This window comes from Marinobacter sp. F4216 (assembly GCF_019931195.1).
In the GTDB taxonomy this organism is placed as follows: Bacteria; Pseudomonadota; Gammaproteobacteria; order Pseudomonadales; family Oleiphilaceae; genus Marinobacter; species Marinobacter suaedae.
The window spans coordinates 344,820-521,283 of record NZ_JAIOUO010000004.1; the positions used below are offsets into that span (position 1 = coordinate 344,820).

A 176,464-nucleotide genomic window follows, 5' to 3' on the forward strand; every position below is an offset into this window, starting at 1 on the left:
TGGCGCGGTCCACCACGTTCAGGTTGGTCAGGGTCTGGCTGGACACCTGGGCCACGGCATCACCCGTCACCAGACCGGCGACATTGTATTCCTTGGCAATCTGAGCCGCGGCTTTCAGCATCTGGCGCTTGAGTACCACGCCCCAGTGCCGATGGTTCACCGAGCGCATGATTTCCGCCACCACGCCATCGAAGGGCACGGAGATAAATTTGACGCTGTGGGAAGCGCCATAACGATCCCACAGGTAATGCGCTACCTGACGAACGCCCACCTCATGGGCCGTGCCGCCCAGGTTGAAGAACAAGTAGTGGTTTCGCAGGCCCCGGCGCATCATCAGGTAAGCCGCCACGGAAGAGTCGTAACCACCGGAAATCAGGGTCATCACGGTCTCGACACTGCCTACAGGGTAGCCACCCATGCCCCGATGCTTGCGATGGGCAATGTGGAACTCGTCATCCCGAACTTCGATCCGCACTTCTTCGTCCGGCGTTTTCAGGTCAACGCCTTTTGCGTTGGACGCCTTCAACAGGGCCGCGCCCACGTAGCGTTCCAGATCGATGGAACGGAACGAGTGGTCGCCCTGACGACGGGCGCGCACGGCAAACGTTTTACCCTCCAGCCGGTCAGCGAAAGCCTCCACCGCCTTGGCACCAACATCGTCCATATCCACGAACGGGAAGGCCGCGATCTCCTGAATGGTCGAGATTCCCGGGATACGGAACAGCGCCTCCAGCACCGGAGCGAGCAGGCCCTGACCCTCGGGCAGATCGACCGTCACCCGGTCCCAGCTGCCGTCCACCACAATGGCCTGATCGATACGAACAAGTAGCTTGCGAATGTTCTGGCGCAGTTGGCGCATCTGCTGGCGACGGACGGGTTTGCTTTTGATAGCGACTTCCGACGCCGGACGAATAAGAAGTTTCATAATCAGAATGTACAGTGGTTAATGACTGAAAGAGGCCGTAGTGTATCCTCAGAGTAACAGGCATCAAAATCAGGCATTGCCGAAATATTGATCATTTCGGTGATATGCCAGTGATAACAACAGCGACAATAAGCATTGCTAGGAGCAGCAACGTCCATGCGCGAACCGACTATTAATGCCCTCGTGTCCCCCGAGGGCAGCCTGGAAATACTTTCCAGCCATGAAGTGAACCGCCTCAAGGACCGCAGCGAGGGCGGCCTGTACCGACTGTTCCGGCAATGCGCCCTGGCCGTTTTGAATACCGGGGTGGAAACCGACGACTGCAAAGCCCTGATGGAGTCCCACGCCGACTTCGACGTCCGGCTGGTTCCCCAGCCCCGCGGGCTGAAGCTCGAACTGATCAACGCGCCCGCCCATGCCTTCGTGGATGGCGAAATGCTACGGGCCATCCGTGAACACCTGTTTTCGGTGCTGCGGGACATTGTCTACCTGTACTCGCTGCCGGAAACCGCATCCGGGTTCCGCCGCGATAACCCGGAAGACATTACCAACCTGGTGTTTCACATCCTGCGCAATGCCCGGGTACTGGAACCCGGACGCCAGCCGGACCTGGTGGTGTGCTGGGGCGGACACTCCATCGGTCATGAAGAGTACCAGTACAGCAAGGAAGTCGGGCATCAGCTGGGCCTGCGCGGCCTGAGCATCATCACCGGCTGCGGCCCCGGCGCCATGAAAGGCCCGATGAAGGGCGCCACCATCGCCCATGCCAAGCAGCGCATCAAGAACGGTCGCTACGTCGGCATCACCGAGCCGGGCATCATTGGTGCAGAAGCCCCCAACCCGATCGTCAACGAACTGGTGATCATGCCGGATATCGAAAAGCGCCTGGAGGCCTTTGTGCGCAGCGGACACGGCGTGATCGTATTCCCGGGCGGGGTCGGCACAGCGGAGGAAATCCTTTATCTGCTGGGCATTCTGCTGCACCCCAATAATGCGGACCTGCCCTTCCCCGTCGTGTTTACCGGCCAGAAGGAAAACGCCGAATATTTCGAGATGATCGACAAGTTCATCCGGAACGCACTGGGCGATGAGGCCGCAGCCAAGTACGACATAATCATCGACGACCCGGTACGCGTCGCCCAGACCATGAAGCAGGGTATGAAGGATGTGGGCACTTTCCGCCGTGCCATGCAGGACGCATATTACTTCAACTGGATGCTGGAGATCGATCCGGTCTTCCAGCTGCCATTTGAACCCACCCACGAGAGTATGCTGGCACTGCCACTGCATCGGGACCAGCCGCCGCACCTGATCGCCGCCAACCTGCGCAAGGCGTTCAGTGGCATTGTGGCGGGGAATGTGAAGGAAAACGGAATTCGACAGGTTCAGGAGAAAGGGCCGTTCGAGATCTCCGGAGACCCAACCCTGATTGAACCGCTGGAGGCGATGCTGGAGCAGTTTGTCGCTCAGAACCGGATGAAACTACCGGGCTCCACGGGCTATAAGCCCTGCTATCGCATCGTCGGCGGGCCGGCCTGAGCCGCCCGCAGACGGTGGCCGCCAGGTTACTGACCGCCGGCCGGCAGGCTGGCGTAGTATGCGGCCAGGTTGGCAATGTCCGTATCGCTCAGCGCCGCGGCCTGGCCCTGCATGATGGCTGCCTGGCCACCACTGCGCTGCTTGTTCTTGTAGGCCTTGAGAGCAGACACCAGGTACTGCTCGTTCTGGCCCGCCAGATTCGGGTAGGTGGGAATCTGGGCTATACCGTTCTGACCGTGGCAGGCTGCACAAACCGCAGCCTTCGCCTTGCCCGCCTCCACATCAGCGGCCGAAGCCACACCGGAAACGGCGGTGCCGAGTGCGAAAAGTCCAACCATGGCGTAGTGTTTCACTCTCATCGTCTTTACCCTCTCATCGTCCTTTTGTGGTGTTTGCATTCCAGCCTTACCTGCCGGACTGTAAACTGTCTAGCACTTATAGCACAGTTATTTACTGAGCCAAATGTGTCAAATCAAAGCCTTGGGTGTACCACCGAGCCGACTCACCACGCTTTAAATTCCAAAGATGGTACGGTTCACGCCCGGGCCCAGATTGTTTTAACACCCCGGAGACTTGCCTGATGTCGGTAGAGGTACAGGAAATCGAATGCATGGAAGGTCGGCTTGGTCTGATCTCTCTGAATGCTCCCGAGGCAATCAATGCGCTTTCGGAAGACATGCTGACCGAGCTTCAGAGCACACTGGATCGATGGGCAGACGATGACCGGATTTATCTGGTCGCGCTCCAGGGTAGAGGAGAACGGGGCTTTTGCGCCGGGGGCCAGCTGCGGGACCTGCATGAAACGCTCACCGCCGGATCGAAAGAACAGGCCATCCGGCAGTTCGCACTGGAATACCGGCTGATCTTCAGTCTGCACCGTTTTCCGAAACCGGTGGTCGGCATCGCCCATGGCATCACCATGGGGGCCGGCCTCGGGCTGCTGTCCGCGTGCCGTTATCGACTGGCGACGCCGGATATCACCCTGGCGATGCCGGAAATATCCATCGGCCTGTTTCCGGATGTCGGAGCCAGCTGGTTCCTGAACCGCCTGCCCGGACGGATCGGGCTGTTCATGGGGCTGACCGGCGCCCGTCTGAACATCACCGACGCCATTCGCATCGGCCTGGTGGATATGGCCATCGAGCCGGAGGAAAGACCATCACTGCTGGGCCAGCTGCAGGATCAACGCTGGACCGGTGAACCCGCCGCCGACGACAATCGCCTGTTCCGGCTGCTCAACCAGACCTCGGTGCCGGATTACCATTCCCTGCCCTCCAGCCACTTGGCACAGCATGAAAAAGACATCGCTCGCCTGAGTGCGGGGGATGCGTTACCGGAGGTAGTCGATCAGTTGCTGTCTGCGGAGATCGACAGCGAATGGTGGCACGCCTGCATGAGTACCCTCAGGGAAGGCTGCCCGGTGTCTGCCTGGCTGGTGTGGACGCAGCTGCAAAAGGCCCAGCAACTGTCCCTGAAAGACATCATGAACATGGAGCTGGGCATGGCCGCCGAATGCGTGCGCCGGCCCGACCTGGCAGAGGGTATTCGCACCCGACTGATGGAAGCGCCTCAGCCGCCGGCCTGGTCATTCAGCCGGGTGGATGAGGTGCCCACCGAGGTGGTCGAGGCCCACTTCCAGCCCGCTCAGATCGACGGGCAGGACCCGATGCCCCTTGACTGAGAAAGAGAAGTGCTGGCGCCTCAGAGTGCCGCTCCGGCCTGGATCAACAGCATTTCCAGATCGCGATTGTTGTTGGCCCGGGCCACGTCCAGTGCGCTGCGACCGTCTTCGTTGTCATAATTGACGTCTGCACCAGCGGCCAACAGCATCTCAGCGGTGAGCATGTCGCCACTGTTGACGATTTTCATCAACAGCGACTCTCCACCCTGGCTTACATTGACGTTGGCTCCAGCAGCCAGCAACACCTTCACCACCGACAGGTTGCCGGCCTCCGCCGCACGAATCACCGGAGTGTAGCCATTCACATCCTTTGCGTTGACGTCCGCTCCCGCTGACAACAGCAACCGGACCAGCCGCCGACTGCCCTGGCCGGCAGCTACCATCAGAGGAGTTTCCCCGGAACCGGTGGCCAGATCCGGTGCTGCGCCCTCTGACAGCAGGTACAGCGCAACCTGGTCCTGACCGGATGCGACTGCCGCCATCAGCGGAGACCCTGCTTCCGTCAGGGTGTTCAGGGAGGCGCCCGACCCGGTCAGCCTCTGAACCTCCGCCAGATCCCCGTCCGCGGCTGCCTGTATCATGGGCGTGGCCGATTCCGTTGCGGTTTCCTGAGTCAGATTGGCGGGCTGGTCATTGAAAGCGCAGCCGGCGAGAAGGGGAAAGGTGAGCGCAGAAGCAAACAACAGGTGACGGGGCAAGCCGGATCCCTTGGCCATAACAGTCAATCTCGATGGGGAATTTTTGCTCTATTCTGCGCAGCGCGCCGGCACAATTAAATCGAGCCGGTCACATCTCCGGCGGATGTTCCAACAGACAGCGCACCAGGGCACGCAACCGGTCCTCGCCATCCCGCTGCCCGGTGCAAAGCCGATCGGCCTGCATGTGCGCCCAGGGTTGCTGGCGCAGCACCGCCGCCACCCAGAGCGGTAAATCCGGCTGCTCACGCAGCCAGTCCATCACGCCGGGAACCTGGTTGAGTTTACCAAGGACCGGTAACGTGAGCAGGAAGCCCCGGTGACCGTGGGCAAAACTCACCAGATCACGTCGATCGTCACCGGACAGCCTGACCTCTGCCGGAAGACTGCAGGTCAACGCGGCCAGCAAGCGGGCATCCATATCGACCCAGGCCAGCGGCACCAGGATTTGCCAGTGTTCCGTCAATCGCTGTTTCAGCCGTTGCTGCAGCGCTTGGCCAGCCGGCGAAACGCCCCGCAGCATCTGCAACGGGTACTCTCCACTGGTCGCCTCCCGGCCCAGGCCCACCCGAACCACATCGAGGCCACAGGATTGCCAGAACGCCAGCAAATCCGGGCTGCCACCAAAGCTGGTACCCAGGGAATCCAACTGCGCATTTCCGGCATACTCGGCGGCTGCCTCGACCAGTCGCTGGCCTACACCCAGGCGTCGCACCCCTTCCGAAACGGCCACCCGAACCACCCGCAGACAGCGCTGGGAAGCGGCTTCCGGAAACCCACTGTGACTGGCCAGGGACTGGGGCAGCATATGACCACGAGGACGACGTGTACCGAGGGTGACCTGCTCTGCCAGCCCTGCATCGAGTCCCCCTTCAACCGCCGCCCACAACACGCCAACGGTGTGCCCTCCCCTTCGAGCACGCCAGCAGACGACATCCGGCGCATCCATCCACTGGCGAAGATCCGAGGGGGTGGTCCGGTAATGGGCGTTAACCAGCAAGCCAAAAGCTTCAGCCAGCTCTGACTCATCGGCGGTGCCGGGCGACCAGGACTCGACCGAAATCGATGACTCACCCGAGGCCTGAACATCAGCCGGTTCACTGTCGGCCGCCAGTAAAAACAAATCCGAGATCAGCGGTTCCAGCGGGTCCTGGTCAGACCACCGGACCGGAGCGGTCAACGAGACCGGCTGCCAGTGGGGTGTTTCCCGATCCAAAACCTGCCGGAAGCGGATCGCAAATCCCCGGCCCGAACCCTCGTACCCGTGAACAGTTGAAGCGAAGATCACTCTCGGCCAACCCAACAGGACCTGCCTGAGAAGCGGAGCGGCAATGGCGGCGGCTTCGTCCACCATCACCACCCCGGCCTCGGGTTGTTGAGCCAGCAGTTCCCGAACCGGCAGGAAACAAATACGCCCCCCCGACCGGGTGGTCAGTTCATGATCCGATTCATGGAGCAACTCAGACCCCAGAGCTTCCCGGGCATGCCGGAACAGGGTAGAGACGTTATCCACCAGGGGCGCCGAGATCACAATCCGCGTTCGCCCCTGCCGCAGAAGTTCCGCCGCCGCCATCCCGAGGGCGGCGGATTTGCCGCGTCCCCGGTCGGCGGTCAGCACCAGAGGCCTGCGGCGACGCCCGAGTCCACACTGCACCAGACGATCCACCAGGACTTGTTGTTCCCGGGTGGTTTGCACGGTGAACGGGGATTCGGGCTCAGGAAGGTCCTGAAACGGTACCTGATCGCCGTGCTCCGGATTGATGCGCAGGACCGAGGCATCCGCCGCGAGAATACGGGCCAGACGAGCGGCGAACGGGTGGGCCTGACGCCCATCCAATCCGGTCCGGGCATAGCCGGGGTCGTCGAAGTGAGGCCAGTGTTCAAGCGGAGGCATTAGCCAGAAAAACAAACCGCCGGTGCGCAGGGTTCCAGACAGCGCTGCAATGCCATCCGGCGGATTCCCCTGCCAGCCATCCCAGACCACCACAGACAATTCTTGCCCCAGCCATTGATCCGCCCTGCGCGGCGGTACAGTGACCAGGTGGGCGGCAGGACACTCCCCGGACGGGCCAGTCCACAGGCCGGCCGGCTCGGGCAACGCTGCCAACACCTGGCGGACCCAGGCCACGGCTTGGGAGCGCTCACCCTCGACCAGCACCAGGCGGCGTTCGCCCCGCTGTTGCAGGCGCTCCTGGAGCAGCCGCCATCGCGCTGTTACAGGCGTTGCGGCAGGCTCTGCTGGCATTAACTCAAGTCCACCGCGTGGCGCTTGAGATCCTCCAGCTCACACATTTCCAGCGTTGCCTGATGGGTCGAACGCAGCCGGACGCGGGGCGCCATGCCGGCCTCGAACGCTTCCTGCCAGCGAGCCGCGCACAGACACCAGGCATCGCCCGGTTTGAGACCCGGAAAGCCGTATTCGGGTCTGGGTGTGCTCAGATCGTTGCCCTGGTTCTGGGAGAAAGCCAGAAAATCTTCCGTGACCACCGCACACACCGTGTGAAAACCGAGATCATCCGGCCCGGTGTTGCAACAACCGTCCCGGTAAAAACCGGTCACCGGATCGTTACCACAGGTTTCGAGCGGTTCGCCCAGTACATTAACGGATTCGGACATCTGCATCGTGCTGATCCTTGTTTGGCAGACCAGAGTTTGCCGACCCTATGGCCGGTGGTCTGCATTGCATGGGGTATTCTCAATCGCTGCAATTATGCGGGACAGGTATCCGCACTACCAGTTGGCCAGTACAATAGGCCCATGCCAACCGAACCCACATCGCCTATCCCGCTCGAGCTTCCTGACTTCCTCACCGACGAACAGCGCGCGATCATTACCGCGGGCTACGAGCATTCGGTGATCACCGCGGTAGCCGGCAGCGGCAAGACCTCCACGCTGGCTTGGCGGATCCGCTACCTGCTTCAACAGGGCCACGATCCTGACCGCATGCTGGTGCTGATGTTCAACCGCAGCGCGAAAGAGGACTTTGGCCGCAAGCTCCAGCAAATAGGTAATCAGCAAGGCCTGGCCCTGCCGGAAATCCGCACCTACCACGCCATGGGTTTGCGACTGTACAAACGGTTCGTGCGGGAAGGCTACCTGCCCGGGTTTTCCGACAAGATTCTGACTGAGCAGGAAATCAGCTTTCAGGCCTGGCAACTGACTCGGCGCCTGGCCCCGGAAGATCTGGCCGATGAAATCCGCCGGAATAAAAAGGACTTCGTGGAAACCGCCACCGGTTTTATTGATCTGGTGAAAACCACCCTGTCACCCGCCGAAACGGTGTTCGAGGAACTGGGCTATGCCGACAAGCACCGGTATCTGATCGATCTGTTCCACAGCTTCGAGCAATGGCGCAAGTCCGAATCCCGAATCAGCTATGCCGACATGCTGTACGAGCCGGTAATGGCGATTCACCAGAACCCGCCGCTGCAGCGCCTGGTGAGCAACAAGATGGATCTGATTCTGGTAGACGAATACCAGGACACCAACGAAATCCAGCACTTACTACTGCGTTACGTGGCCGGTGACCGGGCCCGGGTTACGGTGGTAGGTGATCCGGACCAGACCATCTACGAATTCCGGGGCGCCAAACCTGAGTTCATTCTCAAACGTTTCAGCGACGAATTCGAAAGCCCGCTGGAACAGACCCTCAGCTACACCTTCCGGTATGGTCACCGGGTGGCCCTGCTGGCCAATCATCTGATCTGCCACAACACGGGCCGAAAGGATGTGCTGTGCCATGCGCACCCGTCCACGCCGGCCACCGAGATTGAGCTGCATCGGGTGGATAACGACGCCGACACCATCATCCGGATACTGCAGCAAACCACCACACCAGGCGCCATCCCGCTGGCCGACACCGCCATCCTGTTCCGGGTATGGAGCCAGAGCGTTCCCATCGAACTCAAGCTGCTGGCCCGACAGATTCCCTACCGGATCGATGCCGGCAAAGGCGCCCTGTTCAGTCGGGAAGTACAGGCCATCATTGCTCTGCTGCAGGTTACTACAGGCCGCCTGGCCCGGATGCCGACCGAGGACCGCGTGGATGTCGCCCGCCAACTGCTGCGTTTTCCCCATGTTGGCCTGAAGGAACCGGAACTGGAGCAACTGGCCCGTTTCCTGTCCGGTTTTGCCAGCGACTGGCACGAACGCCTGCTGGCGATGGACTTCGATGCCCTATCCCCCATGGCAGGTCGAAAGCTGCGCAAACTGGGGGAAATTCTGGCGCGACTGAGGGACTACACTGGACCGGTCGCCGGCCTGATCACGGTGTATGCCGAACACACGGATCTGTACGACGGCATTCGCAGCCTGGCCCTGACCCACGAAAGCGCTGACGAACGCATCGACACCATTCACGGCTTCAGGCAATACCTTAAAAGCCTGGACGTGGACGCCAACCATGCCCTGGATCACCTGAAAGCCCTCAAGCAGCAAGCCGGAGAAAAGCGCGACGGCGGGGTGTTGCTGTCCACCATCCACCGCACCAAGGGACTGGAGTGGCCGCAAGTCATCATTCCCGGTCTGCAGGAAAAATACCTCCCCTACAGCCCCCGTTCTCAGGACGATGCCCGCGCCTTCCTCGAGAGTGAGCGTCGGTTATTGTACGTGGCGATGACCCGTTGCCGCCAGCAGCTGCATCTGATCAGCCGTCCCGTCAGCAACCAGCCCCATCTCGAGGGTGAGCAGGGACCCAGCCGGTTTGTCCAGGAGTTCTGCTTTGACCTGGCCTCGGAGCTGGGTCAGAGGCTCGACACCAGCGTCCATCAGGTCAATGCAACCCTCACGCTGAATGCGCCCCTTACCCCGGTCAGCCTGCGATACGCTGAACGCGAGGGTGTCACTCTGGAAGGTGCCACCACGGTCAGCCCCGATGACAGCGCCATTCTCTGGCACCAGAAACGCCTGAACCACGCCATCATGGGCCCGGGCGATGTGGTTGGCGAGGACGAGAGTTCGTTCGAAGTCCGTTTCGACACCGGCGAAGCACTCAGTTTCAGCAAGAAGAGCGCCCACCTGTACTTCACCCTCCTGAAACCGCCGGGCTGAAACCAAACCTGACGGGGCGTCGTATACATCGCGGGAAAGTTGCCAGGGAATTTTGTCTTTTTCCGATCCCTGGCCTAGATTTCCGTATGATCAGCGTTCCCCCAAGTGCAGTCCCCTTACGAAATACAACAGGAGGTATCGCATGAACATCATGCGCTCGTGTGCGGTGGCAGCCATCGCATTTGCTCTTGTGCCCGCGGCTTTTGCCGATGTTCGTCGGGACACCATCTACATCAACCCCTTTGCGGCCTACCAGTATTTTGACGACAAACGGGAATTGAGCGAAAGCGACGTCTATGGCGTTGGTATCGAATACCGTTTCACCGATCGATGGGCACTGGAGGGCGTCTACTCCCGGGGTGATATTGATCGCAAGAACGCCCCGGGTGATTCCGAGTTCGATGAACTCCGGCTCGACGCCACCTACTACTTCGCCGACCCGGACCAGGCTTTCAATCCGTATGTGTCCTTCGGTGGTGGCCATGCCGACTTCGGAGACGATCCCACCGGTCCACGAACTTCGGGCAGCAACCATGACGAAACCCGGGTCAACATCGGTGCCGGTTTCCGGTACAACGTTAGCGACATGATTTCCCTGCGCGGTGATCTGCGAGAATTTCATGGCATCGACGAAAGCACCTTCGACACCCAGATCGCTCTGTCCTTCAGCCTGGCCTTCGTCCGAAATGTGGTCGAAGAAGTGGCGGACCGGGACCGGGATGGTATTCCGGATGATCGCGATGCCTGCCCGGATTCCACACTGGCCGCCGAGGTGGACAGTCAGGGCTGTGAATTCGACGGCGATAACGACGGTGTTGTGGATGGCGTAGACCAGTGCCCGAGCACCCTGCCTGGAGCCGAAGTGGACGAAAAAGGCTGCTCTGGCATCGTCGAAACCATTGAAACCATCGAAGTGGACGTTCAGTTCGCCTTCGACAGCGATGAAATCGACAGCGTGTACAAGGACCACCTGGAACGGATCGGTGAAATCATGCGGGAAAATCCGGAAACCTTCGTGGAAGTAGCCGGCCACACCGACGACAGTGGCGATTCTGCCTACAACCAGGATCTGTCCCAGCGTCGTGCTGAAGCGGTCGCTGCCCGTCTGATTGAAGAATCAGGCATCGAAGAGTATCGCGTTAGCGCCACCGGCTACGGCGCCCAGCGCCCGGTCGCATCAAACGATACCCAGGAAGGCCGTGCGGCCAACCGCCGCGTAGAGGCACTGATTCAGCTTCGTCGCTGATCCGCCAACACCCAATAGCAGCCATCAGGGGCGCCCTCAGGGGCGCCCTTTTTATCTGATCCCCCGCCCAATCTTTCAAACCGCAACCGTCAGCGAACGTACCGGTTTTGCGCTCTGGTTCCTTGGTCTCTCACCAGCAAACGTGCATTCTACTGGTAACAGAGAATCCACCGCTTAGAATTCCATTGCTCAAGGAGGAACCATGCGAATTTCCGTTTTACCGTTGATCGTCCTGTGTCTGTTCGTGGGTTATACCGGCTGGACAATGACCATAGCCGACGAATCGCTGCTGGATTTCGGTGCCCGGCTGATGTCCAGCCCGGACACCGCACAGGTGGTCATTGATCTTTATATTCTTGGGGCAATGGCGTGCGTCTGGATGTATCAGGATGCCAGGGCCCGCGGCAAGGGACTGGGTTATTTGATGCCGTTTTTCGTACTGACGGCAATCTTCGTGTCGGCTGGCCCGTTGCTGTATCTGGTTCTGCGGGGCAAGCAAAGCGCAACATCCGACTCTGAGACTGCTGACGCTGCCGGGCAGACTGGGACGCCGTAGGCGAGAGGGAAATTCTGGGACCGATCACCGTTACCGCAGTGCATCAATCAACAAATTCCGGGGCGTCAGTGAACGGTCACAGAACTCACCGATTTTTACCCGGTACCCCTGTTCTTCCAGATACAGCCCGTAATCCAGCACCATCCAGACCTCCAGCGGGCGCCGGAACAGATGGCGGACCAGTTCGTACTGTTTCACCTCCTTCCAGCGGCGCTCGCCCACAGCCTGCCAGTAACCGTAATCGGTGGCTGGGGGCAAGGTCAGTCCTTTCTTGTGCGCTGCCCATCGGCAGAAGCCTTCAAAGTCGCCATTGAGCAGCCGTGAAGGGTGTGATGGCACAGGCAGGTAATCATCACAATCCCGAAGCTGACGTTGCAGGGCATCAAAGCCCAGCCGCCACTGACTGATCCGTCGGGTTTGCTCCCTCACCCGCTCCGGCGCGGTCACGGTTTCCTGCACCGCCAGCCGCAATTCGTTTCGGGCAAGGCGCAAGCATCGGGGGTTCTCGGCGGCACGGAGGGACAAGGTTTGATAACGGTCCTCTGCTGTCAGGTGGTAGCAGCAGGGAGAGATACTCAACCGGGACAGGCCGGACTCACTCCCCCGGCGAATCAATTGGCGGTGGAGATCCCCGCAGGCGTGCAGCGCCACGCCGTGAGCCCCGCCTTCAAGCGCAAGCTCTGTATCCATCACATCCTGGCATTGAAGCAGCACCGGATCACCGAAGCGTCTGGCGAGTCGATTACCGTCCTGTACCAGCTCATCGTTCCATTCCAGCCCCGTGACGGGCTGACCGCTGGCGGCGGCCAGGGTTCGGGCAAGGTGGCCCTTGCCACAGCACCAATCAAGAATCGAATGAGCTAACGGCTGCACGGCAGCGGAGAAAGCACCAGCCTGCAGCCGCTTGCGGCCCGGCATGTCCACCGCCCGGATTTCCGGCAGTGTCGCCTGCTCAGCCTGCTGAGCGTCGGCCAGTTCGGCAACATGCACCAGCTCATCGTATCGGCCCAGGGACGACAGGTACCTGCTGGCCTGTTCCGCCAGCAGTGAGGGATCGTCGTCCAGGTTCTGGCACCGCACTTCGCTCAGCCCGGCCAGCCAGTCTGCCAGCGCCGGATGGCTCAGCGTCCAGCCCGGCACCGGTTCCATAAACGGTGCCGACGCCCACAGTTCGCGGTGCTCCGCCAGCCAGTCGTTCAGCGGCTGCCACCGGCTATAAACAGATTCCGTGCTGTCGTGTAAACTCGCGGCCGGAGGTAATGTCATGCAACTGGCCTTTGTACTTGTTGAACCCAAGGTTCCAGAAAACGTCGGCGCGGCCGCCCGTGCTTTATGCACCATGGGATTTGGCGAGCTCTGGCTGGTCAATTCCGACCTGCACACCAGACCCGAAGCCCACTGGCTGGCCCACGGCAGCGACCACATTCTGGATAATGCGCGCATTTTCCCTGATCTGGAGGCGGTGCGAAACTCCGTAGACCTTCTAATGGGTACCTCCGCCAAACCCCGCCACAACCGCCAGGACTGGCATCCGCCCGGTCAGTTACGAGAAGTGTTGAACAGCAAAGGCAGCTCGGTGGCCACCGCCGCCCTGGTGTTCGGCCGGGAAGACCGCGGGCTGGCCAACGAGGAACTCGCACTGTGCGATCTGCTCACCGGTATTCCCATGAAAGTGGCCTACCCGTCCCTGAATCTGGCGCAGTCGGTGATGCTCTATGCCTGGGAAATGTCCGGCCTGTCGGCACTTGAGCCGGACGAAACCGGTTCGTCCGCAGCCCCTCAAGCTCGTCTGGGCGCCTTACGAAGCCGTTTGGAAACGATGCTGCCACAGGTGGATGCGCCGGCCGATGGCAAACTCTACCAGTGGGCGATGGAACGCCTGCCAATGCTCAGTGAGCGGGACATCGGGTTCGTGCACACCCTGTGTGGGAACATCGAACGCCTTCTCAAGCGCAAGTAACGCCCGCCTCTACTCACTGAAACGTCCGGGCCGGAAGGCGTCCAGACACACAGGCGACTCCTTGCCCTCCATGACCTGGACAATGGCGTCGGCACTGCCAGCGGACAGGGTCCAGCCGAAGGTGCCATGGCCAGTGTTCAGGTACAGATTTTCCCGCGGGCCACGCCCGATGATGGCCGGGCCGTCCGGGGTCATGGGCCGGAAACCGGTCCACGGCTCGGCGCTGGACAAGTCGGCGCAGCCGGGAAAACGGGATTCGACAGATTTACGGATAGTGGCCAACCGAGCCTCGGGAATATTCCGCCGAAAGTCGGCCAATTCCACAAAACCGGTCGCCCGCAAACGATCACCAAGACGAGTAGACACCACTTTGTAATGGTCATCGTGCACCGTGGACACCGGCGCCCGATCAGGGTCTGTGATGGTGGCGGTCAGGCTGTACCCCTTGACCGGATAGATCGGCAGCTTCAAGCCAAGCGGCTTGACCAACTGAGCGGACCAGCAACCGGCACAAACCACTACCGCATCAGCCTCCAGGGTTTCCTGCCCCCCTCGCTCGTTTTGGAACAGGACCCCATTTACCCGACGCTCATCCGCCAACAGCCGGCGAACGTTCACGCCATACCAGATCTTCACCCCTTCCTGCACACAGGCCTGGGCCAGCGAACGGGAAAACAGGTGGCAATCGCCGGTGCCGTCCAGATCGTAGCTGAGCGCACCGGCAAGCGGTCCCGACCCGATGAGTCCCGGCTCTGTTTCCCGCACTTCATCCGGTGACAGCAGACGCGACGGAACGCCAAACTCGTTCAACAACTGGTGAATGGCCAGGTAATGTTCCAACGCCTCGGGCGTGCTGGCCAACTGCAATAAGCCCCGGTGATCACCATCAAATGACAACTCGAGTTCATTTTCCAGGGCGAAGAAACGGGTTCGGCTATGGAGGGCCAGGCGCAGCATGGCGCGGCGATTCAGGCCATACAGCCCTGGCGAGTAGGCGTAGCGAAGTGTGGAAACCAGGAAACGAACGGTCGCTGACGATAGCGGCATCGGAATTTTCAGCGGGCCATCGGCTTTCAGCAGCCAGGGTAACGCTTTACGGACCATGGCCGGGTCTGCCCAGGGGTACACTACGCCATAGGAACGTTGGGCCGCATTGCCCTTGCTCGTTTCATTGCCGGCAACGTCATGCTTTTCCAGCACGGTGACCCGATACCCTCGACGCCGAAGCTCATACGCCGTGGTGACACCCACCACGCCGGCACCGACAACGACAACATGCATATGTGCCTCCGTTCGGATTACGTCACTCCGTGGTCTTCCAGCAGCTTCCGATACTCATCCAGAACCTCCGGATCCTCCTCAGGATACTCTGGCGCCAACCGCTTCAACTGGTCCGCCACGATAGAAGCTACAATAGCCCTGGCCTGGGGTTTTTCATTCCCCGGCACCATGAACCAAGGAGCATCGTCCGTGTGCGTCTCCTCCAGAGCCTCTTCGGCATACTTTTCATACGTGCGCCGTTTTTCCCAACCCGCGATATCTGAACGCTCAAACTTCCAACGCTTTCGGGGCTTGTCCAGCCGTTTCAGCAACCGGCGCGCGTGTTCTTCCTCAGACAGGTTGAGCCAGATCTTGACGATCTGGGTGCCCTCCGCCACCAGATGCCGTTCGAAGTCCCGTATGGAACGGTAGCGGCTGCTCCAGTTGTAATCGTCCGGATGGAGCACCAACCAGATTCTTTCGGCAATCACCGCCTCGTGATGGCTCCGGTTAAAGGCCACCAATTCACCCCTGGCCGGCAGCTTACCACCCACCCGCCACAGAAAATGATGGCTGGCCTCAAGCCCCTCCGGCCGGCCAAAGGACCAGGCATGGAAACCGGCAGGATCGGCGTAAGTGGCCAGGGTCCGGATCAGGCTGTCCTTGCCGCTGGTATCGGGCCCGTGGATCACCAGCAACAGAGAGCGACGCTTGTTGGCCCAGAGCCTCCGCTGGTATTCGCCGATGTCTTTCAGGCTGTCCTCAAGGTCCGGCAAATCCTCATCCTCGTCCAACTCAGTCGGGTAATCCCGGAATTTGGTTTTAACGGGGTCATACAGCCACTGGCGGGCAAAGGAAGATATGTTCATTCCGGTAACTCCCTATCGGTCGGACTCAGGTCAAGCCTCGTACAAACTGGTAGACTTGCACGATTAAATTTTCAGCATAGCAGGCAGTGTTTGCCTGCAGAGGAGCGAATACCCGGAATGAGCAAGAAACGCCGCGACATTCCCGTTTTTGATCACCCGATCATCGAGACCCACTGCCACCTGGACTACCTCAAGGATCGCCCGCTGGAGGAAACCCTGGAGCAGGCGCAGCGGGTCAACATCGAAAAGGTCATCACCATTGCGGTGTCACCGGACAATCTCGCCCAGGTCCGGGAGCTCAGTCAGATTGCGTCCTGGGTCTACGGCACCCAGGGTATTCATCCCCACGATGCCGAAAGTTACTCGGATGAGGTGGAGGCGGAAATCCGCCAGCACGCGAGCGACGAGAAAATCGTCGCGGTGGGCGAAATCGGGCTGGACTATTTCTACGACAACGCCGACCGGGGCGTGCAGAAAGAAGTGTTCCGCCGACAGCTGCAGATCGCCTGCGACCACGACCAGCCAGTGGTGATTCACAGCCGGGACGCGGACGACGACACCATCGCCATCCTGGGTGAGTTCGAAGACACCCTGAAGCGCCGTGGCGTGATCCACAGCTTCACCTCCGGCCCGGAGCTGGCACAATACGCGCTGGATCAGGGCTGGTGCCTGGGTTTTAACGGCATCACCACCTTCAACAAGGCCGAAAACGTACGGGACATCGTGCGCATGGCGCCGATCGAGCAGATCCTGCTGGAAACCGATTCCCCCTTCCTGACACCGGTACCCTATCGTGGCCGGGAGAACGCGCCGTTTTACCTGCCCTTCGTGGCGGAGAAAATTGCCGAAGTGAAGGAACTGCCGCTGGAACAGGTCATCGAGCAGACTTATCAGAACAGCCTGCGGACGTTTTTCGCCTGATACCTGTCGCTGGGCTCAGCCCAGCGACAGGAACACCCCCATGAACACGGGGGACAGGAAAGACAGCATAAAGCCCGATGCTATAGCCACGGGCACACACGCCAAGCCGCCACTGCTGCGAATCACCGGCAACGTGAAATCCATGGCCGTGGCGCCACCGTAGCCAATGGCCATGGCCGGACGGCTGCCGATCAGTACGGGAATAATGGCGAGGGCGATGATTTCCCGGAGCACGTCATTCAGGAATGCCACCCCGCCCCAGGCAGGCCCCAGGGCATCGCCGATCACGATGCCAGAGAGCGAGTACCAGCCGAAGCCCGACGTCAGCGCCAGCACGTCATGCCACGGCAAGGCCATGAACGGGATCAGTACCGCGCCCGCCAGCAGAGAGCTCAGGGTCAATGCCAGAGCGATGCCCACGCCTTGTCGGTTCATCAGCAGCTTGCGCAGGGACAGGCCCGCATTGCGCAACTGCAGGCCGATCAGGAACAGCAACAGCATCAGGGCCCAGGTGGCCACGTCTTCCACTAGCGGCAGTTTGGGCAACAGGTAATAACCAGCGAGCAAACCTACCAGCACGGCCATCAAGGGCTTGAGGCCCGCCATGAACAGGCGTCCATAGCCCTTGCTACCCTCCATGGGTGCCTGTTCGGCGGCCATGGGCTGCCAGCGATGAAACAGCCACAGTCCCAGCATGTTGGCGCCAAACAACACCACCACCAGTACCAGTACCTGGAGCGCCATGCCACCAAGCTGACTGGCCAGACCTTCCATCTGTCCCAGGCCAAGCCCGAGCAGGGCGAGGATGAAATACACCAGGCCTTCCACGGTGTAGTGGATAACAGTCATCGCCCGGCGGTTTTCCAACGACAAGGCAAAACCCAGAAACAACGGGGCAAGAATCAACAACGCGCCGGTTAGCATGATGGCCTCAAACAGGAAGGGATTGGAAAAAGAAATGCCGCCCCAAACAAGACCGGCTTGTATCAGGGCAACTGCATCGGATTAGTGAAGGTTCTGGTCCGAACGATCCTGAACCAGCACCCAGGGAGCGATCACCACTGCCCAGAGTTCGGCGTTGCGGTCGTACCAGGCCTGGGCCACATCGGGGGCCACTTCCCCCACCTGCCCCTGGGTCATCCACTGTTCGAACTGGGCTTTGTTATCCGCGGTAAGCTCTGCGGCCACATCCAGCAGATCCAGATCCGACGAGACCCGCACCACCTGACCACGGGCAAAGTACGTCTGCAGCTCGTGCCAGTGTATCCGGGAGGTTTCAAGGTTCAGCTTTGCTTTCAGCTCATCGCGGGGAGTGTCAGATGCCATGACGATGCCTCGGGGTCGATTGGAGAGTTGCTTGGTCAGTTGCCTGGTGAATCGGGGCGCCAAGGTTACCGAAATGCTGGAATGGAAACCAGCTTCAGTAGTGACACTCTCAGGTTTCCTTTGGTTGACCGGCGGCACCTGACGTAATCGCCAGGCACCGCACTCGATCCTCAGACTGAGCGAAGCATCTCACGCACCACGTAGTGCAGGATGCCACCGTGCTTGAAGTACACGGCCTCGTTGGCGGTATCAATCCGTGATTTCAGCTCACAGGTTTCGGTGGAGCCGTCCTTGTAAGTCACCGTCATGGTCAGGGTTTGCCCGGGCTTGATGTCACCCGACAACCCCTCGATGCTGATGGTTTCTTCACCGGTCAGCTTCAGGCTCTTGCGATCCGAGCCTTCCGGGAACTGCAGCGGCATGACCCCCATACCGATCAGGTTGGAACGGTGAATCCGTTCGTAGGATTCGGCAACCACCGCGCTGACCCCGAGCAACCGGGTTCCCTTGGCCGCCCAGTCACGGCTTGACCCCGTGCCGTATTCCTTACCGGCAATCACGACCAGCGGAGTACCGTCTTCCTGGTATTTCATGGCCGCATCGTAAATGGCCATTTGCTCGCCGGACGGTACATGACGGGTATAGCCACCTTCCACATCCTCAAGCATTTCGTTACGGATACGCACGTTGGCGAAGGTGCCGCGCATCATCACCTCGTGGTTCCCCCGACGGGAGCCGTAGGAATTGAAATCCTTCGGCTCAACACCTTTTTCCTGCAGGTATTTGCCTGCTGGGGTGTCCGGAGCAAATGACCCGGCCGGAGAAATATGGTCGGTAGTGACGGAATCCCCCAACAAGGCCAGGATGTTGGCATCCTTGATATCCTCGATGGGGTCAGGCTCTTCGCCCATGCCCTCAAAGAACGGCGGATGCTGAATGTAGGTGGAGGTGTCTGTCCACTCGTACACCTTGCTCTCGGGTACCTTGATGCTTTGCCAGCTGGCGTCGCCGTCAAAGACTGCCGCGTATTCGGAGCGGAACATCTCGGTCTTCACTTTCTCCACCGCCTCGGCGATTTCCTGCTGGCTCGGCCACAGATCCTTCAGGTACACCGGGTTGCCGTCATGGTCTTCACCCAGTGGATCCTTGGTCAGATCCAGCCGGACATTGCCCGCCAGCGCGTAGGCCACCACCAGCGGCGGCGAGGCCAGCCAGTTGGTTTTCACCAGTGGGTGCACCCGGCCCTCGAAGTTACGGTTGCCCGATAGCACCGACGCGACCGTCAGGTCGCCGTCCTTGATGGCCTTTTCCACGGCATCCGGCAGGGGTCCGGAGTTGCCGATGCAGGTGGTGCAGCCGTAACCCACCAGGTTAAAGCCCAGCTCGTCCAACGACTCCTGGAAACCGCCCACCCTCAGATAGTCGGTCACCACCTTGGAACCGGGTGCCAGGGAGGTCTTCACCCAGGGCTTCGTTTTCAGACCCTTGTCCACAGCCTTCTGGGCCATCAGCCCGGCTGCCATCATCACACTGGGATTGGAGGTGTTGGTACAGGAGGTAATGGCGGCAATCACCACCGCCCCCGGATCCAGCCGGGTCGGGGTGCCATCCAGTTCCAGCATCTGACTGGACGCATGATGGTAACTGTCGTCCACGCCCACGGCGGTCTGGCCACCTTCGGACGTCATCTTGGGGTCCGGCTCAGCGTCAGCGGGCCCCTCGGCGGTTTCCATCAGCAGTTCAAAGGCCGCTTTCATGTTCTTCAGGGCGACCCGGTCCTGGGGACGCTTGGGTCCGGCCAGGCTGGCTTCCACCTGGCCCATGTCCAGTTCCAACATGTCGGTGTACACCGGCTCATGGCCGGGCTTGCGCCAGAGTCCCTGGGCTTTGGCGTAGGCCTCGACCAGTTCAATCTGCGAGTCTTCTCGACCCGTCAGCCGCATGTAGTTGAGGGTCTGCTCATCCACCGGGAAGAAGCCACAGGTCGCCCCATACTCCGGCGCCATGTTGGCGATGGTGGCCCGATCCGCCACCGGCATATCCTTGAGACCGTCGCCGTAGAACTCCACGAACTTGCCCACCACGCCTTTCTTGCGCAGCATTTCGGTGACCGTGAGCACCAGGTCTGTGGCGGTGATGCCCTCGCGCAGTTTGCCGGTCATCTTGAAGCCGATGACTTCGGGGATCAGCATGGACACCGGCTGCCCCAGCATGCCGGCCTCCGCCTCGATACCACCGACACCCCAGCCCAGAATGCCCAGGCCATTGATCATGGTGGTGTGGGAATCGGTGCCCACCAGGGTATCGGGATAGGCCAGTTGTTTGCCGTTCTGCTCCCGGGACCAGACGGTTTTACCGAGGTACTCCAGATTCACCTGATGACAGATACCCGTGCCGGGCGGCACGACGCGGAAGTTATCAAATGCTTTCTGGCCCCAGCGCAGGAATTCGTAGCGCTCGTAATTGCGTTCCATCTCGATGGCAACGTTGTCCTTGAAGGCAGACGCATCCCCGAAGTGGTCCACCATCACCGAATGGTCGATCACCAGGTCCACCGGCGACAGCGGATTGATCAGCGCTGGGTCCTTGCCAGCCGTCTTCACCGCTTCACGCATGGCTGCCAGATCCACCACGCCGGGCACGCCGGTGAAATCCTGCATCAGCACCCGGGCAGGGCGAAACTGGATTTCCGTATCGGAGCGCCGATCGTCCAGCCATTGCACCATGGCATCGATATGGCTGCGGTCGACCGTGGTGTCGTCCTCGTTACGGAGCAGGTTCTCCAGCAGAACTTTCAGGGAAAACGGCAGGCGATCGAGATCCCCAAGGGTCTTGGCCGCCTCGGGTAAGCTGTAGTAGTGATAGGTCTGCCCACCTGCCGAGAGGCTGGTCAGGGCGTTCAGGCTGTTCTTTGCCGGTTGAGCCGTACTCATGTTGCGCCTCCTTGTCGTCACTATCCGAACTGTCGGAAGGGCATTGAGGCTGCTGTGCAGGGTGTTCAAGCACACCCCACTCGCTCAGCCACGGGTCGGGCGCCTGACGCAAACGCTGCGAGCACCCAAAAAGAATGGACTGCTTATTACTATCGCAGCGCACGAATAAAATTCAACCAGCTCAGAATGATATTCGATATAGGCGCGGTGAATATCCGGATGCGGTGGACCGATCGAAAAGCCGCTCTTAATGCTGCCGCTCGCCATACAGCTGCGCGTAAAGACCGTCACGACGAATCAACTCGTCGTGGTGGCCCTCCTCAATGATCCGGCCGTCCTCGAACACGCAGGCGCGGTCGGCCTGTTTCACCGCGCTCAGCCGGTGGGCAATGATCAGGGTGGTGCGCTGGCGCAGGAAGTCTTCCAGATCCTTGTGGAGCTGGAATTCGGTTTCCGCATCCAGGGCCGAGGTGGCTTCGTCCAGAATCACCAGAGCCGGGTCGGACAGTACCATGCGGGCAATGGCCAGACGCTGGCGCTGTCCGCCGGACAGGCGCACGCCCTGGCGCCCTACCACGGTGTCCAGCTGCCGGGGCATGGCAGCCACGGTGCGATCCAGTTGAGCGATTTGCAGGGCGTGCCAGAGTTCCGACTCCGGCTTGTCCCGGCCCAGGGTCAGGTTCTGGCGCACCGTCGTATTGAACAGCGCGGGATGCTGAAGCACCGTGGCAACGTGCTCCCGCAGGCACGGCAACCCGATGCGCTGGACCGGCACGCCTTCAATCAGCACCTCCCCCCGCTCCGGCGTGTACATGCCCAGGATGACCTGCACCAGCGTGGACTTGCCACCCCCGCTGGCGCCCACCACCGCGACTTTTTCGCCCGGTTTCAGATCCAGGTTGATGCCCCGCAGAACAGGCTCGTCACCGTAGCTGAAATGAATGTCCTGCAGGGTCAGGCCAACGGTGTGACGATCCCGAAACGGGTTCTCCAGCGCGGGATAGCGGGGCTCTTCTTTCAGGTCCAGCAACAGATTGATGCGTCCCAGCGCGGCATTGGCGGCAAAGTAGGCGTACTGCATGTTCAGCATTTCCTGCACCGGAGTGAGCATGAACCACAGGTAGCCGAAGATGGCGAACATCATGCCGATACTGAGGTCACTGAGCAGGACGGTGACCATGGCCGCACCCCGGAACACATCCACACCGAACTGGAACAGGGCAAAGCTGCCCCGGGCCGCGGCATCGCTGCGCCATTCGAACTGGATAGCGTGATCCCGGACATTGCGGGCCCGATCAATCAGTTGCCGCAGGTAGTGCTTTTCCCGGTTGGCGGCCCGCAACTGGTGGATGGCATCGAGGGTTTCGGTAAGCTCGCCCTGAAAGTCCTCGTAGGCGGCGTTTTCACGGCGTTTGAGTTCCTTGACCCGCTTGCCGATCTGGATCGTGGCGAATATCACCAGCGGGTTGAACAACAGGATCAGCAGTGCCAGTTGCCAATGGACCCACAGCAGCACAAGGGCAGTGCCCAGAACAGTCAGGCTGGCCACCAGGAAGCGGCTGATGGTGGTACCGAGGAACTGATCAATGGTGTCCAGATCGGTGATGAAATGACTGCTGATGGCGCCGGAGCCCCGCGTTTCGTATTCCGACATGGCCAGGCGCTGCAGCCGGCCCAGCATCCGCGAGCGGAGCCGGAACACCACGTCCTTGGATACCTTGGAGAACTCCCGCGACTGCAGCACATTGAACGCCAACGCCCCGAGCCGAAGAACAAACGCCGCCAGCACCATCAGCCCGATGTACACCACCGGCTTTTGCCAGGCCTGTGGCAACATGGCATCCATCACCGGCAGCACGGGCCCGCTTTCCTCAAGAAGCACCTCATCCACCAGCACCGGCAACAGCAGGGGCACGGGTACGCTCAGGACGGTGGCCATGATCGCCAGCAGGTTGGCCCGAATCAGCCGGGGCTTGTGCCGGAGCGCCAGTTCAAACAGATCCCGCCAGCAGTAACGGTGCCTGCTGTTATCGGTGTCGGTTTGCGACGCGGATGGATTACGGTGGTTCAAATCGCCTCCTGATCAACTGCCTGTGAGAGCCATACGTGCTGTATCTCTCCTCAGTCTACCTCCATCCGTGGATGCTGCGCACAATCACAACTTCTGTCATTATGAGCGCCTCGTTTTTCTGACGGATCAGAATAAAGGTCAGCTGTGAAACACGATTGCGATTATCACCCTGGCGATCCCGCCAAATGGCACTGCGGCGAATGCCAGAAGCATTACTGCAACCGCTGCATGCCCGACGCCAACACCCGCCAGCGTCGGGGGCAGTGCCCCAACTGCAATCAGCTTATGCGTTACCTGGGTGCAGCCACCCAGGTGGAGCCCTTCTGGAAGCGGGTGGGGGCCTTTTTCCGCTACCCCTTCCACAGCGACCCGCTGATTGTGATCGCCATCTGCACCCTGGTGCCGGCCTTGGCCCCGGCCAACTTTATTGGCTGGTTTATCTGGGCAGTGCTGGCGATCGCCCTGCTCAAGTACACCTATGAAGTAATCAGTCACACCGCCGAGGGTCACCTGAAGCCACCGCCCGTGGCCGCCGCTTTCACGGGTAACGGATTTGAAATTGTATTCCAGCAATTCCTGGTGTTTTTCCTCATTGGCGCGCTGGTCACCTCCGCTGGCATGGTCGGCGGGCCATTCCTGGCCCTGGCAGCAATAGCATTTGTGGTGCTGGTGCTGCCCGCCAGCATCATGGTGCTGGCGACCGAGCGGTCGGTGGGCGCGGCGGTGAACCCCCTGAACCTGATGGCGATCATTTCCAGAATCGGCACGCCCTACTTCCTGCTTTACGGATACCTGATTCTGCTGACCATGGCGTCCGGTACTGCCCAGCAGTTTGCCCTGATTCACCTTCCGGACTGGGCCGCCCAATCCCTGGCGGGTTTTCTGAACAGCGCCTTTACCCTTGTCCTGTTCCACATGCTGGGTTATCTGCTGTTCCAGTATCAGGAGGAACTGGGTTTTGCCGCTGACCATCAGGATGGCGACCTGGAGGAATCCTCGGATAACCGGGATCGGGCCGCACGCTTCGATGCCGATCTCGATATCAACCTGAAAGACGGCAACTACGACCGCGCACAGACCATGCTGAAGGAGGCCCTGCGGCGTGAACCGAACAACCAGCAGCGTGTTGGCCAGCTGTACCAGTTGCTGACCGCCAGGAACGACCTCACCGAGCTGTATCGCTACCACCCCCGCATTCTCGAGTGGCTGTCCCAGCGTAACGATGCCGATGGCATGGCGGCCCTGTTGCGGAGTTTGCAACAGGCCGAGCCCCAGTTCCGCCTGGACGACCCGGAGCTGACCCTGCGCTGCGCACGAACGCTCTATCAGCGCAGCCAGTTCAAACCGGCCCTCAAGCTGCTGCAGGATTTTCACAAACGGTTTCCGCAGAGCGAGCACCTGGCCCCGGCGTACCTGTTAGCCGCCCAGGCGCTGGCGAATGGGTTGGATCAGTGGGAGAAAGCCAAAGCGTTCCTGACCTTTGTTCAGAAGCGCTGTGCGGATCACCCGCTGCATGAACAGATTGCGGAAAACCTGCAGCAGGTGGAACGACGGGAGCCCATCAAGGAACCGCGCGCCACCTTCGCGGCACCCTGATGGCAAAGTCCTAGTAAGCCTGCAGCAATTGCTGGTAGTGGCGGGCCTTTGGCGTCATCTGGCGCTTTTCGAACTCGGACGCCAGCAACCGGCAGGCTTCCGAGGCGAGAATCTGATCTCCCGCAGTGCGCAACCGTTCGAACGCTTTCTCTGCCGCTTTCAGGTCATCGTGTTTGATGCTCAGGAACAGAACCCGGTTGTGGTCCTTGGCACTTAACGGCTGATGGGCCTCCCCCTTGCTGAGGTACTCCTGCCAGAGGGCAACCACACGCTCGGGCTGGCGCCGGGCAATGGCGTCGTCCATCAGCTGCCGGGCCCGGTCCCTGTACGCCGGCAGATCCGGCCGGAGCTTGGCCAGTTGATACAGGTGCTCCAGAAGGATCGGGCGATCCGGATAACGGGCGTACAGTGCCTCGAACTGACGCTGAGCCACCTCGAACTCCATACGACCCAGACTGCCCATGGCCTGTGTATAGCTGCTGGTGAAGCGGGCGTCCTGCTCTTCCTGCTCGGGCTCGAAAAATTCCTCCCGCACCTGCAGCCAGCTCTTGCCCAGCAGCCACACCAGCGCCGCGCCGGCCACCAGGCCACCTGCGTGAGCCATGTAGGCAATACCCGTGGCACCGGCAAACCAGTAGTCGTAGAGCTCCTTGCCTAGCCACACCGGGAACAGGGCAATCGCCGGCGCCCGGAAATAATTGAAATAGACAAACAGGAAGTAGAAAAAGCGGATTCTGCGCAGGCCGAAAATGGCCATGTACATGCCCATCAGGCCCGATATGGACCCGGACGCACCCACAAGAGGCGCCGAACTGCCCCAGGAAAAGGCCGCAAAGGTCAGGCCGGCAACGGCACCACACAGCAGATACGCAATCAGGAAACGACCCGGACCAAGCGCCTTTTCCACCGTGAACCCCAGCAGAAACAGCATGACCAGATTACCGATGATATGACCCCAGCTACCGTGCATGAACTGATAGGTGATCAGGGTGTACAACGACATCTCGGCGGGAATCAGGCCAAAGGCGAAGGAGCTGAGCTTGCTGACGTACGCCTGCTCAATGGGCAATCGCTGCTCGTTCCAGAGCCGACGCTCCCGGGGTGTCCAGACGATGTCCTGACTGTGCTCCAGGTACCGGAAGAAGTCCCGATCGCTCAGTAGCAGGAACGCCACAAAATGGTCTTCACCGCTTTCCCGCAGCTCCCGGAACTGTTCCAGTTCGATCCGCCGGTCAGTTTCGCCCTCGAACTCAATCTGGCGCTGGAGAAAATCCTCGTAGACCGGCGCTTCCAGGGACATCAGGTCGGAGGCCAGGTAGGCCTCGGTGGCCTGTTCGATCTTGTCGCCGTCGCCCGACTGGTAAAACACGAACACCAGAAAGCACGCCAGCATCAATCCCAGGGTCACTATCGGCGGACGCTTCCAGTCCAGACGCTTTTCGGCGGGAATTAACAGCATAGTCGTTCACAATTCATCATTTTCTGTCCTTGAAGATCCGTTTTTTACCACAGTACCGGCATCTTTTCGCGCTGAAATGGGCCTCAAGCGAAGAGAAACGATGGCGTCACATTTCTGAACGTTCGCTCATCGACCTTTCGCCAATTGCCGTTATTCATGCCAATCTCAATAGTGAGCGTGAATAACAACAAAAACAGGCCGTTGCACTTGAGGATTTTCCCGATGACCGTACTTGTTCTGGACAACCCATCGCTGTTAGCCCAGGCCGCCAACCTGGTGGCGAACAGCACCCCCGGTAAAGCCGATGGCGCGCAACGCCGTCCCCACCGGACCAAATTTCACTATGGCTTTAACAAGCATGGTCTCAGCGACGCCGATACTGGGATGATTGAGCAGCATGCCGTGTACATCCGGCAGAACCCGTCCGTACGGGTTCGGATTCACGGGCATTCCGATAACTTTGGCTCGGAAGACTACAACCAGTTCTTATCCAGGCTGCGCGCCAGTAACCTCGCCCGGCTGTTGATCCAGGCGGGCGTGCAGGAATCCCAGATTCTGCAAACAGGCTGGGGCTCCTGCCGCCCCCTGGCCACACCGGACGACCATGCTGCCAATCGCCGGGTGGAACTGGAGTACCTGACCAACGACGTCTCCCAGGCCCTGCAGGGTTAATCCCATAAAAAACGGGGCCATCTGCCCCCGTTTTTGACAACTGACAACAAAACCTTACCCATACACCTGCCAGACATTCCACATCAGCAGGATGGCCACCACCAGAATGGCGAGCCAGGTGACAATAATGCCAGTGAAGCGAGCCCAGTGGGTTCTACCCTGGCCCTGGAACATGCCATAGGCGTGCAGGATCCGGCTGGTGACAAAAGCCATGCCGACCCAGTAAATTACCCCGCCGGGCACACCATTGATCTCCGCAATACCCAGCATCAACAGCGCCATGGGCGCGTATTCCACCAGGTTGGCCTGAGCTCTGACCGCCACCTGGAACTCACGATCGTCGGTCCAGCCCAGCCCTTTCTTGTATTTAAAACGACACCTGACCACCTGCATGGACAACACCAGCAACAGAATGCCGGTTACCGCTGCGAAGACGCCGGTAATTGGTACGATCATTGTCAGCCCTTTTTGATTTTATTGACAATGGCCAGCAGGATGATGGCCCCCACCGTCGCCGTCACCAGCTCGCCAACGGCGCCCTGCGCCGCCAGTCCCAGCAAACGAAACACAAAGCCGCCAATAAACGAGCCAACAATACCGATACCCACATTGGCCAGTACACCGAAACCCCGGCCCTTCATGATCAGGCCCGCCAACCAGCCGGCCACACCACCGATAATCAGAAACAGAATCAGATTCATCTTGGGTCTCTCCCTGAAAGTCATTGAACGAGGCGTTCAGACAGGCAAAGACTGCCCGGTTTGCCGGGGGGCTTCAAGCGGTTTGTCAGGGCTTGGCGTTCTTGTCGAGGTCGGCGATGGCCTCAGCCATCAGGCGATGACATTTATTCATCAACTCGGGAAGGTTGCTGGTGTTTAACTCGCTGGTCTCAATCGGCGGCAGAATGCGAACCGGAACGGTTTCCCTTCGACCGGTCCAACCGATGGTTTTGTCCTCGTAGTGGGCGGCGCAAATCATGGTAATGGGCGCGCCCGAGGCGATGGCGGCGTGGAAGGCCCCCTTCTTGAAAGGCAGCAGACCCCGGCCCTTGCTGCGGGTTCCTTCCGGGAACACCCAGAAGCTCTTGCGGTCACGAGCGATTGCCTCACTGGTGGTTTTCATCAGTGCAACGGCCTTGTGGGAACGTGAGCGGTTCAGAATCACATTGCCTCCGAGCCAGAAGACCTGACCGAAAAACGGTATCCAAACCAGCGACGATTTACCCGCAACCACCCCACGTTTGGGCAGAAGGTCTGCCAGTACGAACAGGTCATCGTTGTGCTGATGGTTGGCGATGACCACCGTCGGGCGATCGGTTGGCATGTTTTCCATGCCTTGCAGCGGGCGTTCCATGCCCAGAATCCAGCGGCCGAAGCGCGCGACCGTGCGCCCCAGCAAACGGTTATTATCTGGATTGAACGGCCGGGCAAGGTATGGAATCAGCGCAAAAAAACAGATAATCGGGACACTTAACCACGCCAGTAATTTTCGAATAATACCCATTCAAACCGCTCTTACAAAAATTTTGGTGCACAAGTGTACGCCATAGCTAGAGCCCGGCAACAGTATCAATTGGTAACAGATTACTCGGGGGCGAATCCGTGCCAGTGGTCTCCTCGTGATGGGATGCGCGGGCCTCCACCACGTATCGCAGAGGGCCACCGGCGGTCATCCCGTCAAACGGGTAACAGGTCACCAGAATCAGGCTGTTGCGGGCAAGCTGTCCGGTATTCAAACGATGTTTTCGACTGTCGATCACCCGACTGGAAATCACCCGGTAATACCGCCAGCGCCCGTCACGGCTCTGCAGCTGCACAAGGTGCCCGGGTTCCAGTTGCTGCAGTGGCTTGAAATGCGTGTCCCGATGGCCAGCAATCACCACCGGCCCGGAGCCGTTCTGATAACCGTAGAACCAACCCGGCCCAAACGCCAGACTCTCGCCATCACTGCCAGACAGCACAATCATGGACTGCGCCTGCTCCGGCAGGATTAACCGGGCCACCGGCCAGGTATCCGCCCAGGGCCAGGGGCGCACATCGGTTTGTCTCGCCTGGCTTTCTGCCCAGGCCATGGTGAGCAGTTCCTGAGCCACAAGCGCCTTCAGGGGCACCCAGAGCCCCGCCATCAGTAATCCCGATGACAGAACAAACAGCGTCAGCCACACCCGCTTCATTGTTCCGCCCTCCCCCGTAACCAGGCGAACACCAGCGCCAGCGTTCCACCGATCAGCCCCAGCAAGGTAAACAGGGGCCAGCCCGTAGCGGTCTGGGGGTAACGCAACATCCCTGGCTGTGTGCCGGCTGGCAACAGGGTCGGCACAGGGTCGGTGGAGAGCGTCGCGCCGGAGGGGCGGACCGGCTGCCGGTCGACGGCAACGAAGGCGGTGTAGGGCGACAGCACACCATGGTCCATTGAGACCCGGGTGATGCGCTCTCTTTCCGGTTCCACACCCGCCAGATGCGCGCTATCGAGCAGGTACCCGATTTTCTCCCTGGCCCACAGTCGCTGAATGCCGTCCGATCTGCTGGCCTGCTGCAAATCAATTACCTGCTCCCACTGTCGACCTCCGGGCACGCGGCCAGAGATCCTCATTTCACCCGCCGGAGCCTGGCCCCGGATCACCTGCACGAGGGGCTCCCCGAGGTACAGGTCCCCCGGGCGATCAGGAAAGCTCTCAACAGACGAAGCCTGCGAGGGCCATCGAACCTGCAGATCCGTCAGCACCGGGGCTTCCATGGCGGCAAACAGCCTCTGCAGTGGCTTGCTCACATCGGTCGGGTCCGCAATGGCGGTGTATTGTCCACGCCCCCAGCGGGCCGCCTCGCGCATGAAGTGCATGTTGGGCGCGGAGCCAATACCCACGGTAAACAGACGCTGATCACCCAGGGACCGGCGGATCTGGGCAAACAACGCCGCCTCGTTGCCCACCGCACCATCGGTCACGAAGACCACCTGCCGAACCCGCTCGCCCGTTTCGTCCACGGACCCACCTGAGCCCTGCAGCGCCATACGCAACGCCGACGCCATTTCCGTACCGCCGTCAGCGTACAGGCCATCCACGTAACGCCGTGCCCGGGCCAGGTTCTGTCCGGTGGCCGCCTGTGGTTGCATGAAGAGCGAATGGGCCTGGTTGTTGAAGTGAATGACATTAAACCGATCATCCGGGCTCAACGTGGACAGGCCCCACTGCATGGCCGCCTTGGCCTGACGTAAAGGCGCGCCCGCCATGGAGCCGGAGGTATCGATCACGAACACCAGGTCCCGGGGCAGGCGGGCCGACTGCGATGCACCGGGCACCACCATCGCCATCAGAAAATCCTCGTCCAGCCAGCGCTGGTGGAAAACAGCCACCTTTGGTTCCTTGCCCGCCATGGCCTGCCAGCGCACCACCAGGTCCCGATCCATCACAATCGCCTCCTGCTCCGGCTGGACCTCCACCCGCGAACCATCCGTCCGGGTGCTCAGCCGGTGTGTCGGGCTGTCTACCGAGGCCAGTGGCATCCCGGCATCGATACGCAGTACCAGCGAGGCCCGGTGGCTGTCCGGGGCGACGTCGCTGGTGCGAACGGTAAACGGACTGATGTCATGAGCATCCGGCACCTGGGTGGTGGCGGGCGCCCAACCACCCTCCGGCAACGTCGCCATGACCGGCTGCCCGGGCATGTAGCGAGGCGTCAGTGTGGTCGGTACACGAAGTTCGAAAACACCGGCCTGGTAGTCGACTTGCTGCTGGTAGCGCAACTCCACGGTGATACCTTCACCCGGGGGAATATTGGCGACCCGCGCGGTAAACAGATTGGGCCGCTGCTGTTCCAGGTTGGCGGCTTGCTGGCCTGCTGCTTTGGCTGTTTCATAACGTTGCCGGGCCTGGGCTTTGGGCTGGATGTCGCCCTCGATGGTTCGCTCAGCGACCGTCATGGTCAGGCCGTGGACGCTGGCGTTTTCCGGCAAGGGAAACACAAATACCCCTTCCTGCCAGTCATCGCTGGTATTGAGAAAACGGCGAGTCAGCCGTGTGGACGCCATCAGCCCGCTGACCTGAATATCGAAGTCGCTGTCCAGGGTCAGCGCTGGCGTCTGCCACTGGCCTTTCTGGTCAACAAAGTACAGCTCGCCTCCGCTCGTCATCGGTGCCTGGCTGGCTTCCGCATAGAGCGGGTGAACGAACAACATGAGAGAAAACGCCAACCAGAGACCGAGCCCCTCGGCGATGCGTCGCAGCATGCCCCGGGAACCCGGCACAGCCGCCGAAGAACGTGTAAGCCGTTCCGATGCCATCATGACCGTTTCCTTTTTCTGCACTGATGAATGGATGTACTTCCATCTCATCAGCCGCAAAGGTCACGACCATGACCAAAGCGGGCATTCCGGGGGCCAATCGTGATCAATTGTGGCAATGCCAACCCGATTCTTGTGCTCAGCGTCCGCCGTGTTTAAATAGGAACCTGGGTAGTTAGGGAGTGTTAAGGCCATGAAAAAACACATTGTTCTGGTGGAAGACGAACCGGCCATCCGGGACAACTACCGGGTGGCGCTGGAGCGCCGGGGGTACCGGGTGTCTGCCCATGGCGACCGGCCCGCTGCCTGGCAGGTGTTACGCCAGGAACTGCCGGATCTGGCCATCATTGATGTGGGCCTGGGGGACGAGCCTGAGGGAGGCTTCAGCCTGTGCCAGGAACTCCGGGGCCTTTCCCAAACCCTGCCGATCATTTTCCTGACTGCCCGGGACAGCGACATCGACTCGGTGCACGGCCTTCGACTGGGGGCCGACGACTACGTCACCAAGGACATGAGCATGGAGCACCTGCTGGCCAGGGTCACCGCCCTGCTCCGACGGGCCGATGCCTGGGCCGAAGCGCTCCAGAAAACCGAAGAAGTGATTCAGCGGGGCCGCCTGTCACTGAATGTCGACCGGATGACCGTCGACTGGGACAACCAGCCCATAGACCTGACCGTCACCGAATTCTGGATGCTGCATTCGCTGGTCCAGCACCCCGGCCATGTGCGCAGCCGCGACCAGCTGATGGATGCCGCCAATACGGTACTGGACGACAACACCGTCACCTCCCATATCAAACGCATCCGCAAGAAATTCATCCAGGCCGATGCCGCGTTCGATGGCATTCAAACGGCGTATGGCATGGGTTACCGGTGGAACGCCCATGAGGCCTGAGTCTTGAACCTCAAGCGCCAGCTGCTGGTCACCAGCCTGCTGATGCTGCTGATTCCCTGGGCAGGGATTCAGTTTGTCCTGGAGCTGGACCAGGCCCTTCGGGAGCAGGCCCGGGAGCAGTTACACATTCAGGCGGGTCGGCTGGCCAGCCTGAGCGGGGACGCACTGATCGGGCAAGCACCGGTGACCGGTGACCAGCCGGCTCTCTATGTCTCTCCCGTGCAACGCTCACTGAATCCCGATGGCTACGCCGACGACTGGCCGGGCTATGAAGAGGGAGAGACCGATCAGCCCTGGCAAACAACCACGGACCAGACCGATCCACAGGCCCCGGGACTTCGCTGGCAGGCGGCCGCCAACGGCCGAGATCTGTACCTGATCATAGGAATCACCAACCGCCAACCCCGGCTGTTCGATCCCGGTAACCCCAACGCCCCCCATGATGGCCTGATGCTCTGGGTTCAGGAACCGACCACCACCGTGGATGGTGATCCATCCCGCCGAAGCTGGCTGATACGGATCAGTGCACCCGGAAAATTCTCCGCCCTGACCGGTCGCAAATACGACCAGACCGATTACTTTGTCGCCGGAAGCTGGCAGCCCGTACCGGCTGGCTGGCAACTGGAAATCCAGATGCCAAAGCCGGATGCCGGCGCCCGGATGGGGTTTGCGGTGGTCGACAACCAGAAAACGCCGGTTCCCGGTCTGTCCACCTCCCTGGATCCCTTGCCCGTTCTGGTTGCGCCCGAGCAGGGATTGCAACGACTGCTGGCGACGCAGCTTAATCCGGGTCAACGAATCCGGGTGCTCGAGCCCGCTGGCTGGGTTACTGCCAGCGCCCAGCAAGCGACCGAACAACAGCCGCCTGAGTTCGACCAACTCGGCCCGCTGCAGATTGTCGAGCAGATCAGCCTGAACGCCCTGCGAGCCCTGATCCGGCGGTTCCAACCTGAACCATCCCCCGCGGCAGACGACTCCCACCGAATCCCGCCAGAATCCCTGCCTGCCGACGGGCTGACCCAAACCGGCGACGGGCAGCTCTGGCTGCAAGCAAGGGCGGAGGTATTTGGCGGCAGGACACTGGTTCTGGAACAGTCGCTGGACCAGCTATTGACCCTGTCAGGCTCTGCGCTGGGGTCGGTGCTGGCTCGCAGTTTACTGGTCATCAGCGGTCTGACCCTGGTGTTGCTGGGTTACGCCAGCTGGCTGTCCTGGCGCATCAGTCGGCTACAAAAGGCCGTCAGTGCCTGCGTGGATCACGACGGCAGGATCAGCGGAACCCTGCCCAGCGCCAGTGCCACGGACGAACTCGGCCAGCTCCAGAATCACTTCGCCCAGATGGTCGAGCGGTTGCAGGGTTACACCGGCTATCTGGAAAGCTTCTCGCGGCGCTTGTCCCACGAACTGAAAACACCGGTGGCCATCGTGCGCACCTCCGTGGACAACCTCGAGCATACCGAGCCCTCCGAGGACCAGCGCGCCTACCTGAACCGGATCAGCCAGGCCACCGGCAGGCTCAGCCATATCCTGCAATCCATGAGCGAAGCCTCGCGTCTGGAACAGAGCTTTGACCGGGCCGAACACGAACCTTTCGACCTGGCACAGGTGATTGCCGAAACAGCCAGGGCTTACCAGGCCATGGACAGCGCTCACCAGATCACCTACCAGGGACCGCCCGCCGGCTGCGATATGCAGGGCTCGCCCGAGTTACTGGTTCAGATGCTGGACAAGCTGGTGGACAACGCCCGGGATTTCACCCCGCCACAGGGACAGATTGAAATCCGCCTGAACCCCGACGAGGGCAGGAAGGTTTTCGAACTCAGCGTGTACAACGAAGGTTCGTCCCTGCCCGAGGACTTGTCCGGCGACATCTTCAGCCCCTTCGTGTCGGTGCGAAGCGACTCCCAGGAAGGCCACCTGGGTCAGGGGTTGCTGATCGTCCAGCTAATCGCAGAGCATCACGGGGGCCGGGTTGACGCAGAAAACGTGGATGGGGGCGTTTTGTTCCGGGTGATCCTGCCGGCGCATGCGTGAGAGGCTCGCTCGGGCAGGAATATGCTGGCCGCCTTGCTCAATTTGCCCAACTAATTCAACAAAAGCGGACATTCGTGACTCTTAATTTTGAGCCGTTTTTACCCCGGCTTTGACGATTGAAAAACCCCTTTTAATCGTTCAGCAGCCGGTCAAATGGACTCACTGTTCCGGCTCGCCGATCACCGATGATGTGGGTATAAATTTCCGTTGTTCGGATGTCGTTGAAGAGGATGAACTGGCGAACCCAAAAGAGATAGGTCTTTTCCGTTCTATAGCTGTATTGCCGAGTCCTGATTTCCCGGCGGATGGACTCCAGGAATGGTGATTTCGACACCGTTGCCCTCCATGGCTCCTGATGCTGTATGGATGTACAGTTACAATGAATTTCCTCCGTTTTTCGCAAGTTTCTTGCGGTTTTATTTGCAGAGCCATGCACGCTTTCCCCGAGAGCATTCCTATAGTTGATTGTTTTTAAACGAATAAAAATTACAGTGTCCGGTTTTTAACTTGCAGTAGTGTGCACGTTTTGCCCGATACACATTTTTTGCAGGACAGCGCGCCGGAAAATTCGTGCTGGTGTTCTTCTATCTCTATGAATTAGATTGGGAATTGGCGCTGTGAACCAGGTTTGGGCGGGACGCTGGCGTTACGGTTTAATGCGAATTCAAACTAATAGGCTGTTAAAGGCTAAAGGGAGTTTTCGGTGAGCAAGGAAGACCTATCCCCAGAAGACCAAGCCTACTACAAGCGGCTTGAGTTCAAGCCGTTACGAGTATTGCTGTATCTGCTGGCAGTAGTTTATTTGGTGTTTGTTTATGCGGTCGGTGGTTCCCAATTCAGTGGAGCCTTTTTCAGTGGCGTGGTCGGAACCTTTGTTCTGATTCAGGGTATCGATCTCTCTCATAGACGACTGATCGTCATTGGCGGATTCCTGACAGTTGTGAGCGCCTTCCAAACAATATTGTCGGTGCTGTAGCGACTATCTAGCGCCCATTGCAAAAGCCTTTAACAAGCAGTTGTAGTACGTTTCGGGCCTGGTGGCCCTGCACCGGACGCCCTTATCAGGGCGCCGCTAAACAAAAGCGTTAAATAATAAAGAGACTATGAACCTAGAAACTCGCAAAGTTTTTGTCGATACGCAGTCTTTTATCAAACTTGGATTGAATTTCAGTCATCCGGCGCTGCTTTCTTTTGGCCGTTTGTGCAGCAATGGCAGTTTAATGCACCTCAGCACTAGCGTAGTCCAACGTGAAGTCGAAGCTAAAATCATCTCCTCGGTAGAGGACGGGTTAGCATCTCTGAGAAGTTTTCGACGAAAAGCAAAACTATTAGAAAAAATAGAAGATGAGAAAGTGAAGGGCCTTTTTGTGGATATAGATGAGAAAGAGGCAATTTCTAATGGGCTTGAGGTGTTTCATAAATTTATCAATTTTTCCAATACGGATGTGATTTCAATTGGAAATGTAAATCCTGATGATGTTTTTAATCTCTATTTTGAAACTCAGCCACCGTTTGGTAATGGGAAGAAGAAGTCAGAATTCCCAGATGCGTTTTCTATATATGCTATTTTGGGCGAAGTTGGTGACGACAAAGTTTATGTTGTCTCAGATGATGGTGATTTAAAATCGCTTTGCTCCATTCACGATAACTTGATTAGTGTTGAAACGCTAGAAAGGCTTCTTGATATATATAACGTTCATGAGTCGGCAGTCGCAGATGCTATAAAGACCTACATGGCGTCGGTTGAGACCGATATTAAGGAAAGTATCGAGAGCGCAATAAATGACTCTTGGGGGTACAACGAAGCGCCCTGGGAAGACTCAGAAGTAGAAGAGCTTCAGGCAATGATGGTTCACGATTTCGAGCCCCTTGTAGTGCGCGTTGATGAGGATGAGTGTTTGGTCACATTCGATGTTGACGTTGATCTAGACTACACAGTTTATGGCCCTGACTTCCTAAACGGAGTATATAACAGTGAAGAAGGTCATATGTGGGCTTTTGATACCACCTCGCATTCCGGCAGCGCGACGAGAACATTCACGGTGGAGATGAAATATTCTTATTCAATACGTGATGAAAAAGTTGATGATATCGATCAAATTGATTTTTCCGTGGTTGGACTTTCAGATGGCATTCCTGTTTATGTAGACGAACAGGGGTAAAAATTTAAGAGTTGGGTGAATATTTAACAAGTGCGTCAACGGGACCGGTTTGTTCCGCTGCGCTCCACAAACTGGCCCGTTACGCCAGCGTTAAGCAGCAGAGGAAATTGGTGCAACTGTCAAAGCAGGAAGTAGAAGTTGTAATTGAAGACATAGAGTACCTCCGTGATCAATGGGCCGAAGGCGCAACGGACCCTGAACTTCGTCGTGGGTCAGCGATTCTTAGGAGGTTAGTGGTTGAGAAATATCTGGGTCACGCATGGAGAGCAATGGGTCATGAGAAAGACCCAAAGATTCAAACTACGGACCTCGATTTTGGCTTCAATGGCATCGACTATGCAGAAATAGAGTGCGCTCTTGCGGGAGGAGCTCTGAGTCACGGTGTTTACGCTGCTTGCATGTGTATAAACAAAGGAGGTACTGCTCCAGAAATGCAGGATGGTTTTTTAGAACGTGAACTAGGTCTGTCCAATTATGACTCAAGCACATGCGCCATCATCAAAGGATCAGTTATTACCAGAAGTGAACTGATTAAATATATGGCCAATGTAAAAGGTGGCGTGCATCTGGGCTCAAGTCGAGCAAGGAAGAAAGAGCAGGAAATTATCAAGAGAGTTGCGAAACTAGAAGGTAAATTTAATGCGTTCAACTCCGATGGTCTCTTCTTTGAAACGTTATCTATTGGCCAAAGTATTGCCAAGTCACCAGATGTGGTTCAGCTTGTACATGAATTCAGGCAAGGCGCTTAACAAATTGTTGTAGTTCGTTTCGGCCTGTGGCCTGCACCGGACGCCCCTGACGGAGCGCCGCTAGACAAAAGCGTTATGAATCCTCAGGGAGAACCCCATGCTCGAATTGAGACCTAATTGCGAGTGCTGTGACAAGGATTTGCCACCGGATTCCACTGAGGCGGTCATCTGCACATTTGAATGCACCTTCTGCGACTCTTGCGCGTCTGGTGTTTTGGGAAATCAGTGTCCCAACTGCGGTGGTAATTTCTCGTCGCGTCCAGTTCGTCCAGCATCACTGCTCGGCAAATACCCAGCGTCAACGCAACGTGTGGTAAAGGCCGATGGTTGCAGTGCTAATTCATAACACCCGACTGCGGCCGCCAGGTCCGAATGTCCGCTTTGCGACCTATCGGACAATAAATAGTCAAACTATGCCGCCCCAACAGCGCGTAAATACCACCACCCAGCGGCGCCAAAAGGTTCTGTTCCAGGTCATCCCCCTCAGGCGCCGCTGAACATCAATCAGCCCGAACCTCAGTCGGCCCGATGATCGTAGGTGGCGTTCAGTCGTGACGCCAGATAATCGGCGAAGGCAATGGGCTCGTACTTGGGGGTGTCGTCTGGCGCGATGTCCCGTGGGTCCACCACCGATTCCGGCCCCACTTCCAGGAAGAATGGGATGGAATAGCGCTCGCTTTCAGGTGGGCGCACCCGGTGCGGGGTGGATACATACACGTCGTTGCTCCAGCGCATCAGGCAGTCACCGATGTTGCAGACAAAGGCGCCCGGTACGTGGGGTGCCTGAATCCATTCGCCCTGACGATTGGACACTTCCAGGCCCGCCACTTTATCGGTCGCCAGGATGGTGATGTTGCCATAGTCGGTGTGGGTGCCTGCGCCACCGTCCTGCCTGTCGATCTGACCCGCACTGGCGGGGTAACGGAGCATGCGCAGGGTCGCGATCGGCTCTTTCAGATGAGGCTCGAAGAAGTCCTCGGGGCAGCCCAGATCGAGGCTCAGGCCCCGATGGATGACCCGCCCCATGTCCAGGCAGGCGTTGAAGTATTCCAGTGCACGCTCCCGCCAGCCGTCGATCTCCGGCCAGAAGTTCACACCGCGGAACGGTTTGCCCGCCAGCACATCCGGGTGATCGGCCGGGAAATCGGTACCAATGTTGAAGCCTTCCTTCATGTCCGCACCGGATTCCGGGTTGAGCTTCTCATCCGCCATCGCCACATAGCCCCGGTTATGGGGCGAGTTCTTGATGGACATGGCCTGCTTCTGGTCTTGCGGCAAGGCAAACAGCTGCCGGGCAAGTTCAAAGGCTCCCTCGGAAACCGACGCCGGGATACCGTGATCCTTCACGTAGAAAAAGCCGACCTCCCGGCAGGCACGGCCCAGTTCGGCGGCCGTTTCTTTGCGCTGCTCCAGGTCGTCGCTCATCAGGCCGGTCAGCGAAATGATGGGTAATGAAGACATTCAGGTTCTCCGGATGTTTCTGTTAATCAATTCATTGCAATTCGGGTGTGGGATAGGTCCCGGCAGGCCTGGTGCAGGGCCAGTCCCTGACTCTGGGCCTCGGTGATCAGAGTATGCTGGTTTACCTGCGTACTCTCACTGTCCTGGATCAAGCGGCGGCCATCGACCCAGACACCCGCCACGTTGCTCTTGTCGGCGGCAAACACCAGGTTCCAGAGCACATTTCCGCCCTGCTCGTTGACGCTGTAGGGCGTCAGGTTGGCCCGGTCCAGCCTTAGCAGCAGCAGGTCGGCCTTCTTGCCCACCTCAAGGGAACCCACTTCGTTATCTATTCCCAGGGCCCTGGCGCCATTGATGGTGGCCATCCGCAAAATCTGGTCCGCCGGCAGGGCCATGGCGTCCAGCCGGCTGGCCTTCTGGATCAGCGACGCAAACTTCATTTCCTCGAACAGGTTCAGGCTGTTATTGCAGACCGGGCCATCGGTACCCAACCCCACATTAATGCCGGCCGCCAGCATTTCCGGCACAGGTGCCACACCGCTGGCCAGCTTGGCGTTGGAAACCGGACAATGGGCAATGCTGGTTCCGGTGTCGGCGACCCGGGTAATTTCCTCCGGATTCAGCCAGACACAATGGGCCAGCAAGGTTCGCTCGCCAAGAATGCCGTAGCTGTCGAGCACCGCCAGGGATCGGCGACCAAACTCTGCGGTCACCGCCTGCTCTTCTTCCTTTTGCTCACAGGCGTGGGTGTGAATACCCACGCCGTATTCCTTGCTGAGCTGCACCGCCTCGCGGTAGGCGTCTTCGGTGCAGTAGAACAGGTGCTCCAGCCCCATCCATACCTTTACCCGCCCACTCTGGCTGTCGTGGTGGCTTCGGATCAGCCGGCGGTTTTCCTCCCGAGTTGAGAAGAAATCCTTACCAGGGCGGTCCGCCACATAGGGGGCCAGATGAACCCTGAGGCCCAGCTCGCCGGCCGCATCCGCGCAGCGGTCCATGTAGCGAAACATGTCCATCACACAGGTGGTGCCGGACTGCAGGGCCTCCAGGTAACACAGGCGCGCCGAGTGGTAGGCAAATTCCTCGGTCATTGCCCGGTGTTCCAGCTGGTACCACGGCAGCCAGTCCATCAGCTGCATGTTTTCGGTGACACCGCGCATCAGGCTTGAGTGGGAGTGACTGTCAATCAACCCCGGCATCAGGGCATGGCCGCGTCCATCCACAACCTCGCAGCCTTCAGGAATGGTGACCTCCCGATCATCGCCGGTCTGGGTGATGACACCGTTTTCCACAACCACGGTGCCATCCGGAATGACCCGGTTTTCCGGATCCACCGTGAACACAGCCGCGTGGCGAATGGCAAAGCTAGACATAGTTTCTCCTGATACTGACCGGGCTCATGCCCCGTCCGGCAAGACTGGAACGATGGGCTGGGAAAGAACATGCTCATCGCAATTGTTTCCCGGCCCCTGGCGATCCACCACCAGGTACTCCGAGTCCGGTTGCAGAGGCAGCAAGGGGGCGTGCCAGGTGCCAGCCAGGTAATTCACACCTTGATGGCCTTGAACCAGGAACGCCTTAACTCTGGATTCATCCAAATCTCCCGGCGGAGCAACAACCGCAAGAAACGGCTGCCCTCTGAGGGGTACGAAAGCCTGACTGCCCTGTGGATGCCGCTCCATCATGGTAATGACGAGGGGGTTCAGCGGCTGGCCGCGAAAGATGGACAGGATTCCCTGAGCCCCCTCCCCCAATGCTTCAACCTGCGCCAGGGCATGGAAGCGCTCGGTGCGACCCTGGTTGATGGGAAACGCCCTGGCGGCATCTTCCTCAATTACCTGACCAAAGGGTGCAAAGGCACTCGCCGTCAGTGGCTGAACCCAAAGCTCTCTGGGGTGGCTCATGGCACCGGCTTCCCGAACAAACGAAGCCGGCTGACGCCGCCATCCGGAATGATGTTAAAGCGGATGTGGGTGATGGGCCCCAGACTGTTCAGTGTGAGAAATTCGTGGACGCTGTCCGCAGTCAGCGGCTGCTCTTCCATCAGGGTATGCCAGAACATGCTCTGGGTTTTGATGGACTGCGGGGTGCCCGCGTCCACACAGGCAGCCTGGATGCTGCAGGCGGCCGGGAAGTTACCTTTGAAATGGGCGGTGTCCACTTCTATCCGCTGGGCGATGCCCTTGTGACCGAGTGCCAGAATGCACCAGTCGTTGCCCGGCTCCCGCCGGCGACGGGTTTCCCAGCCATCCCCCATGTTCACGCCACGGCCCGGTCGCAGGAGTTTTCGGGGCTCGCCGTAATGGGCATCGCTCCACGCCACCTGGTCGGCCCCGTGCTCCAGCGCCAGCAGGTTCAGAGTCTCACTGACAGCCAGCCCGGACCAGTCACAGAAGGCTTTGCCATACACCCGCAGGCGCGCCATGCCACCGTCGGGGTAGAGATGCAGGCGCACATGGGTGCAGGGCTGATTGAAGCGAATCTCGCAAAACCGGTGATCGTTACCGTTCAACTCGGTCGCTGGCACCAGTGTCTGCCAGTCAGCGTGTTCATCGGGGTCGCCATCCGGGCAATAGCAGCCCTCCAGGGCCGCCGCCGGGGGAAAGTTACCGGTAAAGAAGCTGGTATCGAAATCCACGCCCGTCAGGATGCCGGGCAGTGCCAGACGTATTACGCACCAGTCGTGCCCCGTGGTGCGACGGCGGCGGGTTTCCCAGCCATCCATCCACTTGCCGTGATCGTCATATTTGTCCGGGTAGAACACCGGCTGACCGGGGTTCAGCATGCGCTCCCGAGGCGCAAAGAACTCGTCGGTCACCCAGAGCACCTCAGCACCAAGGCTGGCGTCGGCCAGGTTCAGGCCCTGGCGGGTAAAGTCGGGGCCTTCAACGGCAGGAGCCACCACAAAATCACTCATTCTTTGTCTCCCGGGTCAGTCAGGCTGGTAAGGGTGTACCTTTTTCCAGTGGCGGGCGATATCGATACGACGGCACACCCAGACCTGTTCGTGGGACTGGATGTAATCAAGGAAACGTTGCAGTGCCCGGAATCGGCCGGGACGACCCACAAGCCGACAGTGCAGCCCGACCGACATCATTTTCGGGCTCTCGGCCCCCTCTTCGTAAAGGACGTCGAAGCTGTCCCGGAGGTACTGGAAGAACTGCTCTCCGGAATTGAAGCCCTGGGGCGAGGCGAAGCGCATGTCGTTGGCATCCAGAGTATAGGGCACGACAAGATGCGGTTTTACCGCCCCCTCCGACGTTTCTACCGTCGTCCAGAAGGGCAGATCGTCACCGTAGTAGTCGCTGTCGTATTCGAATCCGCCCTGCTCGACCACCAGCCTGCGGGTATTGGGACTGTCACGCCCGGTGTACCAGCCCAGGGGAGGCTCGCCGGTCAAACGGGTATGCTGCTCAATAGCCGCCTGCAGGTATCGACGCTCGCCGGACTCGCTCATGTCCTGATAGTGGATCCAGCGTAACCCGTGACAGGCAATCTCGTGGCCATCGTCCATGAACGCCTTGACGACGTCGGGATTTCGGGCCATGGCCATGGTGACACCGAACACGGTCAGCGGCAGTCCGCGCCGGCGAAACTCCCGCAAAATCCGCCAGACGCCGGCACGAGAGCCGTATTCGTACATCGACTCCATGCTCATGTGCCGGTCCCGGTAAGCCTCGGCACCAATGATCTCGGACAGGAAGGTTTCCGAGTGCTCGTCACCGTGCAGCACACAGTTCTCGCCGCCCTCTTCGTAATTCAGGACAAACTGGACGGCGATCCGGGCCTTACCCGGCCACTGGGCATGGGGCGGCTGGGCGCCGTAGCCCAGCATATCCCGCGGATAGGAGTACTCTTCATTCATGCTGGTTTCTCAAGGCCGCAGCCACGCAGGATGACGTCAATGAGGAACTCGGCAGCGTGATCAAAATCCCGTTGCTCATATTCTGCCTTGTTCTCCACCATCAGGATCTGCACCTGGAAGTCGGCGTAATGTTGGGTGGATGACCAGATCAGGAAAATCAGCTGCACCGGATCCACCGGCGCCATTCTGCCCTCGTCGATCCACTGCTGGATAACAGCCGCCCTGCCCCGGACCCACTCCCGCAGATCCGTTCGCAGGTGATCCATCAGAAACGGTGCGCCCTGAATGATTTCGGTGGCAAACAGACGCGATGCCAACGGAAATTGCCGGGACATTTCCACCTTGGCGCGGATGAAGCTGGCCAGTGCCCTGGCCGGATCGTCCTCGGGGCGAATATCGGAAAACACCTGGTTCCAGCGCCCCAGAATGTCATCAAGCATCGCGCTGTATATCCGGTCCTTGTTACTGAAATAGTACAGGACGTTGGATTTGGGCAGGTCTGCCCTTTCCGCGATGCTCTGGATCGTCGCCCCCTTGTATCCGTGGAGGGCGAACTCCTGTTCGGCTGCCTGCAGAATCTTTTCCCGATTCCGCTCGCGGATTCTGCCCGGTCGGTACTTACGTCCGTTACCCCCGATATCATCGGGGGTGTCGAGGCCGGCATCGGCAACTGAATGATCGGTCATGACATTCTCACCCGTCGTCCATGTCGTCGGGAATCCGGCTGATGAAACCGGCCGGATTCCCTGGCCAGATCAGAAGTGGAACTGAGCCAGCGCACTGATGGAACTCTGGGTGTCGATCAGCTCATCACCCAGACCATACTTGTTGTTCCAGTACTGATACTCAATGCCCGCATAGAGCACGCCCGGCGCGCCCCAGAAATTGCTCACGTCCAGCTTGACCTGCGGCACGAACTGGAACTCGGATTCGTGGTCATCTTCGGCGGTAGACCAGTCGATGTAGCCATCCACCAAGAACCTGGCCGGGCCTACTGCGAAGGGCGCAGCCCAGGCGACGGTCAGCTGGAGGTCATCGCTGATCTGCTCGTTATCCACGTAATAGAAGCCGGTGGTGAAGAACAGGAAGCCCGGCAGGTCCCATGCCAGACCGACGCCTGCCATGTAGTTGTCTACCTCTGTACTGCCGCCGAACTCGTACTGAGCACCCAGGAACACATCCTTCACCGCTCCGGCACTGAGGTCGGCGCCGGTCAGCCAACTGCCGCTCAGCGTCGGCGCGAATTCGCCGTAGGTTTCGTCTTCGTCCGCAATGTCACCCTGACCCTGAGTGCGGTCGATGAAGAAGAAGGTGCCACCCCAGTTGTGGGCGGTAGCATTTTCAAAGGTGAACACGGTCGCTTCGACTTCTTTGCCACCGTTACCGGCAGGATCGAACTCGACGCCCTGGTACTGGTCACTGTGCAGAAGACTAATACTGGACCCGCCAAAATACTTCTCGGCGTAAGCAGAAGGTGCAACAGCAGCCGCGACGCAACCGGCAATGAGTGTCTTACGAAATGCAGTCATGGAAATTCCTTGGTAATTACTGTCTGTTGGAGTCGTTGTTGGGCTCGCACTTTCTTATTGTCAGTGGCTTGGCCGGTAGGGCTGGCCAAGCGAAAGAGGGGTGTTCAACCGGGTACGCGCCGGGTCCCAGGACAACAGAACCAGCATCAGAATCGTGACCACATAAGGCAGCATCGCCAGCAGTTCGGTGGGGCTGTTCCAGCCCAGCCCCTGCAGCACCAGATGCAGGATACTGGCGGCGCCAAACAGATAGGCGCCCAGCAGCAGGCGGCCCGGGCGCCAGGTGGCAAAGACCACCAGCGCGAGGGCGATCCAGCCCCGGCCAGCCGTCATGTTCTCGGTCCACATCGGGGTGTAAGCCAGTGACAGGTAGGCACCGGCCAGACCAGCCATACCACCGCCAAACGCCACCGCCATGTAACGCACGGCCTGCACCTTGAGTCCGTTTGCGTTAGCCGCGTCGGGATCTTCACCCACGGCCCGGAGAATCAGCCCGCCTCGTGTACGACTGATAAAGAACGCAACACCCGCACAGGCAATGAAGGACACATAGACCAGCGGATCCTGATCAAACAGAACCCGGCCAATCACCGGAATATCACTGAGCACGGGTATGGCGACACGGGTAAACCCTTCAATGGAGTTGCCCACAAAGCCAGAACCTACGAAGGCACTCAGGCCCGTGCCGAAAATGGTCAGGGCCAGCCCGGCGGCATACTGGTTAGCCGCCAGGGTTATCGCCATGAAGCCAAAGAAAAGTGACATGGCCACCCCGGTGGCAATGGCCGCAATCAGGCCAACCAGCAAGCTACCGGAGCTCAACGCGGCAATAAAGCCTGCCACCGCCCCCATCAGCATCATGCCTTCCTGGCCCAAGTTCAGAATCCCCGAGCGCTCACAAATCAATTCACCCAGCGCAACCAGCAGCAGGGGGGTACCCGCGACCACGGTGGCAGCGAGGATATTGGTCAACATTTCCATCTCAGGCCTCCCCGGCTGCAGTAGATGGTGTCATCACTTTCGACTCACGGGCGCGGTGCCGGAATCGAATCCGGTAATGGATCAGCGCGTCACAGGTGAGCAGATAGAACAGCAGCAGTCCCTGGAACAGGCCGGTCACCGCCTTGGGCATGTTCATGGCGATTTGCAGCATTTCGCCACCCAGGAAGGTCAGTGCCAGTAGCGCACTGGCTGCGATGATGCCGAGGGCGTGCATGCGCCCGAGGAACACGACAATGATCGCGGTATAGCCATAACCCGGAGAGACTTGCGGAACCAGCTGACCGATGGGCCCGGTTACCTCCGAGGCGCCGGCCAGACCGGCTGTGGCACCACCGACCAGGAAGGCAAGCCAGGTCAGCCGCCGGGCACTGAAGCCGGCAAAATCCGCAGCACGGTGATCCTGCCCGATGACGTTGAGCTGAAAACCAACAAAACTGCGGGCGAACATCACCCAGACCGCCACCGCAGCCAGCAAGCCAAACGCCAGACCGATGTGCAGCCGGGTCCCGGGTATCAGAGCCGGCAGGAGCGAGGAATCACCGAACATCACGGACTGGGGGAAGCCAAAGCCGTAAGGGTCTTTCAGCGGACCATGCACCGCATACAGCAGGAAGTTCAGGGCAATGTAGTTGAGCATGATGGTTGTCAGGATTTCATTGCAGTGCAGGTGGGTCTTGAGACCGGCGGCAATGGCCGCCCACAGGACGCCAGCCAGCACACCCGCCAGCAGAACCAGAGGCAGGACCCAGAAACCATCGGCCTCCAGGAACTGCACGGCGACCACACTGGCCCCCAGCGCTCCCATGAGGAAGTGCCCTTCCGCACCGATGTTCCAGAGCCTTGCCCGGTAACAGACGGTCAGACCGGCCGCGCACAGAAGAAGCGGTGCCATCTTGAGGCCAAGTTCCGCCAGCCCGATCACATCGCTGATGGGGGTAATGAAGAAGAAACGCAGACCTTCGACCGGGTCCCTGCCCATGGCTAGGAACAGGACGAAGCCGGTAATCACGGTCAGCACCAACGCCAGCACGGGCGAGGCCCAGCGCATCAGTGCGGAATCAACGGGACGACGCTCAAGCTGCAACATGGCTGGCCTCCTCGGATCCGAACTCACCCGCCATCCATTGCCCCAGCTGCTCGATACTCAAATCCGACGCCTCGGCAAGGGGCGATAGCCGGCCGCCACACAGGGCGCCCATGCGATTACAGAGCTGATACAGCTCGTCCAGATCCTCGGAGATCAGCAGAATCGCCGCACCTTCATCCCGCAAGCGTATCAGCGCTTCATGAATGGCCACGGCCGAGCCGACATCCACGCCCCAGGTCGGGTGGGAGGCCACCAGCAGCTTGGGATTCTGCAGCGCTTCGCGACCAATGATGTATTTCTGGAGGTTGCCGCCGGACAGGCTGCCGGCGGTGCTGGTTTCGCCATTGCAGCGGACATCAAAACGATCGATGACGTTGCGGCAGAATTCCCGGACCCGACCGAACCGGATCATGCCTTTCTGGACAAGGCCCTGTCCGGACGCCGTCAGCAAGGCGTTATCCGCCAGCGTCATGCCCGGTACCGCGCCACGACCGAGGCGCTCTTCCGGCACAATAGCAACACCACTGCCCCGGCGCTGATCCGGGGTCAGCGTTTCAATGCGCCGGCCATCAAACTCCAGGCTGCCGGCATCCACCCGCACCTCGCCGGACAGCGCTTTGAGCAACTCGTCCTGTCCATTTCCTGCCACGCCGGCAATACCGACGATCTCACCCCGGCGTAAATTGAAGCTCACCTTGTTCAGACTGGTGCCAAAAGGGTCATCGCATCGCCAGCTCAGGTTTTTCGCCTCCAGCAGCAGCTCGCCCGGCTGTGCGCTGGTGACCCGGGTCGAAATGGGGGTGTCCTCCCCCACCATCAAGCGGGCTATGTCGGTGGCTGAGATTTCGGCCGGACGGCAGTCGCCACTGACCCGCCCGTGCCTCAGAACCGTGGCGTTGTCACACAGGGCCCGAACTTCTTCGAGCTTGTGGCTGATGAACAGGATGCTGCAGCCCTCGGCAGACAACTTCCTCAGCGTGGCAAAGAGCGTGGTCACTTCCTGCGGCGTCAGAACGGACGTGGGCTCATCCAGGATCAGGAGCGTACTTTCCTGGATCAGGCAGCGAACAATCTCAACCCGCTGACGCTCCCCGACCGACAGGGTGCTCACGTAACGCCGGGGGTCCAGTGCCATGCCGTAGTGTGCGGAGACCTCACGGATTCGCTCTTCCAGTTTCGCCCGGTCCCGTGCTTCGTATGCGGGTAACCCAAGGGCTATGTTTTCCGCCACCGTCAGGGTTTCAAACAGGGAGAAGTGCTGGAACACCATGCCGATGCCCATGCCCCGGGCTTCCGCCGGGTTGGCAACCTGCACCGGCTTGCCGTTCCAGAACATTTGCCCTTCGTCCGGCTGGACAAGGCCGTAGATGACTTTCATCAGCGTACTCTTGCCGGCACCGTTCTCGCCCAGCAAGGCATGTATCTCACCCGCTTCCACAATCAGGTCTATACCATCGTTCGCCCGGCAGCCCGGATACTCCTTGACGATGTTTTCCAGTTTCAGGCGCTGTGTCGCGCTCATAAAGAACCCCGCGGTATTCCTGCTTCTCTTTTGGCCCAAAAGAAACTGACCAATCAATCAATATTTAGTCAGTCAGCAATAAACTTGCCAATTAAGCGACGGCATTATAAATGATGGGACTGAACCGATTGGTCAGTTTTTTGCAACTAAACTTTAAGAGACAGGGACAGCCCGACGGATAGTCCAGACACGGCCCCTGAAACAGTGTGATGCCGGAGAGAACCGTGATTGAATTCCTTCTGAACGGTCGAATGGAAAAAGTTGACCAAGCCGACCCAAACTTGAGCGTTCTTGAGTGGCTGCGCACCAAAATGCGGCTCACGGGCACGAAGGAAGGCTGTGCCTCCGGTGATTGCGGCGCATGCACTGTCATTACCGGAACTCCTGACCAAGCCGGCAAGATTCACTATCAGGCGATTAACAGCTGCATCACGTTACTGGGCAGCCTGCACGGCAAAGAACTGATCACGGTGGAAGCCTTTCAGCAGGAGCCCGGCCATCCGGCTCAGACCTGCATGATGGAAAAACACGGGGCCCAGTGCGGTTTCTGTACACCGGGCATCATCATGTCTCTGATCGCGTTACACGCGAACCACCAGTCAGCCACACCGGACGACCACAAACTGCTGGAAGCCTTGTCGGGCAATCTTTGCCGCTGCACTGGCTACCGTCCCATCGTGGATGCCGGACGCGATGCCATGGTTCAGGCGTGGAGCCCGGACGCTTCGCATCCCGCGGCAGGCCTGAAAGGCGATCGCTCAGCCGATGCCTTGGCCAGTATCCACACCGGCGGCATTACCCTGAAGGCGGCGAACGACGGCCCCCGCTTCGATGCACCCGCCAGCCTGGCCGAACTCCGTGAGCTACGTTCCCGATTCCCTGAATCCCGCCTTGTGGCGGGCAGTACCGATCTGGCTCTGGAAATCACCCAGCAACTTCAAACCCTCGATCACCTCATCAGCGTAGAACGGGTGCACGAACTCAACGGCTGCACCCGGGACAACGACGAACTGGTGATCGGCGCCGCCACACCCTACGAGGCATTCCGCAAGCCCTTGTCGGAGCTCTGGCCCGCCTTCGATCCGATGCTGGAGCGCCTGGGCTCGTTACAGATCCGGAACCGGGGCACCCTGGGCGGAAACATTGCCAATGCATCCCCCATCGGAGACATGTCCCCGCCCTTGATCGCCCTGGCCGCCACACTGGTTCTGGACGGCCCGGACGGAGCACGGAAACTGCCGGTGGAAGCCTTCTTCCATGACTACAAGCAAACCGATCTCAAGCCCGGGGAGTTCATCCACTCGATACGAATTCCGGTGCCGAAGCCCGGCGAAAAACTCTTCATTTACAAAGTATCCAAACGCCTGGATGACGACATTTCTGCGGTACTCGGCGCCTTCAAGATCAACTTGGAAGCCGGCATCGTCAGCGACTGCCGGCTGGCGTTCGGCGGCATGGCCGCAACCCCCGCACGGGCACGGGAGGCCGAAGCGGCACTCCGTGGTGCCCGCTGGGACGAGGCCAGCGTAAAAGCCGCTGCCGAGGCACTTGGCCGTGATTTCAACCCTCTGAGCGATGTCCGCGCGTCCGCAGCTTATCGTTTGCAGGTCGCGGGCAACCTGCTTCAACGCGCGCTGCTGGCTTCGGACCCCCTTGTCCGCGATGCTCTGACGGTGACCGACTATGCGTAGACTACCCCTCAATACCCCGACACCGCGTCACAGCGCCAAAGGGCTTGCAGGCCAGGGCGCCAGGCACGACAGTGCGTGGAAACACGTGAGCGGACAGGCCCGTTACATCGACGACCTGCCCGAACCACAGGGATTGCTGCACGCAGCGGTTGGCCACAGTGAACAAGCCCACGCCAGGATTGTGTCCATAGATCTGGAGGCGGTTCGCCAGTATCCGGGCGTGGTTGCGGTCATCACCGCCGGCGATGTCCCCGGCCACCTGGATATCGGCCCGGTGTTTCCCGGCGATCCGGTACTGGCCGACGACCTTGTGGAACACATTGGCCAGCCGATTTTCGCGGTCGCCGCCACCTCCCATGACGCAGCGCGCAAGGCCGCTCGCCTGGCGAAGGTCGAATATGAACCGCTGGCAGCAGCGGTGACGGTCGAGCAGGCTCTGGACGCACAACTGTTTGTGCGGCCCGCCCAGACCCAGTGCCGGGGCAATCCGGATACCGCCCTTGCCGGTGCGCCGAACCGGCTTCAGGGCCATCAGCGTGTCGGCGGCCAAGAGCACATGTACCTTGAAGGTCAGGCGTGCCTGGTGGAACCCACCGAGGACCGGGGGGTGTTCGTGCACACCTCCAGCCAGCATCCCTCCGAGGTGCAGAAACTGGTGGCTGAAGTGCTGGGCCTGCCGATTCACGAGGTCCAGGCCGAAGTCCGGAGAATGGGTGGCGGTTTCGGCGGTAAGGAAACCCAGGCCGCCGCGCTTGCCTGTGTCGCGTCGCTTTTGGCCAGGGCCACCAACCGACCGGTGAAGTACCGGCTGTCCCGTGGGGATGACATGATCCAGACCGGGAAACGCCACGACTTCCTGAACACCTACGACATCGGCTTCGATAACGACGGCACCATCAGGGGTGCCGATATTATGGTCGCAGCCCGCTGTGGGTATTCGCCCGACCTGTCTGACGCCATCGTCGACCGCGCCATGTTCCATGCCGATAACGCCTATTTCCTGGATCAGGCGCGTGTCACCGGCCACCGCTGCAAGACCCACACGGTCTCCAACACTGCCTTCCGCGGTTTTGGCGGACCTCAGGGCATGATGATCATCGAGCAGGCCATGGACGATATTGCCCGCCATCTTGGCCAGGACCCGCTCGATATCCGAAAACGTAACCTGTACCGCCCCGGCCGGGCTACCACCCATTATGGCCAGACCATCGAGCAGCATGTTCTGCCCCAGCTTCTGGAGCGACTGGAAGCCAGTTCCGATTACCGCCAGCGGCGGTCCGACATCGAGGACTTCAACCGCACAAGCCCGGTGCTCAAGCGTGGCCTGGCGCTGACCCCGGTCAAGTTCGGCATTTCCTTTACCGCCAAGCACCTGAACCAGGCCGGCGCGCTGGTGCACGTCTACACCGACGGCAGCATTCACGTGAACCACGGTGGCACGGAGATGGGCCAGGGACTCTACATCAAGGTGGCCCAGGTGGTGGCTTCTGCCTTCCAGGTGGATATCGATCGAGTCAAAGTCTCCGCCACACGCACCGACAAGATCCCCAACACATCCCCGACGGCCGCGTCCTCCGGCTCCGACCTGAATGGCATGGCGGCCCTGAATGCCTGCGAGAAGATTCTCGATGGTCTGATCCGGTTTGCCAGCGATCACTGGTCAGTCGCACCCGACGACGTGGTATTCGGGGAAAACCGGGTACGGGTGGGGAAGCTTTCGGTCCCTTGGGCGGAGTTTGTCCAGACCGCCTACATGAACCGGATCCCTCTCTCGTCCTCTGGCTTCTACGCGACGCCAAAGATTCACTACGACCCCAGCACCGGCACCGGTCGCCCGTTCCTGTATTACTCCCACGCGGCGGCCTGTTCGGAAGTGGTGTTGGATACCCTGACCGGCGAGTACCGGGCCATCCGGACCGACATCCTGTTCGACGCCGGCCGCTCCCTGAACCCAGATATTGACCTGGGCCAGATCGAAGGCGGCTTCGTCCAGGGCATGGGCTGGCTGACCACCGAGGAGCTGGTCTACAGCGACGAAGGCCGTCTGCTCACCACCGGCCCGGCCACCTACAAGATTCCGGCGGCGTCCGACTGCCCGCCCGATCTGCGAGTCACTTTGCTGGAGAACAGCCCCAACCACGAGGCCACCGTGTTCCACTCCAAGGCCGTCGGCGAACCCCCACTGATGCTGGCCATCTCGGTCTGGAGCGCCCTTCGCGATGCGGTGTCCAGTCTCACGGACTACCGTTTCAGCCCGCCTCTGGACGCCCCGGCAACGCCCGAGCGTGTCCTGGCTGCCGTCAACGCGAGCAAAGCCTGGCTGACCGACCGGAAGGAGAGTGCGTAATGGAACGTCGTCTGAACTGGTACCAGGCCGTGGCGCAGTGCGAAGCCCGGGGTGAGCCCTATGTGCTGGTTACCGTGCTTGGCGTCACCGGCTCGGTCCCCCGGGAGCCGGCCAGCAAGATGGTGGTGACCGGCGAACACTGTTACGACACCATCGGCGGCGGTCACCTAGAGTATCGAATTTGCGCTCAGGCCCGGGAACGCCTCGCCCGCCGGGATTACACCAGTGAACTGGCTCATTTTCCCCTCGGCGCCCGCCTTGGCCAGTGCTGCGGCGGCAGTGTATCGGTCCTGCTGGAAGCCCAGCCCGGCTGCGAACAGGAACTGGTGATCTTCGGCGCCGGCCATGTGGCCCGGGCCCTGGTATCCATACTCGGGGAGCTCCCCTGGCGGGTAACCTGGGTGGATGAGCGGGCGAACCAGTTCCCGGCACAAATTCCCGACAATATTCACATTCACCACACCGATGATCCGGTGGGTGACGCGCCCGCACTCTGCAGCGGCAAACAGGCGCTGATCCTGACCCACAAGCACCAGCTGGATTTCGATCTCTGCCGCGCCCTTCTCACCGCCGGAAACTGCGCGGGCATTGGGCTGATCGGCTCCGACACCAAGGCCGACCGTTTCCGCCAGCGGCTCGATCACCGCGGTTTCAGCCCCGAACAGATCCGTACCGTCCGCTGCCCCGTGGGCCGCACCGACATTCCGGGCAAGCGCCCCATGGAAGTAGCCGTGTCCATTTGCGCGGAGCTGCTGACACTTGGTGCAAATCCGGGTCAGCCGTCCTCGCGGCGTGGGCTGCCGTGGAAGGAACTGCGTGGCCTGATTCAGAACGACGATGCCGGAGAACTGCAGGAATGAGCCTCAAGGAACTCAACCTCGCGCCACACGAACAGGCCTATGACCTGTTTCAGTCGTGCTGTGCCGCACCCGGCTGGATTCAGGGCATGATCGACGGTCGCCCCTACGCCAGCCGGGACGACATGATCGACCACTGCCAATCGCTCTGGCCCACCCTTTCCGAAGCCGACTGGCTGGCGGCCTTCGAAGCTCACCCGAAGATCGGTGACGTAAACAGTCTGCGCGCCAAATACGCCAACACCAAAGCGCTGGCCAGCGGCGAGCAGGCCGGTGCCAAGTCGGCACCCGATGAGATTCTGGCCCGATTGAAAACGGGCAACGACCAGTACCTGGAGAAATTCGGCTTCATTTTCATTGTCTGCGCCACGGGAAAATCCGCCATGGAGATGCTCACCCTGCTCGAAGCCCGGCTACCGAACACCCGGCAAGAAGAGCTGAAAAACGCCGCGAAGGAACAGGCCAAGATAACGGAACTGCGACTGGAGAAACTGGTATGACCGCCAAAAGCCCGATTACGACCCACATACTGGACCTTGGCAGCGGCAAACCCGCCACCGGTGTGACCGTCGTGCTGTATCGAGTCACTGAAGCCCGGGAGCAGCTGGTTGCCACTGGCCGGACCAATAACGACGGCCGCATTACCGACTGGTTTGCTAGCGACCTCGAAGCCGGCCAGTATCGCCTGAGGTTCCAGACTGGCGAGTGGTATCAGGCACAGGGGCTCGACACCTTTTTCCCGGAGGTAAACCTGGATTTTCAGGTCAGCGACACCGGGGCCCATTACCACGTTCCCCTGCTGCTCAACCAGTGGGGCTACTCGACCTACAGGGGGAGCTGATGGCCAACACAGCCCCTCTCCCCCTGCCCGAAGGCATCGAGGCCCATCGCGGTGCGGTACTTCACTTCCTGGACGATCCCGGTAATGACAGTGACCCGGCCAGTGGCAGCATTGAATACTTCGAGGACGGCCTGCTGCTCGTTCACGACGGCAAGGTGGCAATGGTGGGCGACGCCGAGGCACTGCTTCCCCGGCTGCCGAACGCAACCAGACTGACCGACTGGGACGGTGGCCTGCTCATGCCCGGGTTTATCGATACCCACGCGCACATGCCCCAGCTTCCGGTTATGGCCAGTTACGGCACCCAGCTTCTGGACTGGCTGGAAAACTACACCTTCCCCCACGAGAGCCGCTTTGCGGACCGGGACTGGGCCCGGACACAGGCCGATCAATTTATCCAGCTCCTGCTGGCCCATGGCACCACGTCGGGCCTGATCTTCTGTACCTCTCATCCGGCGTCCGTGGATGCCCTGTTCGAGGCGGCCGAGCACCAGGGTATGGCCATGAGCGCCGGCAAGGTGATGATGGACCGGCATGCCCCCGACACGCTGACCGACACGGCTCGATCGAGTTATGACGACAGCCTGGCACTGCTGGAAAAATGGCATAACCGTGGGCGACAGCGTTACGCCATCACCCCGCGCTTTGCCGCCACCTCCAGTCCGGAACAACTGGAACTGGCCGGCCAGCTTGCACAGGCTCACACGGATGTCCTGGTACAAACCCACTGGGCGGAGAACGAGGGCGAAATCCAGTGGACCCGGGAGCTGTTCCCGGATCGCTCCAGTTACCTCGACGTCTACGACCATTATGGCTTGCTCGGCGCCAACACTGTGCTCGCCCACGGCATCCACATCAACGATCGCGACCGCCAGCGCCTGACCGAAACCGGCAGCCGTATTGCTTTCTGCCCCACGTCCAACACCTTCCTTGGCAGCGGCCTGTTCGATCTGGCGAGTGCCCGTTCCGCTGGGGTGAAGGTCGGACTGGCGTCTGACGTGGGCGGGGGCACCAGCCTGTCCATGCTGGCCACCATGGCGGAAGCGTACAAAGTGTGCCGGCTGCGGGGCCAGACACTGACGCCCTGGCAGGCGTTCTACCTGGCGACACTGGGAAACGCCCGGGTCCTGCATCGGGACCAGGAGTTTGGTAACTTCCGCGCCGGTCAGCAGGCAGATTTCATTGTGCTGGACCAGAGCGCATCACCCCTGCTGGCCATGAAAGCGCCCTACTGCCAGACGCTGGCCGAGACCCTGTTCAATCTGATGATCCTCGGTGACGACCGGGCCATCGCGGCAACGGCCATCAGCGGCACCATCCGGTATCACCGGGCTACTGCGGCTCTTCCCGAATCGTCGTCCATTCCGGCAGCCACTGAGTACCCACAAGGAATTTGAGTGATGGAAGCGTACCTCTACGAGTGGCTGGGGTTGATCGTCCGCTGGCTACACGTCATTTTCGGCATTGCCTGGATCGGGGCGTCGTTTTATTTCGTCTGGCTGGACAACAATCTCCGGGAGCCGCCGGAATGGAAGAAGCAACAGGGCATCAAGGGGGATCTCTGGGCCATCCATGGGGGCGGTATCTACGAAGTGGCCAAGTACCACCTTGGCCCCGACCAGATGCCCACGCAGCTGCACTGGTTCAAGTGGGAAGCCTACAGCACCTGGCTCAGCGGCATGGCCCTGTTGGTTCTGGTGTACTACCTGGGCTCAACCGGTTACCTGATTGATCCCGCCAGGGCCGACATATCCACCACCACCGGTATCGTGATTGGACTGGGCACGCTGGTCGCTGTTATGGCCGTCTACGAAGCCATGATCAGAAGCCCCCTGGCCGATAATGGGAAAGTCTTTGGCCTGCTGCTCTTTGGCATTCTGGTGCTGGTGGACTGGGGCCTGTTCCAGGTGTTCTCCGGGCGGGGCGCGTTCATCCATGTGGGCGCCGTGATAGGCACCATTATGGTGGCCAACGTTTTCCTGGGCATAGTCCCGTCCCAGCGCGCACTGGTCAGCGTTCTGGAACAGGGGCGTGAACCGGATGAGCGCGTCACTCGCCTGGCGGCACTGGCCAAACTGCGCTCGACCCACAACAACTACCTTACCCTGCCGGTCCTGTTCATCATGATCAGCAACCATTATCCGCTCTTGTACGGGCACCCCCATGGCTGGGCCATTCTCGCCGCCATCGGCTTCATCACGGCGTTTGCCCGCCACTACTTCAACCTGCGCCACCGCCAGATCAACCGGCCGTCCATCCTGGTGACCGCGGCCGTGATGACGGCGCTCCTGATCTGGGTGATTGCCCCGCCGGGCTCCACATCCATGGCAAAGAATGGGACCCAGGTCGACGATGCCACGGTGACCACCATCGTGGAAACCCATTGCCTGGCCTGCCATGCCACCAACCCGAGCCATCCTGCCTTCCAGTCGGCGCCGGCCGGTGTGCGTCTGGATGAGCTGTCGCTTGTGATGACCTTCAGCGACAAAGTTCGCCAGGCGGCGGTTCTCTCCCATTACATGCCGCTGGGCAACAGCACCGGGATGACAGAACAGGAGCGTCAGCAACTGGGCCAATGGCTCGACGCCCAGCAAGCTGTGGATTAGCCCAATTCAGTGCATGGAAGCACCTGATCGCACCACCATGGTGCGTTTCGCATAAGATTTCCCAGACTGTCGGATTTGACCACTTGGTCAGATATCGCACGAAAGCCTGTTCACCGCCGTCAGCAAGTGTCGAAGGTGGGCAGGCCCGGGCTTGCTGCCTGCCTCCCGACAAAAAAGGCCGGCAGGTAAACCTGCCGGCCTTTTCGGTAACGTATTAAGCTTACTGCGGCAGCGTAGCCGTGATGCCCTCAACGTACCAGTTCATGCCTGCCAGCTCTTCGTTGGTCATGGTCACGCCTTCAGGCACGCGCAACTCGCCACTCTGGTCTTTCAGAGGTCCGGTGAACGGATGGAGTTCGCCCTTGTCGATGGCTTCGATGGCCGCATCGACCTTGGCCTTCTGCTCGTCTGTCAGACGATCGCTGACGCCAACAATCTGGATCACGTCCTCAGAGATACCACCCCAGTAGTCCTGAGACTCCCAGGTGCCGTCCATCACCGACTGAACGGTGTCGATGTAGTACGGTGCCCAGTCGTTAACCACCGACATCAGGTGCGCGTCACCACCGAACTTGCGCATGTCGGACGCCTGGCCCACACCCCATTTGCCGCGCTTGTCAGCCGCCATCAGAGGTGCAGGGCTGTCGGTGTGCTGGACGATAACGTCCACACCCTGGTCCATCAGAGCGCTGGCGGCGTCGGCTTCCTTGGCCGGATCAAACCAGGTATTCACCCAAACCACTTTGAGTTCAATGTCCGGGTTTACTTCTTTGGCACCCAGGTACACCGCGTTGATGTCGCGGATCACTTCCGGAATCGGGAAGGACGCGATGTAGCCCAGCGTGTTGGTTTCCGTCACCATGCCGGCTGCCAGACCGGTGACGTAACGCCCCTCGTAGGTCACAGACAGGTAGGTGCCAAGGTTCTCAGCACGCTTGTAACCGGTGGCATGCAGAAAGGTGATGTCCGGAAACTGCTCCGCCACCCGAGCCGTCGGGTTCATAAACCCGAAGGATGTGGTGAAGATGACATCGTTGCCGGCCTGGGCCAGACGGCGAATGGTCCGCTCAGCGTCTGCGCCTTCGCTTACGTTCTCAACGTAGGTTGTCTCCACCTTCTCACCGAAGTGCTCCTCGACGGCAAGACGACCCTGGTCATGCTGATAGCTCCAGCCGTGGTCACCAATGGGACCAACGTAAACGAAGCCGACTTTCATGGGGTCTTCCGCCATCGCACCCGCAGACAGGGCGAGGGAGGCAACTAAGGCCAGGCCGGGTTTCAGATTCATGTATACATCTCCTAAAAGGGTTATCGTTTTGCTGTTTCCGTCAGCGCGGATCACTACAAGTGTAGGAGCAAAAAGCTGGCCAAGTATTCAGGTTTTTTATTTCTCTGTTTTTATTGAATATTTTATTTAACCAGCTGCTTTGCTCCACCGGTCATCGGCACTACTTTGAGGCACAGTAAAAGCCCTACCGCACCCTGCATGAGTCCGACGAAGGAGGGCTCTCAGAGCCGCTCCCAACTCTCCACCGATGCTTGCGTCAAAGCAGGTCACAGCAACCCATCGGTTTAAACGGAAAAGTGCCGGAAAAACTGCTGCGCCGTGCGACCATTCCGGACGCCCCGCGAGGTCGCAAACTGAATTGCCTCCCGATGAAGTGTTTCCCGGTCAGGAAAATCCGGGAACAACGCATCAATGGCCTGCAGGTAGACATCCTGGGAGAAGGCATAAAAAGACAGTTGCAGCCCGAACCGATCCGCCAGCGACAACTGCTCTTCAATTGCTTCGGCCGGATGAAGCTCGCCATCGTGCCTCTCGCCTCGCAGGTTATCGGACATGAACTCGGGCATCAGATGCCGACGGTTCGAGGTGGCGAATACCCGGACATTCTCAGGAGGCAATTCCAGCGAACCTTCCAGCACGCTTTTCAGTGCCTTGTAGCCCGATTCTCCCACATCGAAGGACAGGTCGTCGCAGAAGATGACAAACCGGAAACGCAGATCACACAGGTCATCGACAATTTCCGGCAGGTTTACCAGGTCATCCTTGTCCACCTCGATCATACGCAAGCCGTCACCCTGGTAACGATTCAGCAGCGCCTTGATCAGGGACGACTTGCCAGTGCCCCTGGCACCCCAGAGCAACACGTTGTTGGAGGGCTCTCCCGCCAGAAAACGCTCGGTGTTCCTGGCCAGCGCGTGCTTCTGCCGGTCGATGCCCTTCAGGTTTTCCCACTGCACCGGATCCAGCCGTCTGATGGCGCGCAGTCCTGCCCGGTGACGCCGCCAGATCGCCGCAGGTGTGGTCACCCAGTCTATGTTTTCCATACCGCTCACTACCCTCCCGGTGCCTCATTTTTCCTTTTGGAACGTATCAGTCCCTAAGCGTTGTAGAAGGCTGTTACTGATCCTTGCCAGGGGCCAGGCCGTTAGGCAAAGGCCTGTGCACCAACTACACTGATTCCGTAACCGTGTCCAACAAATTACATAATAATGCGCGACCGCCGCTTACCCGATGATACAACCCTCTCCACTCTGCTTTGGGCGACCTGTCTGGTGCTCGCTGCACTGCTCTGGCCGTGGTCCATTGCCCAGGCGGAGGCCGTCGGTGAAAGCGATAAAATTTCGATCGGTGTGACGGCCGACAACGCCCCCTACTCATTTCTGGAAGGCCGCGCACTGTCCGGCTATTCGGCGGACATCCTCCGGGAGATCTCGTTCAACAGCGGACTGGAATTCGAGTTCCGAGCCGGCAGCTGGCCCGAACTCTATGAGGCGTTTGTGCGTGGCGAACTCGATGCCATTGACGCCATTTCCTACCGGGGCTACCTGTCTGACAAAGTCCTGTTTACCGATCCCTATCACATCCGGCAAACCTACATGATGGAAGACAGCGGTCGCCCCACCGGCCCGATCGAATCCATTGATGACCTGAAAGCAGTCCGGCTGGGTGTTGTTGAAAGCATGTTTTACCTGCCCTATCTGGAGGACCAGGACGTCGATATGGTGACCTACGACTCCATACCCAGCATGGTGAGAGCGCTGGCCTTCGGCTGGGTGGACGTCATCATCGGGCCGCGACTCAGTCTCGAATACCATGCCGACACCGCCGGCTTCTATTTTCTGAACGTTACCGGGGCCGTACCGTTTAATCAGCGTTCCCTGGAAGATCTGCGCATCGGCGTGCAGAAGGACCAACCTGAACTCTTCGAAACCATCCAGACCGCCCTGAAAAAAATCCCGGAATCCCGAAAGGTAGAACTGCTGCGGCGCTGGCAGGAGTTTGGCGGTGCCCAGGTGGGTGACCGGCCCGCCATGCAGCTGAACGATCGGGAGCAGCGATTCCTGCAGGAGCTTGGCCCGATCCGGGTCGGCATTGTACAGGATTATGCCCCCTTCAGTTTTCGTGAGGGTGGCAGGCTGCAGGGATTTTCTGTGGATGTCATCAACCGTCTGGCGGAGATGACCGGCCTGCAGATCATCCCCGTCAGCGGACAGTGGTCCGACCTTCTGAACATGTTCCGGGAGGGCCGGATCGACATCCTGGCCAACATGTCCCTTGATCAGGAGCGCTTGTCGTTCACCCAGTTCACCGATCCCTATTACATCATTCCCAATGTCGCCTTTACCCGGGATGGCGGCGTTTCAATGACGAACATCACTGACCTGAAGGGCTACGACGTGGCTATTACCGGGGGCATCTTCTATGAAAAGGATTTGAAAAACGCTCTGGGTGACGCCGTCAAGGTTTTCACCTCTCAGGAGGCCATGTTCCAGGCGCTGGAACATGACCGGGTAGATGTAGTGCTGTCGTCCCTGCCCAATGGAAACTACTGGGTTCGACAGCTCAACATACCCGGCGTACGAATCGCCGGAGAGGTAAACTTCGAGGATCAGACCGGTGAAGACCTTCGCTTTGGCATCCAGACCAGCCTTGACCCCCTGGCTGAGATCCTCAACAAGGCAATGGCGTCCATCAGCACCACCGAAATGCGCAGTATCGAGAACCGCTGGCTTGGGGCGTCAATGGACATCAATACTCCCGGGCCCTCGAACCTGAACCTTTCGACCGAGGAACAGGCGTGGCTGGAAGCTCGTGAGTACACTCTGCCCTACTGTGTTGACCACGACTGGATGCCCTTGGAGGGCATTGACTCGGCGGGGAACCACACGGGTTTGTCCGCTGAGGCCCTGCGAATGTTCAGCGAACGGACGCAGATTCGATTCAAGCTCGTTCGCACCAAGTCCTGGCAGGAAACCCTGGAAGCAGCGCAGGAGCGAGAGTGCGACCTGCTGCCCCTGGCCATGAAAACACCCGAGCGCTCGCGCTACCTGAGTTTCACCGATCCCTATGTGCAAGTACCGAACATCGTGCTGGGGCGCATTGAAACGCCTTTCATCGAAGGATTGGGCGATCTCCGCAATAGAAAAATCGGTGTGGTGAAGGGCTACGCGTTTGCCGAGCTGCTCAAATACCGATATCCCAGTCTGAAACTGGTTGAAGTAGAGAACGAAAGCGTAGGACTCAAACTGCTGCAGGAAAATGAACTGGCCGGTTACATCACCACACTTCCCACCGCCAGTTACCACATGCAGGATCAGGGACTGGCCGACCTGAAGGTGATCGGGCGCATCCCCGCCGACTGGTCTCTGTCAGTCGCCACCCGAAACGACGAAGCGATACTTCTGAGCATCATGCAGAAAGTGGTGTCCAGTCTGTCACCAGAGGAGCGAAGGAACCTCGAAAGCTACTGGCGAGATGTTCGTATCGAGCAGTCGGTGGATTACACCGTGTTATGGCAGGTACTGGCCATTGCCCTTATTGGCGCCTCGTTGCTGGTGTACTGGAACCGAAAACTGGACCGGCTGAACCGGGAACTGGCCGTTGCCAACGATACCCTGGCACGCCTGAGCGTCACCGATGACCTCACCCAGCTTGGCAACCGCAGCTACTTTGACCGGGAATTCCGCAAAAGCTTCCAGTGGTGCCAGCGTAACGAAACCGGCCTGGCGGTGGCCATGGTCGACGCGGACCACTTCAAAGCCATCAATGATACCTACGGTCACGAAGCCGGGGATCACTGCCTGATTGCCCTGGCGGATGTCATGCGGAGGAATTTTCGCCGGGAAACCGACCGCTTATCCCGTTTTGGTGGCGAGGAATTTGTGATTTTCACCAGTTACCATCACCCGGAAGAAGTCATCGAACGGCTTGATCGCTTCCGCGAAGCGGTAGCAGACAGCGCAACCGTTTATTCCGGCAAGACCATTCATCTGACCATCAGTATTGGCCTGGCAACGGGCGTTCCCGACCCGTCGGACACCCCCGCAGAATTCCTGCGACTGGCGGACCAGGCGTTGTATCAGGCCAAACAGAATGGCCGGAACCGACTGGAGGCTCGCGCCGTCAAAGAATAGGCGGTTCCAGAGCCCCCGATAACAACAAGGAGCGCACCATGGCACGCATTTATGACGACAACTCGTTGTCCATTGGCAACACCCCGCTGGTTAAACTGAACCGAGTTAACGAAGGCGCCACCATCTGGGCCAAGATCGAAGGCCGTAACCCCGCGTATTCGGTCAAGTGCCGCATTGGCGCCGCCATGATCTGGGACGCCGAAAAACGCGGCGCGCTCACACCCGGGATGACCATCATCGAACCCACCAGTGGCAATACCGGCATCGCCCTGGCGTTCGTTGCCGCGGCCCGCGGCTATAAACTGGTGCTGACCATGCCCGCCTCCATGAGCCTCGAGCGTCGAAAAGTGCTCAAGGCACTGGGTGCAGAACTGGTTCTGACCGAGCCGGCAAAGGGCATGCCCGGGGCCATTGCCAAGGCAGAAGAGATTTTCTCCAGCGACCCGGATAACCATTTCCTGCCCCAGCAGTTCCAGAACCCGGCCAACCCCCGTATCCACGAGGACACCACCGGCCCGGAGATCTGGAACGACACCGACGGGGAGATCGATATTTTCGTGTCCGGCGTCGGGACAGGCGGAACGCTGACTGGCGTGTCCCGCTACATCAAGGGAACCCGAGGCAAGAAGATCACCACCGTGGCCGTTGAACCGGCAGACTCCCCCATCATCACCCAAACACTGAACGGTGAAGAGCTCCAACCCTCCCCCCACAAAATCCAGGGCATCGGAGCAGGTTTCGTGCCGAAAAACCTGGATCTGGAGATGGTGGACCAGGTGGAAACCGTTACCAACGAAGAATCCATGGACATGGCCCATCGCCTGATGCAGGAAGAAGGTATCCTGTGCGGCATTTCCTGTGGCGCCGCCGTGGCCGCGGCGGTGCGCGTTGGCCAGCAGCCGGAGCACAAGGGCAAAAACATCGTGGTGGTACTACCGGACTGCGCCGAGCGTTACCTGTCGTCGGCTTTGTTTGCCGATCGGTTTGGGGATCTGGAGAACAAACAGTAGGCTCTCGCCACTGTTCTAATTGCACACAACGAAGCGCGCTGCGATCTGGAAATCGCAGCGCTTTCGCAGATTACATTTTCCAGGCTAAACCGCCTTGATGATGAGCGCGGCTGCCGCATGGAGTCCCTGGGCGCCAACCTTCACCGAACCGTAACAAATCCTCGCAATGCCGTGGTGGGCGTGCTTTACGACCTTAGCCCAGGGTCGCGTGACCGGAATTGCTTCGAGCACATTGAAAGATTCATCGGCTATCGAGAGATGAACTCGCTGCAGTTTCTGAAAGCCATGGCCAGTTCCCTCTGCCAAAAGATCCGCCAGCCCAAGCCACCATTCGAGTTGATCCTGATGTTCCTGATGATTCATACCAGCCATGCCTCCAGCTGTTCCGCCACACTCGGGTGATGTGCCAGTCGCAGATGATCAACACCCGGAAACGTTGCAACGCCGGCCAACTGCCAGCCCGAACGTTTCCGCCCCTGTGCACTGGACAGCTGAACCAGGGCATCGCCGAATAACGCATTCGCGGGATGTTGCCGCGAGCGGGCCAGTAGCCCGCAAACCACGTAATGATTCACCCCGGGCAGGAGTGGCGGGTGCTCGCCCTGTTCTGCCAGCACCTCGCCCCGAGAGAGATTGCGAATCCCCTCACTGCGCAGATCAATCATCTCACCCACCACCTGCAAATAGTCCCTCGGCAACTCGCCCATAAGGTTCGCCAGCGAGTGTGCACCCCGGGCCAGCCACGAACCATCGTGGGGCGAGCCCAGATAGACGCAGTCGCTGAGCACCCGGGTCCAGCGATGGCCATCTATCCGGCCGTAGTGACAGGCGCTGCGAATCAGCAATCCACCCATGCTGTGACCAATAAGAATCAGGCGTTTGACTGGCTTGGGCCACGCCGAAATGAGCTTTTTAAGGAGCACTGACAGGGCCTGACCATTTCGGTAAACGGGTAGCCCGGTGTTGTAGCGAAGACTTAAATCCGTTGCGCTTCCCGGCAACGCTGCAGCCAGACGCTGGCCATAAGTGCTAAAGCCCGCACCAGCCTTTGAACCCGATATCCGCCAGACGGTTTCCAGCTCCATCAAACCGTGAATGGAGACGCAGAGAGTTTCGGTCACATTCTCCGGTTGCGGGTTATCCACATCCAGCTCACGACCACTCTCGATCAAACACATGGAAACAGCCAACGGATTTCGGCGTGACTCAAGCCTGTCGCCAAAAAAGCCACTGGCAATGGCACTGGTCTGGCGTTGCCAGTGCGATAGTGAACCTAATGGCATGACATCGTTCCTTTGGGACCCTTTCTATCAGCTTACACCTGTTGAGCGGTTGGCGATTGGCTTTGATGGCAGGATTGAGTGGCTTCAAGAGTCAGCGGGGAAAACTCGACGAAAGCAGCCTCAAGAGTTTCCTCTTTCAGGGCTCTGAACTTCACCATTTCGATGGTGTGGAATAAATCACCGCCACGATCTTCGATCAAGCCGCTCAAGCAATAAAAAAGGCCCTGAATTCCCTCAGGACCTTTTTCAACAACTTATGGCTGAAACGATTAGGCTTCGGTTTGTCTGCGGCGTGCAACGCCCAAGCCGGCGAGGCCTAGACCAAGCAGCGCCAACGTTCCGGGTTCTGGAACCGCAGAAGAAGCTGAGAAGGTGAAGCCTGACTGATTACTAAATGACCAGTAGCCTTGGGTATCTTCAAAACCTGTAATTTTGAGAAGGCCTTTACCATCCAGCTCAAGGTCGGTGGCGTTTTGGAATTCAGCTGTCAAGTTCAGCATTTCAAACTCGTAGGTGACACCCGCAAGAGTAAAACTCCAAAGAGGGTTTACTAATGAATAGAAGGGGTCATAAACAATGTCGCTCATGGTGACAGCCGTACCTTCTGTGCCATCGTAATCACCAGTAGTCACAATATTTTTTCCAGGGGGCTCTCCGAGAACCGTAACACCGAAAAAAGACAACCTATCACCGGCTGCTAGTTGGTCAGAAACAACGGTGCCAGTGCTATCTGTGACGTAGTAGCCACCGGTAAAGCCGATCTGGCCACTGATATAGGGAAGGGCAGAAGCACTGGTGGCTGTCAAAGAAGCCACTGCGAAACCGGCACCCATCACCAAGTTTTTAAGTTCCATCTCAATTTCCTCGAGGTTTTTACACTCAGGAATGTAACCTGGCTGTCTCTCGGGCTCCGGTCGCCCGGTTTTGAGATCCTCGGTTTTCCGCCCCAACCTCATGGTTGGTTTGGCCTCTTCCTTGAGTTTATAAGGTTAAGTCTTGAGCATTACGCTCACCCTGACAGGAAGCATTAATTAGGCCAGAAACTTATGTGTATGAATTTATTTAGAAAATATGACGCCCGAGTTTTTCGATAATTTTAATGTAAATTTTTTCGACATGACCGAGCACGAGGTGAGAGATGTATCGGCGCAGCCGATACGAAGGGAGACACGCGGGTCACAAGCCTGACCGGGGAGCTTGTCCAGCTAGCCTGACTCCGGGAAGCACCTTTTACCATTCCGTTGCACTCAGGAGGCTTCCATCCTAGCCTGCCACCAAACCCCCGTAGCTTCATCACTTCGTTCGTCAGCACACACTTCCGCAAACTCCGCATAGAGCAACAAACTCGGAACTCCGCGCTGATTACCACAAACGATTTCGCTCAGGTGCCGTAAGGCATTACTGAGCTCGATTCTGTCCGATTCCAGCATGGACTGGGACCAGCGAGCGTCGCCGAAAGTGCACTTAGACAAACCTTCGTTCGACGTTCGGGATCAGACAATTACCGTCGCTTTGGCGTCCAGGCCCAGATCATCGCCAGCTCGATGGGCTCCTTGCCCTCACTGTCTCGGATAGTCACCGGCACAGTCACCTCGCCCTTGTCCTCCATGCGAATCCGCTCCCGCTGCTCAGCCGTCAGGTAAGCCTCGACGGTCATGTCTCCCTTGGCCCGACGGGTATATTCGGCCTGGGCAGTCTTGATCACGGGAACCTTGTCATCCGACACATTCATGCCCACCAGAAACCCGGTAGCGGACTCGGCCAGCAACAGGGAAGCAACGGCATGGACACCGCCAATGTGATTCTGTACCCGACGCTTGTTGACCAGACGGATCACGCAGCGGTCGTGATCCAGCGACTCAATACGAATGCCTGCGGTGCCGGTAAACGGAACCACCTTGCCGAAAAACAGGGTCAATGCCCGGGACCGGGCAAACTCGGGCAAGGTGTTGATCTTGTCCACAATACCAGACAGCTTATTGGTGCCAGCCATAAATAAATCCCCATAAAAACAGCTTTTTGGCTCCGGACGATACCCCATTCCCCGGCGTAAAGGAACGCCCGGTCATGACGGGATGAAAGCAGGCCGGTATACTCAGCGAGACTTCTGTGGGATACCGCACTGACCGATAAGGAGATGGAAATGAGTGACCTGAAAGCCCAGTTTGATGAGGCCGTTAACTACATCCAGACAGCCGAAGGCGATTTTCAGCCGTCAAACGAAATGAAGCTTGAGTTTTATGCTCTGTACAAGCAGGCCACCGAGGGCGACGTGTCTGGTAAACGTCCGGGCATGATGGATTTTGTGGGCCGTGCAAAATACGACGCTTGGGAAAAGCTCAAAGGCCTGTCCAACGAGGACGCCATGCAGCAGTACATCGACAAGCTCAACGCCCTGAAGTAATCCTGCGGGATCCCGGCTGCCCCTGCCGGGATCCAACCTCAACTGCCATTTTTGCGTCCGCTACACGTTTGTCATAGAATCCGCGGCATATAATAAAAACGCACAACAAGCACGACAGAGATCTACCATGGAGAATACCCAAGCGCTGGACCAATCCCAGCCGGGCCTTTCAAAGCGCGTCAAAAAAGCCATTGAACGTCAGCAGCTGAGTCAGCGAACCGAACAAAGTTACCTGCACTGGATTACCCGATTCATCACATTCCACGATTGTCAGGATCCAGAGATGCTGGCCGAGGAGGAGCAGCACGCATTTCTGCGCTATCTGGACGAACGAGCCCAGGTATCGAGGGCAAGGCTGAATCAGGCGAAACAGGCACTCGTCTTTTTCTACGAGGATGTTCTGGACAAGGTCGAGTCAAGGGATACGGCTGCAGCTTGAGGCAGCCCTGCCTTCAGTGCGGCCTAGCGCTCCATCATATTGATATTCTGGTTTTGGATGGTTCGGTTCTGCGGCAAGCGAAGTTGGAAGCCCGTGGTGTGATTGACGCCCGGAATTGATTTCGGGTTAGCAAACTGGAATTCCACGGGAACCTCGGAACGGCCAAGATCGGTTCGGCGATCCCGTGGCTCCAATGCCAGCGGATCCAGATAGAAATCGTCGTCCGTTGCTGGTTTCACTGGCACACCGGCAGCCGGCGCCGACAGCCCACCTTCAATCACCGTATCCGCCAGCGCGTCCTCCTCTATGGAACGAAACGGGATGGTATCGATGGTTGAACGCTCTTCGTACTCAAACACCCCATCGTCAACGAAAGGGCTCTCACTCTGAGCAATTGCGATAACCGAGCAACCGAATAAGCCGGCAATCAGTCCCGATTGCCAAAGTCGGTTTCTACTCCTACGTGACCGTTGTTCTGTGTCCTGTTCCATGACTCAATCCCTGGCTGACAATTCCCTTCAAGCCTAGCATGCCAATCTCCGGACATATTATCGCCTCAGCGGCCAGATTGCTCAAAAAAGCGTCAACGATGTGACGCTTTTCACCCAAGCCGATCCGGTGACCGGTATCGAATCGCCGAAATCACCACGGTTTTCCATCCTTCCGGAGTGCGTACACTGACCTCATCGTCCAGGCGCTTTCCAATCAGCGCCCGGGCCATAGGCGAGTTGATACTCAGATAACGTCTGGTCAAATCAAACTCGTCAGCGCCGACCAATCGATATTCCTGCTCCTCACCCGACTCCTCTTCGATCGTTACCCAGGCACCGAAGAACACTTTCTCCTGATCATCAGGCAAACGGTCAACCACCGTGACTTCTTCCAGGCGCTTACTCAGAAACCGAACCCGGCGATCGATCTCCCGCAACTGTTTCTTGCCGTAGATGTATTCGGCATTCTCGGAGCGGTCACCCAATGCGGCCGCTTCTCGCACAGCCTGGGTCACTTCAGGCCGTTTCGTTTTCCACAAGTACTGCAATTCATCCCGCAGGGCCCGTTCACCTTCCGGAGTGATATAGCGCGGCCGATTGCCGCCGGCGTTTGATGTGTTACTCATCAATCCTGACCTTGTTCTGGGTACCGAAAATGCGGGCAAAAAAAACCCCGTAATCCACGGGGTAAGGCTAGCGCTGTGCTGGAGGGGTAAGCAAGAAACCTAGGGTTCTCGCTTTGGTGAGTCCAATATCTATTATGCACAGCCAGCGTTACCGCCGAATGGCTCATTGATTACCTTTTAGACAGAGATTAGCTAATGCGGAAGGAAATTAGGTTGCACACTCTAGGGACCAGAGTTAGGTTGCGGGATAATTGATCTTCCACGCTTGTCTGTCACGGAGTTTCCCGATGAACACCCAGAAATTACTGAACCTTGCCCTCGAGGGCATCGACAACCTCGGCTATCACCTCGATCAGTTCGGTGTCACCGGTAAGGTTAACCGACACAACATCGCGGCCTTTCTGGCGGCAGAGCAAAAGCATCTTGAGGGCGAATGGGACAGCCTGCAGGCCAAGTTCGGTCGCCGTCGTTCCCAGGTTGAGCAGCTTACCCATGGGTTGGAAAGTCGAGCTGAAAGCCTGATCGCCCCTGTACTGGAGCGGGTTAACAGCTTCCGCGCCAAGTCCTGATATCAACCGTCACTGGTTTCAGCCGGGTGGCGGGTTTCAGAGTTGCCCGCCGGCGCGGGCAACTCGGCTGACGTTGTCTTGATGCGCTTTCGTACGCCGGTGAATGCCGGCATATGCACGGATACCGTCAAACCTGGCGGATTTTTACCTGGATAGGTATCGGTCAGGACAATCTGGCCCTGATGAATCTCCGACACGGCACTGACGAGGCTCAAACCCAGGCCATTGCCGGGGAGCGACCGGCTTTTGCCCACCCGGTAAAAGCGCTGGAATATCTGGTCCTTCTCTTCATCCGGAACACCAATCCCGCTGTCACTGACCTCAAACACCGCATCACCACCGGACTTCCTTACCACGACGCCTATCGTGCCTTTCTCCGGCGTGTACTTGATCGCGTTATCGATAAGATTGCTGACCATCTGGAACAGCAAATCCCGGTCGCCCTCGATCATCACGCCTTTTTCCAGTTGCTGCTCGAATACCTGATCCTTGTCTTCTGCCAGCGCCTCGTAAAGTTCGCAGGCGTCAGTGACCAGCTCATCCAGCGACACCACCTTCATGTCGGCAGTGTTGCCGCGGGTTTCCAGGCGGGCAATCCGTAACAACGCGTTGAAAGTAGACAGCAGCTGATCCGCCTCTGCAACGGCTCGACCAGCCTGCTCCCGGGCTTCGTCGTTGTCTACCGACAACAAGGTATTCTCCAGCTGGTTACGCAGGCGGGTCAGCGGCGTGCGCAGGTCATGGGCAATGTTATCGGAGACATGCCGAATGCCTTCCATGAGATACACGATACGGTCGAGCATCCGGTTAAGGTTGTCGGCCAGCTGATCAAAATCGTCATCCGTGCCCCGGGTAGGAATCCGCAACGACAGGTGGCCATTCATGATCCGGCGGGAGGTGTTGTTGATGACCTCAATTCGGCGAGTGGTGCTTCGGCTCATCAGGAACCCGCCCAGAAGAGCCAGCGCCAGAGTGATGCCCATCCCCCAGTTGATGGCGGTTTCAATAACCCGCTTCAGGCTGGTGAGGTCATCCACATCCCGTCCCACCAACAGGCGCAAACCGCCCTGCACTTCAAAGATCCGGGCACGGGCAAGCCGTTGCGGCCCACTCCAGCCAACACTTTCGTCTAGGGTAAAGTTGATCCAGCCGCTTTCCGAGCGAGTGCCCTGAGGCCAGGATTCGATGTTCCCCGCCAGCTTCAGGAAGTCGTCGGTCGTCAGGAGATAAATGGATTTGGCGTTGGGGTCGCGGGCCACGCGTTCACGGATGATAGTAATCAGACCGTTCACGCCCCGGCCCCGATACTGCTCGGCCAGCCCGGCCACTTCCGCCTCGATGGTTTCATCGGTCTGGGCGGTCATGAACCCGGCCGTTCGCCAGTATATGAATGCGAGCAACAGAAAGACCGAGGTGGCAAACACCACCATGTAAAGAAGGGCAAGCTGGAAGGAAGACGTCCGAAGCTGGCTAAGCAGTTTCACGAAGCATGTACCCGGCACCGCGTACGGTTTGCAGCAGGGGTGTGTCGAACTCTTTGTCGATCTTTGCCCGCAGACGACTGATGTGTACGTCGATCACGTTGGTCTGGGGATCGAAGTGGTAGTCCCACACCTTCTCCAGCAACATGGTCCGGGTAACCACCTGGCCAGCATTACGCATCAGGTATTCCAGCAACCGGAATTCCCTCGGCTGTACATCAATGTTCTGTCCGGCCCGCTTGACGGTTCGAGCCAGCAGATCCATTTCCAGATCCGCGACCCGCAGAACCGTTTCCGTCTCCGCTGCCTGACGGTTCCGACGGACAAGGGACTCAATACGTGCGAGCAGTTCCGTAAATGAGAAGGGCTTGGTCAGGTAATCATCCCCACCACCGCGCAGGCCTTCAACACGATCATCCACATCTCCCAGGGCGCTCAGAATAAGCACGGGCACCTGATTCCCGGTGGCTCGGACCGTCTTGATAATTGACAGGCCGTCCATACCCGGAAGCATGCGGTCGACGATCATGATGTCGTATTCCTCACTGGCCGCCATCATCATGCCCTCCTTGCCATCGGCAGCATGATCAACAACAAAATCAGACTCCCTGAGCCCCTTCACCAGATAATTGGCTACGTCCTGGTCGTCTTCGATTACCAGCGCTTTCACCGGCATATCCTCCCGATATCGGATTACGTTCAATGGCAACAAGGGTACGAAGAACTCCGGAATCCGGCCAGTTACCATCTTGTAAGAGGGTGTCGCCTAAAGCGACGGGCGAAATCAGCCCTCCAGCCACCCCAGACTGGCCCCGGTATCGCCCGAAGGCCGGTATTCTGCGCTGACCCAGCCGTCGTAACCCAGCCGATCAATGGCGGCAAAAACATTCGAAAAGTTAATCTCTCCGGTGCCCGGCTGGTGGCGCCCCGGGTTATCGGCGAACTGGATATGACCAATCCAGGGCAGCAGACACTCCATGGACCGGATAAGATCACCTTCCATGATCTGCATGTGGTACAGGTCATACTGCAGACGCACATTGTCGGCATCCACCGCCTCCATCAGGGCGAGGACTTTTCCGGAGGTGTCCAGCACAAATCCCGGCATGTCCACCCGGGAATTGATGGCTTCCAGGCACAGGGTGATGCCTTCCGCGGACAGCTTTTCGGCCGCATAACTCACGTTGGCCTGCAACGTCTGCCACGCGTCTTCCTCTGACAACGATGGGGGTCGAAGACCCGCCAGACAATTCACCTGCCGACAATCCAGTGCCCGGGCGTATTCTATGGCCTGGTCTACGCCTTCACGAAACTCCGCCACCCGGTCTGGCAGACAGGCGATGCCCCGCTCCCCGGCATCCCAGTCACCGGGCGGCAGGTTGAAGAGCACTTGGGTTAGCCCATGGTCCTTGAGGAGAGAAGCAAGCTGCTCCTTCTGGTAGGGATAGGGAAACAGGTATTCCACGCCCTCAAAGCCCGCATTCCTGGCATGAGCAAAGCGCTCGGTAAACTCGAACTCCGTGAACAGCATAGACAGGTTGGCAGCAAATCGCGGCATAACGCTACTCCTTAGGCCCCCGGCCAATGGATCCCATCAAAGCACCGTTCAGGTGCTCCAGTTCCAGAAGCAGGCCACTGTGGTCGACGTCGCTATGGCCATTGGCCACCAGGGACAAATATTCATTATGGACCTGCTGGGCCAGTGGCAGGGTCAAGCCTTCAGCCCGGGCTTCATCAAGAATCATCCGCATGTCCTTGAGTTGGATCCGTGCCGGTGCGCCAGGCGCGAAATCCCGGTCAATCATGCGCTGACCATGCAGCTCCAGTATCCGGCTGCCGGCGAAGCCGCCCATCAACGCTTCGCGCACGGCAGCGGGGTCGGCGCCACCTTTCGCCGCCAGCAACAGCGCCTCGGATACGGCACCGATGGTAATTCCGACAATCGCCTGGTTCGCCAGCTTGGCCAGCTGCCCTGAGCCAACGGGTCCAATTCGAGTACAGCGTCCAAGGGGGGCAAACACCGGTTCGGCCCGGGCAATGCTCGTCTCATCACCACCAGCCATGATGCTCAGTCGCCCTTCGGCAGCACCCACCGTTCCCCCCGATACTGGGGCATCAATATAGTGCCCACCCTGAGCCTCCACCAGCTTGCCATGGCGACGGGCCACCGTCGGTGTTACGGAGCTCATGTCGATCACCAGGGTGTCGGGCCTGATCGCCTCAATCGCCCCCTGACCAACGAGCACCTGTTCGACGACGTCGGTGTTCTCCAGCATGGTGATAACCACATCCGCCTCGGCCACCGCCTCGGCAGGAGAAGTTGCAAGAACGGCTTCTTGGGAAAAAGGCTCACACTTGGCAGCGGTCCGGTTCCAGAGCGTCATGGAAAAGCCGGCATTCAGCAGGTTACGGGTCATGGGGGCGCCCATCAGGCCGATTCCAAGAAACGCTATACGGGCAGTGGCGGTGGTCGTCATGAAAGCTCTCGCAGGGCTATGGCGTTATTGAAATGTGCTTGATTATACAAACAAAAACGCCACCAACCGGAAGGGTGGTGGCGTTTTCGATCATCGACGGATCAAACCCTGACTGGCGTTACATCACGCCGCGTCATCGATTTGCTTCCGGATCTTCTTCATGGCGTTTTTTTCCAGCTGGCGAATCCGCTCTGCTGAAACACCGTATTTATCGGCCAGCTCATGCAAGGTGGACTTGCTTTCGGACAACCAGCGTTCCCGCAGAATGTCCTGACTGCGCTCGTCGAGGCTGCTCAGCGCCTCCATCAGGCGGCTGTTGGAATCCTCAGTCCAGTCGGCCTTCTCCAGCTGAGTGGCCGGGTCTGCCCGACGATCCTCCAGATAATAGGCTGGCGCCTGATACGCGGATTCATCATCGTCATCCATTGGCCCGTCGAAGGAGGTGTCCTGAGAGGCCAGACGACCTTCCATTTCACGAACCACTTTCGGTTCAACACCCAAGTCCGCCGCCACGGCCTTCACTTCCTCGTGGTTCAACCATGCCAGACGCTTCTTCTGACTACGGAGGTTAAAGAACAACTTGCGTTGCGACTTGGTGGTAGCAACTTTCACGATGCGCCAGTTGCGCAGGATGAATTCGTGAATTTCGGCTTTGATCCAGTGTACGGCGAAGGAAACTAGCCGGACACCATACTCCGGGTTGAACCGCTTCACGGCTTTCATCAAGCCCACATTGCCTTCCTGAATCAGGTCGGACTGGGCCAAGCCATAACCGGAATAGCTGCGCGCAATGTGAATCACGAAACGCAGGTGAGACATAACGAGCTGACGGGCTGCCTCAACGTCGCCCTCGTAGTGAAGTTTTTCTGCCAGCTCGCGTTCTTCATCGACTGAGAGCACCGGAATGCTCGATACAGCCTGAACGTAAGACTCGAGATTTGCACCTGGAACCAGTTTGTCGACCAGCTGTAAACTCGTACCCATACTTTGACCTCCGAACCAGACAGCCGATAAATATAACAACTAAGTTTTCGACCGCCAAGAACCTGATAAGTTCCCGACCCACCCGCAAAAACGGTACAAATTCAACGACCTGAGGGGATCGACTTGGTTTTGGTTGTTCTCGACACTACTCGATGAATCCTGCTGCTCTCAATACGGTTTTTCCGTTATCAGGCTCATCCGCCGGCAATTTCTCCCGGCTCAATGTCGTCCATATGACGCTTGACCGCCAGCCAGGCTCCTAGCCAGCCTAGCACCATTGCGGCAATTATCAATGCGAGCCCGCCGACAAGTCCCGGACCGGACAGAGAGAATTCCGTCCGGTACAGGTCGGCGAGACGTTCGATCGGACCGCTCAGCCACCAGAGCGACACCTCCAGCACAATCCAGGCAAGAATTCCGCCGCCAAGACCAAACCAGGCGCCAGTGTACAGGAAGGGTCGACGCACAAACGCTTCCGTCCCGCCCACGAGCTTGGCGACCAGAATTTCATCCCGCCGGCTCTCTATCGCCAGACGCACCGTATTGCCAATCACCAGCACCACCACAGCGGCCAGCAACAGGGACAGCACCCAGACCGCTCGCACCAGCAGATCGGTGACCGCATTCAGGCGCTGAAGCCAGCCAAGATCCACCTGAACACGCTCAATACCTTCTATGGCCTCGATGAAACGGATTAACCCCTGCATTCCCGCTTCGGACCGGGCGCTGGCTTCCGGGGTAATCAACAAGGCATGGGGCAGCGGGTTCTCATCCAGGAAATCCAGCGCATCCTCAAGGCCCGACGACACCCGGAATTCCCTGAAGGCGTCATCACGATTGACCAGTTCGACCGCGTCGATTCGGCCATCCGAAGCGACCCGCTCGGCAATCGCCTCGGCGTCCTCCAGCGGCGACTCAAGCTCGACGTAGGCCGTTAGCCGGGCACTGCTGTCCCAACCGGCACTGACCCCTTCCAGGCTGCTCAGCAACAGTAACAACGCCACAGGCAGTGCCAGGGCCACACCGATGACCGCCCAGGTCATCAAGCTGGCAACGGGGCTTCGCCACAAACGCTCCGCACTGTCCCGGGCGACCTTGCGATGGTGATTGACGTAACCTTCCATCAATTGACGCCCGGCCGACCTGGACACTCTGGCGCCCCGGCTCACGTCGTGTTTGCGCTGGGACTCAGGCACCATGAACACCTCCCTGGAATGGCGTGCCGCCAGAAACCAGGCGACCGTGATCCAGCGTCAGGGTCCGGTGCCCCATCTCGTTGATCAGTGCGATATCGTGGGTGGCAATCAGTACGGTCACGCCCACCTGGCTGAACTGACTGAAAAGATTCATGATACCGGCGGACAGCTCAGGATCGAGGTTACCGGTCGGCTCATCCGCCAGCAGCACCGGTGGCTTATTGACCACCGCCCGGGCAATACCCACCCGCTGCTGCTCACCGCCGGAGAGCTGGATGGGGTTCATTTTTTCCTTGCTTAGCAACCCGACCTTATCGAGTGCTGCCCGCACCCGGCGGCCCGCCTCTTTTGGCGGTACGCCCATGACTTCCAGCGGCATGGCCACGTTATCGTAGACCGTCCGGTCGAACAGCAGCTGGTGATTCTGAAATACCACGCCGATGTGCCGGCGCATGTAGGGAACCTGCCGCTTGGGCAGTTTGTTCAGGAGTTGCCCGCCGACAACAAGTTCTCCGGCGCTGGGACGCTCCATCACCATGATGAGTTTCAGCAAGGTACTTTTTCCGGCCCCGGAGTGACCAGTCAGAAACGCCAGCTCACCCCGGTCCAGCCGGAAGTTAACCTGACGCAGGGCAGTGTGGTCACTGTCGTACCGCTTGGTGACCTGACGAAACTCAATCATGGGCGGCTACTACTCCAAAAAGCCGGCGTTTAGTCAAACAGTGCTTCCACAAACGTTTCCGCGTCGAAGCTGCGCAGGTCATCCACCTGCTCTCCCACACCGATGAAGCGGATCGGAAGCTGCAACTGACGGGCAATGGCAAATACGATACCGCCTTTTGCCGTGCCGTCCAGTTTCGTCAATGTAATACCGCTGACGCCCACCGCCTGCTGAAACACCTGGGCCTGACTCAGGGCATTCTGCCCGGTACCCGCATCCAGCACCAACATGACCTCATGGGGTGCCGAGTCATCGAGCTTTTTCATGACTCGCACAACTTTTTCCAGCTCGTTCATCAGGTTGTCTTTGTTCTGTAGGCGCCCGGCGGTATCGGCAATCACCACATCGGTGCCACGGGACTGGGCCGACTGGATGGCATCGAAGATGACCGAGGCACTGTCGGCACCCGTTTGCTGGGCCACAACCGGCACATTGTTACGTTCACCCCACACCTGCAGCTGCTCCACCGCCGCCGCCCGGAAGGTGTCGCCGGCCGCCAGCATGACGGACTTGCCTTCGCTCTGGAATTTCTTGGTCAGCTTGCCGATGGTCGTGGTTTTGCCCACGCCGTTGACGCCCACCATAAGAATGACATAGGGCTTCTTGCCAGCATCGACGGTCAGCGGCCTGGTAACACCCTCAAGAAGCCTACGCAGCTCGCCCTGCAACGCCTTTCGCAGAGCTTCACCATCCTTCAGCTGGTTGCGCTCCAGCTTGTCGGTGAGAGAGTCGATGATTTCGGACGTGGCAGTTACGCCAACATCCGCCGTGAGCAGAGAGGTCTCGATTTCTTCCAGCAAGTCTTCATCGATCTTCTTGCCCACCGAGAACAGGTCTGCCAAGCCACCCGTCAGGCTCGCCCGGGTTTTCCCCAGGCCCAGCTTGATCCGCTCGAAAACACTGACCTGAGGCTCTGGCTCAGGTTCGGGCACCGGCTCAGGCGCTGGGGCCGGCTCAACCTCGGCTGGCGCCTCGACAGTTTCGGGTTTTTCGTCAACGGCTGCTTTAACGTCTTCCGCCGGGGCCTTCGCCTGCGGCTGCTCGGGCTCAACGCCTCGCGCCACGTCCGGCTTGCGCTGAGGGACCGGCTTCGGTCGCGGCGCACGCCGACGATTGCCAACGATATCCAGGACAAAAACAAGGACAAGAAGGGCCAGGAGGCCGACTGAAATCCATTCTGCCGTCATAGAGTCATTACCATCATTCTGAATGGGCGGGACAAAGAAAGGGCGTATTCTAACAGACTGTCCCGGGCAAGTGGGGAGCGCGCGTTATCACCCACAACCGCCTTTCGGCTACCATTTGCCCATAAACAGCCCCGACGGCAAAGCCAAACCAGATACCAGGAGTGCATCCAGTATGGCGCGCAGAAAATCCGCCCGACCTCAGCGCAACACCGGCCAAAGCCGCAGCAAGGCCAAAGCCACTGGCACGGGCGAACTGAGGATTATCGGCGGTGACTGGCGGAGCCGGAAGGTCCGCTTCCCCGATGCGGGCGGCGTTCGGCCGACACCGGCAAGAACCCGGGAAACCCTGTTCAACTGGCTGAATTTTCAAGTACCCGGCAGCACCTGCCTGGATCTGTTTGCCGGTTCGGGGGCACTGGGACTCGAAGCCCTGTCACGGGGCGCATCCAGCACCACCTTTGTTGATCACACTGCGGAACTGGTACAGGCACTCAGAAGCAATCTACGGCTACTGGAGGCAACGTCAGCAGAAGTGATATGCGCCAGTGTGGACAGCTTTCTGGACCAGCCGGCCCGACAGGCTTTCGATATCGTGTTTATGGACCCACCGTTCCGGCAGGGTTGGCTGGACACGCTGTTGCCGTCGCTGAGTGGACAGGGATGGATCAAGCCCGGCGGCTGGGTGTACGTAGAGCATGAAAGCGAACTGGCAGCACCAGCAACGCCTCCGGACTGGCACCTGCACCGGCAGAAGACCGCCGGGCAGGTGAGCTACAACCTGTATCGGGTTCAGGAAGCCGGGCGCAGCGAATAGGCCCGTAAGTGTGCGGCGAACTCTTCCAGATAGCGAATGCCACTGGCCTCCGCTTCCTTACACCACTGCATCAGCGCCTGCAGCTTGTCCTGGGGCTTGAGCCCCCGCTGCCGCCAGAGCGCCTGGAGCTCATGGCTCTTGTCGTAGATTTGCCGCAGGATCTCGTGCTTCTCGAGCACGGATTCAAGGGTTTCCTTTTCCCGGGGGTGAATCAGCGAGGCCTCCCGTGACAGCAGCTGACGCAGCTTCCGGTAACGGGGGCGAATGCCCTCATCCATCATCGCCTTCTGCTGGCGAAGAACCGGTTCCATCACCCGCTTGCGGTACTGGCGCATGATGTCGAAACGGTTGTTGGCAATCGCCTGCACGGTATCCACATCCACCTCCTGCTTGCCCGGGACGTGATGGGCAATCGGACGGTAGCCTTTCGGAGTGGCCAACCCGAACAACTGGAACAGGCGAATGTAGCCCCAGCCGATGTCGACTTCATACCAGCGCCGGGACAGCTTGGACGAGTTCGGATAGGTATGGTGGTTGTTATGCAGCTCTTCACCACCAATAAAAATACCCCAGGGAGAAATATTGCGGGCGTTATCGGCGCATTCGAAATTGCGGTAACCAAACCAGTGACCCAGCCCATTAATGACGCCTGCCGCCCATACCGGCATCCACATCATCTGCAGGGCCCACATCCAGATACCGTGCACGCCAAACAGGGCAAGGTCGATGACTGCCATCAGCACAATGCCCAACATCTTGTATTTGCTGTACACATTACGCTCGACCCAGTCCTCCGGCGTGCGCTGGCCGTATCGCTCCAGGGTTTCCGGAGTAGCGGCATCGGCGTAGAGCTCGGCCCCTTCCAGCAAGACTTTTCTGATGCCCAGAACAACCGGGCTGTGGGGATCGTCTTCGGTTTCGCACTTTGCGTGATGCTTGCGGTGGATGGCAGTCCACTCTTTGGTGTTCTGTGCCGTGGTCAGCCACAGCCAGAACCGGAAAAAGTGCTTCAGTGCCGGATGAAGGTCCAGCGAGTTGTGAGCCGAATGGCGATGCAGGTAAAGCGTCACACTGATAATGGTGACGTGGGTCATGCCCAGCAGCACCAGGATCATCTGCGTTACCGAAAGATCCAGCAGTCCGTTAAACCACATACATATTCCTCAATCGTAAATCATGGCTGGTGAACTTCGGCGTTTGCCATTGCAAGCCCTTCCTGCAGGCATGAGAACCAAACCAGCGTGGCCACTCTAGCGTACAGATGTTCGCCGGAACAACCGAAGTTAAACATCGTTTTGTTACCAATTACACCCATTGCCCCAACTTTGTGACTGTGCTCATATTGCCAATCTTGGAACCAGCCCCCGGAGAACCCTGACGTGCCCGAACTGCCCGAAGTCGAAACCACCCGCAGAGGCATCGCCCCGCACTGCGAGGGGCAGGTCATTTCCGCAGTGACCGTTCGCAACCCCAGCCTTCGGTGGCCGGTACCGAGCGATCTTGCCGAACGAGTCAGCGGCAAACGCATCCAGAGCGCGGATCGCCGGGCCAAGTACCTGCTCATTCATCTGGAGGATGGCACCCTCATCATCCATCTGGGCATGTCCGGCAGCCTGAGGGTCATCACCGACAACGCGCCGCCCATGACCCACGATCACCTTGACCTGACGCTGGAATCCGGAACCGTGCTCCGATTCAACGACCCACGCAGATTCGGCTGCTGGCTCTGGACCGACTCTGTGGACCGCCACCCGCTCATCGAAAGCCTTGGGCCAGAACCTCTTTCAGAGGCATTCAACGGCGAGTTGCTGTTCCAGCGTTCCCGCTCGAAAAAGACACCCATCAAGAACTTTATTATGGACAATCATGTCGTCGTTGGCGTCGGAAATATTTACGCCAACGAAGCCCTGTTCAAAGCGGGCATTCACCCCAGACGGCAGGCTGGTCGCATCAGCCTTGACCGGTACCGACGTCTGGCCGAAGCGATCCGGGAAACCCTGAGCGCCGCCATCCTGATGGGAGGCACGACACTGAGGGATTTCGTCAACAGCGATGGCAAGCCCGGTTATTTCGCCCAGGTATTGCTGGTGTATGGCAAAACCGGCTCACCCTGTACCCAATGTAACACGCTTCTCAAGGAAATCCGGATGAACAACCGATCAACGGTGTACTGCCCGCGCTGCCAACGCTGATTTGCCGACACAGTTTGCAACGTAAAAGTCGTTGAAAATACTGAAACATGCTTCATAGTTAACGAAGAATCTGACGCCAATCTCTACCATACCAAGGCACACAGAACGCTCGGCCCGGCACCCTCAGGGGCTTGAGCCAAAACGTTGAGGAGACCAACAATGACACAAAAACTATCTCGCACGCTCATCGCCGCTGTGGCTGCCTGCCTGCTGGCTTTCTCATCCATCGGTCACGCCCGGGCCATCGATGAATCTCCTTCCGCCCTGGCCATGACCGGCGATGCCCTGTTTGCCCGCCCGGTACTGTTCGCCACGACACTTGTGGGCGGGGCGGTGTACCTGGTCTCCCTGCCGTTCTCCCTGCTCGGTGGCAACGCCGATGAAGCCGGCGAAACCCTGTTCCTCGGCCCCGCCCGCGCGACCTTCGTTCGCTGCCTTGGTTGCGCGCGTTCTGGCCGTAAAGACGAGCAGGCAAGCTACGCGTCCAACTGATATCCCCGGACAGACGTCCGTAATATCCCAACTTGTCAGAAGGCGGGATCTCCGGCAGCCTGAAGAAAATTCTTCAGGCTGTTTTTGTTTATGGTGAACTGGTCCTCTCTGAACACAGTGTTTCTCGACATGGATGGAACGCTGCTGGATCTGCATTTCGACAATCACTTCTGGCTTGAGCACCTGCCTCTGCGCTATGCGGAGCAGCACAACCTTGCTCCCCAGGAAGCGAAAGACCGGCTGATCCCCATGATCATGGCGGAACGCGGTTCGCTGAACTGGTACTGCACCGATTACTGGAGTGAACGGCTCAACCTGGACATCACCGCCCTGAAGGCAGAAGTAGGCGAACGGATCGGTTATCGCCCGCACGTGGTTGAGTTCCTGCAAACGTTGAAGGCAGGCAGGCTCCACTCGGTGATTGTCACCAACTGCCACCCGGATCCGCTGGCGCTCAAGCTCGAGCGCACCGGGCTGGCCGACCATGTGGAGGGGATCGTCTCCAGCCATCAGTTCGGTAAAGCCAAGGAAGATCCCGAGTTCTGGCAGGATCTGCAAAATGCCGTTCCCTACAATCCGGCCTCAACACTCATGGTGGATGACAGCCTGCCGGTGCTGGAAAGCGCCCGCCGGGCCGGCATTGGCCAGTGCCTGGCGATCCTCGCCCCGGACAGTCAACAGGCACCGCGGCCAGCACATAGCGAGATCCCCGGCATCCGCCATTTCGATGAGATTCTGCCGGGACTTCGCCGGCAACAGTCTCTGCAATCGGCCCGTTGAGCAGGTTATAATCCGGGCATAACCCCATCAGGTGAGGAGACATGGCGGCAACGGCTGACGACCCGCGGGTCCGACTCGACAAATGGCTCTGGGCAGCGCGCTTTTACAAGACCCGCACGCTGGCCAAGGAAGCCATTGAGGGCGGCAAGGTGCACTACAATCAACAACGCAGCAAACCCGGCAAACTGGTCGAAACCGGAGCGACCGTCACCCTTCGCCTGGGCTGGATGGAAAAGGTGATTGTGATCGACGCTATCAGCGACCGTCGCCGGGGCGCACCGGAAGCCCAGAAGCTCTACCACGAAACCGAAGAAAGTGTGAAAAAACGCGAGGAACTGGCGTGGCAACGCAAAACCATGCAGGCCGCCCAGCTTCCACCGGCCCGTCGGCCGTCCAAAAAGGACCGGCGCGATATCCAGCGGTTCCGCGAACAGAACAACCTTTGAATTCCGATAAGCGCCAGAACCTACCAGCTGGCGCCAGACCAACGTCTACCAGCATCTCCAGGAGAAAAACCATGGCATCCCGCGACCAGTTCCAGCGCTTTATTTTTGAGGACAGTCATGTCCGAGGCGCCTGGGTTCAACTCGGCGCCAGCTACCGCGAAATCGGCAGCCAGGCCCCCTACCCCGATTCCGTGCGGGGCCTGTTGGGCGAGGCACTGGTGGCCAGCGTACTGATGAGCAGCACCCTGAAATTCGAGGGCACACTGTCGCTGCAAGCCCAGGGCCAGGGCCCACTGAGCACACTGATGGCGGAGTGCTCCCACGACCGTTTTATCCGCGGCTTGGCCCGATTCGATGAACAGGCTGTCGGTGAAGAAGCGTTCCATGATCTTCTGGGCGAGGGACGCATGGCCATCACCATCACACCGGAAAAGGGCAACCGTTACCAGGGCGTGGTACCCCGGGAGTCGGATTCCCTGGCCGGCTGCCTGGAAGAATATTTCGAGCGCTCCGAACAGCTGGCCACCAGCCTGATTCTTTTTGCCTCAGAAGAAGGCGCTGCCGGGCTTCTGCTTCAGCGGCTGCCGGGCGCGACCGAGGAAGACGATGATCTGTGGGAACGCGTTAACCACCTCGCCCGCACCGTTAGCGAGGCGGAACTGCTGGAACTCGACAGTGAAACCGTGCTGCATCGGCTGTTCCACGAGGAAACGGTTCGCCTGTTCGATGCAGAACCCGTGGCCTTCCGCTGCAGCTGCTCCCAGGAGCGCACACTGGGCGCACTGGAGGCCATCGGCAAGGAGGAGTGCTACAGCATCCTTGATGAGCAAGGCTCGATCGAAATGGATTGTCAGTTCTGTCACGCACACTATCGATTCGATAGAAACGACATTGATCATCTTTTCACCGGTCATACGTTACACTGAAACCCATGTAGAACCGGCGTTAGGCCAGACGTGGCGCGGATTTTCGGCCAGTCGTTTTTTACGATCTTCTCTGGCATAATAGCGCGCCTGAATTGACCCGATTGCTCAGTTTTCCATCAATCATGGGGGCGTGGGCCTGAGCAATCACGAAGACACCCCGAGGGCGAGGTCGAAGTGAGCAACACTTATACTGATCTGAGTTCAGCACGACTGGTCGAGCTGGCACTGGAACGCAACGAAGGCCAGCTGGCAGCGAACGGATCGCTGGTCGTCAAAACCGGTGAACGTACGGGCCGGTCACCAAAGGATCGTTTTATCGTCGAGGAGCCGAGCACCGCTGACGATATCCATTGGGGCCCGATCAACCGCCCCTTTGATGCGGACAAATTCGATGCCCTGTGGGATCGTGTTGAGGCCTACATCGCTGAGAAAGATCAGTTCGTCTCCCACGTTCACGTTGGCTCCGATCCCGAGCACTACCTGCCGGTCAAGATGACCACCGAGACGGCATGGCAGAACCTGTTCGGTCGCAACCTGTTCATCCGTCCGGAGAGCTACAACCCGGCCGACAAGCAGGAATGGCAGATCCTCAACGCCGCCAATTTCGAGTGCGATCCCGAGCGCGATGGCACCAACAGCAACGGCTGCGTGATGATCAATTTCGCCAAGCGCAAGGTGCTGCTGGCCGGCATGCACTACGCCGGCGAAATGAAAAAGGCCATGTTCTCCGTGCAGAACTTCCTGCTACCGGAAAAAGACGTGCTGCCGATGCATTGCTCGGCGAACGTGGGCGAGGACGGTCAGACCTGCCTGTTCTTCGGCCTGTCCGGCACCGGCAAGACCACCCTCTCCGCCGACCCGCACCGTTTCCTGATCGGTGACGACGAGCACGGCTGGGGCCCGGGTACGGTGTTCAACCTGGAAGGTGGCTGCTACGCCAAGTGCATCGACCTGTCCAAAAAGAACGAGCCGATCATCTGGGACGCAATCCGCTTTGGTGCGATTGTCGAAAACGTGATGATCGATCCGGACACCCGTGAGCCGGACTACAACGATGTGTCCCTGACCGAAAACTCTCGCTGTGCCTACCCGCTTGAGCACGTGGAAAAGCGCGTGGAAGAGAACCGCGCTGGCGAGCCGTCACACATTGTGTTCCTGACCTGTGACATGACTGGCGTACTGCCGCCTGTATCCATCCTGTCCAAGGAATCCGCGGCGTACCACTTCCTGAGTGGCTACACCGCCCTGGTAGGCTCCACCGAGATGGGCTCTTCCTCCAAGCTGAAATCCACCTTCTCTACGTGCTTCGGCGCGCCATTCTTCCCGCGTCGCGCCGGCGTCTACGCCGAGCTGCTGATGAAGCGGATGGAAGAGTTTGGCAGCAAGGTGTTCCTGGTGAATACCGGCTGGACCGGCGGTCCCTACGGTGAAGGTCAGCGGTTCAGCATCCCGACCACCCGTGCCATCATTGCCGGCATCCAGAACGGCGATCTGGACGATGTGGAAACCGAGCACCTGCCGGCCCTGAACCTGGACGTGCCCAAGCACGTCCCGGGCGTCGACTCCAACCTGCTCAACCCGCGCAACACCTGGGTCAGCCCGGACTACTACGACGGCAAGGCAGCCGAGCTGATTGCTCAGTTCGTCGAGAACTTCAAGAAGTTCGACGTTTCCGAGTCCATCGTTGACGCCGGCCCGAAGCTGGCCAGCTGATTCGGCTTCGGCCAAAAAAGCGCCCTGCAACCGCACGGCGCTTTTTTTGTGCCTGCTGACTCATGCCTGCACAAGGACCTCCAGCTCCCTTCTTCCTCAGGTTTGTGGCACAGTTAACCGGTACCTCTCAGTCACCCTTTCAACCAGGCACGATCACGGCATGAAACAAGCTATTCGAAAACTCTTCTCCCCACTGCTCAAGCGCTTGGAATCCGGGGAAGTTGGCCCCAACTACAAAGCCTCACACCGAACCATTCTGATCGCTGTCGGCACGCTGTTTATGATTCTGGGCACCATTTCCCTGGTGGCCATGGTTTACACGGGACAGCTGGGTGCCTTTGTTCCGGTAGTGGCTTTCCTGGGCCTGGGAGGGGTTTGCCTGATTGTTGGCAGTGTAGGAACCGATGCTGCGGTCTCCAAGTTGTGGGGGCATCGATAAATCCGGTGTGAATTTACCGGACGGCTGACAGTACCCTGCGAATCGCTAGGCACTGCCAACCTCACTAAAATGGCTCTAGACGACACCATTTTCTGGGCGTTTACTCTTCACTCCCGGCATCCTCCAGCGCTTCCAGGAACTCCCGGCCCATCGCCATGCTGGTTCCTGCGGGAAATGCCCCCTGGTAACCGGTTCCATCGGCTCGGTAAACCACCTGCCCTTCCTTGATGGTCTCCATTACCTTGAGCTGGTCCAGATTCTCCGGATCCACCGCCAGCGGGTTTTCAGACAGGATCACAAAGTCAGCCAGCTTGCCCACCTCGATAGAGCCCTTCTCATCCTCTTCGAAATGCTGCCAGGCAGGCCAGATGGTCATGGCCTTCAGCGCCGTCAGCACATCCACCCGCTGACTCGGTCCCAGAATATCGCCGGATCGGGTACGCCGGGTTACCGTTGCATCCAGCACCCGCATGCTGTCGGGGAAGGCCACCGGGGCATCGTGGTGGGTGCCGAACTTCATGCCCCGGCTCCGGATCCAGCCCGTGGGCGAGATGTTTTCAGCGTTTACCGGTCCAACGGTATGGTCTCGATGCCAATCGCCCCAGTAAAACGTGTGCATGGGGAAAACCGACGGAAAGACATCGAGAGCCTGCAGACTGTCGACCTGATCCTCCCGGAGGAACTGACCGTGAATCAGCACCGGCCTGCGGTCTTCGCCTTCGCTCTCCTTGCTGGCCGCCTTGATTGCGGCCAGTAGCATGTCGGATGCACCCTCACCGTTGGCATGAGTGATTAACTGGATATCATTGTCAAAAGCCCAGTTAACCGCACTGATCACTTGCTCCATGGTAGCGGCTGCGTAGCCGGCATATCCGGGCGGGTAATCCCCCACCGGGTCGTAATAAGGGCGATCCCGCAACGCGGTAAATCCCTGAGGCGAACCATCGATGGTCAGTTTTGCCCCCCCGACCCTGACCCGGTTGTCGTAGGCAAGAGACACGCTCTCGGCAATATAGTCCCTGTCCACCAGAACATCGGGGTAGATCACAATGTCGACCGGCAGTGCCCCCTCCGCGCCAAAGGCCTTAACAATCTCCGTGGTCTGCGGAGTGGCTCGCCCTTCCTGCGCCGTGGTGTAGCCGTAGCTTGCCCAAAGGCCCGCCCCCGCCTTCACAAACGCCTTGAAGCCCTCGGGGCCGATGCCTCCGAACAGTTTCCCCAACGCCATGAAAAAGGCATTCTCCTCCAGGACGCCATTGGGCCCGCCATCCTCGCCGCGGCGTATCAAACCGCCATCGGGATCGTCGGTGCTGGCATCAATGCCTGCTGCCTCCAGCCCCGGGCTGTTCAGCACACCGAAGTGCCCGGACTGGTGGATGATCACCACAGGGATCTCCGCCGATACCGCATCGAGGTCCTTCCGGGTTGGGTGTCGTTGTTCGGCCAGCTGCGACTGGTCGTAACCAAAACCCGCAATGAGGTTCACCTGCTGAGCGATCTCCGCGTTTTCCTCAACCCAGTCATTGAGGGTTTCAATCAAACCAGCTATATCCCGCACCTCGCCGTCGGGAGGGGCCAACAGGTTGGCGGAAAGGGCTTGCAAACCACCAACAACCACATGGCCATGACTGTCGACAAAGCCCGGTAGCAGCGCCCTCCCCTTGAGGTCATGGATCTCGGTGTTGGCGCCCTTGCGGTCCATCACTTCCTCTTCGGTCCCAACCGACAGGATACGACCATCTTTGACCGCCACCGCCTCAACCTCCGGCTGTCGGTCGTCCATGGTCAACACGGGCCCACCCAGGTAGATGCGGTCAGCCATGTCCATGGCTTGGGTTGGACTATTCAGAGTTAACAACATTGTTGCCAACAAACCCTTCAGCGAATGGCGCCCATAGATCATGGTCCAGTTCCTTCTGTCAGATTAACGAGGATCACAACAAGAATAGACACAGGACGCCTATCCCGCCGGGCGGCATCGGGCGAGCGAAAGGCCGACTCAGAGTAAGTCAGTGTTCACATGCGCAGAAACGTGAGGAGTTTAAGGAGAAGCAAGATAAAGGGGCCAGCATAAAGCCGGCCCCTTTTGAGACGGTATCAGGCGTAGAACATAAGCGGAACAAAGGCCACGATCAGCAGGGAAATGCCCATGGCAATCAGCGGCATAATGATCCGTTCATGACGCTGGTAGAAGGTGCCGTCTTCCCGCAAGGCCAGAGTCACCTCCGCCTCACCGACCACCTGACGGGTGAGCAGGTGATTAAGTGCGACCGGCGGACTGAGATACCCCAGCTCGAACGCCACCAGGGTCACCATCCAGAAGTGGATCGGGTGAATCCCACTGCTGTAGGCAATGGTCGCTACGGTAGCCGTCACCAGGATGACGGCACCAAACGCGTCCATGATCATACCCAGAACGACCAGGATCATTACCATCAACAGCATGGCAGACCAGGCACTATCAAATGACTGCGGGAAGGTTTCCATCAGGTGAGAACGCTCAATCACACCGCCGATACTGACCGACAGGCCCAACAGGAGCAAAAGCGCACCGATTTCCGCCGTGGTATCGTTGGTGGCCCCTCGCAGGCTCTTCTCAAGACCTTTGACATCTTCTGCCTTTGCAGAGGCATGGCCAGGATCCTTCTTGAACCGGAAATGCTCGTATACAAGGATACCGAGCATGATGACCGGCAACAGCCTGGGCGCGGAGAACTCATCCATCTGCACATTAAGGGCGAAGCGGTAGAACAGCACCACCGCTGCAATCACCACAACGTATGGAACCAGCGGCTTGAGCGCCTCAAGCATGGCGGGCAGGGCCTGATTCGCAGGCGCCAGATCAATCTTGTTCTCGCGGTTCACCGTCAGCGCCACCAGCATGAACATGGTTGCAGTGAGCACAAATACCCACAGGCCCCAGCCAAACAACTCATCGGTGGTCACTTCACGGTTCAGATAGGCGATCACGACCACCAGCAGGCAGGGGCGAAGGACCACACCCAGAGAACCGGACATCGCCGTGGCCGCCAGGGCCAGCTGCCGGCGGGCACCGGCAGCCCGCAGTTCGCTGTAGATAACGGCACCGGCCGCGATGACAAAAATGCCCGAGGCACCGGTATAGGCGGTTGGCACTGCCGCCACCAGCACAGCCACCACAGCCAGCATTTCCGGCGGCATCCGCCAGGGCCGGAACACGTTGAAAACCAGCGTGGCCAATTGCGTCTGCTTTAGCATCATGCCGACCCAGACGTACAGGCCCACATTCAGGAACATATCCGCCAGTTCCATCATCTTGCCAAGATAGATACCGACGCCAGAGGAATGCCCGATCAGCGAGAAGTAGGTGCCGGAAATCAGACACATGACTGTGTACAGGGGGACAGACAGGAAGGCCTTGTTGAGGGTACCGCCAAGCTGGAGATCATTGGGCACCCGCAACAGCCGGTAAACGCTTGCCAGGGTCAGACAGGCAAAGCCGATAATCCAGAAATTGTGCAAGAGCACTTCTTCCTGGGTTACCCGGGTTTCCGCCGCCAGGGTTGACTGGCGAAAGATAAAACTGGAGCCAAACAACATCAGGTTGGCGACGGTCTGCAGACCGTGGGAGACCATGTAATCAAGACGGGTTTCCATGGCCCGCATCGCAATATGGTGGCGGGTAAGCGTGGCGGTTACCGCACACAGCATCACCAGGATAACCAGGATGTAGCGTTGGGAAGTCAGGCCAAAGGCGATTAAATCCGCCACGAAGAGTTCGACCGTGCGGTAGGCTTGGACGCCGACCGTAAGCTTGCCCTTCAGGCTGTCGTAATTGAGGTGCGCCTCGCGGCAATCCTTGACGGCCCGCTCAATGGCAGTCCGAACGTCCGCCGGATTTTTCTCTTCCACACCCAACAGGGCCGCCATCGGATCATCGGTCGCGGGAGCCTCTGCCATTTCTGCAGCGACGGCAGCGTCGATATTCCGATCAGGATTACATGTGGGCTCCACCGGATCCATTCGCAGCTGATAATAGCCGCTCCAGAAATACTCACCGGCGCGCAGCATCTGGTTGTGAATATCACTGCTGGTGGAAAATATGACCACGGCCAGCAGTAGCAAACAGGCTGGCAGTGACGAAAACCACTCCAACCCGCTACGACGAAAACCGGCCTTGGACATCACTGCATACTCTGAGGTACCCGACATAACAACACACTCTGGGCTATCCGGTTATTACAAAAGATCATCCAGATCCATGGTTTCAACTTCTTCCTGCTGGTCGTCCCAGAAACTGCCAAGCTGACCGAGCGGGGTACGATGTCCGGTGTTCTCTACCCACATGCGGTCGGAAATCGCAACGATCATGTCGGTGGCCATGGCATCGACGAACCGCCAATCCCAGTCGGCCGGGCGATCGTTGATCGCCTCAGCATGGCCCCGGATGACGGCCTTCACTTTCTCAGAATCGCCCTGGTTCAGGGCAGCAATGGCGTGGAACACATGGGGCAGCCGGACGCCAGCCGCTTCGCCCTGTTTATCAGCACGCTCCAGTCGCTCGAAGGCATTTTCACCTTGTGGAAGGGCTCCCGGGATCATGGCCCAGACCGTGGCTCTGAGCGCCATCGGAGCCCCCCACCATTTCTCGTTGTCCAGGCAACTGGTAGCGCGCGCAACGATGGAGCCGATGTTGTCCGGAACCCCCAGAGAGGCGGTTGACTGTACCTGGGCGTTCAGTGCCTGCAGTCCTGACATCAGGCCAGCCATGTAGATAAACTCGTCCATGTCGTCATCAAAACCCGGACACTCCCCATCATCAGGCTTGCCGTAGAAGGTGTTATGGTGCTGCCAGGCCTTGTGATATCGTTTGGCCGCCAGCACATAAGCACGCTTCTGACGAATCATGGCGTCTTCCGCTTCCACCGCTTTCAGGCTGTGCATGGCTGCAAGCCCTGCCAGCTCGTGTTCGCGCGCTTTTTCCTCAGCGCAACCACCGGCAGACAGGTACAGCATTACTGCCAGCTGATCAGGCTCTGAGGTTACCCGGCCAAAGGACATCAGAAGTGGGGCAGTGGCCTCGCTCATGGCACAGCCCATGGCCAGATCATCACTTTCCAGCAGATACGGCACGGTATGGTCGCGGGAAAACCCCTGCATCACATCTCCGGTGGTCTTGTAGATCATGTTGTTGACCACCCCACAGCCACTCAGAGCCGCACTGGCTATCAAAGCCGCAACAACGCCCTTGAAGCGTTTGAGGACCTGCAAACTGTCCAGTGTCAGGTTTGGAGAGACTGTCATCGCTGCTTCACCTTTCGGATGTTTTCTTGGTTTTCACTTGCTAACTGTCTGGCCAAGCGAAGGAAAACTGATGTTACAAACCGTAACCAGAATCAAATTATGTCTGATAACCCGCTGTTTTTATGCGACCAAAGCCGCAAATGCCGCTGTTGGCTCCAGATCCAGCTGCAGCGTCTGTTTGCACAATGGCAGCGGACCCTCTATAGATGGTCCGAGTCGCCGCCCGCCGGGCGTCGCATGCACGTCAAAAAACACAACAAGAAGGAGTTCCAAATGCGCAAACCCGAACTAGCCGCTGCGGTTGCTGATCAGACCGGCCTCAGCCGGGATAAGGCCAGTGAAGTGATTACGGCTTTCACCGACCAGATTTCGGCTGCAGCTGCCCGGGGTGAGGATGTCTCCCTGATTGGCTTCGGAACCTTTAACATCCGTGCCCGTGAAGCACGCAATGGCAGGAATCCGCAGACTGGCGCATCCATCCAGATTCCCGCCAGCAAAACTGTAGGTTTCAAAGCTGGCAAGGCCTTCAAAGAACAGATCGGCTGACCGAAATCAGGGGCCGCCTTCGCCGGCCCCAATCACTGCTACCGGATCAGGAAGCGCACTCGGAACGGGTGGCATCAACCCGGCAACGAATCGCCTTCATCAACTTGATGGCGCGCTCGTCAAACACCCCATCTTCCAGCAACGACAGCCGCACTTTCTGCAGCATTTTGTCGTACTTGGCGGTGTCTGCAGTTGGCAGACTCATCCAGACATTTGACGGAATCTCGGCTTCCGCCTTGGCGATGATGTCGTAGGCTTCGTCAATACGCTTGATGGCTTCGGCTCGAACCATCTGAGCCGCGTCGTCGGGAAAACGGTCACGGTGAATAATGACCTGGAAGTTCATGTAACCAAGTGCGTATTTCACGACCGCGCCATTCGGCTCCACGCCCTTGTACAGTTCCAGCGGTGTGTAGGCCACGGCCGGGGCGTAGGCAAGGTCCACACTGCCGTTGTTGAATTTGCCGGCAAAGTTGGCGGAGTTCGAACCAACTACCGATGCCCCCACGTGACGCACCATGCGTACAGAGGCTTCATCGTAATCGAGGGTCGCAATGCGCTTGCCCTGCAGCTTCTCGACCGAATCGATGCTGCGATCACGGGTATGAAGATAGATGGCACCACCCGGGAACACGCCAGCCACTTCATACGGACCGTCGACCAGGAAGGGTCGCGCTTTCTCCTGACTCAGGGTGTTGTAGAGCAGACGCATCTCCTCCTCACCCGGTACCGCACCCATAGCCTCCAGACTGCCAGTAAACTTGTTGAACTCACGGGCCCGGGTGCCGGTCAACAGAACCGCATCGCACTGCCCTGCCTTGAAATCCTCGGCAGCGACTTTTTCATCGGTGTAAGCACGCAGATTCAGCTTGATGCCCTTCTTCAGGGCAACCGGCTTGAAACTCTTGGTGATGGCGAACAGCGGGCCATTAGCACCCACAGGATCGAATACACAGAAACTACGTTCGAGGGGCTCATTCTGCGCAGCTGCCAGGGATGGGAACAACAGGCTGGCACACAGGGCAGCAGCCACAACGACCCGTTGCGGGAAGGTTGTTGGTTTCACGGGATAACTCCTGAATTATTGTCGTCGAGAACCGGCACGTCCAGATGTACCGGTTGCGCTCTTCCTTGGTCGACAGTAGACCGACGATCACTAGGATACGTTGGCACAGATGCCGCTCTTCAAGCGCTTTTGAGGGAAAAAAGGGAATCTGTGATGAAGTCGACAGGGGCCCTATTACCCCTGCCGCATTTTAAGGAAGGCGCCCTATTGAGGCTCGCTGCCCCAGGCAATGGACCCGCCAACGAGGGTCATGCGAACCACACCGGGCAAGGGTCGGTCGGAAACCGGGGTATGCCGTCCGGTAGAGACGATGCTGTCATGTGCGGGGATCCATTGGTCGGCGGGATCGAACATGCACAGATCTGCCAGCTCCCCCTCGCCCAGGCTCGCACTCCGACCAATGACAGAAGCCGGGCCGCCGGTCAGCCCACGGATCAACTCGGCCAACGACAGCTCCTTGCGGTTGACCAGTTCCAGGCCCAGAGACAGGACGCTCTCGACAGTGGACAAACCCGGTTCCGTGGCTGCCAGCGGCGCCTGCTTGGCTGCCGTGTCATGGGGCTGGTGCTGACTGACAATGGCATCAATCACTCCCTCGCGAACACCGGCAATCAGGGCCAGCCGGTCCTGCTCACTGCGCAGTGGCGGACGCACGTGGAACCGGCTGTCGAACCCTGCCAGGGCATCTTCGGTGAATGCCAGCTGATGCATGGCAACGTCCGCGCTGACGGCTATTCCCCGCCGGCGCGCATCCGCCAGCATCTCCACACTGCGAGCACTGGAAATCTGCCCCAGATGCAGGCGGACGCCAGTCTCTTCCGCCAGCAGGATCATTTCCATTACGGCGGTGGTTTCAGCGACTTCCGGAATACCCAGCAGACCGAGACGGGATGCCACCAGGCCATCGTGGGCATAGCCGTCCGCCGCCAGGGCAGCGTTTTCCGGGTTCAGAATCACCGTCAGACCAAAGGTCTTTGCATAAGCCATGCAGCGGCGGAGGGTGCGCGCGTTACGCACACCACGGGAGCCATTACCCACGGCGACACAGCCGGCAGAGGCGAGACCCGCCATGTCACTGAGCAGGTCCCCTTCCAGACCCCGAGTCAAAGCTCCTACAGGCAGTACGCGGATGGGAGACCGACACGCAGCCACATCCCGGATCAGATGGGTCACCGCCCCCGAATCGTTCACCGGTGAGGTTTCCGGCGAGGTGCATACCGAGGTAAACCCGCCGTGGGCGGCAGCCCGGGTCTCGGAGGCGATGCTGCCTTTCTGCCCGTTGCCGGGTTCCCGCAGGTTGCAATGCAGGTCCACGAAACCCGGTGAAATGACGCAGCCTTCGGCGTTGATTGTGCCATCGGCCTTGGCCTGTCGGGCGGCCTCGCCAACTGCCGCAATGCGGCCATCACGAATCAACAGCGCAGCGTTTTCCGCGTCTACGCCCTGCCCATCCAGCAGTCGTCCACCAACAATCTTCAGGGTAGCCACATTGGGTGATGCACTCAGGTTCATGGCTGGACTACCTCACTTTGCTTCCGGTTGCGATCCGCCAGCTGGCCACCCATGGCCATGGACATCACCGCCATACGAATGGCAATGCCGTTGGTCACCTGGTTGAGAATCACCGACTGGGGACCATCGGCCACAGCAGACTCGATTTCCACACCCCGATTGATGGGGCCCGGATGCATAACAATGCAATCCGGTTTGGCCAGGGCGAGCTTTTCCTGACTGAGACCATACAACCGGTAAAATTCACGCTCACTGGGTAGCAGGGCCCCCTCCATCCGTTCTTTCTGAAGACGGAGCATGATCACCACATCCAGATCCCGCATGCCACGGTTCATATCGAACTCCACAGTGCAGCCCAGGCTTTCCACATCCCTCGGCAACAGGGTGCCCGGAGCAATCACCCGGACTTCTTCAGCACCGAGTTCGTTCAGGGCGCGGATCTGCGAACGGGCGACCCGTGAATGCAGAACATCCCCCACGATAGCCACCTTCAAGCCCTCGAAGGTGCCCTTGTGCTGTCGAATGGTCAGCATGTCGAGCATGGCCTGGGTGGGATGGGCGTGGCGGCCATCGCCGGCGTTAATGATGGCAACGCCCGGCGTCACATGCTCAGCGATAAAATGGGGGGCGCCACTCTGGGAATGCCGAACCACGAACATGTCGCTGGCCATGGCCTCCAGGTTCAGCAGGGTATCGGACAGGGACTCACCTTTGGAGGTGGCCGAGGTACTGATATCCAGGTTCAGCACATCCGCGGACAGGCGCTTGGCAGCCAGCTCGAAGGTACTGCGGGTGCGGGTGCTGGACTCAAAGAACAGGTTGACCACGGTTCGCCCCCGAAGCAGAGGAACCTTTTTGATGGTTCGCTCGCCCACTTCAATGAACGAATCGGCGGTATCCAGAATGTCGGTCAGCAATTGCCTGTCGAGGCCGTCCAGAGTGAGAAAATGCCGCAACTGACCGTCGTCGGTCAGCTGCAGGTTGTGGAAGGATTGACCTTGGTCAGTCATGAGTAGCCTGCTTGAAGTTCATCGGTATGGTGTCGCCAGCAACTGAGCGCAGGGGTTATGCGCCGCCCTCCTGCACCTCGATACGCAGCGGGTCGGGCCCCCTGAGTTTCACCCGCTGGCTTGATGCCAGGGTCATACTCCGGCCGACCACATCGGGTTGAATGGGCAGCTCGCGGGCGCCAAGGTCAACCAGGGTGGCGAGTATGATACTGTCGGGACGCCCGTAATCGAAAATTTCATTCATCGCCGCCCGAATCGTCCGGCCGCTCATGATCACATCGTCCACAAGGATGATATCTCGCCCTTCGGTATCGAACGGGAGGCTGGACGGCCGGACCCGCGGGTTCAGGCCAATGCGGCTGAAGTCGTCGCGATAAAAAGAGATATCCAGTTCGCCGGGAGCCGTCTCGAGTTGTAGCCGCTTGCTGAGCAAATCTGCCAGCCAGACACCGCCCGTGCGAATGCCCACCATCAGGGGGGCATCAATGTCGCGCTCATTGAGCACCTGACGCAATCCCGTTTCCAGCTTATCCAGCAGTTGATCGATATCTAGCTGTGCAGTCATTACATCCTCGCTGTAGAAGAAAGCATTCCCGAACTCAGTCGGGCCGGGTTTCCTGAAGCCCGAACCAGGTTTCCAGAATCAGAACCGCAGCGCGGTCATCCACACCATGCCGGCCAAAATCCCGGCTACCACCACCGGCCATCACATCACCCTTGGCTTCGAAGCTGGTCAGCCGCTCGTCCACCATCTCCACGGGCAGGTGATACCGCCCGTGCAGGCGCTTGCCAAACTTCCGGGCCCGGGCACACATCTCGTTCTCGGAATCATCCATATTGAGGGGTAACCCCACGACCACCACATCCGGGCGCCACTCCTCCAGCAAACGGCCTATGGCCTGCCAGTCGGGAATGCCATCCCGGGCCGGCAGCATGGTCACGGGTTGGCCGGTGCCGAGCATTTCCTGGCCGGCGGCCACACCAATCCGGCGTGTACCGAAATCAAATGCCAGGACCCGGCGTTGCCCTACCTCAGGCATGGCCAATGGAATCACTCAGCTGGTTAAGGTCGATACCAATCAACTCGAGGACGGCCCGGTAACGGTCACCCCAGGGCGTTCGGAACAACAGATCGGTGGTGGCCGGGCAGGTGAGCCAGGCATTGCTGCCCAGCTCTTCCTCCAGCTGGCCCTCACTCCAGCCGGAATAGCCCAGGGCGACCAGAAACTCGTCCGGCCCGTTATTCTTGCCAATCGCTGACAACACGTCCCGGGATGTGGTTAACAGGACCTCATCGGTCACCTTGGCGGTGTTCTGCCAGCTGGTGCCCGGCGGGTGAAGTACAAAGCCACGTTCGGGCTCCACCGGTCCGCCACTGTATACGGGCAGATCAAGTTCGCCTCCCGACATGTCGAGTTGCTCAAGAATCTCCCCCAGATGAATCTGCAGGGGCTGGTTGATCATGAGGCCGAAGGCCCCTTCATCCGAATGTTCGCACAGATAGATCACCCCACCGTGAAAACGGGGATCAGCCAGATAGGGCGATGCCACCAGGAAGTGGTGGCGCAGGCTGTTGGGTGAATGCTTGGATGCGGTCATCCCGATGTGAGCCCCCGTCGCTGGAAAGACCAGGTTCGTATAATTTCCAGTTCATCGACCTCTTCCCGCATTTGTGGCGGGAAGGGCGCAAATGGCGAAGCCATCCGGACTATCCGGATGGCCGCGTCGTCCAGAACGGTGCTACCGGACGATTCAAGCACGGCCACTTTCTTGATCGAGCCATCCTTCTTGAGTGAGACCAACACACGAACCGTGCCGTGAATACCGGCCCGCCGCGCCTCTGTAGGGTAGTTGATGTTGCCTACACGGGTCACTTTATCGACCCAGCTTTTTACATAATAGGCGTTCGAAGATCGGAGCGTGGAAGCCGAGGTCACCCTCATCACCCGGGGCTTGCGGGCGTAAGCCTGTTGTTGGGCCGCAAAGCGGGCTTCCAGGCTGGCAATTTCGAGGCTGCGCTCCATCAGGCTCTTTTTACGGTTCTCCGGCAGGGGCTCTTCCATGGGATCGGTACGGGTTTCAGGCCGGCGGGCACTCCGACTGGAAACGCCTTCCGTCTGAATCACCCGCTGTTCACGGTCAGGCTGGGGCCGTGCCTGTGACGGTGGCTCGGGCTGGACCTGTGCCACCTCCGGTTGACTGATCTCGGCCGGATTCGGCGTTGTCAGCTCTTTCACTTCGTCTTCGGCACCACTGCCCTTTTGACTGGTCTGCGCCAGGAAATCCGCATCGTCCGGTGCCTCTTCATCGTCGAACTGCGACAGGGTAATTTCCATGGTTTGTGCGGAGGCCTGAGGGTCCTCCGGCGCAAAGCTGATGCCCAGGACGATCATGGCATGGACCGCCAACGCCACGAAAAGGGTGAAAGAAAACCGGTCGAAGTCGCTTACCTGTACTGCCATTACTGATCCTGGTTACCTTACTTGCTCTGCCTGCCGGTAATTACGCCCGCTTTTCGTTGCCCAGACGCCTGGCAATGGCTTCCATCAACATACCGGCAATATCGATACCGAACGCGGCATCCAGTTCCCGGATGCAGGTGGGACTGGTGACATTGATTTCGGTCAGGTAATCGCCGATCACGTCCAGACCGACAAATATCAACCCTTTTTCCTTGATGACCGGCGCCACACGGGCACAGATTTCCCGGTCCCGGTCGGTCAGCTCACGTCCTTCCCCGCGACCACCGGCCGCCAGGTTGCCGCGATTTTCACCGTGCGAGGGGATTCGCGCAAGCGCGTAGGGCACCGGCTCGCCTTCGATCAGCAGGATGCGTTTGTCGCCATCCCGAATTTCCGGGATGAACTTCTGCGCCATGGCCTGATGCTCACCGTAGTTGGTGAGGGTTTCGATAATGACGCCCAGATTGGCGTCGTTTTCCTTGATCCGGAAAATGGAATGGCCGCCCATGCCATCCACCGGTTTCATGATGACATCGCCGTGCTCGGCATAGAACTCGCGGAAACGGGACGCAGAGCGACTCACCAGCAAGGGCGGCGTGAGGTCTTCGAACTGGGTGGCGAACAGCTTCTCGTTGCAGTCCCGCAGGGTCGCCGGAGGGTTCACCACCAGGGCACCCTGCTGCTCGGCCGCATCAAGAATGTACGTGGCCATGATGAATTCGCGGTCCACGGGCGGGTCCTTGCGCATCAGGATGACATCCAGATCCCCCAGCGCCCGGTCCTGGGTCGATCCGAAGCTGTACCAGTTCTCCGGATCGGCGTGGACGGTCAGTTCGCGGGTACGGGCCATGGCCTTCCCGCCGTCCAGGTACATATCAGGCAGCTCCATGTACTCCAGCTCCCAGCCCCGCTGCTGCGCTGCCAGCAACATGGCCAGTGAACTGTCTTTCTTGAAGTGGATATCCTCAATCGGATCCATCACGATGCCAAGTCGGACTGTCATGAGTCTCCCGAGCTCCCGAGGTTGGATGTACCAAATTGAGTGTGCCAACTCGCTCGCACACCCGATGATTGACTGCGTTGAAACGCAATCCCGAATGGTATTGTAACCGGACAGCAAATGCACCCGTAGCCGCGTTCTGGGAATTACGTGAGGGCTCATGCAGGGGTACATTTGGTCACAAAGAAGTGCTTTTTATAGCCCCCTTTATCCTCTATAAATGGGGAGGTTAATAGAACATCCTGTACAAGTGTGTTAAAAACCCCATCGAAAAATAATGACAGTAGCTGAGCGCAAGGCAGTTGGATAATGGATGACAACTTCGAGAATCTGAAGATCATGGTGATCGACGACAGTAAAACCATTCGTCGCACCGCAGAAACCCTCCTGAAAAAGGTTGGCTGTGAGGTCATCACCGCAACTGACGGCTTTGACGCTCTGGCCAAAATCGCCGATTCCCAGCCGGACATCATTTTTGTGGACATCATGATGCCGCGACTGGATGGCTACCAGACCTGCGCACTGATCAAGAACAATTCCTCTTTCAAAAAGACGCCGGTTATCATGCTCTCCAGTAAGGACGGTCTGTTCGACAAGGCCAAGGGTCGCATTGTGGGCTCTGACCAGTACCTGACCAAGCCGTTCAGCAAGGATGAGCTGTTGAACACGATCCGCCAATACGTCCCCCAGGCGGAACAGTAAACCTGCTGAAACCCAGAATTTTTCGAGGAAACCATGGCTCGCATTCTCATTGTTGACGATTCCCCTACCGAGGTTAAGAAGATCTCCACCATCCTGGAGAAGCACCAGCACGAAATCCTGACGGCTGATAACGGCGCAGACGGCGTTGCCAAGGCCCGCGCCGAAACTCCGGATCTGGTCCTGATGGACGTGGTCATGCCTGGCCTGAACGGCTTCCAGGCCACCCGTCAGCTGACACGCGCGCCTGAAACTGCCTCCATCCCGGTGGTCATTGTCACCACCAAGGATCAGGAAACAGACCGTGTCTGGGGTACCCGTCAGGGCGCCAAGGGTTACCTGGTAAAGCCGGTTAACGAAGACGATCTGATCAAAACAATCAATAGCCTGATTGCCTGATCCCAACATCATGGAGTAAGCATGTCCGCCCAGACCGCCCCCTTTGCTGTTCTGACGGATATCGCCCGACGCAGCCGGTCCCTTTCGGCCGGCTTGCCAGAGCAACAAGAAGCCGTAGAACTCTGGAATGGTATCGGATTCATCCTTGCTGGGGAGCGCTATGTAGCACCCATGGGTGAAGTGACCGAAATCCTCCATGTCCCCCGATTCACCCGCATTCCCGGGGTTCGTCCCTTTCTCCTGGGTGCGGCCAATGTCCGCGGTCGTCTCCTTCCCCTGCTGGATCTGCCCCTGTTCTTTGATATTCCCCGTTCCTCGCGCAGTCCGCGTGACCGACGGGTTCTGGTTGTTGAAGAAGGGGATGTTTTCAGTGGTCTGGTGGTAGACAGCGTACTGGGCATGCAGTACTTCGCAGCCGACAGTTTCAAGGACACGCCGGACGGTGTGCCTGAAAGCGTTCGCCCGTTCGTCACCGGCGGATTCGAGCGCAACGACGAAGTCTGGAAAGTGTTTTCCGCCGTCGACCTGATCGACGACGAACGCTTCCTAGACGTCGCACAGTGGTAAAGGGTGTTGAAACTGGCAGGAACTTCACCCTGACCGCCTGATACCCGTACAAAAAACAAACTTGCCAAACCTATGTTGAAGAGGCCGGGAGCCAGAAAATGAAAAACAGAGCCGGAAGTTTCAGTCTGGACCAGGGGGGCAACAAGCTTGTTGCCGGCCTGATCGCTGCACTGATCGCACTTACCATCCTGCTCGTTGTAGTCCTGTTCATGATTAACAGGAGCAGCCAGCACGACCAGGAATACATCGCCCACACCGCTGAATTGCGGGTTCTCTCGCAGGCCATCGCGAAGAACGCCACCGAGGCCGCTGGCGGTACCGCCGAGGCGTTCAACCAGCTTCGCCGGTCACGGGATGAGTTCCAGCAGCTCTGGACCAACATCACCAAGGGCAACCCGGAAACCGGCCTCCCGGCCAGTGAACTTGCTCAGGAAAGCGGCGTTCAGGACAACTGGAACACGGTTCGGGAAAACGCCGACAAGATTCTGTCCACTCAGGACGCAGTACTGGGCCTTCACGAAGTAGCCCAGACCCTGAACGAGACCATTCCCAGCCTCCAGGTAGAATACGACGACATCGTTCGCATCCTGCTGGATAACGGCGCTCCGGCCGAACAGATTTCCCTGGCACAGCGCCAGTCACTGCTGGCCGAGCGGATCGTGCGCTCGGTTAATAACGTACTGTCCGGTGACGAGGAAGCCGTTATTGCCGCCGACCGCTTTGGCCGCGACGCCAGCCTGTTCGGTCGCGTTCTGGAAGGCCAGCTCAACGGCAACCAGGGCATGGGCATTTCCAAGGTAAACGACGAAGACGCCATCTACGGTCTTGAAGCCGTCGACGAGCTGTTCGAATTCGTTAACCAGAACGTTGACGCAATCCTTGAAGCCTCTCCCGACCTCTTCAAGGTTCGTACTGCTGCCAGCGACATCTTCCAGAATTCCGAGCTCCTGCTGACCGAACTGTCCACCCTGGCCGGCAGCTTCCGTGCCAACTCCAGCGCCCGCTTCATCGGACCGACCCTGGCCTTCATCATCCTGGCCGCCATGATCGGTATCGTTATCTTCATCGGTCTGGCCCTGTACCGCGACGCCCGCGATCGCCTGGCCACCACGGAAGAGCAGAACGAGCAGAACCAGAACGCGATCCTGCGACTGCTGGACGAACTGGCTGACCTCGCAGACGGTGACCTGACCACCGAGGCCACGGTAACCGAGGATTTCACCGGTGCCATCGCGGACTCTATCAACTACGCGATCGACCAGATGCGCGGACTGGTAACCGCCATCCGTGGAACGGCGGTAGGCGTTGCCTCTGCGGCCCAGGAAACCCAGGCCACAGCGATGCACCTGGCGGACGCTTCCGAGCACCAGGCGCAAGAGATTGCCGGAGCTTCTGCGGCGGTTAACGAGATGGCGGTGTCCATCGACCAGGTATCCTCGAACGCTGCGGAATCCTCCGCGGTTGCGGAGCGATCGGTTGCGATCGCGAAGAAAGGCGCGGAAGTGGTACAGAACACCATCCGCGGCATGGACAACATCCGTGAGCAGATCCAGGAAACCTCCAAGCGGATCAAGCGACTGGGTGAGTCTTCCCAGGAAATCGGTGACATCGTATCCCTGATCAACGACATTGCCGACCAGACCAACATCCTGTCTCTGAACGCTGCGATCCAGGCCTCTATGGCCGGTGACGCGGGTCGAGGCTTCGCGGTGGTTGCGGACGAAGTTCAGCGACTGGCGGAACGTTCTTCTGCAGCAACCAAACAGATTGAAGCCCTGGTTAAGACGATCCAGTCGGATACCAACGAAGCGGTAATCTCCATGGAACACACCACCGCCGAGGTGGTCCGTGGTGCACGCCTGGCCCAGGACGCGGGTATCGCGCTCGAGGAAATCGAGAACGTATCCATGAGCCTGGCGGAATTGATCCAGAACATCTCCAACGCGGCGCGTCAGCAGTCGTCCTCTGCGGCACACATTTCCAACACGATGAACGTCATCCAGGAAATCACCTCGCAGACCTCGTCTGGTACCAACGCGACCGCCAAGTCTATCGGTCACCTGGCCGAGATGGCGTCCGAACTGCGGTCTTCCGTTGCCGGCTTTACCCTGCCGGACGAAGAGGCCGTCGAGCAGGAAGAACAGGAAGACGCCGACGTTCCGGTGGTGGGCTGATTTTCGGTCTCGGGCTGTTGACGGTTTATGGCGCACATGCATAACAACCTGTCTGCTGACGAGGGCATCTGGTCCCTGCGCCGACTCCCGGACATGGATGAGGCGCAGTTCAGTCAGTGGCAGACCTTGCTGGAGCACCGAACCGGCATGACCCTGTCGGCCGACCGCCGCTCATTCCTGGAAACCAACCTCGGGATCCGGATGAGGGAAATCGGCTGCAGCAGCTACCAGGCCTATTACGAGCAGATCGTCTCAGGCCCGGATGCCATTCGTGAATGGTCGACCCTGGTGGATCGGCTGACGGTGCAGGAAACCCGGTTTTTCCGCGACACTGATGCTTTTCGCCTGGTGTCAGACTATGTGCTGACCCGCCCCCGGGAGGCGCTTAAAAAGCGCCCCCCGGAAGTGTGGAGCGTCGGGTGCTCAACCGGTGAAGAACCGTACACCCTGGCCATGGTACTGAACGAATGCATGACCCAGCTTGAGTTGCCGCCACTGTTTGGCGTCACCGGCTCGGACATCAGCAAGCCCGCTATCGAAAAGGCCCGTCGAGGCCAGTTCAATCCCCGCAAGTTGATGGGAATGGACGAGACACTGAAAGCCCGGTATTTCCGCCCCGCCGAGCGGAACACCGTTGAAATCGTCGACAGTATCCGGGATCGGGTCTGCTTCGCCGGGCTGAACGTGCTCAACCTCGCCAAGGCACCGATGCACGGCATGAACATTATCTTCTGTCAGAATCTGCTGATTTACTTCCGTCGCTGGCGCCGGCGGGAAATAGTCAGACGACTAGCAGAGCGACTGGCGCCCGGGGGGCTGCTGGTACTGGGCCAGGGCGAGCTGACGGATTATCAGCCGCCGGGCCTGCAGAGGGTACCCTCGGAACATGTACTGGCGTGGATCAAGCGCCAGACTGACGAAGAATAACCGGAGTGGTTATGGGCAATCACCATGACAGCATCGCTCTCGACTGGGTTCGAGGCGAAATACAGGACACGCTGACTCAAGGACAGCATGCACTGGAAGCGTACGTCGAAAATCGTGACGACACTACGCGCCTGCGCTTCTGCCTGAATTACCTTCATCAGGTGCACGGCACCTTGCAGATGGTCGAGCTCTACGGCGCAGCACTGCTGACCGAAGAGATGGAAAAGCTCACGCAGGCGATCCTGAATGAGTCGATGGCCAATATTGATGAGGCCATCGAAGTTCTGATGCAGGCCATCCTGCAGCTGCCCCAGTATCTGGAACACCTGGGCAGCAGCCAGGACGACTTCCCGATGGTGCTGCTGCCGTTGCTGAACGATCTGCGTGCCGCCCGCGGGGATACCCTGCTGTCCGACACCTCGCTGTTCAAACCGGATCTGAGCCGCTCGACGATGAGCGTCCCGGTAGAGATTTCCCAGCGCCTGCAGGACCCCAAGGTTCTGGGCCATGTTCGCAAGCTGCGCCAGATGTATCAGTTCGCCCTGGCCGGCGTGGTTCGCGAGGAAGATCTCGACGCCCAATTCGAGTACTTGCAGAAAGTCATCTCTCGCCTGAACCGTCTGTGCCAGAAAACGCCCCGTGGCGAACTGTGGAAAGCCGCCGGAGCGTTCATAGAGACCCTGCAGGCGCACGTGAACCCGGTCAATGCCGCGGTGAAGTCCCTGCTCCGTGAACTCGACAGCGAAATCCGCCGTCTGGCTGACCAGCACACCGACATTCTCCGGCAACCGGCGCCCGAGGCACTGCTCAAGCACCTGCTTTACTATGTGGCCCGCGCTCGTGAGCTGAACACCCCGCTCGTCACGGCCCTGCGCAACGAATACAGCCTCAACCAGGCGCTACCGTCGGAAGACGATGTGGACGCTGCCCGCACACGGGCCTCCGGCCCTGGCCGGGAGGCCATCCAGTCGGTGGTTGGCGCGCTCAATGAAGAACTCGCCAAGCTCAAGGACCAGCTCGACCTGTTTGTACGCGCCGAACTGCGCCAGAATCATGAACTGGAAGAGCTGTTGCCTGGTCTGAAACAGGTCGCCAATACCCTGGCGGTTCTGGGCCTGGGGATTCCCCGCAAGGTTGTGAACGAACAGATCGACCTGGTCGAAAAACTGATCAACCAGCCCGATCCGGTGGACGACGGCACCATGATGGATATCGCCGGCGCCCTTCTCTATGTGGAAGCCAGCCTGTCCAGCCTGGAGCAGGACGGCCAGACCAGCGAAGCCAGCATCGGTTCCGACCAGACACCACAACTTGGCTCCCGGGAACTGGGTGAAGCCAGCGGGGCGTTACTGCGTGAATCCCGGAACACCCTGGAGCAGGTCAAGTCCTCGATCGTGAACTTCATTGCCTCCCAGTGGGATACCCGGGAAATCGAACACGTACCCGGGCTGCTGCACAGCATTCGGGGAGGTCTTGGGCTGATTCCTCTGGATCGGGTGTCAGACATGCTGGCCTCCGCCGAGCGCTACATCACCGATGTACTGTTGACCGGCAAGCAGATTCCCGACTGGCGCCAGCTGGATACACTGGCCGATGCCGTCACCAGCATAGAGTACTACCTGGAACGTCTGGTGGAAGGCAACGGCGAAAACGACGTCATTCTGCAGGTCGCCGAAGAAAGTCTGGCTTCTCTTGGTTTCCCGGTAGGCGCCGAACCCACCTGGATCGCCAGTGCCGACGTCGATGACATTCCGACTATTGATGCGGCTGCCCTGGAAGAACCGGCGCCCGAACCGGAAACCGCCAAGGAATCCGACCAGGAGCTGCTGGATGACGAAATTCTCGGCATCTTTATCGAAGAAGCCGAGGAAGTGCTCGAAACCATCAACGAGTTCTACCCGCGGCTCCGGCAGGATCACGATGATCGCGAGGCCCTGTCTGAAGTACGTCGCGCTTTCCATACGCTCAAGGGCAGCGGCCGCCTGGTGGGTGCCACCAGCCTGGGTGAACTCGCCTGGGGCGTGGAAAACCTGCTGAACCGGGTCATTGACCAGACCATCAAGCTCAACGACGAACTGTTCGCTCTGGTGGACGAGGCAATCGCCCGTATCCCGGCCTTGATCAGCGACTTCCGTTCTGGCCAGGCAGACGCCGATGTGTCTGAACTCACTCAGCGCGCCGAAGCAATGGCCGACACCCGCCGCGCTGAAGCCGGCGGCAACCAGCAGATTGAAGAAGCGGCCGAGGCAACAGGGGAAGAAATTACTCTGGAAGCGCCGGCCGACAGCACCACCGACGAGACTGATGCAACCGATCTGGTCGAGCCCATTGGCGAAGCCCCTGCTGAACTTGCACCTGTGGCAGAAGAAGCCGCCGATGAAGACGATCTGATTGATGACGAAATCCTCGAAATCTTCATCGAGGAGGCCGGTGAAGTTCTGGAAACCATCCGGGAGCACTTACCGACCCTGCTCAACCAGTTTGACGACCGCACCGCGTTGTCCGAGGTTCGCCGGGCCTACCACACACTGAAAGGCAGCGGCCGTATGGTTGGCGCCGAGGTGGTTGGGGAGCTGGCCTGGTCCGTTGAGAACATGCTGAACCGGGTAATCGACGGCAGTATCCTGATGAACTCGGACCTTGCAGAGCTGCTCAACGAGGTCACAGGAGTCCTCCCCGGCCTGGTGGAAGACTTTGAACAACGTCGGCCAGAAGGCTTCGACACGGCAAGCCTTGAGGCCCGAGCCGAGGTGTTGGCCAAGGGTGAAATCCCGGTGGCCAGCAGCATGCCTGCCACGGAAACCGCGCCCGCGGGCAGAGAAGCCGAACCCGACGACCTACTGGACGAGGACATTCCGGCAGGTGGAGTCGATCCTGTTCTGCTGGACATCTTCGAAAGCGAAGCCGAAACCCATCTGCAAACGCTGCACAACTACCTGGAAGCAGCGGGTGACAAGGCGACCGTCTCTTACACCGACGATCTGTCCCGTGCCCTCCATACCCTCAAGGGAAGTGCGCATACCGCTGGCATTGCCCCGATCGCGGCTGTCATCACCCCGCTGGAGCGATTCGTCAAAGAATCCAGGGCACAGAACAAGCGTGCGGACCGGGACGTTCTCGCTCTGCTGCACGATGCCTGCCAGTTCCTGAGCCAGGGACTGGAGCAGTTGCGTTCGAACCCTCAGGCAAGTCTCCCGGGTACCGAGGAGTTCCTCGCCAAGCTCGAGGTTATTGCCGCCGCAACCCTGCGCGTCCAGGGCGGCGAGCATGGCGAGGACAGCGATCAGCAACCGGCCTCCCAGCTGGTTCAGTTGTTCCTCAGTGAAGGTCTCGACATCGTCCTGGATGCGGACCGCATTCTGGACCAGTGGGTTGATGAGTCAACCAACCACGAACTGCTCACTCCCCTTCGTGCCGAGCTTGATCAGCTTACCGATGTCTCCGCCGACGCGGGGCTGTCCGATGTGTCTGCCCTGTCCGGCGCACTTCGCGATATCTACAACCAGCTCGTGCGCACCGACGAAGCACCGGAGCCGGCACTGATCGAAACACTGCACAGCGCCCACGACCACCTGATCAACATGATGGATCAGGTGGCTGCGGGTCTGGCGACCGAGACCAGCGACGATATCCTGGCTCGCCTGGATGCACTCGCGCCCACGCCGGTAGACACGCCACAAGTCGAGGAAGAGGCCGGACCCGACGACTTCGAGCAGGCATTCACCGGTGACCTTGAAGCCATTGATCTGAGCTTTGAAGAAGACGACATCGAACTGACCACCGGCGACGATCAAACCGCGGCAGCCGGGCAGCCCCCGCTACCCGAGGCCTTCGAGACCGACAGCGAGCTCGACGAGGAACTGGCCGAAATCTTTCTGGAAGAGGCGAGAGACCTGATCGACAGCACCGCAGAGGCGCTTCAGAACTGGAGTGAGAACACCAGTGATCTGGACATCCTTCGCTTGCTTCAGCGGGATCTGCACACCCTCAAGGGTGGCGCACGTCTGGCCGGTGTCGCTGCCGTGGGTGATCTGTCCCACGAACTGGAAACCCTGTTCGAGGGACTGACTGAGCAGCGCTTGTCCATCAATGACCAGCTATCAGACCTGCTGTTCCGTTCCCATGACCGCCTGGCCCACATGGTCGATGCACTGGAAGCCCAGGAGCAGCCTGAAGCAGCACCGGATCTGATCGACGAGATCCGTAACTATATGACGTCGGCAACGGCATCGCGCCCGGTGACCGACATTGTTGATAAAGACGAGCCGGAGCAGGAAGCGCCCACGGACTACCTCGTTGAGGAAGAGGTTTCGGAACAAGCGGGCACTGAAGCGGAGACCGAAGAGTCTCCCGAACTGACCGGGGAAACCGCTCCCAAAACCGAAGCGGAGCCCGAAGCTGAAGTGACGGCAACCGACCTGTCCCATCTGGATCCGGAGCTGGTCGGCATCTTCCTCGAAGAAGCGTACGACCTGATCAACTCCACCGGCAGTGCCCTGCACACCTGGAGCGAAGATCCGTCGGACCGCGCCATTGCCGCCGAATTGCAGCGGGACGTGCACACCCTCAAAGGTGGCGCCCGGATGGCCGGTGTCGAGGCCATTGGTGACCTGACCCACGTACTGGAAGACCTGTTCGAGAAAGTCGCTGAAGGCCAGCTGGCAGCCAGCGACGCCATGAACGACCTGTTGTTCGCCTGCCATGACAGGCTGGCCCAGATGGTCGATCAGGTTGCCGGCCAGGCGCCCTGCCCACCGGCCGTTGAACTGGTCACCAAAGTTCAGGCCATTTTGCGCGGCGAAACTCCGACTGACGAAGCGGAAGAAGAACCGGTCCCCGAGACGCCAGCAGTCAGTGAAGAGGCCAGCGAAGACGACCTGATCGGCATCTTCCTGGACGAAGGTATCGAGATACACGCCACCATTGGTGATAGCCTGGCCCAGTGGCGGGAAGAGCCTGAAGAGCTGACCGGTGTTACCCAGCTTCAGCAAGAGCTTCACACCCTCAAGGGTGGCGCCCGGCTGTCGGATATCGACACCATTGCCGAACTGGCCGAAGCCTGGTCCGACGCACTGGACCCGCTGATTGCCGGTGCCGATAACCAGAGTGAACTCTTTACGTTGAGCGACAGGGCCCACGACGCCCTGCAGACGATGCTCAGTTCGCTGGAAGATGGCAGCAAGCCCGCACCTCAGTCCGAGTTGATTGCTGCGCTTAAGGCAGCATACAAGGATGCTGAGGCGGACACTCTGGCCACCGACGAAAGCGCATCCGCAACCGCCGGGGATGTGGACCCTGAAGTTCTGGAGATTTTCCTGGAAGAAGCCGGGGAAATCATGGATCAATTGGAGCAGGTCCTTGAGGACTGGCGCAAGGAACCGGCCAACCACGGCTTCAACCAGGAAGCTCAACGTGCCCTCCATACGCTCAAAGGTGGTGCACGCCTGTCCCAGCTCACACACCTTGGTGACAAGGCCCATGCCTTGGAGACTCGCCTGATTGATCTCGGTGGCAACGCACCGACCGAAGACCAGTGGCAGAGCATTACGGCGGACCACGATGAAATCATCAAGCTGGTTTCCGATGTACTGGAGAAAGGGGTAGCGGCGGTAGCCGAAGCACCTGCAACCGAACCCGAGCGAAAGCAGGACATCGAAGCCAAGCCTGAACAAAAGCAGGAAGAAAAGGCCAAGCCGGAATCTCAGCAGGCCAGCGTCGAGGCAACGGCAGAACCGAAGGTCGAGCCCAAGACAGCTGCTAAGCCAGAGCCGTCGGAGGCCAGCAAGCTGCCGGACCAGCGCAAAGACAAAACCGGCAAACGAGCCGCGGAGAAGCAGCGGGCCGCCCAGGAAACCATCCGGGTATCGGCATCTCTGCTGGATGACCTGGTTAACCTGGCCGGTGAAACCAGTATTACCCGAGGCCGTCTGGAAACCCAGACCAGTGATTTCGGCCAGAACCTGGAGGAAATGGCCGCCACCATCGAGCGTCTGCGTGAGCAGCTGCGGCGGATGGAAATTGAAACCGAAACACAGATCCTGTTCACGGCAGAAAAAGAGCACGGTCCGGAATACGGCGAGGACTTCGATCCGCTGGAGATGGACCGTTACTCGTCGATCCAGCAGTTGTCCCGGGCCCTGTCCGAGTCGGCATCGGATTTGGCCGACCTGCGGGAAACCCTGGGTGACCGGATTCGCGATACCGAAACCCTGTTGCTCCAGCAGTCGCGGATCAACACGGAACTGCAGGAAGGTCTGATGAAGACCCGAATGATTCCGTTCTCGTCCACCGTTCCCCGTCTGCGCCGGATCGTCCGCCAGATCAGCGGCGAGCTGGGCAAGAAGGTCGACTTTGACGTTCGCAACGCCGAAGGCGAAATGGACCGCAACATCCTGGAACGGATGATTGCCCCGCTGGAGCACATGCTCCGGAACGCCCTCGACCACGGTATCGAGATGCCGGAAGACCGCAAGAATTCCGGTAAGCCGGAAACCGGCGAAGTTATCCTGTCGCTCACCCGGGAAGGCGGTGATGTGGTACTGCGCATGATGGACGACGGTAAGGGTATTCCCTCCGGCGTCATCCGCGACAAGGCCATCCGCCAGGGGCTGATGGGCGAGGACGAAGACCTGACCGAGCGCGAGATACTGCAGTTCATCCTGCAGCCGGGCTTCTCCACGGCCCAGCAGGTGACGCAGATTTCCGGCCGGGGCGTGGGCATGGACGTGGTCGCCAGCGAGATCAAGCAGCTGGGCGGCAGCCTGGACATCGACTCGGCACTGGGTCGGGGCACCACCTTCACCGTACGCTTGCCGTTCACGGTATCCGTTAACCGGGCCCTGATGGTCTCCAGCGGTGACGACTTCTACGCGATTCCGCTGAACACCATCGAAGGTATTGTGCGGGTCAGCTCCTACGAGCTGGAAGAATACTACAAGCCGGATGCACCGCTGTATGAGTACGCCGGCCAGGATTACCGCCTGCAGTACCTGGGCAGCCTGCTCAACACCGACCACCAGCCCAAGCTTCAGGGCCATATCCTGCCGCTGCCAGTGATTCTGGTACGGGGCGCCGAGCAGCCGATGGCGTTGCAGGTGGACAACATCCTCGGTAGCCGGGAAATCGTGGTTAAATCCCTCGGCCCTCAGTTCGGTACCGTCCGGGGTGTGTCCGGGGCGACCATCCTGGGTGACGGTAACGTGGTGGTGATTCTCGACCTGCCGGCGATGATCCGTTCCGACATTCTGTCCGAGCGTCAGCGCCTGGTGAACCTCGAGAAAGCCCGCGAAGCCGCCCGTTACGAAGAGACCATTACCAAGGTGATGGTGGTGGATGACTCGGTGACGGTCCGTAAGGTTACCTCCCGCCTTCTGGAGCGGAATGGCATGGAAGTGGTGCTGGCGAAAGATGGTCTGGATGCGGTGGCACAGCTGCAGGATCACAAGCCTGACATCATCCTGCTGGATATCGAAATGCCGCGGATGGACGGCTTCGAGGTGGCCAGCTTCGTGCGCCATGACGATACACTGCGGGATACGCCAATCTGCATGATCACCTCCCGAACCGGTGACAAGCACCGTGACCGGGCGATGGCCATCGGCGTGAACGAATACCTCGGCAAGCCGTTCCAGGAGAGCGAACTGCTCGCCACCATCAAACGGTTGACCGGTAATCAGTGATGGTCGGCCACACTGGCCGGCCCCGGGTCGGGATCGTTTCGGACATCGTGCTGCAGCGCCATCGCCTGCAGAACGCCAGCTCGAAGGTGGGGCTGGATGTCTGTTTCTCCGGCGACCCGGGGCGGTTGCTGGACTACCCGGGTTTTCCGGACGCCAGCCTCTGGCTGGTGACGTTGGAAGACGACGCCGATCATCCCGGGTTGTTCGATCACCTGTTCAGCAACACGGACGCGCCGGTGCTGTTCGGCCTGGATCTGGCCCCCAAAACCGGGGGCACGGACTATTTCCGCTGGGAACGCCGGTTGCTGGCGAAGCTTGAACAGGAGCTGGGGCCGCTGGAAGAGCTGGATTCGGAACACGCCATCCAGCAACTCGAAGAACAACCACCCGCCGAGGTAGTCACGCCCACCCTGCCCCAGTGGATTCCGCCCGCCTTCAATAGCTCACCGGCCGAAGAGGTCTGGATTCTGGGGGCCTCCCTGGGCGGGCCGGCCGCTGTGAAGACCTTCCTCGACCAGCTGCCGCCGGGATTGCCCGTGGGGTTTATCTACGCCCAGCATATCGACGGTAACTTCACCAGTGTGCTCACCCGTGTGCTTGGCCGACACGCCCATTACAAACTGAAACGGGCAGAGGAAGGCTATCGGGTACACAATGGCGACGTGGTGCTGATGCCCGTCGAACACGAATGGGCGTTCAATGAAGCCGGTGAACTGACCGAGCTGAACAGGAAATGGCCGGGGCCCTATGGCCCGTCCATCGATCAGGTTTTACTGAACGTCGCCGACCATTACGGGTCACGCTGCCACGCTATTCTGTTCTCCGGCATGGGCAACGATGGCGCTATTGCCGCGCCCATGCTGAAAGCCCATGGCAGCAAGATCTGGGTGCAGGAAAGTGACAGCTGTGGCAACAGCTCCATGCCCGACTCTGTGGCCGCCACCGGTTGCACCACCCTGAGTGGCACCCCGGAAGCACTGGCCCGGGAACTGGTCAAAACGATAGAAGAATCCTGCCTGCTCAAGGGCAGACAGAAACGGGACTCCGCCTGAGGAATTAAGCAATGAAAGACAACAGTCAGACCCTCGCCTGCGTTCTGATCCCCATGAACGAGCGGCAACTGTTGCTCCCCAACGTCAGCATTGCCGAGGTAGTGGATTTCGCCAGCACCGAAGCCGGTGCCAACACCCCGGACTGGCTCGCCGGCTACCTGGACTGGCGTGGCCTCAAGCTGCCGGTGATCTCCTACGATGCGGCCAACGGCGGCACCTTCCTGGTACCCGGCGACAACCGGGGCCGTATCGTGGTGCTCAACACCATCGGCGAGCAGCATGAACGTGCACCCTTCCTGGCGTTGCTGACCCAGGGTATTCCCAGTCAGACACGCCTGGCGGAAGACCAGGTTATCCAGACCGACGGCGAGACCGGCCCGGCCGACCTGATGAAAGTCGAGGTCGACGGCGATACCGCCTGGATTCCCAACCTGGAATACCTCGAGTCACTGGTGCTGGCAGCTCAGTAATTCCCCCTTCGGCCATGGTGGCCATTCTGCAAAATGTTATAATGTTTCAAATTTTGCAGGACACCCACCATGGTTACCCAATCCCTGCCCTACCACCCCCATGATCATGACGCCTGTGTCAGCCAGGCACTGGCCGATGCCCGCACCATCTGCCGGGAACGCGGCACCCGCCTGACACCCACCCGGGAGCGGGTGCTGGAGCTTGTCTGGCAGTCCCATAAGCCACTAGGGGCCTACGATGTGCTGGCCCAGCTTTCCGATGAAGGGCAGAGCGCGGCACCGCCGACGGTTTACCGTGCGCTGGATTTTCTCCTGCAGAACGGACTGGTTCATCGGATTGCCTCGCTCAACGCCTTTATTGGCTGCACGCACCCCGGCGAACACCACACCGGGATGTTCCTCATCTGCTGTAACTGCGGGAACGTTCTGGAAGTCTCGGATCCATCGGTGTCAGCGGCGATTCACTCGGCCGCCAGGTCCGAATCCTTTGAACTCAATGACCTGACCCTGGAAATGTCCGGAGTCTGTCCCCGATGCCAGGCGAACGCTGATCATGACTGACCCGCTTGTAACCCTCGATGGCCTGACCGTGGCCTTCGATGACCGTCCGGTGGTTGATCAGGTCAATCTGAGTGTTCACCGGGGCGACATCATTACCATCATCGGCCCCAATGGCGCCGGGAAAACCACCCTGATCAAGTCGGTACTGGGCATTCAGAAGCCCAGTGCCGGGGAAGTCCGGCTGGTGCCTGGCATGGTGATTGGCTACGTACCCCAGCACCTTGTTCTGGAGTCCACCCTGCCCCTGAGTGTCAAACGGTTTATGATGCTGACCGGCCACTCAGTGTCGGAGTGTCGGGCCGCACTGGACAAAACCGGCGTGGGTCACTTGCTCAACGCCTCCGTGCATCACCTGTCCGGCGGTGAACGGCAGAGGCTGCTGCTGGCCCGGGCACTGGTTCGGCGCCCGGACCTACTGGTGCTGGACGAACCCGCTCAGGGGGTGGATATCAACGGTCAGGCCTCCCTGTACCAGCTGATCCGCCAGCTACGGGATGAGCTGAATTGCGGGGTGATCATGATCTCCCACGACCTGCATCTGGTGATGGCGGCTACCGACCGTGTCATCTGCCTGAACCAGCACATCTGCTGCAGCGGCCACCCGGCGGATATTTCCCAGGACCCGGCCTTTATCGAAACCTTCGGCCACGACGTCGCACGATCACTGGCGGTTTATCACCACGATCACAACCACGCCCACAACCTGCACGGCGATGTGGTGGAAGGCGACGATGGCCATCTGGCCCACAAGGAGTGCTCCGGCCATGCCCATCCTTGATGCCATTCTGGACGATTTTTTCTGGCGTGCCCTGCTGGGCGGCCTGGGTATTGCGCTGGTCGCCGGGCCATTGGGCTGCTTTGTGGTGTGGAGACGGATGGCCTACTTCGGCGATACCCTGGCACACTCCGCCCTGCTCGGCATTTCGCTCAGTTTCCTGGTCAGCCTGCCGCTGCATGTTGGCGTCATCATCACCTGTGTGGTGCTGGCGACGGCGCTGGTGCTGCTGTCCCGCACCCGGGCGCTCGCCACGGACACGCTACTGGGTATCCTAGCCCACAGTGCCCTTGCCATAGGCCTGGTCACCCTAAGCTTCATGCCGGATGTGCGCGTTGATCTTACCGGGCTGCTGTTTGGCGATTTGCTTGCCATGAGCCGGGGCGACCTGGCGTGGATCTATGGTGGCGCTGTGGTGATCCTCACCCTGCTTGCACTGCTCTGGCGCGGGCTCCTGATGAGCACCATCCACGAGGAACTGGCTCGAGTGGAAGGTCTGCCCGTCGAGCGCCTGCGCCTGGCATTGATGCTGATGTTTTCCCTGGTCATTGCCGTTGCCATGAAGATCGTCGGTGTACTGCTGATCACCGCCATGCTGATTATCCCTGCAGCCACCGCTCGCCGGCTGGCCAGGAATCCGGAGCATATGGTGGGCCTGGCCATGGTCTTTGGTGCCATCGCAGTAACCGGTGGCCTGATCCTGTCCTGGTATCTCGACACACCCGCCGGTCCGTCCTCGGTAGTCACCGCCTTCCTGACCTTCCTGCTGGTGTATGGCAGCACGGCACAAACCCGGGCCTGAATCTGGCCCAGGATTCCCCACGCTGGACTACAGTTAGGAGGTACGGCAACACGTTGGCATTGCCCGCATACGTCAGGAATCTCCCATGGAACGCACCAATGGCTCACCTCCGCCCCCCGGGAAGACCTCGCCCGGGCTCTGGGTGCCGCTGGCGATTCTTCTGACTGGCCTGGCAACCACCACGCTGACGGCCCATCTGGAGGCGGAGCGCGCCCGCAGCCAGGCCGAATCTCGATATCAGGCCCAGCACCAGATGCTGGTGAATCTGGTTCGTGCCCAGCAATGGGAAAAGACCAATAGCAACAATGGCGAAGCCGGCCAGAACAACGACTGGCTTCGGCCCGTGATTTATCAGGCACTGCCGGAGAATATGGGCGTGCGGGTGGATACCCTTGCCCGGCACACCAAGCAGCCACTGCTGCATATCCGGGCCGGGACCCCCGTCGATGCCAGCCGAACACTGCGCAGCGAGATCCGTTCCGGCGATAACAACTGGATGCTTACCACTCTGCCCGCCGAACCCTTTCTCGAAGGCGATGCGACCCAGGCCGCCACCCGTATCTGGGCCAATGGCCTGCTGATCACCTTGGTCGGCGTCGTGTTGTCGTTGTGGCTGTGTCGCCGCCTCAAGCTGGCGACAAGCCTCGGTTACAAGCAGCGTGAGCAAACCCGTCATTCGGACCAGCAAATCAACAACCTGCAAACCGAAAAAAACATCCTCCGGCAGGCACTGAACGACAGCGAGCTGCGCAGCCGGGATCTGGTTGCCTTATCCGGAGGGATGATCTGTGAACTCGATGAGCAGGGAACCATTGGCTTCGCGTCCCCGCAAACCGCGGAACTGATCGGCGAGGCTCCGTCCGACCTGCTCGGGACGCCCTTTGAGCAACTGGTGGAAACAACGGGCCAGGAGAATTTCAGGCTCGCCCTGGCGTCGGCGCGCAGCGATCATGCGGTAGAGCGTGTGGATGTGTCATTGCGACACAAAGGCACGGAAACGTCCATCCCGGTGACGCTGCGGATTCTGGCCCTGCAGGACCCGCTGCACGGCCTCGCCGGCTTCCGGATCAGCGCCTCGCCTAGCCAGGGACATTAATCCAGGGTCTTGTGGGTGCCATCGCACAGGGGCGGATTGCCGGTCTGCTTGCAGCCGCAGAACCATACCCACTCTTCTTTTTCTGCCGTGTATTTGACCGGCGTGAACCCGGTGCCTTTATGGGACCCGTCGCAGAAAGGCTGTTTCTCGCTTCGCCCGCAGGCACACCACATGTAGTTCTTACCCGGCTCCACGAGCACAGAACAGGGGGTTTTGCGCGCTATGTGCGGCTTTTCGTCAGCCATGATCAGATCCCTCCATGCATTGGTATCACCCTGGCTCAGTATAGATGGGCCACTCCCCTTGTCAGGTTTCTGTCACAGGCTTATGGTTTAATGCTCCCGCGCGCCGCGACAGGTGACTTCAGCAGACAATCTGGATAACGGAACCATGAACCGAATCAAAGTAGGCATCAACGGATTTGGCCGCATCGGGCGGCTGACCATGAAAGCGGCCTGGGACTGGCCCGAGATCGACTTTGTCGCCATCAACGATCCGGGCGCCGATGCCGCCACCCTGGCACACCTGATGAATTTTGACAGTGTCCACGGGACCTGGGATCGGGAAGCCACCTCCGATGGCACCCACCTGCTGATCGACAACCGGAAAATCCGGGTGACCCACAATCGGTCGATCGGCGAAACCGACTGGTCCGGTTGCGATGTGGTGATCGAAGCCAGTGGCGTCATGCGCAAGATGGACCTGCTCCAGGGCTATCTGGGTCAAGGGGTCAATCGTGTGGTGGTGACGGCCCCGGTGAAAGAAGCGGGCGCCAAAAACCTCGTGATGGGCATCAACGACAACCTGTTCGACCCCACCACCGACCGCATCGTCACGGCCGCGTCCTGCACCACCAACTGCCTGGCTCCGGTGGTCAAGGTGATTCACGAAAAGCTGGGTATCAAGCATGGCTCGATGACCACCATTCACAGCCTCACCAACACCCAGACCATCATTGACGCTCCCCACAAGGATCTTCGCCGGGCCCGCTCCTGCGGCAGCTCGCTGATCCCGACCACCACCGGTTCGGCCACCGCCATCATCGAAATTTTCCCGGAGCTGAAAGGCCGGCTGGATGGCCATGCCGTCCGAGTACCGTTGACCAATGCCTCGCTCACGGACTGTGTGTTCGAGGTAGAAACGCCCACGGATGTAGCCACCGTGAACAGTCTGCTCCGTGACGCCGCCGAAGGTGAGCTGGAGGGCATCCTGGGCTACGAGGAGCGGCCACTGGTGTCGATCGACTACCGCACCGATCCCCGCTCGGCAATTATCGATGCCCTCTCCACCCTGGTGGTGAACGATACCCAGGTGAAACTGTACGCCTGGTACGACAACGAATGGGGCTACGCCAACCGGACCGCCGAACTGCTGCGCAAGGTGGGCCTGGCCTGACGTGACACCCGCTACTCGCCAGTACCTGATCATCACCGGTAATTACTGGGCCTTCACCCTGACCGATGGCGCCCTGCGAATGCTGGTGGTACTGCATTTCCACCAGCTCGGGTATTCTCCGCTGGAGCTGGCCCTGCTGTTCGTGTTCTACGAGTTCTTTGGCGTGCTGACCAATCTTGCCGGAGGGTATCTGGGCGCCCGAATTGGGCTCAACCGGACCATGAATCTGGGTTTGCTGCTGCAGATTGTGGCTCTGGGCATGCTGGCCGTGCCCGCCAGCTTGCTGACCATCCCCTGGGTGATGGCCGCTCAGGGTCTGTCCGGTATCGCCAAGGATCTGAACAAGATGTCGGCCAAGAGCGGTATCAAACTACTGGTCGATGATGCTCAACAGGGCAAGCTGTACAAATGGGTCGCGTTACTGACAGGCTCCAAGAACACGCTCAAAGGGGTGGGCTTTTTCCTCGGCGGCGCGCTGCTGATGACCATCGGGTTTGCTGGTGCGGTGGCCAGCATGGCAGCGGCGTTGCTACTGATCTGGCTGAGCAGTCTGTTCCTGCTCGGCAAGGACCTGGGCCGAAGCAAGGCCAAGCCGAAATTCAAAGACCTGTTTTCCAAGAGCCCGGCCATCAATCTGCTATCAGCCGCCCGACTGTTCCTGTTTGGCGCGCGGGACGTATGGTTCGTCATAGCCCTGCCGGTCTACCTGAAAACCGTTCTGGGCTGGGATTTCTGGCAGGTGGGGACGTTCATGGCCTGCTGGATCATTGGCTATGGGTTTATTCAAACCATCGCCCCCCGGTTTACCGGTATGGGCTCACAGGCTGCCGTTCGTTGGGCGGCCATGCTCAGTGTGGTCCCCGCAGGCATTGCCCTCGCCCTGTGGCTGGGCATCAACTCAGAACTGGCGCTGGTTGGCGGGCTGCTGCTGTTTGGCGCGGTATTCGCCGTCAACTCCTCACTGCACAGCTATCTGATCGTGAGTTTTGCCCGTGCTGATGGGGTGTCACTGGATGTGGGTTTCTACTACATGTCCAACGCTGCCGGACGGCTGCTGGGCACGGTGCTTTCAGGCTGGATTTACCAGGTTTACGGACTGGAAGCCTGTCTGTGGGTATCCACCGGCATGGTAGTGCTGGCCACCGTCTTTGCCGCCGGGCTGTCCGCTCGACAGCCCGAAACGGCCTGACGCCCTACAATGGGCGAATCACCTCGGCGAGCTTGCCGGATTCGGTCAGTTCCAGGAATTCATCCCCCAGCCTTTCGCTTTCGGCCACCGCCTTGCGCCAGGCCTTCTCCCGGCCAGCATCATCACCAGCGTACTTCTCGAAATCCTTCCGATCAGGCAGTTTCCGATCCGGGAGTGATTCCAGGTACTCGCGAGAAGGCGCCACCAGCACGACATCCTGCAGGCGCGTGGCATCGCCACGGCGCCAGGGCAGGCTCTTGTCGAACCAGCCTGGCACCACTTTGTCGGTAAAGTGAGGGTAGAGAATCACGCCGGGTTGTTCGTAGGGCAAATCCAGGTGGTAATCCAGCAGGCCGCCATCCCGATAAACCCCTTCAGGGGCACCGGGCAGGTTCCTGACGCCGGACATCACCATGGGAATCGAGGCCGAGGCCAGCAGCGCCGGCAACAGGTTTTCCCGGGTCAGCGCCACCTGGTGGCTGGGGAAATCCACCAGTTTGGCCACGGGCAAAGGCAGGCGGGCGTCGTGGATGATACCCCGCTCCATGAACCGGCCCAGGTGTCGCCGGCTGACCATGTTCGCACTGATCACCTGCATCAGACCGAGAGCCAGACGCCCCCGGCTGTCGTGTTCCAGCATCCCGCGACTTCTGACCACCACCACATTCAGCCGATACCAGAGGTGATTGAGGATCTGGTCCTGGTGGCCATCCAGCAACTCATCCAGGAACTGCACACTCTTGCGGGTCACCTCGGCCGCGCTGACACCTTTGGCAAAGCGTTGGGATGTGTACAACTCCGCCAGCTTATCGAGCTGGGCCTTGGGATCGTCGGTCGAAGCCACCGCAGCAAACCGCCAGCTGCCAATAGACGAACCAATCAGTGCACGCTCCTGGGGAACCCTAGGCAGCCAGTCACCAAAAACAGCCTTGTCCAGCCCATTGATGCCCAGCGCCTTGGGGCCACCGGCGGCACCGGGAACAACATGAACATCGGCCGGTGTCAGCGGGGTGTCTTTCAGTCGCTGCAAGGCCCGGCGGCCGGCCCGGATGGTCAGCGACGGCATCCTGGTATGAATGGCGGTCATAAAGCTCTCCCTAAGTGAATCCCGGAGTGTAACCAAGCGCGAAGGTGGCGGCCAACTGAATACAACGCCCTACCTGTCCATTAACGAATCGAAACGGACCGGCTTAACGTAACCCATGCTAGACTTTGGAGATCCAACAAGATCTGTCCCGGAAGCGGACAGACGCTGTATCTTGCGGCCGGAGAATGCTGTGGACCTTGCCAATAACCCTTACTCGCCATCCTCAGGGCCGACACTTGCAGTTCTCAAATTCAAGCAGAGACTGGTTTTTCATCTGTATTCCTGGACCCTGATCGCTGCGGCACCGCTGTTGATAATCCGATGGCAGCAAGACCACCTGCTGCTGACTGCGCTGCTCCTGCTTTTCTGTCTAAACGCCTTGCTGGTCATGGGTTTTCTGCATTTCCGCGGCACCTATTTTCTGAAAGGCCGCCTGTTCCCTCTGCTGGCCATAATGTGCTCGGTCTATTCCACAGCCGTCAACGGCCATATCGGCCTGTACTGGGCCTATCCGATTGCAGTCGTGTTTTTTTTCCTGTTGCCACTGAGAGAAGCCATCGCCAGCAATATTCTTTTCCTTATCCTGTTGGCCGTGGTGTCGTACCTCACTTTTCCGGAAGCCGACGTCTGGCGAATCACTTTTTCCCTGGCGCTGACCTGCCTGTTCGCCCTGGTGTCTGCCTGGCTGGTGGGCAAGATTCAGCAGGAGCTGGTCCGCCTGGCGACCACCGACCCACTCACCGGGTGCCTGAATCGATCACAGCTTTCCGATCTTCTGAACAACCAGATCCAGATGCGGGAACGCTACGAACGGGTATCCAGCGCGGTACTGATCGATCTGGATTTTTTCAAAGCCGTGAATGACCAATGGGGTCACCTGGCAGGGGACAGGATTCTGCAGGAGCTGGTGACTCGAATCCGTGGCCGGCTTCGGGAAACCGACCAGCTGTTTCGAATCGGCGGCGAGGAATTCATGGTCCTTTTGCCGGAAACCCGACAGAAAGACGCCGAAAATCTCGCAAACCAGTTGCTTCTGACCATACGGTCAAAACCGTTCTTCAACGAAATACGGGTAACGGCCAGCGTGAGTGTGGCGGAAGTCTGCCGGGGCGAGACCTGGTCCGCATGGCTGAATCGCGCTGACCAGGCGCTTTACGAAGCGAAAGCACGGGGCCGTAATCGCGTTGAGATCGCACCCAACAGTCCTTCGGATCAGGCACCGGATCCTTCAGGCCAGCCTGCCCCGGCCACCAGTTAGGGTTGATTCAACCCTCCCGGGCAATGTCTTTTCTGAAATCCCGGTAGTTGGTGAATACCTCCCAGGGGCACTCGACATGGGGGTAGTGCCCGACGTTTCGTAAACCGACCACATCCGGATTCTTCACCAGTTCCCGATAACGCCTTGCCATCGCCGCCCCGGACACCGGATCGGCAGTGCCCGAGATCAGTCTCATGGGCTGGGAAGTTTTCTGCAGTGCCCCCACCCAGCGGTTGCGGTGGCAGCGACGTTCCTCCATAAACTGGATCAGGTGGTGCAGAATGCCCCGGCCGTTGTTGTAAGTGATCAGGTACCAGAAATCGTCCAGATCGATCCGACCGGGCGGATTCTGGCTGCCAAACAAGCGGAGGAAATTGCGTTCGAAGGTACGGCGGGTCAGTCCCCGGCTGAAGAGCCCACCGAGAGGGCTCTTCAGGAGTTTCTGTATCAGCAGGGGCGAATGCACCTCGGGGAAAAGGGCACCATTAAGGAAACACACGCTATCAATGCCAAAGGGCAGCACGCCTTCCTGCTCCCGGGCCATCAGCTCCTGCGCCACGCTACAGCCGTAATCATGGGCAAACAGGTGCACCGATCTCAGTCCAAGTCCGTCGATCCAGCCCTGGAAAAGATCGGCCTGATCCTCGATGCTGTAGGTGTATTCAACGGGTTTGTCGGAAAACCCAAAACCAAGCATGTCCAGCGTCAGAACGTTGAACTGCTGACTGAGCATGGGCCATATCCGGCTCCAATCCCAACTGGAGGTCGGAAAACCGTGCAGCAGGACCAAAGCATCGCCCTGTCCCGCCATGCGACTGAAAATGGCGTGGCCATCGTAACTGAACCACTTGCCTCCCTGCTGCCACCACTCCAAGGTGCCCGATTCCCGCACCGTCTGAGCAGCGCCAGGGTCATCGGTGAATACCTGTTCCATGCGTTATCCCCGGCGAGGTTCCAAAGTTCAGACTGTATAGCATTCCACCGCCACCTTCTATAGCCCTTCTGCTGGCTGTCAAAGACGCCTAAGCCAGGGGAATTTTCATAGGTAACAACCGTTGCAGGCGTGGAGATACAGATCAAATTGGCTTAAGCTTGCCCCCCGAACGACACAGCATCGGAACAGATTATGAGCACCCCTCTAGACGACCTTGCCGGACACTTCAAAGCCATTATTGATGGATTGGGTGAAGACACCGACCGCGAGGGTCTGCAAAACACGCCCATGCGTGCGGCCAAGGCCATGCAGTTTCTCACTCAGGGTTACAACCAGAGCCTTGACGAGTTGGTGAACAACGCAGTTTTCGAGTCCGCCATGGATGAGATGGTGGTGGTGCAAGACATCGAGCTGTATAGCATGTGCGAACACCACATGCTGCCGTTTATCGGCAAGTGCCACATCGCCTACCTGCCTCAGGGCCGGGTTCTGGGGCTGTCCAAGTTCGCCCGTATTGTCGATATGTATGCCCGCCGGCTGCAGATCCAGGAAAACCTGACCCGCCAGATTGCCGAGGCCATCGAAAATGTGACCAACGCAAAGGGCGTCGCCGTGGTGATCGAAGCCCAGCACATGTGCATGATGATGCGGGGCGTGGAAAAACAGAACTCGAAGATGAAAACCTCCGTAATGCTGGGACAGTTCCGCAAATCCCAGGCAACACGCAACGAGTTCCTGCAGCTGGTTGCGCAACGGGGCTGAGACCCCGGTGACCACCGTCAGCGGGCCTGATGGTGGTCACTTACCCGAGACTTTTTCGTCGCCAAAATGTGACACGTGTCACACTTATTCCTACTGACAATGACACCCGGTAGGTCTCTGCCATACTTTGGATAAACATCTAATAAGACTGGTAGAGCCATGTGGTTCCGACGTAAATCCAGCAATGCTGCCACACCCGCAGCCCACACCAAGCCATCACAAGTCCGGAAAACTGGTTCGCAACAGAGCCAGGAACCGACATCCTCTCTTCGCCGCGTCCGCATGCCCGTCGATCTGCTTGAGCGCGGAATGATCATCATCAAGCTGGACCGTCCGTGGAACGAGGTACCTGTACTGTTCCAGGGGTTTGTACTGTCGGACGATTCCCAGGCGGACATTCTCCGGCAATACTGTGACTGGGTGCTTGTCGAGGACGAAGAAGAACGGCTGAACCCCATCCTGGACCGCGTGGTCCTGCGCAAGGAAATGGCCACCCGGCCACTGCCCGAAACGCGCTCTCTGGCCGAGGAAATGCCCCGGGCCCGGGCAGCCTGGATCCAGGGCCAGCAGTTCATCGACAAGGTGACCCGGGACCTCGAGTCGGGTGACGATCTGGACTTCGACGAAGCCCGGCCCATCATCAAGCATTGCGTCGAGAGTATTCAGGCCAACGCCAGTGCCATGTTCTGGATGAGCCGGATTAAAAGTCGGGATGCCTACACCGCCGAACACTGCCTGCGGGTTGCCATTTTCTCCATCGCCTTTGCCCGCTTCCTTGGCATGCCGGACAAAGATCTGGAAACCGTCGGGATGTGCGGCCTGTTGCACGATCTGGGCAAGCTCAAGGTGCCCCAAAGCATTCTGAATAAGCCCGGGACCCTGACCCAGGAAGAAATGCAGATCATGCAGGAGCACACCATCCTGGGCTATGAGCTGTTGAAAGCCGACAGCAAGCTAGACCCGATCATCAGCGACGTCAGCAGCCATCACCATGAACGCATGGATGGCCAGGGCTACCCCCATCAGCTGGCGGACTGGCAGATCAGTCGTTACTCCCGCCTGGTGGCCATCGTGGACTCGTTCGATGCCATCACCAGTGACCGCTGCTACAAGGATGGTCTGTCTGCCTCCGAAGCCATCTCCATCCTGTACAAAAACCGCGGGCAGCAGTTCGACGCCGGCATGGTGGAAGGGTTCATTCGCATGATCGGCGTGTATCCGCCCGGCAGCCTGGTGGAGCTGAACTCCGGCGAAGTCGCGCTGGTGGTGGCCACCCATCCTGGCCGAAAGCTCAAGCCCCGGGTGGAAATCCTCCTGGATGCCAACAAGAACCCCATGACCCCACGGGTTGTGGATCTGGGGGCGCAGACCGCTGAAGCGGGCATGGAGCGGGAAATTGCCCATCCCCTCGCTGACGGCGCCTTCGGTATTTCCCTTAGGGGACGAATCCAGCAGCTGACGGCAAAATCCTTCTCAGACGCCTTTTAGCCCTACCACCAACCAGACACAGCGTACCGGCTGGCCGCCATGACCACCGATGCCCAGATTGCCGGAGCCACGGCCGATTCCGGATTGTAATCCGTCATGGGTGCCCCCACTATTGGGGCACCCACATCAGGAATCGTGAGCTGGAATCGAACCTATGACCCCGAAATACCTGACTCCGGAACAGGACTACCTTATCCGGCGCTGGGAGCGCTGGAACCGGAATTATTTCATTGTTGCCTTCGTTGCTCTTGTCATCCTGCTGGTGTTCAGCAGCCAGCTCGGACTGTCCAGCGGCGACAGCTGGGGCCCCCTTGGCGTGCTGATTTCGCTCATCATAACCCCCATCATCATTCTACAGCTCCGGCTGGCCTGCCCGGCGTGTGGCCAGAAAATCGGCTGGCAGGCCAAACTGATGGCCCCCGACCAGTGCAAAAACTGCGGTACCTTCCTGCACTCCCGGTAATCAGCGCTTAATTACACGCTTGACCTGTGAGTTACTCACAGGTTTTACGCTATGCTTACTGAGTGCTCCGAGGCTGGCACATTGGTCACCCCTCGGATGCTTTACGACTGCCATACAAGGGGAGCCGCCCCATGAAAGTCAAAGACATAGCGCAAGCCGCAGAGGTCAGTCCGGACACCGTCCGCTTCTATACCCGCGAGGGTCTGCTAACGCCACAGCGGGATCCGGACAACAATTACCAGTTGTTCAACGCCGACGACCTCCGCCGTCTCAGGTTCGCCCGCAAAGCCCGACAGCTGGGTTTCTCGCTTCCGGAAATCCGAACCATCATGGCGCAGGCCGATGATCACCACTCCCCCTGCCCCATGGTGCGGGACGTATTCGAGGAGCGCCTGACCGAAGTGGAGCGCCAGATCGAGGAACTTCAGCAATTGCGCGGACGCATGCGATCTGCCTTGAGCGCCTGGAAGGATATGCCCGATGGCACCCCCGATGGCCATACCATCTGCCAGCTGATTGAACACTGGGACGACGCACCAGACAGCAGGGAGTGCGCATCATGAAAACGTCCGTCACATTGCATCCGGCATTATCGGTGTCCGGGGCCACCTGCCAAGGTTGCGTGAAGAAAATCCGTGCGGCGCTGGAGCCCCTGACCGGGCACGCCGAGCTGATCGAGGTGGACCTCCAGAATCAGACCATCGCGCTCCCCGATGACATTGATCCAGAGCAGGCCGCCAAACGGGTGTCCGAAGCCGGTTATCCGGCCAGCCCACTGGCGGAAAAAGACGACCAGCCAGCGGCCTGTTGCGCCAGCAAAGCGGAGAAGGTCGGGGAAAAGCCCGAGTCCGGGGCCAGCAGTGGCCACGACTCGCACCACGATCACGGCAGTGGCGATGACTCTGGAGATCAGATCACCCTGGCGGTCACCGGAGCCACCTGTGCTTCCTGCGTGAACACCATCGAGAAGGCACTCAACTCGGTGCCCGGAATCACCGGGGCGCACATGAATCTGGCCGATAACACCGCCTCGGTGCGCGGTCAGGCTGACCCGGGCGCGCTGGTAAAAGCCATCGAGCGGGCTGGCTATGGCGCATCGGTGATTGAGGATGCCGACGAAGCGGATGCCGAAAAGCAGCAGAAGGACCAGGCTGAGTACCGTAGCCTGCTGGTCAAAATGGCCATCAGTCTGTCACTCGGGCTGGGCCTGATGATCTGGGGCATGGGTTTTGGCTCCATGATGATCACCGAAGCCAATCAAGGCACCTGGTTAATCCTAGGCGCATTGACGCTGGTGGTCATAGTTGCCACCGGCGGGCACTTTTACACCGGTGCCTGGAAGGCCTTCCGCAACCACAATGCGAACATGGATACCCTGATCGCCCTGGGCACCGGGACCGCGTGGCTCTATTCCATCGTGGTGGCCAGCCTTCCGGCTCTGGTTCCCGAAGCCGCGAGGCATGTGTATTTCGAAGCATCAGCCATGATCATTGGCCTGATCAACCTCGGCCAGGCACTGGAACTGCGTGCCAAGGGCAAAACCTCCGAGGCGGTCCGACGGCTGCTGGATCTGCGCCCCAAGACAGCCCGGGTTATTCGCGATGGGGACGAACGTGAAGTTCCTGTGGCCGAAGTGAAAGTCGGAGACCATATCCGGGTTCGGCCCGGCGAACAGCTGCCGGTGGATGGCGTGATTACCGAAGGCGAAACCCGCATCGATGAGAGCATGCTGACCGGTGAACCCATGCCGGTGACCAAGCAGACCGGTGACGAGGTATCCGCCGGCACCCTGAACACCCATGGTGCCATCGTGTTCGAGGCCACCCGGGTCGGGTCGCAGACCGCCCTGGCGCAGATTGTCCGGCTGGTCAAACAGGCCCAGGGCTCGAAACCGGCCATCGGTAAACTGGCCGACAAAATTTCCTCGGTGTTCGTGCCCGCGGTCATGCTCATTGCTGTGGTCGCGGCGCTGGCCTGGTACAACGTGGGCCCGGAACCGGCGGTCGCCCATATGATGGTCGCCGCCACCACCGTGCTGATCATCGCCTGCCCTTGTGCGCTGGGACTGGCAACCCCCATGTCGATCATGGTGGGTGTCGGCAAGGCCGCCGAATACGGTGCACTGATTCGCCAGGGCGATGCGCTGCAGACCGCCAGCAAGCTGGATCTGGTGATCCTCGACAAGACCGGCACCATCACCGAGGGCCATCCCTCCGTGACCAAGGTGCACGCCGTCGATGGCGATGAGGACACCCTGCTGAGCCTGGCAGCGGGTCTGGAACGACATTCCGAGCACCCGCTGGCTGACGCCATCGTGCGCAAGGCCGAAGAGTTGAATCTCCAACCCGAGGACACCGAGGGTTTCGAGGCTCTGAATGGCCAGGGCGTCCGCGCCCGGTCACAGGGTGAGGTCCTCCGGCTGGGTAATCGCCGCTGGCTGGAATCCGAAGGCGTGGCACTGACTCAGCTGGACGACGCAGCCCAAGCCATCATCGACGACGCCGGTACCCCGCTGTTCCTGGCACTGGGCGATAAAGCGCTGGGGGTGATCGGTGTGGCCGATGCCATCAAGGAGGATTCCCGGGACGCCATCGCCCGACTGCACGACGCAGGCGTTCGGGTGATGATGGTCACCGGTGACATCGAAGGGACCGCCCGCGCGATCGCCGCACAGACCGGCATCGATGAATTCCGGGCCGAAGTGATGCCCGAGGACAAGGCGGAAGTGGTGAGCGCCATGCGGGGCAAGGGCTACACCGTGGCCATGGTCGGTGATGGCATCAACGACGCGCCAGCGCTGGCCGCCGCCGATGTGGGCTTTGCCATTGGCACAGGCACCGATGTCGCCATCGAAAGCGCGGGCATAACACTGATGCGGGGCTCCCTGCACGGCGTGCCGGATGCCATCGAAGTTTCCCGGGCAACCGTACGGAATATTCATCAGAACCTGTTCGGCGCGTTTGCCTACAACACCCTGGGCATTCCGGTCGCCGCCGGTATCCTGTACCCGATCTGGGGCATTCTGATGAGCCCGATACTGGCGGGTGCGGCCATGTCGCTGTCTTCGGTGACGGTGGTGTCCAATGCCAACCGGCTGCGCTGGTTTCGAACCAGCGGGGACTCACAGGGTCACAAGGAGACTCAATCATGATTGGAACGTTACTGGTTAATGCCGCAGGTATTGCCCTGATGGCGGCCATTGTGTGGTGGTTCTGGCTGGCGCCCTCAGCCGGCACCGGAGAACAGCACCACGATCACCACTGAACAACCGATGGGATAAAACCGATGAAAAAACCATTTGCGAGTATCGCCCTGACCCTCAGCCTCGGTCTCAGTTCACCGCTGATGGCCGAGGAGACCACCAACGACATCCATGTGTACAAATCCCCGACCTGTGGCTGCTGTGCTGACTGGGTCGAGCATCTGGAGGCCAATGGCTTCGATGTGGAAGTGACTGACACCAACGATCTCAACCCCATCAAGGTTGAGGCGGGCCTGTCCCGTGGCCTCGCCAGCTGCCATACCGCCTTCGTGGGTGATTACGTAATCGAAGGCCATGTTCCGGCCAGCGATATCCACAGGCTGTTGAAGGAGGCCCCTCAGGCCCGCGGGCTCACCGTTCCCGGCATGCCGGTGGGATCACCGGGCATGGAGACGGGCGATCGCAAAGACCCCTATCAGGTCCTGCTGTTCAATGAGCAGGGACAGACTCGGGTCTTCGCCGACTATCACTGAGGGTCCGGATCGAGAGCTGGTGACGCCTCGACCGGCGTCAAAGCACCCTTTCCGTCTTTCTTAAGGTGCCATTACCTGTCAGTTTTTCTACATGGTGCTGAATAGCTGTTCTATGCTTACCAGTGTTAGAAGAGAAACTGACGGGAATTCCTTCTTGAGCTTGCAAACCCGCCTTCTGGGCCTGATCGCCGGCCTGCTGTTTGCCGCGTCGGGCGCGTCCTGGCTCGCCTATCAACAGCTCTCAGAACATCTGGTCCAACGCTGGGGCCAGCAGGTGGCCGAAGTACAGGTCCGCTACGACAGTGCACGCCTGGTACAATCACTGGAGCGTGAAATCAGCCTGGCCCAGAAGATGGCCAACGCTCCGGTCATGATTCAATGGGCGCACCAGCCAGACGATCCGGCCCTCAAGGCGAAAGCCCTGGGCCAGCTGAAAGAATTCCGCTCCAGCGTCAGTGACAAGAGTTACTTCGTTGCCCTGCTAGCCAACCGTCATTACTACTACAACGCCGGTAACGATACCGACACCCCGTTCAAGTACCTGCTCGACCCCGACGACGCCGACGACAGCTGGTTTTTCACCCTGGTTAATGAAGCGCGGGATCTGAGCCTGGACGTCAATCACGACACCGAACTGGGAGTCACGAAACTTTGGATCGACGTCCTGATGAAGGACGAGAACGACCAGATCCTCGGCGTCATGGGTACCGGCGTTGAGCTGGCTACCCTGCTGGAGGACATCGGTGATGTGGGCCAGCAGGGCCTGACCACCCTGTTCGTCAATTACAACGGTACCATTGAACTCTACCGGGAGCGCAATTACCTGAATGTCGCCGGCCTGATCGGCAACACGCCCAACGCAACCATCGACGGGCTGTTCAACGATCCGGAGGACAAGCAGCAGATACTGGGCATGCTCCAGATGCTGAAACAAAAACCCGGCACCGAAGGTGAGGTGGAAAGCGGCCTGGTCACCATAGACGGCCGGACCCAACTGGCCAGCGCCGCCTTCCTGCCTTCCATTGGCTGGTTCGAAGTCACCCTGCTGGACCTGGAAACCCTGTTACCCCGCAGCTACCTCTGGCCCCTGATTGGCATTTTCCTGGCGTCTCTGCTTCTGAGCCTGCTGGTCCTGCACATTGTGATCCGCTCACGGATCCTGAAGCCAATCGTGACCCTGGAAGGCGCCGTGAAAAAAGTGCGCGAAGGCAGCTTTGAATTACCGAGACTGGACAAGCCCGACAACGAAATTGGTCGCCTGGCCGATCACTTCGAGAAAATGACTCGCTCTCTCGAACAATCCAACCGGGAACTGGAGCGCAAGGTCGCAGCCCGCACGGACGAACTGAGTCGCCTTGCCCGCATTGACCCGCTCACCGGGCTGAAGAACCGGCGAGGTCTGGACGAAGTCATGGAAGAGGAAATCGAACGCGCCAAGCGGCAGGGCACGGGCTTCGGCGTGCTCTGGCTGGACATTGACCATTTCAAAACCATTAACGATCAGCATGGCCACCAGGTCGGCGATGAAATCCTGTGCCGGGTTTCCCTGTGGCTGAAAGTCGGTGTTCGGCCCTACGATCACCCGGGACGCTGGGGCGGTGATGAATTTGTGGTGGTGCTCTCACCTTGCGACGAACAGACCCTGGAACAGATAGCCGCGCGGATCCGTTTGCTGGTGGAACAGGAAAGCCGGAAAACCGGCCTGGCAGTGACCGTGAGCGTGGGTGGTTACCTGTGCCAGCCAGACGACAACTGCGACGCCATTCTCCGGCGGGCAGATCGCGCGCTCTATCAGGCCAAGGAGAAAGGCCGAAATACCGTGTGCATCAGCGGAATGGATGGCGAAAACGAAGCGATAGTGGATTGAGCAGCGTTGTCGAAGCATAAAACCGGGGCACTGAATGCCCCGGTATTCCCTCCGGATCAGTAAAGGTAAGGTGCCAGAGCCAGCTCCAGGCGTGCCTGAGCCGAGTAAAGCTCTGATGCCTCCAATACCGGTTTCTTGGGCGGTACAGCCGTCGGCCAGGCTTTCTGGAGGTTATCCAGCGCCTTATTGGCGTCGCGCCAGGCTTCCTTGTTGGCGTTTGTGAGAACACTCTGCCGGTCATTCAGGTAATTCCGGGCCGCCTCAACGAAGCCACGTCCATCCTGGTATTCGTGAACAGCTACAAACTCACCGTCTTCCAGCGCCTCATCGTACTCAAGCACGGCCTGTTTGGTCAGGGCCAGCACCACCCTGGAGACGGTCGCCGGGCTAACCTCGCCCCGATCATTCACGCCATTCAGCGCTTCCTCAGTGGCCACCCAGGCAGTCTGGAAATCGCCCTGAATGTCATCCCAGCTGTTTGCATCGCCAGCTTTTTCGGCCAGGCGCTCAAGCTTCGGCCCCATGCCCTTCTGACCGCGATGCTCAAGGCCCTCTTCCACCATCGGATACACTTCAACCCAAGGGTGGGTCAGATGTGGGCGGCCCTCGGCCACCTCACCCGCCTTGATCAGTTCGCGGGCCGCCATCATGTGACCTTGCATCATTGAAATCATGGCGGTGTAGGCGCCATCGGAGCTAACAGCGGATACAGAGTTGCCGGCCTCTCCGCCTTCTCCGCCTTCTCCGCCTTCTCCGCCTTCTCCGCCGCTGGCAAAGTAGCTGAATGCAGCGCCAGCTTCACCACCATGGTGTTCACCGCCTTCGCCACCGTGATGCCCACCTTTTTCACCGCCTTCACCGCCTTCACCGCCTTCACCGCCATGGTGCTCGCCGTATTCGCCGCCATGGTGTTCACCGCCTTCGCCGCCGTGGTGTTCGCCGCCTTCGCCGCCGTGGTGCTCGCCGCCTTCACCGCCATGGTGTTCGCCACCTTCACCGCCGTGGTGTTCGCCACCTTCGCCACCATGGTACTCGCCGCCTTCACCCCCGTGGTGCTTGCCGGAGGTCATCATTTCTTCGTCCTGTGCATTGCCGTGTTCATCAGCAACAACACCGCCGCTGGCCAGCATCGTGGCTACACCGATGCCCGTCCACAATTTCAGCTTCTGGTTTTTCATCACAATCTCCTGAATCACGTTATTTGGCACCCGGAAATGAACCGGCTATTTATTGGTGGCTGATAATGAGGCATCATAACCCTCAATTGCAAATAATTCTTATTTACGAGGTATTCCCATGATCTTGTGCATCGGCAATATTCTTTCGGACCAGCAGTTGCGTGAGGTTCGAACTGCGCTGGACTCAGGTCAGTTTGAGGATGGTCGGAAAACCGCGGGTTGGCACGCTCGGCTGGTCAAGAACAATGAACAAATGCAGGTGTCCGATGATTCGGCAAAGGCCCTGCGGGCCAGTGTGGAAAAGTCATTGACCGAGCACCCCTTGTTTCAGATGGCTGTTCGGCCCGCAAAAATGACACCCATTCTGTTCAGCCGCTACCGGGACGGCATGACCTACGGCAATCATGTAGACGACCCGGTTATGGGACGTGGCGCCGGGAGGATTCGCACCGACGTTTCGTTCACCCTGTTCCTCGATGATCCTGAGACGTACGACGGTGGCGAGCTGATGACGGAGACATCAGCAGGGGAACAGTCTTACAAGCTACCTGCCGGGTCTGCCGTGGTGTACCCCTCATCGACTCTGCATCGGGTAGCGCCAGTAACCCGGGGTCAACGTCGGGTTGCCATTGGCTGGATCCAGAGCACCATTCGGGACCCGGCCCAGCGGGAAGTGCTGTTTGACCTGGATACCGCGCGGCGCAAGCTGTTCGAACGGGAAGGCAAAACCACCGAGTTCGACCTGCTGACCAAGTCACTGGCCAATCTCCAACGCTTCTGGGCCGAGGTGTAATTTAGGAAGTCCGCTATCTGACGCCTGACGCCAGAACCGGTATACTCCGGCCCAACACTCATTATCTATCAGCCAGGTTTTTTCATGCTCAATGCCGACGCCCTCAGCCAGTTGCGCCAGCTAAAATCCGACATCAAGGACAACAAGGTGGTTTTCCCAGGCACCGTCAAGGCCACCAACGGACGCTTCGGTTTTGTCGCCCTGGATGAAGGCCGGGACCTGTTCCTGCCCCCCGAGGAAATGCAGAAAGTGTTGCCCGGGGACCGTGTCAAGGTGACCGAGCACGAGGTAGACAGGGGCAAGACCCAGGGCATCGTGGACGAACTGCTTTCCAGCAGCCTGACCCGGTTTGTTGGCCGATATCAGATCAAGGGCAAGGGCCACTTCGTGGTGCCGGAAACACCGGGCATCAACCGCTGGATATTCATTCCCCCCAAGGAGCGAAAAGAAGCCAAGCCGGACGACTACATCTACTGCGAGATTCACCGTCACCCTATCAAGGACGGTAAGGCCCAGGCCAAAGTCTTGCGGGTGATCGGAAAGGCTGGCGAGCCGGGCATCGAGCGTTCCATGACCCTGGCCACCTTCGATCTGGGCGACAATTTCCCGGAAGCCGTCCTCCAGCAGACGGAACAACTGAACGAACAGGCCATTGAAGAGCGCGTGGCAGGCCGCACCGATCTGACCGATCGCCCCTACGTCACCATCGACAGCCCGGGCACCCAGGACATGGACGATGCCCTGCTGGCCGAACCCAACGCCACCGGCTGGACGGTGTCCATCGCCATTGCCGATCCGACCGCCATGATCGAGCCGGGCAGTGCCGCCGAGCAGGAAGCCTTCAACCGCGCTACCGCGATTTACTTCCCCGGTGAACCGCTGCCCATGCTCCCGGACAGCCTCAGCACCCGCCTGTGCTCGCTGGTGCCCGGTGAAAGGCGTCTGGCGCTGGTGTGCGATCTGCAGGTCAATAACGACGGCAGTCTGGGGGAATACAGCTTCCACAGTGCGGTGATCAAGTCCCAGCGCAAGCTCAGCTATGAGCTGGTGGCCAACCTGATCGATGGTCGCGAGGACGAGGATATCAACGCCCTGCCGGATGTCGTTGCCAACAGCCTGGACCAGCTGCATCAGGTCGCCACGGTATTGCGCAAATGGCGCAATGAAAACGCCCTGCTGAGCACTGACCGCCCGGAATTCCGGCTGCGTCTGGATGAAAACAAGCGCATCCGCCAGATTGAGCCAGCGCTGCAAACCGAAGCCCACAGACTGGTGGAAGAGTGCATGGTCGCAGCCAACCGCTGTGCCGCCGATTTCCTGAGCCAGAAGCCCTCTGGCCTGTTTATTCAGCACCCGGGTTTCCGGGAGGACCGGCTGGACAATATCCGTACCCTGCTGAAGGATCACGCGCCACAGCTCGCCGAGGTGGACATTGCCAGCCCCGCCGGATTCCGCCAGCTGATGAAAGACACCGAGGCACTCGAGGCTCAGGTTCCGGTAAAAGCCATCGTCTCCCGCCAACTGGCCCGTGCCGAGCTTCGACTGCAGCCGGCACCGCACCAGGGTATGGGGCTGGACGCCTACACCACCTTTACCTCCCCGCTGCGCAAGTTTTCCGACTTCTACGTGCACCGTCTGATCAAATCGGCCCTGTGGGATCACCCGATCAAGGCCCTGTCCAACGAGCAACTTGAGCAACTTCAGCAGGCCCAGATCCGCGCCCGACAGGCGGCCAACAGCCTGGAGGCCTGGCTGAAGAGTGATTTCGCCAAGACGCTGGGCGACGAGGCCCTGCCGGGGATCATCAGCCGCACCATTCCCGCCGGCTTTTTTGTGCGCCTGGACACGAACGGTCTGGAAGGGTTTGTCAGCTGCAAGGACCTGGACGGCAAGTACGGTTTCGACCCGGTCACCCTGCGCCTTGTGCACAACAAGAACGGGCGGATTTTCCAGTTGGAACAGACCGTCACCGTACGCTTTGCCAGCGTCGACGAGGAAAAACGCCAGATCAGCTTCCAGCTGGTAAGCGCGGACGAGGTGACACCGCCAGCCGGTGACAACGAACAGGCCGGTTGAAAAACCGGCCGGACGGGCGCATCGTAATCTAGTAGGCCATTGTGTCTAATGGAGGTGCGCCATGCCCATTTCGCCCGACGAATTCCTGAAGAAATACGGCTTCGACAAGGAAGACGAAGAGCGGGACCACAGCTTGCGCCATAACGCCATGGAACACGCCAAGCACCTGCGCCGACCGCACGCCGGCACGCCCCATGACTGGGAGGATTGGGAGCGTTTCAAGGAAGAGCACCCGGAGGATGTTGAAGAAGAGGGCGACGAACACTGACCGTCGCCCCCGGCTCAGCCCAGCATCCGCTCCAGCCGTTCGTCTTTCGCCCGCCACTGCTCAGCCAGCCATTCCTTGACGTTGCGACGATGCTCGGCGTCCGCTGAATAATCCTTGCCCCTCAATTCCTGCGGGATCGCCACAGTGTCGATCTCCATACGGATGGTCTCAACCCGCCCACACAGGAAATCCCAGAACGTGGGTGCACCGCCCGGGTAAGCAATGGTGACGTCCACCAGGGTCTGGATGGAATCGCCCATGGCATCCAATACGAAGGCCACGCCGCCCGCCTTTGGGGTCAGCAGGTGCTGGTACGGGGATTTCTGCTTGTCGTGCTTGGCCTGGGTGAACCGGGTGCCTTCCACAAAGTTCATCACGCTCACCGGCGTGTAACGGAATCGCTCGCAGGCGCGTCGGGTGGCCTTCAGGTCTTCACCACGCTTCTCCGGGTGCTTGATCAGGTACTCCCGGCTGTAGCGCTTCATGAACGGGAAATCCAGGCCCCACCAGGCTAGCCCGATCACCGGCACCCAGATCAGCTGCTGCTTCAGGAAGAATTTCAGGAACGGCGCGCGGTGATTGAACACCCTCTGCATGGCCAGGATGTCCACCCAGCTCTGATGGTTACTGAGCACCAGATACCAGCCTTCCCGCTTGAGTTGCTCGTCGCCGGAAACCTCCCATCGGGTGGACTGGGTCAGTTTCATCCAGCCCACGTTACAGGCTACCCAGGCCTCAGCGATGGCAATAATGACCTTGGTGCAAAGCACCTGAAAGCCCTTGATCGGTATGATCAGTTTCAGGATGGCGGGGATGTAGAGAAGAAGGCACCAGAACAGCGTATTAATTCCGAGCAGGATGGCATTCAGAACACCAATCACCGGGGCGGGCAAAAAACTGAGCATGTCATTCCTATTATTTTGTTGTCTGCAAGCGGGGGCAATCATACCAATCGCATAAGCCAATGGGCAGTGGCCGAAAGTGACTTCATTGCCAGAGAGACAGGACAGTTTTGCCATAGTCCTGTCCAGACTGGCCAGCTTATTGTTGTGGCGCCCTTTTTTGCTCCATACTTCCGGGCTGATTTGCTGTGGAAACCAACATGCCGAACTTCCTGACGTCTGTTACCAACCAAGCCTCGCAACTCTCACGGGCCACCAGGCACGCCGCAAGCTACGCCGGCAATGCTTTTGACCGGGTCTTCCGCCCCGAGCGCCTGGTGCGAGCCGGTAAGACCTCCTATGAGGTCATTCACCGGGATGGGCTGGTCAGCCTGCGTTACTACCCTCCCCTTCAGGAAACCAGCATCGAACTGGATGACCTCACCATTCCGGTGGAGCAGGAGACCCATCGCACACCGGTGGTCATTATCCCGCCCCTGGCGGTGAATATGCTGATCTACGATCTGCTGCCCCAGCGCAGTCTGATCCGTTTCCTGCGGGCCCGGGGATTCGAGGTGTACCTGATCGACTGGGGCGTGCCCACCCGGGAACACAGCCATTACAACATGCACACCTATGTGGCCGAGTTCCTGCCGGCGTTTCTGAACAGGGTGCGTAAGCACAGCGGGGAACAGGAGCTGTCACTGCACGGCTGGAGCATGGGCGGCATGTTCACCCTGTTTTATTCCGCCCTCAGCAAGGACCAGCACGTGCGCAACGCCATCGTGGTGGGTTCGCCCATCGACAGCCACGCCTCCGGTATTATCGGTGTGCTGAACCAGCGCATGGCGGACGTTGCGGAAGTTATCCACAAGCGAACGGGGTTTCGCCTGCACGACGTCCGGCCGGACTGGCTGCACACGCCGGGCTGGGCCAACTCCATCGGGTTCAAGCTGACCAATCCCATGGCCACCGCCCGGAGCTACTGGGAACTGCTGGTTCGCCTGGGCGACCGGGAGTTCGTGTCCGACCATACCAGTACGGCGGCGTTTCTTGATCGCATGGTGGCCTACCCCGGCGGCATCATTCAGGACACCGTCGTCCGGGTGTGGCTGGATAACCAGTTATCCCGGGGCCGGATCCGCATCGGTGACGACGTTGCCTTGCTGGAAAACATCAACGCCAACCTGCTGGCCATTGCCGGAGAAGACGACACCCTGGTAACACCGGATGCCGCCGGCAATGTGATGGACCACGTCAGCTCGAAAGACAAAACCTTCCGGGTGGTACCCGGTGGCCACATGGGCATTCTCGCCGGCAGCCGGGCGCCCAAGGCCAGCTGGCTGGCACTGGCGGACTGGCTGGCCGAACGCTCTGATTAGGACGCGCTGGCCAATCAGCCACTGTCAGGAGCCCTGATTCAGTAAGGTTTTCAGGGCGTCCGGCAGCTCACCAAGGCCACCAATCACCGCCGAGGGCTGGATGTTCCAGTCCTCGAACACCCGCCGGTTATCCCGTTGCACCCACACCGCCTGCAAGCCGGCGGCACGGGCGCCGATCACATCCCAGGCATTGCTGGACACCAGACACAAAGGTTCATCCCAGGCCCCGGTAGCCCGTCGGGCATAGGCATACACCGCCGGGTCCGGCTTGAAGCTTTTCACATCGTCCACCGACACCAAACCATCAAACAGCGGCAACAACTGGTTGTGCCCGAGCACCTTTTCCAGCGCCGGATAGCTGCCGTTGGAAAAGGCAAACATCGGGTAGATCCCTTTCAGGGCCTTGAGCGTTGGCAGGGCATCGTCGAAGGCGGGCAGGGACAGGTAACTGGCCATCAACTCGTCTTCCCGTTCACCGGACAGCGAGAGCCGGTAACTCGCCATGGCAAAGCGCAACGCCTGCCGGGTGCATACGCCAAAGTCCTCGTACGCCCGCATCAACCCTTTGCGAAAGGCAAACTCCACCTGCTTTTCGCGCCACAGGGCCGCCACCCCCGCCGCCGCATCGCCGGCATCCTGCTCGAGAAGATCTGCCATACTCAAGGGATCGACCAGGGTACCGTAGACATCAAAGGCGAGTCGTAAGGTCATAACAAGTCTCCGTCATCCAGTTATTGCCAGCAGGGCGTACATACAGGGACACGATGTCACGCTTCCGAAAACCCTAACACACAGTGCTGCCACATGGCCCAGACAACCGGCCCATCAATCTGCTCATCATGGACGGGGAGCATCGGTATTTTCCTGATCCTGCTGCTGGGTATTGCCATCACCGCCTGCGCCCAGAACCCGGCGCTGTACAGCCCCGGGGACGACCAGCTGGACGCCGAACCTTTCAGCGATTTCGCCGACTACCAAAACCGTGCCCGGGCGTATCTGGAAGCCAATCTGACCCCGGTCGAGGGCTTCCCGCGCAGCGACCAGGTGGACTGGAACCTGCCCTTCTCGCTACCACCCGCTGATCACTGCGCCGAGGCACCGGAGACGGGCCTGTTGCTGATCCATGGTCTGAGCGACTCGCCCTTCGTGTTCCGGGATCTGGCCCGGGCCCTCTCAGTTCGCTGTATCGGGGTTCGAACCCTGTTGCTGCAGGGCCACGGCACACGACCAGGGGATATGGTCAAAGCCAGCGCCGACGTCTGGCGGGAACAGGTTCGCCAGCAAATGGCTGACCTGGCCAGGGAGGTGGACCACCTGTTTATCGGAGGCTTTTCGCTGGGCGGGGCCCTGGCCACCGAGTATGCGCTGTCCGGCCAGCAGCCACAGGTGGACGGGATCATTGCCCTGGCCCCGGCCTGGCGACTCAACGGCCTGGACAATTACCTCTGGCTGGCCGGTATTGCCGATCTGTTTGCAGACTTCGTTGAGGAAGAGCCGGAACTGAACCCGGTGAAATACGAGTCGGTGACGCTCAACGCCGGCAGCCAATTGGCCGATGTGCTCGGCCAGACCCAACGGTTGCTCGAACAGCCGGCAGCCCCCCTGCCTCCGTTGTTTCTGGTGGCCACCGAAGCCGATTCCGTGATTGATCTGGGCTATCTGGTGCAGACGTTCCGCCAGCGGTTCCGGCATCCGGACAACCGGATGCTGGTCTTCCGGGATCTGCGTAAACCCTGGCCCGACAACTGGGCCGATCCCCGCATTCAGTCACTGGACAGCTACCTGCCCGAAGAAAACATTCTGGAGTTCTCCCATCAGGCACTGGCCATCGCCCCGGACAACGAGCTTTACGGGCGGGGAGCCCCGCTTCAGCGTTGCCTGGAACCCAACAACCTGACTCTGGCGGAGTGCCGAAAACTACCCGCAGGCCAGCTCTGGTTCAGTGCCTGGCACGACGACCCCCGGCCGGTGCCCACCAGCAGGCTTACCTACAACCCCTGGTTTGATGTGTTGTCCGGGCACATGGCCGCCTTTATCCGCCGCCAGACCCCACACTAAGCGTTTCCGCAGCCTGAGCTCTGGGGTAGACTGCGATTCATGAACCCTGTTGATACATTGAATCTCGACCTGCGGGCCCTCGGCACCTTCATTGCAGTGCTGGACGAGGGCAGCGTATCCAAGGCTGCCATCAAGCTGGGCGTCAGCCAGTCGGCGGTCAGCCACACCCTGGACCGCCTGCGCCAGGCCCTGGGCGACCCCCTGTTTGTGAAGTCCGGCCGGGGCATCACGCCGACCCGCTACGCCCAGCAGGTCGGACCGCACATCCGGCAGATTCTGGACGATCTGCAATCCCTGGCGTCAGGACCGTTCTTTACCCCGCAAAGCGCGGAATTCACCTTCACCATTGCCGCCAACGACTACCAGCGGGATCTGCTGCTGCCGCCCCTGGTGGAGACCCTACGGCGCGAGGCTCCGGGTATCCGGCTGCAGGTCATTCCCTCCGGCATCCCCAGCGCCGATATGCTGCGCAAAGATCTCTGTGACCTGATTATTTCCCCCCACGCGCCAGAAGCCACCGACATCATGCAGCGGGGGCTGATGGCCGACCGCATGGTGGTGTTCTACGACCAGAACGTGCGAGAAGCCCCGAAAGACCTGGCGGAGTACCTGCAAGCCGACCACATCGCCCTGCTGTTTGCCTCCGGCGAAAAGCCGGCCCTGGAAGGCGCCATGTCAGCCCGGGGCCTGAGCCGCCGGAACGTGGTGACCGTTTCCAACTTCTCCGGCCTGCCGGAATTCCTGCGCGGCTCCGACCTGCTGGCCACCGCTCCGGAGCGGATGAGTAATCACTTACTGCGAGACTTTGCCTGGACCCCGCTGCCCTTCGAGTTCAAGCCTTTTACCCTGCTGATGCTGTGGCACCGGCGCAACCAGAACGACCCGGCCCACCGCTGGCTGAGAAACCAGGTCAACAGCGTGGCTGCCACCATGAATGGCCTGAATCAGTAATTCATCAATTTCATTCATATATGGTATGAGCCCGCCGGTTGTTATCTTCTGCCCCGCCGGCCACTAGACTCCGTGTCCTGCCCACTAATTCCAGTGGACTTAAGGGATTACGGAACACACCATGCTCGCACTGACCAGTGTCTGGACAACCATTCTGCTTGCCGCGGCGGTCGCCCTTGGCCCGCTCGCCACAGACATGTATCTGCCGGCCCTGCCGCAGATTGGCAGCGATTTTGGTGTGGGCACAGACAAGGTCCAGTTAACCCTGAGCCTGTACCTGGCCGGCTTCGCCCTTGCCCAACTGATCTGTGGTCCCCTGTCCGACCGGTTTGGCCGCAAGCCGATCATGGTGGGTGGCCTGATTCTGTTCGCCCTGGCCAGCATTGGCTGCGCCATGGCCACCTCCATTGAAACCCTGATGGTGTGCCGCTTCCTGCAGGCGGTCGGCGGTTCCGCCGGTCCGGTCCTGGGCCGTGCCACCATCCGCGATATCTACCGCCCGAGGGACGCTGCCCGGATCCTGGCCATTGTCGCCAGTATCATGGCCCTGGCCCCGGCGATCGCGCCGACCGTGGGCGGTGTGCTGGTATCCGGCCTTGGCTGGCATTCCATCTTCCTGGTCCTGGGTGCCTACGGCCTGCTGATGGCCCTGGTCGTGGCCTTCGGCATTCCCGAGCCCATGCGTCCGGAATACCGACAGCCCCTGCGCCTGTGCTCCCTGATGCGCAACTATCGCCGTATTGGTACCGACATCAGCTTTGTGGGCTACACGCTGACCAATGCCATGGTGTACGGCGGCCTGTTTGCCTTCCTGTCCGGCTCCTCGTTCGTACTGATCGAATTCCTGGGTGTGGCGCCCGAGCATTTCGGGCTCTACTTCGCCTGCATGGTGGTGGGCTATGTGGTGGGCAATCTGGCCGCCGTTCGCCTGGGACGCACGCTTATGCCAGACCAGATTCTGGTCCGCGGACTGGTGATTGCCGTCGCCGGGGGTGGCCTGATGGCAGCCCTGGCGCTGTCCGACCTCTACAATGTTTGGGCGGTGGTCCTGCCCCAGGCGCTGTTCATGGTGGGCACCGGCCTGTTGCTGCCCCAGACCATGGCCGGCGCGCTGGCTAACTTTCCCCGTATGGCCGGCTCGGCCTCGGCCCTGTTCGGTTTCGTCCAGATGGCCACGGCCGCCGTCGCCGGGGTACTGGTGGGCTACCTGCACGATGGCACGTCCATGGTCATGGCCACCATCATCGCCATCTGCGCCTGCGCGGCGCTGGCCAGCTATCTGCTGCTGGTACAACGGCATCCCGCCCGCGGCTTCGAGCCACAGGGCGCGTCCGCTAACTGATGACCTGCCACCAGAGCCTTTGCAAGAGGCTCCGGTGGCCTTCCGCCGTCCTTTTGATTTGGCTCAGGTTTTCGGCAAATTCAGCGTCTCCGGCCGGTTTTTCGATTGAGCAAACCGGCGCAAGCCTTTAGTTTCCCCGCGTTACTCAAAGTCCGGGCCAGTGATCACACTGGCTGAGTTGTTGTAGGAGGGGGAACCATGCGTCTGACCATTGGCGGACTGATCATTGCCTGCAGTGCCTTGTGCGCAAGCGCAACAGCTCAGGCCCAGAACTATCCACACATGCTGGACCGCATGAACGAGATACGCCAGCATCCCGGACAAACCGCCGACGCCATTGCCGCCGGTCAGGAACGCGCCCAACTGTGTGGCTACTGTCATGGCAGGGACGGCAACAGTGTCCGCAACCACATCCCCAACCTGGCCAGCCAGAACCCCGAATACCTGCTCAAACAGTTCCACCTGTTCGCCACCGGTGAACGGGAAAGCTACGTGATGGAGCAGGTTGGCCGGATGCTGACCGCCGATGAAATGGTTAACCTGTCGCTGTTTTTCGCCAGCCAACCCGTCACCGCTCAGACCGCGGTATCAGCGTCGAAACTGGGCCGGGAAAAATACCAGAACTTCTGTTTCGCCTGCCACGGCGAACAGGGTGAGGGCAACCGTGACATGCCACGTCTGGCGGGGCAGAAAAAGGAATTCCTGATCAAGGCACTGACCGATTTCAAACAAGGCAAGTCAGCCCGCGCCAACAGCCCGATGGTGAAGATCATGCGCGCGGTGGACAGTGGAGACATCGAGCCGCTGGCCGACTACATCGCCGCCATGCCCTAGCTTGACTATACTTTCGCACAGGTAGTCATGGAGCAGACAGGGTCCCGGACGGCAGTTCAGGCCCTGTTTTTGTTATGAGCAACGGCTGGAGCCCCACTGAATGAGCAAGGTCACACTCGACGGTAACCCCCTGGAACTGAGCGGCCATTTCCCGGCTGCGGGAGAATACGCCCCGCCCTTCACCCTGACCAACAGTGCACTGGAAGAAGTAAAACTCGAAAGCTGGGCTGGCCAGCGCAAGATACTGAATATCATTCCCAGCATCGACACCAGTGTGTGTGCGACCTCTACCCGCAAGTTCAATGAACAGGCAAGCAACCTGGAGAACACCGTTGTGCTGGTGGTCTCGGCCGACCTGCCCTTTGCCGCGTCCCGGTACTGCGGTGCGGAGGGCCTTAAAGACGTGGTCACCCTGTCCACCTTCCGCAATTACAGTTTCCAGCAGGATTACGGCGTAGCCATCCAGAATGGCCCGCTGGCCGGACTCTGCAGCCGGGCCGTGGTGGTGCTGGACGAAAACAACCGGGTTCTGCACAGCCAGCTGGTGCCGGAAATCAAAGACGAACCGGATTACAACGCCGCACTGGACGTACTCTGAGCCCATCAATCCACCACCTTCGCGGTTCGCTTCGCCGGCCGGGTCCGCATAACCCACGACCCGGCTCAGCAGGCATGCACCGGCAGACCTGTTAAAATCCCGGCCCCATTTGCCAGCAGAGCCCTCAAGCCGAATCGTGAGCAGCCTCCCCGAAAACACCAGCCTGTCCCGCCAGCTCTACTCCATGACCTGGCCCATGCTGTTTGGCGTGCTGTCGCTGATGACCTTCCAGCTGGCCGACAGTGCCTTCATCGGTCAACTGGGGCGGGATCCCCTGGCCGCGCTGGGCTTTACCCTGCCCATGCAGCAGCTGATCATCGGCCTGCAGGTGGGCCTTGGCATCGCCACCACGGCGATCATTTCCCGCACCCTTGGCGCCGGGGATGAACTGCGGGCCTTCCGGCTGGGTGGCCTGGTGATCACCGTCGGTGGTGCGCTGGTAATGCTGCTCTGTCTGGGCCTGTGGCTGTTCCAGTCACAGATCATGACCGCATTGGGCGCCGAAGCGACCCTGCTGCCCATGATCCGCAGTTACTGGCTGCCCTGGCTGATCGCCGCCTGGACCGGTGCCGTGTTGTACTTCGGCTACAGCGTGTGCCGCTCCCACGGCGACACCAAGCTGCCCGGCTACATGATGATGGCCACCAGCCTGCTGAATATTGCGCTCGACCCGCTCTACATATTTGTTTTTGACTGGGGCCTGCCCGGTGCCGCCTGGGCCACGGTGACCTCCTTTGCGCTGGGCTGCCTGGTGATTTACCCCAAGATCCTGAAACGCCAATGGGCCCGCTTCGATCTGGGCCAGCTTGCCCTGGGGCGGGCACTGAGGGAATTGAACGGCATTATGGCACCGGCCATGGTCAGTCAGCTGATGCCGCCGTTGTCCGCCATGCTGGCCACCGCCCTGGTGGCCGGGTTCGGTTCGGCCGCCGTGGCTGCCTGGGGCCTGGGCACCCGCCTGGAATTTTTCTCCATTGTGGTGGTGCTGGCCCTGACCATGTCCATGCCCCCCATGGTGGGCCGGATGCTCGGTGCCGGGGACATCGAACAGATCCGCAAGCTGGTTCGGATTGGCGTTCGCTTCGTGGTGGTCTGGCAGCTGGCCATTGGCCTGATCTGGCTGGTGGCGTCCGGCCTGGTGTCGGAGCTGTTCAGCAGCGATGGGCAAGTCCAGGACGTTCTGGCGGGCTACCTGGTACGGGTTCCACTCAGCTACGCCGGCCTGGGGGTATGCATGCTGATGGTCTCGGTGTGCAACGCACTGGGACTGGCCATGCGGGCCCTGCTGGTGTCCACCCTGCGGCTGTTCCTCTGCTTCCTGCCATTGCTGTGGATCGGCAGTCAGCTCGGGGGCATTTACGGACTGATGACCGGGGCGACCATCGGCAACCTGTTCGCCGGCGCGATGGCCTACAGCTTTTACCGGGCCGGCATGAACGGCCTGCGGACCCGGGTTGCCTCAGCCGAAGCGTGAACGGAAGTCTTCAGGCATGGGGGAAACCTGCTTTTTCCGGTAGTCAAAGAAAACAAACCCGTATTTTGCCATGGCGACCGGCTGACCGCTCTGGGCCTTGGTCACCCGGAACACGAAATCGCCCCCGTACTTGTTGAAATCCATAACCCCAACCTCGAACCGGAGCATCTCCGGAAAAAAGGACTCGGACTGATACATGGTGGCCAGATCCGTGACGATGATACCGATACCGTCCTGGCCGGCTTCCTGAAGGCCAAAATTCACCAGAAACTGCGCCCGGGCTTCGGACAGCATGGAGATCAGGGCATCATTGCCCAGGTGATTGGCACCGTTGATGTCGGTGATGCGAACCGGCATGCAGGTTTCGAAACGGAACACCTCATCGGGGAATTCGAGCTGGACTCTGGCCACTGCAACGTCCTTTCAGGCGGATAGGGAGGAGGCCGCATCATACCCACTTGGTCCCCGAGGTTCATCCCGCGCCCCCCTTTTACCGGTCAGACATGGCCCTGCCCTTCGTTTTACCGGCCTTGAGACGCCACGGGCTGACCCGCCGGAAGCCCGCACCAACCAGTTCGCGGAAGGAGGCGCTTTTCAGCCGCTCACGACACGGCAGTTCCACCCTGTGGTACGTCCAGTGGGAGATCAGGATAACCAGACCGGGAACCAGCAGAAACATGGCCCATTGGGCCGGCTCTGGCAGCACCTCGTAAATATGACGGCCGGTCAGGAACAGGCTGGCATCCCGGAGCATGTCAATAAGCAGCCAGTGCACCAGATAAACCGAATACGAGATCTGGCCCAGGTAATGCAGCCACGAATGGTTGAGAATATGGCCCGATTGCGCGGGTATTCGCGCCGCACACAGCACCAACAGGGCAAAGCCCGCCACAGACAGGACATGTGAGACAGGAAAGTTCAGCAGCACCAGATTCACTGCCAGTACCGGCAGGGCCAGCTTTGCGGACGCGAGTCGGGCGAACCGGCCAGCCTTGAACCACCGGAACATCACAATGCCGAGCACGGCCCCGGCCAGGCACCGGAGCAGCATGGGCCAGCCGGCGAACAGAATCCCAAGATCGCCAAACCGTTGCTCGATCCAGACCAACGGCGCAAACGCCAGCGCCGCCAACAACACCAGCCAGGGCTGCCTCAGGCCGCCCATGCCCACCAGCACCAGGGGCATGATCAGGTAGATCAGCCATTCGGCACTGATCGACCAGGCCGGCTCGTTCCAGTACGCCGCCCAATGGAGGGTCTGGACCAGAAACAGATTGGTCAGGAGGCTTTCAATGCTCTGTTTGCCGGTGAACGGGGTCGCCAGGTACTGCATGCCGTCGGCACCTACGGCGGTCAGCAGCCACTGCACACCTTCGTAAACAACAAACAGGCCCAGCATAAACAGGTGAAGCGGATAAACCCGGGCGAATCGCGATTTGATGAACGACCGATAAGTGGGTCGGTTCTCCGCGCGCCGGAACCGGTGTTGATAGACATAGGCAATCACAAAGCCACTGAGAATGAAAAACAGGTCAACCCAAAGGTAGGACTTAAGGAACAACTCGCCGGGCATGGAATACCCGATGTTCGGCAGCAGCACGTACATAAGGTGGTGGTAAATCACGAACAAGGCGGCCACGCCCCGGAGGGAAGTCAGCGCGATGAGCTCTTGATTGGCCGTCCGTTCCATGAGAGCAATCCGACGTTAGGAAACAAGCTGGTTTTCGCCACCCGAGATGATCGGTGTGATTGCCGAAGTCAACGAATATAGTTCAGTACGCGCGAATGGCCACCATGGTTCCGGTTCTTCCCTGCAACGGGGTAAATCCCGAGCCAATTCCTGTTATCTTGTGGCAAACCACCCGTTGAATGTCTGGCCCAGAGGTTCGCTATGGAAATCCGTCCCGCCGCCACACTGATTCTTACGCGAGATAACGCTGAAGGGATCGAAGTGCTGTTATTACAGCGCTCCTGGGACGCGATTTTTTTGCCCGGCTACCATGTGTTTCCCGGCGGGGCCCTCGATCCGGCGGAATCCGATGCCCGTCACCACGCGGCCGGACCGGACGATTCGGACATCAGCCAGATCATGAGTCTCAGCGAAGGCGGGCAGGATTACATGCTCGCCGCGGTGCGGGAGTGCTTTGAAGAAGCCGGCATCCTGCTGGCACAGGACCAAAGCGGGCAGTTGATTTCCGGCAATCACCCGGTACATGAACAGCGCCAGGCCGTGTTCATGGGCGAACAGACCCTGGCCGGGGTTTGTCAGCATCATGGACTGACCATCCCGCTGGATCGCCTGGCCTACCTGAGTCACTGGGTCACCCCACCTGGCCCACCGCGCCGCTTTGATACCCGCTTTTTCGTCACCGCCGCACCAGAAGGCCAGATGGCCTCCCACGATGGCCAGGAAACCATCGACCACCTGTGGATCAGTCCAGCACAGGCACTGGAGGATCACCGTTCCGGCACACGGCTGCTGGGCCTGCCCACCCTGCGCACGCTAAGAATTCTGAGCGATTTTGACAACACCAGCGACCTGATGCGTTATGCCCACGCCAACCCGCCCGAAGCCAATCCGGAGTCGCCCTGGCCTGCCCTGCGAAAGGGAAAGCCGGTCATGCTGGAGCCAGGGGCGCCGGCTTACGACGAAGCCACCAAACTGGATCCGGAAGGCGAAGGCTCGGTGCGCGCTGAAATTGTCCCCGGCGAGCCTGTGGAGATCGCCGCCCGGGTGCGCCGGCTGACCGCCCCGAACGCCGGTCTGATGACTGGCCCCGGCACCAACACCTACATTCTGGGGCACGACCGGTTTACCGTCATCGATCCAGGCCCGGATAACCCCGACCACCTGCAGGCCATTCTGACGCTGACGAACGGACGCATTGATCGGGTACTGGTGACCCACACCCACCAGGACCACTCACCGGGTGCCAAGGCCCTGCGCCGTGACACGGGATGCACCCTGGTGGGCATGCATGCGCCCGATGACGGCCTGCAGGACAGCGACTTCAGTGCCGACGAACAGCCCACCCACGGGCAGATCATCATGAGCGATGCCGGCCCACTGAAGGTGCTGCACACCCCCGGGCACGCCTCCAATCATGTGTGCTTTCTGCTCACCGAGCAGGAGCTGCTGTTTGCCGGGGATCACATCATGCAGGGTTCAACGGTGGTGATTAATCCGCCCGACGGCGATATGAAGGCTTATGTGGAATCGCTGTACGGCCTGCTGGCCGAACCCATCCGCTACATTGCGCCGGGGCATGGATTCCTGATGGCCCAGGCCGAGGCGGTGATTGACTACCTGATCACCCACCGCCTGACCCGGGAACACAAGATCGCCCGGGCGCTCGAAAGCCTGGCACCAGCCGACCTGAAGGCCGTGACTGCCAGGGCCTATGACGATCTACCGTCGATCATGCACGGTCTGGCGGCCCGATCCGCCCTGGCGCACCTGCTGAAACTGGAGGCCGAAGACCGGGCCCGGCAGCAGGACAACCAGTGGTACAGCACCCGTCACACCTGAGATATCGCTCCAGCAGACACCATGGAAGGGGTCACTTCTTGGCGATGATATACACCGCATGCACGATGCCGGGTATGTACCCGAGCAAGGTCAGCAGGATATTGATCCAGAAATGCTTACCGATCCCCTCCTGTAAAAACACACCCAATGGAGGTAACAGAATCGCAATCAAAATTCGCAAGAGGTCCATATTCTTCAATGCCTCCCCGGGCTATAACAGGCTCATTGATTAAAAAATAGCAGCTGCCGGTCTCCCGGCCAGCCTGCCAGAAACTTGTTACCCGGCTTTTCATGAAGGTGGCATTAAAGCTTTGTCACAGCAGTATTCATGACCGCCAGCAGCGCCCTATGCTTGGCGCATTTTGTCGACCCGTGAGGACCTATGCTGTTACCCCGTCACCGTGCAATGACCCTGTTTCGATCACTGCCTCTGACACTGCTGCTGGGCTCAGCCGCCCCGGCTCTGGCGAACCTGGATTCCGCGCAGGAAGAGCCGGACCGGGTCACCCCGATTATCAACGAACTGGAAACGGATGAAAGTGTTGAGGAAGTTGAGCAGTCCACCCTGCGCGGTGAACCGGTCGCACCTCCCGAGATAGGCACCCTCACGACAGGCCCCGCCGAACGAACCGCCGCCGAGTTGACGACACCTGGCAGCCAGAGCCCAGCAGATCTGGCCGCCAATCCTGTCGCACAGATACCGGATGAATCCCTGGCGATCGTGATGGAGGCCCTGCCCTCGCCCCAGCCCGCAGCCCCCCTGTCGCTGCTTGGCAGCGAGGTGCTTCCGGGTTCCTCGGCACGGCTGGCCTGGTCACCGGGCATCCAGATTCCCGGGTTGTCCCAGCCTACGCCGGTTCTGGCGGTCAATGGCATCCATGCCGGCCCGACCCTGTGCCTGACCGGTGCCATTCACGGCGACGAACTCAATGGTATCGAAATTGTCCGGCGCACCATCTACGACCTGGACCCGGAAGAACTGTCCGGGCGGGTGATTGGTGTGCCCATTGTCAATCTGCCGGGCTTCCAGCAGGGCAGCCGCTACCTGCCGGACCGACGGGACCTGAACCGGCATTTTCCCGGCTCCCCCGACGGCAGCCTGGCCGACCGCATTGCCCACTCACTGTTCGAGAACGTCATTCGCCAGTGCGACATGCTGGTGGACATCCATACCGGCTCGCTCAAGCGCACCAACCTGCCGCAGCTGCGGGCCGACATGAACAATCCGGACGTCGCCACCTTCACCCAGGGCTTTGACCGCATGGCCGTTGTCCACAGCTCAGGCTCCTCGGGCATGCTCCGCTCGGCAGCCGTAGCCGCCGGTATTGTGGCGGTGACCCTGGAAGCCGGCGAGTCCCATCGCATCCAGGAACATCAGATTGAAGCCGGGGTAAACAGCCTGACCAGTCTGATGGAAAAACAGGGAATGACCTCGCGCATGTTTGTCTGGGGTGAACCGGAACCGGTGTACTACGATTCCGACTGGATCCGCGCCCAGCACGGCGGCATCCTGTTCAGCGAAGTGGATCTGGGCGCCCACGTCTCGGAAGGTGAAGTCCTGGGCTACGTGGCCGATCCGATCACCAACGCCCAGTACCCCATTCGCGCCCACAGCAATGGCCGGGTGATTGGCATGGCGGTGGATCAGGTGGTGATGGCCGGCTTCGCCGCCTACCACATTGGTACAGAGGCAGAAATCCCGGCAGAGTAGTACCCTGTGCGTTTTCCTAACCCCCTGACCTGAGAGGATTTGTGTGGCTTCGGAAAACGCAGAATCACTGAGCGGTAAACTTCGCCTCGCCTACGCCGGACTGGTGGTCACGCCACTGTTCTGGGCCGGCAACGCGGTGGTGGCCCGCAGCACCGTCGAGCAGATACCGCCGCTGTCGATGTCGTTCTGGCGCTGGGTCATAGCCCTGGCCATCCTGCTACCATTTGGCCTGCCCGGGCTCTGGCGCCATCGCCTGGTCATCCGGCAACACCTGGGTTCCATGCTGGCGCTGGCCACCTTCAGCGTCGGCGCCTTCAATTCCCTGTTGTACTTTGCCGCCGTCAGCACCACGGCCACCAACATTGCCCTGATCAACGCCACCATCCCGATTTTTGTCGCGCTTCTGGCCTGGCTGCTGCTGGGCGACCGTACCCGGCCCATTCAGGTTCTGGGCATCGCCCTGGCGGTGCTGGGTATTCTGGTGGTGGTATCCCGGGGGGATATCACGGTGCTGACCGGGCTGGATGCCCAGCCGGGTGACCTGATCATGGTGGCGGCGGTGTTCAGCTGGGGACTGTTTTCCGTGCTGCTTCGGCGCCAGGCCGTGCCCCTGCCCGCATTCACCTTCCTGACCGCCCAGATTTTGCTCGGCACGCTGGTCATTCTGCCGTTCTATCTGGTCGATCTGATGTTCTTTTCCGGTGGTTTTACCGTGTCGGGCGACACCACACTGCCTTTGCTGTACGTGGCCATTTTTCCAGGCATTCTCGCCTTTGCCTTCTGGAACCACGGTGTGCACCGCATTGGCCCCTCAAGGGCTGCTATCTTTATGTACCTGACTCCCGTCTACGCAACCGTGCTGGCCAGTGTGTTTATTAACGAATCGCTTGGCCGGTTTCATGTTCTGGGCGGACTGCTTATCCTGACAGGATTGGTGCTGGCGACCCGGCTTGGCCGACGACCGCCCGCCAACCCTCTCTCGGAGTAAACCAAGGAGGCCAAAATGTCTGGCATTGTCGCTCGACAGTCTCTTGTTACCACCCTTCTCCTGTTCCTCGGTCTGGGGCTGACGACCGCAGCACTCGCAGAGCCCTGCGATCCCGACGACTCCGCCTGGGATCCGAGCCGTTACTACAAGGCAGGCACTGCGGTATTTCACAACGACCGCTGGTTTGAAGCCCGTCTGGTGAACGAGGGCAAGGAGCCGGGTATTGCCTTTGACTGGAAGGCCCTGGACGAGGTGCCGGAGTGCGATTCTGAACAGAAAGCCAAGCAGGAGGCCGCCGAAGCCACCGAACCGGGCAAGCAGCCGGCCACACCGGCACCGGGCGAAACCGCGCCCGGCGTGTGTGAGCGTCCCGAGCAGTGGCGGTTCGCCGCGGAATATGAGCCGGGCAACCTGGTGATGCACGGAGGTATGGTCTGGGAGGCGATTGAAACCACCGGCGGCGATATGCCCGGAATGGAGGAGCCACCGTTATGGCAGGAAGTGGAAGACCACTGCGCCCTGAAAATGGCCACCGAGGGGTAATGATAAGCCCCGGGCGGTGATCAGCCCCTGGCCCTGAGCGCAGCCTCGATCCGGTCGAGTACCTCGGTCAGAACCGAGCGTGGGCACCCCATGTTGAGTCGCATATAGCCGGACCCCGGTTCGCCGAAGGTGATGCCGGGGTTCAGCCCGACACCCGCTTGCTGGACAAAGAACCGCTTCAGTTGCGCATCGGAAAGGCCCAAATCCCGGCAATCGAGCCACATCAGATAGGTGGCCTCCGGCGCGGTACACCGAATGCCCGGCAGACTTTCCCGCACCCGTTGCACCACATAATCCCGATTCCCCTTCAGGTAGTCCCGCAGTTCATCCAGCCAGGGACCCCCTTCCCGGTAGCCGGTTTCGAACCCGACCGCACTGAACGGGTTGCACTGCAACACATGCAGGCGCTGGAATTCCGCCAGCATGGCTCTGCGGCAGGCCTCGTCCTCAATGACCAGAGCCGACAGCCCCAGCCCCGGCAGGTTGAAGCTCTTGCTAGGCGCCACCGCCGTAACCAGCTTGTCGCCGGGCCTGGCCAGGGTTGCCAGTACGTGGTGCCTGGGGCTGTCGTCGAAGGTCAGGTCGCAATGGATTTCATCGGACAGCACCACCAGATCGTGGCGGCGGGCGATATCCAGTACCGCCTCCAGATCCTGGCGGGACCAGACACGGCCCACGGGGTTATGGGGAGAGCACAACATCAGCATCCGGGCGTCCGTTTGAGCGGCGCAGGCCTCCAGATGGTCCAGATTCATGCGGTACTGCCCCGATTCTCCATCTACGCCCGGCTCCTGAATCAGCGGGTTTTCGATCACGGTGCGCCCGGTCTGCCGGATGGAATTGAAGAACGGCGGGTACACCGGCGGCTGGATGATGACGCCCTCGCCTTCTTTCGCAAAGGCCAGGCAGGCTGCGTTCAACGATGGCACCACGCCGGGGACCATCAGGATCCACTCCTTTTCAATACGCCAGCCATGCCGGGTCTGGTACCAGTCCATCATTGCCTGGTACAGGCTGTCCGGGAACAGGGTATAGCCGTACACGGGGTGCCTTGCCCGCTCTACCAGGGCACGGGTGACCGCCTCCGGCGCCGCAAAGTCCATGTCCGCCACCCAGGCCGGAATCACATCCTCCCGTCCGAACACGGTCTTGCGGGCATCAAACTTCACCGCACAGGTCTGGTCGCGGTTGACGGACTGGTCGAAAGGACTGCTCACGATCTGATTCCCTCTGTAAACGATGGACGTTCTGGCTGAAGCTGCCGGTATTGTGGCGAGCGGCGATCGCTGCCGCAACCGCCAACAGAATCGCCCAGGAGTTTCTTAGGCTTTGGTCGAACAGGGCGTGTTAAGTGCTTGCCGAAGCAGCACAATACTTGCGAAGCTAACGGTTTTCGCCCCTGTTTTCGGAGTTTCGTCGGAGCCTTTTTGATGGTTGGTCAAATCCTGTCCACCCTGCTGCCGGTGTTTTTGATTGCCGGCTGTGGCGCACTTTACGGTCGTTACCGCACCCCGGATATCCGGGGCCTGAACGTGCTCAACATGGAGCTGTTCGTGCCCATGCTGGTGTTCTCCGTACTGGCGGACCAGAAGGCGCCGTTGCAGGACTACGCCCATCTGGCGCTGGCGGGCGCAGTGGTGGTTCTGGGCTCCGGCATCGTGCTTTACCCGCTGGCCAAAGTCCTGAAGCTCAACCTCAAGACCTTCCTGCCGCCGATGATGTTCAACAACTCCGGCAACATGGGGATTCCTCTGCTGGTGTTTGCCTTCGGAGACGCAGCGCTGCCGGCGGCCATCGTGTTGTTCATTGTCGAGATGCTGCTGCATTTTTCCATCGGGTTACACATGCTGGACCCCCATACCTCCCTGCTCAAGCGCCTGCGGCTGCCGATCGTTTTTGCCAGTATCGCCGGCCTGTCGGTCAATCTTGGCGGTGTGCCCTTGCCGGAGTGGTTGTTGGAAACCCTGAACATGCTCGGTGGCGTCTGCATTCCGCTGATGCTGTTTGCCCTTGGCGTGCGGATGCTGGAAATCGACTTCAGTGACTGGAAGATCGGCCTGCTCGGAGCGATTGCCTGCCCTGCCAGCGGTCTGCTCCTGGCCTGGCCGATGATCGAACTGATGAATCTGCCCGGCCTGCAGGTGGCCTGTCTGTGGGTGTTTGCCGCCCTGCCCCCGGCGGTGCTCAATTACATGGTGGCGGAGCAGTACCAACAGGAGCCCCACAAAGTGGCCTCGCTGGTTCTGCTCAGCAATCTGGGCAGTCTGGTGGTGATGCCCATTGTACTGGGGCTGGTGTTTGCCCAGGGCTACCTCTGATTCCCATAACGAAAAACACCACCGGCCGCCGTTTCTGGCGAGCGGTGGTGTCGGGCTCTCAAACCGTGACGTTAATGCCCGGTGACGGAGGACTTGGCCTTCTCGATGGCCTCGTTGATATTCAGTGAGGCGGCTTCCTGACGTGGCGGGAACTCCTTGAACGACTCCAGGTGCCTGGTCAGGGCAGCAATCACTGGCTGGATCACCCAGCTCTTGCGCATGATCTGGTGGAAACCGGTCACGCCATCGTAATGCTCGAACGGATCTTTGCGCAGGTTAAACAGCTTGGGCATGGTGTGGAACACCAGATCCTCGTAATAGCGACCGCCCGGCTTGGTGGCAAAGTGGATCTTCCAGGGCCCGGCACGAACCGCCGTCAGGCTGGACTCGTAGTAGTACAGGTAGAAGTTACGGGCGGACTCGTCCGCCTCACCCATCCAGTAATCCAGGTTATTGAAACCGTCGATCTTTACCTTGTGGGATTCCGCCAGCTCTTCACCGATGTTCGGGCGACCGACTGCCGCTGCGATGGTGGGCAAGACGTCCTCGTGGGATGAAATCCCGTTCAGCTTGAGGCCGGCCGGGATCTTACCGGGCCAGCGCACCAGGAAGGGCACACGCACCCCACCTTCCCAGGTGGTCATTTTCTCACCCCGGAACATGGTGGTGCCGGCATCGGGCCAGCTGCTTTGTTCAGGACCATTGTCGGTGGTGTAAATCACGATGGTGTTGTCGGCGATGCCCAGATCCTCAAGCTTGTCCAGCAACTGCCCCACGTGACCATCGTGCTCCATCAGGCCACTGCCGAAGATGTCTTCCGCCGAGCTGATGGGCGTGGCCAGGTTGCGACTCTCTTCCTTCAGATGGGTATACACGTGCATCCGACTGGTGGCGTGCCAGATAAAGAACGGCTTGTCGTCGTCCTTCGCCCGCGTCATGAAATCGATGCTACGTTTGAGGATTTCCTCATCAAAGGTCTTCATCCGCTCGCGAGTGAGCTGACCGGTGTCTTTTACCGTCTGGCCGTCTTCGGTGGCGTAGGACTCAATCACACCCCGGGGGAAAAACTGTTCCCGGAACTCTTCATCCTGGGGGTAGTCCGCCTGTTCCGGCTCCTCGGACACGTTCAGGTGGTACAGGTTGCCATAGAACTCATCAAAGCCGTGCAGCGTCGGCAGGTGCTGGTCCAGGTCTCCCAGGTGGTTCTTGCCATACTGGGCGGTCATGTAGCCTTCTTCCTTGAGGATTTCTGCGAGCGTCGGGTCTTCCTCCCGAATGCCCAGCGGGTTGCCCGGCTGGCCAACGGTGGTCAAACCCGTCCGGATCGGCAGCTGACCAAAGAGGAAAGCCGCCCGGCCAGCGGTGCAACTGGGCTGGGCGTAATGATCGGTAAACAGCGCGCCTTCATTGGCGATGCGATCAATGTTCGGGGTCGGATACTGCATGCCAAAGGTGTAGGCACTCAGAGAATTGGGTGCCACATCGTCCACCATGATCACCAGTACGTTGGGCTTGTCAGCCGCCAGCACATGGACGGACCAGAGCAAGGCAAACAAAACGATGGAAAGAGGGCGCAAGGACCTTGCCCCGGATAATTGACGTTTCATGTAGTTCTCCCTAACTAGCAGTGCTGGCTTGAGGTCTGCGGGCAACGTTATGCGCCCGCTGGCAATCCGTCGCTGGCGAACCACACAATCGGGCGAGGGAGTGAGTATCTATAACACTAGATCGCCGGGTAGCCCTGTCAAATTGCCGGGGAAGTCCGCTCTGGTGCCGGCTTCAACAGCGGGAGAATTTTCAGCCGCGCGGTGACTGCCGCAACAAAACCGGGCGGGTGGAAACGGTTGCACCAGATCAAAATTTGATCGATGGTAGGCACATAGCGCACCCAAATCACCGCGACTGGGAGGTCCCCGATGAGTGTTCTGCTTCTGCTGATCAGTGCCCTGGTACTGATTTACTTCAGTATTGGTGGCAAAACCGCCGCTGCTGTCATGGCCGTTGCCACCCTGGTAGGGGTCATTCAGGACGACTGGCACCTGGCCAGTGTTCTGATCGGCGGCGTGCTGCTCGCGCTGGCCCTGGTACTGGTCATCCCCGGAGATCTCCGCCTGGATAAACTGAGCCGGCCCCTGCTTGGCTGGGTTCGCAGCCGCCTGCCAACCCTCTCCGATACCGAGTCGGAAGCCCTGAAATCCGGCTCTGTCGACTGGGATGGCGAGCTGTTTTCCGGCCAACCGGAGTGGAACAAGCTGCTGGACGCTCAGCCGGCATACCTGACCAGTGAAGAGCAGGCCTTTATCGACGGGCCGGTTGAAAAGCTCTGCGCCATGCTCGACGACTGGAAAATCACCCACGAACATTACGACCTGCCTGAGAAAGTCTGGAAATTCATGAAGGACAAAGGATTTTTCGGGCTGGTGATCCCCAAGGATGAAGGCGGACTGGGTTTTTCCAACACCGCCCACTCTGAAATCGTGATGAAGATTTCCACCCGCAGCGTGTCTGCGGCGGTCACCGTCATGGTGCCCAATTCCCTCGGCCCGGGTGAGCTGCTGATGCATTACGGCACCGACGAGCAGAAGCATCACTACCTGCCCCGCCTCGCCAAGGGCGAGGAGATCCCCTGCTTTGCCCTGACTTCTCCCGTGGCGGGTTCGGATGCCGGCGCCATTCCCGACAAGGGCATTGTCTGCAAGGGTCAGTGGAACGGGGAGGAAGTGCTCGGCCTGAGGGTTACCTGGAACAAGCGTTACATCACCCTGGCCCCGGTGGCTACGCTGATCGGCCTGGCCATCAAGGTCTACGACCCGGACAAACTCCTCGGAGAGAACGACGACATCGGCGTGACCTGCGTGCTGGTGCCGCGGGACACCGACGGGGTCAATGCCGGCACCCGGCACCTGCCGATGAATACCGTGTTCATGAACGGGCCGACCTGGGGCACCGAGGTGTTCATCCCCATGGAACAGGTCATTGGTGGCCAGGACATGCTGGGCAAGGGCTGGACTATGCTGCTGGAATGCCTGTCCATTGGCCGCTCCATTTCCCTGCCGGCTCTGGGTACCGGCGCCGGCAAGGTGGCGTGTCTGGCCACCGGAGCCTACGCCTATACCCGTGAACAGTTTGGCCGGTCCATCAGCCAGTTCGAAGGTGTTCAGGAAGCCCTGGAGCCCATGGCCGGCTATACCTACATGATGGACGCCGCCCGCCTGCTGACCTCCGGCATGCTGGACCGGGGCGTGCGGCCTTCCGTGCCTTCGGCGGTGCTGAAATACCGCAACACCGACCTGATGCGGGAGGTGATTAACCACGCCATGGACGTTGCCGCTGGCCGGGCGGTCATTACCGGCCCCCGCAACTTCCTGGCCCGGGCCTATCAGGCCGTGCCCATCGGCATTACCGTGGAAGGCGCGAACATCCTGACCCGCAGCCTGATGATCTTCGGCCAGGGCGCCATTCGCTGCCATCCGTTCATCGTGGAAGAAATCGAAGCGGCTGGCATGACCGATGAGGACAAGGCCGCCAAGAAATTCGATGGCATCTTCTACCGGCACCTGGCCCACACCACCCGCAACGCCCTCCGGTCCCTGGTACTCGGGTTGACCCGGGGCCTGCCGGAACCCGTGCCCGCGGAGGGCAACATCAAGCCCTGCTACCGGCAGCTGGCCCGGTTCTCGGCCGCCTTTGCCCTGATGACCGACGTGACGCTACTCACCGTTGGCGGCGGACTGAAGGCGCGCCAGCGGTTGTCTGGCCGCATGGCAGACTGCCTGACGCATCTGTATTACGCCACTGCGGTGATCAAGCAATGGCACGAGGAAGGCTACCCGGATGACCAAAGGCCCCTGGTGGAATGGTGCCTGCACACCTGCCTGAGGGATCTGCAGTCGTCCATGCGGGACGCCATCATCAACTTCCCGGTACCGGCACTTCGCTGGCCGCTGCGGCTGCTGGTGTTCCCGCTCGGCGCCACCGGCCTGAACGGCCCCGACGACACCCTGGGCTCCAAGGTGGCTCGCTCCATTGTCGATGACACGCCCGTGCGCCACCGCATTGCCCGTGGCACCTATGTAAACGAAAGCCCCGATGATCCGCTGGGCCGTGTGTTGAATGCCTACCGCCTGGCCCACGAAACCGCCGGCATGCGTGACCGTCTGCACCAGGCCATCCGCAACCGGGACGAGGATGAGCTGGACGGCATTGCCCTGCTGATGGGCCATCAGCGCAAGGAACTGGTGGACTGGGCCTGTGCCCAGGGCATCGTTAAGGCCGATGAATGCGACAAACTGGAGGAAGCACTGACCGCCCTGTACGACGTACTTCGGGTAGATGCGTTCGACAGCGAGGGGCTGAAGGCGCTGTCGCGGTGCGCGAAAGGCAAACGGAAGGTGGTGGAACGACCGGCCAGGAAATGACCGGGGGGCCGGGCCAGATACGTGTCTGGCCCGGACTTTCAGCCATCAGCGCCGGTTGAGAATATCGATGATTTCCCGGGTATCCTTGATGATGGTGTAAACACGGTCCTCAATTTCCACCCGCTGGCGGCCATTGCCCATGTCGTAGATATCACCGTAATGATAATGATCGTGGTCCAGACGATCACCGCGGTGGTAACCATTGAGCTTTTTCTGCCAGCCCGGGGGCAGCTGTCCGCCCTTTGCTACCTTCTTCTGCAGGCCCGGAGGCAGTTCATTGTGAGAGGACTTGGCCAGGGCCGGCGCTGCGCCCACCATCATGCCCATCAGGGCGATCAACAAAACGGATTTCATAAACGTTACCTACTCCGAACTTCAGGTTTGTAGCGAAACTACCACGTTGGTGGCCTTTCATCAGTTAACGCTCGTTCATGCTTTGAGGTTTCATGTAACTGGCAACTCATCCCCCCGCAGCCCCGACTGAATGGCCTCATCGACCAGCCAGCGCCGCAGCAACTGCAAGCCCCGTTCGCCTCGTCGACTGGTTTTCCAGGCAAAGTAGAAGCTGTCGCCGGTCATGACCGAGTGGCAGGGCAAGCGAACGAAATCTTCCGAATCACTGCGGGTACTGAGCATGTAATCGTTGGTCAGGGCAATGCCCTGATGAAACCGCGCCGCTTCCAGTGCCAGCAGCATGTGGCTGAAATGCTGGACCTTGGCCTTGTCCGGAATCACCTCGCCCACCTCCCGGAACCAGGCCTGCCAGTCGCCGGCGGCTTTATCAAAAATGCTGTGGGTGGACAGCAACGGGAATTCGCTGATGGCGTCGCATGAGATCGGCAGCGCTTCGTCCTCCGGGTTCTCGCGCCCGAGGTGCCGGCGAATCTTCATCCAGTAATCCTGGCTGCACACCGGGAACAGACGTTCGACGTAGAGCAACTCGTAACTGTAGGCCGGGGACCCCTTGTTCACGGTAATAAAGCAGTCCGCCACCCGATCCGACAATTGCGGATTCTCGGTGCTCATCTCCAGCGCCAGGTCCACCTGGGGTTGCAGCCGTTTCAGCTCCGGCAACCGGGGCACCAGCCAGCGCACGGCAAAGGAGCTGAACACCGACAGCCGCAAGCGGGACTCCTCATGCCCCAACAGCTGCTCGCTGGCGCGCTCGATCTGGAGCAAGGCGGAACTGATGGCATCCAGGTACTGGCGGCCCTCGTCCGTCAGGGTCAGGGTACGGCCACTGCGCCAGAACAGGCGTTCACCAAGGTAGGTTTCCAGCTGTTTGATCTGGTGGCTGACGGCGCTCTGGCTGACCGCCAGCTCCTCCGCAGCGAGGGAGAAGCTGTTCAGCCGGGCCACAGACTCGAACACCGGAAGCGCTTTCAGGGGAGGCAGTTTCATTATCTAATTTTCTAATAACTGAATAATAAAGATCATTTTATCGGATATTAGTTCAACCCTACACTGCTCGTCCCTGTGTCATTCCAATTCGAGATTGAGATTCGATCTCATGATATGTGGGACTGCTCAAGCCCAGAGCTACCAAGGCTTCAGCGGCTGTTTTGGCCGGCTCTGAAAAAGCGCCTTACAACTTTAACGTGAGACTCCGAGCTCTTAATGTCCTTTTGGCGCTTGTCTGTCGTCTCTGGCCAGCCAGAAGTTTCTGACCAGGGGCAGTACTTGATGAAATCCACCCAGGCGCGAAACGGCCATGAAACCGTCGACGTCGAAACCTTCGGGAGGCACCATGTCAGGACACACCGTCAATAGCGCCATATTTTTGCTCGTCATTGGCAACGCTATGGCTATCATTTCCGATGTCTTTATCAAGCTGCTGGAACCCGGTGCACCGATTTTCCAGTTTGCCTTCCTGCGCTGCGTCCTGACTCTGTTTATGCTCATCCCGCTGGTTGGCAAAATGAACCGGAAGTACTTGTTCGCAGGCCTGAAAATCCACGCATTTCGTGCGCACATCCATCTTGTTGGCATGCTGTGCATGGTCGTGGCCCTGGGCAACCTGCCCCTGGCCACGGCCAACGCTGTGTTCTACGCCGCGCCGATACTGGTGATGATGCTGGCCGCCCTTGTTTTTGGTGAGCGCCTCACCCCCATGAGCGTGACCGCAGTGTTCAGTGGGTTTCTCGGCATCGTATTGATCCTGAGGCCTGTCGAATTTGACTGGGCAGCCATTGCCGCACTGGGCTCGGCCTTTACCCTGGCTATCAATGCTGTGATGGTGCGTAAGCTCCCCAAGCAGCAGTCCACGATTCACAAGCTGTTTCTTAACTACCTGCTGATTGTTCCAGCCGCAGCAGCTTTGGCACTCTGGGAAGGTGCCAGTTGGGATGGCTCGATGCTCATTAGTGCCTCAGGCTCGGCACTGTTCATCCTGGTCTACAACATGACGGTCCTGCTCGCGTACCAGCAGGTGGATGCAAATCAAGTAACCAGCGCGGAATATACGGGTTTGATATGGGCGGTATTGATCGGATGGGTAGGTTTCAATGAAATGCCCGACCTCTGGTTCGCCGTAGGCAGCGCCATGATCGTCGTGCCGTTAATCCTGATTGGCTTGCGTTCGCGCCAGCGGAACGATCGAATGCTCCGGGCTCATCCGGTGAATGGCTGATGCCCTCAGCCGATAGAGATACCAAGGGATGCCCCCTCCCCTCCGGCCCTAATGAGGGGTCGGGGTCATTCCCAAGCTGAGCAGGTCACACGAAGCTGAATGCAGCGTTTTAAAGACTGATTGGCGGGGGTACAGAAGTGAAGCTACGGTCGCAAAGCGAACATTCGCTGTGTAAAGGAAGCTTACCGGCATTGAGCAGGCGTCACCCTCACCATTATTTTCTGAATTCATTGACGATTAGAGTCACCGGTCACGCCCGACTATAGCTTTCGTAAAGTGTTGCCTTTTCTGGGAAGTACGCCATCTATTAGTAAAGCACGCTGATTTCAAGTAAGTCCGCGAATATGTCTACACTCTAGGGTGGCAATACCGCCCCTTGACCGACTTTCGGAGTGCTGCTTCATCATCAGCTCAGCTCAACTCAGCTCCACTATGCTCGAAAGCGTGATTGCATCCCTAGATGGAGCGGGCATAGATCCGCATAAGGTCGGGCGGGGGGTGCCCGAGTCCCACCAGCGGGAAACCGCCGGGCCGTTCGTGCAACTGGCGGATTTCGTGGATTATCTGGAAGACGCTGCTCAGCAGCTCAAAGATCCGGCGTTAGGTCTGCGGCTCGGATTGCAGACGCCGTTGCAAGGACTGGGTCCGCTGGGATTCCTTTTACTCAACTCTCCAACTTTTTCCGCAGCGTTTGAAAATGCGCAGAATTACCTTCGAATCCATCAGAGTCAGGCCCATATCAGTGTTGTAAAGGAAGTAGACAGGATGCGAATCGCATACGCGACACCAACAATGCCCACCGTCGATCGCTTTCAGGATGGAGAGTACTCGGTAGGGGTGCTTGTCAAGGCCCTGAAGACGCTGTTTGGCGAGGCGGTCGGAACCCCTCGCATTGAGCTTCGTCGACCCTCTCCCGCCAACCCAGGGCACTTCACTCGTCTTACGGAATGCGAATTGGCCTTTGCATGCCCGCAGGACGCCCTGATCGTAGACGGGGCAATTGCTGAAGCCCCAATAACCGGCGCCGATGCCGAACTGCTGCCGGTACTGGAGGCGCACGCTCGCCATCTACTGACTCTGGCCCCCGGCGATGACGAACTGACACAACGGGTCAGGCAAATGATAGCCCAGGCCCTCCCCCAGGGCCTGCCCCGTCTGGGCGAGATCGCGGGGCAATTGGCCATGAGTGAAAGGACGTTGCAACGCCGTCTGGACGAGCGGCAACTCTCCTTCAATCGGTTGATCGAGGACATTCGCCAGCAGCTGGCCCGCGCATACGTGGCTCAGAGTTCCATGCAATTCTCCGAGATTGCGTTTCTCCTGGGCTATTCCGAGCTTAGCGCCTTTGGCCGCGCTTTCCGACGCTGGAGTGGCTCCAGCCCAAGCGCCTTCCGCCAACAACAGAATGTTTGAGGCACCCAATCTCCCTTCTTTTGAACACACTGGCCATTCTACTCCTTGGCGTGCCCGGTTCAGTTTCTGACGCGGACTGTCGAGCGCCTGGATTTGCACTCGCGGATAGTGAAGGCATTCGCCAATTGCACGACGAATTGAAGGAGCCTTACCAGTGACGACTGTCGAACATACCGCCGTAATCCGTCCCGAAAACCAGCCTTGGTGGCCGTTGCCGCTGGCCGAAGGGGCCCACATCAAAGTTCTCAAGACCGACCCGGACAACCACCGGGTGGTATTCCTGTTCCGCTTTGAGCCCGGCTGCGTGCTACCAGAGCATTATCACCATGCCAAGGCCGTGGCCTATACCGTCGCCGGGGAATGGGAATACGAAGAAGGACGTTTCCAGGCAGGGGATGTGGCGTATGAGCACGTGGGCAACCGCCATACCCCTCACAGCGAGAACGGGGCCGAACTCCTCATCATCTTCGACGGCGATGGGCCCGGCATGATCGACAGCTACCTGCCCGACGGCCGCACCATTTCTCTCGACATCGAGGCTTTCCGCCTGCTTGAACAGGGCAATATTCCGGCGGTTCTGCAACGCCTTCAGCTGGCGTGAGGAGCATCGTCATGAACCAATCTGCTTTCCCATTCACCGAGGGCTCGTTCTGGCTGGAGGCGCCCGACGACATTCAGCCTGCCCTGCGGGGCCAACAACGCTGTGACGTCGCCATCATTGGTGGCGGCTACACCGGTCTCAGTGCCGCCCTCCGGCTGCGAGAACGCGGCGTGGATGTAGCGCTGCTAGAAAAGGACTACTGTGGTTTCGGTGCCTCTGGCCGCAGCGCGGGCCACGTGACTCCCACCGTCGGCAAGGATATTCCGAGCTGCATCAGACGGTATGGCATGGAGCGAGGCATGGCCTACGTCCGCTTTGCCGAACAGGCTGTCGCTGAATTCGAGTCGCTCATCCATCGTCACGGGATCGACTGCGACTACCAGCCTACTGGTAACATTGTCGCTGGTGTGCACGAAACGCACCGGGCCAAGCTGATGGAGAGCGCCGAGTCCGTGGGCAAACTCGGCATCCGCATGCACTATCTGGATGAAACCGCCATGCGCGAGCGCGGGCTTCCTCCAGCGTTCCGGTTCGGCGTGCACGAGGACTGTGGCGGTACCATCCACCCCGGGAAGTACGTTCTGGGGCTGCGTTCAGCGGCACTCAAGGCTGGCGTCAGAATCTACGAGCATTCGCCGGTAAGCCGCATCGATGAAGGCTCAACCGTGTCTCTCTACACCGGCACGGGAGTGCTGAAGGCTCCGCAGGTCATGCTGGCCACCAATGCCTATGCCCCTGCCGAACTGGGCCTAATGAAATCCCGCATACTTCCGGTGCGGGTAAGCCAGTTCACTACGCGGCCGCTGACCGATGCGGAACTGGAGTCGATTGGATGGCCCAATCGAGAGGGCATCTACACCGCACACGAAATGCTGGAAAACTATCGCCTAACTGCGGACCGGCGAATCGTTGGCGGGTCCAAGGTGATCCATTACGCCTACGGCAGTCGACTCGCAGATGGATATCAGCCCTCAGCTTTCCGCACCATCGAGCAGGCCTTTCGCGACCGCCTGCCTGAACTCCGGAACGTTCCCATCGAGACATACTGGGGCGGTTGGGTGGCCATGACCCTGGACTTCCTACCCGTTAACGGCAACCTGGGCGCACACCGCAATATTGCCTATTACGCTGGCTGCAACGGCCACGGTATTCCCCAGTGCAGCCTCATGGGAGGAGCTTTAGCAGATTGGATTCTGAGCGAAGATACCAGCTTCACAAAACTGTTCCAACGCATCCAAATCCCTTTTCCCCCGGAGCCTCTGCGCTGGGCTGTTCTAAAGAGCCTCAACGCTCTGCTTGCGTGGAGCGATCAGCGTATCGACCACGCCCTGCGGCGAGCCTGACCATTGGCGATGGAATTAAAAGCGCTTTTAATTCCAAAATTGATCGCAGCCACAATCGTTGTTGTTTTCGGTAGTGCGGGCGCTGGTCGCAAAGCGGGCATTTGCTCAAACGCCGCCTTTCGCTGCCGCCAGAAGCTCCTTTGCCAGAGCCTCATCATCCACCGCCCGGGCGAGAATAATCGCTCCGACCATGGTGGACAGCGCCACCATCGCCTGCTCCCGACGGGTTTTTCCCCGTTTGCGAGGAATGATGGATTCCACGGTGCCCAGCAGGGACCTCAGGCCTTTGGTCATGACGGCTTTCAGGGGGTTGCCCCGGCGCGGAGCCTCCACCGCCAGGGTGGTGAAGGCGCAACCGCTTTCGGGGTGCTCCTGGTGGTGCGGCGACAGGTAGGCGTGTTTGAAGGCTTCCCAGTGGTCGTCGCTCATTCGCATTAACAGCGCCCAGTTGTCGTCGTTTTCCTTTAGCGCCTGCCCCACCGCCTGGGTGACCAGGTCGTCTTTTGATTTGAACTGGCCGTAAAAACCGCCGTGGGTCAGGCCCGCCGACTTCATTAGTTCAGCCACGCCGATGCCGTCGATGCCACACTGCCGAAACTCGCGGGCAGCGGTCTCTAGCACCTTCTGTCGGTTCTTCTCGGCCTGTTCGCGGCTCACTCTCATGCGTTCAATCCTGCTTCCAGTCTGCACACAGCTAATGTTTCAAAAACTCGTTGACACACTTTAAATGATGAACATAATCAAAACAATTAAATGATGTTCGTCATTTAAGATGCCAAAGATAGTAAAGCAGCGGGTGACCTACACCCAGCAAAGGAGGCAATGATGAATACCATTAAAACGCATGGTTGGCTGTACCTGAACACCCCCAAAAACTGTCGTGCGCTGGCATCACTATTGATCGCCAGTGTCCTTAGCGTGGCGACGGCGGCCTGCACCACAAGCACTACAAACACCCAGAACGCAACGGAAACAACTCCCATGAGTACCGCAACGACAGCCACCGAAACCCAATTCATGAGCATTAACGATCGCCAAATCGCCTATCGCAGCATCGGTGAAGGAGCGCCCCTTCTGCTAATCAACCGCTTCCGCGGCACCCTAGACACCTGGGATCCGGCGTTCATTGGGTCATTGGCCGAGTCGCGCAAAGTGATCATCATGGATTACCCGGGTATTGGCTATTCCGAGGGCACACTGTCATTGGATGCGAAAGAGGTGGCGGCCGATGTAAAGAGGTTTGCCGAGCAACTGGCACTGGGCAAAGTCGATCTTTTAGGCTGGTCCTACGGCGGCCTGATTGCGCAATATGTGGCCTTCCTGCACCCGGACACGGTTCACAAAGTGGTGCTCGTGGGCACCAACCCGCCTGGCAAACCAGAGGTGCCTATGGAACAAGCCTTTCAGCAGCACGCGCTGAAACCAGCCTATGCTTTGGAAGATTACACGGTGCTTTTTTTCGAGCCAAAGTCCGAGTCTAGCCGGGCGGCAGCGAAGGCCTCCATGGAGCGTTACTGGGAGAAAGTGGATCACAGCAAGGTGCCCGGTACCATGGAGATGTTCCAGCGCTACATTGGAGGAATGCGCGGTGTGATGGCGGATGCCGATGACTTGCGCAAGGAGTTCGCCACAACAGAGGTTCCGATGCTGGTCTTAATGGGCGACCACGACATTTCCTTTGCGGTGGAGAACTGGTTCCCACTGGTGCGCGAAGCCCCGAAGATGCAGCTGGTCGTTTTTCCGGAGGCGGGTCATGCGCCGCACTTCCAGTACCCAACGATGTCGGCAGCGTACATCGATGGCTTTCTGAGATAACTGCGAAACTTAATTACCAGTGCTAATGGTCGACCCTCCAGTCGACCATTAGCCTCCAGCGATGGCTGGCCAGCATGCGATGTGATCCGACTTAAGCTAACCGCTTTCAGGTTCTCATCGCTGCAAAGATACGGCGCGCCCTTGTCCTATTTCCATTTAAGGACACCTCTCTGCTGCAAAAAGAACAAAGTCGAGAGGACCCAGGAGGTTAACAGGGTAGCGATTAGGACATATTCAAGATGTCCTGGAACGGGAACGATTTTGGTTTCTGGAAAGATTTCCCGGTATTGGGATCCGATGTAAAACGCCGAATCGACGGTAGTCAATAGTGCCGAGGCGGTTCCGACCAAAAAAGTTGAGTAGATCACTGTAACGAGAATCGAGAAGGTCAGTGACAACTTGTCGCTCACCAGATAGGCGGCAATCATATAAGCCGTCCAAACAGTGAAAAAATTGCTTCCATGGACGCCGATTTCTGAGCGCAGAGTAGATATGAGGGTTAAAAACTGGAGTTCGGTCATGGGATTGTTCAAGGCGGTTTTGAATGAAGATATTGCACTTCAACAAGGCACACGCGATTCTTTTCGACATGAAGCACCACATTGAGAACGCTACGATCAGCAATGCGTACCTAACGAATGGGAGCATCAGGCCTGAAACAACACCACAACCCATATGTTCGCTTTTGTTTAGGAACGGTCCAAATCAGAGTGGCGAAAGGCACTCGGTTTCGCTTTTTTTTGCTTTATGGAGATAACCGTCGCCAAAACTGTTGGCATGATTCTGAGGCCTGTCGAATTTGACTGGGCAGCCATTGCCGCACTGGGCTCGGCCTTTACCCTGGCTATCAATGCTGTGATGGTGCGTAAGCTCCCCAAGCAGCAGTCCACGATTCACAAGCTGTTTCTGAACTACCTGCTGATTGTTCCAGCCGCAGCAGTTTTGGCACTCTGGGAAGGTGCCAGTTGGGATGGCTCAATGCTCATTAGTGCCTCAGGCTCGGCACTGTTCATCTTGGGCTACAACATGACGGTCTTGCTCGCGTACCAGCAGGTGGATGCAAATCAAGTAACCAGCGCGGAATATACGGGTTTGATATGGGCGGTATTGATCGGATGGGTAGGTTTCAATGAGATGCCAGACCTCTGGTTCGCCGTAGGCAGCGTCATGATCGTCGTGCCATTAATCCTGATTGGCTTGCGTTCGCGGCAGCGGAACGATCGAATGCTCCGGGCTCATCCGGTGAATGGCTGACGCCCTTAGCCGATAGAGATACCAAGGGAGGCCCCTCCCCTCTGGCGGGACCTAAAAGGGGTTGGGGTCGTTCCCAAGCTGAGCAGGTCACACGAAGCTGAATGCGGCGTTTTAAAGACTGATTGGGGGGTACAGAAGTGAAGCTACGGTCGCAAAGCGGACATTCCTATTAGCTCGTCAGACCTGATTAATATCTAACTTAGGAATTGATGCCTAATTCATATGCTTCCTAGCCTGCTTCGTTAATCCTCCACCTTGCAATGCCAATGCAAATCATTATCATTACCGAGCATCAGATTGCACTCGACGGAATCAGTGACCATGCTCGACCCGATTAGTTTTACCCACATACTCCCTGATCCCATGAGTCAGTTGGTCGATATGGGTGGGCCGATCATGCTGGTCTTAATGACCCTTACTCTGCTCGGGGCGATCACATTTTGCTATCTGATGCTAATTGGGGCTCTCTACGCCCCGCGGATGACCGGACCACTAAAACGCACAATCGAACAGTGGCAGCAAGAGCCCTCGTCGGTGATTCCCAGTCGTTTACGCCCCGAAGGCGGCCTGCTGATCGGGAGGAACCCGCTTCGGCTGCTGGTGGCTGATGTGATCGACGCCCGCAAGCAGGGGATCGATGGCCAGAAAATCCGGGAAATCGCGGCGCGAGATGCCGAACGAGCGCTGGAGCCGTTCGAGGCCCCCCTGAAAATCATGGAAGTGATTGCTGCCCTGGCCCCACTACTTGGGCTACTGGGAACGGTCATTGGCATGATGGAGGCCTTTGGTGCCATGGCTTCAGCCGAAGGCAGAGCGGACGCCGCTCTGCTCAGCGGAGGTATCTACAAGGCGCTTACCACCACGGCAGCGGGACTGGTGGTTGCGATTCCCTTTGCCGCGCTCGCCGCCTGGGTGGAATTCCGCTTGCGGCGACTCCACGGCATGATCAATGGCACGCTGGTTACCATTTTGAACCCGTCGACTGCCACAGTCGCTGACGAGAGCCCGACCGCAGCGCCCACACCCTCAAACCAGGGAGACGCGGGAACCACCGATATACCGGATACGAAGACACAACACGAAGGGCTGGCTCTGCGCCATGCAACTGGTTGAACCGCGGCCAAACCGCCCTATCCCGATTCGCCTGACGCCGCTGATCGACGTGGTGTTCATACTGCTGGTATTTTTCATGGTGACCAGTCGGCTTTCGCCGGTCGACACGCTGGAACTGGCGAATCACCGTGCCGAATCGCCTGCTAAAGCAACCACTCCATTGCCAACATTGGTTCTGGCCGTATCCGGCGAACTCCGCTGGAATAACGAAACCCGGCCTATCGACCAGTTGGTGGAATCGCTGAAGCAAATGGAAGTTGAGGAAGTGGTGCTCAAGACCGAGGCGCGAGCCACCTTATCCCACTTCACTCAGGCATTGAGCCACTTGGAACAAGCCGGGATTACGACGCACTGGGAACGCACTGCTCCGGAGGCGCTATGATGGACCTCTCACCACCCTCTCTCGCCTCCGGCAAATCGTTACTGGACCGGGTGGAAGATGCCCTTTTACCACTGATCAATCTGGTTTTCCTGCTGCTGATGTTTTTCATCGCGGCCGGTCAGCTCGCAAGCATCCCCCTGCCAGATCTGCCTGGCACACCTGCCAACGACGCGCCGGTGCGTCCCGAGGCGCATCTGCTCGTTACCAGTGATGCTCGATGGCGCGTTGACGGGCAACCTGTTGACGAACAAAGTCTGCTGGCCTCGCTGCCAGAAATGGAAGAAAACGAGCCTCTGCGGATTGCCGCTGCGGAAACCATCACCATGGCCGACCTGACCAATCTGTTTGCCCTGTTGGAAACCGGCGGTTATCACAGCGTATTGCTATTGACGGAGCCGCTGTTGTGAAGGCGCCTGGCATCTGGCATCGCTTGGGTCTTCTGGTCATTGCAGCCTTACTGACCACGGCCGCACTGGGTTGGGCTTTGCCAACGCGGCCACTGAAACTGCCAGAGTTCGGGGCGACCAGCAGCAAACAACCACCTGCCCTTCAGATCAGCCTGGCGCCGACGGTAGCCCAGGCACCCAGCACGGAAGAGAAAAGCGAATCGGATACGGATTCGACGATCCAACCACAACCGGAGCCCAAATCTGAGCCTGAGCCTGAGCCTGAGCCTGAGCCTGAGCCTGAGCCTGAGCCTGAAGCGGAGGTTACCCCTCCGGCGACTGATACCCAACCACTGGTGACAGCCAATACATCGGTCGATACCGACGACCATGACATCGTTGAAGCGCCTGCCCGAGCATCATCCGAGCCCGTTCAATTGCAAAATGCCGGCTCCCCGCAGGCGGTCAATAATTACCTGTCACGACTGGCCCAACACCTTCGCCGCCATTACCGCTACCCCACTCGGGCACGGCGGCTGGGACAGGAAGGCACCCCCGAGGTGGTCTTTGAGTTTCGCCGGGACGGCACCTTGATAGAGCACAGTCTGCGCCAACGCTCAGGGCATGAGCTGCTCGACCGGGCCGTTCTTGAAATGCTGTCCCAAGCAGCCCCGTTACCGGCAGTACCAGACACCATGAAGGGAAACACCTTCCACTACGTATTACCCATCAGCTTCCGCCTGAGATAAGAGCCCCGACGGGCTCTACCCTTGATTCAAAGTCAACGAACCCGGAGTTTTTCTGTGTCGCAATCCCCCAGTCCATCCGACAGTAGCTTTACCGCGCTGGTACGCCTGCTGAAGTACGCGCGTGGCTATCGAAGGCAGATTATTGCTGCAACCGCCTGCTCCATTATCAATAAACTGTTCGACATCGCCCCGGAAATTCTGATCGGGGTCGCCATCGACGTAGTGGTGAATCAGGAACAAAGCTTCGTGGCGGGGCTCGGCTTCGAATCGGCACGGGAACAAATCACCATCCTTGCGGTGCTGACCTTCTTCATCTGGGCCGGTGAATCGCTGTTCGAATATCTGTTTCAGATCCTCTGGCGCAACCTTGCTCAGCGTCTGCAATCGGATCTTCGACAGGATGCCTACGAACACACCCAACGGCTGGACATGAGCTTTTTCGAGGCGCGCAGTTCCGGTCAGCTGGTCGCTACAATGAATGACGATGTCAACCAGCTGGAGCGCTTCCTCGACGGCGGCGCCAACGCCATGATTCAGGTCCTGGTCACGGTCGTGGCGGTGGGCGCTGTGTTCTTCGTTATTTCCCCCACCGTGGCCCTGCTGGCGTTCACACCGATACCTCTGATCATCTGGGGCGCGTTTTACTTCCAGCGCAAGGCCGGACCACTCTACGCCGATGTGCGGGATAAGGTAGGCGATCTGTCCAGCCGCCTGGCCAATAACCTCGGCGGCATCGCCACCATCAAAAGCTTTACTGCGGAGCAGCGCGAGGCAGAGCGCCTGAAAGCCAGCAGCGAGGCGTATGTGCAAGCCAACCGCCGAGCTATCCGGATCAGCTCTGCGTTTATCCCTGTCATTCGGATGGCGATCCTTGCCGGTTTCCTTGCCACCTTCACCGTGGGCGGAATGATGGCTCTGGAAGGCACGTTGAATGTCGGAGCCTACGGCGTTCTGGTTTTCCTTACCCAGCGCTTGCTCTGGCCTTTGACCGGGCTTGCGGAGGTTATTGACCTGTTCGAACGGGCCATGGCCAGCACTCGTCGGATTCTCAACCTACTCGCCGAGCCAGTCCATGTACGGGACGACGGCGGTAGAGATCTACCCCAACCAGTGCGAGGTGACGTAGAGTTTCGCAATGTCAGTTTCCATTACGAAGAGAGCGGCGCTGGCATCCGGGAGATCAACCTCAAGATACCCGCCGGCCACACCCTGGCTTTGGTAGGCGCAACCGGCTCTGGCAAATCCACGCTGATCAAACTCCTGCTTCGTTTCTATGATCCAGGCGAAGGTGACATCTGCATTGATGGTCTGCCGCTACGGCATATCAACCTCCAATCCCTGCGAAGTGCTATTGGCCTGGTGAGTCAGGACGTCTACCTGTTCGAAGGTTCTATCCGCGAAAACCTTGCCTATGGAAACCCGGATGCCACCGATGAACAAATCAAGGAGGCCGCCAAAACTGCCGAAGCCTGGTCCTTTATCAACGCCCTTCCGCAAGGTCTGGATACACCGGTCGGCGAGCGCGGAGTGCGACTCTCCGGGGGCCAGCGTCAGCGACTCTCCCTGGCTCGCGCGCTTCTAAAGGACCCACCCATTCTCGTTCTGGACGAGGCCACCAGTGCGATAGATAACGAAACGGAAGCGGCCATCCAGCGTTCACTTCGCCGCATAGGGCACAACCGCACGGTCATCATGATTGCTCACCGGCTTTCAACGATTGTCGATGCCGACACCATCGCGGTGATTGAAAACGGCCGGGTAATTGAACAGGGAAGCCACGAAACTCTGATTGCCAAAGGCGGGGCTTATCTGGCCCAGTGGCGCGTCCAAACCGGTCAAGCGTGAATTCCTTTTTTGCGATTGATAGTGATTCGCATTTATATTAACCTGCGACCTACTAGCAAGAGGGAGTCTGCATGTCGGCGTTCTTTGACGTATCAAACCTGAGTGTTCGAATTGGTGAAACCCCCATCCTCGACAACATTAACCTTGGGTTCAGGGAGGGCGAGGTTACCGCCCTGCTGGGCCATAACGGCTCAGGGAAGTCGACACTGTTAAAAGTTCTGGCGCGGCATCAGGCTCCGTCGAGGGGACAGGTCAGTTTGGAGGGCCAGCCCGTGCAAAAATGTGGCGCCCGCGCTTTTGCCCGCACCGTGGGTTACCTGCCCCAGCACCCACCAGCAACCGACGGTCTGACGGTGCGCGAGCTGGTCAATCTCGGGCGCTATCCCTGGCGCGGCCCACTTGGTCGATACAAGAACGAAGACCACGCACTGATCGATCAGGCCATCCGAGACACCGGGCTTCAACACTTCGCGCACAGGGCGGTCGACACCCTCTCCGGCGGCGAACGTCAGCGGGCGTGGATTGCGATGCTGCTGGCGCAGCAAACTCGTTGCCTGCTTCTGGACGAACCCATTTCGGCGCTGGACGTAAAACATCAGGTCGAAACCCTTCGTCTGGTGCATCGTCTGGCCGAACAACGGGATCTGACCGTGATCGTGGTACTGCACGATGTGGACCTGGCAGCTCGTTTCTGCGATCGCCTGGTCGCCGTCAAGCACGGCCGACTCGTGGCCGACGGCACGCCCCGGGAAATCATGGAAGCCGGCACACTGGAAACCATTTACGACGTGCCCATGGGCGTCATGGCGCGAGCTCCCGGCCACTGGGTTTCCTATGTTCACTAGGCTGTTCACGAATAGCCGGCTGCTGGTCGTAGCGCTAGCAATACTGGCCGCCGCGCCCTCCTTTGCTGGGTCCTGGCACCATGAAAATGGCACTTTGGAACTCGACGAGCGACCTCAGCGCATCGTCGCGCTCAACTGGGCGGCCACCGAGGCCCTGTTACTACTGGGCGTTACTCCCGTAGGCGTGGCCGATCTGGCGGGCTATAGCTATTGGGTGGCCGAACCTTCGTTACCCGAGTCGGGCGTTCACAATGTCGGCACTCGGGTCGCCCCCAGCCTGGAAGCGATCGCCGAGTTGAAACCGGATCTGATCGTCACCAGTGCCGAAATGGCACCCGCCGCCGATCTGCTGGAACAAATTGCACCAACCTATGTGGTTAGCGTTTACCGGAAAGGCTCACAGCCCTTCAATCAAGCCCTCAGCATGCTCACCACACTGGGTCAAATACTGGACCGTGAAGAACGGGCCCAGGCAGTGATTGACGACATCGAACAAACCCTCGCTCGGCTTCGGGCTCGGTTGGCCAACGCCGGAGTGACAGAGCGCCCGGTGGCATTGGTAAATTTTCTGGATGATCGCCACGTGCGTATCTATGCGCCCAACGGCCTTTTTCAAACCGCACTCGATGCGCTCGGGCTGACTAACGCCTGGCCCCACGATGGCAATTTCTGGGGCTTTTCAGTCGTTGGCCTGGAAGCAATCGCGCCGTTTCCTGACGCCCGGCTGGTCGTACTGTCGCCTACGCCGCCCGGACTGAGCGAAAACCTTACTGATAGTCCTTTCTGGACACACTTTCCACCGGTTCAGCGCGACCAGGTGTACCAAGTGGATGCGGTCTGGCCCTTTGGCGGCGTATTCCCGGTGAAGCGCCTTGCCCTCCAGATTACCGACAGCCTGTTGGCCGGAGGTTCCAACCTTGTACAGTGACGCCTCTCCCCTACACGCGCAACGACCGACACTTCCGGCCCGACTGCCAATGGCAGCCGCCGCTCTCTGGTTCACTGCATTTCTTGCCAGCGCCCTGCCCTGGCTGAATCAGCTTGAGCCCGCGGCTCTCTTAAGCGCCTTCTGGACCTTCAACCCCGATAGTTACCCCTCCGTACTGGCCCATTTCAGCTGGGCACCGCGGGTCTCGATGGCAATACTGGTGGGCGCAGCGCTGGGACTGGCCGGCGCAGTGACCCAACAAATTCTGGGCAATCCACTGGCCTCGCCGACCACGCTGGGGGTCGCCGCCGGAAGCCAGTTTGGTGTCACCGTCGCTTCCCTGTTTTTTCCGGGCGTACTGGCCTTCAGCCCCGATCTGCCAGCCATTGCAGGCGGTCTGCTGGCCATTGCCATGGTCATCGCCCTGACGTGGCGCCTGGGCTTCTCGCCGGTAACGGTTATCCTCGCCGGACTGGTGATCACCTTTTTCTTGGGCGCCATGAACATGGCCTTCCTGCTGCTCAAAGGCGAATGGCTGGGCAACTTGTTCATCTGGGGCGCGGGTTCTCTGATGCAGAACAACTGGCAGCCCTTTATCAATCTGTGGCCCCGCGTTCTCATTCTGGCGAGCCTCATGTTGCTGTTGATGCGTCCACTGCAACTGCTCCAGCTTGGCGAGACATCGGCCAACTCTCTGGGCGCGCGAGTGAGCTGGGTTCGCGCCTCGGCGCTTTTTCTCGTGGTGATGCTCAGCGCCACGGTGGTCAGTCGGGTCGGCGTAATTGCCTTTGTCGGCCTGGCGGCCCCGGTACTGGCCCGGTTGTTGGGCGCACGTACACTCGAATCCCGGATTGGCTGGAGCACGATGCTGGGCGGCGGCCTGCTGCTACTGGCAGATACCCTGGCCCACTTGGCCTCGTCCTGGGGGGATGGTTCGCTCATTCCCACTGGCACCACGACGGCGCTCATTGGCGGGCCGATCATCCTGTTGGCCCTGCAAGGCTTCAGGAACGCCCACCACATGCCGGGCCAGACCTCCACCCCGGCCGGCTTTCTGCCGCGACGGAGGCCTGCTGGAATTGTCTGCGCGATAGTTGCCGCGCTGCTATTACTGACCGTTTCTATCTCCATGGGCTGGTCACCGGGTCTGGACGGATGGAGCTGGACTCAGGTCAGCCAATGGAACGACGCGTGGGTGTGGCGAGGCCCGAGAATGTTGGCGGCAATTCTGGCCGGTGTGGCACTCGGGCTGGCCGGAACACTGATTCAGAGAATGACCGGTAACCCAATGGGCAGCCCCGAAATGCTGGGCATTAGCGGCGGTGCTGCCTTGCTGATGGTGGTGGTTGTGCTTTCCGGCCTGGAGGCTGGTCGCACAGTCCAGCTGATTGCAGCCACCGGTGGCGCGGCCGGGGCACTTGGCCTGCTTATTATCTTGGCTCGCCGTCACCGCTTTGCCGGCAACCAATTACTGCTGGGCGGCCTGGCCCTGTACGTATTCATGGACGCAGGGCTGCGCCTGGTTATGGCCTCCGGCGGCACCGAGGCGTCCAAGCTGTTGAGCTGGATGTATGGCTCTACCTGGCTGGTGTCTGAGTCAGAGGCTATCGGATTACTGGTTTTCGTCTTGGCCATCAGCGCTATGCTGGCAGCCATTGTCCGCCCGCTGACGATCCTGCCCCTTGGTGATATCTCAGCGTCATCATTGGGCTTGTCGGTTGGCCGGGCCCGCCTGTTACTACTTCTTCTGGCTGCCGTGATGACGGCAGCCGCAACGGTCGTGATCGGACCACTCAGCTTTGTTGGACTGATTGCACCTCACCTGGCTCGTGTACTCGGGCAGCAAACCGTTGGCCGCCAACTCCAGACCGCAGCCTTGGTTGGTGGTCTGCTGCTGGGCGTCGCGGATTACTTCTCCCGGATCGTCGTCTATCCCAATCAGCTACCGGCAGGCTTACTCGCGGCCCTTGTCGGCGGCTTGTATTTCCTGTGGGGGCTCAGCCGACATGGCCGAGCCTGAACGCAGTCCAGACCTGACGGCCTGGGCCGATCGCTACGACCGGTTACTGGGCGCCTCGGGGCTCGATCGGAGAACCGTTCTTAACAACGCCCTCCAGGGGGACCGAGGACAACGTCGGCGGCTGTTTTCTCTGGCCCAGTGCCTCGCACAACCTGATCTCCTGATTCGTCAGATAGCAGAGGATTATCCACACGCCTGTTCGCCCCAAAGCCGCAGAGCCTACCTGTCAGTACTTCATCAGGGCTTGGCTCTGTCCGTAATAGCGCCACTTACCGTGCGCCTGTTTCGTGATGGTCAGGCCCCCGCCCCCAATCCCGATCGCATTTTCCTGGAACCCCTGGCGCAAGGGGAACAAACGACAATGCGATGGTTTCAGGCGCCCGACGAGGTACCGTTGGATGAGTCAGGTTTCATACACGAGGCAGGAAAGCAGACCTCGCACTGGTACCCGACATTTCGGCAAGCCTTTGGTGTGAGCCCGGGAGCCTACTGGAGCAGCGTTGGGCTGGGGTTGGGAGCGCCTTTCTCCGCAGTGTGGAACCTGGCGGAACCCAACTCGCTGTGCGATCTCGCACAGCAATGGCTAGCGGCGTTCAATAATGACACCGATCGGTTTGTGGGCTGGATTCCTGCGGTCTTTGGTGAGCAGACAACGGCGATTCCCCAGCGCAAAGGCTGCTGCCTGAAATACCTGTTGCCGGAGGGCGGATACTGTGGGACCTGCGGGGTATACCGCAAGCAGAGGATGGCGGCACTCAGCCCGCAGGGCCGACGCCAAACGCCAGGCCAATGGCGGCCAGAGCGACAACAATAATACTGGCAACTGCGGCCAGTTTAAGTCCTTCGATCATTTCCTGTTCGGGTGTCATTCCTTCGCGCCCTGTTGCAAATTCGCCGGGAGCGGGGCAATCCCTGCCCCCGGCGCCGGATCAATAAATCCAGGACACGGTGAGACTGGCGTTAGCCGGCTCGCCGTAGAATCCCTGGGCAGAGGTACCGAATTTTTTCAAACTTTCGATATACTTTTCATCGGTCACGTTATTGACGTTGAGTGTGGCGTTCCAGTTGCGAGCAACGTCGTAACTGGCCATCAAGTCAACCACGGCATAGGCATCCTGCTCAGTCACGATGGTTGTACCCGCGTTCGGACCCGTGGTGGCAACGCCCTGCTCCTGACTGATCTCCGACTGCCAGCGAATCTGACTGCCCAGCTCCAGGCCTTGAATACCCGGGACTTTCCACGTACCGCGCAGCTGAGCCAGGTGCTCGGGGACGAAGGTCTTGGCTTCGTTGCCGTCGGCGTCTTCGATATCAACGAACGCGTAACCGGCAAACAGCTGGATGCGATCCGTCAACTCTCCGACGATTTCCAACTCGATACCCTGGCTTTCCAGTCCGTCAATCCCGCGATAGTAAACATCTTGGGTGCCGGCATAGGTGCCAGCGGCTTCGGCGACGTTCCGCTGCTCGGTCTGGAACACAGCCACGGTAGTGTTGATGCGATCGTCCCGGAACTCACTCTTCAGACCCAACTCGTAGTTGACACCATCAAGCGGGTCCAGCCGGTCACGGTTGATGTCCAATTCCGTTTGCGGGGTGAAGATTTCGGTGTAACTAGCATACACCGAGTGATCGTCATTGAGGTCGTAGATCAAACCGGCGTAGGGAGTGTCGACCGCATCATAGCTGGTGCTTTTGGTATTGCCGTAGCTTTCACCATCGCTGTCGAGCCAAGTCACCCGCAACCCCGTTACTGCCGTCAGGCCATCGGCCAATCGCCAACGAGCCGCGACGTAAGTAGCCGTTTCCTTGTCCGTCCAGTCGGAACCATTTACGCCGTTATCAAAGGCGGAGCGGGGATAATCACCTTCCCACTCGTCCAGCGGTGGCAAGGGATCGCCAATGCCCTGCCCGAAACGGGACTCGTCCACCGTTTCCGAGCGCGACCAGCTGACACCTGCCACCAGTTCGTGAGTCTGACCAACAAGGTTGAATGGCCCCGTGGCATAGGTATCCACCACCCATTGCTCGGTGTTCAGCTCATATTGGCTCGGATAAGCGAACAATCCCTCTCCCGTCACCGGGTCCGGGGTCCCGTACTGGTAGAAGAGTTCAGAGTCGCTGTCGTTTTCCAGCCGGAAAATCGTGCCCTGGGCCTTCCAGCCGCCAGTCAATTCCTGCTGCAACTCGACAAAGCTGTTGTGTTGAGTGTTGTTCCAGTACGACCAATCCGAGGCGGTGCTGGTAGAACGTGCAAAGTCGGTGGCGGTACCGTCGGTGTAGAACAAAGGCAACGCGCCCCAGAGCGGGCTGTCAGTGTCGGAGGTCTGAATGGCATGGCCCGCAGTGAGCAACGTGGTATCAGTAAGATCGGCCTCCAGCACGCCGTAGAACATCTGTTTCTCGTTGCTGTAGCGGTCCAGGTACGACTCCTTATCCTCGTAGCCTGCGACCACACGACCACGCACCTTACCGGAAGCTGCAACCGACCCCGTTACATCCCCAACAATCCGCTTCTTGTTCCAGGACCCCCCAGTTACCGCCACAGAGGCGTTGGTATCAACCGTAGGGCGCTTACGAATAAGGTTCACCGTGGCTGCGGGGTTGCCCGAGCCAGTCATCAGACCGTTAGCCCCCCGCAAGACCTCGATCCTATCGAAGAACGCCGTATCCAGTTCACCCTGTACGTTGTCATACACCGCCGGCAGGCCCACACCATCATATTGAAAGTTGGTGATGTCGAAGCCGCGGGAGGTGTAGTAAGTCCGGTCGGTTTCGACCGATTCCACCGTCACGCCGGTGGCGCCCTCAAGCACTTCGTTGACATCATTCTGGGCAAAGTCATCCATCTGCTTGCGTGTCACCACGGTGACCGCCTGCGGTGTTTCGCGATGCGAGAGTTCCATTTTGAGAGAGGTGGTGGTGGCGGAGGGCGTGTAGCTTCCGGTGAACTCTGAGGGTGTCTGTGTACGTTGGGCAGAGACCTCGAGCACCTTCAGGGTCGCAGGTTCACTCACCTGGGCTGCCGCAAGGGCTGGAAGATAGGCGCATGAGATTACTGAAAAAAGGGCCTTTCGGCGGAATGCCGGCCTGAGAAGTCGGGACATCGTTTTCTCCATGAGTGACTTTCTGTATTCCTGATATTTTCGCGAATTGTAATGCGAATCCTTCTCATTAACAATAATCATGTAGATCCATGCCGACTCCAGCTAGATGTGCTTTGAACGGACAAACTACGTTGAGTCAGATAGGAAGAGAAACAAGACTAAAAATTCAGAGCGAGCGACAGCAGATCGGCCGGCCATGCAAATAACTCTTGTGTTGGCTATGACGAAGTTCTAAAAAAGCTGCCCAGATGCTCGTTCTGGCGCACAAGCCGACAACAAAAATATAAAATGCGAGCCTCCGCTTGTGTTTAGAAACCCGGGAGGCCTCCACTGTTTAGGAACGGCCCAAATCAGAGTGGCGAAAGGCACTCGGTTTCGCTTTGTTTTATGGAGATAACCTTCGCCAAAGCTGTTGGTGTGGCTCCAAGACGTCTTTACCCAAGCAACCCCGGATCGATACCAGCTTTATCCAAAGCCCGCTTTATTCGACGTCGATACTTGTCCGCGGTACCGCCGTTTTCCATCGCCAGGTCGACATAGCTCCAGCCCGCGAGGTTTCGTTTAATCAAATCGATATCCTCCTGTAACCATCCCCTAAAATCGGTGCATGCGTAATTAGAGTTCTCCGGCCTACAATGAGGCAAACGGAGAACAGCATG

The 176,464-nt window shown here is 59.4% G+C and carries 162 protein-coding genes, 2 pseudogenes and 1 riboswitch (1 of these 165 running past the window's edge); of the genes and pseudogenes, 89 read left to right on the forward strand and 75 right to left on the reverse strand.

Going from position 1 to position 176,464, the window contains the following annotated elements; translation table 11 throughout:
- On the reverse strand, positions 1–925 hold the 5' portion of the coding sequence (gene thiI, locus K8I84_RS11030; RefSeq protein WP_223794810.1) for a tRNA uracil 4-sulfurtransferase ThiI. Its footprint begins 530 nt before the window's first position; 925 of the gene's 1,455 nt are visible here — the first part of the coding sequence; its start codon is at positions 923–925; its stop codon lies beyond the left edge, outside the window.
- A gap of 156 nt (positions 926–1,081) precedes the next feature.
- On the opposite strand from thiI, the gene ppnN reads away from it, so the two are divergent.
- The gene (gene ppnN / locus K8I84_RS11035; RefSeq protein ID WP_223794811.1) at positions 1,082–2,464 is read left to right on the forward strand and encodes a nucleotide 5'-monophosphate nucleosidase PpnN; all 1,383 of its coding nucleotides are present in this window, start codon (positions 1,082–1,084) and stop codon (positions 2,462–2,464) included.
- Positions 2,465–2,490: 26 nt separating this feature from the next.
- On the opposite strand, the gene K8I84_RS11040 is transcribed toward ppnN, so the two are convergent.
- Positions 2,491–2,823, reverse strand: coding sequence for a c-type cytochrome (locus K8I84_RS11040; RefSeq protein ID WP_223794812.1), 333 nt, complete (start codon positions 2,821–2,823; stop codon positions 2,491–2,493).
- A 221-nt stretch (positions 2,824–3,044) separates the two neighbouring features.
- Here K8I84_RS11040 and K8I84_RS11045 point away from each other — a divergent pair, with 221 nt between their 5' ends.
- A complete protein-coding gene (locus K8I84_RS11045) occupies positions 3,045–4,145 on the forward strand; it encodes an enoyl-CoA hydratase/isomerase family protein (RefSeq protein WP_223794813.1) in 1,101 nt (366 codons plus the stop codon).
- 20 nt (positions 4,146–4,165) lie between these two features.
- On the opposite strand, the gene K8I84_RS11050 is transcribed toward K8I84_RS11045, so the two are convergent.
- The 3 genes from K8I84_RS11050 to K8I84_RS11060 all read right to left on the reverse strand — a co-directional run bounded on the left by K8I84_RS11050 (position 4,166) and on the right by K8I84_RS11060 (position 7,462).
- Positions 4,166–4,861 carry an ankyrin repeat domain-containing protein gene (locus K8I84_RS11050; RefSeq protein ID WP_223794814.1) on the reverse strand — a complete coding sequence of 232 codons (696 nt, stop codon included), beginning with the start codon at positions 4,859–4,861 and terminating at the stop codon, positions 4,166–4,168.
- Positions 4,862–4,931: 70 nt separating this feature from the next.
- Complete coding sequence (locus tag K8I84_RS11055; RefSeq protein WP_223794815.1) at positions 4,932–7,085, reverse strand: tRNA(Met) cytidine acetyltransferase TmcA; 2,154 nt, start codon at positions 7,083–7,085, stop codon at positions 4,932–4,934.
- On the reverse strand, positions 7,085–7,462 hold the full coding sequence (locus tag K8I84_RS11060) for a DUF2237 family protein (protein WP_223794816.1): 378 nt from the start codon (positions 7,460–7,462) through the stop codon (positions 7,085–7,087). The genes K8I84_RS11055 and K8I84_RS11060 overlap by 1 nt, the downstream gene beginning before the upstream one ends.
- A 135-nt stretch (positions 7,463–7,597) precedes the next feature.
- Here K8I84_RS11060 and K8I84_RS11065 point away from each other — a divergent pair, with 135 nt between their 5' ends.
- The 3 genes from K8I84_RS11065 to K8I84_RS11075 all read left to right on the forward strand — a co-directional run bounded on the left by K8I84_RS11065 (position 7,598) and on the right by K8I84_RS11075 (position 11,691).
- The gene (locus K8I84_RS11065; RefSeq protein WP_223794817.1) at positions 7,598–9,889 is read left to right on the forward strand and encodes an ATP-dependent helicase; all 2,292 of its coding nucleotides are present in this window, start codon (positions 7,598–7,600) and stop codon (positions 9,887–9,889) included.
- A gap of 142 nt (positions 9,890–10,031) precedes the next feature.
- Complete coding sequence (locus K8I84_RS11070; RefSeq protein ID WP_223794818.1) at positions 10,032–11,135, forward strand: OmpA family protein; 1,104 nt, start codon at positions 10,032–10,034, stop codon at positions 11,133–11,135.
- Positions 11,136–11,337: 202 nt separating this feature from the next.
- Positions 11,338–11,691: a DUF2834 domain-containing protein gene (locus K8I84_RS11075; RefSeq protein ID WP_223794819.1), complete on the forward strand. Its 354-nt coding sequence runs from the start codon at positions 11,338–11,340 to the stop codon at positions 11,689–11,691.
- Between the two features lie 30 nt (positions 11,692–11,721).
- Here K8I84_RS11075 and K8I84_RS11080 read toward each other — a convergent pair whose 3' ends face one another.
- Positions 11,722–12,957 carry a methyltransferase gene (locus K8I84_RS11080; protein ID WP_223794820.1) on the reverse strand — a complete coding sequence of 412 codons (1,236 nt, stop codon included), beginning with the start codon at positions 12,955–12,957 and terminating at the stop codon, positions 11,722–11,724.
- Here K8I84_RS11080 and K8I84_RS11085 point away from each other — a divergent pair.
- Positions 12,956–13,651, forward strand: a complete 696-nt coding sequence (locus tag K8I84_RS11085; protein WP_223794821.1) for a tRNA/rRNA methyltransferase — start codon at positions 12,956–12,958, stop codon at positions 13,649–13,651. The two genes, K8I84_RS11080 and K8I84_RS11085, sit on opposite strands and share 2 nt — an antisense overlap.
- Positions 13,652–13,660: 9 nt before the next feature.
- On the opposite strand, the gene K8I84_RS11090 is transcribed toward K8I84_RS11085, so the two are convergent.
- Complete coding sequence (locus K8I84_RS11090) at positions 13,661–14,932, reverse strand: D-amino acid dehydrogenase (protein WP_223794822.1); 1,272 nt, start codon at positions 14,930–14,932, stop codon at positions 13,661–13,663.
- Positions 14,933–14,949: 17 nt separating this feature from the next.
- On the reverse strand, positions 14,950–15,780 hold the full coding sequence (locus K8I84_RS11095; protein WP_223794823.1) for a polyphosphate kinase 2 family protein: 831 nt from the start codon (positions 15,778–15,780) through the stop codon (positions 14,950–14,952).
- A gap of 117 nt (positions 15,781–15,897) precedes the next feature.
- Between K8I84_RS11095 and K8I84_RS11100 the strand changes: the two genes are divergently transcribed.
- Positions 15,898–16,701: a TatD family hydrolase gene (locus K8I84_RS11100; RefSeq protein ID WP_223794824.1), complete on the forward strand. Its 804-nt coding sequence runs from the start codon at positions 15,898–15,900 to the stop codon at positions 16,699–16,701.
- 15 nt (positions 16,702–16,716) lie between these two features.
- On the opposite strand, the gene K8I84_RS11105 is transcribed toward K8I84_RS11100, so the two are convergent.
- From K8I84_RS11105 to K8I84_RS11120, 4 genes are all read right to left on the reverse strand, one after another.
- Entirely contained in the window at positions 16,717–17,625 is a 909-nt protein-coding gene (locus tag K8I84_RS11105; protein ID WP_223794825.1) for a lysine exporter LysO family protein, read from the reverse strand.
- An 81-nt stretch (positions 17,626–17,706) separates the two neighbouring features.
- A complete protein-coding gene (locus tag K8I84_RS11110; RefSeq protein ID WP_223794826.1) occupies positions 17,707–18,027 on the reverse strand; it encodes a DUF2288 domain-containing protein in 321 nt (106 codons plus the stop codon).
- A 170-nt stretch (positions 18,028–18,197) separates the two neighbouring features.
- Positions 18,198–20,960, reverse strand: coding sequence for an aconitate hydratase AcnA (gene acnA / locus K8I84_RS11115; protein WP_223794827.1), 2,763 nt, complete (start codon positions 20,958–20,960; stop codon positions 18,198–18,200).
- Positions 20,961–21,207: 247 nt separating this feature from the next.
- Entirely contained in the window at positions 21,208–23,031 is a 1,824-nt protein-coding gene (locus tag K8I84_RS11120; protein WP_223794828.1) for an ABC transporter ATP-binding protein, read from the reverse strand.
- Between the two features lie 144 nt (positions 23,032–23,175).
- On the opposite strand from K8I84_RS11120, the gene K8I84_RS11125 reads away from it, so the two are divergent.
- Entirely contained in the window at positions 23,176–24,627 is a 1,452-nt protein-coding gene (locus K8I84_RS11125; protein ID WP_223794829.1) for a hypothetical protein, read from the forward strand.
- 10 nt (positions 24,628–24,637) lie between these two features.
- On the opposite strand, the gene K8I84_RS11130 is transcribed toward K8I84_RS11125, so the two are convergent.
- Positions 24,638–26,086 carry a rhomboid family intramembrane serine protease gene (locus tag K8I84_RS11130; RefSeq protein ID WP_223794830.1) on the reverse strand — a complete coding sequence of 483 codons (1,449 nt, stop codon included), beginning with the start codon at positions 26,084–26,086 and terminating at the stop codon, positions 24,638–24,640.
- Between the two features lie 222 nt (positions 26,087–26,308).
- Here K8I84_RS11130 and K8I84_RS11135 point away from each other — a divergent pair, with 222 nt between their 5' ends.
- A complete protein-coding gene (locus tag K8I84_RS11135; protein ID WP_223794831.1) occupies positions 26,309–26,758 on the forward strand; it encodes an OmpA family protein in 450 nt (149 codons plus the stop codon).
- Between the two features lie 54 nt (positions 26,759–26,812).
- Here K8I84_RS11135 and K8I84_RS11140 read toward each other — a convergent pair whose 3' ends face one another.
- The 5 genes from K8I84_RS11140 to K8I84_RS11160 all read right to left on the reverse strand — a co-directional run bounded on the left by K8I84_RS11140 (position 26,813) and on the right by K8I84_RS11160 (position 31,039).
- Positions 26,813–27,214, reverse strand: coding sequence for an MAPEG family protein (locus K8I84_RS11140; protein ID WP_223794832.1), 402 nt, complete (start codon positions 27,212–27,214; stop codon positions 26,813–26,815).
- Between the two features lie 2 nt (positions 27,215–27,216).
- Positions 27,217–27,459: a GlsB/YeaQ/YmgE family stress response membrane protein gene (locus K8I84_RS11145; protein WP_223794833.1), complete on the reverse strand. Its 243-nt coding sequence runs from the start codon at positions 27,457–27,459 to the stop codon at positions 27,217–27,219.
- Between the two features lie 85 nt (positions 27,460–27,544).
- Positions 27,545–28,261, reverse strand: coding sequence for a 1-acylglycerol-3-phosphate O-acyltransferase (locus K8I84_RS11150; protein ID WP_223794834.1), 717 nt, complete (start codon positions 28,259–28,261; stop codon positions 27,545–27,547).
- Positions 28,262–28,307: 46 nt separating this feature from the next.
- The gene (locus K8I84_RS11155) at positions 28,308–28,931 is read right to left on the reverse strand and encodes a class GN sortase (RefSeq protein WP_223794835.1); all 624 of its coding nucleotides are present in this window, start codon (positions 28,929–28,931) and stop codon (positions 28,308–28,310) included.
- Positions 28,928–31,039, reverse strand: a complete 2,112-nt coding sequence (locus K8I84_RS11160) for a marine proteobacterial sortase target protein (protein WP_223794836.1) — start codon at positions 31,037–31,039, stop codon at positions 28,928–28,930. The genes K8I84_RS11155 and K8I84_RS11160 overlap by 4 nt, the downstream gene beginning before the upstream one ends.
- Before the next feature lie 190 nt (positions 31,040–31,229).
- Between K8I84_RS11160 and pdsR the strand changes: the two genes are divergently transcribed.
- Positions 31,230–31,931, forward strand: coding sequence for a proteobacterial dedicated sortase system response regulator (gene pdsR / locus K8I84_RS11165; RefSeq protein WP_223794837.1), 702 nt, complete (start codon positions 31,230–31,232; stop codon positions 31,929–31,931).
- 3 nt (positions 31,932–31,934) lie between these two features.
- Positions 31,935–33,965 (forward strand): ATP-binding protein, encoded by a 2,031-nt coding sequence (locus K8I84_RS11170; RefSeq protein WP_223794838.1) that lies wholly within the window; start codon positions 31,935–31,937, stop codon positions 33,963–33,965.
- A 130-nt stretch (positions 33,966–34,095) separates the two neighbouring features.
- On the opposite strand, the gene K8I84_RS11175 is transcribed toward K8I84_RS11170, so the two are convergent.
- The gene (locus tag K8I84_RS11175) at positions 34,096–34,299 is read right to left on the reverse strand and encodes a phage integrase N-terminal SAM-like domain-containing protein (protein WP_223794839.1); all 204 of its coding nucleotides are present in this window, start codon (positions 34,297–34,299) and stop codon (positions 34,096–34,098) included.
- Positions 34,300–34,668: 369 nt separating this feature from the next.
- Between K8I84_RS11175 and K8I84_RS11180 the strand changes: the two genes are divergently transcribed.
- The 4 genes from K8I84_RS11180 to K8I84_RS11195 all read left to right on the forward strand — a co-directional run bounded on the left by K8I84_RS11180 (position 34,669) and on the right by K8I84_RS11195 (position 37,222).
- Positions 34,669–34,941: a hypothetical protein gene (locus K8I84_RS11180; RefSeq protein WP_223794840.1), complete on the forward strand. Its 273-nt coding sequence runs from the start codon at positions 34,669–34,671 to the stop codon at positions 34,939–34,941.
- 127 nt (positions 34,942–35,068) lie between these two features.
- The gene (locus K8I84_RS11185; protein ID WP_223794841.1) at positions 35,069–36,127 is read left to right on the forward strand and encodes a PIN domain-containing protein; all 1,059 of its coding nucleotides are present in this window, start codon (positions 35,069–35,071) and stop codon (positions 36,125–36,127) included.
- 110 nt (positions 36,128–36,237) lie between these two features.
- Positions 36,238–36,876, forward strand: coding sequence for a hypothetical protein (locus K8I84_RS11190; protein ID WP_223794842.1), 639 nt, complete (start codon positions 36,238–36,240; stop codon positions 36,874–36,876).
- Positions 36,877–36,973: 97 nt separating this feature from the next.
- Entirely contained in the window at positions 36,974–37,222 is a 249-nt protein-coding gene (locus K8I84_RS11195) for a DUF1272 domain-containing protein (protein WP_223794843.1), read from the forward strand.
- 170 nt (positions 37,223–37,392) lie between these two features.
- Here the strand turns inward: K8I84_RS11195 and K8I84_RS11200 are convergent, their stop codons facing one another.
- The 10 genes from K8I84_RS11200 to K8I84_RS11245 form a co-directional block, all read right to left on the reverse strand.
- A complete protein-coding gene (locus K8I84_RS11200) occupies positions 37,393–38,337 on the reverse strand; it encodes an isopenicillin N synthase family dioxygenase (RefSeq protein WP_223794844.1) in 945 nt (314 codons plus the stop codon).
- Positions 38,338–38,363: 26 nt separating this feature from the next.
- Positions 38,364–39,710 carry an amidohydrolase family protein gene (locus K8I84_RS11205; protein WP_223794845.1) on the reverse strand — a complete coding sequence of 449 codons (1,347 nt, stop codon included), beginning with the start codon at positions 39,708–39,710 and terminating at the stop codon, positions 38,364–38,366.
- Positions 39,711–39,734: 24 nt separating this feature from the next.
- The gene (locus tag K8I84_RS11210; protein ID WP_223794846.1) at positions 39,735–40,241 is read right to left on the reverse strand and encodes an ureidoglycolate lyase; all 507 of its coding nucleotides are present in this window, start codon (positions 40,239–40,241) and stop codon (positions 39,735–39,737) included.
- Positions 40,238–41,254 (reverse strand): allantoicase, encoded by a 1,017-nt coding sequence (gene alc, locus K8I84_RS11215; RefSeq protein ID WP_223794847.1) that lies wholly within the window; start codon positions 41,252–41,254, stop codon positions 40,238–40,240. Before alc ends, K8I84_RS11210 begins: the two co-directional genes overlap by 4 nt.
- A gap of 15 nt (positions 41,255–41,269) precedes the next feature.
- Positions 41,270–42,202 carry an allantoinase PuuE gene (gene puuE, locus K8I84_RS11220; protein WP_223794848.1) on the reverse strand — a complete coding sequence of 311 codons (933 nt, stop codon included), beginning with the start codon at positions 42,200–42,202 and terminating at the stop codon, positions 41,270–41,272.
- Complete coding sequence (locus tag K8I84_RS11225) at positions 42,199–42,888, reverse strand: TetR/AcrR family transcriptional regulator (protein WP_223794849.1); 690 nt, start codon at positions 42,886–42,888, stop codon at positions 42,199–42,201. Before K8I84_RS11225 ends, puuE begins: the two co-directional genes overlap by 4 nt.
- Before the next feature lie 69 nt (positions 42,889–42,957).
- Positions 42,958–43,731 (reverse strand): outer membrane protein OmpK, encoded by a 774-nt coding sequence (locus K8I84_RS11230; protein WP_223794850.1) that lies wholly within the window; start codon positions 43,729–43,731, stop codon positions 42,958–42,960.
- 60 nt (positions 43,732–43,791) lie between these two features.
- Positions 43,792–44,712, reverse strand: coding sequence for an ABC transporter permease (locus K8I84_RS11235; protein ID WP_223794851.1), 921 nt, complete (start codon positions 44,710–44,712; stop codon positions 43,792–43,794).
- Between the two features lies 1 nt (position 44,713).
- Positions 44,714–45,820, reverse strand: coding sequence for an ABC transporter permease (locus K8I84_RS11240; protein ID WP_223794852.1), 1,107 nt, complete (start codon positions 45,818–45,820; stop codon positions 44,714–44,716).
- Positions 45,807–47,342: an ABC transporter ATP-binding protein gene (locus K8I84_RS11245; protein WP_223794853.1), complete on the reverse strand. Its 1,536-nt coding sequence runs from the start codon at positions 47,340–47,342 to the stop codon at positions 45,807–45,809. The genes K8I84_RS11240 and K8I84_RS11245 overlap by 14 nt, the downstream gene beginning before the upstream one ends.
- A 224-nt stretch (positions 47,343–47,566) precedes the next feature.
- On the opposite strand from K8I84_RS11245, the gene xdhA reads away from it, so the two are divergent.
- Genes xdhA through K8I84_RS11280 form a run of 7 tightly spaced genes read left to right on the forward strand, consistent with a single transcriptional unit; the run spans position 47,567 to position 55,684 of the window.
- On the forward strand, positions 47,567–49,033 hold the full coding sequence (gene xdhA, locus K8I84_RS11250; protein ID WP_223794854.1) for a xanthine dehydrogenase small subunit: 1,467 nt from the start codon (positions 47,567–47,569) through the stop codon (positions 49,031–49,033).
- A complete protein-coding gene (xdhB, locus tag K8I84_RS11255; RefSeq protein WP_223794855.1) occupies positions 49,026–51,380 on the forward strand; it encodes a xanthine dehydrogenase molybdopterin binding subunit in 2,355 nt (784 codons plus the stop codon). Before xdhA ends, xdhB begins: the two co-directional genes overlap by 8 nt.
- On the forward strand, positions 51,380–52,240 hold the full coding sequence (gene xdhC / locus K8I84_RS11260; protein ID WP_223794856.1) for a xanthine dehydrogenase accessory protein XdhC: 861 nt from the start codon (positions 51,380–51,382) through the stop codon (positions 52,238–52,240). The genes xdhB and xdhC overlap by 1 nt, the downstream gene beginning before the upstream one ends.
- Positions 52,237–52,737, forward strand: a complete 501-nt coding sequence (gene uraD / locus K8I84_RS11265; RefSeq protein WP_223794857.1) for a 2-oxo-4-hydroxy-4-carboxy-5-ureidoimidazoline decarboxylase — start codon at positions 52,237–52,239, stop codon at positions 52,735–52,737. The genes xdhC and uraD overlap by 4 nt, the downstream gene beginning before the upstream one ends.
- On the forward strand, positions 52,734–53,078 hold the full coding sequence (gene uraH, locus K8I84_RS11270; protein ID WP_223794858.1) for a hydroxyisourate hydrolase: 345 nt from the start codon (positions 52,734–52,736) through the stop codon (positions 53,076–53,078). Before uraD ends, uraH begins: the two co-directional genes overlap by 4 nt.
- Positions 53,078–54,475: a guanine deaminase gene (gene guaD, locus K8I84_RS11275; protein WP_223794859.1), complete on the forward strand. Its 1,398-nt coding sequence runs from the start codon at positions 53,078–53,080 to the stop codon at positions 54,473–54,475. The genes uraH and guaD overlap by 1 nt, the downstream gene beginning before the upstream one ends.
- Before the next feature lie 3 nt (positions 54,476–54,478).
- Positions 54,479–55,684 (forward strand): urate hydroxylase PuuD, encoded by a 1,206-nt coding sequence (locus K8I84_RS11280; protein WP_223794980.1) that lies wholly within the window; start codon positions 54,479–54,481, stop codon positions 55,682–55,684.
- 220 nt (positions 55,685–55,904) lie between these two features.
- On the opposite strand, the gene K8I84_RS11285 is transcribed toward K8I84_RS11280, so the two are convergent.
- Together K8I84_RS11285 and K8I84_RS11290 are read right to left on the reverse strand one after the other, a co-directional pair.
- Positions 55,905–56,972 (reverse strand): BMP family ABC transporter substrate-binding protein, encoded by a 1,068-nt coding sequence (locus tag K8I84_RS11285; RefSeq protein ID WP_223794860.1) that lies wholly within the window; start codon positions 56,970–56,972, stop codon positions 55,905–55,907.
- Between the two features lie 284 nt (positions 56,973–57,256).
- Entirely contained in the window at positions 57,257–58,015 is a 759-nt protein-coding gene (locus K8I84_RS11290; protein WP_223794861.1) for an ATP-binding protein, read from the reverse strand.
- Positions 58,016–58,180: 165 nt separating this feature from the next.
- Between K8I84_RS11290 and K8I84_RS11295 the strand changes: the two genes are divergently transcribed.
- Positions 58,181–61,105, forward strand: coding sequence for a transporter substrate-binding domain-containing protein (locus K8I84_RS11295; protein WP_223794862.1), 2,925 nt, complete (start codon positions 58,181–58,183; stop codon positions 61,103–61,105).
- Between the two features lie 38 nt (positions 61,106–61,143).
- A complete protein-coding gene (cysK, locus tag K8I84_RS11300) occupies positions 61,144–62,115 on the forward strand; it encodes a cysteine synthase A (RefSeq protein WP_223794863.1) in 972 nt (323 codons plus the stop codon).
- Positions 62,116–62,199: 84 nt separating this feature from the next.
- On the opposite strand, the gene K8I84_RS11305 is transcribed toward cysK, so the two are convergent.
- The 5 genes and pseudogenes from K8I84_RS11305 to K8I84_RS11325 all read right to left on the reverse strand — a co-directional run bounded on the left by K8I84_RS11305 (position 62,200) and on the right by K8I84_RS11325 (position 65,391).
- Positions 62,200–62,478 (reverse strand): hypothetical protein, encoded by a 279-nt coding sequence (locus K8I84_RS11305; RefSeq protein WP_223794864.1) that lies wholly within the window; start codon positions 62,476–62,478, stop codon positions 62,200–62,202.
- Positions 62,475–63,398 carry an esterase/lipase family protein gene (locus K8I84_RS11310; protein ID WP_223794865.1) on the reverse strand — a complete coding sequence of 308 codons (924 nt, stop codon included), beginning with the start codon at positions 63,396–63,398 and terminating at the stop codon, positions 62,475–62,477. Before K8I84_RS11310 ends, K8I84_RS11305 begins: the two co-directional genes overlap by 4 nt.
- 32 nt (positions 63,399–63,430) lie before the next feature.
- Positions 63,431–63,607 carry a hypothetical protein gene (locus K8I84_RS11315; RefSeq protein ID WP_223794866.1) on the reverse strand — a complete coding sequence of 59 codons (177 nt, stop codon included), beginning with the start codon at positions 63,605–63,607 and terminating at the stop codon, positions 63,431–63,433.
- A 60-nt stretch (positions 63,608–63,667) separates the two neighbouring features.
- Positions 63,668–63,757: pseudogene (locus K8I84_RS17050) on the reverse strand (PEP-CTERM sorting domain-containing protein); the annotation flags it as partial.
- Positions 63,758–64,281: 524 nt separating this feature from the next.
- Positions 64,282–64,376: riboswitch (cyclic di-GMP riboswitch) on the reverse strand.
- Between the two features lie 523 nt (positions 64,377–64,899).
- Positions 64,900–65,391 carry a DUF4442 domain-containing protein gene (locus K8I84_RS11325; protein ID WP_223794868.1) on the reverse strand — a complete coding sequence of 164 codons (492 nt, stop codon included), beginning with the start codon at positions 65,389–65,391 and terminating at the stop codon, positions 64,900–64,902.
- 150 nt (positions 65,392–65,541) lie between these two features.
- On the opposite strand from K8I84_RS11325, the gene K8I84_RS11330 reads away from it, so the two are divergent.
- Positions 65,542–65,802, forward strand: coding sequence for an acyl-CoA-binding protein (locus K8I84_RS11330; protein WP_223794869.1), 261 nt, complete (start codon positions 65,542–65,544; stop codon positions 65,800–65,802).
- Positions 65,803–65,929: 127 nt separating this feature from the next.
- Positions 65,930–66,241 carry a site-specific integrase gene (locus tag K8I84_RS11335; RefSeq protein ID WP_223794870.1) on the forward strand — a complete coding sequence of 104 codons (312 nt, stop codon included), beginning with the start codon at positions 65,930–65,932 and terminating at the stop codon, positions 66,239–66,241.
- A gap of 23 nt (positions 66,242–66,264) precedes the next feature.
- Here K8I84_RS11335 and K8I84_RS11340 read toward each other — a convergent pair whose 3' ends face one another.
- Positions 66,265–66,732, reverse strand: coding sequence for a hypothetical protein (locus tag K8I84_RS11340; RefSeq protein WP_223794871.1), 468 nt, complete (start codon positions 66,730–66,732; stop codon positions 66,265–66,267).
- Positions 66,733–66,842: 110 nt separating this feature from the next.
- On the reverse strand, positions 66,843–67,358 hold the full coding sequence (gene greB, locus K8I84_RS11345) for a transcription elongation factor GreB (RefSeq protein WP_223794872.1): 516 nt from the start codon (positions 67,356–67,358) through the stop codon (positions 66,843–66,845).
- A gap of 287 nt (positions 67,359–67,645) precedes the next feature.
- Here greB and K8I84_RS11350 point away from each other — a divergent pair, with 287 nt between their 5' ends.
- Positions 67,646–67,927 carry a hypothetical protein gene (locus K8I84_RS11350; protein ID WP_223794873.1) on the forward strand — a complete coding sequence of 94 codons (282 nt, stop codon included), beginning with the start codon at positions 67,646–67,648 and terminating at the stop codon, positions 67,925–67,927.
- Between the two features lie 2 nt (positions 67,928–67,929).
- On the opposite strand, the gene K8I84_RS11355 is transcribed toward K8I84_RS11350, so the two are convergent.
- The 8 genes from K8I84_RS11355 to ftsY form a co-directional block, all read right to left on the reverse strand.
- A complete protein-coding gene (locus tag K8I84_RS11355) occupies positions 67,930–69,411 on the reverse strand; it encodes a sensor histidine kinase (RefSeq protein ID WP_223794874.1) in 1,482 nt (493 codons plus the stop codon).
- Positions 69,398–70,078, reverse strand: coding sequence for a response regulator transcription factor (locus tag K8I84_RS11360; RefSeq protein WP_223794875.1), 681 nt, complete (start codon positions 70,076–70,078; stop codon positions 69,398–69,400). The genes K8I84_RS11355 and K8I84_RS11360 overlap by 14 nt, the downstream gene beginning before the upstream one ends.
- A 114-nt stretch (positions 70,079–70,192) precedes the next feature.
- Positions 70,193–70,966 (reverse strand): hydroxypyruvate isomerase, encoded by a 774-nt coding sequence (gene hyi, locus K8I84_RS11365; RefSeq protein ID WP_223794876.1) that lies wholly within the window; start codon positions 70,964–70,966, stop codon positions 70,193–70,195.
- A 4-nt stretch (positions 70,967–70,970) separates the two neighbouring features.
- Positions 70,971–71,885 carry an NAD(P)-dependent oxidoreductase gene (locus tag K8I84_RS11370; protein WP_223794877.1) on the reverse strand — a complete coding sequence of 305 codons (915 nt, stop codon included), beginning with the start codon at positions 71,883–71,885 and terminating at the stop codon, positions 70,971–70,973.
- 123 nt (positions 71,886–72,008) lie between these two features.
- Complete coding sequence (rpoH, locus tag K8I84_RS11375) at positions 72,009–72,869, reverse strand: RNA polymerase sigma factor RpoH (RefSeq protein ID WP_223794878.1); 861 nt, start codon at positions 72,867–72,869, stop codon at positions 72,009–72,011.
- A 194-nt stretch (positions 72,870–73,063) separates the two neighbouring features.
- Positions 73,064–74,068 carry a permease-like cell division protein FtsX gene (gene ftsX / locus K8I84_RS11380; RefSeq protein WP_223794879.1) on the reverse strand — a complete coding sequence of 335 codons (1,005 nt, stop codon included), beginning with the start codon at positions 74,066–74,068 and terminating at the stop codon, positions 73,064–73,066.
- Complete coding sequence (gene ftsE, locus K8I84_RS11385; protein ID WP_223794880.1) at positions 74,058–74,747, reverse strand: cell division ATP-binding protein FtsE; 690 nt, start codon at positions 74,745–74,747, stop codon at positions 74,058–74,060. Before ftsE ends, ftsX begins: the two co-directional genes overlap by 11 nt.
- A 29-nt stretch (positions 74,748–74,776) precedes the next feature.
- Entirely contained in the window at positions 74,777–75,973 is a 1,197-nt protein-coding gene (ftsY, locus tag K8I84_RS11390; RefSeq protein WP_223794881.1) for a signal recognition particle-docking protein FtsY, read from the reverse strand.
- Positions 75,974–76,145: 172 nt separating this feature from the next.
- Between ftsY and rsmD the strand changes: the two genes are divergently transcribed.
- Positions 76,146–76,787, forward strand: a complete 642-nt coding sequence (rsmD, locus tag K8I84_RS11395; protein WP_223794882.1) for a 16S rRNA (guanine(966)-N(2))-methyltransferase RsmD — start codon at positions 76,146–76,148, stop codon at positions 76,785–76,787.
- On the opposite strand, the gene K8I84_RS11400 is transcribed toward rsmD, so the two are convergent.
- Entirely contained in the window at positions 76,763–77,941 is a 1,179-nt protein-coding gene (locus K8I84_RS11400) for a fatty acid desaturase (protein ID WP_223794883.1), read from the reverse strand. The two genes, rsmD and K8I84_RS11400, sit on opposite strands and share 25 nt — an antisense overlap.
- A gap of 225 nt (positions 77,942–78,166) precedes the next feature.
- On the opposite strand from K8I84_RS11400, the gene mutM reads away from it, so the two are divergent.
- The 7 genes from mutM to K8I84_RS11435 all read left to right on the forward strand — a co-directional run bounded on the left by mutM (position 78,167) and on the right by K8I84_RS11435 (position 83,775).
- Complete coding sequence (mutM, locus tag K8I84_RS11405) at positions 78,167–78,979, forward strand: bifunctional DNA-formamidopyrimidine glycosylase/DNA-(apurinic or apyrimidinic site) lyase (protein WP_223794884.1); 813 nt, start codon at positions 78,167–78,169, stop codon at positions 78,977–78,979.
- Positions 78,980–79,138: 159 nt separating this feature from the next.
- On the forward strand, positions 79,139–79,471 hold the full coding sequence (locus K8I84_RS11410; RefSeq protein WP_223794885.1) for a hypothetical protein: 333 nt from the start codon (positions 79,139–79,141) through the stop codon (positions 79,469–79,471).
- A gap of 90 nt (positions 79,472–79,561) precedes the next feature.
- The gene (gene yrfG, locus K8I84_RS11415) at positions 79,562–80,251 is read left to right on the forward strand and encodes a GMP/IMP nucleotidase (protein ID WP_223794886.1); all 690 of its coding nucleotides are present in this window, start codon (positions 79,562–79,564) and stop codon (positions 80,249–80,251) included.
- 41 nt (positions 80,252–80,292) lie between these two features.
- On the forward strand, positions 80,293–80,697 hold the full coding sequence (hslR, locus tag K8I84_RS11420) for a ribosome-associated heat shock protein Hsp15 (RefSeq protein ID WP_223794887.1): 405 nt from the start codon (positions 80,293–80,295) through the stop codon (positions 80,695–80,697).
- A gap of 71 nt (positions 80,698–80,768) precedes the next feature.
- Positions 80,769–81,623 carry an Hsp33 family molecular chaperone HslO gene (hslO, locus tag K8I84_RS11425; RefSeq protein WP_223794888.1) on the forward strand — a complete coding sequence of 285 codons (855 nt, stop codon included), beginning with the start codon at positions 80,769–80,771 and terminating at the stop codon, positions 81,621–81,623.
- A gap of 174 nt (positions 81,624–81,797) precedes the next feature.
- A complete protein-coding gene (locus tag K8I84_RS11430) occupies positions 81,798–83,336 on the forward strand; it encodes a phosphoenolpyruvate carboxykinase (protein ID WP_223794889.1) in 1,539 nt (512 codons plus the stop codon).
- Between the two features lie 160 nt (positions 83,337–83,496).
- Positions 83,497–83,775: a hypothetical protein gene (locus K8I84_RS11435; protein ID WP_223794890.1), complete on the forward strand. Its 279-nt coding sequence runs from the start codon at positions 83,497–83,499 to the stop codon at positions 83,773–83,775.
- Positions 83,776–83,875: 100 nt separating this feature from the next.
- On the opposite strand, the gene K8I84_RS11440 is transcribed toward K8I84_RS11435, so the two are convergent.
- The 3 genes from K8I84_RS11440 to K8I84_RS11450 all read right to left on the reverse strand — a co-directional run bounded on the left by K8I84_RS11440 (position 83,876) and on the right by K8I84_RS11450 (position 89,058).
- Complete coding sequence (locus K8I84_RS11440; RefSeq protein WP_223794891.1) at positions 83,876–85,597, reverse strand: amidohydrolase; 1,722 nt, start codon at positions 85,595–85,597, stop codon at positions 83,876–83,878.
- A 275-nt stretch (positions 85,598–85,872) separates the two neighbouring features.
- Positions 85,873–87,939 carry a TRAP transporter large permease subunit gene (locus K8I84_RS11445; RefSeq protein ID WP_317848214.1) on the reverse strand — a complete coding sequence of 689 codons (2,067 nt, stop codon included), beginning with the start codon at positions 87,937–87,939 and terminating at the stop codon, positions 85,873–85,875.
- A 54-nt stretch (positions 87,940–87,993) separates the two neighbouring features.
- The gene (locus K8I84_RS11450; protein WP_223794893.1) at positions 87,994–89,058 is read right to left on the reverse strand and encodes a hypothetical protein; all 1,065 of its coding nucleotides are present in this window, start codon (positions 89,056–89,058) and stop codon (positions 87,994–87,996) included.
- Between the two features lie 237 nt (positions 89,059–89,295).
- Between K8I84_RS11450 and K8I84_RS11455 the strand changes: the two genes are divergently transcribed.
- The gene (locus K8I84_RS11455; RefSeq protein WP_223794894.1) at positions 89,296–89,604 is read left to right on the forward strand and encodes an HU family DNA-binding protein; all 309 of its coding nucleotides are present in this window, start codon (positions 89,296–89,298) and stop codon (positions 89,602–89,604) included.
- A 46-nt stretch (positions 89,605–89,650) separates the two neighbouring features.
- Here the strand turns inward: K8I84_RS11455 and K8I84_RS11460 are convergent, their stop codons facing one another.
- The 8 genes from K8I84_RS11460 to gshB all read right to left on the reverse strand — a co-directional run bounded on the left by K8I84_RS11460 (position 89,651) and on the right by gshB (position 96,657).
- Complete coding sequence (locus tag K8I84_RS11460) at positions 89,651–90,670, reverse strand: putative solute-binding protein (protein WP_223794895.1); 1,020 nt, start codon at positions 90,668–90,670, stop codon at positions 89,651–89,653.
- A 204-nt stretch (positions 90,671–90,874) separates the two neighbouring features.
- Complete coding sequence (locus tag K8I84_RS11465) at positions 90,875–92,182, reverse strand: dihydroorotase (protein ID WP_223794896.1); 1,308 nt, start codon at positions 92,180–92,182, stop codon at positions 90,875–90,877.
- Positions 92,179–93,192, reverse strand: a complete 1,014-nt coding sequence (locus tag K8I84_RS11470; RefSeq protein ID WP_223794897.1) for an aspartate carbamoyltransferase catalytic subunit — start codon at positions 93,190–93,192, stop codon at positions 92,179–92,181. The genes K8I84_RS11465 and K8I84_RS11470 overlap by 4 nt, the downstream gene beginning before the upstream one ends.
- Positions 93,193–93,247: 55 nt before the next feature.
- A complete protein-coding gene (pyrR, locus tag K8I84_RS11475) occupies positions 93,248–93,757 on the reverse strand; it encodes a bifunctional pyr operon transcriptional regulator/uracil phosphoribosyltransferase PyrR (RefSeq protein ID WP_223794898.1) in 510 nt (169 codons plus the stop codon).
- A gap of 34 nt (positions 93,758–93,791) precedes the next feature.
- On the reverse strand, positions 93,792–94,232 hold the full coding sequence (gene ruvX, locus K8I84_RS11480; protein ID WP_223794899.1) for a Holliday junction resolvase RuvX: 441 nt from the start codon (positions 94,230–94,232) through the stop codon (positions 93,792–93,794).
- Positions 94,225–94,791 (reverse strand): YqgE/AlgH family protein, encoded by a 567-nt coding sequence (locus K8I84_RS11485; protein ID WP_223794900.1) that lies wholly within the window; start codon positions 94,789–94,791, stop codon positions 94,225–94,227. The genes ruvX and K8I84_RS11485 overlap by 8 nt, the downstream gene beginning before the upstream one ends.
- On the reverse strand, positions 94,788–95,654 hold the full coding sequence (locus tag K8I84_RS11490) for an energy transducer TonB (RefSeq protein ID WP_223794901.1): 867 nt from the start codon (positions 95,652–95,654) through the stop codon (positions 94,788–94,790). Before K8I84_RS11490 ends, K8I84_RS11485 begins: the two co-directional genes overlap by 4 nt.
- Before the next feature lie 40 nt (positions 95,655–95,694).
- Positions 95,695–96,657 (reverse strand): glutathione synthase, encoded by a 963-nt coding sequence (gene gshB / locus K8I84_RS11495; RefSeq protein WP_223794902.1) that lies wholly within the window; start codon positions 96,655–96,657, stop codon positions 95,695–95,697.
- 306 nt (positions 96,658–96,963) lie between these two features.
- Between gshB and pilG the strand changes: the two genes are divergently transcribed.
- The 12 genes from pilG to K8I84_RS11555 all read left to right on the forward strand — a co-directional run bounded on the left by pilG (position 96,964) and on the right by K8I84_RS11555 (position 113,855).
- Complete coding sequence (gene pilG / locus K8I84_RS11500; protein WP_008175635.1) at positions 96,964–97,356, forward strand: twitching motility response regulator PilG; 393 nt, start codon at positions 96,964–96,966, stop codon at positions 97,354–97,356.
- A 33-nt stretch (positions 97,357–97,389) separates the two neighbouring features.
- Positions 97,390–97,752 carry a twitching motility response regulator PilH gene (gene pilH / locus K8I84_RS11505; protein ID WP_213476920.1) on the forward strand — a complete coding sequence of 121 codons (363 nt, stop codon included), beginning with the start codon at positions 97,390–97,392 and terminating at the stop codon, positions 97,750–97,752.
- A gap of 21 nt (positions 97,753–97,773) precedes the next feature.
- Positions 97,774–98,319: a chemotaxis protein CheW gene (locus K8I84_RS11510; protein ID WP_223794903.1), complete on the forward strand. Its 546-nt coding sequence runs from the start codon at positions 97,774–97,776 to the stop codon at positions 98,317–98,319.
- Between the two features lie 98 nt (positions 98,320–98,417).
- Positions 98,418–100,493 (forward strand): methyl-accepting chemotaxis protein, encoded by a 2,076-nt coding sequence (locus K8I84_RS11515; RefSeq protein WP_223794904.1) that lies wholly within the window; start codon positions 98,418–98,420, stop codon positions 100,491–100,493.
- Positions 100,494–100,520: 27 nt separating this feature from the next.
- Positions 100,521–101,420 (forward strand): CheR family methyltransferase, encoded by a 900-nt coding sequence (locus K8I84_RS11520; RefSeq protein ID WP_223794905.1) that lies wholly within the window; start codon positions 100,521–100,523, stop codon positions 101,418–101,420.
- A gap of 11 nt (positions 101,421–101,431) precedes the next feature.
- Entirely contained in the window at positions 101,432–109,099 is a 7,668-nt protein-coding gene (locus K8I84_RS11525; protein WP_223794906.1) for an Hpt domain-containing protein, read from the forward strand.
- Positions 109,099–110,151 carry a chemotaxis protein CheB gene (locus K8I84_RS11530; protein WP_223794907.1) on the forward strand — a complete coding sequence of 351 codons (1,053 nt, stop codon included), beginning with the start codon at positions 109,099–109,101 and terminating at the stop codon, positions 110,149–110,151. Before K8I84_RS11525 ends, K8I84_RS11530 begins: the two co-directional genes overlap by 1 nt.
- An 11-nt stretch (positions 110,152–110,162) precedes the next feature.
- Positions 110,163–110,621 carry a chemotaxis protein CheW gene (locus K8I84_RS11535; RefSeq protein WP_223794908.1) on the forward strand — a complete coding sequence of 153 codons (459 nt, stop codon included), beginning with the start codon at positions 110,163–110,165 and terminating at the stop codon, positions 110,619–110,621.
- Between the two features lie 69 nt (positions 110,622–110,690).
- On the forward strand, positions 110,691–111,182 hold the full coding sequence (locus K8I84_RS11540) for a Fur family transcriptional regulator (protein WP_223794909.1): 492 nt from the start codon (positions 110,691–110,693) through the stop codon (positions 111,180–111,182).
- A complete protein-coding gene (znuC, locus tag K8I84_RS11545; RefSeq protein WP_223794910.1) occupies positions 111,175–111,960 on the forward strand; it encodes a zinc ABC transporter ATP-binding protein ZnuC in 786 nt (261 codons plus the stop codon). Before K8I84_RS11540 ends, znuC begins: the two co-directional genes overlap by 8 nt.
- Positions 111,947–112,759, forward strand: coding sequence for an iron chelate uptake ABC transporter family permease subunit (locus K8I84_RS11550; RefSeq protein ID WP_223794911.1), 813 nt, complete (start codon positions 111,947–111,949; stop codon positions 112,757–112,759). The genes znuC and K8I84_RS11550 overlap by 14 nt, the downstream gene beginning before the upstream one ends.
- Positions 112,760–112,844: 85 nt before the next feature.
- Positions 112,845–113,855, forward strand: a complete 1,011-nt coding sequence (locus K8I84_RS11555; RefSeq protein ID WP_223794912.1) for a PAS domain-containing protein — start codon at positions 112,845–112,847, stop codon at positions 113,853–113,855.
- Here the strand turns inward: K8I84_RS11555 and K8I84_RS11560 are convergent.
- On the reverse strand, positions 113,852–114,100 hold the full coding sequence (locus K8I84_RS11560; RefSeq protein ID WP_223794913.1) for a CDGSH iron-sulfur domain-containing protein: 249 nt from the start codon (positions 114,098–114,100) through the stop codon (positions 113,852–113,854). The genes K8I84_RS11555 and K8I84_RS11560 overlap by 4 nt on opposite strands.
- Before the next feature lie 145 nt (positions 114,101–114,245).
- Here K8I84_RS11560 and K8I84_RS11565 point away from each other — a divergent pair, with 145 nt between their 5' ends.
- Positions 114,246–115,250 (forward strand): ArsJ-associated glyceraldehyde-3-phosphate dehydrogenase, encoded by a 1,005-nt coding sequence (locus K8I84_RS11565; RefSeq protein WP_223794914.1) that lies wholly within the window; start codon positions 114,246–114,248, stop codon positions 115,248–115,250.
- A gap of 1 nt (position 115,251) precedes the next feature.
- Positions 115,252–116,439 (forward strand): organoarsenical effux MFS transporter ArsJ, encoded by a 1,188-nt coding sequence (gene arsJ / locus K8I84_RS11570; RefSeq protein WP_223794915.1) that lies wholly within the window; start codon positions 115,252–115,254, stop codon positions 116,437–116,439.
- Positions 116,440–116,443: 4 nt separating this feature from the next.
- Here arsJ and K8I84_RS11575 read toward each other — a convergent pair whose 3' ends face one another.
- Entirely contained in the window at positions 116,444–117,526 is a 1,083-nt protein-coding gene (locus tag K8I84_RS11575; RefSeq protein WP_223794916.1) for a patatin-like phospholipase family protein, read from the reverse strand.
- Positions 117,527–117,716: 190 nt separating this feature from the next.
- Between K8I84_RS11575 and K8I84_RS11580 the strand changes: the two genes are divergently transcribed.
- A complete protein-coding gene (locus K8I84_RS11580; RefSeq protein ID WP_223794917.1) occupies positions 117,717–118,784 on the forward strand; it encodes a GGDEF domain-containing protein in 1,068 nt (355 codons plus the stop codon).
- A 7-nt stretch (positions 118,785–118,791) separates the two neighbouring features.
- Here K8I84_RS11580 and K8I84_RS11585 read toward each other — a convergent pair whose 3' ends face one another.
- The gene (locus K8I84_RS11585) at positions 118,792–119,718 is read right to left on the reverse strand and encodes an alpha/beta fold hydrolase (protein WP_223794918.1); all 927 of its coding nucleotides are present in this window, start codon (positions 119,716–119,718) and stop codon (positions 118,792–118,794) included.
- A gap of 192 nt (positions 119,719–119,910) precedes the next feature.
- Between K8I84_RS11585 and folE the strand changes: the two genes are divergently transcribed.
- The 7 genes from folE (at position 119,911) to K8I84_RS11620 (ending at position 128,033) form a co-directional block, all read left to right on the forward strand.
- The gene (gene folE / locus K8I84_RS11590; protein ID WP_223794919.1) at positions 119,911–120,480 is read left to right on the forward strand and encodes a GTP cyclohydrolase I FolE; all 570 of its coding nucleotides are present in this window, start codon (positions 119,911–119,913) and stop codon (positions 120,478–120,480) included.
- A gap of 282 nt (positions 120,481–120,762) precedes the next feature.
- Positions 120,763–121,968, forward strand: a complete 1,206-nt coding sequence (locus tag K8I84_RS11595; protein WP_223794920.1) for an HD-GYP domain-containing protein — start codon at positions 120,763–120,765, stop codon at positions 121,966–121,968.
- 154 nt (positions 121,969–122,122) lie between these two features.
- The gene (locus K8I84_RS11600) at positions 122,123–122,431 is read left to right on the forward strand and encodes a hypothetical protein (protein ID WP_223794921.1); all 309 of its coding nucleotides are present in this window, start codon (positions 122,123–122,125) and stop codon (positions 122,429–122,431) included.
- Positions 122,432–122,562: 131 nt separating this feature from the next.
- Positions 122,563–122,994, forward strand: coding sequence for a MerR family transcriptional regulator (locus K8I84_RS11605; protein WP_223794922.1), 432 nt, complete (start codon positions 122,563–122,565; stop codon positions 122,992–122,994).
- Positions 122,991–125,582 (forward strand): heavy metal translocating P-type ATPase, encoded by a 2,592-nt coding sequence (locus tag K8I84_RS11610; RefSeq protein ID WP_223794923.1) that lies wholly within the window; start codon positions 122,991–122,993, stop codon positions 125,580–125,582. The genes K8I84_RS11605 and K8I84_RS11610 overlap by 4 nt, the downstream gene beginning before the upstream one ends.
- 134 nt (positions 125,583–125,716) lie before the next feature.
- Positions 125,717–126,166 carry a DUF411 domain-containing protein gene (locus K8I84_RS11615; protein WP_223794924.1) on the forward strand — a complete coding sequence of 150 codons (450 nt, stop codon included), beginning with the start codon at positions 125,717–125,719 and terminating at the stop codon, positions 126,164–126,166.
- Positions 126,167–126,320: 154 nt separating this feature from the next.
- Positions 126,321–128,033, forward strand: a complete 1,713-nt coding sequence (locus K8I84_RS11620) for a sensor domain-containing diguanylate cyclase (RefSeq protein WP_223794925.1) — start codon at positions 126,321–126,323, stop codon at positions 128,031–128,033.
- A gap of 56 nt (positions 128,034–128,089) precedes the next feature.
- Here K8I84_RS11620 and K8I84_RS11625 read toward each other — a convergent pair whose 3' ends face one another.
- Entirely contained in the window at positions 128,090–129,211 is a 1,122-nt protein-coding gene (locus tag K8I84_RS11625; RefSeq protein WP_223794926.1) for a hypothetical protein, read from the reverse strand.
- A gap of 118 nt (positions 129,212–129,329) precedes the next feature.
- Between K8I84_RS11625 and K8I84_RS11630 the strand changes: the two genes are divergently transcribed.
- From K8I84_RS11630 to K8I84_RS11640, 3 genes are all read left to right on the forward strand, one after another.
- Entirely contained in the window at positions 129,330–130,004 is a 675-nt protein-coding gene (locus K8I84_RS11630; RefSeq protein WP_223794927.1) for a Fe2+-dependent dioxygenase, read from the forward strand.
- An 84-nt stretch (positions 130,005–130,088) separates the two neighbouring features.
- The gene (locus K8I84_RS11635; protein ID WP_223794928.1) at positions 130,089–132,080 is read left to right on the forward strand and encodes a ribonuclease R family protein; all 1,992 of its coding nucleotides are present in this window, start codon (positions 130,089–130,091) and stop codon (positions 132,078–132,080) included.
- Positions 132,081–132,141: 61 nt separating this feature from the next.
- Positions 132,142–132,348 (forward strand): hypothetical protein, encoded by a 207-nt coding sequence (locus tag K8I84_RS11640; protein WP_223794929.1) that lies wholly within the window; start codon positions 132,142–132,144, stop codon positions 132,346–132,348.
- A gap of 14 nt (positions 132,349–132,362) precedes the next feature.
- Here K8I84_RS11640 and K8I84_RS11645 read toward each other — a convergent pair whose 3' ends face one another.
- Entirely contained in the window at positions 132,363–133,253 is an 891-nt protein-coding gene (locus K8I84_RS11645; protein WP_223794930.1) for an acyltransferase, read from the reverse strand.
- A gap of 197 nt (positions 133,254–133,450) precedes the next feature.
- On the opposite strand from K8I84_RS11645, the gene K8I84_RS11650 reads away from it, so the two are divergent.
- On the forward strand, positions 133,451–134,611 hold the full coding sequence (locus K8I84_RS11650) for an alpha/beta fold hydrolase (RefSeq protein ID WP_223794931.1): 1,161 nt from the start codon (positions 133,451–133,453) through the stop codon (positions 134,609–134,611).
- Between the two features lie 24 nt (positions 134,612–134,635).
- On the opposite strand, the gene K8I84_RS11655 is transcribed toward K8I84_RS11650, so the two are convergent.
- Complete coding sequence (locus K8I84_RS11655) at positions 134,636–135,322, reverse strand: haloacid dehalogenase type II (protein ID WP_223794932.1); 687 nt, start codon at positions 135,320–135,322, stop codon at positions 134,636–134,638.
- A 93-nt stretch (positions 135,323–135,415) separates the two neighbouring features.
- Between K8I84_RS11655 and K8I84_RS11660 the strand changes: the two genes are divergently transcribed.
- The 6 genes from K8I84_RS11660 (at position 135,416) to K8I84_RS11685 (ending at position 141,868) form a co-directional block, all read left to right on the forward strand.
- Positions 135,416–136,669, forward strand: a complete 1,254-nt coding sequence (locus K8I84_RS11660) for an alpha/beta hydrolase (protein ID WP_223794933.1) — start codon at positions 135,416–135,418, stop codon at positions 136,667–136,669.
- Between the two features lie 39 nt (positions 136,670–136,708).
- The gene (locus K8I84_RS11665; protein ID WP_223794934.1) at positions 136,709–137,620 is read left to right on the forward strand and encodes a LysR family transcriptional regulator; all 912 of its coding nucleotides are present in this window, start codon (positions 136,709–136,711) and stop codon (positions 137,618–137,620) included.
- Positions 137,621–137,741: 121 nt separating this feature from the next.
- Positions 137,742–138,962 (forward strand): Bcr/CflA family multidrug efflux MFS transporter, encoded by a 1,221-nt coding sequence (locus K8I84_RS11670; RefSeq protein WP_223794935.1) that lies wholly within the window; start codon positions 137,742–137,744, stop codon positions 138,960–138,962.
- A 198-nt stretch (positions 138,963–139,160) separates the two neighbouring features.
- Positions 139,161–139,796 (forward strand): c-type cytochrome, encoded by a 636-nt coding sequence (locus K8I84_RS11675; protein WP_223794936.1) that lies wholly within the window; start codon positions 139,161–139,163, stop codon positions 139,794–139,796.
- A gap of 100 nt (positions 139,797–139,896) precedes the next feature.
- Positions 139,897–140,394 (forward strand): thiol peroxidase, encoded by a 498-nt coding sequence (gene tpx / locus K8I84_RS11680; RefSeq protein WP_223794937.1) that lies wholly within the window; start codon positions 139,897–139,899, stop codon positions 140,392–140,394.
- A gap of 184 nt (positions 140,395–140,578) precedes the next feature.
- Complete coding sequence (locus tag K8I84_RS11685; RefSeq protein WP_263283122.1) at positions 140,579–141,868, forward strand: MATE family efflux transporter; 1,290 nt, start codon at positions 140,579–140,581, stop codon at positions 141,866–141,868.
- Here the strand turns inward: K8I84_RS11685 and K8I84_RS11690 are convergent.
- Complete coding sequence (locus K8I84_RS11690) at positions 141,854–142,279, reverse strand: thioesterase family protein (RefSeq protein WP_223794939.1); 426 nt, start codon at positions 142,277–142,279, stop codon at positions 141,854–141,856. The genes K8I84_RS11685 and K8I84_RS11690 overlap by 15 nt on opposite strands.
- Positions 142,280–142,358: 79 nt before the next feature.
- Positions 142,359–143,558, reverse strand: a complete 1,200-nt coding sequence (locus K8I84_RS11695; protein ID WP_223794940.1) for an acyltransferase family protein — start codon at positions 143,556–143,558, stop codon at positions 142,359–142,361.
- A gap of 201 nt (positions 143,559–143,759) precedes the next feature.
- On the opposite strand from K8I84_RS11695, the gene K8I84_RS11700 reads away from it, so the two are divergent.
- Complete coding sequence (locus tag K8I84_RS11700; RefSeq protein ID WP_223794941.1) at positions 143,760–145,397, forward strand: MBL fold metallo-hydrolase; 1,638 nt, start codon at positions 143,760–143,762, stop codon at positions 145,395–145,397.
- 31 nt (positions 145,398–145,428) lie between these two features.
- On the opposite strand, the gene K8I84_RS11705 is transcribed toward K8I84_RS11700, so the two are convergent.
- Positions 145,429–145,587, reverse strand: coding sequence for a YqaE/Pmp3 family membrane protein (locus K8I84_RS11705; RefSeq protein ID WP_223794942.1), 159 nt, complete (start codon positions 145,585–145,587; stop codon positions 145,429–145,431).
- Positions 145,588–145,779: 192 nt separating this feature from the next.
- On the opposite strand from K8I84_RS11705, the gene K8I84_RS11710 reads away from it, so the two are divergent.
- From K8I84_RS11710 to K8I84_RS11720, 3 genes are read left to right on the forward strand one after another with little or no spacing between them, the layout of a single operon-like run.
- Positions 145,780–147,108, forward strand: coding sequence for a succinylglutamate desuccinylase/aspartoacylase family protein (locus K8I84_RS11710; protein WP_223794943.1), 1,329 nt, complete (start codon positions 145,780–145,782; stop codon positions 147,106–147,108).
- 43 nt (positions 147,109–147,151) lie between these two features.
- Positions 147,152–148,096, forward strand: a complete 945-nt coding sequence (locus K8I84_RS11715) for a DMT family transporter (RefSeq protein WP_223794944.1) — start codon at positions 147,152–147,154, stop codon at positions 148,094–148,096.
- Between the two features lie 15 nt (positions 148,097–148,111).
- Positions 148,112–148,639 carry a carbohydrate-binding protein gene (locus tag K8I84_RS11720; RefSeq protein ID WP_223794945.1) on the forward strand — a complete coding sequence of 176 codons (528 nt, stop codon included), beginning with the start codon at positions 148,112–148,114 and terminating at the stop codon, positions 148,637–148,639.
- A gap of 20 nt (positions 148,640–148,659) precedes the next feature.
- Here K8I84_RS11720 and K8I84_RS11725 read toward each other — a convergent pair whose 3' ends face one another.
- Complete coding sequence (locus K8I84_RS11725) at positions 148,660–149,859, reverse strand: MalY/PatB family protein (RefSeq protein WP_223794981.1); 1,200 nt, start codon at positions 149,857–149,859, stop codon at positions 148,660–148,662.
- A gap of 210 nt (positions 149,860–150,069) precedes the next feature.
- On the opposite strand from K8I84_RS11725, the gene K8I84_RS11730 reads away from it, so the two are divergent.
- Positions 150,070–150,957 carry an AEC family transporter gene (locus K8I84_RS11730; protein WP_223794946.1) on the forward strand — a complete coding sequence of 296 codons (888 nt, stop codon included), beginning with the start codon at positions 150,070–150,072 and terminating at the stop codon, positions 150,955–150,957.
- 71 nt (positions 150,958–151,028) lie between these two features.
- Here the strand turns inward: K8I84_RS11730 and K8I84_RS11735 are convergent, their stop codons facing one another.
- On the reverse strand, positions 151,029–152,564 hold the full coding sequence (locus K8I84_RS11735) for an arylsulfatase (RefSeq protein WP_223794947.1): 1,536 nt from the start codon (positions 152,562–152,564) through the stop codon (positions 151,029–151,031).
- Positions 152,565–152,873: 309 nt separating this feature from the next.
- Between K8I84_RS11735 and K8I84_RS11740 the strand changes: the two genes are divergently transcribed.
- Positions 152,874–155,375 (forward strand): acyl-CoA dehydrogenase, encoded by a 2,502-nt coding sequence (locus K8I84_RS11740; RefSeq protein WP_223794948.1) that lies wholly within the window; start codon positions 152,874–152,876, stop codon positions 155,373–155,375.
- A gap of 45 nt (positions 155,376–155,420) precedes the next feature.
- Here K8I84_RS11740 and K8I84_RS11745 read toward each other — a convergent pair whose 3' ends face one another.
- The gene (locus tag K8I84_RS11745) at positions 155,421–155,729 is read right to left on the reverse strand and encodes a hypothetical protein (protein WP_223794949.1); all 309 of its coding nucleotides are present in this window, start codon (positions 155,727–155,729) and stop codon (positions 155,421–155,423) included.
- Between the two features lie 90 nt (positions 155,730–155,819).
- Positions 155,820–156,776, reverse strand: coding sequence for a LysR family transcriptional regulator (locus K8I84_RS11750; protein ID WP_223794950.1), 957 nt, complete (start codon positions 156,774–156,776; stop codon positions 155,820–155,822).
- 346 nt (positions 156,777–157,122) lie between these two features.
- Between K8I84_RS11750 and K8I84_RS11755 the strand changes: the two genes are divergently transcribed.
- The 4 genes from K8I84_RS11755 (at position 157,123) to K8I84_RS11770 (ending at position 161,361) form a co-directional block, all read left to right on the forward strand.
- On the forward strand, positions 157,123–158,004 hold the full coding sequence (locus K8I84_RS11755; RefSeq protein WP_223794951.1) for a DMT family transporter: 882 nt from the start codon (positions 157,123–157,125) through the stop codon (positions 158,002–158,004).
- 444 nt (positions 158,005–158,448) lie between these two features.
- Positions 158,449–159,417, forward strand: coding sequence for an AraC family transcriptional regulator ligand-binding domain-containing protein (locus K8I84_RS11760; RefSeq protein WP_223794952.1), 969 nt, complete (start codon positions 158,449–158,451; stop codon positions 159,415–159,417).
- A gap of 154 nt (positions 159,418–159,571) precedes the next feature.
- Positions 159,572–160,018: a cupin domain-containing protein gene (locus K8I84_RS11765; RefSeq protein WP_223794953.1), complete on the forward strand. Its 447-nt coding sequence runs from the start codon at positions 159,572–159,574 to the stop codon at positions 160,016–160,018.
- 11 nt (positions 160,019–160,029) lie between these two features.
- Complete coding sequence (locus tag K8I84_RS11770) at positions 160,030–161,361, forward strand: NAD(P)/FAD-dependent oxidoreductase (protein ID WP_223794954.1); 1,332 nt, start codon at positions 160,030–160,032, stop codon at positions 161,359–161,361.
- 105 nt (positions 161,362–161,466) lie between these two features.
- Here K8I84_RS11770 and K8I84_RS11775 read toward each other — a convergent pair whose 3' ends face one another.
- Entirely contained in the window at positions 161,467–162,024 is a 558-nt protein-coding gene (locus K8I84_RS11775) for a TetR/AcrR family transcriptional regulator (RefSeq protein ID WP_223794955.1), read from the reverse strand.
- A gap of 159 nt (positions 162,025–162,183) precedes the next feature.
- Between K8I84_RS11775 and K8I84_RS11780 the strand changes: the two genes are divergently transcribed.
- The gene (locus K8I84_RS11780) at positions 162,184–163,176 is read left to right on the forward strand and encodes an alpha/beta fold hydrolase (RefSeq protein ID WP_223794956.1); all 993 of its coding nucleotides are present in this window, start codon (positions 162,184–162,186) and stop codon (positions 163,174–163,176) included.
- Between the two features lie 146 nt (positions 163,177–163,322).
- On the opposite strand, the gene K8I84_RS11785 is transcribed toward K8I84_RS11780, so the two are convergent.
- Complete coding sequence (locus K8I84_RS11785) at positions 163,323–163,697, reverse strand: hypothetical protein (RefSeq protein ID WP_223794957.1); 375 nt, start codon at positions 163,695–163,697, stop codon at positions 163,323–163,325.
- A gap of 256 nt (positions 163,698–163,953) precedes the next feature.
- On the opposite strand from K8I84_RS11785, the pseudogene K8I84_RS11790 reads away from it, so the two are divergent.
- The 10 genes and pseudogenes from K8I84_RS11790 to K8I84_RS11835 form a co-directional block, all read left to right on the forward strand.
- Positions 163,954–164,430 (forward strand): annotated as a pseudogene (locus tag K8I84_RS11790) (EamA family transporter); the annotation flags it as partial.
- Between the two features lie 321 nt (positions 164,431–164,751).
- On the forward strand, positions 164,752–165,543 hold the full coding sequence (locus K8I84_RS11795; protein WP_223794958.1) for a MotA/TolQ/ExbB proton channel family protein: 792 nt from the start codon (positions 164,752–164,754) through the stop codon (positions 165,541–165,543).
- Positions 165,530–165,925, forward strand: a complete 396-nt coding sequence (locus K8I84_RS11800; RefSeq protein ID WP_223794959.1) for an ExbD/TolR family protein — start codon at positions 165,530–165,532, stop codon at positions 165,923–165,925. Before K8I84_RS11795 ends, K8I84_RS11800 begins: the two co-directional genes overlap by 14 nt.
- A complete protein-coding gene (locus tag K8I84_RS11805; protein WP_223794960.1) occupies positions 165,922–166,332 on the forward strand; it encodes an ExbD/TolR family protein in 411 nt (136 codons plus the stop codon). The genes K8I84_RS11800 and K8I84_RS11805 overlap by 4 nt, the downstream gene beginning before the upstream one ends.
- Positions 166,329–167,060, forward strand: a complete 732-nt coding sequence (locus K8I84_RS11810; protein ID WP_223794961.1) for an energy transducer TonB — start codon at positions 166,329–166,331, stop codon at positions 167,058–167,060. The genes K8I84_RS11805 and K8I84_RS11810 overlap by 4 nt, the downstream gene beginning before the upstream one ends.
- A gap of 54 nt (positions 167,061–167,114) precedes the next feature.
- Positions 167,115–168,905: an ABC transporter ATP-binding protein gene (locus tag K8I84_RS11815; RefSeq protein ID WP_223794962.1), complete on the forward strand. Its 1,791-nt coding sequence runs from the start codon at positions 167,115–167,117 to the stop codon at positions 168,903–168,905.
- 71 nt (positions 168,906–168,976) lie between these two features.
- A complete protein-coding gene (locus tag K8I84_RS11820; RefSeq protein ID WP_223794963.1) occupies positions 168,977–169,750 on the forward strand; it encodes an ABC transporter ATP-binding protein in 774 nt (257 codons plus the stop codon).
- A complete protein-coding gene (locus K8I84_RS11825; RefSeq protein WP_223794964.1) occupies positions 169,740–170,678 on the forward strand; it encodes an iron-siderophore ABC transporter substrate-binding protein in 939 nt (312 codons plus the stop codon). The genes K8I84_RS11820 and K8I84_RS11825 overlap by 11 nt, the downstream gene beginning before the upstream one ends.
- Positions 170,668–172,698, forward strand: coding sequence for a Fe(3+)-hydroxamate ABC transporter permease FhuB (fhuB, locus tag K8I84_RS11830; RefSeq protein ID WP_223794965.1), 2,031 nt, complete (start codon positions 170,668–170,670; stop codon positions 172,696–172,698). The genes K8I84_RS11825 and fhuB overlap by 11 nt, the downstream gene beginning before the upstream one ends.
- Positions 172,685–173,512, forward strand: coding sequence for a (2Fe-2S)-binding protein (locus tag K8I84_RS11835; RefSeq protein WP_223794966.1), 828 nt, complete (start codon positions 172,685–172,687; stop codon positions 173,510–173,512). Before fhuB ends, K8I84_RS11835 begins: the two co-directional genes overlap by 14 nt.
- A gap of 115 nt (positions 173,513–173,627) precedes the next feature.
- Here the strand turns inward: K8I84_RS11835 and K8I84_RS11840 are convergent, their stop codons facing one another.
- Positions 173,628–175,715: a TonB-dependent siderophore receptor gene (locus K8I84_RS11840; RefSeq protein ID WP_223794967.1), complete on the reverse strand. Its 2,088-nt coding sequence runs from the start codon at positions 175,713–175,715 to the stop codon at positions 173,628–173,630.
- A 524-nt stretch (positions 175,716–176,239) separates the two neighbouring features.
- Positions 176,240–176,374 carry a hypothetical protein gene (locus K8I84_RS16940; protein WP_263283093.1) on the reverse strand — a complete coding sequence of 45 codons (135 nt, stop codon included), beginning with the start codon at positions 176,372–176,374 and terminating at the stop codon, positions 176,240–176,242.
- Positions 176,375–176,464 lie beyond the last annotated feature (90 nt).

Coding starts and splice junctions, on each gene's coding strand:
- ppnN (WP_223794811.1), top strand. CDS start 1,082: ATGCGCGAACCGACTATTAATGCCCTCGTGTCCCCCGAGGGCAGCCTG.
- K8I84_RS11040 (WP_223794812.1), bottom strand. CDS start 2,823: ATGAGAGTGAAACACTACGCCATGGTTGGACTTTTCGCACTCGGCACC.
- K8I84_RS11045 (WP_223794813.1), top strand. CDS start 3,045: ATGTCGGTAGAGGTACAGGAAATCGAATGCATGGAAGGTCGGCTTGGT.
- K8I84_RS11050 (WP_223794814.1), bottom strand. CDS start 4,861: ATGGCCAAGGGATCCGGCTTGCCCCGTCACCTGTTGTTTGCTTCTGCG.
- K8I84_RS11055 (WP_223794815.1), bottom strand. CDS start 7,085: ATGCCAGCAGAGCCTGCCGCAACGCCTGTAACAGCGCGATGGCGGCTG.
- K8I84_RS11060 (WP_223794816.1), bottom strand. CDS start 7,462: ATGCAGATGTCCGAATCCGTTAATGTACTGGGCGAACCGCTCGAAACC.
- K8I84_RS11065 (WP_223794817.1), top strand. CDS start 7,598: ATGCCAACCGAACCCACATCGCCTATCCCGCTCGAGCTTCCTGACTTC.
- K8I84_RS11070 (WP_223794818.1), top strand. CDS start 10,032: ATGAACATCATGCGCTCGTGTGCGGTGGCAGCCATCGCATTTGCTCTT.
- K8I84_RS11075 (WP_223794819.1), top strand. CDS start 11,338: ATGCGAATTTCCGTTTTACCGTTGATCGTCCTGTGTCTGTTCGTGGGT.
- K8I84_RS11085 (WP_223794821.1), top strand. CDS start 12,956: ATGCAACTGGCCTTTGTACTTGTTGAACCCAAGGTTCCAGAAAACGTC.
- K8I84_RS11080 (WP_223794820.1), bottom strand. CDS start 12,957: ATGACATTACCTCCGGCCGCGAGTTTACACGACAGCACGGAATCTGTT.
- K8I84_RS11090 (WP_223794822.1), bottom strand. CDS start 14,932: ATGCATGTTGTCGTTGTCGGTGCCGGCGTGGTGGGTGTCACCACGGCG.
- K8I84_RS11095 (WP_223794823.1), bottom strand. CDS start 15,780: ATGAACATATCTTCCTTTGCCCGCCAGTGGCTGTATGACCCCGTTAAA.
- K8I84_RS11100 (WP_223794824.1), top strand. CDS start 15,898: ATGAGCAAGAAACGCCGCGACATTCCCGTTTTTGATCACCCGATCATC.
- K8I84_RS11105 (WP_223794825.1), bottom strand. CDS start 17,625: ATGCTAACCGGCGCGTTGTTGATTCTTGCCCCGTTGTTTCTGGGTTTT.
- K8I84_RS11110 (WP_223794826.1), bottom strand. CDS start 18,027: ATGGCATCTGACACTCCCCGCGATGAGCTGAAAGCAAAGCTGAACCTT.
- acnA (WP_223794827.1), bottom strand. CDS start 20,960: ATGAGTACGGCTCAACCGGCAAAGAACAGCCTGAACGCCCTGACCAGC.
- K8I84_RS11130 (WP_223794830.1), bottom strand. CDS start 26,086: ATGCTGTTAATTCCCGCCGAAAAGCGTCTGGACTGGAAGCGTCCGCCG.
- K8I84_RS11135 (WP_223794831.1), top strand. CDS start 26,309: ATGACCGTACTTGTTCTGGACAACCCATCGCTGTTAGCCCAGGCCGCC.
- K8I84_RS11140 (WP_223794832.1), bottom strand. CDS start 27,214: ATGATCGTACCAATTACCGGCGTCTTCGCAGCGGTAACCGGCATTCTG.
- K8I84_RS11145 (WP_223794833.1), bottom strand. CDS start 27,459: ATGAATCTGATTCTGTTTCTGATTATCGGTGGTGTGGCCGGCTGGTTG.
- K8I84_RS11150 (WP_223794834.1), bottom strand. CDS start 28,261: ATGGGTATTATTCGAAAATTACTGGCGTGGTTAAGTGTCCCGATTATC.
- K8I84_RS11155 (WP_223794835.1), bottom strand. CDS start 28,931: ATGAAGCGGGTGTGGCTGACGCTGTTTGTTCTGTCATCGGGATTACTG.
- K8I84_RS11160 (WP_223794836.1), bottom strand. CDS start 31,039: ATGATGGCATCGGAACGGCTTACACGTTCTTCGGCGGCTGTGCCGGGT.
- pdsR (WP_223794837.1), top strand. CDS start 31,230: ATGAAAAAACACATTGTTCTGGTGGAAGACGAACCGGCCATCCGGGAC.
- K8I84_RS11185 (WP_223794841.1), top strand. CDS start 35,069: ATGAACCTAGAAACTCGCAAAGTTTTTGTCGATACGCAGTCTTTTATC.
- K8I84_RS11195 (WP_223794843.1), top strand. CDS start 36,974: ATGCTCGAATTGAGACCTAATTGCGAGTGCTGTGACAAGGATTTGCCA.
- K8I84_RS11200 (WP_223794844.1), bottom strand. CDS start 38,337: ATGTCTTCATTACCCATCATTTCGCTGACCGGCCTGATGAGCGACGAC.
- K8I84_RS11205 (WP_223794845.1), bottom strand. CDS start 39,710: ATGTCTAGCTTTGCCATTCGCCACGCGGCTGTGTTCACGGTGGATCCG.
- K8I84_RS11210 (WP_223794846.1), bottom strand. CDS start 40,241: ATGAGCCACCCCAGAGAGCTTTGGGTTCAGCCACTGACGGCGAGTGCC.
- alc (WP_223794847.1), bottom strand. CDS start 41,254: ATGAGTGATTTTGTGGTGGCTCCTGCCGTTGAAGGCCCCGACTTTACC.
- puuE (WP_223794848.1), bottom strand. CDS start 42,202: ATGAATGAAGAGTACTCCTATCCGCGGGATATGCTGGGCTACGGCGCC.
- K8I84_RS11225 (WP_223794849.1), bottom strand. CDS start 42,888: ATGACCGATCATTCAGTTGCCGATGCCGGCCTCGACACCCCCGATGAT.
- K8I84_RS11230 (WP_223794850.1), bottom strand. CDS start 43,731: ATGACTGCATTTCGTAAGACACTCATTGCCGGTTGCGTCGCGGCTGCT.
- K8I84_RS11235 (WP_223794851.1), bottom strand. CDS start 44,712: ATGGAAATGTTGACCAATATCCTCGCTGCCACCGTGGTCGCGGGTACC.
- K8I84_RS11240 (WP_223794852.1), bottom strand. CDS start 45,820: ATGTTGCAGCTTGAGCGTCGTCCCGTTGATTCCGCACTGATGCGCTGG.
- K8I84_RS11245 (WP_223794853.1), bottom strand. CDS start 47,342: ATGAGCGCGACACAGCGCCTGAAACTGGAAAACATCGTCAAGGAGTAT.
- xdhB (WP_223794855.1), top strand. CDS start 49,026: ATGCGTAGACTACCCCTCAATACCCCGACACCGCGTCACAGCGCCAAA.
- xdhC (WP_223794856.1), top strand. CDS start 51,380: ATGGAACGTCGTCTGAACTGGTACCAGGCCGTGGCGCAGTGCGAAGCC.
- uraD (WP_223794857.1), top strand. CDS start 52,237: ATGAGCCTCAAGGAACTCAACCTCGCGCCACACGAACAGGCCTATGAC.
- uraH (WP_223794858.1), top strand. CDS start 52,734: ATGACCGCCAAAAGCCCGATTACGACCCACATACTGGACCTTGGCAGC.
- guaD (WP_223794859.1), top strand. CDS start 53,078: ATGGCCAACACAGCCCCTCTCCCCCTGCCCGAAGGCATCGAGGCCCAT.
- K8I84_RS11280 (WP_223794980.1), top strand. CDS start 54,479: ATGGAAGCGTACCTCTACGAGTGGCTGGGGTTGATCGTCCGCTGGCTA.
- K8I84_RS11285 (WP_223794860.1), bottom strand. CDS start 56,972: ATGAATCTGAAACCCGGCCTGGCCTTAGTTGCCTCCCTCGCCCTGTCT.
- K8I84_RS11290 (WP_223794861.1), bottom strand. CDS start 58,015: ATGGAAAACATAGACTGGGTGACCACACCTGCGGCGATCTGGCGGCGT.
- K8I84_RS11295 (WP_223794862.1), top strand. CDS start 58,181: ATGCGCGACCGCCGCTTACCCGATGATACAACCCTCTCCACTCTGCTT.
- cysK (WP_223794863.1), top strand. CDS start 61,144: ATGGCACGCATTTATGACGACAACTCGTTGTCCATTGGCAACACCCCG.
- K8I84_RS11305 (WP_223794864.1), bottom strand. CDS start 62,478: ATGAATCATCAGGAACATCAGGATCAACTCGAATGGTGGCTTGGGCTG.
- K8I84_RS11310 (WP_223794865.1), bottom strand. CDS start 63,398: ATGCCATTAGGTTCACTATCGCACTGGCAACGCCAGACCAGTGCCATT.
- K8I84_RS11325 (WP_223794868.1), bottom strand. CDS start 65,391: ATGGCTGGCACCAATAAGCTGTCTGGTATTGTGGACAAGATCAACACC.
- K8I84_RS11330 (WP_223794869.1), top strand. CDS start 65,542: ATGAGTGACCTGAAAGCCCAGTTTGATGAGGCCGTTAACTACATCCAG.
- K8I84_RS11335 (WP_223794870.1), top strand. CDS start 65,930: ATGGAGAATACCCAAGCGCTGGACCAATCCCAGCCGGGCCTTTCAAAG.
- K8I84_RS11340 (WP_223794871.1), bottom strand. CDS start 66,732: ATGGAACAGGACACAGAACAACGGTCACGTAGGAGTAGAAACCGACTT.
- greB (WP_223794872.1), bottom strand. CDS start 67,358: ATGAGTAACACATCAAACGCCGGCGGCAATCGGCCGCGCTATATCACT.
- K8I84_RS11350 (WP_223794873.1), top strand. CDS start 67,646: ATGAACACCCAGAAATTACTGAACCTTGCCCTCGAGGGCATCGACAAC.
- hyi (WP_223794876.1), bottom strand. CDS start 70,966: ATGCCGCGATTTGCTGCCAACCTGTCTATGCTGTTCACGGAGTTCGAG.
- K8I84_RS11370 (WP_223794877.1), bottom strand. CDS start 71,885: ATGACGACCACCGCCACTGCCCGTATAGCGTTTCTTGGAATCGGCCTG.
- rpoH (WP_223794878.1), bottom strand. CDS start 72,869: ATGGGTACGAGTTTACAGCTGGTCGACAAACTGGTTCCAGGTGCAAAT.
- ftsX (WP_223794879.1), bottom strand. CDS start 74,068: ATGGTGCCTGAGTCCCAGCGCAAACACGACGTGAGCCGGGGCGCCAGA.
- ftsE (WP_223794880.1), bottom strand. CDS start 74,747: ATGATTGAGTTTCGTCAGGTCACCAAGCGGTACGACAGTGACCACACT.
- ftsY (WP_223794881.1), bottom strand. CDS start 75,973: ATGACGGCAGAATGGATTTCAGTCGGCCTCCTGGCCCTTCTTGTCCTT.
- rsmD (WP_223794882.1), top strand. CDS start 76,146: ATGGCGCGCAGAAAATCCGCCCGACCTCAGCGCAACACCGGCCAAAGC.
- K8I84_RS11400 (WP_223794883.1), bottom strand. CDS start 77,941: ATGTGGTTTAACGGACTGCTGGATCTTTCGGTAACGCAGATGATCCTG.
- K8I84_RS11410 (WP_223794885.1), top strand. CDS start 79,139: ATGACACAAAAACTATCTCGCACGCTCATCGCCGCTGTGGCTGCCTGC.
- yrfG (WP_223794886.1), top strand. CDS start 79,562: ATGGTGAACTGGTCCTCTCTGAACACAGTGTTTCTCGACATGGATGGA.
- hslR (WP_223794887.1), top strand. CDS start 80,293: ATGGCGGCAACGGCTGACGACCCGCGGGTCCGACTCGACAAATGGCTC.
- hslO (WP_223794888.1), top strand. CDS start 80,769: ATGGCATCCCGCGACCAGTTCCAGCGCTTTATTTTTGAGGACAGTCAT.
- K8I84_RS11435 (WP_223794890.1), top strand. CDS start 83,497: ATGAAACAAGCTATTCGAAAACTCTTCTCCCCACTGCTCAAGCGCTTG.
- K8I84_RS11440 (WP_223794891.1), bottom strand. CDS start 85,597: ATGGCTGACCGCATCTACCTGGGTGGGCCCGTGTTGACCATGGACGAC.
- K8I84_RS11445 (WP_317848214.1), bottom strand. CDS start 87,939: ATGTCCAAGGCCGGTTTTCGTCGTAGCGGGTTGGAGTGGTTTTCGTCA.
- K8I84_RS11450 (WP_223794893.1), bottom strand. CDS start 89,058: ATGACAGTCTCTCCAAACCTGACACTGGACAGTTTGCAGGTCCTCAAA.
- K8I84_RS11455 (WP_223794894.1), top strand. CDS start 89,296: ATGCACGTCAAAAAACACAACAAGAAGGAGTTCCAAATGCGCAAACCC.
- K8I84_RS11465 (WP_223794896.1), bottom strand. CDS start 92,182: ATGAACCTGAGTGCATCACCCAATGTGGCTACCCTGAAGATTGTTGGT.
- K8I84_RS11470 (WP_223794897.1), bottom strand. CDS start 93,192: ATGACTGACCAAGGTCAATCCTTCCACAACCTGCAGCTGACCGACGAC.
- pyrR (WP_223794898.1), bottom strand. CDS start 93,757: ATGACTGCACAGCTAGATATCGATCAACTGCTGGATAAGCTGGAAACG.
- ruvX (WP_223794899.1), bottom strand. CDS start 94,232: ATGCCTGAGGTAGGGCAACGCCGGGTCCTGGCATTTGATTTCGGTACA.
- K8I84_RS11485 (WP_223794900.1), bottom strand. CDS start 94,791: ATGACCGCATCCAAGCATTCACCCAACAGCCTGCGCCACCACTTCCTG.
- K8I84_RS11490 (WP_223794901.1), bottom strand. CDS start 95,654: ATGGCAGTACAGGTAAGCGACTTCGACCGGTTTTCTTTCACCCTTTTC.
- gshB (WP_223794902.1), bottom strand. CDS start 96,657: ATGACAGTCCGACTTGGCATCGTGATGGATCCGATTGAGGATATCCAC.
- pilG (WP_008175635.1), top strand. CDS start 96,964: ATGGATGACAACTTCGAGAATCTGAAGATCATGGTGATCGACGACAGT.
- pilH (WP_213476920.1), top strand. CDS start 97,390: ATGGCTCGCATTCTCATTGTTGACGATTCCCCTACCGAGGTTAAGAAG.
- K8I84_RS11510 (WP_223794903.1), top strand. CDS start 97,774: ATGTCCGCCCAGACCGCCCCCTTTGCTGTTCTGACGGATATCGCCCGA.
- K8I84_RS11515 (WP_223794904.1), top strand. CDS start 98,418: ATGAAAAACAGAGCCGGAAGTTTCAGTCTGGACCAGGGGGGCAACAAG.
- K8I84_RS11520 (WP_223794905.1), top strand. CDS start 100,521: ATGGCGCACATGCATAACAACCTGTCTGCTGACGAGGGCATCTGGTCC.
- K8I84_RS11525 (WP_223794906.1), top strand. CDS start 101,432: ATGGGCAATCACCATGACAGCATCGCTCTCGACTGGGTTCGAGGCGAA.
- K8I84_RS11530 (WP_223794907.1), top strand. CDS start 109,099: ATGGTCGGCCACACTGGCCGGCCCCGGGTCGGGATCGTTTCGGACATC.
- K8I84_RS11535 (WP_223794908.1), top strand. CDS start 110,163: ATGAAAGACAACAGTCAGACCCTCGCCTGCGTTCTGATCCCCATGAAC.
- K8I84_RS11540 (WP_223794909.1), top strand. CDS start 110,691: ATGGTTACCCAATCCCTGCCCTACCACCCCCATGATCATGACGCCTGT.
- znuC (WP_223794910.1), top strand. CDS start 111,175: ATGACTGACCCGCTTGTAACCCTCGATGGCCTGACCGTGGCCTTCGAT.
- K8I84_RS11550 (WP_223794911.1), top strand. CDS start 111,947: ATGCCCATCCTTGATGCCATTCTGGACGATTTTTTCTGGCGTGCCCTG.
- K8I84_RS11555 (WP_223794912.1), top strand. CDS start 112,845: ATGGAACGCACCAATGGCTCACCTCCGCCCCCCGGGAAGACCTCGCCC.
- K8I84_RS11560 (WP_223794913.1), bottom strand. CDS start 114,100: ATGGCTGACGAAAAGCCGCACATAGCGCGCAAAACCCCCTGTTCTGTG.
- K8I84_RS11565 (WP_223794914.1), top strand. CDS start 114,246: ATGAACCGAATCAAAGTAGGCATCAACGGATTTGGCCGCATCGGGCGG.
- K8I84_RS11575 (WP_223794916.1), bottom strand. CDS start 117,526: ATGACCGCCATTCATACCAGGATGCCGTCGCTGACCATCCGGGCCGGC.
- K8I84_RS11585 (WP_223794918.1), bottom strand. CDS start 119,718: ATGGAACAGGTATTCACCGATGACCCTGGCGCTGCTCAGACGGTGCGG.
- folE (WP_223794919.1), top strand. CDS start 119,911: ATGAGCACCCCTCTAGACGACCTTGCCGGACACTTCAAAGCCATTATT.
- K8I84_RS11595 (WP_223794920.1), top strand. CDS start 120,763: ATGCCCGTCGATCTGCTTGAGCGCGGAATGATCATCATCAAGCTGGAC.
- K8I84_RS11600 (WP_223794921.1), top strand. CDS start 122,123: ATGACCCCGAAATACCTGACTCCGGAACAGGACTACCTTATCCGGCGC.
- K8I84_RS11605 (WP_223794922.1), top strand. CDS start 122,563: ATGAAAGTCAAAGACATAGCGCAAGCCGCAGAGGTCAGTCCGGACACC.
- K8I84_RS11610 (WP_223794923.1), top strand. CDS start 122,991: ATGAAAACGTCCGTCACATTGCATCCGGCATTATCGGTGTCCGGGGCC.
- K8I84_RS11615 (WP_223794924.1), top strand. CDS start 125,717: ATGAAAAAACCATTTGCGAGTATCGCCCTGACCCTCAGCCTCGGTCTC.
- K8I84_RS11625 (WP_223794926.1), bottom strand. CDS start 129,211: ATGAAAAACCAGAAGCTGAAATTGTGGACGGGCATCGGTGTAGCCACG.
- K8I84_RS11630 (WP_223794927.1), top strand. CDS start 129,330: ATGATCTTGTGCATCGGCAATATTCTTTCGGACCAGCAGTTGCGTGAG.
- K8I84_RS11635 (WP_223794928.1), top strand. CDS start 130,089: ATGCTCAATGCCGACGCCCTCAGCCAGTTGCGCCAGCTAAAATCCGAC.
- K8I84_RS11640 (WP_223794929.1), top strand. CDS start 132,142: ATGCCCATTTCGCCCGACGAATTCCTGAAGAAATACGGCTTCGACAAG.
- K8I84_RS11645 (WP_223794930.1), bottom strand. CDS start 133,253: ATGCTCAGTTTTTTGCCCGCCCCGGTGATTGGTGTTCTGAATGCCATC.
- K8I84_RS11650 (WP_223794931.1), top strand. CDS start 133,451: ATGCCGAACTTCCTGACGTCTGTTACCAACCAAGCCTCGCAACTCTCA.
- K8I84_RS11655 (WP_223794932.1), bottom strand. CDS start 135,322: ATGACCTTACGACTCGCCTTTGATGTCTACGGTACCCTGGTCGATCCC.
- K8I84_RS11660 (WP_223794933.1), top strand. CDS start 135,416: ATGGCCCAGACAACCGGCCCATCAATCTGCTCATCATGGACGGGGAGC.
- K8I84_RS11665 (WP_223794934.1), top strand. CDS start 136,709: ATGAACCCTGTTGATACATTGAATCTCGACCTGCGGGCCCTCGGCACC.
- K8I84_RS11670 (WP_223794935.1), top strand. CDS start 137,742: ATGCTCGCACTGACCAGTGTCTGGACAACCATTCTGCTTGCCGCGGCG.
- K8I84_RS11675 (WP_223794936.1), top strand. CDS start 139,161: ATGCGTCTGACCATTGGCGGACTGATCATTGCCTGCAGTGCCTTGTGC.
- tpx (WP_223794937.1), top strand. CDS start 139,897: ATGAGCAAGGTCACACTCGACGGTAACCCCCTGGAACTGAGCGGCCAT.
- K8I84_RS11685 (WP_263283122.1), top strand. CDS start 140,579: ATGACCTGGCCCATGCTGTTTGGCGTGCTGTCGCTGATGACCTTCCAG.
- K8I84_RS11695 (WP_223794940.1), bottom strand. CDS start 143,558: ATGGAACGGACGGCCAATCAAGAGCTCATCGCGCTGACTTCCCTCCGG.
- K8I84_RS11700 (WP_223794941.1), top strand. CDS start 143,760: ATGGAAATCCGTCCCGCCGCCACACTGATTCTTACGCGAGATAACGCT.
- K8I84_RS11705 (WP_223794942.1), bottom strand. CDS start 145,587: ATGGACCTCTTGCGAATTTTGATTGCGATTCTGTTACCTCCATTGGGT.
- K8I84_RS11710 (WP_223794943.1), top strand. CDS start 145,780: ATGCTGTTACCCCGTCACCGTGCAATGACCCTGTTTCGATCACTGCCT.
- K8I84_RS11720 (WP_223794945.1), top strand. CDS start 148,112: ATGTCTGGCATTGTCGCTCGACAGTCTCTTGTTACCACCCTTCTCCTG.
- K8I84_RS11730 (WP_223794946.1), top strand. CDS start 150,070: ATGGTTGGTCAAATCCTGTCCACCCTGCTGCCGGTGTTTTTGATTGCC.
- K8I84_RS11735 (WP_223794947.1), bottom strand. CDS start 152,564: ATGAAACGTCAATTATCCGGGGCAAGGTCCTTGCGCCCTCTTTCCATC.
- K8I84_RS11740 (WP_223794948.1), top strand. CDS start 152,874: ATGAGTGTTCTGCTTCTGCTGATCAGTGCCCTGGTACTGATTTACTTC.
- K8I84_RS11745 (WP_223794949.1), bottom strand. CDS start 155,729: ATGAAATCCGTTTTGTTGATCGCCCTGATGGGCATGATGGTGGGCGCA.
- K8I84_RS11750 (WP_223794950.1), bottom strand. CDS start 156,776: ATGAAACTGCCTCCCCTGAAAGCGCTTCCGGTGTTCGAGTCTGTGGCC.
- K8I84_RS11755 (WP_223794951.1), top strand. CDS start 157,123: ATGTCAGGACACACCGTCAATAGCGCCATATTTTTGCTCGTCATTGGC.
- K8I84_RS11770 (WP_223794954.1), top strand. CDS start 160,030: ATGAACCAATCTGCTTTCCCATTCACCGAGGGCTCGTTCTGGCTGGAG.
- K8I84_RS11775 (WP_223794955.1), bottom strand. CDS start 162,024: ATGAGAGTGAGCCGCGAACAGGCCGAGAAGAACCGACAGAAGGTGCTA.
- K8I84_RS11780 (WP_223794956.1), top strand. CDS start 162,184: ATGATGAATACCATTAAAACGCATGGTTGGCTGTACCTGAACACCCCC.
- K8I84_RS11785 (WP_223794957.1), bottom strand. CDS start 163,697: ATGACCGAACTCCAGTTTTTAACCCTCATATCTACTCTGCGCTCAGAA.
- K8I84_RS11795 (WP_223794958.1), top strand. CDS start 164,752: ATGCTCGACCCGATTAGTTTTACCCACATACTCCCTGATCCCATGAGT.
- K8I84_RS11800 (WP_223794959.1), top strand. CDS start 165,530: ATGCAACTGGTTGAACCGCGGCCAAACCGCCCTATCCCGATTCGCCTG.
- K8I84_RS11805 (WP_223794960.1), top strand. CDS start 165,922: ATGATGGACCTCTCACCACCCTCTCTCGCCTCCGGCAAATCGTTACTG.
- K8I84_RS11820 (WP_223794963.1), top strand. CDS start 168,977: ATGTCGGCGTTCTTTGACGTATCAAACCTGAGTGTTCGAATTGGTGAA.
- K8I84_RS11825 (WP_223794964.1), top strand. CDS start 169,740: ATGTTCACTAGGCTGTTCACGAATAGCCGGCTGCTGGTCGTAGCGCTA.
- K8I84_RS11835 (WP_223794966.1), top strand. CDS start 172,685: ATGGCCGAGCCTGAACGCAGTCCAGACCTGACGGCCTGGGCCGATCGC.